Source organism: Altibacter sp. HG106 (assembly GCF_028561755.1).
GTDB lineage: Bacteria > Bacteroidota > Bacteroidia > Flavobacteriales > Flavobacteriaceae > DFVG01.
On sequence record NZ_JAQQTD010000005.1, the window covers coordinates 1 to 230,686 of the forward strand.

191 protein-coding genes (1 of these 191 cut by a window edge) are annotated in these 230,686 nt (G+C 44.2%); 90 read left to right on the forward strand and 101 right to left on the reverse strand.

All coding sequences use genetic code 11. From position 1 onward, the window contains the following. Nucleotides 1-403: 403 nt before the first annotated feature. On the reverse strand, nucleotides 404-1,105 hold the full coding sequence (locus tag PO830_RS09205) for a DUF4294 domain-containing protein (RefSeq protein ID WP_272853267.1): 702 nt from the start codon (nucleotides 1,103-1,105) through the stop codon (nucleotides 404-406). A gap of 113 nt (nucleotides 1,106-1,218) precedes the next feature. Here PO830_RS09205 and PO830_RS09210 point away from each other — a divergent pair, with 113 nt between their 5' ends. From PO830_RS09210 to PO830_RS09230, 5 genes are all read left to right on the forward strand, one after another. Next, the gene (locus tag PO830_RS09210; RefSeq protein WP_272853268.1) at nucleotides 1,219-2,304 is read left to right on the forward strand and encodes a M42 family metallopeptidase; all 1,086 of its coding nucleotides are present in this window, start codon (nucleotides 1,219-1,221) and stop codon (nucleotides 2,302-2,304) included. A 64-nt stretch (nucleotides 2,305-2,368) separates the two neighbouring features. After that, nucleotides 2,369-3,454, forward strand: coding sequence for a DNA topoisomerase IB (locus PO830_RS09215; RefSeq protein WP_272853269.1), 1,086 nt, complete (start codon nucleotides 2,369-2,371; stop codon nucleotides 3,452-3,454). An 83-nt stretch (nucleotides 3,455-3,537) separates the two neighbouring features. Continuing rightward, on the forward strand, nucleotides 3,538-4,983 hold the full coding sequence (locus PO830_RS09220; protein ID WP_272853270.1) for a hypothetical protein: 1,446 nt from the start codon (nucleotides 3,538-3,540) through the stop codon (nucleotides 4,981-4,983). Between the two features lie 72 nt (nucleotides 4,984-5,055). After that, entirely contained in the window at nucleotides 5,056-6,483 is a 1,428-nt protein-coding gene (locus PO830_RS09225; protein WP_272853271.1) for an MBOAT family O-acyltransferase, read from the forward strand. Continuing rightward, nucleotides 6,483-7,427, forward strand: coding sequence for a hypothetical protein (locus tag PO830_RS09230; RefSeq protein ID WP_272853272.1), 945 nt, complete (start codon nucleotides 6,483-6,485; stop codon nucleotides 7,425-7,427). Before PO830_RS09225 ends, PO830_RS09230 begins: the two co-directional genes overlap by 1 nt. Here the strand turns inward: PO830_RS09230 and PO830_RS09235 are convergent. Further along, a complete protein-coding gene (locus PO830_RS09235) occupies nucleotides 7,394-8,773 on the reverse strand; it encodes an alanine/glycine:cation symporter family protein (protein WP_272853273.1) in 1,380 nt (459 codons plus the stop codon). The genes PO830_RS09230 and PO830_RS09235 overlap by 34 nt on opposite strands. A gap of 68 nt (nucleotides 8,774-8,841) precedes the next feature. Between PO830_RS09235 and PO830_RS09240 the strand changes: the two genes are divergently transcribed. Further along, entirely contained in the window at nucleotides 8,842-10,092 is a 1,251-nt protein-coding gene (locus tag PO830_RS09240) for an acyloxyacyl hydrolase (protein ID WP_272853274.1), read from the forward strand. 79 nt (nucleotides 10,093-10,171) lie between these two features. Here PO830_RS09240 and PO830_RS09245 read toward each other — a convergent pair whose 3' ends face one another. From PO830_RS09245 to PO830_RS09255, 3 genes are all read right to left on the reverse strand, one after another. Beyond that, nucleotides 10,172-18,076: a right-handed parallel beta-helix repeat-containing protein gene (locus PO830_RS09245; RefSeq protein WP_272853275.1), complete on the reverse strand. Its 7,905-nt coding sequence runs from the start codon at nucleotides 18,074-18,076 to the stop codon at nucleotides 10,172-10,174. Between the two features lie 290 nt (nucleotides 18,077-18,366). Continuing rightward, complete coding sequence (locus PO830_RS09250) at nucleotides 18,367-19,329, reverse strand: phosphoribosylaminoimidazolesuccinocarboxamide synthase (RefSeq protein WP_272853276.1); 963 nt, start codon at nucleotides 19,327-19,329, stop codon at nucleotides 18,367-18,369. After that, complete coding sequence (locus tag PO830_RS09255; protein WP_272853277.1) at nucleotides 19,329-20,282, reverse strand: PhoH family protein; 954 nt, start codon at nucleotides 20,280-20,282, stop codon at nucleotides 19,329-19,331. Before PO830_RS09255 ends, PO830_RS09250 begins: the two co-directional genes overlap by 1 nt. A 107-nt stretch (nucleotides 20,283-20,389) precedes the next feature. Between PO830_RS09255 and PO830_RS09260 the strand changes: the two genes are divergently transcribed. The 5 genes from PO830_RS09260 (at nucleotide 20,390) to dnaN (ending at nucleotide 25,159) form a co-directional block, all read left to right on the forward strand. Next, nucleotides 20,390-21,226 carry an SAM hydrolase/SAM-dependent halogenase family protein gene (locus PO830_RS09260; RefSeq protein ID WP_272853278.1) on the forward strand — a complete coding sequence of 279 codons (837 nt, stop codon included), beginning with the start codon at nucleotides 20,390-20,392 and terminating at the stop codon, nucleotides 21,224-21,226. Beyond that, nucleotides 21,226-21,525, forward strand: a complete 300-nt coding sequence (locus tag PO830_RS09265) for a putative quinol monooxygenase (protein WP_272853279.1) — start codon at nucleotides 21,226-21,228, stop codon at nucleotides 21,523-21,525. Before PO830_RS09260 ends, PO830_RS09265 begins: the two co-directional genes overlap by 1 nt. Further along, on the forward strand, nucleotides 21,522-22,241 hold the full coding sequence (gene gldF / locus PO830_RS09270) for a gliding motility-associated ABC transporter permease subunit GldF (protein WP_272853280.1): 720 nt from the start codon (nucleotides 21,522-21,524) through the stop codon (nucleotides 22,239-22,241). Before PO830_RS09265 ends, gldF begins: the two co-directional genes overlap by 4 nt. Nucleotides 22,242-22,244: 3 nt before the next feature. Beyond that, the gene (gene gldG, locus PO830_RS09275; protein ID WP_272853281.1) at nucleotides 22,245-23,930 is read left to right on the forward strand and encodes a gliding motility-associated ABC transporter substrate-binding protein GldG; all 1,686 of its coding nucleotides are present in this window, start codon (nucleotides 22,245-22,247) and stop codon (nucleotides 23,928-23,930) included. Nucleotides 23,931-24,040: 110 nt separating this feature from the next. Further along, on the forward strand, nucleotides 24,041-25,159 hold the full coding sequence (gene dnaN, locus PO830_RS09280) for a DNA polymerase III subunit beta (protein ID WP_272853282.1): 1,119 nt from the start codon (nucleotides 24,041-24,043) through the stop codon (nucleotides 25,157-25,159). A 44-nt stretch (nucleotides 25,160-25,203) separates the two neighbouring features. On the opposite strand, the gene PO830_RS09285 is transcribed toward dnaN, so the two are convergent. Continuing rightward, complete coding sequence (locus PO830_RS09285; protein ID WP_272853283.1) at nucleotides 25,204-25,566, reverse strand: DUF4870 domain-containing protein; 363 nt, start codon at nucleotides 25,564-25,566, stop codon at nucleotides 25,204-25,206. A 91-nt stretch (nucleotides 25,567-25,657) separates the two neighbouring features. On the opposite strand from PO830_RS09285, the gene mnmE reads away from it, so the two are divergent. The 6 genes from mnmE to PO830_RS09315 all read left to right on the forward strand — a co-directional run bounded on the left by mnmE (nucleotide 25,658) and on the right by PO830_RS09315 (nucleotide 32,068). Beyond that, entirely contained in the window at nucleotides 25,658-27,052 is a 1,395-nt protein-coding gene (gene mnmE / locus PO830_RS09290) for a tRNA uridine-5-carboxymethylaminomethyl(34) synthesis GTPase MnmE (RefSeq protein WP_272853284.1), read from the forward strand. A gap of 236 nt (nucleotides 27,053-27,288) precedes the next feature. Then, nucleotides 27,289-28,080 (forward strand): hypothetical protein, encoded by a 792-nt coding sequence (locus PO830_RS09295; protein WP_272853285.1) that lies wholly within the window; start codon nucleotides 27,289-27,291, stop codon nucleotides 28,078-28,080. Between the two features lie 11 nt (nucleotides 28,081-28,091). After that, nucleotides 28,092-28,619 carry a hypothetical protein gene (locus tag PO830_RS09300; RefSeq protein ID WP_272853286.1) on the forward strand — a complete coding sequence of 176 codons (528 nt, stop codon included), beginning with the start codon at nucleotides 28,092-28,094 and terminating at the stop codon, nucleotides 28,617-28,619. 247 nt (nucleotides 28,620-28,866) lie between these two features. Continuing rightward, nucleotides 28,867-30,222 carry a hypothetical protein gene (locus PO830_RS09305; protein ID WP_272853287.1) on the forward strand — a complete coding sequence of 452 codons (1,356 nt, stop codon included), beginning with the start codon at nucleotides 28,867-28,869 and terminating at the stop codon, nucleotides 30,220-30,222. Nucleotides 30,223-30,226: 4 nt separating this feature from the next. Continuing rightward, nucleotides 30,227-30,625, forward strand: a complete 399-nt coding sequence (locus tag PO830_RS09310; RefSeq protein WP_272853288.1) for a hypothetical protein — start codon at nucleotides 30,227-30,229, stop codon at nucleotides 30,623-30,625. Next, nucleotides 30,626-32,068, forward strand: a complete 1,443-nt coding sequence (locus tag PO830_RS09315; protein ID WP_272853289.1) for an OmpA family protein — start codon at nucleotides 30,626-30,628, stop codon at nucleotides 32,066-32,068. It begins immediately after the preceding gene. A gap of 12 nt (nucleotides 32,069-32,080) precedes the next feature. Here the strand turns inward: PO830_RS09315 and PO830_RS09320 are convergent, their stop codons facing one another. From PO830_RS09320 to PO830_RS09340, 5 genes are all read right to left on the reverse strand, one after another. Further along, nucleotides 32,081-32,875, reverse strand: coding sequence for a DUF5694 domain-containing protein (locus tag PO830_RS09320; RefSeq protein ID WP_272853290.1), 795 nt, complete (start codon nucleotides 32,873-32,875; stop codon nucleotides 32,081-32,083). A gap of 107 nt (nucleotides 32,876-32,982) precedes the next feature. Next, entirely contained in the window at nucleotides 32,983-33,486 is a 504-nt protein-coding gene (locus PO830_RS09325; RefSeq protein ID WP_272853291.1) for a hypothetical protein, read from the reverse strand. Between the two features lie 75 nt (nucleotides 33,487-33,561). Further along, entirely contained in the window at nucleotides 33,562-33,960 is a 399-nt protein-coding gene (locus tag PO830_RS09330; RefSeq protein ID WP_272853292.1) for a DUF6326 family protein, read from the reverse strand. An 80-nt stretch (nucleotides 33,961-34,040) separates the two neighbouring features. After that, a complete protein-coding gene (locus tag PO830_RS09335; RefSeq protein WP_272853293.1) occupies nucleotides 34,041-35,702 on the reverse strand; it encodes a serine hydrolase domain-containing protein in 1,662 nt (553 codons plus the stop codon). 61 nt (nucleotides 35,703-35,763) lie between these two features. After that, nucleotides 35,764-36,606, reverse strand: a complete 843-nt coding sequence (locus tag PO830_RS09340) for a helix-turn-helix transcriptional regulator (RefSeq protein WP_272853294.1) — start codon at nucleotides 36,604-36,606, stop codon at nucleotides 35,764-35,766. A 149-nt stretch (nucleotides 36,607-36,755) separates the two neighbouring features. On the opposite strand from PO830_RS09340, the gene PO830_RS09345 reads away from it, so the two are divergent. Then, nucleotides 36,756-37,595, forward strand: coding sequence for a hypothetical protein (locus PO830_RS09345; RefSeq protein WP_272853295.1), 840 nt, complete (start codon nucleotides 36,756-36,758; stop codon nucleotides 37,593-37,595). A gap of 17 nt (nucleotides 37,596-37,612) precedes the next feature. Here PO830_RS09345 and PO830_RS09350 read toward each other — a convergent pair whose 3' ends face one another. From PO830_RS09350 to PO830_RS09390, 9 genes are all read right to left on the reverse strand, one after another. Then, nucleotides 37,613-38,383, reverse strand: coding sequence for a DUF6090 family protein (locus PO830_RS09350; RefSeq protein WP_272853296.1), 771 nt, complete (start codon nucleotides 38,381-38,383; stop codon nucleotides 37,613-37,615). Between the two features lie 147 nt (nucleotides 38,384-38,530). Beyond that, complete coding sequence (locus tag PO830_RS09355; RefSeq protein WP_272853297.1) at nucleotides 38,531-39,115, reverse strand: hypothetical protein; 585 nt, start codon at nucleotides 39,113-39,115, stop codon at nucleotides 38,531-38,533. 129 nt (nucleotides 39,116-39,244) lie between these two features. Next, the gene (locus PO830_RS09360) at nucleotides 39,245-40,528 is read right to left on the reverse strand and encodes a DUF2130 domain-containing protein (protein ID WP_272853298.1); all 1,284 of its coding nucleotides are present in this window, start codon (nucleotides 40,526-40,528) and stop codon (nucleotides 39,245-39,247) included. A 296-nt stretch (nucleotides 40,529-40,824) separates the two neighbouring features. Next, nucleotides 40,825-41,037, reverse strand: a complete 213-nt coding sequence (locus PO830_RS09365) for a KTSC domain-containing protein (protein ID WP_272853299.1) — start codon at nucleotides 41,035-41,037, stop codon at nucleotides 40,825-40,827. A gap of 3 nt (nucleotides 41,038-41,040) precedes the next feature. Then, nucleotides 41,041-42,828, reverse strand: a complete 1,788-nt coding sequence (locus PO830_RS09370; protein WP_272853300.1) for an ATP-binding protein — start codon at nucleotides 42,826-42,828, stop codon at nucleotides 41,041-41,043. Continuing rightward, nucleotides 42,828-44,033: an SIR2 family protein gene (locus PO830_RS09375; protein ID WP_272853301.1), complete on the reverse strand. Its 1,206-nt coding sequence runs from the start codon at nucleotides 44,031-44,033 to the stop codon at nucleotides 42,828-42,830. Before PO830_RS09375 ends, PO830_RS09370 begins: the two co-directional genes overlap by 1 nt. 390 nt (nucleotides 44,034-44,423) lie before the next feature. Continuing rightward, the gene (locus tag PO830_RS09380) at nucleotides 44,424-45,104 is read right to left on the reverse strand and encodes a HupE/UreJ family protein (protein WP_272853302.1); all 681 of its coding nucleotides are present in this window, start codon (nucleotides 45,102-45,104) and stop codon (nucleotides 44,424-44,426) included. A 2-nt stretch (nucleotides 45,105-45,106) separates the two neighbouring features. Beyond that, nucleotides 45,107-46,129, reverse strand: coding sequence for a DUF4198 domain-containing protein (locus tag PO830_RS09385; RefSeq protein WP_272853303.1), 1,023 nt, complete (start codon nucleotides 46,127-46,129; stop codon nucleotides 45,107-45,109). A gap of 123 nt (nucleotides 46,130-46,252) precedes the next feature. Next, complete coding sequence (locus PO830_RS09390; RefSeq protein ID WP_272853304.1) at nucleotides 46,253-46,843, reverse strand: SET domain-containing protein; 591 nt, start codon at nucleotides 46,841-46,843, stop codon at nucleotides 46,253-46,255. A 141-nt stretch (nucleotides 46,844-46,984) separates the two neighbouring features. On the opposite strand from PO830_RS09390, the gene PO830_RS09395 reads away from it, so the two are divergent. Genes PO830_RS09395 through moaA form a run of 7 tightly spaced genes read left to right on the forward strand, consistent with a single transcriptional unit; the run spans nucleotide 46,985 to nucleotide 52,567 of the window. After that, nucleotides 46,985-48,172, forward strand: coding sequence for a molybdopterin molybdotransferase MoeA (locus tag PO830_RS09395; RefSeq protein ID WP_272853305.1), 1,188 nt, complete (start codon nucleotides 46,985-46,987; stop codon nucleotides 48,170-48,172). A 9-nt stretch (nucleotides 48,173-48,181) separates the two neighbouring features. Continuing rightward, the gene (locus PO830_RS09400) at nucleotides 48,182-48,925 is read left to right on the forward strand and encodes a sulfite exporter TauE/SafE family protein (protein ID WP_272853306.1); all 744 of its coding nucleotides are present in this window, start codon (nucleotides 48,182-48,184) and stop codon (nucleotides 48,923-48,925) included. A 1-nt stretch (nucleotide 48,926) separates the two neighbouring features. After that, nucleotides 48,927-49,160, forward strand: coding sequence for a MoaD/ThiS family protein (locus PO830_RS09405; protein ID WP_272853307.1), 234 nt, complete (start codon nucleotides 48,927-48,929; stop codon nucleotides 49,158-49,160). Then, complete coding sequence (moeB, locus tag PO830_RS09410; protein ID WP_272853308.1) at nucleotides 49,157-50,218, forward strand: HesA/MoeB/ThiF family protein; 1,062 nt, start codon at nucleotides 49,157-49,159, stop codon at nucleotides 50,216-50,218. The genes PO830_RS09405 and moeB overlap by 4 nt, the downstream gene beginning before the upstream one ends. Continuing rightward, a complete protein-coding gene (locus PO830_RS09415) occupies nucleotides 50,215-50,655 on the forward strand; it encodes a molybdenum cofactor biosynthesis protein MoaE (protein ID WP_272853309.1) in 441 nt (146 codons plus the stop codon). The genes moeB and PO830_RS09415 overlap by 4 nt, the downstream gene beginning before the upstream one ends. A 2-nt stretch (nucleotides 50,656-50,657) precedes the next feature. Beyond that, complete coding sequence (gene moaCB, locus PO830_RS09420) at nucleotides 50,658-51,563, forward strand: bifunctional molybdenum cofactor biosynthesis protein MoaC/MoaB (RefSeq protein WP_272853310.1); 906 nt, start codon at nucleotides 50,658-50,660, stop codon at nucleotides 51,561-51,563. Further along, nucleotides 51,560-52,567, forward strand: coding sequence for a GTP 3',8-cyclase MoaA (gene moaA / locus PO830_RS09425; RefSeq protein ID WP_272853311.1), 1,008 nt, complete (start codon nucleotides 51,560-51,562; stop codon nucleotides 52,565-52,567). The genes moaCB and moaA overlap by 4 nt, the downstream gene beginning before the upstream one ends. Here the strand turns inward: moaA and PO830_RS09430 are convergent. From PO830_RS09430 to PO830_RS09450, 5 genes are all read right to left on the reverse strand, one after another. Further along, nucleotides 52,551-53,159 (reverse strand): nucleotidyltransferase family protein, encoded by a 609-nt coding sequence (locus PO830_RS09430; RefSeq protein ID WP_272853312.1) that lies wholly within the window; start codon nucleotides 53,157-53,159, stop codon nucleotides 52,551-52,553. The two genes, moaA and PO830_RS09430, sit on opposite strands and share 17 nt — an antisense overlap. Continuing rightward, nucleotides 53,152-54,171, reverse strand: a complete 1,020-nt coding sequence (locus tag PO830_RS09435; RefSeq protein ID WP_272853313.1) for an XdhC family protein — start codon at nucleotides 54,169-54,171, stop codon at nucleotides 53,152-53,154. The genes PO830_RS09430 and PO830_RS09435 overlap by 8 nt, the downstream gene beginning before the upstream one ends. Nucleotides 54,172-54,226: 55 nt before the next feature. Continuing rightward, nucleotides 54,227-56,485, reverse strand: a complete 2,259-nt coding sequence (locus PO830_RS09440) for a xanthine dehydrogenase family protein molybdopterin-binding subunit (protein WP_272853314.1) — start codon at nucleotides 56,483-56,485, stop codon at nucleotides 54,227-54,229. Between the two features lie 46 nt (nucleotides 56,486-56,531). Then, nucleotides 56,532-56,987 carry a (2Fe-2S)-binding protein gene (locus tag PO830_RS09445; protein WP_272853315.1) on the reverse strand — a complete coding sequence of 152 codons (456 nt, stop codon included), beginning with the start codon at nucleotides 56,985-56,987 and terminating at the stop codon, nucleotides 56,532-56,534. An 87-nt stretch (nucleotides 56,988-57,074) separates the two neighbouring features. Further along, complete coding sequence (locus PO830_RS09450; protein WP_272853316.1) at nucleotides 57,075-57,605, reverse strand: cysteine dioxygenase; 531 nt, start codon at nucleotides 57,603-57,605, stop codon at nucleotides 57,075-57,077. Nucleotides 57,606-57,721: 116 nt separating this feature from the next. Here PO830_RS09450 and PO830_RS09455 point away from each other — a divergent pair, with 116 nt between their 5' ends. Further along, nucleotides 57,722-59,107: a pyridoxal phosphate-dependent decarboxylase family protein gene (locus PO830_RS09455; protein WP_272853317.1), complete on the forward strand. Its 1,386-nt coding sequence runs from the start codon at nucleotides 57,722-57,724 to the stop codon at nucleotides 59,105-59,107. A gap of 2 nt (nucleotides 59,108-59,109) precedes the next feature. Then, on the forward strand, nucleotides 59,110-60,657 hold the full coding sequence (locus PO830_RS09460) for a sodium/proline symporter (protein ID WP_272853318.1): 1,548 nt from the start codon (nucleotides 59,110-59,112) through the stop codon (nucleotides 60,655-60,657). An 11-nt stretch (nucleotides 60,658-60,668) separates the two neighbouring features. On the opposite strand, the gene PO830_RS09465 is transcribed toward PO830_RS09460, so the two are convergent. Continuing rightward, a complete protein-coding gene (locus tag PO830_RS09465; RefSeq protein WP_272853319.1) occupies nucleotides 60,669-61,805 on the reverse strand; it encodes a hypothetical protein in 1,137 nt (378 codons plus the stop codon). A gap of 393 nt (nucleotides 61,806-62,198) precedes the next feature. Between PO830_RS09465 and PO830_RS09470 the strand changes: the two genes are divergently transcribed. After that, complete coding sequence (locus tag PO830_RS09470) at nucleotides 62,199-63,464, forward strand: sensor histidine kinase (RefSeq protein ID WP_272853320.1); 1,266 nt, start codon at nucleotides 62,199-62,201, stop codon at nucleotides 63,462-63,464. Continuing rightward, nucleotides 63,457-64,158, forward strand: a complete 702-nt coding sequence (locus PO830_RS09475) for a response regulator transcription factor (protein ID WP_272853321.1) — start codon at nucleotides 63,457-63,459, stop codon at nucleotides 64,156-64,158. The genes PO830_RS09470 and PO830_RS09475 overlap by 8 nt, the downstream gene beginning before the upstream one ends. Here PO830_RS09475 and PO830_RS09480 read toward each other — a convergent pair. After that, the gene (locus PO830_RS09480; protein ID WP_442870101.1) at nucleotides 64,155-64,592 is read right to left on the reverse strand and encodes a COG2426 family protein; all 438 of its coding nucleotides are present in this window, start codon (nucleotides 64,590-64,592) and stop codon (nucleotides 64,155-64,157) included. The two genes, PO830_RS09475 and PO830_RS09480, sit on opposite strands and share 4 nt — an antisense overlap. Nucleotides 64,593-64,709: 117 nt before the next feature. Here PO830_RS09480 and PO830_RS09485 point away from each other — a divergent pair, with 117 nt between their 5' ends. Beyond that, entirely contained in the window at nucleotides 64,710-64,853 is a 144-nt protein-coding gene (locus PO830_RS09485; protein WP_272853323.1) for a hypothetical protein, read from the forward strand. Here the strand turns inward: PO830_RS09485 and PO830_RS09490 are convergent. From PO830_RS09490 to PO830_RS09605, 24 genes are all read right to left on the reverse strand, one after another. After that, entirely contained in the window at nucleotides 64,841-66,250 is a 1,410-nt protein-coding gene (locus PO830_RS09490; RefSeq protein WP_272853324.1) for a capsule assembly Wzi family protein, read from the reverse strand. The genes PO830_RS09485 and PO830_RS09490 overlap by 13 nt on opposite strands. Continuing rightward, nucleotides 66,192-68,576, reverse strand: a complete 2,385-nt coding sequence (locus PO830_RS09495) for a GumC family protein (protein WP_272853325.1) — start codon at nucleotides 68,574-68,576, stop codon at nucleotides 66,192-66,194. The genes PO830_RS09490 and PO830_RS09495 overlap by 59 nt, the downstream gene beginning before the upstream one ends. Nucleotide 68,577: 1 nt before the next feature. Beyond that, the gene (locus tag PO830_RS09500) at nucleotides 68,578-69,351 is read right to left on the reverse strand and encodes a polysaccharide biosynthesis/export family protein (RefSeq protein WP_272853326.1); all 774 of its coding nucleotides are present in this window, start codon (nucleotides 69,349-69,351) and stop codon (nucleotides 68,578-68,580) included. A gap of 81 nt (nucleotides 69,352-69,432) precedes the next feature. Next, a complete protein-coding gene (locus PO830_RS09505; protein ID WP_272853327.1) occupies nucleotides 69,433-71,376 on the reverse strand; it encodes a polysaccharide biosynthesis protein in 1,944 nt (647 codons plus the stop codon). A gap of 35 nt (nucleotides 71,377-71,411) precedes the next feature. Next, nucleotides 71,412-72,542, reverse strand: a complete 1,131-nt coding sequence (locus PO830_RS09510) for a DegT/DnrJ/EryC1/StrS family aminotransferase (RefSeq protein ID WP_272853328.1) — start codon at nucleotides 72,540-72,542, stop codon at nucleotides 71,412-71,414. Then, nucleotides 72,539-73,150 (reverse strand): acetyltransferase, encoded by a 612-nt coding sequence (locus PO830_RS09515; protein WP_272853329.1) that lies wholly within the window; start codon nucleotides 73,148-73,150, stop codon nucleotides 72,539-72,541. Before PO830_RS09515 ends, PO830_RS09510 begins: the two co-directional genes overlap by 4 nt. After that, on the reverse strand, nucleotides 73,147-73,758 hold the full coding sequence (locus tag PO830_RS09520; RefSeq protein WP_272853330.1) for a sugar transferase: 612 nt from the start codon (nucleotides 73,756-73,758) through the stop codon (nucleotides 73,147-73,149). Before PO830_RS09520 ends, PO830_RS09515 begins: the two co-directional genes overlap by 4 nt. A 12-nt stretch (nucleotides 73,759-73,770) precedes the next feature. Beyond that, the gene (locus PO830_RS09525; RefSeq protein ID WP_272853331.1) at nucleotides 73,771-74,931 is read right to left on the reverse strand and encodes a glycosyltransferase family 4 protein; all 1,161 of its coding nucleotides are present in this window, start codon (nucleotides 74,929-74,931) and stop codon (nucleotides 73,771-73,773) included. Next, nucleotides 74,931-76,010: a glycosyltransferase gene (locus PO830_RS09530; protein WP_272853332.1), complete on the reverse strand. Its 1,080-nt coding sequence runs from the start codon at nucleotides 76,008-76,010 to the stop codon at nucleotides 74,931-74,933. Before PO830_RS09530 ends, PO830_RS09525 begins: the two co-directional genes overlap by 1 nt. Next, nucleotides 75,988-77,184 carry a hypothetical protein gene (locus PO830_RS09535; protein WP_272853333.1) on the reverse strand — a complete coding sequence of 399 codons (1,197 nt, stop codon included), beginning with the start codon at nucleotides 77,182-77,184 and terminating at the stop codon, nucleotides 75,988-75,990. The genes PO830_RS09530 and PO830_RS09535 overlap by 23 nt, the downstream gene beginning before the upstream one ends. Beyond that, entirely contained in the window at nucleotides 77,181-78,065 is an 885-nt protein-coding gene (locus PO830_RS09540; RefSeq protein ID WP_272853334.1) for a sulfotransferase family protein, read from the reverse strand. The genes PO830_RS09535 and PO830_RS09540 overlap by 4 nt, the downstream gene beginning before the upstream one ends. Then, entirely contained in the window at nucleotides 78,062-78,982 is a 921-nt protein-coding gene (locus PO830_RS09545; protein ID WP_272853335.1) for a glycosyltransferase family 2 protein, read from the reverse strand. The genes PO830_RS09540 and PO830_RS09545 overlap by 4 nt, the downstream gene beginning before the upstream one ends. A 2-nt stretch (nucleotides 78,983-78,984) precedes the next feature. Beyond that, entirely contained in the window at nucleotides 78,985-79,887 is a 903-nt protein-coding gene (locus tag PO830_RS09550) for a sulfotransferase domain-containing protein (protein WP_272853336.1), read from the reverse strand. Continuing rightward, nucleotides 79,887-81,176, reverse strand: coding sequence for an oligosaccharide flippase family protein (locus PO830_RS09555; RefSeq protein ID WP_272853337.1), 1,290 nt, complete (start codon nucleotides 81,174-81,176; stop codon nucleotides 79,887-79,889). Before PO830_RS09555 ends, PO830_RS09550 begins: the two co-directional genes overlap by 1 nt. A gap of 6 nt (nucleotides 81,177-81,182) precedes the next feature. After that, nucleotides 81,183-81,749 carry a CatB-related O-acetyltransferase gene (locus PO830_RS09560; RefSeq protein WP_272853338.1) on the reverse strand — a complete coding sequence of 189 codons (567 nt, stop codon included), beginning with the start codon at nucleotides 81,747-81,749 and terminating at the stop codon, nucleotides 81,183-81,185. Between the two features lie 5 nt (nucleotides 81,750-81,754). Continuing rightward, entirely contained in the window at nucleotides 81,755-83,011 is a 1,257-nt protein-coding gene (locus PO830_RS09565) for a sulfate adenylyltransferase subunit 1 (RefSeq protein ID WP_272853339.1), read from the reverse strand. A gap of 80 nt (nucleotides 83,012-83,091) precedes the next feature. Then, nucleotides 83,092-83,457 (reverse strand): four helix bundle protein, encoded by a 366-nt coding sequence (locus tag PO830_RS09570; protein WP_272853340.1) that lies wholly within the window; start codon nucleotides 83,455-83,457, stop codon nucleotides 83,092-83,094. A 183-nt stretch (nucleotides 83,458-83,640) separates the two neighbouring features. Next, nucleotides 83,641-84,546, reverse strand: a complete 906-nt coding sequence (gene cysD / locus PO830_RS09575; RefSeq protein ID WP_272853341.1) for a sulfate adenylyltransferase subunit CysD — start codon at nucleotides 84,544-84,546, stop codon at nucleotides 83,641-83,643. After that, the gene (gene cysC, locus PO830_RS09580) at nucleotides 84,539-85,138 is read right to left on the reverse strand and encodes an adenylyl-sulfate kinase (protein WP_272853342.1); all 600 of its coding nucleotides are present in this window, start codon (nucleotides 85,136-85,138) and stop codon (nucleotides 84,539-84,541) included. The genes cysD and cysC overlap by 8 nt, the downstream gene beginning before the upstream one ends. Before the next feature lie 3 nt (nucleotides 85,139-85,141). Then, nucleotides 85,142-85,591, reverse strand: a complete 450-nt coding sequence (locus tag PO830_RS09585; protein WP_442870086.1) for a DUF2061 domain-containing protein — start codon at nucleotides 85,589-85,591, stop codon at nucleotides 85,142-85,144. Beyond that, nucleotides 85,560-86,354, reverse strand: coding sequence for a 3'(2'),5'-bisphosphate nucleotidase CysQ (cysQ, locus tag PO830_RS09590; RefSeq protein ID WP_272853343.1), 795 nt, complete (start codon nucleotides 86,352-86,354; stop codon nucleotides 85,560-85,562). The genes PO830_RS09585 and cysQ overlap by 32 nt, the downstream gene beginning before the upstream one ends. Nucleotides 86,355-86,482: 128 nt before the next feature. Next, on the reverse strand, nucleotides 86,483-90,136 hold the full coding sequence (locus tag PO830_RS09595; RefSeq protein WP_272853344.1) for a phosphoesterase: 3,654 nt from the start codon (nucleotides 90,134-90,136) through the stop codon (nucleotides 86,483-86,485). A 9-nt stretch (nucleotides 90,137-90,145) separates the two neighbouring features. Next, nucleotides 90,146-93,865 carry a metallophosphoesterase gene (locus tag PO830_RS09600; RefSeq protein WP_272853345.1) on the reverse strand — a complete coding sequence of 1,240 codons (3,720 nt, stop codon included), beginning with the start codon at nucleotides 93,863-93,865 and terminating at the stop codon, nucleotides 90,146-90,148. A gap of 9 nt (nucleotides 93,866-93,874) precedes the next feature. Then, nucleotides 93,875-97,534 (reverse strand): phosphoesterase, encoded by a 3,660-nt coding sequence (locus PO830_RS09605; protein ID WP_272853346.1) that lies wholly within the window; start codon nucleotides 97,532-97,534, stop codon nucleotides 93,875-93,877. A gap of 54 nt (nucleotides 97,535-97,588) precedes the next feature. On the opposite strand from PO830_RS09605, the gene PO830_RS09610 reads away from it, so the two are divergent. Then, nucleotides 97,589-98,812 carry a Pycsar system effector family protein gene (locus tag PO830_RS09610; protein ID WP_272853347.1) on the forward strand — a complete coding sequence of 408 codons (1,224 nt, stop codon included), beginning with the start codon at nucleotides 97,589-97,591 and terminating at the stop codon, nucleotides 98,810-98,812. On the opposite strand, the gene PO830_RS09615 is transcribed toward PO830_RS09610, so the two are convergent. Next, a complete protein-coding gene (locus tag PO830_RS09615) occupies nucleotides 98,802-101,180 on the reverse strand; it encodes a GAF domain-containing protein (protein ID WP_272853348.1) in 2,379 nt (792 codons plus the stop codon). The two genes, PO830_RS09610 and PO830_RS09615, sit on opposite strands and share 11 nt — an antisense overlap. 140 nt (nucleotides 101,181-101,320) lie before the next feature. Here PO830_RS09615 and PO830_RS09620 point away from each other — a divergent pair, with 140 nt between their 5' ends. Continuing rightward, entirely contained in the window at nucleotides 101,321-102,445 is a 1,125-nt protein-coding gene (locus PO830_RS09620) for a TlpA disulfide reductase family protein (RefSeq protein ID WP_272853349.1), read from the forward strand. A 6-nt stretch (nucleotides 102,446-102,451) separates the two neighbouring features. On the opposite strand, the gene PO830_RS09625 is transcribed toward PO830_RS09620, so the two are convergent. Further along, nucleotides 102,452-103,126 carry an SIMPL domain-containing protein gene (locus tag PO830_RS09625; protein ID WP_272853350.1) on the reverse strand — a complete coding sequence of 225 codons (675 nt, stop codon included), beginning with the start codon at nucleotides 103,124-103,126 and terminating at the stop codon, nucleotides 102,452-102,454. Between the two features lie 10 nt (nucleotides 103,127-103,136). Beyond that, nucleotides 103,137-103,787, reverse strand: coding sequence for a rhomboid family intramembrane serine protease (locus PO830_RS09630; RefSeq protein WP_272853351.1), 651 nt, complete (start codon nucleotides 103,785-103,787; stop codon nucleotides 103,137-103,139). A 48-nt stretch (nucleotides 103,788-103,835) separates the two neighbouring features. Here PO830_RS09630 and PO830_RS09635 point away from each other — a divergent pair, with 48 nt between their 5' ends. Continuing rightward, nucleotides 103,836-104,726, forward strand: coding sequence for a lysophospholipid acyltransferase family protein (locus PO830_RS09635; RefSeq protein WP_272853352.1), 891 nt, complete (start codon nucleotides 103,836-103,838; stop codon nucleotides 104,724-104,726). A 2-nt stretch (nucleotides 104,727-104,728) separates the two neighbouring features. Here the strand turns inward: PO830_RS09635 and PO830_RS09640 are convergent, their stop codons facing one another. The 3 genes from PO830_RS09640 to PO830_RS09650 are packed head-to-tail and all read right to left on the reverse strand — an operon-like array spanning nucleotide 104,729 to nucleotide 108,704. Then, entirely contained in the window at nucleotides 104,729-106,219 is a 1,491-nt protein-coding gene (locus PO830_RS09640) for an aminotransferase class V-fold PLP-dependent enzyme (protein WP_272853353.1), read from the reverse strand. Nucleotides 106,220-106,251: 32 nt separating this feature from the next. After that, nucleotides 106,252-107,637, reverse strand: coding sequence for a phosphoglucosamine mutase (gene glmM, locus PO830_RS09645; protein ID WP_272853354.1), 1,386 nt, complete (start codon nucleotides 107,635-107,637; stop codon nucleotides 106,252-106,254). Beyond that, entirely contained in the window at nucleotides 107,634-108,704 is a 1,071-nt protein-coding gene (locus PO830_RS09650; protein WP_272853355.1) for an acyltransferase family protein, read from the reverse strand. The genes glmM and PO830_RS09650 overlap by 4 nt, the downstream gene beginning before the upstream one ends. A 41-nt stretch (nucleotides 108,705-108,745) precedes the next feature. On the opposite strand from PO830_RS09650, the gene PO830_RS09655 reads away from it, so the two are divergent. The 14 genes from PO830_RS09655 (at nucleotide 108,746) to PO830_RS09720 (ending at nucleotide 129,231) form a co-directional block, all read left to right on the forward strand. Continuing rightward, on the forward strand, nucleotides 108,746-109,330 hold the full coding sequence (locus tag PO830_RS09655) for an acyl carrier protein phosphodiesterase (protein ID WP_272853356.1): 585 nt from the start codon (nucleotides 108,746-108,748) through the stop codon (nucleotides 109,328-109,330). After that, nucleotides 109,327-111,045, forward strand: a complete 1,719-nt coding sequence (ggt, locus tag PO830_RS09660) for a gamma-glutamyltransferase (protein ID WP_272853357.1) — start codon at nucleotides 109,327-109,329, stop codon at nucleotides 111,043-111,045. Before PO830_RS09655 ends, ggt begins: the two co-directional genes overlap by 4 nt. 150 nt (nucleotides 111,046-111,195) lie before the next feature. After that, nucleotides 111,196-112,209 carry a hypothetical protein gene (locus PO830_RS09665; RefSeq protein ID WP_272853358.1) on the forward strand — a complete coding sequence of 338 codons (1,014 nt, stop codon included), beginning with the start codon at nucleotides 111,196-111,198 and terminating at the stop codon, nucleotides 112,207-112,209. 85 nt (nucleotides 112,210-112,294) lie between these two features. Beyond that, a complete protein-coding gene (uvrA, locus tag PO830_RS09670) occupies nucleotides 112,295-115,126 on the forward strand; it encodes an excinuclease ABC subunit UvrA (protein WP_272853359.1) in 2,832 nt (943 codons plus the stop codon). Between the two features lie 6 nt (nucleotides 115,127-115,132). Next, nucleotides 115,133-115,822 (forward strand): TIGR00730 family Rossman fold protein, encoded by a 690-nt coding sequence (locus tag PO830_RS09675; RefSeq protein ID WP_272853360.1) that lies wholly within the window; start codon nucleotides 115,133-115,135, stop codon nucleotides 115,820-115,822. Nucleotides 115,823-115,835: 13 nt separating this feature from the next. Next, nucleotides 115,836-117,083: a T9SS type A sorting domain-containing protein gene (locus PO830_RS09680; RefSeq protein ID WP_272853361.1), complete on the forward strand. Its 1,248-nt coding sequence runs from the start codon at nucleotides 115,836-115,838 to the stop codon at nucleotides 117,081-117,083. Beyond that, the gene (locus PO830_RS09685) at nucleotides 117,080-119,893 is read left to right on the forward strand and encodes a metalloprotease (RefSeq protein WP_272853362.1); all 2,814 of its coding nucleotides are present in this window, start codon (nucleotides 117,080-117,082) and stop codon (nucleotides 119,891-119,893) included. The genes PO830_RS09680 and PO830_RS09685 overlap by 4 nt, the downstream gene beginning before the upstream one ends. A gap of 1 nt (nucleotide 119,894) precedes the next feature. After that, nucleotides 119,895-120,128 carry a hypothetical protein gene (locus PO830_RS09690; RefSeq protein WP_272853363.1) on the forward strand — a complete coding sequence of 78 codons (234 nt, stop codon included), beginning with the start codon at nucleotides 119,895-119,897 and terminating at the stop codon, nucleotides 120,126-120,128. A gap of 86 nt (nucleotides 120,129-120,214) precedes the next feature. After that, complete coding sequence (locus PO830_RS09695; RefSeq protein WP_272853364.1) at nucleotides 120,215-122,629, forward strand: alpha-ketoacid dehydrogenase subunit alpha/beta; 2,415 nt, start codon at nucleotides 120,215-120,217, stop codon at nucleotides 122,627-122,629. Nucleotides 122,630-122,872: 243 nt separating this feature from the next. Then, nucleotides 122,873-124,567 carry an asparagine synthase B gene (gene asnB / locus PO830_RS09700; protein ID WP_272853365.1) on the forward strand — a complete coding sequence of 565 codons (1,695 nt, stop codon included), beginning with the start codon at nucleotides 122,873-122,875 and terminating at the stop codon, nucleotides 124,565-124,567. Between the two features lie 109 nt (nucleotides 124,568-124,676). Next, entirely contained in the window at nucleotides 124,677-126,527 is a 1,851-nt protein-coding gene (locus tag PO830_RS09705) for a flavohemoglobin expression-modulating QEGLA motif protein (protein ID WP_272853366.1), read from the forward strand. 1 nt (nucleotide 126,528) lies between these two features. Then, nucleotides 126,529-127,581 carry a glutathione synthase gene (locus PO830_RS09710; protein WP_272853367.1) on the forward strand — a complete coding sequence of 351 codons (1,053 nt, stop codon included), beginning with the start codon at nucleotides 126,529-126,531 and terminating at the stop codon, nucleotides 127,579-127,581. Between the two features lie 20 nt (nucleotides 127,582-127,601). Further along, nucleotides 127,602-128,504: a succinylglutamate desuccinylase/aspartoacylase domain-containing protein gene (locus tag PO830_RS09715; RefSeq protein ID WP_272853368.1), complete on the forward strand. Its 903-nt coding sequence runs from the start codon at nucleotides 127,602-127,604 to the stop codon at nucleotides 128,502-128,504. A gap of 97 nt (nucleotides 128,505-128,601) precedes the next feature. Continuing rightward, complete coding sequence (locus PO830_RS09720) at nucleotides 128,602-129,231, forward strand: SDR family oxidoreductase (protein WP_272853369.1); 630 nt, start codon at nucleotides 128,602-128,604, stop codon at nucleotides 129,229-129,231. 43 nt (nucleotides 129,232-129,274) lie between these two features. Here PO830_RS09720 and PO830_RS09725 read toward each other — a convergent pair whose 3' ends face one another. Then, a complete protein-coding gene (locus PO830_RS09725; protein ID WP_272853370.1) occupies nucleotides 129,275-130,114 on the reverse strand; it encodes a 1,4-dihydroxy-2-naphthoyl-CoA synthase in 840 nt (279 codons plus the stop codon). 76 nt (nucleotides 130,115-130,190) lie between these two features. Here PO830_RS09725 and PO830_RS09730 point away from each other — a divergent pair, with 76 nt between their 5' ends. Together PO830_RS09730 and PO830_RS09735 are read left to right on the forward strand one after the other, a co-directional pair. Then, nucleotides 130,191-131,312, forward strand: a complete 1,122-nt coding sequence (locus PO830_RS09730; RefSeq protein WP_272853371.1) for a C1 family peptidase — start codon at nucleotides 130,191-130,193, stop codon at nucleotides 131,310-131,312. A gap of 39 nt (nucleotides 131,313-131,351) precedes the next feature. Further along, nucleotides 131,352-131,795, forward strand: a complete 444-nt coding sequence (locus PO830_RS09735; protein WP_272853372.1) for a hypothetical protein — start codon at nucleotides 131,352-131,354, stop codon at nucleotides 131,793-131,795. On the opposite strand, the gene PO830_RS09740 is transcribed toward PO830_RS09735, so the two are convergent. Next, the gene (locus PO830_RS09740) at nucleotides 131,792-132,631 is read right to left on the reverse strand and encodes a CvfB family protein (protein ID WP_272853373.1); all 840 of its coding nucleotides are present in this window, start codon (nucleotides 132,629-132,631) and stop codon (nucleotides 131,792-131,794) included. The genes PO830_RS09735 and PO830_RS09740 overlap by 4 nt on opposite strands. 233 nt (nucleotides 132,632-132,864) lie before the next feature. Here PO830_RS09740 and PO830_RS09745 point away from each other — a divergent pair, with 233 nt between their 5' ends. Next, nucleotides 132,865-133,281 carry a hypothetical protein gene (locus PO830_RS09745; protein WP_272853374.1) on the forward strand — a complete coding sequence of 139 codons (417 nt, stop codon included), beginning with the start codon at nucleotides 132,865-132,867 and terminating at the stop codon, nucleotides 133,279-133,281. Here the strand turns inward: PO830_RS09745 and menD are convergent. The 3 genes from menD to PO830_RS09760 are packed head-to-tail and all read right to left on the reverse strand — an operon-like array spanning nucleotide 133,278 to nucleotide 136,458. Continuing rightward, nucleotides 133,278-134,942: a 2-succinyl-5-enolpyruvyl-6-hydroxy-3-cyclohexene-1-carboxylic-acid synthase gene (gene menD / locus PO830_RS09750; RefSeq protein ID WP_272853375.1), complete on the reverse strand. Its 1,665-nt coding sequence runs from the start codon at nucleotides 134,940-134,942 to the stop codon at nucleotides 133,278-133,280. The genes PO830_RS09745 and menD overlap by 4 nt on opposite strands. Before the next feature lie 31 nt (nucleotides 134,943-134,973). After that, nucleotides 134,974-136,032: an isochorismate synthase gene (locus PO830_RS09755; protein WP_272853376.1), complete on the reverse strand. Its 1,059-nt coding sequence runs from the start codon at nucleotides 136,030-136,032 to the stop codon at nucleotides 134,974-134,976. Nucleotides 136,033-136,035: 3 nt separating this feature from the next. Continuing rightward, entirely contained in the window at nucleotides 136,036-136,458 is a 423-nt protein-coding gene (locus PO830_RS09760) for a PaaI family thioesterase (protein WP_272853377.1), read from the reverse strand. 50 nt (nucleotides 136,459-136,508) lie between these two features. Between PO830_RS09760 and PO830_RS09765 the strand changes: the two genes are divergently transcribed. From PO830_RS09765 to PO830_RS09780, 4 genes are all read left to right on the forward strand, one after another. Then, complete coding sequence (locus tag PO830_RS09765; RefSeq protein WP_272853378.1) at nucleotides 136,509-137,156, forward strand: alpha/beta hydrolase; 648 nt, start codon at nucleotides 136,509-136,511, stop codon at nucleotides 137,154-137,156. 82 nt (nucleotides 137,157-137,238) lie between these two features. Continuing rightward, entirely contained in the window at nucleotides 137,239-137,940 is a 702-nt protein-coding gene (locus PO830_RS09770; RefSeq protein WP_272853379.1) for a leucine-rich repeat domain-containing protein, read from the forward strand. Between the two features lie 112 nt (nucleotides 137,941-138,052). Next, a complete protein-coding gene (gene glgB, locus PO830_RS09775; RefSeq protein WP_272853380.1) occupies nucleotides 138,053-139,957 on the forward strand; it encodes a 1,4-alpha-glucan branching protein GlgB in 1,905 nt (634 codons plus the stop codon). A 124-nt stretch (nucleotides 139,958-140,081) separates the two neighbouring features. After that, entirely contained in the window at nucleotides 140,082-142,481 is a 2,400-nt protein-coding gene (locus tag PO830_RS09780; RefSeq protein ID WP_272853381.1) for a glycoside hydrolase family 31 protein, read from the forward strand. 47 nt (nucleotides 142,482-142,528) lie between these two features. Here PO830_RS09780 and PO830_RS09785 read toward each other — a convergent pair whose 3' ends face one another. Then, nucleotides 142,529-143,797, reverse strand: coding sequence for a carboxypeptidase-like regulatory domain-containing protein (locus PO830_RS09785; protein ID WP_272853382.1), 1,269 nt, complete (start codon nucleotides 143,795-143,797; stop codon nucleotides 142,529-142,531). A 244-nt stretch (nucleotides 143,798-144,041) separates the two neighbouring features. Here PO830_RS09785 and PO830_RS09790 point away from each other — a divergent pair, with 244 nt between their 5' ends. Further along, nucleotides 144,042-145,124 (forward strand): DUF3616 domain-containing protein, encoded by a 1,083-nt coding sequence (locus PO830_RS09790; protein ID WP_272853383.1) that lies wholly within the window; start codon nucleotides 144,042-144,044, stop codon nucleotides 145,122-145,124. 77 nt (nucleotides 145,125-145,201) lie between these two features. Here PO830_RS09790 and dnaK read toward each other — a convergent pair whose 3' ends face one another. Then, on the reverse strand, nucleotides 145,202-147,121 hold the full coding sequence (gene dnaK / locus PO830_RS09795; protein WP_272853384.1) for a molecular chaperone DnaK: 1,920 nt from the start codon (nucleotides 147,119-147,121) through the stop codon (nucleotides 145,202-145,204). Between the two features lie 456 nt (nucleotides 147,122-147,577). On the opposite strand from dnaK, the gene PO830_RS09800 reads away from it, so the two are divergent. The 4 genes from PO830_RS09800 (at nucleotide 147,578) to PO830_RS09815 (ending at nucleotide 154,394) form a co-directional block, all read left to right on the forward strand. Beyond that, a complete protein-coding gene (locus tag PO830_RS09800; protein WP_272853385.1) occupies nucleotides 147,578-148,582 on the forward strand; it encodes an alcohol dehydrogenase in 1,005 nt (334 codons plus the stop codon). 106 nt (nucleotides 148,583-148,688) lie between these two features. After that, nucleotides 148,689-151,694 (forward strand): DNA polymerase III subunit alpha, encoded by a 3,006-nt coding sequence (locus tag PO830_RS09805; protein WP_272853386.1) that lies wholly within the window; start codon nucleotides 148,689-148,691, stop codon nucleotides 151,692-151,694. Beyond that, nucleotides 151,691-152,908: a DNA polymerase IV gene (gene dinB, locus PO830_RS09810; protein WP_272853387.1), complete on the forward strand. Its 1,218-nt coding sequence runs from the start codon at nucleotides 151,691-151,693 to the stop codon at nucleotides 152,906-152,908. The genes PO830_RS09805 and dinB overlap by 4 nt, the downstream gene beginning before the upstream one ends. Before the next feature lie 61 nt (nucleotides 152,909-152,969). Next, nucleotides 152,970-154,394 carry an L-serine ammonia-lyase gene (locus PO830_RS09815; protein ID WP_272853388.1) on the forward strand — a complete coding sequence of 475 codons (1,425 nt, stop codon included), beginning with the start codon at nucleotides 152,970-152,972 and terminating at the stop codon, nucleotides 154,392-154,394. Here PO830_RS09815 and PO830_RS09820 read toward each other — a convergent pair. Further along, on the reverse strand, nucleotides 154,391-154,855 hold the full coding sequence (locus PO830_RS09820) for a nuclear transport factor 2 family protein (RefSeq protein ID WP_272853389.1): 465 nt from the start codon (nucleotides 154,853-154,855) through the stop codon (nucleotides 154,391-154,393). The two genes, PO830_RS09815 and PO830_RS09820, sit on opposite strands and share 4 nt — an antisense overlap. An 86-nt stretch (nucleotides 154,856-154,941) precedes the next feature. Between PO830_RS09820 and panB the strand changes: the two genes are divergently transcribed. Together panB and PO830_RS09830 are read left to right on the forward strand one after the other, a co-directional pair. Next, entirely contained in the window at nucleotides 154,942-155,760 is an 819-nt protein-coding gene (gene panB, locus PO830_RS09825; protein WP_272853390.1) for a 3-methyl-2-oxobutanoate hydroxymethyltransferase, read from the forward strand. Between the two features lie 8 nt (nucleotides 155,761-155,768). Further along, nucleotides 155,769-156,482, forward strand: a complete 714-nt coding sequence (locus PO830_RS09830) for an RluA family pseudouridine synthase (RefSeq protein WP_272853596.1) — start codon at nucleotides 155,769-155,771, stop codon at nucleotides 156,480-156,482. On the opposite strand, the gene PO830_RS09835 is transcribed toward PO830_RS09830, so the two are convergent. The 4 genes from PO830_RS09835 to PO830_RS09850 are packed head-to-tail and all read right to left on the reverse strand — an operon-like array spanning nucleotide 156,479 to nucleotide 158,954. Next, the gene (locus PO830_RS09835; protein WP_272853391.1) at nucleotides 156,479-157,129 is read right to left on the reverse strand and encodes a response regulator transcription factor; all 651 of its coding nucleotides are present in this window, start codon (nucleotides 157,127-157,129) and stop codon (nucleotides 156,479-156,481) included. The two genes, PO830_RS09830 and PO830_RS09835, sit on opposite strands and share 4 nt — an antisense overlap. Further along, on the reverse strand, nucleotides 157,129-157,902 hold the full coding sequence (locus PO830_RS09840; protein ID WP_272853392.1) for a sensor histidine kinase: 774 nt from the start codon (nucleotides 157,900-157,902) through the stop codon (nucleotides 157,129-157,131). The genes PO830_RS09835 and PO830_RS09840 overlap by 1 nt, the downstream gene beginning before the upstream one ends. Next, nucleotides 157,875-158,594: a hypothetical protein gene (locus PO830_RS09845; protein ID WP_272853393.1), complete on the reverse strand. Its 720-nt coding sequence runs from the start codon at nucleotides 158,592-158,594 to the stop codon at nucleotides 157,875-157,877. The genes PO830_RS09840 and PO830_RS09845 overlap by 28 nt, the downstream gene beginning before the upstream one ends. Before the next feature lie 3 nt (nucleotides 158,595-158,597). Next, nucleotides 158,598-158,954 (reverse strand): hypothetical protein, encoded by a 357-nt coding sequence (locus PO830_RS09850; RefSeq protein WP_272853394.1) that lies wholly within the window; start codon nucleotides 158,952-158,954, stop codon nucleotides 158,598-158,600. 377 nt (nucleotides 158,955-159,331) lie between these two features. Between PO830_RS09850 and PO830_RS09855 the strand changes: the two genes are divergently transcribed. After that, the gene (locus tag PO830_RS09855; RefSeq protein WP_272853395.1) at nucleotides 159,332-160,165 is read left to right on the forward strand and encodes a peptidoglycan-binding protein; all 834 of its coding nucleotides are present in this window, start codon (nucleotides 159,332-159,334) and stop codon (nucleotides 160,163-160,165) included. 101 nt (nucleotides 160,166-160,266) lie between these two features. Here PO830_RS09855 and PO830_RS09860 read toward each other — a convergent pair whose 3' ends face one another. The 5 genes from PO830_RS09860 to PO830_RS09880 all read right to left on the reverse strand — a co-directional run bounded on the left by PO830_RS09860 (nucleotide 160,267) and on the right by PO830_RS09880 (nucleotide 166,723). Further along, on the reverse strand, nucleotides 160,267-161,100 hold the full coding sequence (locus PO830_RS09860; RefSeq protein ID WP_272853396.1) for a biotin-dependent carboxyltransferase family protein: 834 nt from the start codon (nucleotides 161,098-161,100) through the stop codon (nucleotides 160,267-160,269). Beyond that, nucleotides 161,093-161,824 carry a 5-oxoprolinase subunit PxpB gene (pxpB, locus tag PO830_RS09865; protein ID WP_272853397.1) on the reverse strand — a complete coding sequence of 244 codons (732 nt, stop codon included), beginning with the start codon at nucleotides 161,822-161,824 and terminating at the stop codon, nucleotides 161,093-161,095. Before pxpB ends, PO830_RS09860 begins: the two co-directional genes overlap by 8 nt. Continuing rightward, a complete protein-coding gene (pxpA, locus tag PO830_RS09870) occupies nucleotides 161,821-162,567 on the reverse strand; it encodes a 5-oxoprolinase subunit PxpA (RefSeq protein ID WP_272853398.1) in 747 nt (248 codons plus the stop codon). Before pxpA ends, pxpB begins: the two co-directional genes overlap by 4 nt. A gap of 6 nt (nucleotides 162,568-162,573) precedes the next feature. Then, nucleotides 162,574-163,800 carry an Nramp family divalent metal transporter gene (locus tag PO830_RS09875; RefSeq protein ID WP_272853399.1) on the reverse strand — a complete coding sequence of 409 codons (1,227 nt, stop codon included), beginning with the start codon at nucleotides 163,798-163,800 and terminating at the stop codon, nucleotides 162,574-162,576. Between the two features lie 64 nt (nucleotides 163,801-163,864). Then, entirely contained in the window at nucleotides 163,865-166,723 is a 2,859-nt protein-coding gene (locus PO830_RS09880) for a M16 family metallopeptidase (RefSeq protein WP_272853400.1), read from the reverse strand. 240 nt (nucleotides 166,724-166,963) lie between these two features. Between PO830_RS09880 and PO830_RS09885 the strand changes: the two genes are divergently transcribed. From PO830_RS09885 to PO830_RS09930, 10 genes are all read left to right on the forward strand, one after another. Further along, nucleotides 166,964-167,692, forward strand: coding sequence for a LytR/AlgR family response regulator transcription factor (locus tag PO830_RS09885; RefSeq protein ID WP_272853401.1), 729 nt, complete (start codon nucleotides 166,964-166,966; stop codon nucleotides 167,690-167,692). A gap of 188 nt (nucleotides 167,693-167,880) precedes the next feature. After that, on the forward strand, nucleotides 167,881-168,039 hold the full coding sequence (locus PO830_RS09890) for a hypothetical protein (protein WP_272853402.1): 159 nt from the start codon (nucleotides 167,881-167,883) through the stop codon (nucleotides 168,037-168,039). A gap of 76 nt (nucleotides 168,040-168,115) precedes the next feature. Then, complete coding sequence (locus tag PO830_RS09895) at nucleotides 168,116-170,161, forward strand: ATP-binding protein (protein WP_272853403.1); 2,046 nt, start codon at nucleotides 168,116-168,118, stop codon at nucleotides 170,159-170,161. Then, the gene (locus tag PO830_RS09900; RefSeq protein WP_272853404.1) at nucleotides 170,151-170,831 is read left to right on the forward strand and encodes a response regulator; all 681 of its coding nucleotides are present in this window, start codon (nucleotides 170,151-170,153) and stop codon (nucleotides 170,829-170,831) included. The genes PO830_RS09895 and PO830_RS09900 overlap by 11 nt, the downstream gene beginning before the upstream one ends. Before the next feature lie 138 nt (nucleotides 170,832-170,969). Then, complete coding sequence (locus PO830_RS09905) at nucleotides 170,970-173,330, forward strand: outer membrane beta-barrel protein (RefSeq protein ID WP_272853405.1); 2,361 nt, start codon at nucleotides 170,970-170,972, stop codon at nucleotides 173,328-173,330. Nucleotides 173,331-173,406: 76 nt separating this feature from the next. After that, nucleotides 173,407-173,580 carry a hypothetical protein gene (locus tag PO830_RS09910; RefSeq protein ID WP_272853406.1) on the forward strand — a complete coding sequence of 58 codons (174 nt, stop codon included), beginning with the start codon at nucleotides 173,407-173,409 and terminating at the stop codon, nucleotides 173,578-173,580. Between the two features lie 116 nt (nucleotides 173,581-173,696). Further along, nucleotides 173,697-174,047 (forward strand): hypothetical protein, encoded by a 351-nt coding sequence (locus PO830_RS09915; RefSeq protein ID WP_272853407.1) that lies wholly within the window; start codon nucleotides 173,697-173,699, stop codon nucleotides 174,045-174,047. After that, complete coding sequence (locus tag PO830_RS09920; protein ID WP_272853408.1) at nucleotides 174,044-175,336, forward strand: hypothetical protein; 1,293 nt, start codon at nucleotides 174,044-174,046, stop codon at nucleotides 175,334-175,336. Before PO830_RS09915 ends, PO830_RS09920 begins: the two co-directional genes overlap by 4 nt. Nucleotides 175,337-175,346: 10 nt before the next feature. Next, the gene (locus tag PO830_RS09925; RefSeq protein ID WP_272853409.1) at nucleotides 175,347-177,566 is read left to right on the forward strand and encodes a peptidase domain-containing ABC transporter; all 2,220 of its coding nucleotides are present in this window, start codon (nucleotides 175,347-175,349) and stop codon (nucleotides 177,564-177,566) included. Continuing rightward, nucleotides 177,563-177,736, forward strand: a complete 174-nt coding sequence (locus tag PO830_RS09930) for a hypothetical protein (RefSeq protein ID WP_272853410.1) — start codon at nucleotides 177,563-177,565, stop codon at nucleotides 177,734-177,736. Before PO830_RS09925 ends, PO830_RS09930 begins: the two co-directional genes overlap by 4 nt. A 2-nt stretch (nucleotides 177,737-177,738) precedes the next feature. Here the strand turns inward: PO830_RS09930 and PO830_RS09935 are convergent, their stop codons facing one another. The 15 genes from PO830_RS09935 to PO830_RS10005 all read right to left on the reverse strand — a co-directional run bounded on the left by PO830_RS09935 (nucleotide 177,739) and on the right by PO830_RS10005 (nucleotide 195,832). Beyond that, a complete protein-coding gene (locus PO830_RS09935) occupies nucleotides 177,739-179,283 on the reverse strand; it encodes a YifB family Mg chelatase-like AAA ATPase (protein ID WP_272853411.1) in 1,545 nt (514 codons plus the stop codon). Nucleotides 179,284-179,341: 58 nt separating this feature from the next. Next, the gene (locus PO830_RS09940) at nucleotides 179,342-180,013 is read right to left on the reverse strand and encodes a response regulator transcription factor (RefSeq protein ID WP_336375869.1); all 672 of its coding nucleotides are present in this window, start codon (nucleotides 180,011-180,013) and stop codon (nucleotides 179,342-179,344) included. A gap of 24 nt (nucleotides 180,014-180,037) precedes the next feature. Beyond that, entirely contained in the window at nucleotides 180,038-180,847 is an 810-nt protein-coding gene (locus PO830_RS09945) for a sensor histidine kinase (protein WP_272853412.1), read from the reverse strand. After that, nucleotides 180,808-181,467, reverse strand: coding sequence for a hypothetical protein (locus tag PO830_RS09950; RefSeq protein WP_272853413.1), 660 nt, complete (start codon nucleotides 181,465-181,467; stop codon nucleotides 180,808-180,810). Before PO830_RS09950 ends, PO830_RS09945 begins: the two co-directional genes overlap by 40 nt. Continuing rightward, complete coding sequence (locus PO830_RS09955; protein WP_272853414.1) at nucleotides 181,467-181,835, reverse strand: hypothetical protein; 369 nt, start codon at nucleotides 181,833-181,835, stop codon at nucleotides 181,467-181,469. The genes PO830_RS09950 and PO830_RS09955 overlap by 1 nt, the downstream gene beginning before the upstream one ends. A gap of 81 nt (nucleotides 181,836-181,916) precedes the next feature. Beyond that, nucleotides 181,917-183,482, reverse strand: coding sequence for a glucose-6-phosphate isomerase (gene pgi / locus PO830_RS09960; RefSeq protein WP_272853415.1), 1,566 nt, complete (start codon nucleotides 183,480-183,482; stop codon nucleotides 181,917-181,919). A 42-nt stretch (nucleotides 183,483-183,524) separates the two neighbouring features. Beyond that, complete coding sequence (locus PO830_RS09965; protein WP_272853416.1) at nucleotides 183,525-184,394, reverse strand: BadF/BadG/BcrA/BcrD ATPase family protein; 870 nt, start codon at nucleotides 184,392-184,394, stop codon at nucleotides 183,525-183,527. Nucleotides 184,395-184,398: 4 nt separating this feature from the next. After that, a complete protein-coding gene (gap, locus tag PO830_RS09970) occupies nucleotides 184,399-185,394 on the reverse strand; it encodes a type I glyceraldehyde-3-phosphate dehydrogenase (protein ID WP_272853417.1) in 996 nt (331 codons plus the stop codon). A 10-nt stretch (nucleotides 185,395-185,404) separates the two neighbouring features. Further along, the gene (gene pfkA, locus PO830_RS09975) at nucleotides 185,405-186,391 is read right to left on the reverse strand and encodes a 6-phosphofructokinase (protein WP_272853418.1); all 987 of its coding nucleotides are present in this window, start codon (nucleotides 186,389-186,391) and stop codon (nucleotides 185,405-185,407) included. A 110-nt stretch (nucleotides 186,392-186,501) separates the two neighbouring features. Further along, complete coding sequence (locus PO830_RS09980) at nucleotides 186,502-187,947, reverse strand: alpha-amylase family glycosyl hydrolase (RefSeq protein ID WP_272853419.1); 1,446 nt, start codon at nucleotides 187,945-187,947, stop codon at nucleotides 186,502-186,504. A 3-nt stretch (nucleotides 187,948-187,950) separates the two neighbouring features. Continuing rightward, nucleotides 187,951-190,257, reverse strand: a complete 2,307-nt coding sequence (locus tag PO830_RS09985; protein ID WP_272853420.1) for a family 65 glycosyl hydrolase domain-containing protein — start codon at nucleotides 190,255-190,257, stop codon at nucleotides 187,951-187,953. Between the two features lie 18 nt (nucleotides 190,258-190,275). Beyond that, nucleotides 190,276-190,932 (reverse strand): beta-phosphoglucomutase, encoded by a 657-nt coding sequence (pgmB, locus tag PO830_RS09990; protein ID WP_272853421.1) that lies wholly within the window; start codon nucleotides 190,930-190,932, stop codon nucleotides 190,276-190,278. A 276-nt stretch (nucleotides 190,933-191,208) separates the two neighbouring features. After that, entirely contained in the window at nucleotides 191,209-193,170 is a 1,962-nt protein-coding gene (locus PO830_RS09995; protein ID WP_442870102.1) for a cytochrome c biogenesis protein CcdA, read from the reverse strand. A gap of 29 nt (nucleotides 193,171-193,199) precedes the next feature. After that, on the reverse strand, nucleotides 193,200-194,507 hold the full coding sequence (tilS, locus tag PO830_RS10000) for a tRNA lysidine(34) synthetase TilS (RefSeq protein ID WP_272853423.1): 1,308 nt from the start codon (nucleotides 194,505-194,507) through the stop codon (nucleotides 193,200-193,202). Between the two features lie 26 nt (nucleotides 194,508-194,533). Then, nucleotides 194,534-195,832, reverse strand: coding sequence for an anthranilate synthase component I family protein (locus tag PO830_RS10005; protein WP_272853424.1), 1,299 nt, complete (start codon nucleotides 195,830-195,832; stop codon nucleotides 194,534-194,536). 295 nt (nucleotides 195,833-196,127) lie between these two features. On the opposite strand from PO830_RS10005, the gene PO830_RS10010 reads away from it, so the two are divergent. Beyond that, a complete protein-coding gene (locus tag PO830_RS10010) occupies nucleotides 196,128-197,309 on the forward strand; it encodes a hypothetical protein (RefSeq protein ID WP_272853425.1) in 1,182 nt (393 codons plus the stop codon). Between the two features lie 90 nt (nucleotides 197,310-197,399). Here PO830_RS10010 and lpdA read toward each other — a convergent pair whose 3' ends face one another. The 3 genes from lpdA to PO830_RS10025 form a co-directional block, all read right to left on the reverse strand. After that, nucleotides 197,400-198,803 carry a dihydrolipoyl dehydrogenase gene (gene lpdA, locus PO830_RS10015; protein WP_272853426.1) on the reverse strand — a complete coding sequence of 468 codons (1,404 nt, stop codon included), beginning with the start codon at nucleotides 198,801-198,803 and terminating at the stop codon, nucleotides 197,400-197,402. A gap of 74 nt (nucleotides 198,804-198,877) precedes the next feature. Beyond that, nucleotides 198,878-199,510, reverse strand: a complete 633-nt coding sequence (locus PO830_RS10020) for a type II CAAX prenyl endopeptidase Rce1 family protein (protein ID WP_272853427.1) — start codon at nucleotides 199,508-199,510, stop codon at nucleotides 198,878-198,880. A gap of 2 nt (nucleotides 199,511-199,512) precedes the next feature. Then, nucleotides 199,513-199,971, reverse strand: coding sequence for an Lrp/AsnC family transcriptional regulator (locus tag PO830_RS10025; RefSeq protein WP_272853428.1), 459 nt, complete (start codon nucleotides 199,969-199,971; stop codon nucleotides 199,513-199,515). Nucleotides 199,972-200,121: 150 nt separating this feature from the next. Here PO830_RS10025 and PO830_RS10030 point away from each other — a divergent pair, with 150 nt between their 5' ends. Next, nucleotides 200,122-201,321 carry an aminotransferase class I/II-fold pyridoxal phosphate-dependent enzyme gene (locus PO830_RS10030; RefSeq protein WP_272853429.1) on the forward strand — a complete coding sequence of 400 codons (1,200 nt, stop codon included), beginning with the start codon at nucleotides 200,122-200,124 and terminating at the stop codon, nucleotides 201,319-201,321. Between the two features lie 21 nt (nucleotides 201,322-201,342). Here PO830_RS10030 and PO830_RS10035 read toward each other — a convergent pair whose 3' ends face one another. Then, a complete protein-coding gene (locus PO830_RS10035) occupies nucleotides 201,343-203,604 on the reverse strand; it encodes a peptidoglycan DD-metalloendopeptidase family protein (RefSeq protein WP_272853430.1) in 2,262 nt (753 codons plus the stop codon). 130 nt (nucleotides 203,605-203,734) lie between these two features. On the opposite strand from PO830_RS10035, the gene nhaC reads away from it, so the two are divergent. The 5 genes from nhaC (at nucleotide 203,735) to PO830_RS10060 (ending at nucleotide 210,686) form a co-directional block, all read left to right on the forward strand. Further along, nucleotides 203,735-205,231, forward strand: a complete 1,497-nt coding sequence (nhaC, locus tag PO830_RS10040) for a Na+/H+ antiporter NhaC (RefSeq protein WP_272853431.1) — start codon at nucleotides 203,735-203,737, stop codon at nucleotides 205,229-205,231. A gap of 107 nt (nucleotides 205,232-205,338) precedes the next feature. Next, nucleotides 205,339-205,983 carry a peroxiredoxin gene (locus PO830_RS10045; RefSeq protein WP_272853432.1) on the forward strand — a complete coding sequence of 215 codons (645 nt, stop codon included), beginning with the start codon at nucleotides 205,339-205,341 and terminating at the stop codon, nucleotides 205,981-205,983. 166 nt (nucleotides 205,984-206,149) lie between these two features. After that, nucleotides 206,150-209,287 (forward strand): sensor histidine kinase, encoded by a 3,138-nt coding sequence (locus PO830_RS10050; RefSeq protein ID WP_272853433.1) that lies wholly within the window; start codon nucleotides 206,150-206,152, stop codon nucleotides 209,285-209,287. 33 nt (nucleotides 209,288-209,320) lie between these two features. Further along, complete coding sequence (locus PO830_RS10055; RefSeq protein ID WP_272853434.1) at nucleotides 209,321-209,953, forward strand: response regulator transcription factor; 633 nt, start codon at nucleotides 209,321-209,323, stop codon at nucleotides 209,951-209,953. Between the two features lie 46 nt (nucleotides 209,954-209,999). Further along, on the forward strand, nucleotides 210,000-210,686 hold the full coding sequence (locus tag PO830_RS10060; RefSeq protein WP_272853435.1) for a hypothetical protein: 687 nt from the start codon (nucleotides 210,000-210,002) through the stop codon (nucleotides 210,684-210,686). A 55-nt stretch (nucleotides 210,687-210,741) separates the two neighbouring features. On the opposite strand, the gene PO830_RS10065 is transcribed toward PO830_RS10060, so the two are convergent. Next, nucleotides 210,742-212,298 (reverse strand): hypothetical protein, encoded by a 1,557-nt coding sequence (locus PO830_RS10065; RefSeq protein WP_272853436.1) that lies wholly within the window; start codon nucleotides 212,296-212,298, stop codon nucleotides 210,742-210,744. A 14-nt stretch (nucleotides 212,299-212,312) separates the two neighbouring features. Then, on the reverse strand, nucleotides 212,313-213,566 hold the full coding sequence (locus PO830_RS10070; RefSeq protein WP_272853437.1) for an OmpA family protein: 1,254 nt from the start codon (nucleotides 213,564-213,566) through the stop codon (nucleotides 212,313-212,315). A gap of 236 nt (nucleotides 213,567-213,802) precedes the next feature. On the opposite strand from PO830_RS10070, the gene tpx reads away from it, so the two are divergent. The 9 genes from tpx (at nucleotide 213,803) to ribB (ending at nucleotide 223,752) form a co-directional block, all read left to right on the forward strand. Beyond that, nucleotides 213,803-214,303 (forward strand): thiol peroxidase, encoded by a 501-nt coding sequence (gene tpx, locus PO830_RS10075; protein WP_272853438.1) that lies wholly within the window; start codon nucleotides 213,803-213,805, stop codon nucleotides 214,301-214,303. Beyond that, the gene (locus PO830_RS10080) at nucleotides 214,303-214,662 is read left to right on the forward strand and encodes a diacylglycerol kinase family protein (protein WP_272853439.1); all 360 of its coding nucleotides are present in this window, start codon (nucleotides 214,303-214,305) and stop codon (nucleotides 214,660-214,662) included. Before tpx ends, PO830_RS10080 begins: the two co-directional genes overlap by 1 nt. A 106-nt stretch (nucleotides 214,663-214,768) precedes the next feature. After that, nucleotides 214,769-216,163, forward strand: coding sequence for a vWA domain-containing protein (locus PO830_RS10085; protein WP_272853440.1), 1,395 nt, complete (start codon nucleotides 214,769-214,771; stop codon nucleotides 216,161-216,163). Further along, a complete protein-coding gene (locus tag PO830_RS10090) occupies nucleotides 216,163-216,804 on the forward strand; it encodes a hypothetical protein (protein ID WP_272853441.1) in 642 nt (213 codons plus the stop codon). Before PO830_RS10085 ends, PO830_RS10090 begins: the two co-directional genes overlap by 1 nt. Nucleotides 216,805-216,806: 2 nt before the next feature. Beyond that, nucleotides 216,807-217,799, forward strand: coding sequence for a hypothetical protein (locus tag PO830_RS10095; RefSeq protein WP_272853442.1), 993 nt, complete (start codon nucleotides 216,807-216,809; stop codon nucleotides 217,797-217,799). 103 nt (nucleotides 217,800-217,902) lie between these two features. After that, entirely contained in the window at nucleotides 217,903-220,287 is a 2,385-nt protein-coding gene (locus tag PO830_RS10100) for an FtsK/SpoIIIE family DNA translocase (RefSeq protein ID WP_272853443.1), read from the forward strand. Beyond that, a complete protein-coding gene (locus tag PO830_RS10105; protein WP_442870103.1) occupies nucleotides 220,277-220,930 on the forward strand; it encodes a LolA family protein in 654 nt (217 codons plus the stop codon). Before PO830_RS10100 ends, PO830_RS10105 begins: the two co-directional genes overlap by 11 nt. A 10-nt stretch (nucleotides 220,931-220,940) precedes the next feature. Then, nucleotides 220,941-222,548 (forward strand): LptF/LptG family permease, encoded by a 1,608-nt coding sequence (locus PO830_RS10110; RefSeq protein ID WP_272853445.1) that lies wholly within the window; start codon nucleotides 220,941-220,943, stop codon nucleotides 222,546-222,548. 55 nt (nucleotides 222,549-222,603) lie between these two features. Next, on the forward strand, nucleotides 222,604-223,752 hold the full coding sequence (gene ribB, locus PO830_RS10115) for a 3,4-dihydroxy-2-butanone-4-phosphate synthase (protein WP_272853446.1): 1,149 nt from the start codon (nucleotides 222,604-222,606) through the stop codon (nucleotides 223,750-223,752). On the opposite strand, the gene PO830_RS10120 is transcribed toward ribB, so the two are convergent. Next, nucleotides 223,749-225,557, reverse strand: coding sequence for a thrombospondin type 3 repeat-containing protein (locus tag PO830_RS10120; RefSeq protein ID WP_272853447.1), 1,809 nt, complete (start codon nucleotides 225,555-225,557; stop codon nucleotides 223,749-223,751). The genes ribB and PO830_RS10120 overlap by 4 nt on opposite strands. Before the next feature lie 105 nt (nucleotides 225,558-225,662). Next, nucleotides 225,663-226,856 (reverse strand): DegT/DnrJ/EryC1/StrS family aminotransferase, encoded by a 1,194-nt coding sequence (locus PO830_RS10125; protein WP_272853448.1) that lies wholly within the window; start codon nucleotides 226,854-226,856, stop codon nucleotides 225,663-225,665. Nucleotides 226,857-226,959: 103 nt separating this feature from the next. Here PO830_RS10125 and PO830_RS10130 point away from each other — a divergent pair, with 103 nt between their 5' ends. Then, the gene (locus PO830_RS10130) at nucleotides 226,960-227,649 is read left to right on the forward strand and encodes an SGNH/GDSL hydrolase family protein (protein WP_272853449.1); all 690 of its coding nucleotides are present in this window, start codon (nucleotides 226,960-226,962) and stop codon (nucleotides 227,647-227,649) included. Here PO830_RS10130 and PO830_RS10135 read toward each other — a convergent pair. Next, entirely contained in the window at nucleotides 227,639-228,274 is a 636-nt protein-coding gene (locus PO830_RS10135) for an NAD(P)H-dependent oxidoreductase (protein WP_272853450.1), read from the reverse strand. The genes PO830_RS10130 and PO830_RS10135 overlap by 11 nt on opposite strands. A gap of 90 nt (nucleotides 228,275-228,364) precedes the next feature. On the opposite strand from PO830_RS10135, the gene PO830_RS10140 reads away from it, so the two are divergent. Further along, nucleotides 228,365-228,754 carry an acyl-CoA thioesterase gene (locus PO830_RS10140; RefSeq protein ID WP_272853451.1) on the forward strand — a complete coding sequence of 130 codons (390 nt, stop codon included), beginning with the start codon at nucleotides 228,365-228,367 and terminating at the stop codon, nucleotides 228,752-228,754. 6 nt (nucleotides 228,755-228,760) lie between these two features. On the opposite strand, the gene PO830_RS10145 is transcribed toward PO830_RS10140, so the two are convergent. The 3 genes from PO830_RS10145 to PO830_RS10155 all read right to left on the reverse strand — a co-directional run. Continuing rightward, nucleotides 228,761-229,804: an NAD(P)-dependent alcohol dehydrogenase gene (locus PO830_RS10145; protein WP_272853452.1), complete on the reverse strand. Its 1,044-nt coding sequence runs from the start codon at nucleotides 229,802-229,804 to the stop codon at nucleotides 228,761-228,763. A 127-nt stretch (nucleotides 229,805-229,931) separates the two neighbouring features. Then, entirely contained in the window at nucleotides 229,932-230,339 is a 408-nt protein-coding gene (locus tag PO830_RS10150) for a cupin domain-containing protein (protein ID WP_272853453.1), read from the reverse strand. A gap of 174 nt (nucleotides 230,340-230,513) precedes the next feature. After that, nucleotides 230,514-230,686, reverse strand: the 3' portion of a protein-coding gene (locus tag PO830_RS10155; RefSeq protein WP_272853598.1) for a sugar O-acetyltransferase. The gene runs 403 nt beyond the window's last position; 173 of the gene's 576 nt are visible here — the last part of the coding sequence; its start codon lies off the right edge, out of view; its stop codon occupies nucleotides 230,514-230,516.

Here is a 230,686-nt window from a genome sequence, read left to right on the forward strand (position 1 = left end):
AAGTCTCAAATCATAATCGATCTAAAACAAATACGCTGTCAATTTCAATATCTCAATGAACTTTTCTATTCCTTCGCCCAAAATAAAAGGCCAAATCTTTGACCCCTCATCCGTTTTGCGGGTGCAAATATACAACCCCTTTTTTTAAACTTCCAAACCAAAATTAAAATAATTTTAAATCTTTTTTTGGGTCGGTATGCAAGGCTCTCAAATTCAATAAAAAGAGCCAAAAAAAATGTGTTAGGGATTGCAGCTAGCTACCCGCGTTTTTATCTCATAAAAACCTGTAGCGCGGAAAGCCCGACCGCAACACTGCGGAAAGCAGTGTGAGGTAACACCCGAAAAATAAAGAGCGAACTACTAAAGTAAGTATTCCTAATAATATAGACAAACAGTAATTACATTACTTATTAACAGACTTTTGATTCCAATGCGCCGTGAGATCTAAGTAATCGATTTCGAAGGCGGGTTTCTGACGTTCCAGGATATTTCCTTGAAAGGAACGCTCTAGAATGTCTTCTATCAGATAATCCTCTTTGACTTCAAAGGGACGGTACTCTTCTTTAATGGAAATGTCAAACATATTGGCCGTTGTATTGTACCAAAACGCACGCCACCCCGTACGCAGTTCCTTTACTAGGTCGAACGCTGTGGTTCCCGTTTGTCGATGGATGAGTTTTACTAAAATCTGTCCCTCGGTACGCGTGAGCTTTTTTAAGCGTTCTGAAAACTCATCTTCAATATACTTCTGAATGCGTTTGGTATATTTTCGACGCTGACTGTTCTTTTCAATGGTCTTTAGGCGTTCGTTCATGGTCTGCAAACGATCTGCCGCCAATTTGGCATAGGGATATACCTTTCGGGTTTTACGACGGAGAATTAAATAGCGCCTGCGATCGGTTTTGCTATTGAACTCGAGTTTGTTCAGCAAAATGACTTCATCCAGATCGATCATTTCACGCGGAATACTATCACCATCGATCATGTAATAGAAGGTCTGCGTCGTATCGTTTTCTTGAACGCTATATTCCTGAGGGACCTGCCCCCAAACCGTACTTCCCAAAAAGCACAACAGTAATACCGTATAATAGAAGGTGTTCTTCATCTCTTTTTTTACTACACAATTAGGGTATCGAAAACCGTTCCAAAATTACAGAAATTGCTTGCAGTACTCTTAAAGATTTCCCTATTTTTGATACCCTTAGAAAAAAACAGCTTATGGCACAATCGCTTTTAACAAAGAGTTCTCTTGATTTTTTAGAATCCTACTTAAATAATCCAGCCCCGACCGGTTACGAGTGGGAAGGGCAAAAGTTGTGGATGGACTATCTAAAACCCTATGTAGACGAATTTATTACCGACACCTATGGAACGGCGGTTGGAGTGATCAATCCGGAGGCCAAATACAAGGTCGTGATTGAAGGCCATGCCGATGAAATCTCCTGGTACGTTAATTATATAAGTGACAACGGCTTGTTATACGTTGTGCGAAATGGAGGGAGCGATCATCAAATTGCGCCTTCGAAAATCGTCAATATTCATACGAAAGAGGGAATCATAAAAGGTGTTTTTGGTTGGCCCGCCATCCATACCCGTAACAAAGCGAAAGAAGAAGCTCCGAAACCCGATAACATCTTTATCGATATTGGGTGTAAGGACAAAGAAGAAGTAGAAAAGCTTGGCGTTCATGTAGGCTGTGTTATCACCTACCCCGACTCCTTTCATATTTTGAATGACAACAAATTTGTATGTCGCGCCCTGGACAACAGAATGGGCGGATTTATGATCGCGGAAGTTGCACGTCTGCTTCATAAAAACAAAAAGAAGTTACCCTTTGGACTTTATATTACTAATTCTGTTCAGGAAGAAATAGGACTACGCGGTGCTCAGATGATTGCAGAACGAATACAGCCAAATGTGGCCATCGTTACCGATGTTACACACGATACGACCACACCAATGATCGATAAGAAAAAGCAGGGCTTGGCGAAAATTGGCGACGGACCCGTAGTTGCTTATGCACCGGCGGTACAGCAGAAGCTACGAGACGTAATTGTGACTACTGCGGAAGCTAAAAAAATTCCGTTTCAGCGAGCAGCGCTTTCTCGTGCCACGGGAACCGACACCGATGCGTTCGCCTACAGCGGAAGCGGTGTTGCCAGCGCGTTGATCTCACTTCCGCTTCGTTATATGCATACCACAGTAGAAATGGTGCATCGCGAGGATGTAGAAAATGTCATTCGTCTTATCTACGAAACCTTATTGACTCTAAAAGACGGAGATACCTTTAGTTACTTCGAATAAACTTTCGCATTCTTTTCGGTTTTGTTTAAGAATAATTAAGGATTCACCATGCTATCTTTAATGCATGGTAATAAGCGTCCCTAAGGTTAAGAAACTCATCAACAATCCAAACGCCGCCGTTAAATTGGCGAATTTGGTGTACATCACAGAAGAAAAGTTAAGTATTCAACGTCATAAGCATGGACGCGGATTTTACTATACCCAGCAGGATAAAAAGATTACGAGTAAAAAAGCCTTGAAGCGTTTTAAAAGTTTGGTCATTCCACCGGCTTGGACGGAAGTTCGAATTACGCCCTTGGAAAACGGACATCTTCAAGTGGTGGGACGCGATGAAAAACAACGCAAACAATATCGATATCATCCGCACTGGTCTGAATTGCGCAATCAAACTAAATTTCTCAAAATGGGAGTCTTCGGAAAAGCACTTCCGAAGATCAGGCAACAAATTGCGAAAGATTTGCGATTACGAACCATGACGAAGCGTAAATGCCTGGCGCTGGTGATTCGTTTGATGGAAGAAACACATATCCGTATCGGTAATGACTACTACGCAAAACGCAATAAATCGTACGGACTTTCAACCTTGCGTTCCAAGCATTTGGATGTCTATAAGAATACTATCAAATTTAATTTTGTCGGAAAAAAAGGCAAAGAACATTCGGTAACCTTAAAAAACAAGCGCTTACAACGCCTCGTGTTAGCCTGTGAAGAAATTCCAGGATGGGAACTTTTTAAGTATTATGACGAAGATGGGAAACACCACCAAATCGATAGCGGGATGGTGAACGACTACATCCAAGAGATTAGTGACGACTTCTTTACGGCCAAGGATTTTAGAACCTGGGCGGCCTCCAAGGTCTTTTTTGAAACCCTCTGTGAAATCGGTCCTGAAGAAGATGAGAAACAACTTAAAAAGAATATTCTGGAAGCGTATGATGCAGCGGCTAACTCCTTAGGAAATACTAGGGCAGTTTGTAGAGATTATTACGTACACCCACTACTTGTGGAACGTTATGAAAACGGAACCCTAACCTCCTACTGCGAGCAGGTATCTAACGATACTAGCAAGGATGAGTTCTTATCTGCTTCCGAAAAAGTGTTACAAGAGCTTTTTCAGGAATATACGTTTCAGTTGGAGGATGCTAATTAAATCTATTTGATAATACAGACTTAAATGTAGAGTAACTTTTCTTTAAAAGTGATATCGTTTTTTTGTAAAAACTAAACGTTCACATGAGAAAAATATTTACATTATTGATGACAGCCCTATTTTTTATGGCATGTCAACCAGAAGATCCATCGCAAGAACTTTCGTCTGCATCCCTTCAAGCCAACACACTCACCGATGCTACGAACATTGGAGAGTATAAGGGTGTTTTCACCACACTAGATTCAAAATATAGAGCGGTCGTCTCTATAATCATACCCTCAGAAACAAATACATTTTCCAAATTGCTACCCATCGCAACGCTAACAACTCAAATGGGAGAAGTCTTTGAGGCCAAAGCCATTTCTGTTCCTCAGACGGAGAGTGCTATCAACAACCTACATTTTGAATCGGCACAATGGTCATTTGACTTTTCAGTTAATCAACGCGGCGAGACGCCACAAATTACTAATGTTATTTTTAAGGACCGTGATGCTGCTATTATTGTTGCAAAACATACGTTACGCGCTCCGGTAATTCCTGTAACAGGAACGTGGGAATGTGTTGAGTGTAACGGACATCCGGTAGTAGGACAAGGAGCTACACAAACCTTCAATATGATGTTTACTACCGCAGACGGTACCAGTACTATGACCACCCAAAGTACCATCGGTACGACATCCACCGACGGAATTGGGTACCAGTCTGATTGTTCTGCGACAGGTGTATTAACTACATGTACCATTGAAAGTGGAGACGGTAGCACCACCAATGTTGGATTTTTGAGTAACGGACAGCCCGTAACTTGGGAAGGGGTTCACATTTTTAATAACGAACCCACAGCAAGTGGAAATGATTGTTCGCAAATTACCGGTACCTGGGAATGGGAGTCTATTAGCTATGGAACACTTTCCGGAACATTTGAAAGCGACACGAGCTGTCCCGGAACGAGCACTACATTGATCGATGAAGATTTTGAAGATGCTTCCTTCGATTTTGTCCCAACCTTTGTTGACAATGCAGGGGAAACGACCGATTACTTCCGTATTACCAATGGAAGTGATATCTCAGCAACGATCAATGGCGTACAAGGAGCGCAGTTCTTCGGCGCACAAGATATTGACGGCGTGAACGGCGTGGGCGAAAACCCTGCTTCGCTTACATGGTCAGGCTTTGATGTGACCGGATTAACCAATTTTGATTTTAGCGCTTTCTTTGCGGAAGACGATGATGGTTCCAATCAGGATTGGGATGAACTTGACTATCTGCGAGCGCAATACCGACTGGACGGTGGTGCTTGGGTAACCTTTTTCGCCATTGAGAATGACGGCAGTCAGTTTAATGCGGCACCTCTTATTGATAACGACCTCGATGGAGATGGAGATGGTGCTGAAATTACAGATACCATGACCATGTATGGTGCTACGTTTGCTATTCCTGCTGCAACTACCATGGATGTTCGCATCGAAATGAGCTTAGATTCGGGAGATGAAGATATTGCGATAGACAATGTCCTCCTTACCGGGAACTAAATAAAAAATCGCATTACAGAAGGCTACCAAATGGTAGCCTTTTTTTATTTTTATCGCTCAACTGGTAGGTAAGTGCTCTTCAATTCATTTGATTTCGGATTTTTTCTAGTGATCGTATATGGCCTGTATTGGGCACTTGGGAGTCGGCGTAGGATCACCCAAAACGTGCTCCTCTTAGTAGCGAGTTACGTGTTCTACGGTTTATGGGATTGGCGATTTCTAGGGTTGCTAGCCGCCAGCAGCTTGGTTGATTTCGGAGCCGCCTATGCCCTTTCAAAAACCCGCACCCCATGGAAACGACAGCTGTTACTCTGGAGTAGTGTGGGATGGAATTTGGGTGTGTTAATCGCTTTTAAGTATTTTCACTTTTTTCTTTCGGAATTCTATACCCTCTTCCACATACAAGTTCCTGAGGGCAGCTTTACCATATGGACGATCCTGATCCCCGTAGGCCTAAGTTTTTATACCTTTCAGACCCTGGGATATACTATTGATGTTTACCGTGGGAAACAGCCGGCTACTCAAAATGCACTACAATTTTTCTGCTTTGTAAGTTTTTTTCCGCAGCTGGTCGCCGGCCCCATTGAACGTGCCAAAAAACTGCTTCCACAGTTTCAGGAAGAACGTGAATTTGTGGTCTCTCAGCAGAAAGAAGGACTGCGACAAATTCTTTGGGGACTTCTAAAAAAAATACTGGTAGCCGATACCCTGGGCATTGCGGTCACTACCATTTTCGAACAGCCGGAAGCGTACGGAAGCCTTTCGTTGGTCTATGCGGCAGTGTTGTTCTCCTTTCAAATGTATGGAGACTTTTCGGGTTATACCGACATCGCCATTGGTACCGCCAAACTATTTGGGTTTCGCTTGAGTAGAAACTTTAACCTCCCCTATCTCGCTAAAAGTATTTCTGAGTTCTGGCAGCGATGGCACATCACGCTCACGAACTGGTTTACGGTCTATGTGTACGCGCCATTGGTAAGATATAGGAAAAGACAAAATTTTGTCGCCAGCGCCATGGCCCTTTTAGTGACAATGACGCTAATTGGTTTTTGGCACGGTGCCAATTGGACGTTTATTTGCTTCGGAATATTTAACGGAATCATTCTAATTGTTGAAAGAATTCCTTTAAGGAGTACCCAAAGCATCCGAAGCTGGCTCTCCAAACAATCTCGTTTCTTTTCGCTGATTTATTTTTTTACACTAACCTCCATTTCGAGTATTTTCTTTCGCGCCACCTCTATTGATGACGCCTGGGTTATATTACAACGCATTGTGAGTCTTTCCGAAGGCGCACCGCTCTCCACTATCATCGGTTGGAAGCTATTGGTCTTACCCGCAATGATCGGTGCCGAATTAATATTCAGAAAAAATGCATATCCTATGCAGGAATTGGAACGCTGGCTCCCAAAACCCGCGCGTTGGGCCCTCTATTACCTATTCATCTTTTTGTTGGTTCGCTATGCAGCACCACAGGAAGCATTTATCTATTTTCAATTTTGATGAAACGCTCCTTTTTCATATCGCTACTTTGGTTTTTCCTTCCAATGGTGTTGTTGGCCGGATTAATAGAGGCTGCTACGCGCAATATTCCTACTTCCTATGCGTATATTGCGCCGTATCTGGATGCGCATGCTGAAGATGTTGAAGTATTGCTTTTGGGATCTTCACAAATGAAGGATGCCATTGATGCGAAAGCTTTATCATTACCTGCCCTGAATTTAGCTTCCGGAAATCAACATCACGATACCGATTTTGCACTGCTGAAACAATTGCTTCCCCTATTACCCAAGGTGCATACGGTCGTTCTCGAGGTCTCTTACAGTCACTTTGAATTACCTCATAACGGCCCCACATTCTGGAAGCACGCCTATCCCCTGCACTATTATAATGTGAATGCCTATCAGCGTACGACGTATTTCAAAGATGAATTATTATTCTTGGCCAATCCGCCCGTCATGTTCGAACGTCTGAAGAACCACTATATCACCAAAGAGGATCCGGCAGGCTTTAATTCGGTAGGATTCGACACTCTTAATTACGCCGGGAAGTTTCAAAATCTACACTATGATCCCAACAAAATTGCGGCGCGTGATCATTTTAAAATTAATCAACAGCCCAACCTAAGTCTGTATCGTAACAATGTAGCGTATTTAAAAGAGATGATAGCCTATTTACAGAAACGCAATATTCGGGTGGTGGTATTTCAAGCTCCTATGTACAAAACGTATCTTTCGCAACGCAATCCAGAAATTTTAATGCGAAGGGAACAGGCACTTGAAGCGATCTTAGTGCCTTCGCACATTGAACGTTTCAATGTAGAGGCAGATACCACACAGTTTCATGTAACCGACTATTGGAACGAAAGTCATTTGAACCCTGATGGCGCTGCCAAAGCCACCGCCCTTCTCAATCAATTTTTAGAAGCCTTCATTCGAGAAAAATAGGACTTTGCTTCGCGTATGACTCTTGGCGCTAAAAGTAAGGTCGCGGTCATGGTTGGAACAGCCATAAAGGCGAAAAACGCATCGATCAAATTTATCATCATACTTAAACTGGTAGTGGCGCCCACCAAAATACTCGTGATGTAAACATAGTTGTACCAATGTTGGTATTTGGTTCCGAAGAGATACGACATACATTTCGTGCCATAGTACGAATAGGAAAATAAAGAGGAAATACTAAAGACTGCAATGCACACCATTAAGGCGTATTTTCCAACATACGGAATGCTATTTTCAAAGGCCGAAGCCGTCAAGGACACGCCGTTGTCGTCGGTCGATTGCCATACTCCGGTCACCAAAATCGCCAAGGCCGTGAGCGTACAGATAATAAGCGTATCGATGGCGGGACCTAACATGGCTACCAATCCTTCGCGAACCGGCTCTTTCGTCTTTGCCGCGCCATGCGCCATGGGTGCCGTACCAATACCCGCTTCATTTGAAAACGCTCCTCGCTTGATTCCTAAGAGGATAAGACCGCCTACCATTCCGCCTAAAAAGGCATCTCCTTCGTAAAACGAGGCTGAAAACGCATCGCTAAAGATCAACCCTAGGTAATGCGGTACCGCCTCGACATTGACGCCCAGAATGATCAAAACCATTATGAAGTATAGCACCACCATGGCCGGAACCAAACGTTCTGCAGTTTTGCTGATACGTGAGATACCGCCCAAAATTACGATCGCCGTTATGATGGCAAGAATAATACCAATGACAATATCCGAAGTAAGTCCTGAATACCAGCCTGCTGGCTTTATTACAATATCGTTGAGGGCTTGTTTAAGTTGATTAACGTTAAACACCGGCAACGCACCTACCAATCCAGCAATACTGAAAAAGATCGCCATCGGCTTCCATCGCTTACCCAAGCCTTCTTCAATAAAATACATAGGACCTCCCTGTACTTTTCCGGAGGAATCCTTTCCCCGGAACAACACTGCCAAGGTCGCGGTAAAGAATTTGGTAGACATTCCAATCACAGCACTCACCCACATCCAAAATACCGCTCCGGGTCCCCCCAATGCAATGGCGACAGCCACCCCCGCAATGTTCCCCATACCTACGGTGGCAGATAGTGCGGTAGTCAAAGCCTGAAAGTGACTGATATCGCCTTCATCATTCTCGTCATCGTATCGTCCGCGTAAGACGGCGATGGCATGACCGAGATAGCGGAAGGGTAAGAATCGAATACGAATCAATAAATATAAGCCGCCTCCAATAAGCAATAACAACAAGGGAAGCCCCCAAGCAAATGAAGAAAGTTGTGATGTAAATTGTTCCAGTGCTTCCATATCAGGTCAAAAGACGAATGTAATCTTAATTTTTAAAAGTTCCATAGAAATTGTTTCTTTGGAACCGTATGAAGGTCGCTCCTCTTTTTGTTTGCTTACTGCTAAGTGCCGGAATAAGGGCGCAAACTGCTTCGGAAAGTACCGATTTCACACGATTTTTTACCGCGGAATTTCTGACAGGAATCACTGCGGAAGCCAACGAGGGCTTTCCAGATCGCGGACTTCAGAAGAATGTATTTGTACACTTCGGAACATATACCGATGCTGTTCCACAAGAATGGGCCTATCGACTAAATCGCCCGAAAGTTGGTACGAGTCTGGGAGTTTCAGAATTTGGAAATTATGAGGCACTCGGACTCGCAATTACGGCTATGCCCATTGCCGAATTCTCATTATTCTCTTCAACGAAAAGGCGTTTCAGCTTGCTTACCGGAATGGGAATCTCTTATTTCACGGAACAATTTGATCCTATTAGCAATCCCGGTAATCAGGCAGTAACAACCGATCTTACCTGGGCTTTTCGAGTGTTTTTTAAGTATCGCTTTTTACAGAGTGAACGTATCGAGTGGCACCTGGGTGCCGGATTTTTTCATCATTCAAACGGACATACCCGATTGCCCAATCAGGGATTGAATTCGTTTCTAGGAAGTGTTTCTGCGGAAATCAAACATGGGAAACAAAAGCGTGAACTCGCTGTTTCATCGTTTACAAGAAGTCGGTATCACTATCTCACAGCACGATTTGGATACGGACTTAATGTGCTTTCATTGGCGTACAATAGTCAAAAACCAGTATATACTTTGTCTGGGGAATACGGACAAGTGTTGAATAATACCTACCGAATTGGGGTTGGTTTTTACTATCGTTATTACGATCATTATTACGATTATATCAATGACAATGAATTTTTGGTGCGCGAGGGACAAGAGTTTTCGGATTTACGCGACGCTCCTTTTTTAAATGCTTCCGCTATGGGATTGCATCTGAATGGAGAGTTATTGCTCAATCATATTGGTATCGAACTTCAATTGGGTGCCAATCTCTTTAAACCTTCCTACCGATTTGACTGGCGTATCAACGAAGGGTGGGATAATACACCAAGAGAGATTCCCGACTATTGGGTGTTGGGAGAATACACTTCTAAATTTAAAATGAAGCATCTTATTTCCGCCCGCCTGGGGTTGAAATACTATTTCTTCGGAACCCATACGCTTCAGCCGCACAACCTCTACGTTGGGGCACATATCAATGCCAATGGCGGTCAAGCCGATTTCACGGAACTGAGTTTAGGATACGTGTATAGCTTTCCGAAGCGCTAACAGCACTTCTAAAATTTCGCTTGTTAAAATAAAAAAGCCCTTCCCGAAGGAAGAGCTTTTTACAATAAATCTAACTAATTTATTGGGCCAAAATCAAACGGTGTACCGAGCTCTTTTCATCAGAGATCACGTTAATGATGTACACTCCATTTGCAAATCCGCTGAAATCTAGTTCCCGCTGACCTGCAGTAGTTGTGATATTCTTGATTAGTTTCCCGGAAGCCAGTTCGGTCACTACTATTTGGATCGATGTTCCGAAGGTTTGCGGAATCGCTACCGTTGCAAAACCACGCGATGGGTTTGGATATACGATAATGCCACCTTCATTACTTACGTCTGCTACGCTAAGCAAGATATCTTGTGCCTCAAAGGCTCCAATATCCCGGATGCCTTCGAATACGGCCTCTCCACGTTGATCGTCGAATAGATCCGCAGGATCTCCTGCGTTGTAAGCAGGTGTTCCTAATAATAGTTCGTGCGTTTCCGTAGTGCCACCATTATTTTGAAGCGGCCCAAGTAATGGATCTACTTCTTCAATATCGTTGGCTTCTTCAGGAAAAGCATTCGTATCATCTGTTCCGATCAAGTTATAATCGTTCGAGGTAAACGTACCCGCAACATCAGCACCACTTCCTGCCGTATTTAAGGCAACAATGGTGTTCTTCAAGCTAGTGGTTGTATTACTCTGAATTCCACCACCGGTTCCAGAAGCCGTGTTGGCTCCAACTGTTACAGCATTGAGATCTAAACTAGCACCATCGTTGGTAATACCACCACCATTCGCTGATGCCGTATTACTTGAAATAGTACTTCTTTCAATCGTAGTGATTGCGCCTCCATTGTTATAGACACCACCACCCTCGGCAGCATCATTTCTAGAAACGGTAGAGGTGAGCACATTCATCGTTGAACCGTTTTGGTTCCACAGGCCACCCCCTTCGTTGGCGGCGCTGTTCCCATCTACGGTAGTTTCAATAATATCGATGGTTGCGGATGTTCCCGTTACGTGTAACGCTCCTCCGTTTCCAGGGTTTGCTGTTCCTGCCGTTCCGTTCACATCATTATTCACTAGGTTTGAAGTATTGATCGTCAAGGTTCCTTCGATAATTTCGATAGCACCTCCGGCACGGTTGGCTGAATTAGCATCTAAGAACGAATCAGTAATGGTAACATCACCATCGGTACTTAGCAATCCTCCCCCAGAACCTGATGTTCCGGAAGCAAGGTTGTTCGAAATTGTGGTTCCATTGAGGATATCCACGGTACCTCCGTTATTGAAGACACCACCACCGCCATTGTCGGCGTTGGCTCCTTGTGCATCGTTTCCATCGATGGTCATCCCATCAATCGTCATGATACCTGTTCCATTCCAGAGCGCTCCTCCTTCCGAAGCGGCAACATTTCCAGTTGCGGTTCCGCCGAGGATATCAGAGTCACCAGGACCTGTAATATGAAGTCCGCCCCCGTTACCCGGAGCCGAAGCCGCCGTATTATTGGTCAAGGTTATATTATCTAAGGTCAGAAGATTTCCAGCCATAGAATTATCTTCAATACCACCACCCGCTCTTACAGCAGTGTTTCCACTTAATTCTGAATCGGTTACCGTTAAGGTTCCAGAATCATTTAAGATTCCACCACCAGATCCGGCAGCACCGTCGGCTACGTTATTGGTAATGGTTGCATTCAATACGTCCAGTGTTCCACCGGCATTGAAAATTCCACCACCCCCTTCGTTGGCCATAGCACCACTTGCCGTGTTGGCATCGATGGTTGTTCCGTCAACTGTCATGGTTCCAGAACCATTCCATAGTCCACCACCTTCTAATGAAGCCGTGTTTCCAGAAACCGTTCCTCCTGTGATCGTACTGTTATCACCACCGGTGATATGCAGTCCGCCTCCGTTACCCGGAGCAGAAGCCGTGCTGTTATTTAATAAGTCGGCGTTGGTCAAGGTAGTTGTTCCACCTCCGGAAGCAACTTCAATTCCACCACCTGCTCTCATAGAGGTGTTTCCACTCAATTCTGAATCGGTTACCGTTAAGGTTCCCATGTCATTCAGAATACCTCCACCAGATCCAGCAGCACCGTCGGCTACGTTATTGGTAATGGTTGCATTCAATACGTCCAGTGTTCCACCGGCATTGAAAATTCCACCACCCCCTTCGTTGGCCATCGCACCACTTGCCGTGTTGGCATCAATCGTTGTTCCGTCAACTGTCATGGTTCCAGAACCATTCCATAGTCCACCACCTTCAGCAGCGGCTGTATTTCCTGAAACTGTTCCATTGGTAATCGAAGCGTTACCCGGACCGGTTATGTGTAATCCACCACCATTACCAGGTGCGCTACCAACAGTATTGTTGTTAAGGGTAACATTGAATAGTGTAAGGTCTCCAACGCCACCTGTAGAGTTGTCTTCGATTCCACCACCGGCACGATTGGCGCTATTATTCGAAATATCTGTATTATTTACTACAACAGTTCCACCATCAACATTTTGAATTCCACCACCGGAACCGGCAGTACCTGTCGCAAAGTTGTTTGTGATCGTTGTTCCATTTTGAACCATTAAAGATCCTCCGTTATTGAAGATCGCTCCACCTCCGTTATCGGCGGCGTCACCATCAGCAACGTTTCCATCGAAGGTACTTGCATCCACTTCCATCATGCTCCCCGCTTGGTTCCAGAGTCCGCCTCCTTCAGAAGCAGCTCTGTTATTCGTTACGGCAGTATTCACAATGGTTGTGGTAGCCACTCCAGAAACGTGAAGCGCTCCTCCATTTCCAGGATTTGCTGTTCCGGCAAGGCCGTCAACACTATTTGATATCATGGTTCCATTGGTAAGTGAGAAGCTTCCATCGATGATTTCAACACCACCGCCGGCGCGGTTCGCTCCATTACTGTCGATCATTCCGCCAATTAAGGTGACATCACCGTCAGTAGAAAGAATACCTCCACCAGAACCGGAAGTACCGTCGGCCAGGTTTCCTTGAATTGTACTATTAATGACACCTAGCGTACCTCCATTGTTGAAGATTCCACCACCACCATTATCAGCATTGTTTCCGTGAGCCAGGTTTAAATTCACCATGGCATCGGTCACCACCATACTACTTCCTACTTGATTCCAGAGTCCGCCTCCTTCTGAGGCAGCTTCGTTAGCCGAGTACGTTCCTCCATTGATAGCTATTGTACTAGTGCCGCTTACGTGAAGGGCTCCTCCGTTCCCCGGATTCGGGGTTCCGGCGGTACCATTCACATCATTGAAGGCAACGTTCGTTGTATTTAGATTTAATTGACCGTCGATGATCTCAATTCCTCCTCCAGCACGATTTGCTGCATTTAGGAACAGTTGCCCATCGGTTACGGTAACCGTTCCGTCGGTAGAGAAAATACCCCCACCAGATCCTGAAATACCGTTGGCCACGTTATTGTTGATATTGGTTCCGGCTAGAACATTTAAGGTTCCTCCGTTATTGAAGATTCCACCACCACCATTGGTCGCGTCATCTCCACTAGCAATATTATTAGAAATAGGTGTGGCATCTACGGTCATGATTCCGGTGCCGTTCCATAGTCCGCCTCCTTCCGAAGCAGCAAGGTTAGCATCTACAGTACCTCCCGTTACGTTTACATCAGCGGTTCCTGTGATATGAAGTCCCCCTCCATTACCCGGGGCTGCTGTTGCCGGAGCTACTCCCGCATTGTTCGTATTTAGGGTGACATCAGTTAAGTTGATTGTTCCGTCGATGGCTTCAATTCCACCACCAGCGCGATTTGCAACGTTATTGGTAATAGTTGCTGCGGAAATCGTCACGGTTCCGTCGGTAGAGAAAACTCCTCCACCCGATCCGGACGCACCATCGGCTACATTACTATCAATCGTCGTTCCGGCAAGGACATCCAGCGTACCTCCGTTATTGAAGATTCCGCCTCCACCGTCATCAGCACCGGGACCGCTTGCGATGTTTCCATCGATTGCAGTTGTGGCAACTGACATGGTTCCGAGGTTGTTCCAAAGTCCGCCGCCTTCAAGAGCAGCGAGATTATCTGAAACAGCACTGTTTGTCATGGTAAGATTCGATGTTCCTGAAAGGTGAATAGCTCCACCGTTTCCAGGATTCGGATTGATTGCGTTTCCTAGTCCGATATCTACACCCGCCGCGTTTCCGCTAAGCGTAACATTATCAAGCGTCAAGGTATTTCCTGAATTGTCTTCAATAGCACCTCCTGCGCGACTTGCGTAGTTACCCGAAATGGTACTTCCTGAAGCCACCGTCAAGGTTCCTCCGGTATTATTAAACAAGGCACCTCCGCGTCCTCCAGGAGTTGCTCCATCAGCAATGTTTGCAGTTAATGTAGTGGCAGTGTCTACAGTGAGCGTACCGCCATTGTTGAAGATTCCTCCTCCACCGGTAGCATCGCCATTGGCGACATTATCAGTAATGGTTACACCGTTTACGTTCATAATTCCGGAACCGTTCCACAGTCCGCCTCCTTCAAAAGCGGTATTATCTGTTACGCTTCCACCATTGAATACAGTATCACCAGCACCTGTAATATGATATCCTCCACCATTTCCGGGAGCCGGACCATTTACGGTGTTATTCGTTAAGGCTACATTAGTAAAGGTGTAGGTTTCGCCTCCGCCTGAATTCACTTCAATTCCTCCACCCGCGCGATTTGCTGTGTTTCCGGAAATGGTAATACCGTCAACATTCAGCGTTCCTGGCGTTAGATTAAAAATTCCACCACCAGAACCTAGGGTTCCTGTTGCTGTATTATTCGTTATGGAAGAAGTTCCGTCAACGATTAAGGCACCTCCATTATTGAAGATTCCACCCCCACCATTATCGGCAGCAGCACCTTGTGCATCATTTCCATCAACGATTACGTTTGTCACGGTCATGGTACCTGTGTTGTTCCATAATCCGCCTCCTTCAGAAGCCGCTAGATTATCTCCGACTGTACCATTTACAAGCGTTGCATCGGCCGATCCAGAGATATGGATTCCTCCTCCATTTCCAGGAGCAGCGGTAGCAGGAGCTACCCCCGCGTTATTTTGACTGATATTGAAATTTCCTGACATATTCAGGGTTCCATCAATCAATTCGATCCCTCCACCCGCGCGATTAGCTTGGTTAAAGGTGATAACGGTTCCTGTTAAGGTTACGATTCCATCTGTAGAGAAAATTCCACCACCAGAACCAGAAGTTCCATCGGCAATATTATTGAGAATTGGGGTTGTGTCTACATTGAGTGTACCTCCGTTATTGAAGATTCCACCACCGCCATTATCAGGGTTGTCACCACTCGCAACATTACCGTCGATAAAAGAAAGGGCTACCGTAAGTGTTCCTGTGTTATTCCACAGTCCGCCTCCTTCAGAAGCCGCCATGTTGTTATTGATATTACTAAATCCTGATACCGTCGCATTGGTAGCACCAGAAAGGTGTAAGGCTCCTCCATTTCCAGGATTCGCCATCGTTCCAAGTCCGATATCAACTCCGGCAGAGTTTCCTAACAGCGAAACCCCATCTAATAAAAGTGTGTTTCCTGAAGTATCTTCAATAGCACCACCAGCTCTACTGGCATAGTTTCCAGAAATTGTAATTCCGGAAGCCAATAAAAGGGTTCCTCCTGTATTGTTAAAGATGGCTCCACCGCGTCCCCCGGGAGTCGCTCCCATGGCACGGTTTCCAGAAAGATTTGTTGCGGCGTCCACACTTAGAGTTCCACCACCGAGATTGAAAATACCTCCTCCACCAGTGTTTGGTCCAAGAGCCGAATTTCCTGTAATCGTCATACCGTTAACCGTCATGGTTCCGTTATGATTCCACAATCCGCCACCTTCATTAGCGGTGTTGTTTGTGGCTGAACCGCCATTGAAGGTAACATCGGCGGCTCCGGTAACGTGGAATCCACCACCATTACCTGGATTAGGTGTTGTAATAGAGTTGCCGTCTAGAGTAATATTGTTAAATGTAAAACTTTCACCAGCAGCAGCGTTCAATTCAATTCCACCACCAGCGCGATTGGCTGTATTTCCTGAAATTGTAATTCCGTCAATAGCAAGTGTTCCTGGCGTAAGGTTTAAAATTCCACCACCGGAACCTGAAGTACCAGAAGCTGAGTTGTTTAAAATGGTGGTAGTACCCGCTAAGACAAGTGCACCTCCATTATTAAAAATTCCACCACCACCATCATCGGCACCGTCTCCTTGAGCGTCGTTTCCGTTAATTGATACATCAGTAACGGTCATGATTCCAGTACCATTCCACAGTGCTCCTCCTTCGAGAGCTGCAATGTTTCCATTGAATGTACCCGCGGTAATATTTGAGTCCGCCGAACCAGTAATATGGATGGCCCCACCGTTTCCTGGCGCCGTACCCCCTACTGCTTGATTTCCATTGAAGATACCATTGGTAACGGTTAATACAACAGTAGAATTGGTTTCGATGGCTCCCCCGGCACGTGTGGTTTGATTATTTAGGAAAGTTGAAGCTCCCTCTACTATCAATGTTCCGCCGGTATTATTGAAAATACCACCACCAGAAGCCGTTGCACCCAGTGCAGTGTTGGAATCAAATAAGACCCCACCAACGGTTCGTAGTGTCCCTCCATTATTGAAAGCACCGCCACCACCTGTGGTGGCAGAAGTTGCTACGTTTCCATTCAGTACGGTATTATTTTGAACCAGCATGAAACCAGTTCCATTCCAGAGTCCGCCTCCTTCTACGGCAGTGTTGCCACTAACGGAACCTCCAGAAATAAAAGAATCTCCAGCACCCGTAATGTGTATTCCACCTCCATTACCTGGATTGGCTGTTGCAATTGTATTATTGTCTAGCGTCACTCCGATAAGTCGGATGCCCTGACCGGGACCCGAATTATCTTCAATTCCACCTCCTGCACGGTTGGCTGAATTTCCTGAAATGGTAGTTGAACCTACTTCAAATAGAATTTGCCCGCCTACTTCGTTGAAAACTCCACCACCAGAACCAGAAGTTCCACTAGCTGTGTTATTTTGTACCGTAAGGTTGGCTGTAGCTAAGGTCGTTACAACACCTCCATTATTGAAGATACCACCACCTCCATTATCGGCACCAATTCCTTGAGCATCATTCGCATCGATCAAGATCGTGCCATCAAGTGTCATGGTCCCGGAGCCATTCCATAACGCCCCTCCTTCTGAGGCAGCTATGTTATTGGTATAAGATCCTCCAGTGATAGCACTATTGGCAGGACCGGTGATATGGATCGCTCCCCCGTTTCCGGGTGCAGCACCCGCTGTATTCGCATCAAAATTAGAATCAGTAACGGTTAATACATCTGGTGAGTTGGACTCAATTCCACCTCCTGCACGCACAGCCGTATTATTGGTAAAAGTGGATCCCAGAATGGTAGCTGTTCCTGCAACGTCTACTAAAATCGCACCACCGCTACCGGTAGCAGCGTTAACCGCCCGGTTATTGGTAAAAGTACAGTTAGTAAACGTACTGGTGGCATTACGGACGAGGATAGCTCCCCCTCCAACAGTACCATTCGCCTCATTATTTATAAATGATGCGTTCACTGCAGAAAAAATTCCTCCCACTACGGCTACGGCCCCACCATTTTCAGTCGTTGCTGTATGTGTGAAATCTTGAAAGCTTACACTATTTATAGCATTGGTACCACCGCTCAAAAGTAAGAGGCGGTTGGCACCACTATTTCCAAAAATAGTCGATCCATCAGCATCACCGTTTAACGTTAACGCCACATTGGCGGTCACGGGACCTGAGGTAAGGGAAGGGTTAATACCCGGATTAAAGTTTATGGTACTCGGACCTCCGAATCCATTAGCGTCTATCACTGCCTGTCGGAAAGTTCCGGGTCCGGCATCGCCGGCATCAGATACCGTATACACCTGAGCAAACGACAGTGTCGAAATGAGTAAAAATGAAACAAAAAATAAAATGTTTCGCGTAGAAATGTTGTTCATTGAAGATTTTTTAGGTTGGACATTGCACCGGTATGATTAATACATAACAGGGTGCCTCACGTGAAAAGATACGAAGCTACTCCTCTTACGGTTTTGTTAATTTCTGTTAAAGTATTGCTAAAGAGAAAATTACTGGAAGACCACTGTGAGCATTTCATAGCCTATGCTAACAACAGCTATCTAAAAGTCAACCGTTTAGCACAAAAGCCTGTACTGAATCTCTTCTATTCGAGAAAGGTGCACTTAACACAAGTTTAACCTAAACATTATGAAAGCATTAGTAAGAAATGTTAAGCTTTTTGGGAAAGATAATGAAGGACATTCTCCTCTATTCGATTATGGAGGTTATTCGTGTTTGCTTTCTGAAAGGATTGCCCGGTAATATTTTCATAGAGTTCTATGTAGCGATCTGAAATTGTTTGAATGTAGGCATCCGACATTTCCGGAAGCTGTTGCCCTTCTTTTCCCTGGAATCCGTTTTCGATAAGCCATTGTCGCACGAATTCCTTCGACAATTGTTTCTGCGGAAGTCCTTTTGCTTGTCGCTCTTTATACCCTTCAGCATAAAAATATCGAGACGAATCCGGCGTGTGAATTTCATCGATAAGCACAATCTCACCTTCTTTGGTTTTTCCGAATTCATATTTGGTATCCACCAATATGAGTCCGCGTTCCGCCGCGATTTCGGTTCCTCTCTGAAAAAGTTTGCGAGTATAGTCCTCTAATACAGCGTAATCTGCTTCTGAAACTATTCCCTTCGCCAAAATATCGGTTCGCGAAATATCTTCATCATGATTGCCCTTTTCGGCTTTTGTCGCCGGAGTAATAATGGGAGCAGGAAACGTATCGTTTTCTTTCATTCCTTCTGGCATCGAAACGCCACAGAGCGTGCGCTTTCCGGCCTTGTACTCCCGCGCGGCATGACCACTTAAATACCCTCTAATAACCATTTCCACTTTAAAAGGTGTACACGCCTTCCCTATCGCTACGTTGGGATCGGGAGTTGCCTGTAACCAATTGGGCACCAAGTCTTCAGTACGCTTCATCATGCTTGTGGCGATCTGATTCAGGATCTGACCTTTAAAAGGAATTCCCTTCGGCATGACCACATCAAAGGCACTGAGGCGATCGGTAGCGATCATAACTAAAAGATCGTTTTCCAAGGTATATACTTCACGTACTTTCCCCTTGTATACGGAACGCTGACCGGGGAACTGAAAATTAGTATCGGTGATGGTTTGCTGGGTGCTCATTAGTTTCGATTTTCAATTTCTTTGTATGCGGCGATCACCTTCTTCACCAAACGGTGACGAATCACGTCTTTATCATCCAGATAGATCATTCCAACGCCATCTACATCCTTCAAAATCAATAAAGCCTCTTTTAATCCTGAGATCACCCGCCGAGGCAGGTCGATCTGACCCGGATCGCCAGTGATCATAAACTTGGCGCTTTTACCCATACGGGTAAGGAACATTTTCATTTGAGCATGGGTGGTATTCTGCGCTTCATCTAAGATAACGAAGGCATTATCTAAGGTACGCCCGCGCATGAACGCCATGGGAGCAATTTGTATGACCCCCTTCTCTATATACGAATCCAATTTTTCATGTGGGATCATATCGCGAAGGGCATCGTAAAGCGGTTGCATATAAGGGTCTAGCTTTTCCTTAAGATCTCCCGGAAGAAACCCTAGATTTTCACCCGCTTCCACGGCAGGACGCGTTAAGATAATTCGGCGTACCTCCTTATCTTTTAGGGCTTTCACCGCAAGGGCGACACCGGTATAAGTCTTTCCGGTACCTGCGGGACCGATCGCAAAAACCATATCGTTCTTCTTGGTGAGGTCCACTAACTTGCGTTGGTTCGCCGTTTGCGCTTTGATCAATCGGCCATTTACCCCATGAACCAATACATCGCCACTGCTGGCCGAACTTTCATATTCTTCTCGCCGGTTGCTTTGCAATACGCGTTCAATGGTATTTTCATCCAATTTATTGTACTTGGCAAATTGATCGAGCAACATGGTGAGCTTGGTATCAAATAGTTCTAACTCTTCTTCATCACCATAGGCTTTGAGCTTGCTGCCTCTGGCAACGATCTTTAGCTTCGGAAAATAGTTCTTTATGAGATTGATATTGGCATTTTGAAGGCCGAAGAAATCGCGTGGATTGATTTCAGTAAGTTCGATGATGAGTTCGTTCAAAAGCAGGTTGTTTATAAGAGTTGAATACTTCCTGTAAATATAGTTTTTACAATAACAAAAGTAGCCTATTTTTGCAGGAGTTGTTTTAACAAAATATCAACAATCCATTGACGCCCATTATCACGCTTACAACCGATTTTGGTGAGAAGGACCACTTTGTGGGAGCCGTGAAAGGGGCGTTGTATTCTGAATTGGATACGCTTCGGATTGTCGATATTTCTCATAGCATTTCGCCCTTCCACCTGACGGAAGCCGCGTATATCATTCAAAACGCGTATCGCAGTTTTCCAAAGGGTTCGGTGCATATTATTGGGATAGATTCCGAATTAAACCCGGAGAACACACATATTGCGGTATATTTAGATGAACATTATTTTATCTGTGCGGATAATGGGATCATCTCCATGCTGGCATCGGTGGTGAAACCTGAGAAGATCGTTGAAATAAATATTCACGATCGAATCATCAGTAACTTCCCTGTCCTGGATGTGTTTGTAAAAGTGGCCTGTCATATCTGCCGGGGAGGAACGCTGGAGGTTATAGGGAAGCCTGTCGACCAACTAAAAGAACTCAAAGGGATTCAACCGGTGGTCAATGCCGAAAACAACCAAATTATCGGGAATGTGATTTACATTGATAATTACGGAAACGTGATTTGTAACATTACCAAAACCTTGTTCGAGGAAATTGGAAAGGGCCGCCCCTTCAAAATTACCGCACGGCGGGCCGGATTTACCAAGATCTATTCGCACTATAGCGATGCCATCAATTTTGAGCTTCCGAAGGAGAAACGGGAAGAAGACGGTAAAAAGCTAGCGCTTTGGAACTCTTCCCAGTATCTTGAATTGGCCATCTACAAGAGCAACCCTACCACCGTAGGAAGCGCGTCTACCTTATTTGGACTTGCCTATCGTGATACTATTACCGTAAATTTTAAAAACTAATGTTGACACGAATTGTAAAAATGGAATTTAACCCCTCCAATACGGAAGCGTTTCTGGCGCATTTCGAAACGGTTAAGAGTACCATTCGATCGTTCCCCGGATGTACCTTTTTACAATTGTATCGCGATCAGAACGATCCGGCTATCTTCTTCACGTACAGCAAGTGGGAGGATGATACGTACCTTCAAGCCTATCGTCAAAGTGCCTTATTTAAGGAAGTGTGGGCAACAACCAAACCAAAATTTCGTTCTAAAGCGCAAGCGTGGAGCGTCGACACCTTACACACTGTAGCACCATGATCGCCATTATTCAAAAAGAAATAAACTCCTTTTTTTCCAGTGCCATCGGGTATTTGGTGATTGCTATTTTCTTGATTGTCAACGGTCTATTTCTGTGGGTTTTTCCGGGAACATTTAATATTTTCGATTCGGGCTTTGCCGAATTATCGGCCTTTTTCGAATTGGCCCCCTGGGTACTCTTGTTTCTCATTCCCGCTGTGACCATGCGGGCCTTTAGCGACGAATACCGCATGGGAACTATAGAAATTTTAGTCACCCGCCCCCTCGCGCTTTGGCAGATTGTTTTAGGAAAGTTTCTGGGCTCGGTCCTTTTAATTCTTCTCGCTTTAGTTCCTACGCTTCTCTACATCATAAGTATTGATGCTTTGGGAAATCCTTCTGGAAATTGGGACGTGGGAAGTACCGTAGGGTCGTATATAGGCCTCCTTTTTCTGGTGTTTTCTTACACCGCGATCGGGGTGTTTGCGTCTACTCTGTCGCACAATCAGGTGGTCGCTTTTATCACCGCGGTATTTGTTTGCTTTCTACTCTACTATGGTTTTGAGTCGCTCGACGCGCTGCTTCCTTCAGTGGAGTTGTCGTATTTCGGACTCAAAAGTCACTTTGACAGTGTCGCCAGAGGCGTACTCGATACGCGAGACATTGTATACTTTCTAAGTATTTCCGCCCTATTTCTGGTAGCCACCGGAGTACAACTTAACACCAAAAAACGCTGATCGATGAAGACCCAAAAACCCATAGTCATTTTAGGGGGGACGCTACTGTTGCTCGTCGTTATGAATTGGATCGCTTCGGAAGTATATACCCGTTTCGATCTCACCCAAGACCAGCGATATACCCTATCGGAAGCGTCCAAAAATACCCTTGCTTCGGTAGATTCGCCCATTATTGTTGATGTATTTTTAAAAGGGTCGTTTCCTCCGGAATTCCGAAGGTTACAAGTGGAAACTCGACAGTTGCTGGAAGAATTTTCAGCCTACAATCCCAATCTTAAAGTGGCCTTTGTCGATCCGTTAGAAGGAGAAGACGATCGTGCCGCCATTCAGCAACAACTCAATAGCTTCGGACTCACTCCTGCGCAGGTAGAAGTTCAAGAAAACGGAAAGCTCACCACCGAATTGGTCTATCCATGGGCCCTCGCCTATTATAATGGTAAGACCGTTAAAATTCCGCTGCTAAAAAACCAATTAGGAACTTCTACTGAAGAACGCGTCACCAATTCGTTGCAAAACTTAGAATATGCCTTCGCCGATGGCTTCAGTAAACTCACCCAGCCGAAACGACGAAAAGTTGCGGTATTGAAAGGCAACGGCCAATTAGACGATCGTTATATAGCCGATTTCTTTTCCACCCTTCGGGACTATTATTTCATTGCTCCTTTTACGCTCGATTCGGTTGCGGCCAATCCCCAAGGAACGTTAGCGTCTATGCAGGAGTACGACCTTATTGTGAGTGCGCAACCTACCGAAACCTTTTCAGAAGCCGAAAAATACATCCTCGATCAATATACCATGCATGGCGGGGCTTCCCTCTGGCTGGTGGATATGACCCAGCAACAAACCGATACGGTGAGCGGAAACAACTTTGCCTTTGGACGTGACTTGAACCTTAATGATTTCTTTTTTAAGTACGGAATTCGGGTGAATCCTAATCTGGTGAAAGACATCTACTCGGCTCCCATCGTACTAGCCAGTGGTAACGAGCGAGAGGCACAATATAATCGCTATCCGTGGTTGTATTTCCCCCTTGTGGGAGGGGCCGAAGGGCATCCTATTGTGACCAATACCGAGGCGGTAAAATTAGAATATGCCAGTGTTATTGACACCCTTCCTAACACGATCAAGAAGACGGTGTTACTGGAAACTTCTCCCTTATCGAAAGCTGTGGGATTGCCTACTCCTATTGATTACGATGAGGAGATTCCCAAAAATCTGAAATTGGTCAATGAAGGGCCACAACAGGGCGATTTTAATAGTGGCCCCTTGCCCCTAGCGGTGCTGCTTGAAGGTTCTTTTACTTCGGTCTACAACAATCGGGTGCCTCCCTTGTCACTACCCAACCGTAAAAATAGCAGCGACCCTACCAAAATGGTGATTGTTAGTGATGGCAATGTGATCGTGAACCAATTGCAAGAAGGACGCCCTATAGAGCTGGGGTTCGATAAATACACCGGAACCTTCTTCGGAAACAAAGAATTTCTTCTGAACACGGTGAATTATCTGCTGGATGATAGCGGACTTATAAACATCCGTACCAAGGAAATTGCGGTTCCTTTTTTGGATCCGCAGAAAACCGCCGAGCAACGCACCCTATGGCAACTCCTTAACGTCTTATTACCGTTGGTGTTGCTTGGGATCATCGGATTCGTTTTTCATTTCTTTAGAACGCGTTCGTTTCGTCGATAACTGTTAATAAGTTTGTTTTAGCAACCAAGGCATTTCAAATATATTTGTACTACTGAGGGCGCTGGTCTTCAGGAGCGAAACCAATACGATCGTACCGAAAAAATACATTCATGAAATTTATTGTATCAAGTTCTTATCTACTGAAACAATTACAAGTGCTTGGGGGCATCATCAATACCAACAATACGCTTCCCATTCTCGATAATTTTTTATTTCAACTCGACGGAAATCTGCTGACGGTTGCTGCATCCGACCTGGAGACGACCATTTCTTCAAAACTTGAAGTAGAAAGCAGCGAAAGCGGCAGTGTTTGCGTTCCTGCCCGATTGTTGTTGGATACCTTAAAAACGTTTCCGGAGCAACCCTTAACCTTTACCGTGGAAGACAACAATACGGTTGAGATCAGTAGTAATCACGGAAAATATGCCCTTGCTTATGCCGATGGAGAAGAATTTCCTAGCGCCGTAAGTCTTAGCGATCCTTCTACCACGGTGATGGAAGGCGATATTTTGGCAACCGCCATTAGCAAAACACTTTTTGCCAGCGGAAATGATGATTTGCGCCCCGTAATGAGCGGCGTGTTTTTTCAATTCTCTTCGGAAAGCCTCACCTTTGTGGCTACCGATGCGCACAAATTGGTAAAATATTCCAGAAATGATGTGACCGCCAATGAAACGGCCGAATTCATTATGCCGAAAAAACCGTTGAACCTGTTGAAAGGAATTCTAGCCGGAAGTGAGGAAGAAGTAACCATCGAATACAACGAGAGCAACGCGCGTTTTCAGTTCGAAAACACCGAATTGATCTGTCGCCTGATCGATGGGAAATATCCCAACTACGAAGCGGTGATTCCGAAGGAAAATCCAAACAGGCTGACAATCGACCGCACCCAATTCTTAAACTCCGTGCGTCGTGTGAGTATTTTTAGCAATAAGACCACCCATCAAATTCGCTTGAAGATCGCCGGGGCCGAACTTAATATTTCCGCGGAAGACATCGATTACAGCAATAAAGCAGAAGAACGTCTTACCTGCGATTATCAGGGTGACGACATGCAGATTGGCTTTAACTCTCGTTTCTTGAACGAAATGCTCAACAACCTTACCAGCGATGATGTTTCCTTAGAAATGTCGTTGCCAAATCGAGCGGGCATTCTTACGCCTGTCGACGGACTCGATGAAGGGGAGTCGGTTACCATGTTAGTGATGCCCGTGATGCTGAACAACTAACGATGTAGTCAAAAAGAAAAAAACCCGCCTTGAGGCGGGTTTTTTTATGATAAAAATCGAATGGTCATAAAATAATTGGGCGCTTCTCCTCTGCCGGCACGCAGCGCATTTACCACCGGCATGACAAAGCCGATTGCGACCGTAAACAAGAGTGTAAGCAATCCTAGCCCCAAGGCAAAGATCAATGGAATGCTCACAAAAATGTAGATCAACAAGCTAAGTTGAAAGCTTACCGCCTGTTTCCCGTGTTCGTCCATTCCTTCGATGCGGTCTCTGGAAGAAAGCCAAATCACTAAGGGAGCAATTAAGCTTCCGAAGCCGATAAAGTAACCCAAAAGCTGGGACAAGTGCATGAGCGATACCGTGGTAGTATCCTCTTTCTTCTCTGTGTAATTAATAACTTCCATGGTTTTTTGATTGATTGGTTACGTTCTATTGGTATGATTTTTTCGAAATTGTTACAGTTTGTAGCGGACAGATATTGTGTATTTTTGCGGTATGAAGCATCAGGATACTATTGTAGCCTTAGCCACACCCTCTGGAGCAGGTGCTGTTGCTATTATTCGTCTATCGGGGCCGGAAGCCATTGAAATAGCGTCTAGCCTATTCCATTCGGTAAGCGGTAAGAAACTCGCCGCACAGCCCAGTCATACGGTTCATCTGGGACATATTAAAGAAGACAATCGACTCATAGACGAGGTGCTCGCTACGATCTTTAAGAACCCTAGAAGTTATACCGGAGAAGATGTGGTAGAACTCTCCTGTCATGGAAGTCCGTTTATACAACAAGAGATCATTCAAGCCGTGCTTCGGAAAGGCGCGCGCATGGCCCAGGCAGGTGAGTTTACCCTACGCGCCTTCCTGAATGGCAAAATGGATTTGAGTCAGGCGGAAGCCGTAGCCGACCTGATTGCAAGCGACAGTGAGGCATCCCACCAACTAGCGATACAACAAATGCGAGGTGGATTTTCCAGTGAAATTCAACAACTACGGCAGGAGCTGCTCAACTTTGCATCGCTTATTGAGCTGGAACTCGATTTTTCAGAAGAAGATGTAGCATTTGCCAATCGGGAGGAGTTTCGGGCCTTACTCGACCGAATCACCAAGGTGTTAAAGCGCCTAATCGATTCCTTCGCAACGGGCAATGTACTTAAGAACGGGATCCCAGTCGCCATCGTAGGAGAACCCAACGTAGGGAAATCGACCTTACTCAATACCCTGCTCAACGAAGAACGTGCCATTGTGAGTGACATTGCAGGCACTACTCGCGACACCATCGAGGATGAAATCGTCTTAGGCGGTATCGGCTTCCGGTTTATCGATACGGCAGGAATTAGAGATACTTCAGACACCATTGAAGGCCTTGGGATCAAGAAAACCTTTCAGAAGATCGAACAGGCACAAGTAGTGATCTATTTAATGGATACAGTAACGGCGCTACAGGAAGGGCGCCTGCAATCGATCGCTTCCGAAGTCAAAAAAATTAAGGAACAATATCCGCAGAAACCCCTCCTGGTGGTGGCTAATAAAGCCGACCAACTTTCGGACGCACAAAGGGAAAATGTTACCACTGAAATTCCTGAAGCCAGGCTTATTTCAGCGAAACACGGAGAAGGCGTAGAACAACTTACTTCGTCCCTACTTGACTTTGTCAATACCGGCGCGCTACGTAACAATGAGACCATTGTAACGAATACGCGCCACTACGATGCGTTATTAAAAGCCTTAAAAGAGATTGATACCGTTCGGTACGGACTCGATACAGGGATATCTAGCGACCTTTTGGCCATTGATATTCGACAAGCCTTATATCACTTTGGCGAAATTACGGGAGAAATTTCCAACGACGAGCTGCTCGGTAACATTTTCGCGAATTTCTGTATCGGGAAATAATTAAGCATTGTATTCCTGCTTCTTTTCTCGTTGTTTATCTTTCAAAACAACCGGCACAAAACCTAGGTATTCCCCTACCGGATTTCATACATTTTTAGGGGTGAGCCTCTCATTTTCAGCGAACAAACGAGTTTTTTAGATACCTTCGTTTTATATCAACCCAATTCTCAACAACAAGGTGTTCAACATACGCTCCCCGAAAACACCTTCTAGTATTCACTTAAAATCAATAACATATGAGAACGCTAAAATGTAAGGGGAGCCTGCTCTTATTAATCGTCACACTAAGCCTAAGCACGGTCCTCGCTCAAAATGATGCCAACGAACCCTGTTCCAAAGACGAGGATTGCAAAGGCTACTGTGTCACGGTTACTGTAAAAGGTTCTAAGAAAAAGGTGTGTGCCAGTTGTAATCAGTCGACCTTAGACAGCTACACCCGGGATGTTAACAGATACTGCAAAGACGAAGGCTGGTCGGTAGCTAAAAGCAAGGATTATAAGGAAGCCCTTGCCGATGACGATCGCGCCGAAGTGGGCGTGTTTGACGTGATGATCGACAAATGTAAATCCTGTTTAAAGGCCCGCAGCACCCGGGAAGACAAATGTTTTGATGGGGGCGATGATACGCACGAAGGAAAGGTGGAAGAAATGGAGGATAGTAGGGACAGGTGGGTGCAGCACAAATACAATATGATACGTGATAAGCGTGTGTTTTATACCGACAAACGCACCTATAACGATCTCATCAAAGAATTCAACACCTACTGCCAAAGCAAACTAAACCTCAATAAGTTCGAGCAAGACCTGAAAATTGCCGAACGGGCTGTTGATAAGGATGACGATTCGGAATGCGAAGACATCCTAGAATATGAAGATGCTTGCTACGACTGCTATCAGGCAGCCAAGAACCTGTATGCGAAAGCATTTAAGAGCAGTAAAAGTGTCATGCCTTCTGACTATTTAAAGATCTACGAACAAATAATAGAACTCGAAGAAACCTTCGAAGCCGTTAAAAACGAATGCGACTAAAACCAACCCATATGAAAACAATCTTTCTCCTATTGTGCCTCCCCTTTGTAGGCATGGCACAGCAAACGATTAAAATTGAGGAACCGCTCAATCAGAAAATTTCCTTAGAAGAAAATTTAGCCAACGGAGCTCAGTTATCAGACCTCTCCTGGGCCTGGCAAAGCAACAATGCCTGCTTTGTATCCATTCAGCAGCACAAGTTTACAGGCAATCACGTTTTTTTTGAGGGCGTGATTCCGAAGTATACAGAACTCACCGCAACCGTTATTCCTAAAGATCCGTCACAGAATTTCAGCATTTATGCCTTTCAAACGGGCATACAGAATGACGCGGTACCACCCGATCTTGCTTCCTGTATACGCTGTGAGGCCGATTATAAGTGGGACCGAAAATGGTCTGGAAAAACCCAGGACCATACGCGAACCGTAAAACATTTACTCGCCATCAACAATCCGTACCGCCTGGTGATCGCCGTGGTAGGTGCCGAGGGGCTGACGGAAGGTGATTTTACGCTGGTGATCGAGCCGGTGAACAAATAATCTCCTTACCTGGCCATAGAGAAACCGCCACCTGTTGGCGGTTTTTTAATGTCTTTAGAGAGCACGTTCGTTTAAAAAGCTCTCAGAGGTATATCGCCTTCTATCGCTGCAAATACCTGCCTGTGATGAAGTTATTGATTAATTGTTTATGCATTCCAAGGAAATTAAGTAATTTATTGGCATCAAATCAATTACGTCTGAATGATTGAACCTAGTGTTCCTAACCAAATTACTCATACCTATCACAATGGCCACAACACACCTAACCACCGCTCTCGTCTTTGTTTGCAGTTTGCTATGCTCCTTCCAAAGTCTGGCACAGCCCTTTACCCTGGACGAAACTATCAAACCCGTAGAACTCACTCTTAAAGAAGATACGCGTAGCGATCACAAAGGTGAAACGTTTATCGCAACGCTAAGTACGGTAGATTCGCTTAAACACTATGTGGTTCAGGGGCATGATATGTTTCAATTTGTAGATGTGATCGTGAAGGGCTTCGGAAATGAATACCCTCTAAAAGCTTCCCTTGTCTATGATAACTGGGGCGATATCATAGAATCACAAACCTCAACTGCTGCCGAAGATGGAATGATCCAATTTCAGATACGGGCCTTTGGTGCTTTTGGACTACTGATCGAATCTCCTTCCGAAGAAACCATCAATTTTACGATCATGGTGCGGGCCAGCAAGCCTCAAAAATCCTATCTGGGGAGTCCCTTTACCAAGATCACCGAAAGCGAAATGAGCCTTGGCAGCGGTGAATCCAATAATGATTCTGGAGATTCCGGAGGAAACAACACTGTTTTGTACATTATCATTGGAGTTGCCTTGTTGGTCATAGGGTTATTAGCGGGAAAACTAATGGGTAGGAAGTCGGCTACCATCTTGCTCCTTTTATTCGGTCTCTCCTTCTCTACGGTAGCCCAAGGAGGGGGCACACCCGGGTTCTTTTATAAAGACCGCTTTTTTAACGGGGAAGACCTGGACGATGGCACGTTTGAACGTGAGCTGAGAGACGAGATGGGCGATGGATATGACCCCAGTGGCGATGTGGAAAAGCTTACTGACAAATTGAAAAGTATAAAGTCGTTTTTAGACAATGCTGTCAATTTATATAAAAGCTATACGGGCTTAGGAAGCTGTATCGGTGCTACACCCCCGCCCGGAGAACCTCGCATTCCTTCTTTCTGTGCGGTGCCTACTACCGATGCGGGTTTCGACGATGAAAGCAGTTGTGCCGGTTGCTTCTTAGCGGCAAGAGAACAGTTCAATGAGGTTCGTTATTTGTTTGAACAACTCGCCACCATTTACAAATGCACGAAGAATTTTTCGAACGCAGCCCTCTCCTTTGGCGATAATGCTTCAGGAATTCATGGCGTTTCAGGCTTAGCGTGGCAGACGCAACGGCGTAATATAGAGAAGTCGGTGACCGATTTGGAAACCGCCTATGACAAAAAGTACGGAGAACTTTTGGAAAGTCTTTCCGAATCCATGCTCAAATTGAGCGAATGTGAAGCCCGCTATGGCGTGGAAGATTGGTTCGACCGTTTTGGCTATATGTATTTCGAATTTATGCGCGACAAATACCAACGTAAAGATTAATACAATGAGAACTAAAATACTTTTGATGGTAGTCTTGCTGAGCATTGTATTATTGGGGAGTTGTAAGTCAACTTCCACCGCGCCGCTGATGGGTGCTAATACCAATACGAACATCATTGGCTCGTGGGAGGGCTGTGACGGGCGGGTGGTTACTTTTTTCGAAGAGGACAGCGAAATTATTGGGCGGTATACGGAGTTGGGCGGACTCACACGCTACCGTTTTACAGAAAACGAGGTAGGATATCGATTGACAGAGCAGCAACCGGGGCAGTATTTAGGGATGGTGAAATGGCAAGATCAAAGCGGTAATGAAACCTGGAAGAAAGTTTCGATTACTATCAAGAATAACACCTATAACGACAATAGTTCGGACAATTGTAGTAAAGACATGAAACGTATTTAAATGAATAAGCTCACTCCAACTCTTTGCCTGTTCGTGGCCTTAACGCTGCTCAATTGTAAGAATAGTGTTGACAAGAATAGCGGCAGCGCTTCTTCAGCAACAGAAGTGGATGCCCCCAGCGATAGTGATCTTGCTGAAACCGAATCCATCCCCCCAGACACTGGCACCCAAACGCAGGATGCGCTAGCCACCAATGCTCAGCGAAATGCTACGAACGATACGGTGCAAGGATGGACCCAACCTACCTATATCGCCTATCAAACCAGTAAAGCGGATGTGGTGTATCGCTACGGAGATGTAGATAATTTTGGATTCGGATGGCCTCCGGGCTTTGATCCGTTTTCAGGGGAAGACACTCCCGTGCATCGCTATCCTTTTTTCCCGGATGAGACAGACCCCGCAGGAACCGATCGCATCATGGTGATTAGCGGATACAAAAAAAGCAATCGAAAAGACGGCTATACCGGAAGAACCCAGCGCCCTGAGAACCTTCCGAAGCCCTTACTCTTGCAATACGACCTACAGGGCACTCAGATCGAGCACGCCTTGCTTCAGATCTTTGTAGATGATTTTCAACCCAAACGTTTTAAAAGCAAGTACAAGGTGTGGCTCAATGATAAGGAAACGCCCTGGATCAGTGAATTCGTGAATGAACTAGAACAAACGGGGCCTATCGGTAAACTGCTATCGGTACAGATCCTCCCTGAATTCCTTTCCGAAGTGAAGACCGGACAACTCAAGCTGTTTATTGACGATCCCGAAACCGATACGGGAGATGGATTTGCCATTGATTTCGTTCAGTTGCTTATTAACCCGAGGGATATCCCCACGGCCCGAATGGAAGGATTGGTGATAGATGCCACCACGAAAGAGACGTTGGAAAATGCGTTGGTAAAGATTTCCGGGGTGGATCCCGTAAAGACGGATGCTGAAGGACGTTTTACTGCGGAAAAAGTTCCGGCAGGAATGATCGTGGTGAATGCTTCAAAAGGAGGGTATAAGAACAACGACGTTACCGAAACCATAACTGCGAACAATACCGGAAGCGTTACCATACCCTTAGAACCGGAAACGGGAAGCAACCTTGAACAAGAGTTGGAAGAAACCGGAAAGGTGTCATTGTACGGCATCTATTTCGATTCCGATAAAGCCGTACTGAAACCCGAATCTGAAAAAACACTTCAGGAAGTGCTCGCGCTCATTCAACGAAATCCGGAGTTGTCACTGGAAATTGGTGGTCATACCGATTCTCAAGGAGATGACGCCTATAACTTGAAGCTTTCCGAAGAACGCGCGAAGGCGGTCTTAGATTGGCTTAAAGCACACGGCGCCACTACCAATCGGTTAAGCAGCAAAGGCTATGGCGAATCAGTGCCGGTCGCCACCAATAATACTGAGAATGGACGAGCGCTAAATCGGAGGGTGGAATTATTGGTGAAGTAATCTGTTGAAGGGTTATTCAGCATAAATTTCGGAGAACTCCACCCCTTCCCATTGGGGATGATCTTCTATAAAATCAGCAATCATCGCCACATGACTCGCACCTAACAATATCATAACGCGCTCTTCCTGATGCTTTTTAGTTTTTTTCTGAATCAAGGACCACATAAATAAATTGCGCTTGTACCATGCAGCCGTGAGTAAAGGTCCAATAAAATTGTCATCATCGCCCGCCAAAAGGGGTAGCTGGTTGTGAAAGGTATTGCTCCTTTTGCGCATTTCAGGAGAATTCAAGTGATTCGTTAATGCTGCTATATTCGCCCCTTGTTCAATCATAGCATCAAAATCGGACGTGAATCGCTGTATCCCCTCTTGAAATTCATCTTGTAACTTATCTTGTTGCGCTTTAGAAATGACACGCATCATGCTGTCGAATGGAAATTCAGTTCCATAGTAATCGACGCCAGATACACGAATATTTTCTTTCAAAGATGCCACTCGGAATGCTAACTGAAATATCTCGTTCTTGCGATAGAAATCATTGAGTGAAACATTTGCAAAGTATCGACCTTGCCTATGTAGGTTCAAAAGAGAGTCCAATTCAAATTGCTCATTGTGCGGCCATTCTACGAAGATATGGGTCGGTTGAAATCGAGTAATGGCTGCTGCGATTGAATCTAATTCCAATTGTGATGGCTCACCTAAAATATCAAATCCCTTCGTTTTAGCAACATCTTGTCCTGGATTATTATAGTGGAAGGTGCCTAGCAGTAGTGCTTGATGCGTTGGGAAATTTTGGGAACTATTCATCGTTTCATCTTCTGAATTTCGACACCCCAACACTACGATGCTACAATAAATAAAGAGTAACAATAGCCTCCATTTCATACCGTAAAGATAACCTTCAAAGGGTAATGTTACAGTTTCGCCCTTTGACTATATACTGAATTGAAGAAATGGGACAATCCTATCATTAATGCAAGCACGGAAACCATAGCAACAAACATTCGTATGGTATCCAATGTCTTAAATTGATTAAGCAAGGCTTCAATTTCAGCCAACGGTCTTGTAGCGATATCTTCCGCTCCTAATTCGTATAAAATAGGATACACTAAAAGCCCTGTTCCGAGACCTATGATCACGAACAGCACAAAATGCAATAACATCCAATTACGAGCTTTGCTAGATTTCCAGATGAAAATAATCATAACTACAAAGAGGGGAAGATTTATTTTTCCCATGAGCTGAAAAAAGGTGCCGGGATCGGCTTTGACATAAAAATTGTTGGTGGCGACCAGAGAATTCGGAAGATCGTGATCCCAGTTAGGATATTGGGTAATTATGGTAAAAAGCATTCCGCCGAAAAACAGAAATGCCATCAGAGAGTAGCCCCAAACAAAGAAAAATTTGGCTGTTTTCATAAGTGAAAGTATTCGTTAGTACCAGAAATATACGAAAACTGTGGTAGTCGGTTTTCTCCTACAGAAGCTTGCTCCTTAGCTTCTTTTCCATTTCCATGCATACCAAATGATACATAGCGTGAGGGCGCTTTCCAGAAAAGCTAAGAATACATAAAAGGCATACCATTCGGTCATCGAATTAAATCCGATAAAGAGCATCATCATCGTAAAGAGCAATCCGAATACAAGGTTCAGTATGCGATTGAGCGTTCTTGGTAAAAGTACCGAAAATGCCACCATGATGGAAGGAATCGCCAATACGATAGATGCAATCAAAAGCTTCATCGGACTATCCAGAATATTCGCTCCACTTATCAAGTCTTCTACTTTTCCGGGGGTGTACAGTTCAAAATAGTCGCCATAGAGATAACAAAAGGTCACGGAAGCCCAAAGCGCGGCTAATTTAATACGGACGTCAATAGTGTTGATGGTCATAGTTGGGTAATTAGAAAGGATTCTTTCTAATAAAGACGCCGATGGCTTCTGAAAGGTTGCCTGAATACCATAAAATTTGCTTAGTCTACTAATTTGGGAAGCAAGAAGTTGGCTAGTATTTTCTCTGGTTGCTGTCCGCGGCCATTTCTAAAATTTCCGGAAGTAATCACCACCACCGCGTCCAGTTCAGGGATCACCACGATATACTGCCCTCCTGCCCCACGCGCTTCCAGGGTGTTAATAGTTTGGTTCCCTACCTTATATATATCATGCCACCATAGATAGCCATATACATTCTGTTTTGTGGTATTTTCCAGGGCGCGATACGGTGTAACACTTTTTTCAATCCATGCTTCGGAAACAATGCGTTTCCCCTTCCAACTTCCTTTATTGAGGTAAAGCGTGCCGTATTTCAGCATGTCTGGCGGAGTAAGATACATTCCGCCTCCGAAATAAGGCCTACCATTCAAATCGGTTTGGACGATATAGTTGGTGATGCCCAGAGGTTGAAACAGCGTTTTGTCGATATACAACGCCATCGAATGTGGTACCATGGAATCTAGCGCCACGCCCAGCAAATAGGGATTGGCAGAACCGTAATTCGCATGGGTATTGGGTGGGTACAGCATTTCCGCTTGAAGCACCGACGCGGTCCAGTCGGCCGACTGTTGATAGTTTTCTTCCGTCGCAGGGGAGGCACGATTTGCATTTTCTCCGAAGTCTACAGCATCCAGGCCGGAGCTCATGGTCAGCAGACTTTTTAGATCGATACCCGCATTTTCTGAATTCTTATACGATTGATATTCCTTCGGAAGAAATTCAAAAATGGATTGATCTACGGATTCATACAGTCCTTCATCTTTTGCGATGCCCATCAGGGTGGAAGAAATACTTTTAGAAGCCGAACGCATATCGTGAGGTAGGTTTTCGTGATATCCATCAAAGTACTGTTCATACACCAACACTCCCTGTTGTTGCACAAGAATGGCGTGGGTATTGGGAAAGGAATCATTCACGACAAGTGCTTCTAATTCGGGAAATTTGAGTTTAGAAGATCGCTTTTCCGAAGTAAATCCGCCGCGCTTCCATTCGGCCTCCGTGCGGGATAGCGTTGCAGTTGCGATTACATAATCATCAACAAACAGTTCTAATGTGATTTCAGTCTCCCGTAAAACCCCTCTGAATGTTACACCTGTTTTAAAATCTGAAAAGCTAAGGGTGTCCTGCTGCTTCTGAAAATCATACGCCCAGGTACCCGTAAAGCGATCATCCCCAAAAAACGGGTAGGCTTGATAGGTTTCCTGATCGCCATTTTCTATGCTAAGATATACCTTGTCTGAACGCAGTTCCTCCACCATCAAAAGATTCCAAATACCCGAATAACTAGTGTTGGTCGTTCTTTTCAACATAATGTGATATAACAGCAATCCGGATTTCAGAAAACCGCTTATGGTTTCTTTGTCTTCGGAACATGTCCCATGAAAGGATTGGGTTTCAGAAATAGGAATGGTAAACTCGGAATCATTTTCGCTTACTATCGGAAAGTTGGCTCGAAGCGTTTCATTGGATAATTCAAGCGTCGCTTCTTTGGTTCCGAAGTCGTGGATGGAAACCTCGATCTGAAAACTCTTGGGGTTGCTGAGGGTTCCTTCCCAGGCGCCGTTATAATCGGCCATGTTTTGCGCCATTCCGAAGTTTGAGACTAAGAATAGAACAGCAAGTATGCGATACGGAAACTTCATAGTTACATTGATTGATGAAACACAAAGATGCGAAGCCTTGCCGCTAAAAAATTGTATATTCTTAACATCCCTTCAATTCTTGCAGTAGCTGTTTTGGGGTACGGTGATACATCCGTTTGAAGTTCGCGATAAAGTGACTCTGATCGTAAAACCCGCTGGCGTGTGCGATATCCGTTAAGGTATATTCGTTACGTAGCATGAGTTGGAAGGCAGTGTTGAGTCGGACTAACCGTACATACTGACTCATCCCTACCCCAAAATATTTCCGAAACGCTCGAGACAGATGCGCGGGATGCACCCCTACTTCCGCACTTAACCCTTGTAAAGAAATGGTTTCCGGTTCTTCATGCAACTTTTGTTGTAGCCTCAGCACCCATTGCGGGGTTTCAGTTGTCGTCGAATGCTCCAGCATAAGTGTTCCGAAGAGCTCCACCAATCCCACCTCAACGCCAAAATTGGAATATGAATCGGCCACGCTAAATTCTACAAACAATAAATTCATAAGATGTTTTATGTGTGGATTACGGAGTTGCACACTTCCTTCCATTTCGTGCAAGGCAATATCGTGTTCCTGAAACCAAGCTGTATTTATTTCGATATGAAATCCCCGGGTAAGATCTGGCGGTTTGATGTTGTAATGCGCATCCTGCCAATGATGGAATAACAAGTCGCCCGCTTCCAAGTGATAGGCTTCCTTTTTATTGGCCTCGAATAGCTTTCCTTGCAACAAATACGTGAAATATGGATTCTCATGGTAGTGCCAATCGACTTTCGGATGGGTGTACACCGTATCGGTACTCACAATGTTTCCAAACACCTTTTTCTGATGGTGTGTTCCGTAAAATTCGCCTTGAGATCGGTGTTGCATGAGGTTGGTTATAGCTCGTGACTGTGTGTAGATCATTAGCAAGGTAAGTTACACAAAAGAGAGGTTATTTACATTTCGGGGGGCTATTCCGAAGAAATATGTAAAGAATACTTAAAAAAGTACTGCATTCACGCAACCCTTCGATGTCATACAGACTATTAGAAAACAATAAAAAATAAAATGCTATGAAAACATTACACTACACCATTTGCATCTTCTTACTTTTTGGCATACTTGCCTGCTCAAATGATGAAACTGTGGTACCTGATACCACTTCCGAAGCAAACGACGAAACGAATGATGAAACCGCTCAAGACATAAGGGCATTTTTTATTGAAAGCGTAACCGGGGGGATTGTCTCCCGTAACTATTCTTACGATGCAAACGGCCGCCTAATGGTGGTTACTACGCATGACCAAGAATATCAATTTGAATATACTGCTGAAGGACAATTAGACGGCATTCTACTTTTACACACGTTTGAATACGAAAATGGAGATTTAATTTCATATGCAAAATATGATGTGGAATTGTATACTGATGCACAATTTATTGCAACTCACAATGTATACAATGGGGCAGATGAACTCATTTCCTTTGAATCGCGATGGGAACTCCTTTTTGAAGGATCGCTCTTTAAAGAAATCCATTTAACGACTACTACAGGCAATGACTATGCACATGTTTTTGTTCATGATGCCGAGGGTCGATTATTACAAGTAGATAATACAAATAACGATGTTTATGTTGATACTTGGCTTGACGTTGCCGACTGGGATTCGGAACCGGTTCCGCACATGATCAGCACGTTTTATGCTGTTGAAGCACCTATATTATTTCCTGATAAATTTATATCGATGTACGGCCTAAAGACCGTTATCGGCAATGATGGTCTGGTCCATGACTTTGAATATGATTTCTCTACCTTGGAAGAAGGGTACTATACGTCAACGCGCACCCTGCCCTATCGGGTAGATGAGTATGTGGTTCGGTTTGACCGGGAAATGGTGGATACCGATCAGTAAAAGCGTAGTATCGAAACTTACTCAGTTTCGATCTCTTCTGAAATCGTCACTAATATTTCCTCTAATGCTACTAATAACGGCTCATAGTGGGCCGTTTCCATCGCCTGAGTGGTGAGTAGGAACATGAGGAGGCTGTTTTCAAAGGCAACGGACTCAAATACCGCCATATTACTTTGATGGATGGGTAAAGGGGTCATCCCCAATTGCTCGGTAATCCCTGTTTGATCGATCACAGTGCGAAGGCTATAGGCATCACTTCGGAACAGGTTCAATAAGTGTTCTCGTTGCATCCGTAGGTCGTCTTCTTGTTTGGTAACATCTTCAATGGTGGCGATCCAATTGGTTAACTGAATGCGTAATCGGGGATTCGAAATATCTTTTAAGCTGCCCGAGTTAATGATCTCATGCAATAAGGAGTTATTGGGATTAAACGCAATGTCTAAGGCTAAGGTCGTGTATAATAACTCAGATACTTCGCCTTCGGTAGGAAGGCTGTCTGTATGCGAAACAAACCCCAGTAGCTGCTTGGCACCTTCAAAATTTTGATGATTGACCGTGATGAGTTCTTTCAGTTTCCGCTGGCTGGTGGTAAACTCTTCTTGCAATCCCGCTAAATAGGTTTGCTCCTTGGCGGCTAACGCGCGCCGTTCCTGACGGTTGTTAATGGCTAAAGCGATCAAGATCCCGATCACCACCAGGACGATCTCTCCAATGGCGTATAACAGATATTTGCTCAGATTGTTGTTGGCAACAAGGCCTTTTCGTATCCTGCGGAAGAAGGAGATCATGGTTCGTTTGTTAGTTTGTTAGTTGGTTAGTTGGTTAGTTTGTTAGTTGGTTAGTTGGTTAGTTTGGGATGAAGGTAGGAAAATTTGAGAATAGCTACGGAAATCAATCAGAACCTCCTATGATTTTTTTCGTACTGCCGTTGGGGTTTAGATCAGAATGCCATTGAGCAGATAAAAACAAAACACCGTAACAAGCGTGAGATACCCATACACGCCCATGATGTTATATTCCCAAAAGGCGCCTCCACAGACATATTGTAAGACACGTACCACCTGATACCATTTTAAATGGGTATACGCCCGCACGGCGCTTACATAATATACAGGTAGCATGACCATGGCGATGAGGATGATGGGGACAAAGAGTAAGCCGAATAACGTAAATCCAACCACAAGCGTCGTCTGTAGTTTACTCCAAACCGTTTTGAAATGAGCTTGCTCCCCTTCTACTCGCAAGGCGCTTTTCGCTTTTATATATACGCTGGTGGCGGCAATGGAGATGACTTGCGCATCGGTGACCCAGCTGGGGATCTCGAAGGAAGGAAACAGCCAATGAATAGGCGTATACAACACCTCAAAAATAGGAAACACCAACGTCCGGTAGTATTGTAACAGATCGGCAAGGCTTACCGCTAACGGAATCTCAAAACCGCGCTGTGCCAGGCTAAACAAAGAGGAAGCCGACACCAATACGCCCAGAACACCCCAAATCCTATTAAATATTGTTTTCATTAGTTATCGTAAACCACTGTAAGTGAATGGGTAAAGGTAGGGGTTTTGGGGGAGATGTTTATACTGAGAAATTTAGAGCAGGATCAGATCAAGCAATTACTTATAGCCATTGTTATGTGATGGCTTTTATTATTTGTTTTTAAGGTCATTAGAAATTTCATCAAATTTTGCTTTCATAGTAGGATTTCCGTAAGTCAATTTTTTTATGGTTAAATCATCAGCTTTTTTATTCGCTAAACGAAGATTATTTTCGGAAGATAACAAAGCTTCTTTCGTCTTTTGAAGATGTTTGATTGTTTTATCAATTTCATCAATGGCTGTCATAAATTTTCGACTTGCCAAATCATAATTATAAGCAAAACCTTTTCTAAAAGCATCAATCTTTTCCTCAAAGTTAGTAATGTCAATATTTTGATTTCTTATCAAATTGAGTTCTTGTTTGTACTTTAAAGAATTCATAGAAGCATTGCGAAGTAATGTAATTATTGGAATAAAAAACTGAGGACGAACAACATACATTTTTTCGTATTTATGAGAAACATCAACAATACCAGAATTGTAAAATTCATTATCTTTTTCTAATAGTGAAACCAAAACTGCATATTCACAATTTTTATCTTTTCGGTCTTTATCAAGTTTTGCAAAAAAGTCTTCATTCTTCTTTTTTGTAGCGGTTTCATCATTTTCATTTTTCATTTCAAACATAATCGAAATGATTTCATTTCCAGATTCGTCAGTTTCTCGATAAATGTAATCCCCTTTACTTCCTCCTTTTGAATCATTATCCTTTTCAAAATAAGCATTTTGAAACGCAGTAGCTCTAAGTTTGTTAAACTCAATCTCGCAATGTTGCTCTAGACTTTCGCCTAACATTTTAGTTGAGAGTTTAAGTTTCATATCTTTCACTCGTGCAATTTCATCTTCCTTGAATTTAATTATTGCATCTTTATTTTGAAGTTCGGTCGAGTATTTTTGCTCCAAAGAATTTTTTATATTCTGTTTTTCTAATTCTTTTGTTTTTAAGTCATTTTCTAAAGAATCTCTTTGTTTTTCAATTTCTTTGATAGCTTCAGAAATGGCTAACTTTTGTACTGTTTCAGCGTTTTGAATTTTAGATTTTAATTCTGCTAATTGATTATCTTTCTCAGCAAGTTTCTCCATTAACTCACTTTTGCTGTTAGCTTTGAGTTCCGATATCTCTTTATCTTTTTTGGCTAGTTCTTCTTGAAGTAAATTTTTGGTATTAGCTTTTGCTAGTTCAACTGCATTTTCTTTCTCTTTTTCTGCAAGAGCAAGGCGATTATTTAATTCTTCTTCAAATTGATGGTCTCGAACTTGTTTCACGATGTCGGCGAATCCAGCTTCATCTACTTTAAATGCCTTTTTACAATTAGGACAAATTATTTCGTTCATATTCTATATTTTCTAAAATGTTCGGTTGTTCGTCAAAATGCACCACAACGGTAACTTATAAGAATAGTAGCGGATTTTTACGCACTAACTTTTCGGTTTGTTACTATCGTTTGATTTATATATTTCACTTTCGTTTTAGCGATTAAACCGCTATTATTATTATACAATGTTGTACACTGGCTTTTTTTCATTCAGCTTGGTCTTCAGAGTTGGCGAAAGACATACTCATTTGCAATTTTGAGTTGAGCATTGGCTTGTACGAATTGCGAATGTGTATGGCTTTGTGCGTTGGGTTTTCAGATTGGTGAATAAGTAAATCCAGCACTTTTTATATACATATTCAAATACTGACCTTTTGAACCTGCCGATAACAATCCTTCGTACAGTTCAGCTGGCACTCCATAATATTCATAACTTCTTCCTTTGAGAAAGTCAATTCGTAAAGTTGCTGTTTCATAATCATAACCTATCGCAGACAGGTTTGACGAATCTACTGGTATCATTTCCATATCTTAATCTTTAGTTTTTTGTTTTCTCCAATTACTTACCGCTCTTGCAAAATCAGGATTTTCGATTTGTTCTTTCTTCCATTCTAATGATGGGACAGCATCGTTACTATCGGGTCTTGGCTTCATTAATGGTATGAGAACTCGACTTGGGATTTTTATAGCTTCTCCAATTACTATTGCTTCTCCAGTTCGCAGAGATGGGAGTGAATCAGCAAGTCCACTTGAATTGTCAGGTATGGATGAGCGAATAATTGATTGGTCATCAGAACTTGATAATCTTAAAGTAATAAAAGTTCCACATTGGGATAGAATTGAAGAATCTAAATCGGATGGACGTTGACTGATAATTAATGCTCCAATTCCATATTTTCTTCCTTCTTTGCAAATCCTTCTAACTGCTGAAGTTGAATACCCTTGAACAAATTGATTACTGCCTCCTTTTGGTAAATAGGAATGAGCTTCTTCATAAACCATTAAAATAGGTCTTTGTCTTCCAATACCATCTAAAAACCTTCCCCAAAACATAGTTTCGTAAGAAAGCCTTGAAATTAACCCTACAGCTAAATCCATAACATCAAATGGTATTCCGCCTAAATCAAGTATTGTAATTGGTTTATCGTGATTAATCCACTCACTTAAAAGGTCGTCTAAATCTTTTTTAATACCATCATATTCAGATGTATCGAAAATAAAGTCAATCCTATTATCTAAAAGTTTACCTCGTAATTTGTTTAAGTAAGAGGATAATATTTTGTTTTGGGTATAAATAAATGGCGAACTTCCTCCACTTCCTGGTGGTAGAAATTTCGGTAATTCTAATGTGTCTTTATTACCTTTTAATTCATTACCTTCTTCGTCTGTTTGATAAGCAATGGTTGAAAAATCTCCTTTTGTGTTTACTGTGGCAAAAGTCTCAATATATAATTCATACCAAATTTTTTTGATATCAAATGGGATTGGCGAATTAACAGTTATCTGATTCTCTGGAATTGCACCAGATTTAAGTTTAGATGATAAGTCTATTTTTTGCTTGAGAATTTCTTGTTGAAATCTTAAATCTTGTGGCATATCTGTTGCCTGCTTTTTATCAAATAAGATTAAAGCCAATTCATTATATGACAAACACCAATATGGTATTTTTAATGGATTGTCTCCGTCAATCGAATAAACTTTACTGTAATCTTTTAAAGCTGTATGATACTCTGAATGTGGGTCAATTAATATGATTTTAGCCTTTGGATAATTACCAGAATTAATTGCTTTAAGAAGGGAAGTAACAGTATTTGATTTACCAGAACCTGTTGAACCGACAATTGCACTATGTCGAGTTACAAGCTTATCGACATCTAACAATGCAGGAATCGATTCTGAACTGGCAATGTTTCCAATTTTTATATAATTTACATCTGATACTTTTCCATATATTTTAGTTAAATCCTTTTCGGATACTAAATGTGCTTCGTCGCCGATTGTAGGATATTGGCTAATGCCACGTTGAAAATTTCCTTTGGTTGTTCCTTCACCAACTAAATGAACAGTCATCCATCGATTTCCATAAGGTTGTTGGTCAATTAAATTTTCGGGAACAGAACTTGCACCAACTTGAGATATAACGCCATACAATAAAGTAAAACCTATTGGAATTTTTATAAATGTTCCGATTTGACCAATTCTATAACCTTGACCATCAATATAAGTTAACCCAGATAGAGATTCATTTGATAATAAAACTCTGACGCTTGAGCCTTTAACATCTTCAATTGTTCCTAAAAAAGTAGCTTGGTTTCTCATTATTTTTCTTCAATTTCGATACCGACTAATTCCTGTAGAAAATCTCCTAATCTGGCAAAGTCTCCTAATTTAAGTTCCCAAGAAATTAATTTGTTTTGTTCATCTTCTGGGTCGTTGGTCTCAATTCTCCTAACTACTTCTGCTATATTATCTTCTTTTTCAAAAGTATCGCTTGGTTCCCATTTTCCCTTTTTGGTTCCGATAATTGCCTCATCAAATGCCCAAAGACTAATATTAGGTCTTCGTTTCGCTATTTCCTCTGCTCTTGGGTAGTCTGAAAGTTTGCCAAACAACAATGCGATAACAATGGAAGTTGGATTTGCCTTTAAGGCGTTTAGTATAGCATCATTGATATGTTCGTCATTGAATGAATATCCAGATGTTATAAGGATTGCAGGCTCTGACTTAATTGAATTTGTTAAGTGGTCTATCAAAGCTAAATATGGCATTTTTCTACTTTGGTCATATTTAAGATGAGATGGAAATATCAAATGTGACTCTTGGTCTTGTATATTACTTCCTGTACTCCTATGAACAGCATTTTTGGATTGATACCAATTCAATGAGCCGTGAATTTTCCATAATCTAGTCCAGTGTTGAGGAATAGAATTGCTTTCTATAGCACGAAGGTCAAAAAACGAATTTCGAGCACCAACAAAACCATCAAAATATGGAACATAAGTTTCTTCTAAAGCTTGTTCTATTAAAAGGTCATAATTTGTAGTAAAAATTTCTATTGGTTTATCTCTATCTATTGATGCTATCCAAGATGCAAACTTGTGATAAGGTGTAATATCTTTTGGTAGTTCAACATTTATCAATTTAGCAATGTATGAGCAAATTTCTTTCTCTATTTCAATTAACTCTTTGTTTGTAAATCCTCTTGCTTCTCCACCAACAGACACATCTTTTAAAGAACGAGCAAAACTTAAAACCGCTTCAATATTCTCGTGGTCTTTAGAATCTTTTTTAATTTCTTCAAGGAAATCGTTAAATCTTAATTTCTCTTTTCCTTCTTTAATTAATTCAGCATTTACTTTTTGGCTTAATTCCTTAATTGCAGGAATTAAGGGCCATTCGTCTTCTGGCATACTTACTCCCAAAGGGCAGCCAGCAGAAATAAAAAATGACAATGGTTTTTTATCATTCGATAAGGATTGACTTAAAAATTTTATTTGTTTGATTGGGTCGTGAGTATTTGACATTTTCTATAAAATTCGATTTTGATTTTTTATGTAATTCAATTTAGCTAAATTAATTCATAATCAGTTTATTAAAGTGCGGATATCCTCATTCTCATTCGAGTGTTGGAATAAAACAGTTCTTTTGGTTTTTTCAGCGTTGGGTTTTGCGGTTGGAAAAACCAAATGTGATGTTTGTGCGGTTGGCTTTTCAGAGCTTGTGTACAACGTTTAATATCATTTCCCAAATTCCTTTTATCCAGCAAACACCACCAGATAACAGAACCTACTTTTTTATAATTATTTCGGGGAGATTTCCTACAAGATAGAAGAAATTGCAACTACTAACGCTTTTACCTACTTACTTTTCGATAAGCGGTGTAAAAACTTCGGCAAACTCGCATGTTGCGAATTTTATACGTTCTGAAAATAATGATACACCTGATACACAAACAGTCCCAGCCCGGCAAGAATTAAATACCAGTTAGCGGCTTTGTAGAACGCATCGTAGTGTTTCTTGCCACGCCAGCGCGTGATTACAAAAATTATAGGGATCAAAGCAGCGATCTGCCCCAACTCTACCCCTACATTAAAACTGAGGATTTTCAATAGAAACTGCTCGGCGCCCATATCAAAGGTTTGTAACCGAGTGGAAAGTCCCAGTCCATGTATGAGTCCGAATACAAACACCATCAACAACAAATTAGGGGCTTTGGTGTGTATTAGCTTCGGGAAGCCATTTAGGTTTTCAAACCCTTTGTACAGCACACTCAGTGCAATGATAGCATCGATAATGTGTTCGTTGACTTGTATTTCAAGATAGGTCGCGCCTACCAAGGTAATACAGTGCCCGATGGTAAACACGGTGATAAATTTGAGGATATCCCGAAATCCTTTCAGAAAAAAGATCACTCCGGCTAAAAACAACAAATGATCATAGCCGGTTACCATATGCTTGGCCCCAACCCAAATGTACGCTAGCAGTCCGCCATTGTTTAAAATCTCCTGATCGCCCGAACTTACCCCATGCGCCCAGGCGGTGAGCGGCAATAGTAACAAGAAGAACAGCAGGAATTTTGGCGCCTTTTGCGTCATGCTTATTTTTTACGGGTAAACACAAAGAAGAGGATTCCGAGTACCAAAATACTGGCGATCCAGAAAATGTAAGAAGGAAAACCGTCGTCATGTGTATGCGTTTCGTCTCCATGTTCATGGGTTCCGTCATTCTCGTGCGAATGATTAGCGATGCCATCTCCCACCGCAAAGGTTAAGGTCGCCCAATTCGATTCGTGGGTGAGGCCTTCTTCTTCCGATTCGGTCATATAGATGGTGCGTAAATGGTACACTCCTTTGGAGGAAAGCTCAAAATTGATCATTCCATCGGCATTGGTACGTAGTTCGTTGGGAGTAGTATGGGTATGGTCTGGTGTCTCGTTGCCGTGGGTGTGGGGTTTTCCGCCATCATGACTATGCGTGGCGTTGGTCGCTTCTGTATCGCCTGAGGTATCCATTCCTAAATACACCGATTGATCGGCCAGGGGTTTTCCGTCGAATAGCAGTTGCACCGACAACGAATGCCCCGGATGCACCGCATACGGATTGCCCATAGGAACAAACTCTATCGGATAGCCCAAGACGGTTTTCCAGTCGGTGGACACCGTATCCCCTACCTGAAATAAGGTCTTTACATGCTTGGAGTATTTCTCTACCGCATCCTGCTCCATCAAATTGTTCTCCTTTCGGTAGGCCAACATGTCGAGCACCCCATCGTGTTCCAGATAACTGTTGAACGCCTCGGCATCTAGCGCGATATCGCGTGGCCTGGTAGACACTCCGGCCACCCAGGTACCCGGATTTCCGGTGGTAAAATTCAAAAAGGTAATGCTATCGCGTTCGGTCCATTGCGTAGAATCTACCGCGGTACGGGTTCCATTGCCTACCAAACTTACGTCTAGCATTCGATTGCGGTCAATGACGTTCTCACTTTTATCGAAGGTTCCGTTGAAAAGCTGAATGCTGGCCTCCTCTTGGGGAGCCAAAAAGTAATCATCCAGTTTTAGGAACATATCATGACTACATAACAGCAGTACAGCAAATAATCCGAAGAGCGTCTTTTTCATGAGTTGGTTTTTAGTGCGTATCAGGTTGTTGCCGTAAATTTCGAATATTTCCGAAGCATTCACAACCTTTTCTAGCCTATATACGGTAAAAATCCACCGATGGTTTGTTTTTCAGCAGACGTCCTACTTCGTCGGATCGTAATAATTGTTGAGGATAGATTCAATGGCTTCCTTCCCGGCAATGACCCTGGTTACGGTTTCCCAGGTGGACTTCGGAATGAGATGCGACAAGGGTTGTTCTAACTGGGTGAGCTTCGGAAACACCTTGGCGATCTTTAGGTCCCACACCTTATAGTATTTCACAAGATCGTCCGGATAGACGGTTTTCCGCTTGGTACCTTCATCGCTGGCGCGGAAGGGTTCCGAAATATTCAAATAGCCGTAATCGTCGGTAAGTTGTTCGCCTACTTCAATATCGCGGATGGCGATCTCAAAGTCGTATGCCGTGGTCAAACAATTCGCATTAAAACTGTGGTTCACGTAGCGGCCGTTATCCCAACACAACACGTGGTTGCCCTGATTGTTTCGGAAGGTATAAATATCTAAGATCTGCTGGTACAGCGGATCCAGGTTTTGAATTTCTAAGGGTGTAAATTCACGATCTAGCGAATCTAATACCCAGGTGATGGTTCCTGCGGGAATTTTTTGGGTGGCGACCACGCCATAGCCAATCTCTTTATTGATGAATTGTAATTCGGTATGAGGATGTATCATAGGTAGGCGCGCCCGTTGTAATGCAAGCGCTTAGTACTACGAAATGTACTAAATAAATCTATTGGAATATCAAAAAAGTAAGCGCTTCGGAAATTATTTTTCCGACCCCTTTTTGCTATCTTCGAGACGTAACTCTTGCCTATGATCTCTGTTGCTGAAGCCCTTCAAAAGATTAAAGATACCGTACAAGCATTCTCTGAAACGGAAGTAATTTCGGTAGCGGAAGCGTCCCAACGGGTACTCGCAACCCACATTGTAGCGCCTTTGTCGCTTCCCCCCTTTCCGCAATCGTCTATGGATGGCTATGCTGTCTGCGGAATCGATCGAACCGAATTTCAAGTCATAGGTGAAATTCAAACCGGAGATGCCGCTCATTATGAGTTGAACCCCGGCGAAGCGGTGCGTATTTTCACGGGAGCGCAGGTTCCCGGTACCGCCGAAGCTGTGATCATGCAAGAAAAAGTTTCCGTAGCGAATTCGACCCTACGCATTTCAGAACGTCAAAAACATCATCAAAATATCCGACCCATAGGCCAACAGATCCAACAAGGGGAGCGCTGTTTGGAACACGGCCATACCCTCAACCCCTCCACCATTGCCTTGTTACACAGTTTGGGCATTACCGAAGTATCGGTCGCGAAACAACCCAGGGTCGCCGTCCTCGTTACCGGCAACGAATTGATATCACCGGGAGTTCCGCTGCGATCGGGGCAGGTATACGAGAGCAATAGTGCTTTGCTTACCACAGCCTTACAGCAATTGGGCCTTCAGCCGGTTTCGGTGGCGCACGTTCAAGATACCCTCGAAGCTACTACCAAGGCGATCCATAACGCCCTGAAACAAAGTGATGTGTTATTAGTTTCCGGCGGTATCTCGATGGGTGATTACGACTTCGTAGGTACCGCCTTGGCCAAACTAGGTGTCACCGAAGTGTTTTATAAGGTGAAACAAAAACCGGGTAAGCCGCTTTATTTCGGAACCAAAGAAAAGAAATACGTCTTTGCCCTGCCTGGAAACCCCGCCTCTAGCCTCAGTTGCTTTTATAACTATGTGTGGCCCGCTCTGCAACAATGGCAAGGCGCAACGCGAATCGGACTCCCACGAGTTCAACTTCCCGTTACCGAAGCCATCGAAAACCCTTTTGGCAGAGCCTTGTTTTTAAAAGCGCTCGTGCACAACGAAGGCGTTACTATTTTAGACCGACAGCATTCTTCTATGATCCTAAGTTTTGCCCATGCCAATGCGCTGGTGTATGTTCCGGAGGATACTACGCGCATCACAAAAGGAAGTATGGTTACCACGCTCCTATTACCCAATCTTACCTACTAAGCTCGCTAAATGGACATGGAAACTTCTTTATTACTCTATTTTTTGTTGCTCCTTCCGTTGGTGTCCTTTATGTATGCTAGCGTGGGGCATGGCGGTGCCAGTGGATACTTAGCGTTGATGGCGCTCTTCAATTTCCCGAATGTAATGATGAAACAAACGGCCTTGCTACTCAATTTGTTCGTTGCGGGTATTGCCTTTTATCACTATTATCGCGCCGGGCATTTTAGAAAAAAATTATTCCTTCCCTTTGCCTTAGGATCGGTGCCGGCGGCCTTTTTAGGCGGAATGCTTACGGTAGAACCGGTCCTGTATAAACGCATTTTAGGGGTTCTCTTACTCTTTGCCATTATTCGCATGCTTTGGCCCACATCCGAAGCAACCGCTTCTGCGAAAAAGATCATTTTCTATCAGGCGCTGATCGCCGGTGTCTTGGTGGGGTTTTTCTCCGGACTTATCGGTATTGGCGGTGGGATCATCCTCACACCGCTCATTCTGCTGCTGCACTGGGGCAATATGAAAGAAGCCGCAGCCGTGTCGGCCTTGTTTATCTGGGTGAATTCGGCGGCCGGCTTGTTAGGACAGTTCAGCAGCGGCATTACCTTAGAACCTATAGCAGCCGTAATGGTTGTAATGGCTGTAATTGGCGGCATGGCGGGTAGCTATTTGGGTAGCAAAAAATGGAACGCTCGTTTTTTAGAATACTTCTTAGCGCTGGTATTGACAACCGCCTCAATAAAGCTTATCTTGTTCTAACATGGAAGTACAACTTATTTACCACGGAAAACTCACCGAAGTTTTGAAACGAGCGACCGAGTCGGTGCACACCGAGGCGCTAACGGCAGCCGATCTTGCTTCGGAAGTACTCACCTTGCATCCTACCCTGGTGGGAAACACCTTCCAACTGGCGCAAAACAATACTATAATTTCGGGGCATGACCCCATTGCGGAAGGGATCGTAGATGTCTTCCCGCCATTTTCTGGAGGATGAACCCACGCTACGCCCGACATATCAGCCTATCGGAAATCGGTCTCGAGGGCCAACAAAAGCTCGCTGAAGCCAAGATATTGGTAGTGGGAGCAGGCGGACTCGGTTGTGCGGTGCTGCAATACCTAACAGCAGCCGGGGTGGGAACCCTCGGAATCGTCGATTTTGATGTGGTTTCGGTATCCAACTTACAACGGCAAGTGCTCTACACCGAAGCCGATGTGGGAACCCCGAAAGTTCTATGTGCTATCAAGCGATTGCAGCAAATGAATGCTGAAATCGAGTTCGTTGCGCATAATACCGACTTCAATGTTCAAAATGCAGAATCCCTTTGTAAAGCCTACGATATTGTGGTGGATGCTTCTGATAATTTCGTGACCCGCTACACCCTCAATGATGCCTGTGTTCGCCTCGGAAAACCCATGGTATTTGGGTCGCTCTATAAATTTGAAGGGCAGGTAGCTGTTTTTAATTATGAAGGAGGTCCCTCCTACCGCTGCCTGTTTCCGAAGCCTCCCAAACCGGGAGAAGTTCCTAATTGCAACGATATTGGGGTCTTAGGAGTGTTGCCCGGACTCATTGGCACCTTACAAGCCACCGAGGTGTTAAAAATGATTCTGGGGTTGGGAAACGTACTTTCTGGAACCTTGTTGCAATACGATACCCGTACCCACCATCAGCATCTTTGGAAGATTCAGAAGCGACCTTCCGAAATAGAAATCGTGAAAAATCGACCGAATATTGTGCCCGTTCAGACGCAAGATTGTATCTTAACACCAACGCTGTCGTTGCAAGAAATGAGCTTAGAAGAACCCATCATTTGGGTAGATGTTCGAGAGGCACATGAGCTTCCGAAGATCACCGAAGAGAACGTCATCCGACTAAAGGATACAACGGTTTCCGAAAGAATAAAAAACGGAACTAAAAAAGTGTTCTTCTGCCAAACAGGCGTCCGAAGCAGAAACGCCACCGACGAGCATCTTGCCAGGGGAATGGCAAACTGTTACAGCCTACGAGAAGGCGCAGCGGAATTACAACAGTGGTTAGCGAAAAACACATGAAGAAAAACATCAAAGATATATTTACAGAAGGGGCTATTTCCCCTGAAAAGATCGCCACTTCGATTGCGAATCATCAGTCAAAGACGGGCATCGGTGCCCATGACATCTTTTTAGGGCAGGTACGCGCCGATACCATCGATGGAAAAGAGGTAACGGCGATAGAGTTTACAGCCCAACGCGAGATGGCCAATCAGGTATGTCATGATATTCGAGAAGCCATGTTCCAACGCTTTAACCTGCACTGTATGCACATTTATCATAGTATCGGTACAGTGAAGACCGGCGAACTGTGCTTTTTTGTCTTTGTCTCAGGAGCGCACCGCAACGATGTATTTGAAGCCCTTCAAGTGTTGGTCCATGAGATCAAAGCAAAAGTACCCATCTTCGGAAAAGAGATTTTTGAAGATGCTACCCATCAATGGAAAGTCAATAACTAACTATGGTAGACATCACACAAAAACAAAATACCCTACGCATTGCGATCGCGCAAGCCACCGTCAAGGTAAGTCGGCATGCCACTATTGACGCCATTGAACAGGGAACCGTTCCCAAGGGGGATGTGTTTGCCATGAGCAAAGCCGCCGGACTGCTAGGCGTTAAAAAAACACCTGAGCTCCTCCCCGATTGTCATCCGCTGCCCATCGAAGCGACTTCCATAGAATATACGATACGCGGACTGGAAATTGACATCAAAGTAACGGTGAAGACCATTTATAAAACCGGTGTGGAAGTAGAGGCCATGCACGGTGCCAGCATTGTAGCGCTCAATATGTACGACATGCTGAAACCCATTGACAAAGGTGTTGAAATTCAACATATCAAACTCCTTGAAAAACGCGGTGGGAAATCGGATCTCAACAGTAGTGGCGCCCATTTGAAAGCTGCCGTCATTGTTTGTTCCGATTCTATTTCCGAAGGAAAAAATGAAGACCGCTCGGGACAAGCCCTGGTGGCATTACTTGAAGCGCACGAAGTTGCTATTGAAGACTATAGCGTCATTCCGGATGATCACGATGGCATTCAAGAAAAAGCAACGCAATGTGTAACTAAAAAAATACCTTTGATCATCTTTACGGGCGGCACCGGACTATCTCCTACGGATATTACTCCAGAAGCCCTGCAGCCCCTTATTGAACGCCCGGTTCCGGGAATTGAAGAGGTGATCCGGCGCTACGGACAAGAACGCACGCCGTTAGCGATGCTGTCACGCAGTGTCGCCGGTATGATAGGGAATAGCCTGGTGTTGGCGGTTCCGGGATCTACCAAAGGCGCCCAGGAATCCTTACAGGCCTTGTTGCCGGCTGTGTTTCACATCTTTCATATTGCGGAAGGAGGCAGTCATTGAGTGCAACAGGAGCACATATCTTGACCGATTCTTTCGGAAGAAAGCACACCTATCTGCGTATTTCCTTGACGGAAAAATGCAATTTGCGTTGCACCTATTGTATGCCGCAGGAAGGCGTACCGCTCACTCCCTCGAAGCATTTGATGTCCGCCGAAGAGATTTTTCAGATGGCTTCGCTATTCGTGCAGGAAGGGGTTACGAAAATCCGACTTACAGGCGGAGAGCCGCTGGTGCGTAAAGATTTCCCCGAATTACTGCAAAAATTGAGCAGCTTACCGATTAAATGCACGCTTACTACTAATGGCGTTATCATCGATCGCCATCTCGATCTTCTCAAAGAATGCGAAGTAACCACCATCAATCTCAGTTTGGATACGCTGAGCGCCGATAAATTTAAAAAAATCACCTTTCGAAATGATTTCGAGAAGGTGTACGAGAATCTAATGCTACTGCTGGATCATGGGTTCCAAGTAAAAATCAACGTGGTATTGATGAAAGGGGTCAACGATGACGAGATCATCGACTTCCTAGAATTTACAAAGGAAAACCCGATAAGTGTTCGGTTTATTGAGTTCATGCCCTTTGAAGGAAATGCCTGGAATCGAACCAAGACCATCTCCTACCAACATATTATGAGCGTTGTCAAGACGCACTTCGGAAGCGAAACCGTCCTTAGGTTGCAGGATGCGCCCAATGACACTACCAAAAACTATAAGATTCGAGGTTTTGAGGGGTTCTTCGGAATTATCAGCACTGTAACCAACCCCTTCTGTGATAGTTGCAATCGGCTGCGACTCACGGCCAATGGACAACTAAAAAACTGTTTGTTTTCCGATTCGGAAAGTGATCTGTTGACTCCCTTTCGGGCGGGAGAAGATATTCGTCCCGTCATTCACAATGCGGTGATGAAAAAGCATGCGATGCGAGGCGGACTCAATCGTCCGGAGGATTTCGAGGATGTTACACAACACAAAAATCGAAGTATGATCAGGATTGGCGGCTAGCCCTTTCTTTGAGTCGGTGATAGGCCTCAGGCGTATCCATATCTTCCAAAGAGGTGTCACAAGGCACCAATACTAACGAGTGGGTATATTTCATCGAAAGCTTCTTAGCGCCTGTATCACCTGACAGGGTTTGTAGTTCCGGAAAAAAATGGCGATCAAAAAGTACCGGGGCACCCCACCAGTCCGCTTCCCGCTCTTTTGAAACGATAATCTGTTGGGCATCGGGTTTGAATTCGGAAAGTAGTTGCTTAAAGTGTTCCATACCTATTAGCGGCTGATCGACCAGCGCGATCAAGATTCCCTGAATCTCGGGATGCGTTTTTACGGCTTTTTCAACCCCAAGGGCAATACTTCGTCCCATGCCCTGCTTCCACGTAGCGTTGATCACTGTTTCTACGGAATAATTAGAAAGGACAGGAACAATCCCTTCGGAATGCGCTCCAAGCACCACAAACACTTTGTCCGATAGTTGCTGTAATACCGAAAGCTGATGTTCGATCAAGGTAGTTTGATGCCACGGAAGCAAAGGTTTCGGTTGCCCCATTCGTGAGGAACCTCCAGCTGCCATCAGCAGCACTGCAATATTATTCATGAATTGCGCCCATTTTATCCTGAAGCGGCATCGGGTGTTGCTCACGAAGCACCGACAGGATTTCAGAAAGAATGGACACAGCAATTTCCGAAGCGCTCTCAGCCCCAATATTGAGTCCAGCCGGACCATGGATCCGGTCGATAAAATCACTTTCAATCTCAGGTTTCATTTCGATGAGTTCCGACAATAATCGTTCTCTTCGATGAATAGGCCCTAACAGACCAAGATAGGCAGGACGGGCTTCTTCTAGCGCCATTACGTATTGCAGATCCTTCTGAAAGCTATGCGTCATAAGCACCACTGCAGTTTGCGAATCAAATACACTCGTATCTAACGCTGCGTACAATGGTGTCGTTATACTCGTAGCGCCTTCAAAGAATTCGAGGTTTTTTTGTTCATCAGGAGCCGCTATGATATGTACTTCCCACCCTAGTTGTGATGCCATGCTACTTAGTTGTGACGCATCGTGTTCTGCTCCAAAAATGTACAACTGGAATAAGGGCGCGAATTTCTGGGTAAATCTAATGGAAGCATCGGCTTCCTGATAGCGGAATGCGGGATGCAAGGGAATCATCTCTTCTCCTATCTGAAGAATCGTGCCCATGGGTGCGCCTTTGTTTTCAATAGACGATTGAAAGTAGGTAACGCCATGAAATGGTTTTCTGGCCTTGATCTGAGCCTGGAAGCGTGAATGGTATTCCTGAGATACGAAGATAGGTTCTAACAACAGATACAGAATTCCTTCACAGCCCAATCGATAGCGACCATCGTACGTCATCATTTTGGGAATCCCGGTTTCAAAAACCGACGCTGCCTGACGAAATACTTCCTTTTCCACACAGCCTCCGCTCACGGCACCCACAGAGGCACCCTTGTCATTCCAAAGCATGCGAACCCCAGGTCTTCGATAAGAAGATCCTTCCAATTTCACCACTGTAGCCAATACTAACGAATGACCTTGTTGTTGCCAGGAAATAGCCGCTTCAATGATCGCTTTTAACTCATGTGTCATATTTTATAATATACTGATTAAAAGCTTTATAACATTAAACAATTAAAGCGATTGTTTATCCTATTACTGGTTGTGGAGCATTAAAGGGTTGGTCGTAGTATCGCTTACCCGTCGCTTTGTACATGGCATTGGCGAGCGCGCCCATGATGGGTGGAAAAGGTGGTTCTCCTAAGCCGGTGGGATCAATGTCATTTTGAACAAAATCTACCTGAATACGTTTGGGTGCTTCGGAATGACGGATAAGTCGGTAGCGATCAAAATTCTGTTGTTCCGGTTTTCCATCCTTAAAGGTGATGGCACTGTACATAGCGTGTCCAATTCCATCTACGATCCCTCCTTCCGCTAAGTTAGAAGCCGCATCAGGATTTACGACAATTCCGCAGTCAATCGCGCAATACACATCCTGAACGACCGGCTTATCGCCTTCCATCTCAATATCCAAGACTTGCGCTACGTAAGAATTATGGCAAAAATAGGCAGAAACACCCCGATTTTTGGAAGCATCTTGATTGTTCCAACCCGATTTGTCTCGCACCAATTCTAAGACACCTTTATAGCGCAATGGGTCATAGTCATTATTCTCCCCCACGGGGGTATCGATAGAACGCTGTAACAAGTCTAAACGGAATTGTATAGGGTCTTTTCCAACAATCTCGGCCAATTCATCTAAAAAGGACTGTTCTGCGCCTGCGATGAAGTTTGATCGAGGCGCTCTAAAAGCCCCAGTCGTAATGTTGGACTCGATGGCCCACGATTCTGCCAAATAATTATCCACAGCCCCGGCTGGGAAGCGATTGGCAGCCAATGGACTCTCTGGAATACCTCCTGCGATCACATGAAAACCAATCAATTCATTGTTTTCGTCCAAGGCGGCTTTGTAAGTAGCGCGATACGCCGGCCGATAGGTTCCATGCGTCATATCGTCTTCTCGGGTATATACCAGCTTGACGGGAGCGTTCATTTGTTGTGAGATCACCGCGGCCTCTACCAGAAAATGTCCGTAGAGCCTTCTTCCAAAGCCACCACCCATGCGAGTCATCATTATATCGACCTTCTCGAGTGGGAGTCCGAGACGCTCTGCCACACTTTGCTCCATAAATTCCGGCGTTTGTATGGGTCCGACCAATTCAGCATGATCGGCGGTTACATTCGCAAAGAAATTCATAGGCTCCATCGGGTTGTGCGCTAAAAACGGACAACTATAGCTGCGTTCCACCACTTTTGCTGCATTTTTGAACGCCTTTTCGGGATCTCCGTCCTTTCGCACGATTTCAGCGCGTTGCGGCCCCATATCTACCATTTGTGAGGTATGGGTTTTTGTATTTTCAAGTCCGGCCGGATGATTAACGGTCATGGTTCGACCAAAAATGTTCATTTCATTTTCAATATCCGGAGCCAGTTCCCATTCGGCCTTCACGGCTTTTTTGGCTTGCATCACTTGCCAGGTGCTTTCTCCCACTACCACTACGAGTTTTGTAAAGGCACTGGTATCAAAAGCACTTCTCTTTTGATCTTCAGAATACGTATCGACTGTAAGAACATCTTTGATGCCCGGCATGTTTTTCGCTTCGGAAGCATCCAGGGATTTTAGTTGCATTCCAAAGGCGGGTGGGTGCACCACCATGGCGATCAACATATCATCCCGCTGAATATCGAGTCCGTATAACGGTTGTCCTGTTACGATCTTGGTTCCGTCAACATTTTTTCGGGACGTCCCGATGATCTTAAAATCACTTTTCTCTTTAAGGGGCACTTCTTCAGGAATCTCCAGTTGCGCCGCAGCTGCTGCCATTTCGCCATAACCGGCCGACGCTCCTGTTCCCGCATGTGAAAGCGTTCCATTTTCGGTAGTAATTTCAGACATGGGTACTTGCCAGGCGTCTGCCGCCGCTTGCTTTAATAAGTGTTTCGCGGTGGCTCCCGCCGTTCGAAGCGACTCCCATCCCTGACGGATAGACTGGCTTCCCCCAGCCAATTGACGCGTAAACAGGTCGGTATTTAACGGCGCTTGTTCTACGATCACATCCCCCCAATCGATATCGAGTTCTTCAGCAACCAGCATCGGCATAGAGGTCTTTACATTTTGGCCGATCTCTGGATTGGGCGAATAAATAGTGACCAATCCGTTATCTCCGATCTTCAGAAATCCGTTCATTCCGAACCATTCCTTCGGAAGTTCCTGAGCCACGGCCACATGCGCCTCTTTCTGTTTACAAGAGGCCAGCCAACTAAACCCAATCACCATGCCGCCGCCTGCAAGAGAAACACTCTTGATAAACGATCGACGTCCCATCGCAACTTTTGAACTACTCATATCGTATTTGTTTTAATGCTTTATTACTGTATTGAAGAAGGTACTACTACTGCCCCGCGGCCGTTTTAATCGCCGCTTTGATGCGCGTATACGTGCCACATCGGCAAATATTACCATTCATGGTGCTTTCAATTTCTTCGTCGGAAGGATTTGGACTTCTTTTTAGTAAGGACGCGGCCGACATGATCTGTCCGGCCTGACAATAACCGCATTGCGGCACATCGTGTTCTAACCACGCCTTTTGCACAGGATGATCGGCATTCTCGGAAAGGCCTTCAATGGTGGTAATTTCATAGTCGCCCATAGAAGACACCGGCAACTGGCACGAGCGCACCGCATCGCCATCTACGTGTATGGTGCAGGCACCGCATTGAGCGATACCACAGCCGTATTTGGTACCTACTAGATGTAGCTCATCTCGCAATACCCAAAGCATGGGCGTGGAAGGATCGACATCCACTTTTTGCTGCTTTCCATTGATATTCAAGGTAAATACTGCCATAAAGAAGAAATTTTATTCAAGATAATGAATAAAACGCTGCTTTTTGAAAGGCAATCTAATTCAGAAGTATTCTAAATAATTGGGGGATTAACTGGCCTGGGCGTTCTGAACGGGCTCGGTATGGTATTCCATTTCGGACGTCTCGAAACACGCTTTTTCTTCGTTGTAAATACGACAGGAATCAATGGGGTTCACATACACATGTAGCGTCATTGCCCGTTGTTGCGTAGGGTTTTCCAAGGTGTGGTATCCCATACTGTCATCCATAAAACTGATAGTTCCGGGGGCTAAGCTACTTTCTGCGCTCGGTGTAAGATTACCGTCCTTTTCTTCGTAGCGCACTTCCGCAAGGCTTCCTTGCAATTGACACACCCAGCAATTCTGACCTGAGTGATCGTGAATTCCTGTTTGTGCGCCTTGATCCCAACACAGCAAAATAAATTCAAAATGTTCGCTTCTGGTCACGCAATTTCGCGTGTAGGTACCGGATTCCCAGGAAGCAAAGGCCTCAAACTCTTCAATAGGAATCTGCATTCGTTTCAGAATTCGAACCTGTTCGGAAGGGGCTGCTTCTTCAAAACATTCAATAAGTTGATCTACGGAAGTGATGGGTGTCATAGGTGGTTTTTACAAATATGTATGCGTACTTTTGTTATTTACGATAAAAGAACGTACTATACATGCGTTCTAGTCAATATAACAAAAAATAGCGAACCACAAAATTACAATTCTTCATGCGAGATACCCTGCAACAATTTCAAAAACTTGCGACGGCTCTTTTACAAGACGAAGCAACACATCCGGTAGCCGATTTTATACCTGCTGATACGCTGTATGATGCGCTCGATCTCTCCCTTCAAAAGGAAGGGATTTCCGAAGAAGTCTTTGAAGAAGCCTTACAGGAACTCGTTTTTAAGACACCACGTACAGCTACGAGCGCCTTTTTTAATCAGTTGTTTGGCGGACGGAACGAAAAGGCCGTCTTAGGAGAACTTCTTGCGGTCCTGTTGAATAATAGTATGTATACCTATAAGGCAGCCGGACCTCAAATTGGTGTAGAAAAGGTAGTGCTTCGGAAGGTATGCGAGCTGCTCGACTGGGATGCACAGTCGGATGGAACTCTGGCCCCGGGAGGTTCTATGACCAATTACATGGCAATGGTGATGGCGCGGGATGCTGTAGACAGTGCGACACCGTATCAGGGTATTCAGAAGAAAATGACGGTGTATACGTCGTCAGAATCACATTATAGCATTCCAAAGAATGCTGCTTTTTCAGGCATAGGCCGAGATCAGGTTCGGTATGTACCTACCAACGATTTTGGACAGATGAATGCAGACGCCCTGGCGGCTTTAGTTTCCGAAGATATTGCAAAAGGGTTTACGCCCATTATGGTGAATGCCACGGCAGGTACAACGGTTCTTGGTGCCTTTGATGCGATTCCGCCCTTGCGCGCCATATGTGATGAACACAAGATGTGGCTTCACGTAGATGGTGCTTATTGTGGCTCGGTAATGTTCAGCGACACCTATAAACATCTTATTAAAGGGGTTTCTCAAGTAGATTCTTTCAGCTTCAACGCTCATAAAATGATTGGTACGCCCCTCTCCTGCTCTATTATTGTGGTTAAGGATAAGAAGCACCTGTACAATTCGTTCTCAAATGATGCCAGCTATCTTTATCAAACCGATCACGATGAATTCAACTTGGGAAAAACCTCACTGCAGTGTGGAAGACGCAATGACGCGTTGAAGTTCTGGACCCTATGGAAAAGTGTCGGTACAAATGGCTTACAGAACATTGTGGACCATCAATTTTATCTGGCAGATGTAGCGCGGGAATACATTCGAAACAACGAAGATTATACACTCTACAGCTATGAAGAGTCCATTTCTATTTGTTTTAACTATAAAAACATTCCGGCACGTGTGCTGTGTACAGCCCTCTACGAACAAGAAGCACTCTTAGTAGGGTACGGCTCTTTTCGAACGGAAGAATTTATACGCCTGGTGACCATCAATGCTCAAAATGAAAAAGAAGACATTCTTCACTTCTTTCAAACCTTAGAACAGTTTGTCGAGCAACATCAAAGTCTTTTAGCAGAACCCGCAAATTCCTAAATATGGATATCACTAAGCTTGTTGTACTAGGACTTTACGTGGCCATATTATTTGGAATTGGTATCGTAGCTTCCCGACGTGTCAAGAGCATGAGTGATTTTTATGTAGGCGGAAAGAAAATTGGCTATTGGGCCGTTGCCTTTTCTGCTCGTGCCACCGGGGAATCGGGATGGTTGTTAATTGGTCTCACAGGAATGGGAGCGCTTTTCGGCCTATCCACTTATTGGGTGGTGGTTGGGGAAGTTCTGGGCGTCGCCATTTCTTGGTGGTTTATGGCCAAGAAGTTCAAGCGAAAATCGGATGAATACAATGCTATTACGGTTCCCGATTATCTGGAAAGTCATTTTAAAAGTAACACCAAGACCCTTCGGATCCTCGCATCTACGATTCTTTCCATTTTTGTGGTGATCTATGTGAGTTCCCAAATTGATGTCACCGGAAAGGCCTTTGAGACCATGATGGATATGAACTATTATTGGGGAGCTATCATCGGGTTTTTGATTGTACTCTCCTACATTTTTATCGGTGGGTTTGTCGCAGCAGTTTGGTCTGATTTGTTTCAAGGCCTCATGATGTTCATCGGGTTGGTAATGCTTCCCATCGTTGTTTTTTTCAGTATGGATGGCGGGACCGGAATCATAGAAGGCTTACAATCTATCGACCCGGCACTCACCCAAGTTTGGGGAACCAGTACCGATGTTTGGATGAACATCGCCACCATGTTAGGCTTCGCTATGATCGGACTCGGATTCTTGGGCTCTCCACAAGTGTATGTTCGATTTATGTCTATTAAGAGCGAAAAACAGATCGACAAGGGAAAATGGGTCGCGGTATTGTTTACATTGCTCACCGATGCGGCAGCGGTTACCATCGGTATTTTAGCCCGTATTATCTTTACGGAAAGCGGGCAAGATCCGGAAGCAATTCTAGGGACCGGAGCCGAAAGCGTCTTGAATATCATGACCGAAAACTTTTTGCCCTATATCGTGGTAGCTATTTATGTAGCCATCGTGCTCTCTGCCATCATGTCGACCATCGATTCACTTTTAGTGATCGCTTCCAGTGCCATTACTCGTGATTTCTATCAGAAGATCTTTAGACCCGACCTGAAAGATGAGGCCTTAGCGCCACTTTCTCGCAAAGTAACGCTTGTCATGGCCTTTGTTGCCTTGATCATCGCCATGGTTATTGCTGTTGTAGCTCCCAACCATACGGTATTTTGGCTTATTATCTTTGGATGGTCTGGCATTGCCGCCTCCTTCTGCCCGGTTATTATATTGACGCTTTTCTGGAAAGGACTTTCAGAAACAGGTGCCATCGCTGCCATGATCGCCGGTTTTCTCTGCGTTCCTATCTTCAAGTTTGTAGTACAGGGTATGGAAGGCATCGGTCCGTATTTTGTGCAGCTGGACGTGCTTGCGCCTTCCTTCCTAATATCGATGATTATGGCCTGGGTATTCTCTAAAGTATATCCAGACCAAAATACGAAAGACGACAGCAATGATACCACTGCACAGCAAGCGATCGCTTCTGAAAAAACGGAATCCTAATATATTTGGTCTTAGTCGAAATCAACGTCCGTCTTTTTTTCTATGGTGGCTGTTTTCTTAGCGGGAAAACGGTAGGCAATACCAAAATTGATCAAATAATCGGCAAAGGCCGAATCACCATTCCTAAATTCTCCTGTCACCTCACTCGTTTCAATATCGGTTACACTCTGCGGGCGTTCACGACGTAACGCAATGGGAACGTTTAGATTCAAGGAAACATTGGAGCGCATAAACGAAATGCCTGGATCTATAGATAATACATTTCCGGGGCGACGAAAACCTTCACTTCCCCCTACGAGATCTTCTACCGGAATACCCTCATAACGCGCCCCCAGCGACGCCGCCCATGTGGTAGAAAACGAATAACTCGCGCCGGCACGGACTGAAAATTGATCGGGAACCGACATGATGGCTTCGTTCTGTAGGATGGGGCTCAACGTTTCACGAAAGGTACGCACCCCGTTCGTTTCACGCGGGTTTATAAGATAAAAACCTCCGGCATATGCAAAAAACTGAGGAGCGATCTGTTGATAGAGTTGAAAATCGACGGTCACTCCAAATCCACCGTCTCCAGGTTGAATTGACTGATCCACGGGGCGTACTTGCGGACTGCCATCTACCCCAACGTTATAAAAAATATCGGTGGCATTGAAGTTTCCGGTGGGTAGTTTTACGCCCAAACCTACGGCTAGGTTACCATTGGTATGTGCTACAGGGTCAAAGAACCAATAGCCAACTCCCAAACGAATATCACCTAAACCCCGACTGAAAGTCATGTTCCGCTCCTCGCGACCATGCTCATATAATGAAGATCGTGTATTGATGACCGTCGGAATCGTCATTCCCGCATACCAGCGATTGGATAAGGCGTAGTTCAAACTGAGGTCCCAGGCATGCGCATTATTAACCACTTCGGTATTATTGGTTACCCGATCGGGTTCTTCTTCGGTACCGCGAAAGTGTCGAAACGATCGAAAATACCGATAATTGAGTCCAATTTGAAAACTCCCTTCGTTCAGAAGATTGTTTTCCAATTGATTTCCGACGCTACAGGAAAAATGACGGATGGCCACACAGCCCTGAGCGTAGAGTGATATTGTTGAAAATAAGCTAACACATAATAAGCTAAAAAAAATAGAGCGTTTCATATTGAAATAAGGTTGGTTGTTCCCGCTAAACTAAGTCAGGAAACGAGACCGAAAGTTTAAGGATGCTTTAAAAAAAGAAAGACAAGATTAAAAAGACTATGAAGACACTAAGGACAGAAAGACGAGGGGTACTAAAAACCAAACAGCGCCCCTGCTAAAAGAGCGCTGTTTTTTCCAAGAACCAATTTCCGTTGATTGTATTGCTAAATTAAATCTAGAAATCTTATGATAACGATGTTTAAATCATTCTTATTCGTTATTACATTGCTAAAGTACTCGCTTGCTGGCGCAGTTCCGACTAAGAAGACTTTAAAAGGTGTAAGAAAAAACTAAAAAGGTTAAGCAAAGTTTAAGATCGCTGGATTCGCTAATTTTTTGGTAATATAGCACTCGGTGAATCGGAAAACTATTTATATCGTTCTTTTTGTGATTTCGGTCTTGGGGTTGTTTGTCATCCAATACCAATATCTGCGCATCTCTTTAAATTTAGCGAAAGTTCAATTCGACCGAAAGATCGCTGAGGCGGGCGCTGCCATGCAAGAAGACCTGCAAACTCAAAACCAACTCACGTTTTTACTGGCACAAGGTCTTACAAATAACACCCAATACTTTAAACTGAGTAGCGATAGTCTGGCAGATGCCTCCCGACATTTTTTAGATGACTTTGTTACGCAACGATTGAATGAAAAGGGGGTTGAAGCAACACATTCCTACCGATTGTTTACCCGAGACAGTACCTATTACCTAAAAGCCCCTAGAGAAATTGATCTGGCCGAAGGTGTTAACGCCTACACCTTTGAGCTTAGCGGATATTTACCTGAGAGACTCGGACAAAAAGTGTATCTCGAATTGCAGTTTGTGGCCCTGAATCGTTATTTTCTCTTTCAACTTAACGGCCTGATCATTCCAGGCTTGCTTTTTAGTCTCATCATTATTTTAGTGGTTATCTGGGTACTTCGATCGTTTTATTGGCAGCGAAAGATCATCACCACTACGAATGAATTTATCAATAATCTAACACACGAATTGAAAACGCCGGTATTTGCGATTGGGATTGCGACGAAATTGCTTCAAAAAGATGCTTCGGAAGCCCAGGAACCTGTCATTCAGAGTATTCGACAACAAACAGAACGCCTTAAGCTGCATATCGAAAAAGTATTGGACCTGGCTCGAATTGAATCACGGAAGCGGTATTTTAATCTCATAGTTGTCGATTTCAAACCCAATATAGAAGCCGTGTGTACTACCTTTAAGGCTATGGCAGCCCTAGAGAATATTCCCTTTCACTATTCCCTTTCCAAGGAAGCGTTTCCAATTAAAGCAGAACCGGTACATTTGGAAAATGCGCTTCAGAATCTCTTAGACAATGCTAAGAAATACGGGCAGGAAAGTGCCATTTCATTAGCGGCAAACATTATAGGAAATCATCTTACGATTGCAATAACGGATGAAGGTCCGGGGATTTCAGTTTCAGAACAGAAAAAAGTATTTCAAAAATATTACAGAGGTTCTCAAGAGAGTCAGAATAGGGTATCCGGCTACGGCTTAGGACTCAGTTACGTGAAAGAAGTAATTAAAAAACACAATGGCACTTTGAAGCTACAAAGTGAGCTGCAACGAGGTACAACGGTAATTATAAGAATTCCAATCCATGAGTAATAACACCCACACATTACTATTAGTAGAAGACGATAAAACGGTGGGGTACCTCCTTTCGGAATATCTAAAAATGAATGGTTTTTCTGTTACCTGGTCACCCACCGCAGCGGATGCCTTGAAAAAACTGCAAGAAGGTCATTTTCATCTCGCTATTCTCGATGTGATGCTTCCCGATAGCGACGGGTTTGCCCTCGCTGAAAAAATTAAAGAACAGCGCCCCGAGCTCTCGTTCCTTTTTCTTACCGCTCGCTCACTTAAGGTGGATGTGCTGAAAGGGTTTGCCGCCGGAGCCGTAGATTATCTGAAGAAACCAATAGACGAGGAAGAGTTAGTAGTACGAATCAAAACGTTATTGGCGAGAATCGGTGCGGAAGGACCTAAAAAAATCAACAACGATTACGCTATTGGACAATATGTACTTCTTCCGCGTAAACAAGAACTAGTCTTTCAGGAACAATCGCAATCCCTCACGAAACGAGAAACGGCTATCCTAGCCCTACTTGCGGCTCACCCCAATGAATTGTGCAGCTATCAACAAATACTCACTTCCATCTGGGGGAAAAACGATTATTTCAACAAAAAAAGTCTGAATGTTTTTATTTCAAAACTGCGCAAATACCTAGAAGAAGACCCTGCGGTATCTATCGAAAATGTTCACAACAGCGGTTTTATTTTGAAAGTAGAGAATGGTTAAGCGGCGATGCCTTCCATGGTGGCCAAGGTAGTGCTCCACACAATAACGGAAGAGATAAAGATGCCTATCGTATTGGCCAGGAACGCCTTTTTAGTCTCAAAATTAAAGAGATAGGCCGCAATCGTTCCGGCATACACTCCCGTACCAGGAATGGGCAGGGATACGAAAAACATCAATCCCCAAAACCCGTACTTTTTGATTTTATCGGCCGACCCCACTTTGGCGCGTCTCGCGACCCATAAGGCAGCTTTTTTATAAAAATACCACCGAAGACAATAGGTGTTGATGCTATGGAGAAAATATTTCATGATGGGAAATACAAGTACATTCGCCGCAAAACACACAACAAACACGAGATAAATGTTCACATCGTTGAACAGCCCATATGGAATACCCACCTTGGCCTCTCCGAAAGGAGAGACACTCCACAGCATTGCGATGATAGTATCTTTTAACACAGGTACTTTTTTGAACTGCAAAAGTACATACCCTTGAGACTAAAAACAATGGTAGGGGTACTAAATAAATGGTAAAACTAGTACTTTCGCACTATGAAGAACGGAACTATTTGGCTCTATATTATCTGTGCTGCCATTACGATCTTCGGAATTGTCACCGGGAAATTCCTCTTTCTACTGTTTGTAATACCCTTGGGTGGCTTGTTTCGGAAGAAGAACAACGATCAAAACGAGTAGCGATATCCCGCCTGTACTCCAAAAACTTCCGCACCTATATTTTGCACATCGGCGCCAACGCCCAGTCGGAAGCTTCCGAAGGAATGAGTATGATACGTAGCTTGCGCGTAATTATAAAGATTCTTTTGCGTGGGAGTAAAGGGTTGTCTATAGGTCCCTAAATTGACATTGTAGGAGGTTTTTAAGAGCCATTGTATGGCACCCACCGAACCCGAGACCCCAAGGTGATGCACCCGAACCCGATTGTTGGTAACGGGTGAATTGATATCATTCACTATCAGATTGCGATCGTAACCAATAAAAGGCAATCCAATTACCTGTCCTTCATGCGCCCATCCACTGCGATATACATTGTTACCGAAGTAGCCATCAAATCCGGCACCACTGTCATTTCCACTTTGGTCGGAAGTATCAACATACTCGTATAAAATGGTATCTAGCCAGGACGATTGTAAAGGCTGATACACCAAACCCCATACGCCATCTGGAAAATTCGACCAGCGAAATCCGCTGCCATCTTCAAAGGGGTGTTCATGATAAAAATTCCAAACCGACTGTGCTGAGGTATAGGTATAGTCTAATAAGAAGGTCCCCAAATGATTCCCCAAGGCATTCACGGCTTCACCGGGAATCGATGCATCTGCCCCGCGGGAGGCAAAAAACACGTCTACGAAGGCTTCAAAATCATTTGGCAACGGTCCGAATTCCGGAGAAGTCCCTCCCCATTGTGCCATATGCTGTAACTGCCCTTTTACTTGATGTCGTTCTGCAAAACGAAAAAGCAGTGCAATTCGCTTGTAATGAATCATGGCATCTGCCACATAACGATCGTCCGACAGTTGGTAGTGGCCAATGCCCCAATCGATCGCAAAACCGTTGGTGATGCGCAATGGGTTCTGGGCTTCCAAAAGCAATCCAGGGATAGGCCTCGCATTGCCAGACCATAAAAAGTTTTTTCGAGTGGTAGACAAGCCCTGATAGGGTTGCGAAGGCACTTGTGAACCCAGCACAGCGTGCAACCATTTGTTCGAAAACTCAAGATACAGCTCACGGGCTTGAAATTCGTCGGGCACATCATCGCGGTAATACGTACTGGCGCCTATGGCAATTTCAGCCGAGTCGGAAGTCGCCCATCCAAGCCGTCCTTCCACAAGTGGTGCCAGATTGCTAAAATTTCCATAGCGATAATTGGTATTGGCTTGCATCCAAAAAGGAACCGACGCTTCCGAAGAGAGGATGCCACTCACATCTACGGCCCCTTCAGCCCAAAGCTGCGCCATACTCTGAATTCCGAAGAGAAAAATGGCAATTTGGATGAACTTCTTACCCATGTATCGCTTAATTTTTAGAAAAAAATCGCTGCCAGAAGCTGCTGGGAGCATCGCTGCGGTAGACATAGCCGTATTTATTGCCGTACCCAAAATTGGTCATATCAACATTGTTCAACACCAGGGCTACGTTCTCTAATTTTCCTTCCAATAGGGCATCCTTCGGGAAGCTCAGTAATTTTTTATCGCTATAATTCGCGCGAATCACGTACAAGGTAATATCTGCCCATTTGTTGATAAGAATGGTGTCGGTTACCAATAAGGAAGGAGCGGTATCTACAATCACGTAGTCGAACTCATTTTTAATTTCGTTGAAGAACTGCCCGGTACGGTCACGCATTAATAGTTCAGCCGGATTGGGTGGAATCGCACCACTCAACACAATGCTGATATTGTCGTGGGTAGTGCTGCGATGGGTCACCTCTGCCACCGTCATGGAGGGATCGATAATATATTCGGTGAGTCCCTTTTTCTTCGCGTCGCTTTTCGACAAATAGCGATGCAATTGCGGGTTTCGAATATCCGCGCCTACCAAGGCCACTTTTTTGCCCGTAAGCGCAATGGTGAGCGCCAAATTAAAGGCTACCATTGTCTTGCCCTCCCCTTTGATGGTGGATGTTACAAAAATGGTACGGGTATCTTGCTTTTCTTTTTTATTTCCGAAGAGTAAGAATTGAAGGTTCGTTCTAAGAATACGGAAGGATTCGGCCAAAATGCTTCGGTCGTTCTCCTGAATTAATTGTTCATCTCCCTTTTTAAGTTTCGGAATTTCTCCTACGAACGGAATCTGTGGAAGTACTTTATTCACATCACTGCGATTCTCTACCTTGGTGTTTAGCAATTCGGCTCCGTAGATCACCAAAAACGGAAGCAATAGTCCGGCCAGTCCCGCCCCAAGATAAATAAGCATGGAGTTTGGTGCTACGGGCGCTTTCCCGGTATAGGCCGCGTCTACCACTTTCGCCTTGGCTGAAGTGGCCGCCAGAGAAATACTGGCTTCTTCCCGCTGCTGCAATAAAAATAAATAAAGTTGTTCCTTAATCGACTGTTGTCGTTCTATGCCCCGAAAGATCTTTTCCTTGCTCGGCACTTGAGAAAGTCGCGCATTGAGAGAACCCTCACGAGTATTGAGGTCACGTAAGGCTATTTGCAACGATTGACGGGTGTTTTGCAAACTCGAAAGGATGCCATTTCGCAATTCGTCTAATTGATTATTGACATTTACAACGACCGGGTTTTTGGAGGTTGAATTTTTAAGCAATCTGTTTCGCTCTAACACCAATTGATTGTAGTTAGAAACGGCTTCGCCCACCTGTGATTCTTCTAAGGCGATATTCGCAGGGAGTAAGTCGGTTGCCCCAGCACCTTCCATGTACTCAATCATGGTACTGGTAAGCTCCAATTGGGTGCCTACATCGAGTTGGCGTTTATTGAATTCACTTGCGTTTTCAAGAATCAATTGGGCTTCCGCTTCGATGTCTGTCAGGCGGTTGTTGCTTTTAAAGGTCTCTTTGTTTTGTTCTACCGAATCTAGTTCGCGGGTGATAATCTCCAGACGCGAATCGATGAAGTTAGCCGTTTTTTGGGAAATCTGACTCCGATCGTTAATGGCGTCCTTATTATATTGAAAGACCAATTCGTTGAGGAAATCTTCGGCTTTTTCAGGCACAGCCGACTGCATTCGTAGTTGCACCACGTTGCTGTTTCCAAGTTCGTTCGCCACCTGAACCCGTCGCTGATAGCGAAGCGCCACTTGATCTAGTGGTAAGTAGGTAACACTCACTGTACGATTGGTTCCTTCTCTAAAAAAAGAGGCCCGCTCGTAATGCGGTATCAGTGTCACATCACCAAAGGGCAAGGAAACTCGATCTCCAAAGGTGTAGGTTCCTTCAATAGTGCCATTAACGCTTTCTAAATGATATTGAGTTCGGGATTGAATTTCAATCAATAACTGGGGTGCCGGACGGGTACGCGTGCTGTCTTTAAAGGATAGGTACTGCACGGTAAATGGGCGATTGCGGTAGATTTCAGTTCCTTTTACGGCGCCAACGGACTGGTACTGAATGTTCAGATTGAGCTTTTTAACGACTTCCGTAATGAGTCGCTTTGACCGAAATATGGCCAACTCATTTTCAATCTTACTATTCTGAAACCGAGAGAAAAACCCTCCCATTTCAGAAAAAGCTGCCAATTCACCAGCGCCACCCGACTTATCGTCCTTTACGATCACGGTCGCCTGACTTCGATACAATTTGGTGGTGTAACGCAAATAGATCATGGCAATACCAAGAGCTAACACCAACCCTATAACAAACCAGTACCACCGCTTCAGGTAAGCCGTTAGTAATTCTTTGAGTGGACGATCGTTGGTAAGCGCTTCCGTTTTGGTTTCCATACTATCGCGTTAATAAAATGACGGTGCTAAGCACTACGGTTACTAATGACAACAGAGCCGGAACATCCGGAATAAAACCAGATTTACGTACGCCTTTTAGAGATGGTTCTACGTACACAATGTCGTTTTGTTTCAGAAAGAAAAACTCACTGGTAAAGAAGTCGGTTTTCGTAAAATCGACAGTAGTAACGCGCTGCTTTCCATTCACTTCCCGGATAACGGTCACGTTTTCCCGATTGCCATCCTCAGTAAAATCACCGGCCAATCCAATGGCCTGGGGTAAGGTAACCCGTTCGTCTTCAATTTTGAAGACACCGGGAGTTTGCACCTCCCCGATCACCGTCACCTTGAAGTTCACAATGCGCACATCTACTACCACATCGGTTATATATTCCTTAAGCAATTCGGTAAGCTGTGCCGCTACATCGCCACGGGTCTTCCCGGCCACTGGAATACTTCCCAAGACCGGAAACTGAATCTCGCCATCGGTATCGACCAGATAGCCTTGGAGTCCGATATTATTTCCGCCTGCCGCTTGATTCTCCATGCCCGTGTTTCGTTGGAACGGAGCTGCCACAACCTTATCGATAGAAGAAACGGTTATGTATAGAATATCGTTGTTTTCGATGATCGGATTGAACTCTTGAGAGGTCATCGTTTGATCTAAGTTCGCTGCGTCCTGGAAATAAATAATTTCCTTTTTAGTAGCACAGGACTGAAAGAGCCACAGCCCTGCCAGGATAACCGCTGCACGGAGAACGACGTTGTATTTCATGAATGGAGTATCGATAATCTTCTGAAAATTAGTTGCAAAGGTACGTATTCTTAAGGGGACGAATTTCACTTTTATCGGACTTTATGATTTGGGCTGATCGAGTTGTTCAAATTCTGAGTTATTACTCTTGAATTCAGGTACTAACTCTTTAAGCAGGCGTACGACCTCCTTATCTTCTTTGTGCGTGGCTGCCTTAATAATATGTTTGACCTGCTTTTTGATCATTTGGAACTCTCCCACCGGTACTTTTGAAATCATAATCTTAGGGTGGTGCGTGGGTAATGAGGTGGAAGTATCATTCAATAGCTCTTCAAAAAGTTTTTCTCCGGGTCGAAGGCCGGTAATCTTGATATCGATATCCTCATAAGGTTCTAATCCGGAAAGTTTGATCATACGTTCTGCCAAACTTAAGATCCGTACCGGCTCACCCATGTCGAATACAAAGATCTCTCCTCCTTTTCCCATGGTTCCGGCTTGAAGTACTAGCTGACAGGCTTCTGGTATGGTCATAAAATACCGAATAATGTCGCGATGCGTCACGGTTACGGGACCTCCCTGAGAAATTTGCTTTCTAAAATGAGGAATGACCGAGCCGCTCGAACCGAGAACATTTCCGAAGCGGGTGGTAATAAATCGGGTGCGAACATCTTTTTCATTCTGTAACGATTGAACGTACATTTCGGCCACACGCTTGCTGGCTCCCATCACATTGGTTGGGTTCACCGCCTTATCGGTAGACACCATCACGAATTTATCGATCTTGTGATTTACCGCGAGCACCGACAGGTTGACGGTTCCTAAAATGTTCACATAGATCGCTTCATGCGGATTCCGCTCGATGAGCGGTACGTGTTTGTAGGCAGCGGCGTGATAGACCACATCAAACCGATATTTGGTAAACAAAAGCTCCAAGCGATACATGTTGCTGATGTCGGCCAGCTCGGTTATAAAGTTCAGTGAAGGGTGATTGAGGTTCAGGTATAATTCTAATTCGTGTAAATTCGTTTCCGCCTGATCGAGAATAATAATATACGCCGGTTCGAAATTGGCGATCTGCCTAACAATCTCACTACCGATAGACCCCGCACCGCCGGTGACCAAAATGGTCTTTCCTTGAAGATCTTCATGAATCACCGAAGAATTGATAGAAATGGGTTGCCGCTCCAATAAATCTTCAATCTGGATCGGTTTGATCTGATTTTTGATGTCCTCCTTGGAATTCCATTGCTCTAACGAAGGAACATTAAGCACTTCAATATGCTGTTCTAAGCAGGTTTCCACCAGCTCGTTGCGTTCTTTTCCGGTAAACGCCTCGCTTACCATAAGAACCCCTTCAATGTCTAGCTCCGAAAGTGTTTTCGACAGATTTTCCCGAACCGGAATAACCGGTTTGCCCATAATCTTATACCGTTTCGAATCGAAGTGCTTGCTCAGAAAGCCAACCAGGTTATACGGCAAATTCGCTTCGGTAGTCAGGGCGCGTCCCACAGATAGAGTATGATCATCAACCCCTAGAATCGCCACCCGTTTCTTTATGGTATTGGTGGAAACATTCTTCATGAACAAGTAGCTCTCTTTTACAGCGATTCTGAAAAACAGCATGGCAAAAAAGGAGATCAACATGTACAGGATTAAGGAGGTGGTTAGAAAGATCTTTTCCCCACCAAAAAGATAATAGCTCCAAGAAATTACCGCCGCTGTTGCTGAAGTAGATACCGAAGATAATCCTAATTTCAGTAGATCCATGAAGGTGGAGTGACGGATGATCCCCGAAAATGTCTTAAAAATAAAGAAAAAGAGCACATTCAATCCTAGTAAAAGCAAGGCCTGCTCAAACAAAGAGAACGTCTCATGAAAATTGATGGGTGTATTTGCCAATATGAAATACGTGAGCACTAAAGCGCTCATACACAAAAAGGTATCAATCAGTATCACAATCCAACGAGGAAGGTACTTCTGATCTAACAATCGAATTCGATTGTCGCCTGAATAGAGTTTTCGTAACAGTTTTTGTGATGGTTTCACAGGCTTTTGTTCAGACTGCAAATATACTTAATTCTCTAACGAAACTGACGGATAACAGCGGCAATTCGACTGCGTTCCGTGTCCGTTAAATTCGAGCCCGAAGGAAGACACAATCCATTTTCAAAAAGCGTTTGGGCTACCGTGCCTCCATAATACGGCGCGTTCTCGTACAAGGGCTGCAAATGCATGGGCTTCCACAAGGGACGAGCCTCAATATTATCTTCACCAAAAGCTTTGCGTAATTCTTCTGCGGAAAAGCCGGTTTTCTTTTTATCAATGGTAATACAACTCAGCCAGTGGTTGGATACAAAACTTTCATTAGGTTCGGTAAATACCTCAATACCTTCCCAACCAAAAAATTGCTCTTTATAGAATTGGTTCATTTGTTGCCGTAACCCTATGTGAGTATCGAGTACTTCCATCTGACCGCGACCAATGCCCGCAGCAATATTGCTCAATCGATAATTATAGCCTAAAACAGAGTGCTGATAATGCGGCGCTTCGTCCCTAGCCTGTGTTGCCAGAAATACCGCCTTTTGTTTTTCTGCTTCGGAAGCACACACCAAGGCACCTCCTCCGGAAGTGGTGATAATCTTGTTTCCGTTGAACGACAACACGCCAAAATCGCCAAAAGTGCCACAGGGAACGCCCTGATACGTACTGCCCAAGGCTTCGGCTGCATCTTCAATCAATGGAATGTCGTAAGTCTTACAAAGATTTCGGATGTCATCTATCTTACAGGGCATTCCGTAGAGATGCACAGCAATCACAGCTTTGGGACGTTTTCCTTGTTTCAAACGATCTGTGATAGCGGCTTCCAGATGATTCGGGCACATATTCCACGTAGCTGGTTCGCTATCCACAAACACCGGGTTCGCGCCTTGATAGATGATAGGATTGGCGGAGGCGGCAAAGGTCATACTCTGACACATCACTTCATCTCCAGAACCTACTTCAAGAAGGGCCAGAGCCAGATGCAGGGCCGCCGTACCGGAACTCAGTGCCGCCACTTCTTTTTGATGTCCCAAATAGTTGGATAAAGCCGCTTCAAACCCGTTTACATTAGGCCCCAGGGGTGCGATCCAATTGGTATCAAAAGCTTCTTTTACATAGGCTTCCTCGGTTCCGCCCATATGAGGAGACGACAAATAGATGGTTGAACTCATGTTAGGTTGTTTTTAATCATTTTGGCAGGATTGCCGTAAACAGTGACATCATCGGGGATATCCTTAGTGACCACCGCTCCGGCACCAATAACAACATTGTTTCCGATATTGAGTTCAGGAAGTATCACACTTCCTGCTCCTACGAGCGTTCCACTGCCAATAGTGACGCCGCCCGCTACGGCAGCCTGTATCGCTATGTGAGAAAAATCGCCAATCCGCACATTGTGAGAAACGGTCGCGTGATTGTTAATAATACAAAAAGCGCCTACCGAAACTGCGGCATCTAATACCGCTAACGGATGCACCAGAGTACCCTCACCGATGAAGACAGACGGATACACCACTGCGGAAGCATGAACAAAACTTGGGAAAGGTCCTGAGAGTTGGTTCACTAGCTTTTTTCGAATAACATTATTGCCAATAGTTACGCACGCCGCCCCCTTCGCTACAGTAGCATTATCTCGCTTTGAAACGGGGATGTCTAAAATCATTTTTTTGGTAGGGTGGTCGTCATATACACAACTGGGTTCGTATTCGCCTAAGGAGCGAATCAACTCAATGGCAGCATAGCAATGACCGCCGCCTCCGTATAGATGAATTGTTTTCATGATTCTGTTGTTCCTTTAAACGGTAGGGTTGTCGCCGTATTCTCTGTGTTTATATCTTTCCGAAGAAAAACCTTAAAAACGGTTTTCCAGAGGATTTTCATGTCCAACGAAAAACATTGGTGTTCCACATAGTATACATCGTGTTCAAATTTCTGTTCCCAAGAGATAGCGTTACGTCCATGTACTTGCGCATAACCGGTAATCCCTGGTCGTACCCAATGACGCTTGCGTTGCTGTTCGTTATACAGCGGAAGGTATTCGGGCAATAACGGTCTGGGGCCTACTAAACTCATGTCACCTTTGATCACGTTCAATAGCTGCGGAATCTCATCCATAGAGGTCGATCGCACCCAGCGTCCCAATGCCGTTAGCCGATCGGCGTCGGGCAGTAGCTTTCCTGAGGCATCTTTTTCATCCGACATGGTTTTGAACTTGATAATATGAAACAACCGCTCGTTCTTTCCGGGACGCCGCTGCAAGAAAAACGGAGACCCCTTAGTGGCAATCCACAAAGCCACCATCACCCCGAGAAATATCGGAGATAAGACGATCAAAAAAAGGAGTCCGCAAAGCGTATCTAATATAGGTTTAACAACGTTCTTATACACGGTGCAAAAATACTAAATGTTTGCCAGCAATCGCTGATATTCGCTGAATAAGGCGTCCCATAATTCGGTGCGTTCGAGTCGGTTTAAAATACTTGATCGCGCCGCTTGCTTCATCACTTGGTACGCTTCGGAAGGTGGTAAAACCTCTTCCATGGCATGTTGTAGTGGGAGTACTTCCTTCGGGGGTATCAGCAAGCCATTATGTCCTTCCTCAATAATTTCATTACATCCGTTGATATTGGTAGCGATCACGGGAAGTCCCATGGCTCCGGCCTGCATTACCACGTTCGGAAAACCTTCGCGATAGCTTGGGAAAACCAACACCTGACTCATAGAAAGATACGGTCGAACGTCCTGGACGAAGCCTGTGGTATGAATACCAGGATGGGTTTCGATGGTTTTGAGCGTTTGTGGATGTAATGGGTCCAAATCGGATTCGAAAGGCCCCACCAGCAGTAAAACCAATCCTTCTTGCGTCTGGGAAAGAGTGTCAAAGGCCGTAATCAATTCATTAATGCCTTTATCTCCTACCAAACGGCCTACAAAGACAAACACAAAACCTGTTTCCGGGATGCCCAAAGACGAGCGTAGGGAACATCTGACTTCTTCGGAAACCTGATGCGGACTGAAATAGTGGGTATCAATTCCATTGCTACTGCCATTTCCAATGATCTTGAGCTTCTCGGGATCGGTCCAGTGCTGCTCTTGGATAAAGTCCAGAAGCCCTTTTGAATTTGGAAAGACATGAGTCGCCGTGCGATAGGTCCATTTTTCTACCGTATTCAACAGCCGACGCTTTAATCCGGTAGCCTCCATTAACGGCATCCCGGCCACGGTATGGATGCGTATCGGAACGCCAGCCAAATACGCGGCAAGCATCCCCACCCAACCCGCTTTGGGCGTGTGCGTATGGACTATTTCAGGTTGTTCTTTCCGAAGAAATCGATACAATAGATAGATGGCCTTTATATCTTGAAACGGAGTGATTTTTCGACGTAAGGGGAGCGCTTTGGTCCGCACACCTTCTTGCCTACCATAGGCCTGCAAACGTGCTGCTTCGGAAGAAATAGCGATCACCTCGAAGAAATCCGACATATAGGCGAGTTGCCCTTCCAGAAGTTTCTCAAGCGATAAGGGAACCGTGGTGATGCGAATAAGTTTCGGTTTTTTCATCATTTGAGCGTATCCTTATATAATTCGATGTGTTGGTCTATTGTTTGCGCAATATCATATTGTTGCGCTCTTTCGATACAGCGGTGCACCGTTTCCCTATACATTTTATCATCGTTTCGCAACTGTGCTATCGTTTCGGCCAAGGCAGCATCATCTCCTTTCGGAAATAACAAACCGGCACCTTCCACCAGATCTTTTAGGCCGGGAACAGATGAAGCTACAAAGGGTCTGCCGCTTGCCATTCCTTCCAGACTTGCCAACGATAAGCCCTCATGCCCAGAGGATAAGATCACCACGTTGGAAGCTTTGAGCAGCTCTGGTATATCTTTCCGAACACCCAGAAAAGCAACCCGGTGACTTAGTGTAAGCGATGCGGCCAGCTCGACACAGTCGGTTTGCGTCGGTCCCTCTCCTACCAATATCAATCCAACCGAGTTCGGAAGGTGCTGTAAGGCCCTAATAACCGTGGCCTGGTCTTTGGGCGGATGAAAGCGAGACACCTGCAATATCTTAAAATCAACAGAGGCATCGAAAATGTCTTCACGACTAGGAGAAGCCTCTCGAATGGCTTGTAGTGAGACACCATTTGCAATGACCACACAGTTGTGCGCAATGGATGGAATATGCGTAACGAGTGCCTCTTTAACTTCGTCGGTGATGGTAATGATGGTGGTGTAGCGGCCGTATATCCAGGAATCCAGCCGCCCAAGCCAGGAGGAGCGTCTACGATTGCTGGTACTGTGTTCGGTATAGATCATTTTGGGTTTTCGCCTCAGGCCCAATGATGCTATGGCCGCCCAGTACAACGCCGGGAACAAATGCACATGTATTAGGTCGTACTGTGATAGCAGTCTTCGTATCTTAATGATTAATAAGGGCTGGTACACACTACCTTTAGACAGGGAATGAATAGTACAGTTTGTTTGTTCCTGTAGCGACTCAAGAAAGGGTGTGGACGTCCCATCCAGCAAGGCAAGGGCTACCTCCATATCATGAGCTTTGAAGCCGAGAATGCTGTCGTGGACTAACTTTTCGGCGCCTCCCGTTCTAAGGCTATTAATGAGGATGAGTACTCTCATTCGGTTTGTTTTTCGAGATTGCGTAATAAGAGCACCACAGACCAAATACGATCAACCATGGCATAAACATGTTCTTCTGGCGAAGCATGATCCCTAAGTTTCCAAGAATCATGGAAAATGCGATCGCACCAAAAAGAAAAAATAGAAAGCTGCTTTTTAGTATGTAAGGCGCCTCTTTCCAGGCTTTCAGCGGTTTCTTTATCAAAAAGGAGACACTAAAGAGCAACAACACTAGGTTCTCTACGGAAGCCAACAATCCTAAAATACCGTTGCTGTCGAAGAAGAAAGGACGGTATAGGAACGTAAAAATTTTCATAGGAATAGAATACTGCGAAGTATCTATACTCGATCCCGTATCGGCGCGATTCAAGCTAGAGGATTTGTCACTGGCGTATTGTGAAATGGTTTCTGTTTCCAGATTTTCAATTTGCACAAACTGCAACACGAAATCCAATAAGAATACGAAACCCCCAATGAAGACAAAGAGCAGTACCAATTTTTGATACCCTTTTAATCCGCGACCATCAAATAGAAAGGCAATTCCGAAGGAAACCACTAAAAACATCAAAATATGCGGTCGAACGATCAAAATGAGCAGGGAGGCGATAAGCAATAAGGACCAGCGTCTCTTGAATTTGATCATGGCGAAAAGAAACAGGATCACCGCTGTGAACATCAACGTATCTTTTCCGATTCCGGAAGACCAGAAATGAAAATTCGGAAGAAAAAACAGATACGGAAATACGGGAATATTAAAAAGGCGGATCGCCGACAGATCTCCCTCATCCGTAAGGTATTTTTTACAAATTCTGAAGAGCAATACAAATCCTATAAATCCAATGCAGGCGTAGATCATGTTTCCGGTAAAAAAGGAAAGCTGTAAGGTGTTTGCAGGTACATAGTTGATAAGATACATCCACGGGGTCCCATAGCGTTGAGATACCTGGGCAAGCACTTCCGAAAATTCAAGCACGGCGGGATATTCCCAATAATGCTGCGCATCTCCCCCATTAGAGCTGATGTACCAATGAAAAAAAATAGCAATGGCAAAGTGGAAGAAAAAGAGTTTGTTCAGACTGTTGCGTTCCTTTCTTGTAAAATCGCGGAAAAGCGACTTAAAATTGAAGGTCACCAAGGTGATAATGATGAGCACGCAAAGGTCTAATACGATCATACGGTCGCTTCTTTTTCGAATATCTGGTTTAGTTTCGCCTTGGTAGCATCTGATAATCCCATTTCTGGTCGTTTGCCAGAACTAAGCCTGCGGTATAACCAATGCTTAAAGGTACTCGGAAATAGGAAAGAGAAAAAGTCTTTGAGTCCGATTCGCTTCAACACAAAGAGCAACCCCTTTGCTTTTGGGGTGCGGGTGCTATTTTCTGCAACGCCCTCTACGCTAAAATCTAACGGGATTTCCAAAAAGGTAGAAAGTTCTTGGGCCACCTGTTCTTTATCTGCGATAAAGTCTTCAAACGAAATCACACAAACATCCTTGAAGTACTTTTTAAATGTGTTTATGGGACGCTCATAAAAACTCATATTCAAGCAACTGTGCCAAGGAAGTGAACCGTTGTGATACCTCTCAATTTCAGCCTCCATAACAGACTGAAAGCTTCGTAATTCCTGACTTAAGCCTACTAACATTCGGTATTGTGAGAAAGCGCGAGAAAGCGGCTCACGGGTTACCACGATGATTTTTGCATCTGAATTGTATTCAAAAATACGTTCTGCGACTCCCGGAGCATGCAAATACATCGTACTTCCTTCCAGCAAATAGCGCTCTTTCCCTGCCAACGAAAATAATTGTTCATATTGCGACCTGTCCTGGACGTTGGCAATGTGATGTGGCTTCGGAAATTGTTCTTCGAAATATTTTGCTTCTGAAAAAAAACGGGACGGATCATATAAGTGCTTCGGAAGCGATGTTGCAAAATAATGCGGCTCTTTGATGGGACTCGCATAGATGGCTTCCTGACGGCCCAACAAATCCATCAAACCGGTGGTGCCCGCTTTCATGGCACCAATTAGAAACAGGTTTGCTTTCTTCGTACTCATCCCTTAATTTTTTTTAGCACCCGATACCCATCTACCCAGGCCGTTGCAGACAACCATCGCATCCAGCGCTGCAAGCTTTTTTTGGTCCAGCCTTGCACCGCTTGCTGTAAGGCTTGTCGTTCTTTTTTGTTGTACTTGCCGTAGCTCTGAAAATAGCGAATGGCGATGAAGCGATGGAAATACGTTGAAAAATAGGGTTTCTCCTTTTCTGAAAGCTCTTGATACACCCCTTTGATGTCCTGAAGATATTGAAGGAAGTCTTCGGAAGAAAATACCTGAGCCGAACCTGAAGCTATTACATTTTTCCGATAAAAGGACAAGGCCTTATTAATGAAAAGCACCTGGTGGTGAACACACAACCGAATCCAAAGATCGTGATCTTCGTGCTGGCGCATTCCGGGACGAAATCCACCTGCCCTTAAAAACAAGGATTTCCGAAGCACTACATTAGACGAATTGACAAGCGGGAGGTGCTTACTGATAACCTTGAAATAGCTAAGCAGTTCGGTTTCGCCATCCTTCGGCAGTAGTTCATGCGTATAGCGTTCTGTTTCTTGTTCGAAAACACGACTTCTTCCGGTGGCTACGATTGCGGCCTCAGGGTATTGCTCAATGCCTTTAACCACCTCTTCCAGAAAGGTAGGCGCCCACCAGTCGTCTGCATCCAAAAAAGCGATCCATTGGTGTTGCGCCTGTGCGACGCCGTGATTCCGCGCGATCGAAACGCCTTCATTTTGTTTTTCGACCAGTGTGATACGCGCATCCGAAAACGTGTTCACCACGTCTACAGACGCATCAGAACTACCATCATCCACAAGGATCACTTCAAATTGGGTATAGGTTTGCCCGAGCACCGACCGCAGTGTTTCGGCGATATAGTCTTGTTTGTTATAAAGTGGAATAACAATCGAGATCATGGCTAGGCGTTGGATTTCCAATGAGACAAATCGCGTCCGGAGAGTTGTTCTAATAGCGCAACATCCTTCTGAAAATAGGCTTTTAACATCGGGATCATCTCGGCACTATCCTCGTGTGTCAGCGAAACATCATGCGCCACATTTTTTTTATTTATGGCATTGGCGAGTCCGAGCCCCCCTTTGATACCCAAGCGTTTTTTCAATTGGGTCGCAGCGATCAGGAATTGCGACAGCATATAGCTTTTTCGAACCTTCTTTTTGTTCACTACGTCGTAGGAGTCTAAAGAAACCGGAGTTACGCCAAGAAACGCTTGTAGCTTAAGGAAGGCGGCATCGGCATCATTTTTAAGATCATCTATGAATATAAGGTGGAGTTGCTCTTTCGGAATGTAGTTTAGCGCGCGTTTTACTTGGGCTCCTAAGGAGCAAGCGTCGCCGTATTGTAGCAAACGCGGATCTGAGCAACCCAGCGGGATCCTTTTCCCGTCCTTCCGAAGCGCTTGTAAGTCCCATGCTGTCTTAGGAGATGCTTCATTTTCACTCCCACCATACAGTAACTCCTGATGCAGTGAAAAATACATGCTGCTGGGTTCGCGAAGCATGATGATGAATTTAGCGTCCGGATGGAATGCTAAAATATTTTGAACAGCTACTTCGGAATACAAATACCAAACAGAGCCTTCACATCGATAGGAATGTTCTTGTGAGGCCTCGTCAAACAGCGACAGATACGAATCTAAGTCAAAGTAATACCGATGGCCGCTATCAGTATTGAAGTAATGAGGCTCTTTCTCTGGACTCATAAAGATCTCGGGGTGCTGTGACATATAATAGATCATTGACGTCGTTCCACATTTTGGGGCACCCAGTAGAAACAAGTTTGGTTTGTTGGTCTCAGTAGGCATCAGATAATAGCGGTGTTAATGTTTAGGTGTTTTTTTACGTATCGCCATAGGATGATATTCTGTAGCACGAGAATCACACTATAGACAAATGCAGCACCTTCCAAGTCGTAGAGAAGTATTGACGGAATGCTAATGATAACATTTACAATCAGGAAGATAAGATTGTTTTTGGAAAACACCCCTTGATTTCCGGTCATATTTAATAGCAATCCTACGGAGCCTGTCATGGCACTAAAGAGTTGTCCAACACACATGATAAATAGCGCCCAATAGGAAGCTTCATAAGCTGCACCAAAGACATACCCCAATAAGGTTGTTCCGCCAAGCATAAAAACTAATGCTATTGGCAGCGAGCAGGCAAAGATAATACGCCCCGTTTTTTTCACAATGCGCTGCAAAGAGGCTCTCTGATCACGCTCATAGGCCGACGAAACAAAAGGGGCAATGGCTCTGTTCAAGGCATCCAGAGTAAAGGAAACCAACGAAGAACCTCTCCAAGCAATTTCGAAAAGCGCGACGGCCTCCACACTTCCGAAGATGGCTAGGACATAAGTAAGCAACCGAGTTTTTACCATTTGGATGCCGCTGTTAACGGTAAACGGAATGGTTTCTTTGATCCATTCTTTCGTATTAAATATTGGGGTTACAGATGCCAATTTTCGTAAAAGCGAACGATGGAGAAAAACGTATCCTAATACGAAGCCTGCGAAAGCAGCACCTACTTGGAGCAACATTGCATCCTGAGGGGTTAAGTTCATATTAAAGGCCCAACAGATCACAAGAGCGGCGGTTAGAAGTAGGTTACGGAAGAGGGTGTCTGGAAGTTCAGACATTAAAATCAGCTTCATCCCTCGTAAAAATGCAGTTCGCAACGCATTAATTCCTAATAAAGGGAGTAATAAAAAAGCGAGCGCAACCGTCTCTACGAGTACGGTATCGAGATTTTTCCACCACACAACATACAGTAACCCCGAAATGGCTGCAACCACAAGAATCGCTATCCCTGCATATTGATGGGATTTGATGAGAAGTCCCTTTATCGCATCATAATTATCGTGAACCTCATACTTGGAAACGTATCGAGTAATGAGATTGGGAAGTCCGGCAGTAATTGGAACCGATAGTAAAGTAATAGTGGTTAGCGCTAGAATATAGTACCCAAAATGCTCTACGGTTAATATTCGCGCTAGCAAGATTCCATTCAGAAACGTAAAAAACGCAGCTCCAAATTTAATGGCAATACTAGATACCGAGGCTGTTTTTATGTCCTTTCGAGAGAATAGCTTCAAAACATCTTATTGAAAAAGTTCGGGATGATTCTTCATTTCTTCATGCGTCCAATGCCACCATTCCAACGCTTCGATATGACGAATTTTTTCCTCTTCAAATCGAAATCGCTTTACCTTCGCGGGAACACCGGCAACTATAGCATAGGGTGGAATATCTTTTGTGACAATACTTCCCGCTGCAATTACAGCGCCGTTTCCTATGGTCACACCTGGCAGAATTAACGCATTGTCCCCAATCCAAACATTGTGTTGAATGGTTACATCCTTCTTTTCATCCATGGGACTGGAAAACCCAAGTTTTTTTGCTAACGCATACTGAAGATTGACGGTTTGTGTACTGTGATTTGATGTAATAATCTTTACCTGATCACCAATAGCACAATATTTCCCGATGTGACAGCGCCCCGAACCTTTTACCGTGATCGCCCCATTAACCCTTGAACCTTCGCCGATAGAGAAACCATTAACAATTCGCGATCCACGACCAATATAAGTTCCTGAATTGTTCGAAATAGACGCAATCTTGAGGATCCATCGTTGAATCGTAGCTTTTCTACCTTTGAAGACTATCATAATGACTATAAAATCATTCCCGCTGCAACGGTCTCGTGCGTACTCTCATCGATCAGCACAAAGCTACCCGTAACTCGGTTGTCGCGGTACTCATCGATCATCAAGGGACGTGTGGTACGCACCGTGACACGCGCGATATCATTCATCTCTAGGTCTTTGTTCTCTTCATTCCTATTGTACGTGTTAATATCGATCTTATAGAACACATTCTTGATCATCGCCCGCTGTTCATTCGCCGTATGAACAATCACATATTTTGCACGAGGTTTTGCGGTATCGTTGTGCAACCAACAGATCATCGCGTCAAATTCCTGGGTGGGCGTAGGTTGATTGTTCTCTTTCACAATCATGTCGCCCCTACTGATATCGATATCATCTTCCAACGAAATGGAAACCGACATGGGCGCGTAGGCCTCTTTTAGTTCGCCATCAATCGTATCGATGCTCTTGATCGTTGAATTGAAGCCCGAAGGAAGGATACTAATCTTGTCCCCTGGGCGGAAAATGCCGCTGGCCACTCTTCCGGCGTAGCCGCGATAATCACGATGTTCTTCACTTTGGGGTCGGATTACGGTTTGCACCGGAAAACGCGCATCTACTTTGTTAATGTCACTACTAATGTGCATATGCTCAAGCGTGTGCAATAGCGGCGCTCCCTGGTACCAACTCATGTTTTCAGAACGATTCACCACGTTATCACCGTTTAAGGCGCTAATGGGAATAAATCGAATATCTTTTGTGTATAGTTTCGAAGAGAATTCTTCAAACTGGGCGATGATTTCTTCGTAGCGTTTTTCGGAATAGTCTACCAAATCCATTTTGTTCACGCAGACGATCAAATGTGGAATTTGAAGCAGCGATGCGATGAACGCGTGGCGTTTAGTTTGTTCAATCACACCATTTCGTGCATCCACTAATACCAATGCCGCGTTCGCTGTGGAGGCGCCAGTCACCATATTACGGGTGTACTGAATATGTCCCGGAGTATCAGCAATAATAAATTTTCTTCGAGGGGTTGTAAAATACCGATAAGCAACATCGATAGTGATCCCTTGTTCGCGTTCGTCTCTTAGACCGTCTGTGAATAGCGCTAAATCAACACCTTCATGTCCTTTTCGCTTACTGGTGGTTTCTACAGCTTCCAACTGGTCTTCAAAGATCGCTTTAGAATCATACAGTAACCGACCGATCAAGGTACTTTTTCCGTCGTCGACACTTCCTGCGGTAGTAAATCGTAGTAACTGGTTGTTATCTATTGCCATTTGTTAATTTGTTAGTTTGTTATTTTGTTATTTTGTTATTTCGTGAACTAGGTATTGAAATTTCGCTAGGTTAACTCTATTTAGATATTGTTTCTTAAGAACCTGATATATCCATTAATTAGTTTCAGGCTTTTGTCAACTTTAACTCGCACTTCTTTTAATTTTTCTTCGGAAATATAGTCCCAATTCACTGCTTCTAAAGAGTGGTCCAAAATTTCCGCTACAGAACCTCTTGCCTGTATTAAAAATTTAATTTGATCTTTACTATGGTACCGTCCCCATCCTTCTGCAATATTTGCAGTTGCTGAGCGCGTTGCCCGAAGCAATTGTGAATACAGCTGATATTTTTCTTCTTTGGGCAAATATGACAAAATTTCTGTCCGTATATACGTCTTTAAGTCATTACAGCTCTTCCAACACTCTAAAGTCTCAAAATTTGAAGCCACTGTTTACTTATTTACTCGTTTATGTGAATTATTTCACCAACTCACCAACTCACCAACTCACCAACTCACCAATTCACCAACTCGCCAATTCACCAACTCACCAATTCACCAATTCACCAATTCACCAATTCACCAACTCACCAATTCACCAACTCGCCAATTCACCAATTCACCAATTCACTATTAAAAATATCCTTGTCGTTTGCGATCTTCCATCGCTGTTTCACTGCGTTTATCATCGCTTCGGTTCCCTCGCTCGGTTTGTTTCATAGAAGCTACTTCGGCCACGATTTTTTCCAGGGTATCGGCATCCGACTCAATTCCTCCGGTGATGGTAATATCTCCCAGTGTCCGGAAACGAATCTTCTTGGTGACCACTTCTTCGTTTTCTTCCAATTTTAAGAATTCGGAATTCGGAATCCAGGAATCATTGCGCCATACTACTTCACGTTCGTGTGCGATGTACAGTGATGGAATCTGAATGTTTTCTCTCAAAATATAATTCCACACATCCATTTCGGTCCAGTTGCTAATCGGAAACGCTCTAAAATGTTCTCCTTCAAAGTGTTTTCCATTGAGTAAATTCCACAACTCAGGTCGTTGGTTCTTTGGATCCCATTGTCCGAAATCATCACGATGCGAAAAAAATCGTTCTTTCGCACGTGCTTTTTCCTCATCACGGCGACCTCCTCCGATGGCACAATCAATCTTATTGCTTTCAATAGCGTCCAATAAGGTGGTGATCTGTAACGCGTTTCGCGTTGCATTCTTTCCTTTTTCCTCTGCCACCCGACCTTGATCAATCGATTCTTGAACCGAACCTACAATGAGTTGAGCCCCTAATTCCGCTACCAAATCATCACGAAATTTAATGGTTTCGGGAAAGTTATGTCCCGTGTCCACATGCATTAACGGAAACGGAATTCGCGCCGGATAAAATGCTTTTTTTGCTAAATGGGTTACCAAGATGGAGTCTTTTCCTCCTGAAAAAAGTATGACCGGGTTTTCAAATTGCGCCCATACTTCCCGAAGGATATAAATGGCTTCTGATTCGAGTTCATCGAGGTAATTTAAATAGTATTTACTCATGATTAGGGTTCAGTTTATCTTCTAGGTATTGCAAAATTATCGCAACCGATTCAGTTAGCGAAACTTTTGATGTATCAATTTGAATATCAGGTGAAACAGGCGCTTCATACGGCGCATTAATCCCTGTGAAATTAGTGATCTCTCCCTTCCGCGCCTTAGCGTACAATCCTTTCACATCCCGACGCTCGCATTCTTCCAAAGGGGTATCGATAAAAATTTCGATATACCGCGTATCTCCTACCGTTTGCTTCACCATCGTACGATCTTTTTCATACGGAGAAACAAAAGCTGCCAGTACTACCAAACCGGCATCCGCCATTAAGTTGGCTACCTCCGCAATACGACGAATGTTCTCGGTTCGATCTTCCGGAGAGAAGCCCAGGTTATTGTTCAATCCCTTCCGAACATTATCACCGTCCAGTGAATAGGTATGCATGCCCTTTCGGAACAGCGCTTCTTCTACCGCGTTGGCGACTGTCGACTTACCCGAACCTGACAGTCCGGTAAACCATAAAACATAGCTGGGATGTCCCATCAGTGCTTCTCGCTGCGTCCTAGTGATCTGAAAGTGATGTGGAATAATGTTTTCCATAGCTTAGTTATTTTGACGTTCATCGAGTCCGAGATTAATTCGATACCAGGCCCGTTCATGCAGGTAATACAACAGCATCTTAGTAATTAATTCGGCCGCACCAATTTTGAGTCCGGTGAAGGGGTTTCCTGAAATGATCCAGGAGATGATCATGGTGTCGGTAGTACCTACCGCTCGCCAAGTAATAGTTTTCGCCAAATGGCGCTTATGGCTCTCCCGCAAATTGCCGTTCTTGTCCAGGTTGATATTAAACCAGGCTCGTTCGTGTAGGTAATACAACAGCATTTTGGTAAGCACTTCGGTAACTCCAATTTTCAAGCCCGTAAGCGCATTTCCCGTAATGAACCATGAAAGCAAAATAGTATCCAGGGTTCCGAGAATACGCCAGGTGATGGCTTTTGTGATGTGCCGTAAATGCGACTTATCCGCCATATTGAACAATGAAATAATCATTCAAAAGATGTTCTTTATTGTATTTCATTGGAGCTTGCGTTTTGGCGTTTAGCACCGAAACCCCTACGGCCTGACAAATAGCTTGACCCGCCGCCGTGTCCCACTCCATCGTAGGTGCATAGCGCGGATAGATGTGGGCATTTCCTTCCGCAACCAAACAGAATTTCAGAGAACTGCCTTTTGATACAATTTCCACTTCCTGTTCCGCTTCCACCTCCGCAATAAAAGCTCGCGTATCATCATTCAAGTGCGAGCGACTCCCAACGATCTTTACAATTCCATTGGGGCGTTGCGGTTGCAAGGGCGTTGCTAGGTTCATGATTTCGGCAACCGATTCATGCTCGGTTTCCAATTCAGCTTTAAAAGCCTGGGTGCCGGTTTCATTAGTGAAATACAAGGTTTTGAAAACAGGAACATAAATAACGCCTACCACGGGTGACCCGGCTTCCACCAAGGCAATGTTGACCGTAAATTCGCCATTGCGCTTAATAAACTCTTTGGTTCCGTCTAATGGATCTACGATCCAGCACTGCGTCCAATCTTTCCGCTCGGCATAGTCGGTTTGCTTATTTTCCTCGCTAATGATTGGAATTGGTGTCTCTGTCAAAAATGTGTTGATGACAGCATTGGCGTTCTTGTCGGCCTGTGTTAATGGGGAGTCGTCTTCTTTGTGTTCTACTTCAAAAGACGAATTGTAGACCGACATAATTTCTTTTCCACCGGCTATCGCTGCCGTAATAGCTGTTTCTAAGTAGGTACTCATAGGTTTGCTTTGAGCGCGCAAAGATACAACAATTGCCCTAACATCAAGGGTGATAGCGCGTTAATTACCTAGATCGACCTATGTTTAACATATTGTTTTTCAGTTTGTTGTAGGTTTTTGTGTGTTTTTTAAAACTGAAAGGCAAAAGCGGCTGTTACGCGACTGCCATCTTCACCGGTAAACCAACTAGCACGACCTTGCAAGGCGTGGGTCCAGAACATCTTAATTCCACCTCCGTAGGCATCGTGCCATACATCAGACGTATCGGAAGTGGTCCACACCCTTCCTATATCGTATCCTCCGTAAATTTCAATGGAAAGCGGAAACAAAAATGTTTTCATTTTCTGAAAGCGATATGAAAGATCTGCCTTTCCCAGTGCAGCGTGAAATCCGGTAAATCGCTGATTACGGTATCCCCGCAATCCATTGGAAGCACCGAGATTCGGACTCAAATAAAAGACGGGTTGGTCGCCTAAACTCAGTTGTGCCTGTGCCTGTGTAGTGAGCACCAACCGTCGATTGCTTAACAATGCGTTGTAGAACAGTACGCTGCTGTTAACAAAGCCCGAAAGTTGCGTAGATTGGAGATGATCAATAGCTCCTATAGATGTAGAGAATCCCATTCCCTTGGTAGGAAGCGCGTCATCGTCAATATTTTCGTAGCGAAATGTGAATTCTGGAATACCCCAATAGTCTCGATCTGTTTGATTCAAAGAAAGATTCGAAATCACGTTCTTACCATTCGGAATGATCTGAGTTCCCTGCAGACGGTACTTCAATTGAAAGAAACTCCCATAATCGCCCTCCCGTTCCAGGCCTACAGCTCCCACGTATTGTTCCAGGTTTACCCGATTGAAATCCAAACTAGTGGTAGCTTCCTCATAGCGTGTCTCATTTCCGAAACCAAAAAAGTTCCGTGTAAAATTCTTGCTGGTAAAGCGTCCTTCTGCCATAAAATTGATATCCGAAAAAATAGCCGCGTACTTTTTGGTGAGCATCACTTCTATTCCCTGTGTAATACTGTGATAATTAAATCCAACATGCATGTAGCTTCCATACGGATTAGCGATAAATTTCACCTTCTCTTTCCCATACCCCGCATGGTAGGAAGTTCCGGTATCGGGGTTGTATCCTACCCCTAGTTCGATACTCCCTGTGGACGTTGGCTTTCTGGTGTAATCATACAGGTTGGCCTCATAGAAATTGGTCATGCGAACTTGTGCCCCACCTTTTTCGGCAACTTCGTTCTTTTTAGCGCGCTGATCGTAGATCTTTATCTTCTTGCCTTCGGAAGCACGATAGGTATCCTTGTTCTGACCGCCAATAATGCGGAGTAGAATGGCGTTCTTCGCACTTCCCTTGATTTCAAATACATCGTCATCATCTAAGCCGTACAGCCAGAGTTCCTCAGTTTCTTCGGAAGAAAACGTACGATCAAATAATACATCGTCTTTTTCTCCATCTTTGATGCGATAGGCGATAATTTGGGTTCGCCCATCGGGAAAACGTTCAATCACAAAATGATCGTCTTTGTCGGTTCCAGTGATCATTTGGAATTTCAGGTATTCGTCATAATACCGGTTCACAATGGATTCCAGATTCTCTTTTCGCGCCAGTAAGTGTTCTTTAATTTGGGTGATTGTAGTGTCTTGCACCTCTTCGGGTAGCTGACGAAACGCGCGATCTACAATTTCTGGAGTGATTTCTCTCTGAATAAATTGTGCTTGTGCAACCCATACTGATCGATCGCTTCGTTTTACCAGCGCACGATCTAATTGAGAAGCCGCTGCATTGAACCAGGCCACATCCTGAATATCGGGTCCATAGACGCCAAACTGGTTGGCACTTCCCATGATGTTCTTGAGGACATTGAGGAAGCGTCCGTCGAAATTCGCAAACACCTGGTCGCGATCTCTCGGAATGGGTTCGAACACCAGGTTTCCGTCTTCATCTTCAAATTCGGCCCAGCGCCATTGATCACTATGTCGGTCCCAATCCCCTACCAACATATCGAAGATGCGGGCTCTGATGTAAGTTTCTTCATCTAAAATATAGTCTTCATCCTCCCGTAGTTTCATTAGCAGGTCGTCGGTACTTTCCACATCGTCCGGGTATCCAAAACTTCGACGGTTTTTGTATTCTTCCGCAGGACGCTCAACGATCATATACAATTGATCTCCGTACTCCTCGCTGTACTTTCCCAGCGCTCGTTGCTTCGGAACATAAAATAACTGTGGCGTGGTGTAATATACTTGAGCGGCTTCCGCCAGCGTAGGAATCGCAAAGGCGCCATACGGATGAGCAGCGGTATAAAAATCGAGGATCAATGCTTCGGGTACGGTATTGGTAAAATACTGTTCTCCATCGACACCCTGAAAAGCGGTATTCTGAAGAAATTGTACAGCGCTCTTCCGCAGCGCCCGCATATTGTATTCCTTTCCATCTTTGGTTTCCAGGCGAAGGGAACGCGTTTGATTTCCACCACCGGGTCTAATAACTTCCAATCCGCCGTATAAGGTATCCAATAAAGCGGTGGGAGCGGTTACTTTTGTTCCATAGACATCGCGATAATGCTCACCCCAAACCGATTTAAAAAAGTCGGTTTTTTCTACCTCATCCAATTCGTAGACCGAAGCGTCGTAGGTTTTGGGATAGGTTTCAGGCAGCTCCTCAAAGGTTGGAGGCGTTACCGGTGCCACAATTTCCTGACGGTATAAAAGCCTGGGGTTGGATCCTTCGAGGCCGTAAAACGACGCCCAGGTGCTCTGATCTTCATACACCTCAATACTTACGTAGCCCGAATTTCCGTAGGAAAAGATACCATTGTCTCCGGTAGTCGCCGGCCGTGTACCGCCACCGGCACCTGAGATGATTTGCTTGAACGGCCCTTGTTCTATGTACTGTAAGTTCTTTTCATGCCCGGATATCATGACGATTCTATGATCCTCTTTATCTAATAAGTCTTTTAATTGGGTAGCGAATTCGTTATAACGAACGTTAAAGCGATCTTGAATAGAAACGGCTCCTTGCGATCGAATTTGATTGATCAAGGTCGCAACACCGGGGAGGGGAATCCTTCCTTGCAGCGGGAATATATGATCGCGAAAGGAAAACCGACCAGCATGAAATCCATTGGTAAATACCGGGTGGTGCATCGCCACAAAGATCAATTTGTTCGCATTTTTCTTAATTTCTCCCTTTACCTCCAACATGAGCTTTTCGCGCGATTTAATCTCACATTTATCGTTCATTTTATGGTGCTTGTCCCAATCGGCTAGGTACCACTGACTATCAATAATGATCAATTGAATGTTGTCACCAATTTCGATGCTTTCGAGCGGACAACCATTATTGGGGGTAAGCACGTCGTCTGCTTTCATGCGGTCCTCCAAATAATCTTCCATGGCTTCTAGTCCGTCGTTCTTATCATACCCCCAGTCGTAATTTCCCGGTATGAAATAAGGATACGCGTTGGCTTTTTGAGCGAGATCAATCAGTGGGTTTAGCTGCTGTACCATACCGGCTGAGTCCTTAGCCTTTACGTTGTCGCCCATCGCCATCAGAAATCGATTTTTGGCTTGTGTTTCCAACAGGGTTGTTTCCATAGCGTCAAAAAGCTGCGGAGACCCTTTATAAGTAGTTCCCACTATTAAAAATTGTTGCACGACCTGTTGGGTTGGCTGGGTCGTTTCCGAATTCGCTTCGGGTTCCAGCATCACACCTTTGATAGCACATCCTTGAAGCACTATAAATGCGAGTAGAAAGAGGTATTGTTTGTTCATCATTTGGGGTTAAAAGTCAAATCCAAGTCCGAATACAATTCGTTTGCCTTCGGTACTTCTAAAATAGCTAGCGGTAATACTCATGCCGCCACGACCGTTGATCCAGAGTCCGCCTCCATAGTCATTATGCCATCGTTGCGAATTGCCACTGGGTGTCCACACCCTGCCCAGATCGGCACCACCATAGACACCAATTTGAACCGGAACCAAAGAGATATTGAATTCGTCGAAACTATACCGTACATCAGCACTTCCAACCAAGGAAGACTTTCCGGTAAATCTTTCTTCCCGAAACCCTCGTAAGCCATTGTTCGCCCCCAAACGAACGCCTTGATAAAATTCGAATCTATTTCCGAAGTTAAATTGCCCGCGCACGTTGGTACGTAAAACGAGTTTCTTATTTTTAATCAGGCTGTTATAAAAGCCCAATCGGGTGTTTAAATATCCAAAAACGCGATCGATATCCTGAAGGTTATCGGTAACCCCCACATTCAAATCGAACATCATACCCTGCCTTGGATTACGCGGATCATCGTAACTGCGATAGCTATAGATACCTTCTACTGTGGCAAAATAATCGGTCTCCTCAGGACGCGTTTCATTTCCGGGATTGGTGCTTCCGGTAATGGGACTATTGATGGTAACCGATTCGGCCTTCCCTTGAAGTTTGAAGAAACTACCAAAACTCGAATTTCGAACCAGAGCCCCTTCAGCACTCAGCCGTTGTATTTCCACACGGTTGGCATCGTAGCCTAATGCATCTTGAAAGTTGGCAGTTTCGTTTCCGTAGCCAAAATAATTTTCGATGTAATTCGGACTCGTTATTCGGGCACCGATATGAAGGTTCAGATCATTTTTAATATTCGCAAACTCCCCCTCATACAAAACATCAAAACTTTGCGTATCAAAATAATATCCGGCATTCACCACATGCTTTTGAGAAAACGGGTTTTGTGTAAAACTATTCAGCTCGTACGCGTACTGCCCTCCCAGTCGGAATCCATCATCGGGATTGTAACCGGCAGCAGCATTGAAGAGATGGGTTTTCGATATTTGCTTTCGGTATTCGTAGGTATTTAAGTTGTAGACGTCGGTAAATCTAATATTTCCACGGTATCGCTCTGCGATGGTATTTGGCAGGCTTTCATGATCGTACACCTTCGTTCCGCTTCCGTTGATCAATTGATAGGTATCATCTCCATGACCTCCAATAACGCGCACCAGAATCGGACTCCTATCTTCGCCTTCAATACGAAAGCTATCATTGCCATCCAGCCCGTACACCCAGACTTCTTTAGTTTGCTCTGGGGTGACGGTTCGCTCGGTAAATAGCGTGCCTGCCTCCCCTTCTTTGTAGGCGAATTCCCGAATAGTGATGCTACCGTCTTTCTGCCGTAAAATCTCAAAATAGTCGGGCCCGTCGGTACCCACAAAGGTTTGTAGGCTCGACAAATAATCGTAATAATTCCCGGCAATCTCAACCAGGCTTTCGCGACGCTGACGCAGCGCAGCCTTAATGTCTTCTAAGCTTTCGTCGCGTACTTCCGATGGAATGGCCTCAAAGGCAGCGTCAATGACCCGGTCGGAAATTTGTTGTTGAAGTTCTGCCGCCAAGAATTGCCATTGAGGTTTGCCGCTTCCCTGAAGTAATGCGCGGTCTAGCTTCACTCCTTCCTCATTAAACCAAGCTACGTTTGGCATGGCTTGATTGTATAAATGACGGCGATAATTGTTTCCGAAGATAGAACTGGCCAGATCGATCACCGTTCCTTCCATAGAAGAAAAAGCGTCATTTCTACTCCTCGAAATAGGCACGTACACATTGACGCTATCGGCTCTAAAATACTCCGCCCAGCGCCAATGATCGGGTTCACGGTCCCAATCCCCAATCAACATGTCGAACAATCTATTTTTGATATAAGCTTCCTCATCGAGCGCGATCTCCCTTCCTTGACGGAGTTTCAGAAGAATATCGTCTGTAGTTTCTACATCATCCGGATATTGAAAATTGCTTTCCCCTTCACTGCTTTCAGTGGGCAACAATGAAATCACATACAGCTCATTTCCAAAATCATTATTGTAGTTCCCCAGTGCTTTTTGCTTCGGAACGTAAAAAAGCTGTGGTTCATTATGAAAGAGTTCAGCAGCTTCAGCCAGGCGGCCAATGGCTAGAATCGAATACGGGTGTGAGGCGGTATAAAATTGTTCGTTGAACGAATCGGGCAGGTCTACTTTTGAACCTTCCGATAGTTTCTCTCCTTCTTCTAAGGCCTGTTCCTGCGGAAGCTCTTGCGTATATTGAAGGGCGTTTTTCTTGAGAGAACGCATTCGATATTCATTGCCTCTGGCATCCCGCAACCTAAGGGTTTTGAAGGACGACTCGCTCGCTTCACGCAATACGGTTAATCCGCCGTATAAGGTATCGAGTTGCGCGACGGACGCTTCAATAGGAGTTCCATAAGCGGATCGGTATTTTTCTCCCCAGACCGTCTGAAAAAACAGCGTTTGGGTTAAGCTGTCTTGTTCGTATATGGGCACCGTTACCGTGGGTTCAAATGTTGAGGGGAGATTGTTTGTTCCGTAATATTCGTAAGGAGCATATAATTTCTTTTCGAAGAGGAGTTTTGGGTTTAATTCGGCATCTACCCCGTAATATCGAACGTAAGAAGAGCCATCTGTAAATACATTGAGTACCGCAAAACCTTGTCCGCCATAACTAAACAAACCATCCTCGCCTAAGGCGGCGTACCCTTGCTTTGCGCCCGACCCGGATACAATTTGGATTAGCCCTTCTTTTTCAATGTGCTGAAGGGTGTGTTCATGACCGGAAGTAAAAACCATTCTACCGTGAGCCTTAGCGACTTCCGACAGGCGTATCATAAATTTATTGTACAATTCGTTGTAGCGGTCCTGTACAGACACCCCGCCTTGGGCACGCACCTGAGCCACTAGCGACGCCAGGCCGGGTAGCGGAATTTTTCTTTGGGTGGGATATAGGTGTTTTTTTAAGGCATAATAACCACCATGAGTTCCATTAGTAAACATGGGGTGGTGCATGGCGAAAACTACCGTCTTATTTCGGTTTTTATTGAGCTCCAGCTCTAATTCAATAAAGAACTTTTCCCGAGATTTGATCTCGCATTCGCGATTCATGATGGGATTGCGGTTCCAGTCTTCCAAGTACCACTGACTATCAATTAGAATCAATTGAATGTTATCAGAAACGGCAAAACTTTGTAATGGACACCCATTGGTAGGTTGAAAGGCGTTTTTGTCTAAATTTTCTTGAATATAGGCTTGCTGTCGCAGCACTCCCTCGATTCCCCCGCTATAGTACTCGTGATTCCCGGGAATAAAATAGGTCTCCCCTTGAAACTCTTGTAACGATTCAATTTGCGCATCTAGGTAGTACTCACTGATCTCTCGCAGTGGATCATTTTCAGGAGGCAATCCATCTGGGTAGATATTATCTCCAAGAAAAAGAGTGTAATCGCCTTTAGTGTCTTCGTTCTCATCGCTAATGTACTTCCGAAAGGCTACGAGCGCGTCACTGGGACGGTCTGCCGGTGAAATACCGGCATCTCCCACCAAATAAAACGTTTTTTCGATAGTCTTCCCTTTCGGAAACTGAGGTTTGGCTTCAGCATCTGCGTATTGTGGCGTGTAGGTAGCGCACGCCGAAGCGATAAATACAAGGGATATGAGTACGTACTGAACTACTTTCGTCATAATTCTTTCTTACATAGAAATTGCCGCACGGAAGGAGAATTGGATCCCCTCATCGGAAGCGAAGGCATTAACCGTTCCACTCACCAGATCTGCGACATTCAACCAAAAACCACCTCCATACGCGCTGTGCCAGACATCGGAAGTATCATTGGGCACCCATACACGCCCTACATCATACCCACCAAAGATTCCTATTTGAACCGGAGCCAAGCCTGTCTTAAAGCTGTTAAAACTGTAGCGGAGGTCTGCATTCCCGGCCACGGCACTTCGTCCCGTAAATCGATCACGACGGTAGCCGCGCAAACCGTAATCACGCCCCAATTGTGCTCCCTGATAGAATTCAAAATTATTACCAATGTTGAATTGTCCTACGGCTTGTGTTTTAAGCACCAATTTTCGATCGGCTGTCAAAGAATTATAAAATCGCAACTGCGGCACTACGTAGCCAAAAACACGGTCGCTATCTTCTGTGTTTTGTGTCCCTCCGGTGGTAAGGTGAAAGAACATTCCTCGGGTTGGATTGGCAGCGTTGTCTAAACTTTCGTATTCGTATGTTCCTTCAATAGAAGCAAACGATTTTGTTTCATCTAGTTCTATAGGCGGATTTTGTGTGATAAATCGATTGGGCGTTCCCTCTACTTCAAAAGCTTCGTATTTCGCTTGAAAGCGGAAGAGACTTCCATAGGGTGAATCGCGCTGTACTCCAATACTTCCGCCGTACTTCCCAATGCGCACCCGGTTGTAATCTCGATCAAACATGTCGGGAAATTCGTATTCCAGGTTTTCCGTTTCGTTTCCGAAGCCAAAGAAGTTCTCCGCAAAATTTGGATTTCGGAATTCACCCCCTACAAGGAAATTCCATTGCCCAAAAATATTGGCGAACTCTCCAGAGTATTCCAGGTTATAGCTCGAAGTAGCGAAATAATATCCAACTGCGAGTCGGTGTTGCTGCGCAAACGGATTCTGCTGAAAGCCTTGCACCGTGAATACATCGCTTACCCCAATCAAGAAGCCGTCATCGGGATTAAATCCAACCGACGGCAGTAACAAGTTTGTAGTTTTTTTCTCCTTCAGGTAATTGTAGGTGTTGAAGTTATAGTTGTCGGTGAGTCGAAAGGACGCTCCACCTCGCTCTTCGATGGTATTTTTCTTACTGCGTTGATCGTATACCTTAATGGCTCTTCCATTCGTGATTCGATAGGTATCGTTGTTCTGCCCACCGATGATACGAATAAAGATAGGAGCATCCCCGTTGCCCTTAACCTCAAAGACATCGTCATCATCCAGACCGTAAATCCAAAGTTCTTTGGTGTCTTTTTTATCATAGGTCCTATTGACGACTTGCGTCCCTTTTTCGCCATCTTTAATACGAGACACAATAACTTGTGTTTTGCCTTTTGGCATTCGGATGATCTCTATATAATCATCTTTGTCAGTTCCGGTAACGGTTTGTAAATTGGAAAAGTAGTCGTAGTATTCGCCTGCAATGGTAACAATATTATCGCGGCGTCCTTTTAAGTTCGATTTGATCTGTTCGGCACTTTCATCCTGAACTTCTTCCGGAAGCGCACTAAACGCCTCTTCAATTACGGCGTCGGTTACATTCTGCTGAATGTAGGCTGCTTCTTCTAACCAGCCTTCTCTTCCGTAGTTCTCAATAAACGCACGATCCAACTTAATTCCGGCACTGTTGAACCATTTGGTATGTTCTAATTCAGGGCCATACACCTGAAACTGTCGCGCCGTATTGAATAGTGTTCGAATCACGTTTAGGAGTCCGCCATCAAAATTAGCATACACCTGATCTCGGTCCCGTGGAATCGGTACGAAGACATCGGTACCGTTGTCTTTTTTATATTCGGCAAAACGCCATTGGTCGTTATGACGATCCCAATCCCCAATCAACATATCGAAAATCCGAGCACGCATGTAGGCGCGTTCGTCGAGTATATTTTCTTCATCGCTACGCAGTTTATCCAGCATGTCATCGGTGCTTTCAATATCATCGGCATAGTCGAAAATCGCCCCATCGTACTCCTCATCCGGGCGTTCAACGATCATATACAAGGCATCTCCATAGGTTTCATTGAACTTGCCAAGCGCTGCTTGCTTGGGCACATAATACAATTTTGGATTGGTATGGAACACTTTGGCCGCGTCTGCCAGCGGTGGGATGGTAAAAGCGCCATAAGGGTGTGCGGCTGTATAAAAGTCTAAAATAAGGTCTTCTGGAACGGTATCTTCAAAACCAACTTCCACCACACGGTCTTTGATGAGTACGGTTTGAATGAATTGCACCGCACTTTTCTTTAAGGCGCGCATATTGTAATCACGCCCCCCTTTTCCTTTTAATCGAAGCGAAACAGTTTGGTGCCCCCCTCCGGCCCGCTCTACGGTTAATCCGCCGTATAAGGTATCAAGCATGGCAACGGGCGCTGTTACTTTTTTGCCATACACCGCTCTGTAATGCTCTCCCCATAAGGTTTTGAAAAATCCGGTGCGGTCTACGAGGCTATCGTTATATACCGAAGCCTGGACGGTTTGTGGATAGGTTTCCGGCAAGGTTTCAAGGTCGTAGGTTCTTGGTTTCGGAAGTATTTCTTTCTGAAAGAGTACTTCAGAAGAACCATCATCGTTTGCCTTCAACATGGTGAGTTGGGTAGCTCCGTTGGTAAGCACGTCCAGTTTAGCAAATCCTAATCCGCCATAACTAAACTCCCCGTATTCTGCGACGGAAGCTGGGGTAGGCTTGCTACCGCCACCGGCCACTACTTGTTTCAGTCGTTTTCCATTGATATATTGCAGGGAACGGTCGTGCCCCGACACAAATACAAGTCGGTTGTGATCTTTCGCTAACACTTCTAATCGATCCATTAGTTCTGCGTAGCGCTCGTTGTATCGATCTTGCATATCGATAGCGCCCTGATTTCTAATTTGCGTAAGAAAAGTACCCAAACCGGGAAGTGGAAGCAGGTGATTCTTAATACTATATTTTCCGCCATAGGGTCCATTCGTTAAAATGGGATGATGCATGGCGAATAAGATGGTTTTTTCTTTGTTCTTTTTTAATTCCCCTTCAATTTCAATAAACAATTTGCTGCGCGTTTTGATCATGCATTTATCATTCATCTGGGGATATTCGTCCCAATCAGACAGATACCACTGACTGTCTATTAAGAGCAGCTGTACATCGTCACCAACTTCAATGCTTTTTAAAGGACAACCGTTATTGGGTTCCAGAATATCTTCCTGGTCGCGCACCTCCTTCAACAAATCTTCAATATCTTCAAGGCCATCAACCCCTTGTTGCCATTCTCCTTCCCCAGGAAGAAAATAAACCGTTCCTTTAAAATCTGAAACGGCTGCAAGTTGTGCTTCGATGTCTTTTTTGGAAAGTTTATCCCCGCTCTTTACAAAACTATTTCCCAGAAATAATACGTGGTCGTCCTGGGTAGCATTCTTTTCAAGATATCGCTGAAAGGCAGGAAGGGCATTTTTTTCGGCATCAAAACCCAGATCACTTAGTACATAAAAAGTTTCGTCGATTTCGGTGTTTGGAAGGTTTGATTGTGATTGCCGATTGGAATCTTTATATTGAGGTTTATAGGTGGCGCAACCCGCCCAAATTGCTGCTGCCAGAAAAGTTATAATGATGTTAATTTTGTTCATACGGAAAATTAAACGGGGTTATTTTTAGTAATTTGGTTCTATAAAAGACGATCTATGAGTGACATAATAAAAGCTGCCGATTCTTTCATTCAACAGCTATTTAAAGAAGAGCTTCCCAGCTCTTTTGTATACCATAATTATACCCACAGTAAACGTGTTTATAAAAGTATAAACGAAATCATTGAACATTCACAATTTTCTGTTAAAGATGCAACAATACTGCGGCTTGCGGCATTATTGCACGATACAGGTTATATAAAAACCCGGGAGGGTCATGAGGAAGAAAGTGTCAAAATTGCACACGAATTTCTCACTGAAAAAGGAGTCGAAAAAGACATCATTGAAGGCGTTGAGAGATGCATCATGGCGACGAAATTTAAGGGAACTCCGGAAGGACCTCTCGAAGAGGCTATTAGAGATGCCGATGCGTCACACTTCGGAAAAGATTACTTTAAAGAAGCCAGTGAATTTTTGCGACAAGAATATATCTCTCAGAATGTGGAACACTTCACCCCGAGGGAATGGCGCGATGAAAATATAAAGCTATTGACAGAAAAGCATAAGTTTTATAGTGAATACGGACTTAAAGAGTGGCAAAAACAAAAAGAAAAGAACCTGGCCGATCTGCTGAAAGACAGAAAAAAAGACAATAAGAAATTAAAGAAAGAAGAGGTCAAGGCCAAATTGAAGGCCAAATACAAGGATATGAGTCCGGAACGCGGCATTCAGACCTTTTACCGTGTCGCCCTTCGAAATCATATTAAATTGAGCGATATAGCCGATACCAAGGCCAATATCTTGCTGTCTGTAAATGCGATTATCATCTCTCTGATTCTCGCTAATCTGTTTTCAAAATTTGATACTAACCCCTTCATTGTATGGCCTACAACCATTTTCGTGATCTCTAGTGCAACTACTATGATCCTCGCTGTGATCGCCACCCGTCCCAATGTGACACGTGGAGAATTTACCAAAGAAGATGTGGCTAATAAGAGTGTGAATTTGACCTTCTTCGGAAACTTTCACAGAATGAAATTGTCGGAATACGAATGGGCCATTGAAGAGCTACTGAAAGACCGTGATTATGTGTATTCTTCGCTTACTAAAGACTTGTACTTTCTAGGTGTCGTCTTAGATCGAAAATATAGGATCTTACGACTCACCTACACCATTTTTGTCATAGGGACTATCGTATCAATCATCGCATTTGGAGTGTCCTTCGGACTCGCAGATGTGGGTGTTGACGACGTTTCCAATATGGTGACACCTACTCAGTAGGCTGTTGGGTGTTGATCTCTTCAATAAGATCTTCGTAGGTGTAGTACTTTTTCTCGTTGTCCTTCTGCTTCGAGTAAATGACTCCCACGCGAATAGCTTTTAGACCCGTTACTCCCTGTAAGTCCTCCAGTTCTAGAATCTCCACGTCCTTATTCAAACGTTTGTTCTTCTGAAGAAAGGCAACATATTTCATATATTCCTTCTCGTCTTCCTGCTGTGAATAAACAATGGTTATTTTCCCCGCTTGCGTGATGCGCTCATCGGTCCCTTTAATGTTCGCTTTGTCTACACGTTTTTTCACTACTTCATAGCGTGCATTGTACGTACCATCTACGTCAAAACGCTTTTCATCCATTCGAAATCTGAGTGCCAACGGACTATTAAACGATAAGATCATTGACGCCACATCCATAGGGATGGGAAGCTCTTCTTTCAAACGATAGAATTGATTTTCCATTTCGCACATTACCTGCAGTTGCCATAGGCGCAGATTGTACAGATAGATTTTATGAAACGTATTATGTCGTGTAATCGATTCGCCTATGTACATATTGTGCTCAACGCCGTCTGTTTTAAAGCGCTCGTAATAGTGCGGGTACATCTGCTGCGCTTCCATTTGGTTGCGGTCGAGGATGGCAGCTAACTTCTTGTTCACCTGCATGACCGATTCGTCATAATCCTTACGGTGCTTGTACACCAATCCGGATGTCATGTCGATCATCTCGTAATAGTCTTGTATTAATGCCTTCAGATTTTCGTTCTTCTTTCGAAGGTGATTAAACAAGGGGACTATTTCCTTTCGGATAAACTGCTGTACTTGCTTTTCACTATTAACTTGCAATTCTTCATTTAGGTTCTCCAAATATTGTTCTATTCGGAAACGCATCTGCTCATAGATAGGAAGGGCTTCAATTTTGTGAACCGAATCGATTACCTTTTGAATGTATTCCAATTGAAGCATAAGGTCCTTAATGGTGGCCTGGTTGCGAATGTTGGAAGACTCCTTGATGTCTATTTGGCCGTACAATGGGTACACCCCTTCAAATACGATCTCTCTAAAATAAGCATTGAAGCCCGAATTTTGCGCTTTTAGGACCCGATGCGCCTCTCTTCGGAATTTCCAATGAACGCTTGGGTGAATGGAGGTACACTCTTCCTGGATCAATAACTCTATTTCATTCTCCACCGTTTCTTTCGATCGTTTTACCGAATCGATCAAGAACGGCATAATATCGTGCAGTTTGTTTGCATTAATGCTATTCAAAGCACGCGCTTTTGGAGACACAATCTCCAACATTCCATATATTTCATCATCACTTCCCACGGGAGTGATAATAGCGCTTTTCACATTTTGACGCAGCAATTTCGCGTATAAGACATTGTCTGGGTATTCTTTCGCGAATTTCGGAACATCAGAAATGCAATAGAACGCCTTTTTCTTAAACAGGGTGTAATACGATTTATCACATAGTGCCTCCTGACAGGAAGCCTCGTCCTTGCCTTCTAAAATATAGCTCTTGGTCTGTAGGTTTGTCGGTAAAAACTCGTCGTCTTCCTTGTTGTAGAGTGTAAACCCTACATCCAACTCATTATCGCCAAACAACGAACGCATGATACGTCGAAATTCAGGTGCGAAGGTCGCCTCTTTGGTGTCCTTCTGAATTAAATTCGATTTAAAATCAGATAGCGACACGTCTGCCGTAGCATCAAACATATTAGCAATGACGAAGCCGCTAAACTTCCAGCTATTCGGCGGGAAAATCTTTTTCCACAATTTGACATTATCAAAATTGTCCATTAAGGATTGCAGGTCCTCTTCGGAAATATCCTTAGTCCCTTTTTTCTTTTCAATGGTTACAAAATCAGCATTGTACAACACCTTGTAAAAACGCATGATTCCGGAATGATCTGGAATTTGATAGTAAAAAGGACGTCGGAAATCGAAATGTTTTCCGTAGTAGTTTTGAAGAATGATGCTACACCCCATCAAATAATACTGATCGTCATTGAAATTGGAAAGCTCCAGCTGATACTCGGCTCCAGCCTCTTTGATAATCTTCTGGTAGCGCGCTGTAGAACGGAAAATATCTTCCTGAAAAGGAGAGGTAGCTATCTTGATTTCATTACTCTGAAGCACTTCGGGAAACAGATCCTGCGTAATCGAATCAATCTGTTCTTGATACTTAGCTGTTTCTCCCATCGCCAATCCTTCGGAAAGTACCGGGTATTCATCGGCGATCGCGATTACTTTTTCAGCGCGTTCGCGCACAAGAGGATGTGCATCCTCGAGCCGCTCACGATAGGCATCAAAGAGTTTTTTAAAGCTAATTTCTATGTCTAAGGGAAAATCCCTTTCGTTCGATTTCATCATCAAATTTCTATCAATAAATTAAAAGTACTTAATTATTCGACTCCGCACCTAACATATTAAGGTTCTTAACATTATTATAATAGTTTTTAAGGAGCGCAAAATAACTATTACTTTTGTCAAAATAAGCGAAACTACCTATGAGACGATTCAACGCCCTTTTTATTACAATTTCCTTACTGCTATTTTCTTGCGACACGCAAAGTGATCAATTCACCATCTCGGGTCAAGCAGAAGGCTATGATGACGGAACTGCAATTTACGTTTACGAAGTAGGAGCCGATAACCGTCCGGCTGTTATTGACACCCTAACGATCAACGGAGGCCGTTTTGAAGGGACCTATCCCAAGACCGAAAAATTATCCGTAAACTATCTCAACGTAGATGGCGCACAGGCAAACGTGGTGTATTTTCCGGAGAATGAGAATCTAAAAATGACTCTTTTTAAAGATAGTCTGGCAGCCTCAACCGTTTCCGGAGGAAAATTGAATAATGCGTATGCCGACTTCACCAAACGCATCCGAGGATATAACGCTCAAAAGCAAGCGCATTTAGAACGCTATCAGCAGGCGCGTGCCGAACAAGACAATGTTCTAGTCGCACAAATTCAACAAGCCAACATCGATTTAGTGGCGGAAGAAAACGCCTATAAAAAACAATTTATCACCGAAAATGGTAATTCGCTCTACGCAGCAATGCTACTCACCGAAATGGTAAGTCGCAAAGAAGCAACCCCTGAAGAAGCAAAAGCGATGATTGCCGAGTTTTCTCCTAAAGTCGCAGGCTCTGCCGTAACGAAAAACCTGGAACGCTCACTGACCCAAATGAAGAAAGTTGATATAGGTGGTGAAGCGCCTAACTTCAGCGCTCCTACACCAGAAGGAGAGATGCTCGCCTTAAACGACGTGCTGGGAACCTACACCATTATTGATTTTTGGGCCTCTTGGTGCAAGCCCTGTCGTCGTGAAAATCCTAATGTGGTTCGCGTGTATGAAAAATACCACGACAAAGGGTTGAACATCATCAGTGTAAGTCTCGACCGACAAGGACAAAAAGACCGATGGTTACAGGCCATTGAGGATGATAATATGGATTGGTATCATGTTTCCAATTTACAATTTTGGCAAGACCCTATCGCGCAAACTTATAACGTTCGTGCCATCCCAGCTACCTTTCTCTTAGATGAAAATGGAAAGATTATCGATAAGAATTTAAGGGGTGCTGCTCTGGAGGATCGAATTGCCGGTTTGTTAGGCGGACAATAAACTGGTCTACTCCAATAAAAAACTTACGTTTACGACGGCGGTAATTTCTAACTCACCCGGAGCTAAGGCTTTCCCGGCGCTACTTTCCTGCATGGCCATTCCACGTAGTATCGGTTGAGGGCCGTTAGAGGGTTGAAACTCGGTGATAAGCACCGCTTTTCCGATATCTTGACCTACCGCCGCAGCGTATTCAGTAGCTTTCTTTTTGGCATTTAGTATCGCCTTGGTGCGTGCTTCAGTGCGTAATTGTTCCGCTTTAGAGGAAGCAAACTGTATGCCGTCAATTCTATTGATCCCTGTCTCCAGTAATCGATTCATCACCGCATCATATTTTTCAAGATCGCGCAGCGTAATGGCGATCGCCTGATTGGCCGCATAGTTATAATTCTTGGTATTGTGGTTGTAGTTTTTGTTGAGTCGGATGTACTCAGTTCGCACATCTTTTTCAGCAATACCCATGGCCGACACCGCCTGCAAGACACTTTTAACGATCGCATCGTTATCACGTTTCACGGTTTGGGCGTCATCACCCGTAGACTCCACTCGTATGTCGATGGTTACTTCATCAGGAACCACCGTTACGGTTCCTTCTCCTGAAACTTGTACCTGAGGTGGTGTGGATTCTTGTGCCATACTTAGCGTTGTTAAGGTTACGAATAAAAGTAAGAATATCTTTTTCATGATGTTAGGTTTAAATGTTTCCAAGCTTATGAAGTACAAACAGTATACCAATAGGCACCGCCAGCACTAAAACAATCCATAAATTGGTTTCTAAAAGACCGGGCATAAACAATAAGGTAAGAGCATACCCCGCGATAGCGCCTCCTAAATGGGCGTCATGGCCAATATTCCCGATGCGCTTCTTCATTCCGTAAATGGAATAGAGCAAATACAACAACCCAAAGATCCAGGCCGGAATGGGAATGGGGATAAAGAACAAGTACAAGCTCATATCGGGATAAAATAGAATCGCCGAATACAATATTCCGGTAACCGCCCCGCTGGCGCCTACCGCACTGTAATGGTACTCCTCTTTATGAAAGTAGAAGCTCAATAGGTTTCCAACGAGCAAACTCGCCATATACACCAATAAAAAGCGAACGGTTCCCAGCGCATTAATAACAATATTCGCAAAGAAATAGAGCGTTAGCATATTGAACAGCAGGTGTGCCGTATCTACATGTAAGAATCCAGAGGTAATCATTCGTATTTGCTCGCCACGGCGAATGCTGGCAATATTGAACTTGTATTTTTCAAAGAAGGAAAAGTCATTAAAGCCTTTTAAAGAAATAATTACGTTGGCGGCAATAATAATAAGGGTTACAATGGCGATATCTAGCATCTTTCAAAAATAAAGAATCAATTCGTGATGCAATAAAATTACTTAGTTTTGCGGTACTATTTTATGCAACGGCTACTTTATTTTCTGGTCTATCCTATTCTTTGGTTGATATCACTCCTTCCTTTTTGGTTGTTGTATCTCAAATCAACCTTGCTCTTCTATGTCGTGTACTATGTGATTGGCTATCGGAAAAAAGTGGTTCTGAGTAATTTGGCGTTAGTTTTTCCGGATAAAACAACTTCGGAACGCCGTGCCATTGCGAAAGGGTTCTACCGGCATCTCTGTGACCTCATTTTCGAGACAATAAAAGGAATTACCATTTCTGAAGCCACCTTGCGGAAGCGTTATGTTATCGAAAACGCTGAAATTTTTGATGCTTACCACGCCGAAGGACGCAGCTTGTTGGTGTGCTGTGCCCATTATGCGAACTGGGAATGGAGTTCCCTGGTACCTGTGATGACGAAACTCAAAGGGTTTGGCGTATACAAACCGTTGGTGAATCCCTATTTTGACAGCTTAGTAAAAAATATTCGCGGGAAGTTTGGTGCGACCATCGTTTCTAATAAAAAAGCAGTGACCACACTTTTCAAAATGAGCAAACAACAGATCCCCTCGATCACGCTCCTGGTGGCCGATCAGACCCCGAAGCTGGGCGCGTTTAAGTTGCGAGACACTTTTATGGGTGTTGATGTTCCTGTCTTCACCGGACCGGAAGATCTGGCCAAGCGATTGGATTTTAATATTGGATATCTGAAAACGCAGAAAGTAAAACGCGGCTATTACAGGGTAACACTTATCCCCTTGTCGGAAACTCCACAGCAAACAGCGCCGTTTGAGATCACCCGCTTGTTTTTAGATGAAATTGAAAAACAAATTCACGCGGCACCCCAATACTACTTGTGGTCGCATAAACGCTGGAAACACAGAAAAACCGACTAACCTTATACCTCGAACCAATCGTCTTGCAATACCGAGGTAGGTGCTTCGGCCTCCGAGACATGTGTAAATACTCCGTGATTCAATCGATAATCATGTTTCCAGTGATTGTAGTTTTCAGACAATTCGATTAAACTGTCGCAGATGAATTTGGCTTCCGCCTGGGTGGTAGTAGGATGAATAGAGATTCGAACCCAGCCTGGTTTTAACAGAAATTCACCCAACTGTACTTTCCCTATAATTTCGTCTGATTTCTCTTGATCAAGCTCGAGTAAGTAATGTCCGTACGTTCCGGCACAACTGCAGCCCCCGCGCGATTGAATGCCATAGCGGTCGCTCAACATCTTTACCGCCAGATCGTGGTGTAGTTCACCAATGATCAAACTGATCACTCCTAGTCGCTCCCGGTGATTTCCCGCAAGGATGGAAATTCCTGGAGCCGCATCCAAACGATCAAAAATATACTCCAACAGCTCATGTTCGCGTTTCATAATATTCGACACCCCCATTTTTTCTTTCAGTTTAATGGCCAGGGACGTGCGAATGACCTGCAAAAATCCTGGGGTGCCCCCGTCTTCTCGTACTTCAATATTATCGATGAATTTATGCGTGCCCCAGGGTGTGGTCCAATCTACGGTTCCTCCACCGGGGCAATCCGGGACCATATTCTTGTACAGTTTTTTATTAAAGATGAGTACCCCACTGCTACCGGGACCTCCCAAAAATTTATGTGGAGAGAGAAAGATGGCGTCTAAAGCTTCTTCTTCGTTCTCGGGGTGCATATTAATGTCGATATAGGGTGCAGAACAGGCAAAATCCACAAAACAGAGTCCGTTGTTTCTATGCATCAATGCCGCTACGTCATGATACGGCGTTCGAATACCTGTAACGTTCGAGCAACTTGTTATGGACGCAATTTTGACTTCGCGGCCCTCATATTTCTCAACCAAGCGCGCTAGCGCATCCATGCAAAATAAACCTTCCTCGTTGCAAGGAATCACCTCTACCGTAGCCACGGTTTCAAGCCAGGAAGTTTGATTGCTATGATGTTCCATATGCGACACAAAAACCACAGGGCGCTGCGCTTCCGGCAACGAAAACTGATCCTTTATCTGCTCAGGGATTTTTAATCCCAGTATCCGTTGAAATTTATTCACGGCTCCCGTCATTCCCGTTCCGGTAGTTATGAGTACATCATCGGCACCTGCCCGTACATGTTGCTTGATAATATCTCGAGCGCGTTGATACGACTGTGTCATCGTGGTACCCGTCACTGCGGTTTCTGTGTGGGTATTGGCTACAAAAGGCCCAAAATTATTGAGAATCTTCGCTTCGATAGGATGGTACAATCTACCGCTGGCGGTCCAATCGGCATAGACAATTTTTCGCTTTCCGAAGGGAGACATAAACTCTTGGTCAATACCTAGAATTTCTTTTCTGAACGGTTCGAAGTACGATTCCAGCGCCGTACGAGAGGGTTGCGTTACGGGTTCCATGCGTTTCTGTTAATCGTTATAAAGATAGAAAATTAAGACATATAGGATTCAATTTCACGAATAAAACGATCGGCAAGGGCATCGGCTTTCTCCTGACTTTTAGCTTCGGTATAAATTCGAACGATGGGTTCGGTATTCGACTTACGGAGGTGTACCCAATTGTCGGGAAAATCGATCTTCACTCCGTCTACCGTATTAATTTCTTCGGAAGCATAGGTTTCCGAAATACTTTTGAGTAATGCATCTACATCGAGTTCGGGCGTTAATTGTATTTTTTTCTTACTCATAAAATAGGCCGTGTACCGTTTCCGAAGCTCACTTACCGATACTTTCTGTTCCGCCAAATGACTTAGTAGTAAGGCAATACCCACTAAGCTATCTCTTCCGTAGTGCAGCTCGGGATAGATGATGCCCCCATTTCCCTCTCCACCGATCACCGCATTGGTTTCTTTCATTTTGGTGACTACATTTACTTCGCCTACCGCACTCGCCGTGTACTGGCCTCCGTGCTTTTCAGTCACATCACGCAGGGCGCGCGAAGAAGACAAATTGGAAACGGTATTCCCAGATTGATGCCCTAAAATATAATCGGCCACGGCTACTAAAGTATATTCTTCTCCAAACATCTGCCCTTTTTCGTCTACAATCGCCAATCTATCTACATCCGGATCTACCACAATTCCGAAGTCGGCTTTTTCATCGACCACCTTTTTCATGAGATCCCCTAAGTGCTCTTTCAAAGGTTCCGGATTGTGTGGAAATTCCCCATTGGGAGTACAAAATAGTTTTACGGGATGAACATCCAGCGCCTCGAGCAACAAAGGAACGGCAATTCCTCCCGTGGAATTGACACCGTCGACCACAATTTTAAAATTTGCTTTTTTAATGGCGGAAACGTTCACCAAAGGCAACTCCAAGATCTCGTCTATATGCAGATCGATATAGGCATCGTTCTTAGTGATTTTTCCCAACGCATCTACCTCACTGAAATCGATGGCACCTCCCTCGGCAATATCCAGAATTTCCTGTCCGGCCACCGCATCTAAGAACTCACCTTTCGCATTGAGCAGTTTTAAGGCATTCCATTGTTTGGGGTTGTGACTGGCGGTTAGAATAATACCTCCATCGGCATGTTCCATGGTAACCGCCATTTCTACGGTGGGTGTTGTTGACAGTCCAAGATCTACCACGTGAATACCAAGACCCACTAAGGTGTTCATTACCAATTGTTGCACCATCTCTCCCGAGATGCGGGCGTCTCTCCCTACCACGACACGATAGTTTTCTTTATTCCGTTGTTTTTTGATCCAACTTCCGTAGGCCGAAGCATATCGAACGGCGTCAATAGGAGTTAAGTTGTCTCCGGGCGTGCCTCCAATGGTTCCACGGATTCCCGATATAGATTTAATAAGTGTCATTTTCTAAATTTTGATTTGAGGTTGAGAAAATAGGTTTCTACATACCGATAAGAAACATGTGCTACTATCAGCGTTATAACTAGCGTGCTAAACTGTGTCAAAATAATCGCTGCTACGGCACCTAATTGCGCAGCCCATTCTCCTTTTAAAAATAGGTACACCACAAAGTTAAGCACTATGGCGTGATACATGTAAATTCCGTAGGAAATATTTCCAAAATAATTCAGTAAGGGATTGGATATGATTACGTTTCGGTGATTGTGGGCGGCGGTATGAACAAAGAGACAGAATAATACTACGGTGAGTACATGCTTCCCTTGATAGGTTGGCAACAGCAGCCAATCGGTGGTGAAATAAACGAGGGTGGCAACGCAAATACTCAGCGGAATCCAAAGCGAACTTTTCAGAAACTGCAAACGCCCCTGTGCCTCCATGAGCGCAATGATTCCTCCTCCAAACAAGTAGAAATAAACCATTTGATATTTCCGAAGCAAATAAAACGCCTCCCAATGAAATAAAAGTAGATATATCCCCACCAACGCGGTTAAGACTATTAAAATTCGTTTGGTCCGGATTAGAAATAGCAGCGGCGCAACGAGCAAATAAAACTGCTCTTCGATTCCAATAGACCAAAGGATCTCCAAGATTCCACCCGGTTCATAAAGGCTGGCGCTGATATTTGGGAAAAAGAAAACGGAGAGACCCAATGCCTTCCAAAAGGGATAATTCGAGTCGTAGGCGATTCCTAAAGCCGGGAGCGCTATCCAGTAAAAAAAGAATCCAAAGAACAATACCAAATAATACAGCGGAAAGATGCGGAGGATCCGGCGCATATAGAAATTCGAAATAGAAAAGGTTCCATTTTGTTTGGCCCGATAGATCAATCGGATAATCAGAAATCCACTTAGCACAAAAAACATATAAACGGCTTCGATGCCCCGCTGAAAGATGGGCGCGTCATTAAAGTAGGGTAATCCTTGACTCTCACAGAGCTTCGGAACATGATAGATAAGTACCATGGTTGCCAGAAGGAATCGCAAGACGTCTAAATTGGGCAGTCGCTTCAAAAAGGCAGGTTTTACGCAGCTAAATTACATATATTTATGCAATGAATTTTTTGGCGCATATCTATCTTTCCGGAACCGATGAAGGCGTTATAATCGGAAACTTTATTGCCGACGGGATCAAAGGCAAACGCTATCTAAAGTACCCGGAAGCCATTCAGAAAGGAATATTACTGCACCGAGCCATCGATACCTTTACCGACCAACACGCTACGGTAAAACAGAGCACGGCCCGACTGCATCAAAACTACGGTCACTACAGCGGTGTTATTGTAGACATTCTTTATGATCATTATCTTGCTAAAAATTGGTCTCAGTACCACGAGCAACCCTTATCTGAGTTCGTACAAAATTTCTATGCCCTGTTGCGGGAGAACTTCGCGGTGCTCCCCGTGCGCATCCAACGAATGATGCCGTATATGATTACCGATAATTGGTTAGAAAGTTACGCTTCGGTAGCCGGCATCAGCCATATTTTAAAGCAAATGAACGTGCGTACTAAAGGCGTTTCCAAGATGAATTTTGCCGTCATTGAGCTGGAGGCTTATTACGAAGAGTTTGAAGCTGAATTCACTTCTTTTTTTTCTGAATTGATTATCTTTTCCCAACAAAAATTAGCCACACTATGAAATCACTTCCCTACCTTCTTCTATTATTTTTGAGCCTCTGGGCCTGTAAAGACAAACCTGCCCCGGCTGAGCCTGCAGCTCCTGTAATTGGGACCCTTGCAGAAAATGCCATGGTAGTTTCTGCTCGAGAAGAAGCGTCCAAAATCGGGGTCGAAATATTAAAGAAAGGAGGGAATGCCTTTGACGCAATGGTCGCTACCGAAATGGCACTTGCCGTTGCCTACCCGTATGCCGGAAATTTGGGGGGAGGTGGCTTTATGGTATACAGAACGCAATACGGTGAAATTGGCGCCTTAGATTATCGAGAAAAAGCGCCCTTAGCGGCAGAGCGGGATATGTATTTAGACAGCGCCGGAAATTACCTTTCGGAAAAAAGTAAAGTCGGCGCACTCGCTGTAGGGGTTCCCGGAACCGTTGCCGGCATTTTTGCCGTTCATCAAAAGCTAGGCACCCTTCCTATGGAAGAATTGCTTCGTCCCGTGATAGCGCTGGCACGAAATGGCTATGTGGTGACTGAAAAACAAGCGGGAAGATTTGAACAATACGCCTCGGTATTTGAAAAAGTAAATGAAGAAGCTTCGCTGTATACCCTGGGACAAAAAGCGGGAGATACCATCAAAAATGAAGCGCTTGCGGCTACCTTAGAACGCCTGGCAGATAAAGGAAGATCGGAGTTCTATCAAGGTGAAACCGCCGAAAAACTGGTGGCTTTTTTACAGTCAAAAAATGGCATCATCACCCTAGAGGATTTGGACGCCTATGAAGCGCAATGGCGAGAACCGGTTCAATTCACGTACAAGGGTCTCAATATTATTTCGATGTCTCCTCCTTCCAGTGGAGGCGTGTGCCTGGCGCAGATCATGAAGATGGTCGAGCCCTATGATTTGTCGGAGTATGGCCATAACAGCACCAAGTCGATTCAATTGCTTGCGGAAGCAGAACGACGCGCGTATGCTGATCGGAGTTACTATTTAGGCGATCCCGACTTTGTTGAGATCCCATTAGACACCCTGATTTCTGAAGGGTATGCAGTCTCGCGTATGGAAAACTTTACCTTTCAGGCGGCCACTCCTTCCTCTGAAGTAACCCACGGAAATATTACCATGGCAGAAGCAGCGATGGCGGAAAGTATGGAGACCACTCACTATTCTATAGTCGATGCCTTCGGAAATGCTATTGCTGTCACCACCACCTTAAATGGAGCTTATGGCTCCAAGCTGTATGCCAAAGAACTCGGATTCTTTCTGAACAATGAGATGGACGACTTTAGTGCCAAACCCGGAACACCAAATATGTTCGGACTCATTGGCGGGGAAGCCAATGCCATTGAACCTCAAAAGCGCATGCTGAGTTCGATGACCCCCACCCTGATCGAAAAGGAGGGAGCGTTTTGGATGAGTGTAGGTACGCCGGGAGGCTCTACTATCATCACTTCCGTTTTACAAACCATACTAAACGTTTATGAATACGACATGAGCATGCAGGAAGCTGTGAACGCCCCGCGATTTCATCATCAGTGGTTGCCCGATATTGTGATGTTTGAACCCGATTCTTTTCCGCAGCCAACCTTAGACAGTTTATCGCAATTAGGATACACCATCGATGTCAACAACGCACCCGTAATTGGAAAAGTAGACGCTATCCTGCGACTTCCTGACGGAACCTTGGAAGGAGGGGCCGACCGACGCGGGGATGATACCGCTGTGGGTTATTAAAAATAGCTGGTTTCTGGTCGTTCATCGATAAAATCGTCCATAGAGCGATTTGTAAGTATTTTACTACAAAAATCCCTATTTTTACCGCCCGAAATTCTTTACTTGTAAGAAGTTACACACAGCTGAGGCATTGCTAGGTGCATTCTATTCATGAGAGAACGATCTATTGTAAGCGATATTTCAACCCTGCTCCCGCTATTTATTAGCGGGCTTCTGTGTATTGGTCTTTCTTTTCTTTTGTGGCAAAAAACGACCACCGACCCCACCTTCGTTACCACCCTTAATGAGGTCTCTATCGTTTTTATCAGCATCAGCGGTTTTTTAAGTGCGATCATCATGGTTTATCTGGTCGCTGCCGCCATGTCTATGAAACGCAACCGAACTACCGCCATCGATAGTTTGAGCAAGGTCACGCAAAAAATGCATCACTTCCGCAATATCGTAGAGCTTTTGCTTCGGTCGAAGATGTGGCTTTCTGGATTGAAAGAATACATCGATGAAGAATTTTCGGGCCTTACCTTCTTTGATGTCAAAGAATTTTACAAGGGTAAATCAAAACTTGCCATTGAATTTTTACAGGAAAATCACCACTACGCCGACACAGAAAATCTCTATCTCGAATTGAAATCGCTTTTAATGACCCATCCCAGAGAGAAATCCCTTCCGGAAGCGATCAAATACCCACGAGCGTACGCCAACGAAATCGTTCAAAAATGGCTGGAACATAAATGTGGTTCGGGCTTGTGGTACTATTTTGGGTATAAGTACGGAATTTATAAAGAATCTCTCGATTACAACGCTGTCTTTGAAAGACATCAGGAAAAGATCATGACCTTAGCGCATAGCATTGACGCTGAAGCTTTTGAAGACTCTTCTTTCAACGAAGTCTTCTTGTCGAAATTAGGCGAGTATATGTCACAGGAAGTCATTCCTAAACTGCTGCAATTTCAGGAAAAGACGGGGCGTAGGGTACCGGGAATGCTACGATATTTGTATATCATCTTTTTAGTGCTCATCATAGCTGGCGTACTCTTACCGCTGTTACATTTGCTCTTTTCATTTACCATCATTGCCTTGGTGATTAGCTATGCGCTTGTCATCAGTACCCTGTTCTTTATCAGCATCTCCTTACTTCCGTTTCTTTCCCGCGAAATCAATCGATAAGCCGTTCTTTTTTTCTTCTGAAACCTTCGCATTGAAGATGGATAGAAGTGTGAATTTTCAATTCAATTAAGTACCTTTGCAAACTATGGAAAAAAAGGAGGATGTGATTGAGGTTTTGGGGGCTCGTGTTCACAATTTAAAGAACATAGACGTTTCCATTCCAAGAGAGAAATTAGTAGTGATTACAGGGCTTTCCGGCAGCGGAAAATCTTCTCTGGCGTTCGATACGATTTACGCCGAAGGACAACGTCGTTACATTGAAACCTTTTCGGCTTACGCCCGTCAATTTTTAGGAAGTTTAGAACGACCCGATGTCGATAAAATTGAAGGCCTATCTCCCGTTATTGCCATCGAGCAAAAAACCACGAGTAAGAGTCCGCGTTCCACGGTTGGCACCATTACCGAGATTTATGATTTTTTACGCCTATTGTTCGCACGCGCCAGTGACGCTTACAGCTACAATACCGGCCAAAAAATGGTGAGCTACAGCGACGAACAGATCAAACAGCTTATCATAGACGAATTTAAAGATCGCAAGGTAAGTGTACTCGCCCCTGTCATTCGCTCTCGAAAAGGGCATTACCGTGAATTATTTGAACAAATTGGCAAGCAAGGGTTTGTAAAAGTTCGGGTAGACGGCGAGGTTATGGACATCGTAAAAGGCATGCGCATCGATCGGTACAAAACACACGATATCGAAATTGTGATCGATCGCCTTAAGATTTCTGATGCCAGTGATCAGGAAAAGCGTCTTTCAGAAACGATCGTAACCGCCATGTATCATGGGGGCGACGTACTGATGGTGTTGGATAACGAAACGAACGAAGTACGGTATTTTAGTCGGTCGCTTATGTGTCCGTCTTCCGGTATCTCCTACCCCAATCCCGAACCCAACAATTTCTCGTTTAACAGTCCGAAGGGCATGTGCCCCGAATGCAAAGGTCTGGGGAAATTACACAGGGTGAATTTAGAAAAAATTGTTCCCGACCCTTCCCTTTCCATAAAACAGGGGGCGTTGGCACCGCACGGCCCGCAAAAAAGCAAGTGGGTCTTTAAACAATTGGAGATCATTGCCAAAAAATATGATTTCGAATTGAGTGACCCGTTTTCCAGTATTCCGGAAGAAGCCAAAAACATGATTTTTCACGGAGGAAACTCTTCCTTTGACGTCGAGTCAAAAACGCTCGGGATCACTCGCAATTACAAAATTGATTTTGAAGGTGTTGCGACTTTTCTTCAGAATACCTTTGAAGCCAACGAATCGAAATCACTGCGTCGCTGGGCGAAGGAATACATGGATAAGGTAGATTGTCCGTCTTGTGAGGGCAACCGACTTCGGAAAGAGTCGCTTTATTTTAAAGTAAATGGCAAAAATATCGCCGAATTAGCCCATATGGACATTGTGGAGCTAACGCAATGGTTCGACGATTTAGAATCGGAATTATCGGATACTCAACAGAAAATCGCTACAGGTATAATCAAAGAAGTACGCGCGCGACTGCGTTTTTTGAATGATGTAGGACTCACTTACCTCGCCCTCAACCGAAGCTCGAAGTCACTTTCGGGCGGAGAGGCGCAGCGCATCCGACTCGCAACGCAAATAGGTTCCCAACTGGTAGGGGTGCTTTACATACTGGACGAACCCAGTATTGGGCTTCATCAACGCGATAATGAACGGCTCATCCATTCGCTGCTTCAGCTTCGGGATATCGGAAATTCGGTAATCGTAGTAGAGCACGATAAGGAGATGATCGAAAGTGCCGATTATGTCATTGATATTGGTCCGGCGGCCGGCAAACACGGAGGAGAAATCGTTTCCGAAGGAACTCCAGAAACCATCTTACAAACCCATACGCTCACCGCCGATTACCTGAATGGCACCAAGGAAATTGAACTTCCGAAGAAACGTCGCAACGGAAACGGAAAAACCTTGACGCTGTCGGGAGCCACCGGAAATAACTTGAAGAATGTAACTGTGAGTTTCCCGTTAGGAACCATGATTGGAGTCACCGGAGTTTCGGGAAGTGGTAAATCGACTTTGATCAACGAAACCCTCTACCCTATCTTAAATGCGCATTTTTTTAATGGGGTCAAAAAACCGATGCCCTATCAAAAAATTGAAGGCCTGCAGCATTTAGACAAGGTGATTGACATTAACCAATCGCCTATCGGGAGAACACCACGTTCGAATCCGGCTACGTACACCGGAGTGTTTTCGGAGATACGGAGTTTGTTCGCGAAGATTCCAGAAGCACAAATTAGAGGATATAAACCAGGACGTTTCAGTTTTAACGTGAAAGGAGGGCGGTGTGAAACCTGCCAGGGAGGTGGATTACGCGTCATTGAAATGAACTTCCTTCCCGATGTGTATGTGGAATGCGAAACCTGTCAGGGAAAACGCTTCAACCGTGAAACGCTGGAGATTCGCTACAAAGGAAAGTCCATTTACGACGTACTGGCCATGACAATTGACGAAGCCTGTGAGTTCTTTGAGCATATTCCGAAGATCTATCGAAAATTAAAAACGATCAGAGACGTGGGCCTAGGATATATTACCTTAGGGCAGCAATCTACTACCCTATCTGGAGGTGAGGCACAACGTATTAAACTCGCTACGGAACTCTCTAAACGAGACACAGGCAACACCTTCTACATTTTAGATGAACCTACAACAGGCTTGCACTTTGAAGACATTCGAGTGTTGATGCAAGTACTGAACCGCTTGGTGGAAAAAGGAAATACCGTCTTGATCATTGAACACAACCTGGATGTGATAAAAATTGTAGATTACATTATTGATATCGGGCCTGAAGGTGGGAAGCAGGGTGGAACAGTGATTGCCACCGGCACGCCGGAAGCTATAAGTGAGGAAACAAAAAGCCACACGGCACGTTTCCTAAAAAAAGAATTACATTAGCACGCTATGAGAAATGAATTACCCCCAAAAAACTGGAATGAAGTAAAAACAAACGACTCCTGGGCTATTTTTAAGATCATGGGAGAGTTTGTAAATGGTTACGAAAAACTGAGTAGAATAGGTCCTTGTGTTTCCATTTTTGGATCGGCACGTACCAAACCCGGCCATGAATACTACGAATTGGCGGTAGATATCGCCAAAAAAATCACCGAGAACGGCTATGGAGTAATTACCGGTGGTGGCCCCGGAATCATGGAGGCCGGTAATAAAGGCGCGCATTTAGCAGGAGGAACCTCTGTGGGGCTCAACATCACCCTGCCTTTCGAACAGCACGATAATCCGTATATTGACAGTGATAAAAGCATTGATTTCGATTACTTTTTTGTTCGGAAAGTAATGTTTGTTAAATATTCGCAAGGATTTGTCGTCATGCCGGGCGGTTTTGGAACCCTCGATGAGTTTTTTGAAGCCCTAACGCTGATTCAAACGCACAAGATCGATAAGTTTCCGCTGATCTTGGTAGGAAGCGAATTTTGGACAGGGCTTTGGAAATGGGTCAAAGAGACCTTGCTAGAGGCCAACAACAATGTCAGCAAAGAAGATCTAGACCTGGTACATATTGTAGACTCTTCCGATGAAGTGCTACAAGTACTCAATGATTTCTATAATAAATATAATTTAAGCCCCAATTTCTAACAACTCCCTAGTTATGTTACATAAACGGTTATCGATCGTATGGTTGCTCCTGCCCTTTTGGGTGGTCGGGCAAACGCCTATTAAAACGATGTTTTACAACCTTTTAGAATTTCCTTCTGCTAATCCAGACAATAGAGAATTGATTCTTCGCGATATTCTGGACGAATACCAACCCGATATTTTTATGGTTTGCGAGTTGGAAGATGCTGCGGGAGCCAATCTTATTTTGAACGAGTCTCTCAATTATGATGAATCACGCTATACCCGTGCGCAGTTTATTCCGAATCAATCAGGCGGATCAGACATTCAGCAATTGATTTACTTCCGTCAAGACAAATTTAGCATTGAAACCACACAGGTCATTACTACGGATGTTCGCGATATCAATCGCTACCTCCTGAAGCTCAAAACCACCGATGCCGATACAGACCCTGTATTCTTAGATATTTATGTGGCTCACCTAAAATCAAGTACGGGCGCCAGTAACGAAGCCGAACGCTTAGACATGGTTGAAGAATTCACCCAAACCTTAGGAGACCTCAATCCAAATTCTTATGTGCTATTCTCAGGAGATTTGAATGTGTATTCGGCCTTTGAAGATGCCTACGAAGAATTGCTCGACCCAACCAATGAAATTGTGTTGGTAGATCCCATCGATCGCGCCGGAGCGTGGAATAATAATATCAATTTTCAAGACGTTCATACGCAAAGTACACGGGTGAGTTCGGGACCTTTTGGCGCGGGAGCCGGCGGCGGACTGGATGATCGATTCGACTTTATACTGATGTCTGAAAACATGCAAACCGACCCAAAGATGCGATACGTAACCAACACCTACGCAGCCTATGGGAATAACGGCAATTGTTTTAATGAAAACATCAACAATTCGGGGTGTACCGGAACGTTTAGTCAGTCGCTTCGAAACCTGCTCTACAATATGAGCGATCACCTCCCCGTAGTCATGACCTTAGAAACCAATAAAGAATTTGAAACGTTTAGTGGCATAGATTTTGAAGCTTCCGAAGCGGCATTGAAATTGAAAAATACCGTGGTCACTGAAACTCTTTCTTTTGTCGTACGTGACGCTACCCAATATCCCATTGACATCGCTATCTACAATGTATTGGGACAGCGAATTAAAAACCATACCCTTTTTGGGCGTGGTTCTTTGGAGGTAGACGTTTCTGAACTCGCCAGTGGCGTGTATTACGTAAAAAGTTCGATTTCTGGTTCGACCCTAAAATTCATAACATCTCGTTGAGACGTCTCGTTTTTAGCATATGGATAACGCTTTTTGTAGCGCCCGTTATCGTGGCGCAAAATCATATTTCGTTATCGGTACATTATAAAGAAGCCAAGCAATCACTAGAAATTCAGCAGCAACTAACGTATACTAACACCTCAGATAGTACCTTAACGGAGCTTCATTTTTTTGACTGGCCCAATAGTTATTCCAGTAAAACAACACCCCTCGCTAAGCGCTTTGCCGAAAACTTTAATAGTTCGTTTCATTTTGAAAAGAATGACGAACGAGGAAGAACCACTCTTCATAGTGTCACTACCGAAAAGAACTTCCCGCTACCGTGGAGACGTGGTGCCGAGGATGATATTTTAATAGTCTCTTTAGTTGAACCGCTTCCACCGGGTGAAACCGTGGTGATCAACGCCATGTACACCGTGCGACTGCCAAAGGATAATTTTACGCGATACGGCTATGTGTCTGATGGAAGTATCAAACTAAAATATTGGTTCTTAGCTCCCGCCGTTTTTGATGGAACGTGGCAAGTGTACAGCAATAAAGGCACTGATGATCTTTACCTCCCTCCTACCCATTTTGATGTTGTGGTGAAGACTTCTGGTAGTTTTCAGCTCTTTTCTGAACTCAACGTGACAACCCAACAACGGATGGGACCCGAACAGACCTGGGTGCTTCAAGGTAAAAACCGTCAGAATGCAATCATTCATCTTGAAAAAACACCCACCTTCAGCAGTATCGTTACCGATCAGTTTGAAATCGTTACTAACCTAAAAGATGAAAAGGTTACGCCAACGATAAAAGCCCTTGCTGTCGATCGTATCTCGGGATTTCTCGCCGACCGTTTAGGTCCTTATCCGCACGAGAAAATGCTTATTTCCGAAGCAGCATACCGAAATCGACCGGTTTATGGGCTCAATCAATTACCCAACTTTATCAGTCCGTTTCCCGATGGCTTCGAGTACGACATGGAGCAATTGAAAACCATGACCCGACAGTACCTGGAGAATACCTTGAGTGTACACGATCGGGAAGATTACTGGTTGCTCGGCGCGCTTCAGATCTATCTAATGATCGATTATGTAGATACCTATTATCCGAATATGAAGATCATCGGTACCTTGAGCGACTGGTGGGTGATTCGATGGGCACATGCAGCCGACCTGGAGTTTAATGACCAATATCCGCTGCTCTATTTGAACATGGCGCGAAATAACCTTCACCAAAAGCTGACTACTCCTAAAGATTCGCTGCTTAAATTCAATAAGAACATCGCCAATGATTACTACGGCGGACAAGGGTTAAAATATGTAGAGGATTATATTGGAAAAGACGCTTTGCAGCAAGGCATTAAAGAATTTTTGGAGACCTATCGCCTGAAGCCTAGTACCCCAAAAAGCTTCCAGTCGATACTCGAAAAACACACAAACCTTCCTGTAAATTGGTATTTTGAAGACTACGCCGATACCCGAACGACCATCGACTTCAAAATTAAAAAAGTGAAAAAGCGAGGCGATTCGCTTGACGTGACCCTGAAAAACCTGGAAAATAACAAGCTTCCGGTGGCGCTGTATGGAATCAACAAAGACGAGGTGCTTTTTAAAAAATGGGCGCGTCCCTTCGACAGTACTACTACGGTTACCGTGCCGGCATCGAATGTTCGCAAGCTTGTGGTGAACTATGACGGTGTGATTCCCGAATTCAATCAACGAAACAACTATAAAAAAGTCAAAGGGTTGCTAAATCGACCCTTGCAATTCCGACTCTTTCAGGATGTGGAAGATCCCAACTACAACCAGTTGTTCTTCATGCCGATCTTTGAATATAACTTCTACGACGGACTTAGTTTTGGGATGAAACTGTACAATAAAACGGTGCTGCCAAAAGGGATACATTATAAATTAGAACCTCAGTACGGCCTTAAATCCAAAACCCTGGTAGGAAGCGGAAGTATTGCCTATACCGACCTCAAGGAGGGCAATAAACCTTATGCGGTTCGATATGGTATCTCAGGAAATTATTATTCCTATGACGAAGGCCTTTTCTACCGACGCTTCACTCCGTATATGACCATCGCCTTCCGAAAGAATGATATCAGAAACAATGAAAAGCAATACATCAATCTTCGGAATATTAATGTGAGCAGAGATGAAGACCCCAACGATCCCAATCAAGATCCTGATTATAGCGTCTTCAACTTTCAATATGTGTACTCCAATCCGAATTTGATCAATTATTTCCGAGGCGTGGTAGATTATCAGATTTCCAGTAAGTTCAGTAAGATCTCTGCGGAATTGGAATACCGAAAATTATTTCTGAACAATCGCCAATTGAACCTGCGTTTCTTCGCCGGAACCTTTCTATTTAACGATTCCCGAAGCAATGGTGATTTCTTCAGCTTTGCATTAGACCGACCTACTGATTACCTATTTGATTATAATTACTATGGCCGAAGCGAAGACAGCGGTTTGTTTAGTCAGCAGATTATCATCGCCGAAGGAGGCTTTAAATCGCAACTAGAACCTGCCTTTGCCAATAGTTGGATCGCTACGGTAAATGCCAGTACCAACCTCTGGAAATGGATCTATGCCTATGGCGATGTGGGCCTCATTCACAACCAAGGAAGGGGTACCCAGGGCGTGTTTGACACTGGTATTCGAGTGAGCTTGGTGGCAGATTATTTTGAGTTGTTCTTTCCGCTCTACAGTAACCTTGGATGGGAACCGGGATTGCCTAATTACGACCAGCGTATCCGATTTATCGTCACCTTGAGTCCGAAGACCTTACTCGGACTTTTCACTCGTGAATGGTATTGATATGAAACTCTTTAACAACGTCCGTCTCGTCGTGCTACTCTGCCTTACCTTAGGGTTGGCACCTTTCTTTCCCGAACCTCATCTATGGGGAAAATTGAAATGGATTGCCGGTGGTGCCGCGGGAATGCAAGCCATGGACTATTTTGATCTCTTGTTACACGGACTCCCATTTCTTTTACTTATTCGTATCGTAATCGTGGAATCGTCGAAATATTTCAAAAGAAATCAGGAATAAGAGCTGTTTTTTTGAAAGGTTTGTAAATCTTTAACATTGCAAATTCGGGCGATTTTCGCTATTTTTGCGCCATTCAAAACGTTCCTATGCAAACAGACCCAAAGACCGACAATCCTATTTCCTTTGAAGATTTCAAAGCCGAAGTACGCAACGATTACAAGATCGCGGTGACAAGTCGCGAATGTAGTTTATTAGGACGCCGGGAAGTTCTTACCGGAAAGGCCAAATTCGGAATTTTTGGTGACGGAAAGGAAGTGCCTCAGCTCGCTTGGGCCAAAGCCTTCAAAAATGGCGATTGGCGCAGCGGATACTATCGCGACCAAACCTTTATGATGGCGATCGGGAAACTAACAGTCGAGCAGTTTTTTGCCGGTCTGTATGCCCACACCGATTTGGAAGTAGATCCTATGAGCGCCGGGCGCCAGATGGGCGGCCACTTTGGAACCCACAGCTTACATGCAGATGGTAGCTGGAGGAAGCTCACCCAACAAAAAAACAGCAGTGCCGACATCTCTCCTACCGCAGGACAAATGCCCCGACTGCTAGGATTGGCACAAGCCTCTAAATTCTTTAGGAACGAAGCGGGTGTTTCTCACCTTACTGAATTTTCCAATCAAGGAAATGAAGTGGCCTGGGGTACCATAGGGAATGCCAGCACCAGTGAAGGTCTTTTTTGGGAAACCATCAACGCGGCGGGTGTCCTTCAGGTTCCTATGATCATTAGCGTATGGGATGATGAATACGGAATTTCAGTGCACGCCAAACACCAAACTACCAAAGAGAATATTTCTGAAATCCTCAAAGGGTTTCAGCGTACCGAAGAAGCGGCAGGCTATCAGATCATCCGAGTAAATGGCTGGGATTACGCCCAATTAGTGGAAGCCTATAAGCAAGCCGGAGCACTTTCTCGTAACGAGCATATCCCTATTCTTATTCACGTACAGCAACTTACCCAACCACAAGGACACTCGACCAGTGGTTCTCACGAACGATATAAAAGCGAAGAGCGATTGCAGTGGGAACGCGAGCACGATTGCAATGTGAAAATGCGAGAATGGATGATTGCCAACGACCTGGCGACCGATGAAGAGCTTACCGAGTTGGAAAAGGAATGTAAGAAAGCGGTGCGCGATGGAAAGAAGGCAGCCTGGGAAGCCTTTATTGCTCCACAAAAGAAAGAACAACAAGAAGCCCTCACCTTATTAGGAAATCTAGCGGAAGCCTCACAAAACAAGGTCTTTATCACCAAGATCAAAGAAGAGCTGGCTTCAGAAAAAGAGCCTTTGCGCAGTACCATCGCTAGTGCGGCCAGAAAAGCATTGCGCTATGTGGCTTCAGAACGTACTTCCGAAAAGAAACAATTACAGGACTGGATTGATAATTATTTTGAGATCATACAGCCTAAATACAGCGCGCACCTCTATTCCGAAGGAGCTAAAAAAGTAACCGATGTGCAAGCAGTTGCGCCCGAATACAGCGACGATTCAGAACTTGTAGATGGACGGATCATCTTACGTGATAACTTCGACTATATTTTTGAAAACCGCCCTGAAACTATGGTGTTCGGAGAAGATAGCGGAACCATTGGGGATGTCAATCAAGGACTGGAAGGACTTCAGGAAAAACACGGAGCACTTCGCGTCGCCGATGCCGGAATTAGAGAGGCTACTATTTTGGGCCAAGGTATTGGGTTGGCCATGCGTGGCCTTCGCCCCATCGCTGAAATTCAATATCTCGATTACATCCTATACTGTTTGCAGATCATGAGCGATGATCTGGCTACCTTGCGATATCGTACCCATGGCATGCAGAAAGCACCGCTGATCGTGAGAACACGGGGACACCGACTCGAAGGTATCTGGCATAGCGGTTCGCAAATGGGTGGATTGATTCACCTGCTACGAGGAATCCATATTCTGGTGCCAAGAAATATGACGCAAGCCGCAGGATTTTACAATACCTTGCTCGACAGTGACGAACCCGCGTTGATCGTTGAATGTTTGAATGGTTATCGCCTTAAGGAAAAAATGCCAAAGAATATCGGAGCCTTTAAAACTCCGGTTGGACAGATTGAGGTGATGAAAGAAGGAACCGACATTACCTTGGTTTCCTACGGAAGCACCCTTCGCATCGTTCAAAGCGTGGCTCAGGAGCTATTGCAAGTAGGCATTGATGCCGAAGTGATCGACGTGCAATCGCTAGTACCCTTAGATATCAAAGAAGAGTTGGTGCAAAGTGTGGCGAAGACAAACCGACTTCTCGTGATTGATGAAGATGTGCCTGGAGGGGCGTCGGCCTATATCCTTCAGCGTATCGTGGATGAACAAAACGGATATCAATATCTAGATAGCAAACCGCAGGCCTTAACGGCAAAAGCACACCGACCCGCCTACGGCACCGACGGAGATTATTTCTCAAAACCTTCCGCAGAAGATATTTTTGAAAAAGTATATGCGATCATGCACGAGAGTAACCCAGAGAACTATCCGAAACTTCGCTAAAAATCTATGAATTCGATATTAAAAATGGCTTTTTTCTGAATTTTATTTGGAAAAGAGCAAATTTTTATTGAATCTTTACAACAACATAAGCAATACACAAGTCATGCTAGGATTTAATTTCAATTTAAATAATAATAACAACGGAACCCCGTAGCAGAAACTTGTACCCTATACCGAACCCGTCAAGTTTCTAACCTGACGGGTTTTTTTATGACTGAAAACTAACAACCAAAAATAAATATCATGTGTGGAATTGTATGTGCCTTCGAACTTAAGCAACCTGTAGATGCGTTGCGACCTCAATTATTAAGCATGGCGAAATGCCTCAGACATCGCGGTCCCGACTGGAGTGGGATCTATACCGATGACAAGGCGATTATGGCGCACGAACGCCTGGCCATTGTAGATCCAACCTCTGGGAAGCAACCCTTATATTCGGAAGATAAAACGCTTATCTTGGCTGCCAACGGTGAGATCTATAACCATTTAGAACTTCGGAAACAATTCAAAGATTCCTATACTTTTCAGACGAAATCAGATTGTGAAGTGATTCTCCCGCTCTTCAAAGAAAAAGGAACCGACTTTCTTGATGAACTTAACGGAATCTTCGGGTTTGCTGTCTACAATGCGGAAACACAAGAATATCTTATCGCGCGAGATCATATGGGAATCATTCCCCTCTATATGGGCTGGGACGCCAACGGCACGTTTTACGTAGCTTCCGAATTAAAAGCGTTGGAAGGTGTTTGTACCAAGATCGAGCTCTTTCCTCCTGGACATTATTTACATAGCAGCGACTCCGAACCGCAACGCTGGTTTACACGAGACTGGATGGAATATGAGAACGTTAAAGACAATATCACCAGTATTGATGAGTTGCGAGATGCCTTAGACGCGGCGGTTCACCGTCAATTAATGAGTGACGTACCCTATGGCGTGCTATTATCAGGCGGACTGGACTCTTCTATTACGTCTGCCTTGGCAAAAAAATATGCAGATATGCGGGTAGAGTCGGGAGATACCGAAAGTGCCTGGTACCCTAGATTGCATTCATTTGCTATTGGCCTAGAGGGGTCACCCGACTTGGCCGCGGCTCAAAAGGTAGCCGATCATTTAGGAACGGTGCATCACGAAATACACTTTACCATACAAGAAGGAATTGATGCCCTACGCGATGTAATCTACCATGTAGAAACCTATGATATCACAACCATTCGCGCTTCTACTCCGATGTTCCTGTTAGCCCGTGCCATTAAAGCAATGGGGATTAAAATGGTTCTTTCTGGAGAAGGGGCCGACGAGATCTTCGGAGGGTATTTGTACTTTCATAAAGCCCCATCTGCGAAAGATTTTCACGAAGAGAATGTACGAAAGTTAGATAAGCTTCATATGTACGATTGTTTGCGTGCAAACAAATCGTTAGCCTCCTGGGGAATCGAAGGGCGCGTTCCATTTTTAGACAAAGAGTTTATGGATGTTGCCATGCGGTTGAACCCCAAAGACAAGATGATCATCGCAGGACAAGACAATTCTCGTGGACGTCAAGCCATGGAAAAATGGGTGCTTCGAGAAGCCTTCGGAAACATGCTTCCAGAGGCCGTGGCATGGCGACAGAAAGAACAGTTTAGTGATGGCGTAGGGTACAGTTGGATTGATACCTTAAAAGAGATGGTAGCTAATGAAGTTTCCGACGAACAACTGGCAAATGCCAAATATCGCTTTCCGTATCAAACACCCACCAGCAAAGAAGAGTTTTATTACCGAAGCATCTTCGAAGAGCACTTCCCAAGTGATGCGGCGGCCACTACAGTGCCCTCTGTGCCAAGTGTGGCCTGTAGTAGTCAAGTAGCATTAGATTGGGATGAGAGTTTTAAGAACCAAAACGACCCCAGTGGTCGAGCGGTGGCAAAAGTTCATGCCGATGCGTATCAGAAATAGCTCTTAAAGTTTCCTAAAACTAGGCCATTGGCTGTTAAATAAAGACTAAACGCTTCTCTCGCCGGAAGCGTTTTTTTTATATTAAAAAACAACCTTAAACCAACACCTTTTGCAGATTTCCGAAGAGAAAGCGATCTATGAACAACAATTGGATGATATTATTGGACAAATTCGCCCAGAAGGACGCACTATTTGTCCGCTGCCTCATGGTGGACATCTCTTCTTAGAACACGATGTTCCCTTTCTATTAATTTATCGGAAACGCGAGAACGATGCTGCCACACTTCGACTGGCAAGAACGGGCGCTTCGTATTTGATCATTGGGACGGAATCATTTGACTTCTTCAAAGAGTTATTACATCGTATTACCGAACAGATGGCAGATCGTTTTGGCTCGTTTCTGCTACTCGAACTTTTTGCAGGAGCGCAATCGAGTACTGAATTCGTAATCAAAGGTCCGGCTCACAAACTACCGGCCTCCCTAGAGATGTTGCAAACAGCCTTGGCAAACATCGATAGTAGACGGTATCGTGTTTCTCTTTCGGCTCGCGTGGAGAAAACAAAAGAACGCCAACGGAAGTCTGATTCGGAACTGTTTACAATAGACCACCTCAAAAAATTAGGAGGAACGAGTATCGGTATCGAAGTTCCCCCCGTTTATCGAAACGCCGCTGGAATAACCTTTCCTGTATACTTCAGAAAATTTAGAGATCAATGGGCTGATGCCATACGCAAGGCGGTATTCGAATTCGTGCGTGTGCAAACCTCTTCCCCACTCGCCCACTATCACACCCTGGGTAAGCGTGAAATCCATAAAGAAGTTTTTAAGATAGATCGCCAAATGGCGGCCATTCAATCGAGTTATCAATTTTTATTGTTGGTCGCTCCCGTAAACATTCAAGCGTTACGGAGTCGGTTTTTTGCTTCAGACTTTAAAGAAATCAACGAGTATCACTATCGTCTGCTCCCCATAGATCCGGATCTCTTGAAACGGAAATTGTACAATTTGCGCATTGATGAAATTGATGATCCGGCACTTGCTTACCTCTTCGATGAAAAACGAGAAGAGATTGATCATGAATTAACCATGTTGAAGGAACGCGGCTCGAAGAATTTCCTGTATAGCAGTATTCGTTTGTACAAGGGGCTCACCAAGAAGGTGCTTTCAGAAGCCGAAAAGATTCTAGAAGAATTACCCAAAGATCAACCAAGAACGGCGGAAGCATTAATCGACGCCTATCAATTTCGAGAGTTAGCAACGCAAGAATTTGAATATTTTAGAGGCCAGTCAGAAACGTTTCAGTCGAAAGTACACATTCGGGACGACGTCAACATTATCATGGTTTCCAACGGTGAACTCTACCTTCCTTCCGATTATACCCTCTCCCAGAAGGAAGCGCAAGCGCTCATTCAACACGAAATTGGGACGCATGCGCTAACGTACTACAATGGAAAACAACAACCCCTACAACAGCTGGCCGTAGGATTGGCAGATTATGACGCCTTACAAGAAGGATTGGCCGTTATGGCAGAGTACCTTATTGGAGGGTTAAACGCCAACCGACTGAGGATCTTGGCAGGCCGGGTACTGGCGGGGCAATTGCTATTGGAAGGATGTGGATTTAAAGAGATTTTTAGAGCCCTCCTCGAACAATATGGTTTTACCAAAGAGAACGCTTTCAACATAACCTCACGTATGTTTCAGGGAGGTGGGTTTATGAAGGATATTATTTATTTAAAAGGGTTGGTACAGTTACGAGACTATCTTCAGGAGGGTGGTGCCCTCAAACCCCTGTTGGCAGGAAAGTTTGCCTTAAAGCATGTGGAAATTATTGAAGACCTTACGAATCGCGGACTGCTATTGCCTCCAAAAGTAACGCCGCGATATATGCAATCCGACTCCTTCCACCAAAAATTAGATGCTGTTAAACAAGGGCTTGCCCTTTCAAAAATGATATAATATGAACATTTGTTTTGTAATAAGCGATATTGCTACCGAAGCCATTGGCACCTCCGTGGTTCTTATGAAAAAGGTACAGGAACGAGGACACAATCTCTTCGTCATGAGCGTAGGAGATTTTATTTTTCATCACGACAAGCCCATTAGCCTGCGCTGTAAAAAAATTCCAAAGACCCCAAAATCTCGAACGGTAGAGAAGTTCTGGGACCGTGTTCAAGACCCTGAACTAGCCTACAGTGTGATTGGTAGTGATTCGTTAGATGTATTGTTTCTTCGGAATAATCCTACGGAAGAAACCGACGATCGCCACTGGGCCGAACACAGTGGGATTGCCTTTGCCCGCATGATCCAGCAAAGTGGTGTTTTGGTTCTCAACGATGCCTTTGCTATGTCGCACGCCTTTATTGACAAGCTGTACTTTGAAGAATTGCCGAGTGTCATTAAGCCAAATAGTCTTATTACCCGAAATAAAGAAGACCTCCTAAAATTTTGGGAAGAGGCCGGAAAGAAAATGGTTCTGAAACCTCTCGAAGGCTCAGGGGGCCAAAATGTGTACTTAATTGATAAGGACAAAAAGAACTTGAATCAGATCATTGAAACCATTAGTGCTAACGGATATGTCATTGCACAAGAATTTCTTCCGGAAGTATCTAAAGGCGACGTACGGGTCATACTAATGAATGGGCAAATTCTCGAGGAAGATGGAGAACTTGCAGTGATCCGGAGAGTGAATAACGACGCCTCAGAATTCCGAAGTAATCTTGCATTAGGCGCCAAAGCGAAAAAGGCGAAGCTCACTAAAGAAATGCAGCGGATTGTAGACATTACCGCACCAAAGTTAAAACGAGATGGCCTCTTTTTCGTAGGACTCGATATTGTGGATGACAAACTCATTGAGATCAACGTATTGAGTCCGGGTGGCTTAGACTATTGCAAGGATATTGGCTTACCTGATTTCACCGAAACCGTGGTTAAGGCCATTGAACGTAAAATGGAATATAAATCGTTTTACCAACGCGAGTTATCAAATCGCGAGTTGGCCACTATGGATTAAACCTTAAGAACGCCAGAACTATGACGAAAAGAGCCCGAATTATTGGAAATTATTCAAGTGGAAAAAAAGGTCCGTTGCTGTTTGTAACTGCCGCAGTGCATGGAAATGAACCCAGTGGTGTCAAAGCCCTTCAGCGCGTCTTTGAAGAATTGAAACAGTCAAAACCTGATATCAAAGGAACCCTAATTGGATTGGTGGGTAACACCACTGCGTTGGAAGAGGGAGTACGTTATATTGATGAAGACTTGAATAGAACCTGGTCTGAAAGCCAACGAGAAAACAAGAATAACGACGCACTTTCTTCCGAAGAAAAAGAGATGTTTGACATTATTTCGCTTCTGGAAAAACATCCTGCCGATGCCTATACCCAACGGTATTTTATGGATTGTCATACAACTTCTTCAGACAGCTTGCCTTATATTTCTGTACAGGTAGTAAACGACAACGATTCCTGGGCACATGCGTTTCCAATTCATATAATACGGGGGTTTTCTGACATCGTCTCCGGAACGATCGATCACTATTTGAGCGATCAAAAACTTACCGGATTCGTGGTAGAAGCAGGACAACACACCAGCAAAGACGCTGTTGCTTACCACGAAGGAATGATATGGCTGGCGCTTCAAAAAGCCTTGCAATTAGAACTGGATCGCCTCCCCAAACTTCCAACAGCGGTTGAAAAAACGGAGACCTTCCGCAACAATCGCAAAACCTTTGAGATTATTTATCGACACGGACTCACCGAGGGTGATACTTTTACCATGGAATCAGGTTTCGAAAATTTTCAGCCCATTGAAAAAGGGGTGTTATTAGCACACCACAACAGCCAGCCAATTCGCAGCCAATGGGATGCCTTTATCTTTATGCCACTCTATCAAAAGCAGGGAAACGATGGGTTTTTTGTGGTACAAGAAGTTTCCTAAACCTGTTGAAAAGCTACCCTTATGAAATCCTAAACATTTTGGGTTAAAGTGCGTTAAGAGCCTTTCGATAGTTGGGCTCTTTGCCTATTTTACAGCTATGGAAAGAGTATTAGTAGCCGGTGCGACAGGCACCACAGGAAAGGAAATCATTAACTTATTAAAGCATTCAGATCGGTATTCGCCCATAGCAATGGTTCGAAAGAGTTCCCAACAAGACCAGTTTGAAAAAATGGGAGTGGCTACGCTTCAGGCAGATCTGACTGAGGACATTTCGCAAGTTACCCAAGAGGCCGACAAGGTGATATTTGCTGCAGGTTCGAAAGGAAAAAATCTAAAGGAAGTGGATCAGGAAGGAGCCAAAAAACTGGTAGATGCAGCCAAAGCCAATTCGGTCAAGAAATTTGTTATGCTTAGTGCCATTGGAGCCGACAGACCCGAAGCTTCAGAAGACTTGCAAGAATACCTAAAAGCCAAGCAAGATGCGGATGAATACTTACAAGCGAGTAAATTAAACTACACCATCGTTCGACCTGGCGCACTAAATAATGAATCGGCGAGTCATCGTGTGAAGGCAGCCAAACAACTAGAACCTGAAGGAGAAATTTCTAGAGCAGATGTCGCGCGAACGCTTGTCGCCAGTTTAGAAGAGACCGTAGCCCCGAAAGCAACATTTGAGCTCTTATCGGGCGACGAAATTATTGAAACGGCCTTATTGAAATTCAGCTAAGCTCCGAGAATACATTACGCCCCATCTTTGGATGGGGCTTTTTTTATGGCAACCACTTTTTTTCAAAATTAGGTTTCCGTTTTTCTAGAAAAGCGTCCCTGCCCTCTTTGGCTTCATCTGTCATGTAGGCCAGTCGTGTCGCTTCGCCGGCAAATACTTGTTGTCCAACCATCCCATCGTCGGTGAGGTTCATGGCAAACTTCAACATTTTGATCGAAATTGGCGATTTTGCCAACACTTCCTGTGCCCACTCATAGGCCGTTTGTTCCAGTTGATCGTGCGGAACTACCGCATTGACCATACCCATCTCAAAAGCTTCTTGCGCACTGTAATTTCTGCCTAGGAAAAAGATTTCCCGCGCCTTTTTCTGCCCCACCATTTTTGCTAAGTAAGCACTTCCATATCCTCCATCGAAGGAGGTTACGTCGGCATCTGTTTGTTTAAAAATAGCGTGTTCCTCGCTCGCCAGGGTCATGTCGCAAACTACGTGTAAGCTATGGCCGCCTCCCACAGCCCAACCCGGAACTACAGCGATCACCGCTTTCGGCATAAAACGTATGAGACGTTGTACTTCCAAAATATTCAGGCGATGATACCCATCTTGTCCTACGTACCCCTGTTTACCACGAGCCGCTTGATCACCACCACTGCAGAAGCTATAAACACCATCCTTGGGCGATGGGCCTTCGGCAGAAAGCAATATCACACCGATGCCAGTATCTTCCTGAGCATCATGAAAGGCGTCCAGTAATTCACTGGTGGTATGCGGTCGAAAGGCATTGCGAACCTCCGGACGATTAAAGGCGATGCGGGCTACTCCATTGCTCTTTTTATAGGTAATATCGGTGTATTCTTTGATGGTTTCCCAATTCGGTGTGCTCATAATTTGTACATTTAGCATCAAAGATACCAATTGCTTTCAAATTTTTATTCGATCCTAGATTCATAATAATCGCATCATGAAGAATATTCTTTATTGCCTTTTCCTCTTCGGAATGAGCGCCACCTTACTGGCACAAGAACCCTATCAGTTTACCACAGTCATCGATCTGGAAGCCACCCCGGTCATTAGTCAGGGGCGCACTGGAACCTGTTGGAGTTTTTCCAGCACCTCCTTCTTAGAGTCTGAAATACTAAGACTCACCGGAAAGCAGATCGATCTTTCCGAAATGTACACGGTACGACATACCTATCCGAAAAAGGCTGAAAATTACGTCATGCGTCAGGGGAAGGCACAGTTCTCGGAAGGCGGACTCGCCCACGATGTGCTGCGTTCTGTAGCTGAAAACGGACTCGTACCGCAATCGGTGTACAGCGGATTGGATGCTTCGGAAAATGCCCACAATCATGCCGAGCTCGTGGCTGTTTTGGAAGCCATGCTTTCGACCTATGTCGAAAATCCCGGTCGCTCCTTGAGTCCGAAATGGCGCCAGGCAGTTGCAGGCGTTCTCGATGTGTATCTCGGCGCCCCTGTGGATAGCTTTTCGTACGAAGGCCAACAATACACACCACAATCATTTTTAGCAATGACGAAGATCGTTCCATCCGACTATGTTTCGATCACGTCCTTTACGCACGCTCCATTTTATGATGAGTTTATTTTGAATATCCCAGACAATTGGAGTAACGGGCGGTTTTATAATGTGCCGCTTGATACGTTTATTGCCAGTATCGATAACGCCCTGGAGAATGGGTTTACCGTTGAGTTGGACTGCGATGTGAGCGAACGCACCTTTTCATCTAAAGACGGAGTAGCGGTAATTCCTGAGAACGAAGCTGATAATATCTTGGCCTTACAAGGAGCCTTTCCGCAGAAGACTATTACGCAAGCCTTCCGACAGCAAGAATTTGAGCGCTATGCTACCACCGATGACCATTTAATGCACATTACGGGAGTCTTGCGAGATCAGAAGGGTACCAAGTACTACAAGGTCAAAAATAGTTGGGGAACAGATGCTACCCGAAATGCGAACGGTGGCTACGTTTATTTTAGCGAAGCCTACATGAAATTGAAGGCGATAAGTATCACGGTTCATCAGGATGCCATTCCGAAGCAAACTGCCAGGAAGCTGAACCTGTAGCCCTTGAAATGTGGCTTGAATTTTGCTACATTTGTCTATATGAAAAGGCTTCTGTGTATCTTATTACTGCTACCCGCTTCTATGGTGGCGCAGTACGATTTTGAAACAAAATTTTTCAAAATTGAAGCGACTGCCTTGCCAGAAATCGCCGAAATTTCCACCTGGAAACTGAGGACAGAGCGTACCTCCAGCTTTTCTACCAAGCTGAAAACCCTTCGTATGAATACACAAAATTATCGGTTGCCAGTGGACATGGCAACTGCTATGGAACAACAACATGGTTACGTGTCACCCGATTTTGATACGAGCAAATTAGAAGCGGCGTATGGAAACCTCGGAACCGATAAAAACTATGTTTCCGACGGCAAAACAAAGGTTCGCAACCCGGTTTACACCGATATGCGAAATGTAAGTTATCGTCCGGCATTTACTCCCTTTGGGTACTACCGAAATCCGGATTTTGGATGGAATCAACGGTATTAAGCCTCCTCTACTAAGGAAATGCCATCCTTTTGAATTAGAATCTTTTTGTCTTTATACAACGCCCCGATTGCCTTCTTAAAGCTTTTTTTACTCAATCCAAGCTGATTTTTTATGGTTTCCGGATCGCTTTTGTCATGCAAAGGAAGGAATCCTCCGGCGGCCTGCAATTCTTCGTAAATATAGTTTGCGTTTGGTTCGATACTTCGATACCCAGGAGCCTGCAGCACAATATCTACTTTATGATCGTGCCGAATCTTCTTCACATAAGCTTTTAGACGATCTCCGGTACGCAGGTCCTCAAAAATATCTTCCATATAAATAAGTCCTTCGTGCTTCCCATTGATGATCACGTTCGCTCCTTTATCGGTAATGTGGGTTACCATAATGGTTACCTCATCAAACTTTTTGATCGTAAGTTTAGAATTATCGAGGAAACGGTGCGTTTTACTGGAGCCTACCAGACGATTGGTGATAGGATCCTGGTATAGATATACCACATACCAATGTCCTACTGTCATAGGCCGAGCCTGTTCTTTAAAGGGCACGAAGAGCTGCTTTTCGGGACCCCACTCCATAAATGCACCGTATTTGTTAACATCGCTGCATCGTAAGGTGGCAAATTCATGAAGGGTAAGTTCGGGAGCTTCGGTAGTAGCTATGGGCCGTTCTTCATTATCCAGATACACGAAAACCCGCACTTTGTCTCCTATCTCAAAAGAATCCGGGGCGTAGCGATGCGGCAACAACACTTCGTTTCCTTCGGCATCACCGAGAAATAAACCTGGATCTGTATTCCGAAGGATTTCCAGATCGTGAAAAACTCCTAATTGCATCATACAGCAAAGGTAAAGACTTAAGAATAGTTTATCGCTAAAAATCATACGAAGTATCGAAACTTGACGTTTAAGCGTTCTCTTTCTGCTTGAAAAATCAAAAGGTGTGATAAAAAGCCGCTGTTTTTCAAACTCTTAAAGTTTTCTTAGAAGGGTTGATTTTTCCAATAAGAACGAGTACATTTAGATGTATTCAGAAATGAATATAACTAACAACAAACCTAAAACACCCCCTTATGTCAGTAACTATTACTTCCCATTTTTCGGAAGTTCAGAACACTACCCATGTTCTAGAGAACGAAGTATTAACCGCCTACTTCTACGACACTATTGTAGTCGTTGAGGTGAAGGAAGGAAAAACCCTCTCGTACAAGACGGGATTTACGCTTTTAGTGAAAGGCCTCACCATTTTAGGAAATAAGCCTTGGGTTTATATTTCTAATCGAATCAACTCTTACTCGGTACAGCCCAATGATTACAAATACATTAACAAGATTCCAACGCTCAAAGGAATTGCCGTTGTGAGTCCAAAAGGTGTTGAAGACCCTACCTTCTCATTAGAATCTACTTTTTGTAAAAAACCTTTCGTGAAGAAAGATTCTCTAGAAGACGCCTACCAATGGGCGCAAGAGTTCCTTTCACCTACCGCCTAGTACAACGCATCGAAATATGCTTGCAATACAAGATCATTTGCTTTAGCAGGCGTATGAATTTCAAGCAGCAGAGGCCTATCGGTGACCTCGAAAAACGTATCTAATGAAGCTTTTACTTCTTCTAGTGATTCTGCCTTGCGGTATCCCCATTGATACAGATCCGCCAAAGGTTTTGCAGTTAGTTGGTGCTGCGTTTCAAAGAAGGTCTCAAATTGTGCGGCTTTTTTTGCATGCGGTAAAATTCTGAAGATTCCCCCGCCACTATTATTGATCAGGATAATCCGAAAACTAGCCGGAATGTAATGGTTCCACAAGGCATTGCTATCATAGAAAAAACTTAGGTCTCCGGTGATACATACCGTAGTGCGTGTTGAAGCCGCTGCGGCCCCTATGGCTGTGCTTGTACTTCCATCGATGCCACTGGTACCGCGATTGCAGTACACGTGCCAAGAGGAATGCATCGAAAATAATTGCGAATACCGTATGGTAGCACTATTGGCTAACTGTAAATCAATGTTTTCCGACAGTTGCTCAAAGAGTACCTGAAAAACGGTCAAATCTGAATAGGCTGCCGTGGGCAAAAAGTGATGATGTCTATCTTGTCTTCGCTGTCGAATGGTATTCCAGTGTGCTTGATACGTGCTATCAACAGACGTGGTTTTCGGAAGAAATTGCGTCCAAAATGAGCCTAGAGAACACTTAAAGTGATGCGTTAAGTGAAAGAAGGTATCATTCGCTTTTTCAGGACCTATATGCCAGTGTTCCTTTGCTTGAAATGCACGAAGCAATGCCTTAATCCGTTTTGAAACAATCATGCCCCCCATGGTCACGAGAACGTGTGGTTGGAAGGATTTTTTTTCTTCTTCGGAAAGGGAGGTAATCAACTGGTCGATATTTTCGATAAAGGCATCGTGATGCACATTCGAAGTTGTTTCGGTGAGTACCAAAACACTGGGGTCTGCCGCCAAGGCTTCGAGAATAGCATCCGATAACGAATTTGGCGGTAAAACTCCTAAAAGGAGAAGTTTCTTATTACTCGAATTCCAGGAATCTACAAACGGCGCTAATGGTTCTGACACTATGAAAGGTTCCTTGCGTGCGGGCACGTGTTGAGGACGTACCGTAGGATCGCTCACAGTATGGTACAAAGGTTCAGAAAAAGGGAGGTTGATGTGTACGGGACCCTGCAGCTCCATAGCAGTATTCAAGGCAATATTTATCTCTTTCTCATTGAAGAGTTGATGCTCCGCTCCTTCTTTACATTGACCACTGTAGAGAATATGATTTCGATATACTTCAAATTGACGAATGGTTTGACCATCTCCAATATCTATTAATTCTTTAGGGCGGTCTGCGGAAAGCACGACCAGCGGAATATGACTGTAATAGGCCTCTGCAATGGCTGGATAGTAATTGAGTAATGCTGATCCTGACGTACATACTAGTGCCACCGGGCGTTTCAATTGTTGCGCGAGTCCCAGTCCAAAAAAAGCCGCACAACGCTCATCAACAATACTATAGGTATTAAACGATCCGTGTTCGGTAAACCCAATGGTGAGCGGTGCGTTTCGGGAACCCGGTGAAATAACGATGTGATCAATTCCTTTGGAAAGGCACAATTGCACGACCGTTTGAGAGAGGGGCTTATTGGAGTAGTTCATTACTTCAAAAATACAACTCTTCCCGTTAATTCTAAAGCAGTGGATGCAGAACCTGTAGCATGGTTTGCAATTTATTACGGGTCTCTTCCCATTCCGCTTTCGGATCAGATTCGGCCGTAATGCCACCGCCAACATACAGTGAAGCATTCACCGCTGTGAGCTGCATACAACGAAGGTTGACAAACAATTGGGCCTCATTCTCGTGGGGATTAACAATTCCGAGGTAACCCGTATAAAAGCTGCGATCGTAATTTTCTACTGCATCGATAAACGCTAAGGCTTCGGCAGTGGGAAGACCACAAACAGCTGGAGTGGGATGAAGCGCTTGAACTACTTCTCGTAGCGAGGTACCGCCCGACTTTAACTCCCCTGAGATGTCGGTACGTAAATGAGTCAATTTTCCTGCGTGATGGTTGTAGGTATTTGAGGTTTCCAGTTGCGTGGTATGGGGTTGCAGTGCTTCCACGATAGCATCGGTCACAAATTGCTGTTCGTCCCGCTCTTTCTGTGTCCATTGTAATACTTTTCCAGTAGCCGCAACCATCGTGCCTGCCAATGCCATGGTGGTGAAATGATGATTTCGCACAGCAAGAAGCACTTCAGGAGTCGCCCCACACCAAAGTCCGGTTTCCGGATGAAACCACAGATAACAAAAAGCGGATGGATACAGAGAAAACAGGCGCATGATGGTATCTTGTAAACTGAAGTTTCGCAATTCCAGGACGCGCTTTCTGCTAAGTACTATTTTTTCCGCCTTACTTTCTTGAATCGTTGCCAATGCCAGAGAAACGATGGCGGTATACCGATCGAATTCTTCTTTAGTTTCAGGAAAGACGGCATGATGTAGGGGTATTTTTTTCTTCGGAATGGGCACCTCGAGTTCCTCACTATACGCTTGGTGAATGGCGTACGATTTCTGCTCTTTCTGAAATGGCGCGAAAAGAAACCCCTTTCTAGCATAAGGATCTTCCGGAACCACTCCTTCTTTCTGCAAGTATGCCTTCAACATACTACCTTTTGGCGTGTTATATACCACAAAAGGGCGATTGCTTTCGTATTGTCGTGTTATGCGGTCAAAAAGATCTTTCAAGTACTAATGCTTAGGTAAGGTCATTGTTGTAAGTTTCACCATTGAAATTAGCGCACCCGTTTCATTTTCAATCCTGATTTGCCACAATTGAGTGGTTCTTCCCTTATGAAGTACAGTCGCGTGTGCATACACATGCCCTTCTCGCACCCCTTTCACATGATTGGCGGCAATTTCAATACCGCGCACGCTTACATTTTCAGCATCTAAAAACATAAAGGCTGCCGCGCTACCTGCGCTCTCAGCAAGTGCAACCGACGCACCGCCGTGTAACACGCCATCGGGTTGATGTACCTTGGGAGACACAGGCATGCGAGCTACCAAGGAGGTGTCGGTTAGGTCCACAAATTCAATATCTAACGTTTGCATCAATGTATTTTTACACATTCGGTTGCACGCAGCTAAAGCCTCTTCTTTAGAATACTTCATAGGTTTCTTTTACATTTGTAAAAATACAAAAACGCCCTACATCCTACGCCATGCAAAAAAAAGTTTCCTTCGAAAGCACGCATCCTTACGAGACGATGAACGCCTATACAGCTGACACCAAGACGGTTTGGGTGGTATTTCACGGTATGGGATATTTAAGCAAGTACTTTCTTCGGTATTTCGCAGGATTAGACTCTAAAGAACATTATATCATCGCTCCACAAGGTCTTAACACCTATTACCAGGATAACCGATTTAAGCACGTGGGCGCCTCGTGGCTCACACGTGAGAACACCCACATGGGGATTGACAACATACTTTCTTATATGGAAGCAATTTGGAAGGAAGAGGCAATCGATTCGAACGTACATCTCGTTGTACTGGGGTATTCGCAAGGGGTTTCCATTGCTACGCGTTGGCTCGCCTTTGCGAAGCATTCGTGCGATCAATTGGTATTATTATCGGGAAGTGTACCGAAAGAATTAACTGCGACACATTTTGAACACCTTTCAGAGGCAGCCATAGTTTCCTATCATTATGGTACTAACGATGAATATATCTCTGAAAGTCGGGCTATTACTGAAATAGATCATATTCAATCGGTGTTTGGAAGCCGACTTAAAGTAAGTACCTTCGAGGGGCCGCATGAAGTGGATACCGATTTCATTAAGGCTCAAAAGCCCTTAAAGACTTCTTAATAAAATGTGTATTTCATCGAATATATTTGCACATTAACTTTCTATACGCTTATTTTACATCATAACGTAAGAAAATTCGTATATGTTGAGACGTCTACTAACCCCCGCTTTATTACTTATATGTTCTATCATCATCGCTCAGGTTCCTGCTTCTGATAAAGAAGCCTTAGTCGACTTATATGTCGCTACCCAAGGAGATCAGTGGGTGCAGTCATGGGATTTAAACACTCCTGTGGAAGACTGGCAAGGTGTTACCATTACCGATGGTCGCGTGACCGGAATTCGTATGTTCTTCAATAATTTAGATGGAACATTACCCGCTTCCATAGGAAACCTGGATCAGCTCATGGTCTTAGAACTCTCGTTCAATAAATTACACGGTTCCTTACCCGAATCATTAGGTAAGCTTTCTAAGCTACAAATACTGGCTTTTAATGGAAATGAACTAACCGGTATTGTACCTGAAAGCATCGCAAACATGACTCAATTAAAACAATTGCACTTAAGTAGTAATAAGTTGAGTGGTGAGATCCCAGCAGCCATTGGAACCTTACCCCTATTGGAGGTTTTTAATGTTTTTGACAATGATTTTCACGGAATGATTCCTGCCGGATTGGCTTCCAACGCTAATCTTAAAGAACTTATGGTTGCGGAAAACAACTTTGAACAAGACAGTAGATTTTCTGCCATCTTAATGTCTAAATCAGGACAACTAGACCTTAGCGATGAACCTATTGCGCCCATGGGACGCAGTATTATCGCCATTGAAACTGAAGAGAACTAACCTACACTTTTCGCCCCAAATGAAAAGTTCCCCTTTCGCTATTGGCAAAGGGGATTTTTATTTTTCCATAAAGTTGTTGGTGTTTGCCTATCTTTAAGGTTTTAACCCTCCCATGGAACACGTACAATCGTTTAGCCTCTTCACCGAATTTGATATCAGCTTATTTTCCTCCGGAAAGCATTATCGCCTTTACGAAAAATTAGGGGCGCATCTGCTGGAAGTCAAGGGAACTAAAGGTGTGTACTTTGCCGTGTGGGCACCTTCCGCAAAAGCAGTGAGCGTGATTGGTGATTTTAACCATTGGCAAGATGAGAAACATCCTCTCAACGTTCGATGGGACGGTTCCGGCATATGGGAAGGATTTATTCCCGGAGTTCAAAAGGGAAGTCTGTACAAATACAAAATTCACAGTCATCATGGCGGACAAGTAGTTGAGAAAGCCGATCCGTTTGCCCTTCGCGCTGAACATCCTCCAAAAACAGCTTCTGTGGTTTGGGACTTACAACACGCTTGGAAGGATCAAGATTGGATACAAAAACGTCCCAAAATACAACAGCTCGACCAGCCCTTTTCGGTCTATGAAGTGCATTTGAGCTCCTGGCGCAGAGGGCCAGGAAACAAGGTGCTGTCGTATCTCGAACTTGCAGAAACGCTTACCGACTATGTAAAGAAAATGCAGTTTACCCATGTAGAACTCATGCCCGTCATGGAATATCCATTCGATCCTTCATGGGGGTATCAAATTACGGGATACTTTGCCCCTACTGCACGCTTCGGGAAGCCAGAAGATTTTATGGTGCTGATAGATACGTTACATGCCAACGGCATTGGCGTCATTCTCGATTGGGTTCCCTCCCACTTTCCGGAAGATGCCCACGGATTAGGAAACTTTGACGGCTCACACCTCTACGAACACCCCGATCGAAGAAAGGGCTATCACCCCGATTGGAAAAGTCTCATCTTTAATTATGGCCGCAATGAAGTACGTGCCTTTCTAATCAGTAATGCGCTTTTTTGGCTGGACAAATACCATGTTGATGGCTTGCGAGTAGATGCCGTAGCTTCCATGTTATATCTCGATTACTCCAGAGAGGAGGGCGAATGGGAGCCAAATATTCACGGTGGACGGGAGAACTTGGATGCCATTTCTTTTCTGAAGGAATTGAACGAAGCTGTCTACGCACATTACGAGGGCGTTCAGACCATTGCGGAAGAATCTACCTCATTTCCCATGGTCTCGAAACCTACCAGTATGGGCGGTCTCGGTTTCGGTATGAAATGGATGATGGGTTGGATGCACGATACGCTAGAATATTTCAAAAAAGAACCCATTTACCGCAAGCACCATCAAAATGACCTGACCTTCAGTCTCACCTACGCTTTTACCGAAAATTTTATGCTTCCGCTGAGTCATGATGAAGTGGTCTACGGAAAACGATCTCTGCTCTATCGGATGCCGGGTGATGAGTGGCAGCGCTTTGCCAATCTGCGCCTGCTCTACAGCTTTATGTTTACCCAACCCGGCACTAAACTCCTATTCATGGGAGCCGAATTAGGGCAAGGAGAGGAATGGGACTTTCAAAACGGACTGGATTGGTACCTCTTAGAATATCCATTCCACAGCGGCATTCAGCAACTGGTTTCAGACCTGAATCATTTCTATCGTTCTAATGACGCCTTGCACGCCTTGCAGTTTTCTTCCGAAGGCTACGAATGGATTGACTATGGCGATGCGGAAAATTCGGTGATCACCTATGTGCGAAAAGGCAACACAACAAAACAACTCTTAGTGGTTTGTAATCTGACACCCATCCCAAGAAAGGGCTATCGCATTGGCGTTCCTAAAGAAGGTACCTATTCGATGGTATTTAATTCGGATGCAGACATGTATGGAGGAAGCGGATACACGGTAAAAAAACGCGTCAAGAGCGGTACGACGTCTTGGAATTACCGGCCACAATCCATTGAAATCGATCTCCCACCCTTAGCGATGATCGCGTATACCCTTCCGCGTTAAAAAATACGTTTTTCGAAATCGATTTCGGTTTCTCTTTGCTTTTTTGAGCGAAATTGAATACGTATGTTTGTTCTTCCTGTACACAAGTACATGGCTGCCATTGCACTAACGAGTCCCTATTCCTATGATTGTAAACACCGAGCTTGAGCACAAGGGAAATGAGTACCCTTCCGCCATCAAATCGTTCGAAAAAAACAAAGACCGATTTTATATCGCAACCCACAATGATGTGTTGCTTCAGATTACCGTGTTAAGAGACAGCCTTATTCGCTTTCGCTATGCGCCTAATGGTTCGTTCCCCAAGGATTTTAGCTACGCCATCTCAGCAGATGCCGTTACCGGTTATAACCATCTCGATTATACCGAAGAAGTCGATAAGTACATCATCAATACTTCCAAACTTTCGATTCATATCGACAAGAGCAATCTGAAAAAAACGATCTATAATTCAGAGGGTATTTTGATTAATGAAGACGAGCAAGGATTTCATTGGGAGTACAGCTATGCGCTTGGAAGCGATATCGTAAAAATGAGCAAGCAAGAACAAAAGATGGAATGCTACTATGGTTTGGGCGACAAGCCGATGCATTTTAACCTGAAGGGAAAGCGGGTTCAAAACTGGGTAACCGACGAGTATGCCTTCGGAAAGGATAAGGATCCGTTGTATAAGGCGATTCCGTTTTACATTGGATTGCATAACAATTTGAGCTACGGTGTTTTCTTTGACAATACCTTTAAAACCTTTTTTGACTTCGGAAACGAACGTCGTGGGGTGACTAGCTTCTGGGCGCAAGGAGGAGAAATGAATTATTACTTCTTTTACGGTCCCGAAATGGAAGATGTGGTAAAAAACTACACCGACCTCACCGGGAAACCTGAACTTCCGCCACTATGGGCCTTAGGATATCATCAGAGTAAATGGAGCTACTATCCGGAAAGCAATGTGCGCGAAATCACTCAGAAATTTCGCGATCTCAAAATTCCGTGTGACGCCATCTATCTCGATATTGATTATATGGAGGGATGGCGCTGCTTTACGTGGAATAAAGAGTATTTCCCCGAACCGAAAAAGATGGTAGCCGACCTGGAAAAGGACGGATTCAAAACAGTTGCCATTATCGATCCGGGCATTAAGATAGATAAAGATTATTGGGTGTATCAGGAGGCCCTGGAAAACGATTATTTCTGTAAAAGAGCCGATGGACCGTTGATGCGAGGGAAAGTATGGCCGGGCGAGTGTAACTTTCCCGATTACACCAACCCCAAAGTGCGGAAATGGTGGAGCGGACTCTTTAAAGAGTTGATACAAGACGTAGGGATAAGCGGAGTTTGGAATGATATGAACGAACCCGCCGTGATGGAAGTTCCCACCAAGACCTTCCCGTTAGACGTGCGACACCATTACGATGGCAACCCCTGTAGTCATAGCAAAGCGCATAATATTTATGGAATGCAAATGGCGAAGGCGACTTACAACGGAGTAAAGGAGTTTGTCTATCCAAAACGGCCGTTTATTATCACGCGTGCCGCCTATTCGGGAACACAGCGATACAGTTCTTCCTGGACCGGAGACAATATCGCCAGTTGGGAGCATTTGTGGATCGCTAACCAGCAAATTCAGCGAATGGCGATCTCTGGCATGTCGTTTATCGGAACAGATATCGGCGGCTTCGCAGAACAACCTACCGGCGAACTTTTTGTACGTTGGATTCAATTGGGCATTTTCCACCCCTTCTGTCGCGTACACTCCTCGGGGGATCACGGAGATCAGGAACCGTGGGCCTTTGACGAAAATGTGACCGACATCGTTCGAAAGTTTATCGAACTACGTTACAAAATGCTTCCGTATTTGTATACCGCCTTTTATCAGTATGTAAAGGATGGAACGCCCATGGTGAAACCTTTGGTGTTGCTAGATCAGGAAGATCATCAAACCTACTATCGCACCGATGAGTTCTTATTCGGAAAGCATCTTCTGGTATGTCCTATTCTTCAGCCAAATTCGAAAGGACGACGGATGTACGTTCCGAAAGGTAATTGGTTTAATTACTGGACGCACGAAGTTGTTGAAGGTGGAAAAGAGCTTTGGGTTGATGCCGACATCGATTCGATTCCGCTCTTTGTGAAGGAAGGCGCGATCATTCCGAAGTATCCGGTGCAACAATACGTAGGTGAAAAAACCATCGAAGAAGTAGAATTAGAAGTGTATTATAAGGAAGGGAAAGAGTCTTCCGTTCTCTATGAAGACGCGCATGAAGGCTATGATTATAAAAAAGGGCGTTTCAGCTATAGAACGTTCAAGTTAACAGGCTTAAAGAACGAACTGATTATTCAGCAGCATAAAGAAGGGGAATACACCACTAGCTACAACCGATTTAAACTCGATTTAAAACGACTGCCTTTTATCATTAAAACAATCGAGGTAGATAATAAGGAAGTACAACTCACCGACCTTAAAGTGAATGGAAATACTTCTCTCACCGTCGATAAGAACTTTACGGAACTTCATCTCATTGGTGAATAAGAAAAGCGGCTGATAAGCCGCTTTTTCGCTTTATAATACGCACACTACTACTGCCCGCCTCGATTGAGGTTTCGCTGAATCTTATCAATTGCAGATTCGATCGATTTTTCCGGTTCAATGACATTATAAGGGCCCCAGAAATCGGGATCCGAAAATCCGGATACCTGGTCTGCCAATACCACGGAAGGCTCTAGCGCTTCTTCGGTCGCTATCGGACTACTGGGGGTCGCTTCCCAATTGGTCACGGCCATCTCGCTGGATAAGGTGTAGACTTGATTAAACAGTCGTCTGCGTTTATCTACTTTAAACGTCAACGAAACATTGCCGTAGCTGTAATGCCATTTGCCGTTCTGCTGTCGATAATCTACATGATACGCAGCCGATTCTGGGTACACCCTAACATCGTTGGGCTTTTTCTTTACAAAAATCTTACTGGCCTCTCGTTGATTCCCAATAACAAGCTTGTAATCGGCACTAGTGAGTGCCAAGCTTTCAGAATCCACAAACAATTTGCCTTCGTAATGCGGTTGATTCAAGTTATTGCGTTGCTTGAAATATACCACATACGCCGGACGACCTTCTATGGTGGTGGGAGGTTCGAAACGATAATTGTATTCGCCTATGGTCGAGGGCGTAAAAATGTATTCAGGATACTTCATAATGTCTAAATACAGGGTAGAATACGGCCCCCCTTGCAGCTTTAAGGCCACGGTGTCCAGACGCCGATAATCGGTGCTTTTTCGCGCTTTGTGAAGGGTGATTGCATCATCTTCATTAGACGCATAGGGTTTTTTATACAAATTGACAACCGCTTCGGTAAGCGATACATTGCGATTGCGACGCTTAATGGTTTCGCGATAGAAGGCCGTCATCTTCACCTCCTGATTCATGGTATTCGCGTTTTTCTTATCGAATACCTCACGGATAAGCGCTTCCGGATCGCGGTACGTTAAGACACTTACTTCGGTCAGCTCTGTGACCTTCGCTTGAAGCTTCAGTTCAGCTCCATTTCGCTGTAAGGATTGCAATGGGATTTGCTGAGGTTGGTACCCTAACAAGGACACCACTATCGATTGGTTTAATGATTCGTTGGGTACTTTCAGCGTAAATTCACCTTCGCTATTGGTTACGGTAGAGATGGCAGTGTTCTGAACGGAGAGGGAAACCGAAGAGAGTGGCGTGTTGGTGGCTTGATCTACAACAGTTCCTTCAAACTGAGTAAATTCAGAGAGTTCTTGAGCGATTCCTGCGGAAGTTACAAAGAGCATACTCAAACATAAAAGGCTAAGGCCTACAGAGGAAAGAAAAGATTTCATGAGTATATTTTTTAAAGATTCTCTTAAAGATACAACTCATAAGACTTGTTTTCAACGAATTAGCAATAAAATCAGTAAACAATTATAAGAGTTTACTTTTCCTCTTAAGGTATCCGTGGTTACCAGAGCAAGCCGAAACCGACAGTATATCGTTACCGATGGTTTCGAGAGCGCCTGCTTCCGAAGATTTAGGATTTTATTATCAGCCCAAGCTTATGAGAATAATTATATTGAAAGAAAAAAAATGAAACCCGTTCCTAAACCGCCAAGCAAAAAATGTCTTCTGAAGTTTAAAAAGGACTTTGATAATTTAGACGATCTGCGCACAGAAATATCTAGTTGCCTCACTACCAAGAATGACCTTTGGATTAGTTACGACGAAGATGCCGGACTCGAACGTCTTACCCTAAAGAAAAACAACAAGAAAAAAGTAAAATACAGCAAGCATAAGCATTACGAGATCGCCAACTTCTTTGACCTTCCCAGCGACACCGAAATGGATATGGAAGCCCTAGCGTATGCAGCCCCCTACTTATGGTTCTGCGGAAGCATGAGCCTAAAGCGCGACTCCCCCAACGCTGATGACGATGTAGATGAGCAATTGAAAGCCTTAGAGACGATTTCTTTGGATGAAAATAGGTTTAGCCTGGGATGCATCCCATGTATTGAAAAGGACGGCACCTTCGAATTGCATGAATCTTACGAGTTTCTCGGACATAAAATTACCGCTAAAATGATGCGGGGCGGCACCAAAAGCTCGGAATTACACAACGCCCTCCTACTCGATGAACACCTGGCCAGTTATATGCAAATCCCCAGTAAAGACAACGGGTTTGATATTGAAGGGCTGGCTGTGGAGGGTGATCGAATTTTCATCGGACTAAGAGGTCCGGTGCTTAATGGCTATGCGGTAATTCTAGAGATTACTTGCGATGCCATCAACAATGAACTCATCATGCAGCAACGGGAAGGAGAAGATAAACTCTACCGAAAACACTTTATCGATCTGGCCGGAATGGGCATCCGTGAACTTAATATCGACAAAAAAGGAGATCTGTATCTACTGGCCGGTCCTACGATGGACCTCGACGGAACGATTGCAGTTTATAAGATCGAGGGCGGACTCCCAAACACGCATGCCAGCGTGGTGCACGAACCGAAGCGGCTATTCGACGCAGCCCGTGGCAGCGAACTAGAACACGGTATTGACAAAGCGGAAGGAATGGCCTTCCTTTCTGAAAAAGAAGTGCTCATTACCTACGACAATCCGCATAAAAACCGACTCAAAGGAAAGCGGAAAGTAATCATGGATATCTACGACCTCTAGCAAGCGGTTACGTTCAAACAAACGCATAAAAAAACCCTCGATCGCTCGAGGGTTTTTTCCATATAAGGTTGAAGGATTTACTTCACTTCTTCAAAGTCTACATCTTCCACATCGCTACTTTCGTCGCTGCTTCCGCTGCTCGCTTGCTCAGCTCCGGCATCACCTCCTGGGGCGGCGCCTCCTTGCTGGGCTTCGGCTTGCGCTTTGTACATCTCTTCGCTCGCGGTTTTCCACGCTTCGTTGATCTTGTCTAACGCAGGCTGAATGGTTTCAACCTCCTTCGTTTCATAGGCTTTTTTCAAGTCTTCCAAGGCATCTTCAATCGGTTTCTTCTTGTCATCGCTCAGTTTATCACCAAACTCCTTCAATTGTTTCTCTGTTTGGAAGATCATCGCATCGGCTTCATTGATCTTGTCCACCTTTTCTTTCGCTTGCTTATCGGCTTCCGCATTCGCTTCCGCTTCTGCTTTCATCTTTTCGATTTCTTCCTCCGTTAATCCTGAAGAGGCTTCAATTCGAATATCTTGCTTCTTACCGGTGGCTTTATCTTCGGCACTTACTTTAATGATACCATTGGCATCAATATCGAAGGTTACTTCGATCTGAGGCGTTCCTCGAGGTGCCGGTGGAATTCCATCTAAGTGAAAACGTCCAATCGTCTTATTATCGGCTGCCATTGGGCGCTCTCCTTGCAATACGTGAATCTCAACACTTGGTTGATTATCGGCTGCGGTAGAGAATACCTGACTCTTCTTCGTTGGAATCGTCGTGTTCGCTTCGATCAATTTTGTATTCACACTTCCCATGGTTTCAATACCTAAAGACAGCGGAGTTACATCTAGCAACAATACGTCTTTCACATCTCCGGTTAATACGCCCCCTTGAATCGCCGCACCAATGGCCACTACTTCATCAGGGTTTACTCCTTTACTAGGAGATTTTCCGAAGAATTCCTTCACCGCATCCTGAACAGCTGGGATACGCGTAGAACCACCCACTAAGATGATCTCATCGATATCGCTTTTGCTCAAGCCGGCTGCTTTCAACGCTTTTTCACACGGAGTGATGGTACGTTTTACCAAATCGTCGATCAATTGTTCGAACTTAGAACGCGTTAAGGTTTTCACCAAGTGCTTCGGTCCGCTGCTGGTCGCTGTCACATATGGAAGGTTAATCTCCGTCTGTGAAGAAGAGGACAATTCGATCTTCGCTTTTTCCGCAGCTTCCTTCAAACGCTGAAGTGCCATTGGGTCTTTGCGAAGGTCCATATCTTCTTCCTGTTGGAACTCATCCGCCAACCAGTTTATAATTTTACTGTCTACGTCATCTCCTCCTAGGTGTGTATCTCCATCCGTAGAAAGTACTTCAAAGACACCATCTCCTAATTCTAAGATACTTACGTCGTGCGTACCTCCCCCAAAGTCGAATACCACGATCTTCTGATCGGTATCTTTCTTATCCAATCCGTACGCCAATGCTGCTGCCGTAGGCTCGTTGATGATACGCTCTACTTTCAATCCGGCGATTTCTCCGGCTTCTTTGGTCGCTTGACGCTGACTGTCATTAAAGTAGGCAGGAACGGTGATCACGGCGCGACTTACGTCTTGCCCTAAGTAATCTTCAGCGGTTTTCTTCATTTTCTGAAGAATCATCGCACTCAATTCCTGTGGCGTGTATTTGCGGTCATCGATGACCACACGAGGAGTGTCGTTATCCCCTTTTACCACGTCGTAGGCAACATTATTAATTTCCTTATCTGATTCAGAGAATTTATTTCCCATAAATCGCTTGATGGAAGAGATGGTCTTCTTCGGGTTGGTAACCGCCTGACGTTTTGCAGGGTCTCCTACCTTGATCTCACCACCTTCCACAAAAGCAATCACAGAGGGCGTCGTTCTCTTTCCTTCTGCATTTGGGATTACGGTGGGCTCGCTACCTTCCATTACGGAAACGCAGGAGTTGGTCGTACCCAAATCAATTCCAATTATCTTGCTCATAGTGTTATCGTTAAATTTTAAATTTCAAAATTGTTTCGCCCTGTATAGGTCAAGGAATGTGCCATCCACAGATTACTGACACGCTGTCAGTTTCTTTTTTTGGTTTTTTGGGCAATCCCCCGCCGCAGGCCGGGGTCGGGCTGTCACGACTCGCTTTCCGCTGCGCGTAAGAGCTCAAACACACCCTTCCATCCCTATTGCGTTGTCAACGAAAGTGTAGAGGTTTGAGAAATGAGATGTTAGACTTGGGACGTAGGAGTCAGGACTTAGGACTTAGGAGTTATGTCTTGTGTCTTGTGTCTTGTGTCTTGTGTCTTACGTCTTTTATCTCACGCCTCCTGTCTCACGTCTCATATCCACTTTCCTTCTAATCATCCCCCTCCCTCAAATTAACATCCCCTTAAAACACTTTAGCCAACCTTCTTCGTAATTTACTGTCCAATCAAAAAAACAACTATGAAAGCAGTACAAGTAAAAGAAGCCGGAGGAGATTTTCATCTGGTAGATCTGGAAAAACCTTCTCCCAAAGCAAACGAGATTCGTATTAAAGTGGAAGCCTGCGGCATCTGTCACAGTGATAATTTCGTAAAACAAGGCGGATTCCCCGGCCTTGAATATCCCAGAGTGCCTGGCCACGAAGTGGTAGGCTTCATTGACGCCATAGGCGATGGTGTTTCCAATTGGAAAAAAGGACAACGCGTAGGCGTGGGCTGGCATGGCGGACATTGTTTTACGTGCGAATCGTGTCGCCGTGGCGATTTCATTACCTGTGAGAACGCCAAAGTATGCGGTATCTCCTATGATGGCGGCTATGCTGAATATATGTGTGCGCCACAAGAAGCCGTGGCGTCTGTGCCCGATGAATTATCTTCTGAAGAGGCCGCACCCCTACTTTGTGCCGGAATTACCGTATTCAATGCCATGCGAAACAGTCATGTTCGCCCGGGCGATACGGTTGCCGTGCAAGGGATTGGTGGACTCGGACACTTAGCCTTGCAATACGCACACAAGATGGGCATGAAAACCGTAGCGCTTTCGCACGGTGCCGATAAAGAAGAGCTAGCAAAAGAATTAGGTGCCCATCACTATATTAATACAAGCCAAAATGATGGCGCAGAAGCTTTGCAAAAACTGGGTGGTGCCCACCTTATCGTGGCAACCGCTCCCCATGCTGATGCGATTTCGTCGGTGATCGACGGACTCGCCATCGATGGCCGCATTATCTGCATTGGGGCTACACCCGACCCTATAGAAGTTTCTCCCATGCAGCTATTGATGCACCGAAAAGGAATTACCGGTTGGCCCAGCGGAACAGCCATGGATAGTGAAGATACGCTGAATTTTAGTGCCATGACCAATAGCAAACCTATGATCGAAACCTTTCCGTTAGAGAAAGTCTCTGAAGCCTTTGATAAAATGCTAAATAATAAAGCGCGATTCCGAGTGGTACTAACTCCTTAGTAAATAAGTAAGCAAGCAAGAGCCTCCCACTTGGAGGCTTTTTTTTGTTGACAACTTTATTTGAGTAAATTGGACTTATTCCATAATTTTGGATTATTTCCAATTTATGTTATTAAATTGCCACACCTATTATAGTTTACGCTTCGGAACCATCGCTCCGAGAACACTGGTACATACCGCAAAGGCAAAGGGATACGACTATCTTACACTCACTGATATCAACAACACCTCTGCCTGCTGGGATATGCTTCGAGAATGCCAGAAAACAGGCATCCGGGCAGTCTTGGGAATCGATTTCCGAAACGGCGCCGAACAACAATTCATCCTACTGGCAAAAAACCACAACGGGTTTCAGCGTATCAATGCGTACCTCTCTGAGTTCCTTCATGAAAAAGCCACTATTCCGCCCACAGCAAGACCATTAGCAGACACTTTTGTAATTTACCCGTTTCATAATATACCTGCTCGAACGTTAGCGGCTCATGAATTTATCGGAGTTCGAAGTCGGGAACTCAACCGACTCAAATTTTCACCCTGGCGCAAACAGCCTGATAAATTGCTGGCGTTACACACGGTTTCCTTTCTGAATAAAAAGGGGTTCAACACCCATCGCTTGTTACGCGCTATCGACAACAATACGTTGTTGAGTAAACTTCCCACTTCCGAGGAAGGCAGCGAATATGACGTACTCATATCTCAAGAACTGCTTCAGGAGCAGTTCCGGGAATTTTCTGAGTTACTACAAAACACTGAACGACTGCTACAGCAATGTGTGTTTCAATTCGATTTTGAAAGCGCTACGCATAACAATCAGCGTTGTTTTGGCGCTTCCGAAGCAGCCGACCTCCAACTGCTGCAAACCTTGATCGAAAAAGGACTTCCCTATCGCTACGGAAACTCCCCCCATGACACCATTCTGAAACGCGTTGCAAAAGAACTCGATATCATTCAAAAAAAGGGGTTTGTTTCCTATTTTCTGATCAATTGGCATATTCTGGAATACGCCCGAAGCAAAGGCTATTATTACGTGGGTCGCGGCAGTGGTGCCAATAGTGTCATTGCCTATGTGCTTCGCATTACAGATGTAGACCCTATCGAACTCGACCTCTATTTTGAACGCTTTATCAATCTGTACCGAAAGAATCCACCCGATTTCGATATCGATTTTTCCTGGGCCGATCGCGACGACGTCACAGCATTCATCTTCAAAACCTTCAAACATACTGCCCTGATCACCGTATACAACACTTTTAAATACCGTGCTGCCGTACGCGAATTGGGGAAAGTCTTCGGCTTGCCAAAAGCAGAGATCGACAAACTTTCGGCCGGACATTATCGTTACGAACAGCTCGACCGATTATCGCAACTCGTAATTACCTACAGCAAAGCGATTGAGGGGTTTCCAAATTATTTAGGAATTCACGCCAGTGGCATCATCATTTCCGAAGCGTCTATTCACCGCTACACTGCTACGTTTATGCCTCCCAAGGGGTTTCCTACCACCCAATTCGACATGGTGGTGGCCGAGGATATTGGTCTTTTCAAATTCGATATTTTGAGTCAGCGTGGCCTCGGAAAGATCAAAGATGCCGTGCAGCTCGTACAACAAAACCACCCCAACCTCCCTCCTATTGATATTCACGATATCAAGCGCTTCAAACAGGATGAGCGCATCAAGACCTTACTCCGAGAAGCCAAAGCCATTGGGTGCTTTTACGTAGAATCGCCTGCCATGCGTATGTTGCTTCGGAAATTACAGGTAGATGATTATTTGGGCTTGGTGGCAGCGAGTTCTATCATTCGTCCGGGAGTGGCCAAATCTGGGATGATGCGAGAATATATCTTGCGACATCGATACCCCGAACGCCGTGAAGATGCGCATCCCATTCTATTAGACATCATGCCCGAAACCTACGGCGTGATGGTCTATCAGGAAGACGTTATCAAAGTAGCGCACTATTTTGGCGGACTCGATCTGGGAGAGGCCGATATGCTTCGGCGTGGCATGTCGGGGAAGTTTCGTTCTCGAGAAGAATTCAATAAAGTAAAGGCGCAGTTTTTTCAGAATTGCCTTCAAAGCGGAAAAACGCACGAACTCACTGCCGAGATCTGGCGTCAGATCGAAAGCTTTGCGGGCTACGCCTTTGCCAAAGGACACTCGGCTTCCTATGCCGTAGAAAGCTATCAAAGTCTGTTTTTAAAAGCCTATTTTCCATTAGAATATATGGTTGCCACCCTTAACAATGGCGGTGGGTTTTACAGTAGAGAACTGTATGTGCACGAAGCCCGACTTCATAACGGGCGTATTTTTCCGCCTTGCGTCAACACCAGCGAAGCAGAAACGGTGATTCAAAATAATAAGATCTTCTTGGGATTGGGCTTTCTGAAAGATCTCGAACAGGAAACCATGCGTATCCTATTGAAAGAACGGAAGCAAAACGGTGCCTATGAGAGTTTAGACAACTTTATGCAGCGTGTGCCCATTGCTATTGAGCAACTTCGCATTTTGATACGGATCGATGCCTTCCGCTTTACTCAAAAGGCGAAACGCGCCTTACTCTGGGAAGCGCATATGAAAATGACCAAAAAAACAACGACTCCGCAAGCCCCAAAACTTTTTACAGCCAATCGAGTGACCTACCAATTACCCGCTCTCGAAAACGGTCCGCTGGAAGACGCCTTTGACGCCTTGGAGTTGTTAGGATTCCCGCTGTGTGATCCCTTTTTATTGCTTTCTGAAGAAGTAGTCATTCCTACACTACAAGCACGAGAACTAGCGACTTACCTTGAAAAAAACATACGAATAGCAGGGTATTTGGTAGCTATTAAACACACCAAAACATCGCAAGGGAAGCCCATGTATTTTGGAACTTTTCTCGATCAGGAAGGCGCCTTCATCGATACCGTTCATTTTCCGCCGGTAGCGATCCAATACCCGTTTCAGGGAAAAGGAATCTACCTAATTGAAGGCATTGTGAGCAGCGAATTTGATTGTGTTTCTATTGAAGTGACGAAAATGCAGCGACTACCCATCATCCCAGATCCGCGGTATGCTGAAGGAATGACACGTACCCGAATGCTCGCAAAACGCTATAAAAATAAAGTACTATGAGTGCCGAGCGACATATTTTGCACATGGACCTGGACAGTTTTTTCGTGTCATGCGAACGCCTGCTCGACCGAAAACTAATAGGAAAACCCGTGCTTATTGGCGGCACGTCTGATCGCAGTGTGGTAGCCTCCTGTAGTTATGAAGCGCGTTCCTTCGGAATTCATTCGGCCATGCCCATGAAACTGGCAAAACAACTGTGCCCCGAAGCTATTGTGATTCGTGGGAATTCGGGTACCTATAGCAAGTTTTCAACCATGGTCACAGAAATTATCCGAGAAAATGTGCCACGCTATGAAAAAACATCGGTCGATGAGTTTTATATCGACCTCACCGGAATGGATCGGTTTTTTGGATGCCAACAACTCTCTTCAGAACTACGAGATCGCATCACCAGAGAAACCGGACTTCCTATTTCTTTCGGATTGTCCATCAATAAAACAGTATCTAAGATCGCCACCGGAGAAGCCAAACCCAATAACAAACTGTACATTCAGCAAGGCACTGAAAAACCTTTTCTTTCTCCGCTATCAGTGGCTAAAATTCCGATGGTAGGGAAAGTCACCTACCTACAATTATGCGATCTGGGTATCAAACGTATTCGCACCGTACAAGAAATGCCCCTTGAAATGATGCAACGAGTTCTGGGAAAAAACGGCAGTACTATTTGGAGAAAGGCCAATGGAATCGATCCCTCTCCCGTTATTCAATACAGCGAACGCAAGTCGATTTCCACCGAGCGCACCTTCGACCGCGACACTACAGACGTTCACAAACTAAAAAGCATCATCATTGCAATGGCCGAAAATTTGGTGTATCAATTGCGCAGAGGAAATAAGCTCACGGCCTGTGTCACTTTCAAAATACGGTATTCTGACTTCCAAACGTATACCCAGCAGAAACGTATCCCGTATAGTGCGACCGATCATCAGATCATTCCGGTGGTCATGGACCTGTATCAAAAACTCTATCAACGCAGGATGTTGGTGCGCTTAGTAGGCGTTCGATTTAGCCATTTGGTGTCCGGTGGACATCAAATTCACATGTTCGAAGACGAAGAGAAGATTCTTAGGCTGTATCAAGCCATGGACAAGATGCGGGAACGCTATGGCGATCGGGCGGTGGTTCGCGCTGCCGGCATGGGAGCTAAAAGTATTGGCAGATGGAATCCCTTTACCGGAGAACCCCCGCCCCTGCTGGCCAACAGACGACGTTGATATTTCAACGGAAGCCTATGGTCTATCAAAACATACCCGTATCTTTGCGAAAAGGAGTTGAATGGAAAGTATCAGCGTATTTGACATGCTTAAAATTGGAGTGGGACCTTCCAGTTCGCACACTCTGGGGCCTTGGGTAGCCGCCAAAAGATGGGTTGAAAAACTCAAAAAGGGTGGAAAATTTGATACGATTGAAACCGTTACCGTTAACCTCTACGGTTCGCTCTCCCTTACCGGAAAAGGACATGCCACAGACATTGCCTGTATGTTAGGGCTTATGGGAGGTGACCCTGTCACCTATCCTATTGAAACGATTGAAGATGAGATCGAGGTAATTCGTTCGCAACATAAATTACTGTTAGATGGCACACGGCCTATTTCTTTCAATCCCAAAGAAGCGATCAAATTTCATCGCAAATTTTTAGACTTCCACCCCAACGGAATCACCTTCAACGCCTTTTTAGACAACGGAAAAAAAATTTCAGACACCTACTATTCTATCGGTGGTGGCTTTGTGGTTCAGAAAGAACGAAAGCGAAAAAAGAAGAAAAAAGAGCTCTTCGATCAATTTCCATTTCCTACCGAAAAAGCTTCTGAACTGATTGCGTATACCTCACAACACAACCTATCCATCAGCCAACTCGTGTTAGAGAACGAAAAGTCCTTGCGGCCCGAAGCGGAGATCCACGAGAAACTACAGGACATTTGGGAAGTAATGCTAGAATCCATGTACATTGGCTGTCATACGGAAGGAGTTCTCCCAGGCGGACTCAAAGTGCAGCGGCGCGCTTTTGAAATGCATCAAAAATTGATCGGTACTACCCAATATTCGAACCCGCACGAATGGATCACGGCGATACGAAATACGGAAGTAAAATTTCGACAAATCTTCAAATGGGTTTCATGCTTCGCCCTGGCCGTGAATGAAGTGAATGCTTCCTTGGGACGGGTTGTTACCGCACCTACCAACGGCAGTGCAGGTGTTATTCCTGCCGTACTGATGTATTATTTAGTGATCGAAAATCACGACGGAAACTTTGAAGATATCAACCGCTTTTTAATGGTGGCCGGAGAAATTGGCAGCCTGTTCAAAAAAGGAGCTACCATCTCAGCGGCACTGGGAGGCTGTCAGGCTGAAATTGGCGTTTCCTCAGCCATGGCGGCAGGTGCGCTCACCGAATTGATGGGAGGTTCCCCAGATCATGTGCTTATGGCGGCTGAAATTGCCATGGAACATCACTTGGGACTTACCTGCGACCCTATTGCAGGGTTGGTGCAAATACCTTGCATTGAGCGGAATGCTATGGGAGCGATAAAAGCCATCAATGCCTGCGAAATGGCCTTAGATAGGGATCCCAAGCAAGCTAAGATTCCATTAGATAAAGTGATTGCTACTATGTGGGAAACGGCTAAAGATATGACTTCAAAGTACAAGGAAACCAGTGAAGGCGGACTCGCCATTCAGGTGAATGTAAGCGATTGTTAAGGCCTACAATCCGCTTTTCTGCGCGAATCAATTAAGTGGATGATTTTCCAACCGGAACCCATTTTAACAAGGGTAAATGCATTGGCCCCACAATAACTGAACGTACCGTTCAACCAAAACTCATACCGTGTCCAAACATGGGCGAGATTACCATCTGTTTGTACTTCATATCCTAGCAACCGTTCTTCCCACACCTGCTCTTTGGGTCTGTTGGCTATGGCGGAAAGTAGTTGCGCTGCGCTGCCATCATTAAGTTTGGGCGTTCCGGTAGCATCGGTAAACGCAGTTTGAAAGACTACTGTTTCTGCCATAACCGATTTCATTTGCGTCGTGTCCCCCTTGTGAAATCCTTCAAAGAAGGTGTCCACCACAGCAATGGCTTCTGAGGTAACGGTAGGTGTTTGCCCGAAAGTCATTCCGAAGCAGCTAAGAAACAGAAGAAAACCTAGAAATTTTTTCATAAAAATAGCGGATTGTGGAAGTGTGTTCCCATGAATTGCGTTCTAAAATTAGTATTTTTATCCACTTATTCGTTACACAATTCTATATGTCTATTGCAAAAAAAGAATATAAGCGCATCACGACGAAGACGCTCGTCGATATGAAAAAGAACGGAGAAAAGATTTCCATGCTCACGGCCTATGACTTCACCATGGCTAAAATCGTGGACGGAGCCGGGATAGACGTTATCCTTGTTGGAGATTCAGCTTCCAATGTAATGGCGGGTCATGAAACGACACTTCCTATCACCTTAGATCAGATGATCTATCACGCTTCGTCGGTGGTTAGAGCTATCGAGCGGAGTTTGGTAGTGGTTGATATCCCCTTCGGAAGCTATCAAAGTGATCCCAAAGAGGCCTTACGGTCTGCTATTCGCATCATGAAGGAAAGCGGGGCGCATGCGGTTAAAATTGAAGGCGGGAAAGAAATAAAAGAATCGGCGAAACGAATTTTGAATGCGGGAATTCCAGTAATGGGACATTTAGGGTTGACGCCACAATCCATTTACAAATTTGGAACCTACACGGTTCGCGCCAAGGAAGAGGAAGAAGCAGAAAAATTGAAGGAAGATGCTAAGCTGCTCGAAAAGATTGGCTGTTTTGCGGTGGTACTGGAAAAGGTGCCGGCCAAATTAGCGAAGGAAGTTGCCGCGCAATTAACCATTCCGGTTATTGGGATTGGTGCCGGTAATGGTGTCGACGGGCAAGTTTTAGTGATCCATGATATGCTAGGAATGACCTACGAATTCAACCCTCGGTTTTTACGGCGGTATTTGGACTTGTACGCAGAGATGACCGGAGCGTTTCAAAACTATATTCAAGACGTCAAGAGTGGGGATTTCCCTAGAGATGACGAGCAATATTAAATTGGATTATCGCAACACAAGGTCCATTTGACGCGCTTCACAGCGATAGGCATAATCTTCAGGTTCTTTTTGAAGATAACCATCTCATTGCCGTCAACAAACGGCCCGGCGATCTGGTTCAGGGGGATAGAACCGGAGACACAGCACTAGCGGAAGTTGTCAAGCGGTATATTGCTGAAAAATACGACAAGCCCGGAGCCGTGTATTTGGGAGTCGTTCACAGATTAGACCGACCCACCAGTGGCGTTGTATTATTTGCCAGAACGTCCAAAGCCTTATCGCGGCTCAACAAACTCTTCAAAGAGCGAGAGACTCAAAAAACCTACTGGGCCTTGGTAAAAAACACGCCTTCTGCTTCCGAAGCAACACTCATTCATTACCTCAAACGCAATCCAAAGCAAAACAAGTCGTACGCCTATCCTCAGGAAGTGAAAGACAGTAAAAAAGCGGTGCTCTCCTATCGCATTGCAAAGAAACTTGACCGTTATTGTTTATTGGAAATTGCCTTACACACGGGGCGCCATCATCAGATCCGGGCGCAACTGGCGGCCATTGATTGCCCCATTAAAGGAGATCTAAAATACGGGTTTGATCGCAGTAATAAGGATGGAAGCATTCACCTGCATGCACGATCGCTATCGTTAGTGCATCCGGTTCGCAAAGAAGCGATCATGATCACAGCCCCACCCCCTATTGATGCGTTGTGGGAGGCCTGCTCTTAAATATGGATAAGATTGTTCTTTAAGGCGTAGATTACGAGCCCCACCCGATTCTTAATATGAAGTCGGTTGAAGAGTTCTTGACGATATCCATCAATGGTCTTCGGACTCAAATTCATTTGATCGGCAATTTCTTTATAGGTCATTTCACTACAGGCCAATTGCAGAAAGATCAATTCATTCTCTTTAAAAGATTCTTCGGAAGCCTTGTTATTATTGTGAAGCGCGTGGAGCATTGTAGTGGCCACCTTATCAGAATGATAAAATCCTTTGCTCACGGTTTCCTGAAGTGCAATCTTCAATTTATCGGGATGGATATCTTTCAGTAAATATCCCTTGGCACCTTTCCGAAGCATTTTTAAAATCGTTTGCTCATCATCTTCCATGGAAAGGGCTAAGAACTTGATATCAGGATGATGTTCGGTTAGCCATTCGGCAGTTTCAAAACCATCCATCACTGGCATATTGATATCCAGAAGAATAACCGAAGGCTTCTTAGATTCTTTTTTCAACTTTAGCTGGAGTTCTCGACCATTACTTGCGTGAAATAACACTTGAAATCCTTCAAAGGAGTTAATAAGTTTCTCCAAAGAACCGGAAAGTAACAAGTGATCGTCTACGATTACAACCGTGTGTACATCGGAATTCATCAGCGTAGGGGATATTTGAGTTCTAGTTTAGTTCCTTCGTCCTTAGCAGAAGTGAGTTGGTATGCTGCATGCAACAGTCGAGCGCGGCTCTCCATAGTGTGCAAACCAGAATTGCCTTGCTCGGTGGCCACGTCAAAACCAATGCCATCATCTTCTACTTTAATCACAAGCGATTTGCTTGTATAGGTTAAAGTTACAAATAAATTGTCTGCCTTGGCATGTTTGATCACATTCGACAAAAATTCTTGCAGAATCCTAAAAATTAAAATTTCGTCCTCATTCCGAAGCGAACATTCTTCTCCTCGTACTTCCAGTTGCGCTTTCAAAAAATTAAGTCGGTTGAAACGACGCAACTCATTAGCGATAGACTGTACCAGTCCGTATTTCAATATAACATCAGCATTCAATGATTTAGACAGGGCTCGTACTTCCTGCACGGTCTTCTGAATGACTCCATTGGTTTCTTTTAATTCTTCCGAAGGAATCGTAGTACTGCGAGACGTAAGCACATTCAATTGCATATTGGCCACGGAAAGCAATTGCCCAATATTATCATGTAACTCCCACCCGATATTCTTTAAGGTTTGTTCTTGAATTTCGATCTGGGCATCGGCCAATTCTTTCTCAAAACGTTGTTGGTTCTCGATTTGACGCAACAGCAGTTTATTCTTTCGGCGTAAAAATGCGAGTACAAACGCCACGACGAATACGATAATGAACACCGCAACGACGATAAAGTATATGATCAGTATGATCTCTTCCTTCTCGAGCATATAATGAATCCGATACTAAAAACGCTATACATAAATATGTTCGTTACCATCAAGATAACGTTTCGAAGCTCTACGTACTGATCGTTTCCGGTGTTCAAGTTAAAATATCCTGAATAGAACTCCAAGGGAGTGATACAAAGAATAAAAGCCATGACCCCCACCGACACATACATGGGTAAGTAGCGACGAATATGCAGAATGATATTGCTTCGAAGCAACTCAAAATAAAATAGTAAAATGACAAATAAGGTCAGCAGGGATCCCACGCCATAGGAAAATGGCGACACATGAGAAAAGAAGACCTCACCTTGTGAAAGATTGATTCCCGCAGCGATGACAAATAAACCGACTCCTATCCGTATGGCTCGTTGTACCCATTCATACCTTAGAAAGGTGCTAAAGTAAAGGGAGTAAAATGAGAACATTAAAATCACATATATATTAAACAACCAGTAATTGGCGCGGAAGGGTGTCTTTTCTACAAAACCAAAAATGGCATAATCGCTGAAGTAGGCTATCGGAGCATAGGCGCCTAAGATATCCACGGCGGCCGTGATCCATAGAAAGATTACAAAGTACTTTGTGCGCTGATCACCACGATTTCTTCGAAAATAATATATTCCACATAGGGCAGCGACTATCTCAACAAAACTAATAGGCGCGGTGGAAATGATATATTCGGAAACGCTCAAGGATTAATAGCTGTAAGGCGGCCAACCACTGTTGCCCACATTGAATGGAGCAATATCATAATTGTTTTCGTCGTTATTCTCTGGGCCTTTTGTTGGCGCAAAAAATACAGTGGCGCGATCATTATCATTATTGTCGTAGGCTCCAAAATAGACCCGCACCCCAGGATTCTTGATACCTGCTTTGTCCGACTCTTCTTTTATATACTCGAGGTATTCCTGAAGTTCCTCAAGACTCCACATAACTTCACGCGTATCTTGGTTTCCCAAGGCATTTTCTATTTGCTGTGCTCTACTGGCAATCCAGTTGTTTTGTAGGTTTCTAGCTTCAGCAACGGTAATACACTTTTCAGGTTTTGGCATGGTAGTTCAGTTTTTATTCAGAAGCCAAAATACTAAAAAGCCCTTGGTTATAGCGGACTTGTTAAAAAAAATCAGGAAAAATCCCCTTCGCAAAAAAGGGAAAGTCCGACGCTTCTCAATCGTAGGCTATGTAACCACAGCTTCTCATGTTCAATTATATTGCTGACAATAAGCATATTGAAATGGATACCTTCGGCAATTGCTTCGGAAGGCAATCGTATACTCGTTTGCTACTGTTTATAGCTGTAACATTCGTTCAACATTTACTTAAGAAGCGGCTCCACGAGGGTTCGCTTCCGCGGAATAATAGGAAAAACCCCTTTGCAATGAACCCTATTGATTTGTAAATTAACGACTTATTAAAAACAACTCCCGCCATGCGAAAGAACGCTTATCTTAAAGAATTGACGATTTCTGGAACGCAACGCCGAGACGGTGATGATAATACCCGAAAGGATGTCATGAAAATTCAGTCTTGGTTATCACTGAATGCCATTGCCAATCCTAGCTCAGGAACCGCAACTGCCATCGACGGTGCCTTTGGACCCGCTACCGAACGTGCGGTAAAGAACTATCAAGAACAAGTAGGGCGCTCTCCATCGGGAATCGTAAGTAATCAACTGTTTTCAATGCTATGTGCACCCATGAAAACCGCCTTCGAAACACCTCTGGAAGGGGATAGTTTCCGTGAACATGTGGTTGCAGCGGCCGAACTGCATTTGAAGAGCACTGCGTACGAACTTCAAATTAAAGGCGCCAGCAACAGCGGTCCTTGGGTACGAGCTTACATGGACGGCCATGAGGGGAGTCCGTGGTACTGGTGCATGGGATTTGCGCAAACCATTATCGATCAAGCGGCAAGCGCCAATGGGAAAAATTTTAAAACGCTCTTCCCCCTCACTTACAGCTGCGATGTGGTGGGCATGAAGGGAATCGAAAAAGGACTACTCAGTAGGTATCAAACCGTTCGTACTACTCCAGATCTCATTCAACCTGGCGACCTCTTTTTACTGCAGAAATCCACTTGGGATTGGACGCATACCGGGGTTGTGATAGACGTCAATCAGGATGTGATTGAAACCATCGAGGGAAACACCAATATGGCGGGCTCTCGTAACGGCATTGCTGTGATGAAACGCACGCGTAATTTTATGCAGTCAAAGCTCGATTTCTTTTCTGTAGCACCTCTCAATTCCGATACCACAGAATAAAGCAAGGTGTCATGCAAGCCGCACGGTAATCTATTTTAAATCGCTCTATCCTGCCACGATATTAGTGTACCATTCCAATACTTTCAAAGGTGGAAGCGCATTTATAGCTCCCATTTAATTTGTGAATGCACAGAAAGCTGTGCCGCCGTTATGATGGCTTTTTTGGGTAGTTGAAAAATCCTTCCATATCCGCCGGTGGTCTGGCAATCGCGCATCAAAAGCATGCAGCGACCAGAAGGTGTTATTTGAACGGTTCCCGGTTGCACCGGACCGGTGATAATTTCAGGAACACTTATCGGTTTTTCAGCTTCTAAAACAAAGGCCATTCGGTTGCTTTGGGGTTGAATTATAAACCTCTCGCGCTCCAATTGTTGTCGTTGGTTGGTGGATAGTTGATCGTATTCCGGACCTTTCTTCACTGGAAGTGATACCACATTCGAGCTTTTCTGAAAGGTATACGGTGTTGTTCCACTGCTGCGATAATCTGACCCAATGGCTAAAAGCGTTCCTTTTTGAAGGTGTGAATGTTGGGTAATGCCTGCATGCTGTGAGCGACTACCCATCACACGTTCGGTATCAAAACCGCCTTGTACGGCAATATACGCATAGCGTCCCACGGCCGTAGTTCCCAATCGAAATGTATCCCCTTTTCGAAGTTCTATTGGCCGAGAATCTGGGATTTCCTGTTGGTTCCGGTACACAGGAAAAGGGGCTCCTTTCACGGCAACCCAAGCATCCTTCTGAAAGCGTAGTGTGGGCCCCATGAAGGTACATTCTATAATGGCGGCTGTGTCTTTATTACCCAATAGGCGATTTGCCGCCGTAGAAGCTTCACGATCCATCGTACCGCTCAGCGGAACACCGATATTGCGGAAACCTATTCTCCCCTGATCTTGGATTGAACTCCATAAACCGGGATGTAGCACCTCAACCATGATGAAAGAGTGTTTCGAAATGAAACGTATTTTCTTCTATTGCTGTCGTAATTTCCTGCCATTCTTCGGAAGAAACCGCGTTAAACCGAACACGGTCTCCGGCCTGAAGCAGTGCCGGAGGTGTACTGACAGCATTAAAAAGAGGAATCGGGCAGTTTCCAATGATATGCCATCCACCAGGAGATTCAGAGGGGTAGATTCCTGTTTGTTGTCCGCCTATCCCCACACTTCCCGGGGCTACTATTGCACTAGGCGTTTCTTTCCTGGGCAAGGATAACACATCTGGTAGACCACCTAGGTATGGAAACCCGGGTAAAAACCCCAAACCATAAACCCAATAGGAAGGTGCGGTATGGTGAGCAATTAGCTGCGAAACAGAAATGTTTAATGCTGCTGCGACGCCTTTCATATCCGGTCCATGGGTTTCAGCGTAACATACTGGAAGAGTGAATAGACGTAAAGAAGAGCCACTTTTCTCAGCTTTTGGGAGTGTCATCACTTCCTCAACCAGTTTTTTTCTAAAAGAATCCAGGTTTATTTCAGGGTTACAGTATATCGCAAGTTCATGATAGGTTGGAACCAACTCGCGTACAGCCTCCGGAAATTGACTATTGACAAAATCTACGGTTTGCATCACCTCCCGATGAATACCTAACGAAATCTTGGCAGGCCACTGCAACAACAGTCCATGAGCACCCCATTTTTTGATTTCGACGCGCTTCATTCTTTCCGTATTTCAATCGCTGCCTCGTGCATCTTCTTCCGAATAAATTGCAATATCACTACAGCATGTTTGTGATCGCTATGAATACAATAGGTTTCAGCAGCTATAGAAATTCGCTGGGCCGAAGGCGTGAGCACACTGTTCGACCGCACCATGCTTTCCAATTGCATCCAGGCGCGTTGCGGGTCGTCAATAATAGCTCCAATCTCTGTACGTGGAAGTAAGGTTCCTTGTTCTGAATACCCTCTATCTATAAAAGCCTCTTTTACGATGGGCAATAGATTTTCTGCTTTTCGATGTAGAACACTCTCGGGTAACACATATAATTTGGGTCGCTTTCCTGTTGCCAACACCGCTTCGATTACCGCATCGGCCGTAGCGGCATTTTCCGCTGCAAGATTATATAACGCACCATGGAGTTTTACATGGTGCAAAACGACGTTTTCTTTTTCAACAATCGTCATAAAAGCATTTAATTGATGCAAAACGGTGGCCGTGAGCTCCTTTTTGGAAAGTGTCATCACCTTTCGGCCAAAAGAATCTTTATCGGGAAACGAGGGGTGGGCCCCTATAAATACATCATGTTTTTTTGCCAGGCGAATGGCCGTTGTCATGGTAGAAGGCGTTCCATAATGTCCGCCGCACGCAATACTACAAGAAGAAAGCAAGGGCATTAGTGCATCATCATGGCCACTACCCTCTCCCAGATCGGCATTAATATCAATGTTGATTGTAGTACTCATACGTCATTAAATCAAATGAAACACCGTATTTAAAATCCGTAACCCTAACAGGATTGACAATAATACGATACCGATTCCTAGCGTATTTTGCAAGCTTCCGTTCTTAAATTTCCCCAGAACACTAGAGCGATTTACCATGAGTAACAGAAAAAGTGCGATGATGGGGAGCAGCAAGCCATTGGCAATTTGTGCGAATTTGATGATTTCGATCGCGTTCATTCCTACGGAAGCGAAGAAAACTCCAACAAAAAGTACGCTCATCCATACGCCTCTAAAAAGCGGCGCTTTCAAATTCCGTTCCTTTCCGAAGCAATCACTGGCAACATAGGCTGCCGCTAGAGGAGCTGTGATGGCCGAGGTAATCCCCGCAGCAAAGAGTCCGATACTCAATAAATATTTCGCAACCGATCCAAAGATAGGCGTCAAGCTCTGCGCCATATCGGCAGCCGATTGGATATTCTTTCCCGGCAATGACGCTGCCGCCACAATAATCGCCATAGAAACGAGTCCGCCGAGGATTACGGAAACAAAAAGATCGGTTCGTGCGGCTTTTAATTGGCTGGGGCCTTCCCATTTTTCATTTACCAGGGCGGCATGCAAGAACAAGTTGTAGGGAACCACGGTAGTGCCTACTAAGGCCATAATGGTGAGCCATCCCTCCTCTGGAACATTGGGAACAAACAAGCCCTGTAGCACTTCATATAAATTCGGCTTCGTTAGTACGGCGGTAATTAGAAAGGCGAGGCTCATGATCAACACCAGTGCTACCAGAGCGCGTTCTAAAATTTTATAATTCCCTATAAACAACAATACGAACGCCACCGCACCGATCATCAAGCTCAAATAACTTCCACTATAGTCATTCCAGTGCCATCTGGCATTAGGAAAGAGGGTTTCCAGGCCGAGTACACCTCCACTTATATTTCCTGCTTCGTATGCTGCATTGCCTATTAGAATAGCCGATACAATAAGTAGCACAGCCAGCCACCGTAGTTGGGGAAGCTGTATATGTTCCCGCACATTTTTAGCGAGTCCTTTTTGTGTAACCAGACCTAAGCGCATGGACATCTCTTGCAGCACAAGGGTTGCGATAATCGACAATCCCATAGCCCAAAGTAACGTAAAACCATACGTAACTCCGGCTAGTGAGCAGACAGTGACGGTGCCCGGACCAATAAAAGCCGCAGCCACCAAAGTACCTGGACCTATGTTTTTTCCTATCTTTCCTATCATTCGGATGAAGGTAGTATAAAAAAAGGGAAGCGAATGCTTCCCTTTTGATTTGTTAGAGGAACGATTACATTTTCACATCGTCAAGGCTAACTTCTTCGCCCTCTTTGTTTAGCAGCTGAACCTCATCGAAGCCCATCTCCTTGAATTGAGGAAATTGGGTGGCCGCATCTCCTACTACCAAGTAGGCCATCTTCGACTCATCTAAATATTTATTGGCAAGTTCTTTATGACGCGCTAAGGTCATGTTTTTAATCACCGCCTCTTCATTTTCGATATAATTAGGGTCAAGGTCGTAACTACTCATTTCTTGCAGCATGCCCAGTAGTGAAAATTGGGTCTCAAAGCGACGGGCATTGGACTTGATCATCGCATTTTTGGTGAACTCCAAGTCGTCTTCAGAAATGCCCTCTTTGTATTTCGAAATCTCATCGCGGAAGATAGAAACCGACTCGCCCGTGGTATTGGTACGAACACTAGACGAAGCGGTAAAGGGTCCTGGAATCTTAGATCCACTAAATCCAGAACGCGCTCCGTAGGTGTACCCTTTTTCCTCTCGTAGGATCAGGTTGACATTTCCGCTGAACGATCCCCCTAACTTATAGTTCATCACCTCTGCTGGATAAAAATCAGGATCTGTACGTGGGATGGCTAAGTAGCCGATATTAATAACTGATTGCTTCGCGTTTGGAATATCGACAAAATAAAGGCTCGCCTTATCCCGTGTTTCCGGGATTGGATATTCTGGAATGGATACCTCTTTTGCTTCCCAGCGCTCTTGCAATGTATTCAGGTTAGCAAGTGTGGTTTCCTTATCGATGGCACCCACTACGTGAAAATTACTAATAGAGGGAGAAAAATTATTGGCATAGAAATTTTTCAGGTCCTGAATGGTAATGTTTGAAACCGCTTCTTCGGTACCAATGGTGGGCATGCTAAAGATGTGGTCTTCTCCGTACAGAATTTTACTATATACATTTTGCGCAACTGCATTCGGATCTGCTTCACGACGTTTAATGTCGTTAATGGTCTTCGTTTTTATGCGCGCAAACTCTTCTTCATCCCATCTCGGTTCTAATAGAATTTCAGCCACCAGATCCATGGTCTCATCAAAATTCCGTGTAAGCGTATTTCCACGAATAACAATAGAATTATTAGTCGTGTACATATTGATTGTAGCTCCTAGCAGTTCAATCTCTTCTTCGAGTTGCTCGGGTGTTTTGTTGGCGGTACCCTCCATCATGATGTCGGTCATAAGGTTAGCCACTCCATTTTTGTCCTTATTGTCTAATAAATGTCCGCCTTCGATCACCAGGCTAAAATTTACCGTTGGAATTTCATTCTGTTCGATCCCGTATACTTCGAGTCCGTTTTCCAAAGAGGCTGTCCACGTATCTGGAATATTTAAGGCTGGAGTCTCTCCTTGAGAAGGAGCAGTACTTCGATCGATCTTAGAGGGCGTTTTTGCCACTTCTTCGTTATTATCAACCACTTTTTTCTCAACATTCTCTTTGATAGCTTCTTCAACCACAGGAGCTTGTTCTGAATTTTCGGCGATCAGTTCTGTTTTTCCCTTCGGAACAAAGCTCGTTAATACAAAAGGTTGCCCTTTAATATATTCGTTATAGACCCGCATCACATCTTCTTTTGTGACGGCTTTGATGTTTTCAATATCTTGCTCAATAAAGCCTGGATCTCCTGCAAATACGTTGTATTGCGCCAGCTGAAAGGATTTTCCGAGAACACTACTAATTCCGTTGTAGAAGTCCGTTTCCAATCCAGCTTTAATACGTTCTATATCCCGATCGGTCACGCCTTCGGTCTCAAACAATGTCATGGCCTCATTAATACCAGCCTCAACTTCGTTTAGATTGACGCCATCGTTTGCAGTAATAATGATATGAAACTCCCCTGCTAACTGTTGTGAATTGTTGTAAGCAATGGTACGTGAAGTTAAATCCTTTTCTTTAACCAATACTTTATAAAGCGGCGCTTTCTTTCCTCGTGATAAAATTTCCGCCAAGAAATCCAAGGCATAAGCATCGTCGGTATATTGCTGCACGGTGGGCCACACCATATTTAATTGGGGGGCCGTAGCGAAATTATCTTCGTGATACAGACGTTTGGTTTCGGCAATTTCAACCGGACGAGGCTCCAAGGGCGTTACTTCTTGTCTAGAGGAAATTTCCCCGAAATACTTTTCAATGAGTTCTTTGGCTTCCGAAGTTTCAAAATCGCCAGCCAACACCAAGGTAGCGTTGTTGGGACCATAGAAACGATCGTAAAACTCGCGCACATCATCTACGGTTGCATTTTGAAGATCCTTTAACTCTCCTATTACCTGCCAATTGTAAGGGTGGTCTGCCGGATAGATGTTTTTATCCAACACCCAATTGGTATGTCCATACGGTCTGTTATCGACACGCTGTCTTTTTTCATTCTGAACGACTTCCTGTTGGTTGTAAAATGCCGATTCAGTAACGGTATTGATGAAGTACCCCATGCGGTCACTTTCCAACCATAAAATAGTTTCCAGTGCGTTATTAGGAACCACCTCATAATAGATAGTGCCATCCTTCCAGGTTCCTCCATTTAACGTACCCCCGGCATCCTGAATGGTCTTAAAAAATTGGTCTTGCGGAACGTTTTCAGACTCTTGAAAAAGCATGTGCTCAAAGAGATGTGCAAAACCAGTACGACCTTCCTTTTCACGATTTGACCCTACGCCATATTGAATCGCTAAAGAAACAATTGGGTCACTCTTGTCCTGATGCAGTACAATATCAAGACCGTTTTCCAATTCGTATTTTTCAAAATCGATGGACAACGAAGCCGCATCCTGATTGTCATTCATTGCCATTGTTTCATTCTTGTCGTCACAAGAAACGAATAGCAAGCTCAGGGCTCCTAAAAAAAGCCCAGCCATAATACCTTGTTTTTTGATTGTCATAGTAATAAAGTTGAATAAAAATCAAATATACGATGGCAGCGCAGGCGACTTCTTAAAATAGTGTTAAAATGAGCGTACTATCGGGCTTCATTTTACTCTTTTATGCTGAAGAGTATTGCTATGGCGCAATTGTTTTCCCTTATTTATAGTAGGCGGTGTCCTTACTGAGGCCTCCTTGGGTTCACTTACATTTATCCCTCTTTAAAACTTAGTACCGTGGACACTTATTTTATCGTTGAAAATGATCAACCTACCATTGAACGTCTTCAGAGTTTTACTCAGGAAGGCAATACAATCGCTTCGCTTGGCGCGGCAGCCGATTACGATACAGCGTTAAACACTATTTTAAAAAAAATGCCGAATCTTATTTTCATCAATATGGATTCGCTACTGGAGTTGCCCTGGCAGTTTAAGCAAGATATTGACCACTATGCCAATTATAAGCCTGTGTTTGTAGGACTTTCCCATTCTAAAGAATTAGCATTTCAAGCGATCAAGTACGATTTTTTTGATGTGCTTTTGAAGCCCTTGAATGAATTAGAACTGCGAAAAACGTTTTCTAGATATGCGAAGAAAAAACAAGAATGCCAACCACAGCAAAAAATATGTTTGCAGTCCTATAAGGATTTTCAGTATCTCGATATTGACGAAATCGTATTTCTGAAGGCCGATAACAATTGCACCGACTTTCATTTAAAGAATGGAAAGGTGGTAAGCGCCTACAAAACCTTAAAAACCTATGAAGAGGTACTTCCCGATTCCTTCTTTAGGATTCACAAGAGCTATATTGTTAATAGCAAGTTTATTTCTCGAATTCAATACGGAAAATCGTTGTGTTCTGTAAAAAATGGGCGATCCAAAATCCCATTTACTAAAACGTTTTTGGAAAATGTAGAACTCATCAATAGTAAATTATCACAAAATGCCTTTCAATCCTTAAATTGATTTCCCTATCAAAAATATAGGATTCGCTATCAGACGGCCTCGTTTCACAAGATAGGCAGCAATTCTTCTTGTTTCGCCCAAATCTCATTTTATATTCGTGTCAGAATGCAAGATCACAAGCTTGCTTTGCTTAATTACCGTGCACGACTTAGTTACTAAACCATTATTGAATCTATAAAACTTAACTTATGAAAACCCTTAAAACCATCGCATCTATTTTTCTACTTTCTCTATTCGTATACTCTTGTACACCACAGAATATCTTAGAAGAAAACAATGTAGAGACGTATCAAACCGGTGATGACAGTCACGCTGAACCTGATAATGAAAAAGACGGCGATAATTAATAGATATCCAATAAAAACGTCAAGGCCTTCGAAAACATCGAAGGCTTTTTTTGTTAGCTTTGTTTGATTGGGAGCCATGAAATCAATACCTACGCCATACACCTTCCTTACGTTGCTTCTCATCATTTTGAGTGGGTGCTCGCATTATTCGGATACTCTAGAGAAAGGCGCGATAAAAGATAGTTTAGATGATTTCAAAAAGGCACTTGAAATTGATTCGCTTTCAGACCAGGAACAAGGCGAAGCGCTAGCGCTACTTTACGATCGTATCTCCAACCAGTCGGTAGCCGATTCCAGTCGCTACGATTTTCTAAGCCTATTAGCCTACAAGGCGTTTAATTTAGAACAACAAGAGGTGTTTCGAACCGCTAATCGGGAGGCGGCAGCAATTGCGCAACGATTAAAAGACACTTCGCGAATGGCTGATGCGCACTGGAATTACGGCGCTTATTTTCTACAAGAGCAAGTGTACGACAGTGCCTATTACCATTACAGGCAGGCCAGTGAGCTGTTCGAGCTCAAAGAAAACTGGTATTATACTGGAAAAATGCTGTACAACATGGCCTTTATTCGCAGTCGGCTTCGAGATTATACCGGTAGCGAAATTCTACTGGTGAGAGCCATTTCAGAATTTAAAAAAGTGGGACGTAAAAAGCAATTATATGAATCCTATAATCTCCTCGGAATTATCTATAAAGAATTAGAAGAATATGAACGAGCGCATTATTATAATAACAAAGCATTAGATTATTTGGAAAATGTTACAAATGAAACCTCTATTTATCCCGGATATTTAAACAATGCAGGATTAATATCTCACAAGCAAGAAGATTATCGAAAAGCTATTGAACAGTACGATAAAGCTTTATCGCAATACGATTTGCAGCAGACCAATAAAAACCTGTACGCACGAATTATTGATAATAGAGCGTATAGTCAGTTGCAATTAGATATCAATTCCGAAGTACTTACCGATTTTAAGCAAGCTTTACGAATTAGAGACAGTTTAGAAAATGAATCGGGTATGGTAATGAGTAACCTGCATTTCTCCGAATACTACGCAAAGATCAAAGATACCAATCAGGCCATTGACTATGCGAATCAAGCTTCCAAAATAGCCAAAGACATTGGAAATAATAGGGATTATCTCATGTCATTACGGCTTTTGGCTACCTTAGACAAAGAAAATGCAAACAGCTACCTAGAAACCTATACCACCTTAAGCGACAGCTTGCTGAGGGCAGAGCGGCAGTGGCGGAACAAATTTGCGAGAATCGACTTTGAAACCGATGAATACATTCAGGAAACCAAACGACTGGAACAACAAAACACCTGGATCCTTTGGTTGAGTGCAGGACTCTTGCTCATCCTTTCGCTTGCCTACTTCCTCACACGGCAGTATGCAAAGAATAAGCAACTTCTTTTTGAAAGCGAGCAACAAAAGGCCAATGAACAAATTTATCTGCTAGCGCTTCGGCAACAATCCAAAATGGAAGAAGGCCGAATACAAGAACGCCGTAGAATTTCCGAAGACCTACACGACGGGATCTTGGGAAAACTTTTCGGGACACGATTAAATTTGGGCTTTTTAAACCTTCGCGGCGATGCCGAAACCAAAGCGCTTCAGAAAAAATATTTGGACGAATTACAAACCATTGAAAAAGAAATTCGTGCTATATCCCATGCGCTAAAATACGATATGAGCGATTCGGGTATGGGCTTTCATACGTTAATTGAAAACCTGTTGGATTCACGAGGCGCCATCGGAAAATTTGAGTACGAACTCACCAGAAATGACCACTTGAACTGGGAACAGGTGGACGAAAAGATCAAGGTGAATTTGTACCGAATTATTCAAGAAGCCCTGCAAAACATCGTGAAGTATGCACAGGCTACTAAGGTCTCTATTAATTTTCGCAAAGAATCGAATACACTTCGACTCACTATTACCGACAATGGTGTCGGTTTTAACAGCAATAAAAGCACCCGCGGGATTGGCTTGAAAAACATGCGCTCCCGAACTGAAAAACTTTTGGGTACCTTTGACATTCATAGCACTCCTCAGACCGGAACTCAAATCGTTGTTGACATCCCCCTAAAAACGTCGCCTTATGAAGCCTAATGATTGTAATGTACTGCTGATCGATGATCATCCGCTTATTTTAGAAGCTTACAAGAATGCGCTCAACAGAATTGAACAGACGCTCGAAAAACACAGGTTTCACATTGATATCGCCTCCGATTGTGATACTGCCTATCGAAAAATTACTACGGTCCCTAAGACCACTAGTATTGATCTTATTTTTCTGGATATGCGACTTCCTCCTTCGCAGGATGGTAAAATTCTTTCCGGGGAAGATCTCGGACTCATCATAAAAAAGACCTTGCCGAACAGCAAGATCATCGTCTCTACCACACATACCGACAATTATCGAATACACAGTATCTTTAAAAGCATTGATCCCGATGGGTTCCTAATTAAAAATGATATTAGCCCAGACGATATTATTCTGGCCATCGAACAAGTGTTGGAGGATCCTCCCTTTTACAGCAAAACGGTGATCAAGTTGCTTCGAAAAAACGTCTCTAACGATTTCTTGTTGGATAATATCGACCGTAAGCTCCTCTACGAATTGAGCTTGGGGACCAAAATGAAGGATTTGCCTGACATTCTTCCGCTGTCGATAGCCGGTATCGAAAAGCGTAAACGAAACCTGAAAGAAATTTTTGATGTCGCCTCGGGCGATGATAAAGAATTGATCTCAAAGGCTAAAGACAAAGGGTTCATCTAAGTTTATTTCACTCCAAAAGTAACCTGGTAAGGTTATCCCTTACCAATAGTAGCAGTTCTCGTTTCTTTAAATGAAACGGAAAAAATAGATTTGAACAAATCCATTCACTACATGGTGTTTAAATGTGTCTGTTATCTTATGCTACTACTACCCCTCCATAGTTTCTGTCAAGCCACGGTAAAGGGTATGGTAGTTGATTCTGAAGGCCCCATTGAATTCGCCAATGTCGTAGTGTACGATGCCTCCAATAACGTTGTAGATGGTGCCATTACCGAACCTTCAGGAAGGTTCTCTCTACTACTTACTACCGGTCGATACCGGCTCGAAGTGCGATATCTGGGCTACCAGACACTGGAAACGACCTTCGATCTTGAGAATTCTCTGGACCTTGGTCGCCTTACCCTCTCTTTAGACGAGAACAACCTTTCTGAAGTTGTTATTACCGCAACCAAGAAGCTGGTGACCCGTTCTGGAGATAAACTCATCATGGGTGTGGCTACCAATGAACTTTTTGTAGGAAGAAATTCGTTGGAGGTTCTAAAATATGCGCCCTATCTCAATGTAGATTCAAATACCGGTGCGCTTTCCATGAAGGGAAATGAAAGTACCCTGCTCATCAACGGAAAAGCCACTCAGATGTCGGCTTCAGACATTCGCAACTACTTGGCCTCCCTGCCCAGTGAAAAGATAAAAGAGATCGAAATCATTTCGAACCCGTCAGCCCGTTATGAGGCGAGCGGCAGAGGTGGAATCATCAATATTATCACCACCCAAAAGCAACAGCGCGGATGGGAAGCAACCCTCAATTCCAGAACGAGTGTAGCACAGTTTATTTCCAACAATACATCCCTTAACACTAACATACGTTTGAGTGAAAAGCTGTCTATAAATCTCTACGGAATACACAATCTAACTAATTCAGTTCGCGACGAAAGAAGGTTTGAAGAACTTCGTAGTCCGTCGATTACCTACGATTACGAAAAAAGAGATACGACACAAGGGAGGTATAATTACCTTACGAATAATGTACTCTACCAACTTTCTTCCAGTCATACTTTGGGTGCCGAAATAACCTTCTATGATTTTACCGGCAGTACCAATCAGTTCAACCAATTGCTAATTACAGATAGTGATGGAGTAACCCCCTCCATTGGGGACTATCGCTTGTACCAAGATCGAGCCTATCAAAACTATAGTTTGAACTACGATATCGCTATTGATTCGCTAGGGCACGAACTTCGCTTCGTATTTGATTACTATCAATCCACACGCGAAGCAGACAACGATTATACGAACGTTTTTTTTACGGAATCCACAGATTCCATCATCGCACAAAACGAAAGAACATCATTTTCCCCCATTACGAATGATATTGTTTCTACACAACTTGATTACACACGACCCATTCGAAAAGGTTCTATCGAACTGGGAGCAAAATATACTACAGTTGATAATGAAAGTAGTACCACATTTCAAAATCTGGTGGAAGGCACTTTCATTATTGATCCTAACTTCAGTAATGCCTTCAATTATCAAGAACAGATACTTGCCGGGTATGCCTCGTTGGCCCTTGACAGCCTCTTCAAATCTAACGTTTCCTTACAAACGGGTATTCGTGCTGAATATACCGATGGCGAAGGGCGTATCCCCTCCAACAACTACAGGCAATCCCGGCAATATCTAAATGTATTTCCCAGTGTCTTTTTGAGCACCGAAACTGAAAAAGCAAGTTATAACCTGTCGTATTCCAGAAGGATCAACCGACCGAGTTATGCCAGCTTCAACCCAACCATTTTTTACCTAACCGATTTTACCTCTCAAATTGGAAATCCCGAGTTACAACCCTCCTATACCCATGCCTTGGAGGCAGGAGTATCCTTGTCTCGCTGGAATCTGTTGACATATTACAATATCACCGAGGGTGAGCCTCGCGAAATACTGAAACGACTTGATGCCGAAACCCTTCAGTATCAATGGCGCAATATTGATCGCTCTCAGGTCTACGGAATGTCGCTCTCTGGAAACGAAACCCTTATAGGGAGTCTTCGATTAAATGTGCGAGCCTCCTGGTACGGAAAGAGCTATCGTTCCACCTTTGAAGATAACGTAGACAATATTGATGTGTCCAAAGGTACGTTTCAAGGTAGAATAGCGCTCAACGCATCCTTACCATGGGGCGTCCGTGGAGAAATTGCATTCGAGTACAACGGACCGGAAACGTATGGACAATTTGAATCAGCCGAGAATTACGCCTTTTACATAAACCTCTCCAAACGAATTAATAACCAATTTTCTTTATACCTCAATGTGGTGGATCCTTTTGATAATCTACGCTATGCATTTAAAAATACCCAGCGTGAGATTCGAACCACCCAATTCCGAAATACTTTCCCTAGAACCATCTCCCTCACCGCCATCCTCTCCCTATCGGCAGGCACCAAAACAAAACGGTTCCAAATTGATAATAGCAATAGAGACGTTAGAAACCGAACGAATTAACGATATCAAAATGCGCGTTTTGTAGGTGGAATCCGAAAAACCTTAAGAGAGTAGGATTATTTTTAAATTAACAATCATGGAAAACAAAAATGTAAATCCAGCAGATTTTTTAGGCGCTAAAGTTCTTACTCCAATGGAGCAAGACAGATTACGAGGTGGTATTCGCCATACCTCTCAGCAACAGCAGCAGCAGCAACAGCAGCAGCAACAGCAACAACAGCAACAAGTTATCGATCCTATCGGAGCGTAATTTGTAGTCATTCCTGTATTGGAATGTTGTTGTAAGCATAAGGGCAATTACTTAGACCTTATTGTCCTTATGCTACTATTAGAAAACATTACATGTTCATCCAAACGCTTTTCATTATGACAAACGCTACAACACCCTCAACTCCTACACCACCGCCACCGTTGGCGAAAGGTGATATGACCCCTTCCGGAATCCGATACTCCGTAACGGAAACCGAAAGAAATTTTGCTTTTTCTTGCGTTTTTCCTTCAACACTAAAAACGACTATTCAGCAAATCATCAGCCGTAAATATACTGAATTTAAAGATATTGAAACCTCACACGTGCTGAAACGAGACAATGATCAATTCGCTTATAAAATCGAGTTAAAACCTGAAGCCTTAGAACTTGAGTACGAGATCCATAAGAAGTCGAATGACGACCTGTTACACCTCATTTCCATCGCCACTAAAATCATTGAATTATGAAGGAAGTAACCACCCTTAAAAACGTACAAAATCCCCCCTTCAGTGCAGCATGGTGGGAGTATTTTTTAGACAAAACCCAATCCCTTACAAAAACATCTGTTTTAAAAGACTGTCTTAGTCGCCAAGAAACCTCTTTTATGCGCGGCGAATTAATGGGGATTATACGTCAGTTAGCAATGATGCGTACCACCGAATTTGGATACCGTGTTTTTCTAGACGGAAAAAGTCTTCGGAATTCAGAAATGGAAGGATTCTACGATCTTCCGCCGAAGGAGAAAGAAAGCCTCGAAGACTGGTCGCACCGCTGTCTGAACGATCGAAAATTTGGACTCATCATCAACCGGGGCGAAAAATTTAGTCCTGAACTAGCCGCCATGGTCTCAAAAAAAATCCAACCCTTGTTAGACAAAATGGGAGTTCCTAGCTTAGGAATCACCTTTACGATCTTCATCGGCAATTATGGCTGGACACCTATAGGTATTCATACCGATGGTCGCGGCGAGAATGTGCTTCACTTCCATTTAGGAAAAGGAGGAAAAACCATGTATACCTGGGATCCCGAAGCCTACGAAGCAGCTACCACTGAAGAAGAACGCTTCAACAATAAAAATGTAGAAAAATACCTTGACATCGCAAATCAACACCCGTACGGAGAGGGCGATCTCTATTTCATGCCCGAAGGGGAATATCATATTGGGAGGTCTGATGAACTTTCGATGGGACTTACCCTTTGGTTCAACAATCATTCGAAGCGACAACTGTGTCAAAAAACCATGCGTGTAATCATCGATCAGTGGTTAGAAGAGAATAACGATATCCTGCCCTTAGACACAAGTCCGGTAGAAGACATCAGTCATATCGACAAGGCGCTCGATCTTTTCGGAATACCGGAAGATCTACAAGATTTGAGTTTTCGTGAATTCTTACGGGAAACGTATAAAGATTTCCGCTATTCTATCTATAGTAATGGCGCCTTCTGGACACGGCCCTTTCCAAAAGAAGAGGATTTTGAGTTTGGCCCTGAAACGCAAGTGCAGCTGGTACAACCGTATCAAATTTTATGGGTTGAAAGCAGGGATAAAAAGAATGTTCATTTATACATCCGAGGGACAAAGCTGGTGTTCAACAACCATCCGTGCATTCACCAGTTTGTCGATTTGCTAAACTCAGGAAAGACGGTATCTGTGGCTGAATTGAAAAATACCCTGGACCCGTCCTGGAATATCGACATCTGTGTGTACCTCATTAATTCCATATACCTCTATAACGGAATCCGTATTATCGATTAATTCTAAACACGTGCTACGCAAAAAATTTACTTTTATTCCTCAATACGATCAAATGGATTGTGGCCCTGCCTGTCTGGCAATGGTCGCAAGACATTATGGAAAAGAGTATGCACTCACCTACCTTCGGGAAAGTTCCTTTATCACCCGCGAAGGGGTGAGTATGCGTGGTATAAGCGAAGCGGCAGAGCAAATAGGCTTGGCCAGCTTTACGGTGAAGATCCCAATACAAGAACTCATCGACAATTTTGTATCGCCTGTGATTCTGTATTGGAATAAAAACCATTTCGTAGTCTTACATCGAATCACTCGGAATCGATGGACGGGTACCTACCGATTTCATATCGCCGATCCGGGGCACGGACTTATTACTTTAGGACGAGAAGATTTTGAGAAATGCTGGATCACAGATAACAATGAAGGGGTTACTCTCTTTTTGAATACCACGGAAGCCTTTTTTGAAGCGGAAGAAATCAAAACTAGGAAACTCAACCTATCGTTCATACTGAGTTTCCTACGGCCGTATAAACGTGAAGTTACCCAATTGTTCATGGGACTACTAGCCGGGAGTATTTTTTCCCTAATCTTCCCTTTCCTTACGCAGGCGCTCATCGACAAAGGAATTGCCAATAATAGCCTTAACATTATCTTTTTGATTTTGTTAGCACAGGTGTTTCTGTTCTTAGGAAGTATGGTCATTCAAGTGGTGAGAAACTGGATCATGTTGTATATGGGAACCCGTATCAACATTACGATCATCTCAGAGTTCTTAGCGAAAATTCTAAAACTGCCCATAAAATTCTTTGATACTAAGCTCATTGGAGATTTTAATCAACGAATCCAAGATCACGAACGCATCGAAGAGTTTTTAACATCCCAAAGTCTGGTGACGTTCTTCTCCTTGGTTAACTTTTCGGTGTTCTTTTTTGTACTGTTCTACTATGATGTGAAAATTGTGCTTGTCTATACGTTTCTTACGGCCTGCGCAATTTTGTGGTCGGTGTTATTTCTGAAAAAAAGAAAAATCTTAGACTACTATCGATTTCAACGTCGTAGTGAAAACCAGGAGTCTATTTACGAATTGATCAATGGGGTACAGGAAATCAAACTGAATAATTTCGAGGACTACAAACGGGAAGAATGGGAGCGCATTCAGGTAAAGTTGTTCAATGTTAATTTACGTATCCTCAAACTGAATCAGTTTCAATTGATTGGGTACGACTTTATCAATCAATTCAAAAATATTCTGGTCACTTTTATCGCTGCGCGCGAAGTGGTGCTAGGTAACATCACCTTGGGAGCCATGCTCGCTGTAGCCTATATCATCGGTCAGATGAACTCGCCTGTAAATCAACTCATCGATTTCTTCCGTTCGTTGCAGGATGCCAAGTTAAGTTTAGAACGACTAAGTGAAGTACAAGATCAACCGAATGAAGAAAAGGACGGACAGGTGATTCTAGATAAAGAAGCGCTTTCTTATCAAAATGGGATTGAAAAGGGTATTCGCATCAACAACTTGCATTTTCAGTATGAAGGCCCCAAATCTCCCTATGTGTTAGAAGACATCGATCTCTTTATGCCAGAAGGAAAAACGACGGCCATCGTAGGTGCTAGTGGAAGCGGAAAAACAACACTTATGAAACTACTGCTTCGATTCTATGAACCGGCACAAGGCAGTATTCATGTCAACCAACATGATCTAAATACTTTAGCTCCCTCCTATTGGCGCCACCACTGCGGCGTGGTGATGCAAGAGGGATATATCTTCTCTGCAACCATTGAACGTAATATTGCCACTGGTGACGCAGAAATTAATCATGAGAAACTTCGGCAGGCCATTCGTATCGCAAATATTGAGGAATTTGTGGACTCCTTGCCTCTCGGACTCAAAACAAAGATTGGTGCCGCAGGAAATGGTATTTCTGGCGGACAAAAACAGCGTATCCTTATTGCCCGAGCGGTCTACAAAGATCCACACTTCATCTTCTTCGATGAAGCTACAAGCGCCTTAGATGCTGAAAACGAAAAAGTAATTCACGATAATTTACAATCTTTTTTTAACGGAAAAACGGTGATGGTCATAGCACACCGACTCAGTACCGTGAAAAATGCCGATCAGATTGTGGTGCTTAAAAACGGACGGGTCGTTGAACTGGGAACGCACGAAGAACTAGTCGAGCAACAACAGGACTACTATAACCTCGTTAGAAACCAATTAGAGCTAGGCGTATGAGCAAGACGAAAAAACTGCAGAAAGAACTGGATCGCAACCGCTTTATGGTGGTGCGATACGGTCTCTATTTCATCTTAGCTACCATTACTCTGGTTCTGGTACTATTAGGCTTTATTTCCATTGATGGTAAATCCATACTACAAATGGTCATCGACTATTATGTTCGCTAAAATTATCCCAACCACCCCTCTCGATCCAAACTTCGATATTGAATAGCTTCCGAAATATGATGTGATTGAATGTTTTCTTCCACATCTAAATCGGCGATCGTACGCGCTACTTTTAAAATACGGTCGTACGCCCGTGCTGAAAGTTGCAGTCGGTCCATAGCCGACCTCAACAGTGCTAACGATGCCTCATCAATACGACAAAAAGAGCGAATATGCTTTACTCCCATTTGCGCATTGTAGTGAAGTGAAGCAATTTCTTCAAATCGTTTGGCCTGTACCTCTCGGGCCTTGATCACCCGTTCTCTTATCTGAACGCTGCTCTCCCCTTTTCGGTCTTCACTTAAGGTTTCAAAAGGCACCGGAGTTACCTCAATATGAATATCAATACGATCTAATAGCGGACCGGAAATTTTACTCAAATAGCGCTGCATTTCAGCAGGCGTTGAGGTCATGGCGGAGGTAGGGTCGTTGAAGTAGCCACTGGGGCTTGGATTCATGCTGGCTACCAACATAAAACTCGAGGGATAGGTAATGGTAAAACGAGCTCTGGAAATGGTTACTTCACGATCTTCTAAGGGTTGTCGCATCACTTCCAAAACACTACGCTTAAACTCAGGTAATTCATCTAAAAACAACACGCCATTATGCGCCAAGGAAATCTCACCGGGCTGTGGATACCCTCCTCCGCCCACTAGCGCAACGTCTGAAATGGTGTGATGCGGACTCCGAAACGGGCGTGCCGTCATGATCCCGGAGGCCGATAAGGTACGTCCGGCAACACTGTGAATTTTGGTGGTTTCTAAGGCTTCGGAAAGGCTTAAGGGCGGAAGGATGCTTGGTAGTCGCTTCGCTAGCATCGTCTTACCGGAACCGGGCGGACCAATTAGAATAATATTATGGCCTCCAGCAGCGGCAATCTCCATGCAGCGCTTGATACTCTCCTGCCCTTTTACATCGCTAAAATCAAATTCAGGTTGTGACAGATGCTCGTAAAATTCTTTGGTCATATCTACCTTGGTAGGCGTTAATTCAGAAGTTTCCGAAGCGAAAAAAGCAATCACCTCCTTAATGTTCTTTGCTCCGTACACATTGATGGTTTCAACAATAGCAGCTTCCTTCGCATTCTGTTCCGGAAGAATTACACCTTTGAACCCTTCTTCAAAGGCATTGATCGCGATGGGTAGCGCTCCACGAATGGGTTGCAGCGAGCCATCAAGAGACAATTCTCCCATAATGATGTATTGCGAAAGCGGTTTTTCTTCGGAAATCTGTCCGGTGGACACCAAAATACCCATGGCCAGCGTAAGGTCGTAAGCAGCGCCTTCCTTGCGCATGTCGGCCGGAGCCATATTCAAGGTGATCTTCTTTCCGGGAATTTTATAGCCATTGTTCTGAAGGGCAGCAGCGATTCGGTAATTGCTTTCTTTGATAGCGTTGTCGGGAAGGCCAACCAGGTGATAACCAATTCCAATATCGGTGTTCACCTCTACCGTGATGGTGGTCGCTTCCACGCCAAACACGGCACTCCCATATACTTTGGTAAGCATACACAGTGTGTTTTAAATGGGAGTTGTTGAAAAGGTAAGATACGAAAACTAAGGTAAATTAGTTCTCAATAATGATAGGTGGTATCAATTCGTTCTGAATAGCAAAAATCACCAAGCCAGCGATGTTACGAACACCGGTTTTTTGAAGTAGGTTTTTTCGGTGGACTTCCACGGTACGCGGACTAATAAAGAGCTTCTTTGCAATCTCAGCGGTCTTAAATTGCTTGCAGATTAGTTCGAGGACTTCCGTTTCTCGATCGGTCAAGAAATCCTCATCAAAAACGGATTTGTCTTGTGTCTTTTTATCGGCATATTTTTTATTCAAAATAGCCATGACCTCGTTGTCGTAATAAAACCCGTTGTAGAAAACTTGTTTGATGGTGTGCAATACTTTATCAGGAGGCGAATTCTTTACCAGATAAGCACTAGCCCCAACATCGATCATGTTGCGAATAAAGGGTTTGGTATTGTAGGTGGTACAGGCAATGATCCCAATTTCTTGATACAGCTCATTCATCTTTTTGGTAGCCTCTACTCCATTAAGTCCCGGCATTTTTATGTCGGTTATCACGACATCTGGTAACGGGTTTGCTGTTGCTAAAAAATCAAGTAATTCAATTCCATTGGTGGCCTGATGCATCACATCAATCTCTTCATCACGCGCCAAAATATGTGCCAACCCTACTCGAAAAAGCTCTTCATCATCGGCTATGACCACTCGTATGTTCACGGTTATTAGTTTAGGGTGAAGATACTAAAATTGTGACAAAGGTTTATGGAGTTCCAGGCTGAATCCTTGTCCGCTTGTCGAGGTCATTACAATCGTCGCCCCCAGGATATCCGCACGTTGTTGGAGTCCGCTTAACCCCAAACCTCTCTTGGCTGTACCATCTTTCAATTCAAATCCCTTCCCATCATCTTGATAGGTAAAGTTCAATGCTTCTTTGGTTGTGGTAAGTTTCACAACGACCGTAGTGGCTTCGGCATATTTAATAGTATTGTTGAATAGTTCCTGAACCATCCTAAAAATATGCAATTCTTCTTCCGGTGGTAGGGTTTCTTCGGAATACTCCAACGTATATTTCAATTCAAATTTTTTAGTATCCGAAACTTCGTCAAATAATTCTTCCAAGGCCGCTTCGAGTCCGAATTTTGATAAGGTCGGCGGAAGCAGATCATGGGCAATCTTACGAGAACTCTCTAACACGGTTCCGGTAATCGCAACGATCTGTGCTCCGATGGAATTGGCTTCTTCCGAAGCAATCTGGGTATCCGACAACATATTCGCATGCAATGAAACGATGTTTAATTTCGAACTAATCGCATCGTGCAAGTCCTGGGCGATGCGTTGGCGTTCTTCTTCTTGGGTAACGATGGTGGCTTGTAGTAATTCTTTTTGATGCAAAATACGTTGATTGGCTTGCTCTAGTTCGGCATTCACTACTCGTTTTCGAGAAAAGATAAAGAACAACACCACAGCGCCTGCCATGATTGCCAAGACCAGAAGGGCCACGAGGATAACGTTTAAGCTCTGAAAATCGTTTTGGAATAATTCTTCCACCATTCTACTAAAATAAGAATTTGAAAGGCGAGGTAAAGAAACAGATTGATATTTATTAACAATCGTATAAAATCAGGCGGTACATCCAGGTTCAATACCAAATTCCCCGAAGCGAAAATCAAGGTGCTTGACAGCAAGTAGAAGAACAATCCAATATTGGTGATCATGAAGATTTGATTTCCAGCCAAACAGCGGTACAGGTATAAGAGCGAATAAAAAACGAGAATGACCTGTGTTATCACCATTCCCATGGGGTTATACCTATAGTACATAGCCGGATCCTCGACATATTGATAAATTAAAAACCCCAAGGTTGCTAGTAGGACGATCCAAATCCATTGATGATGCAGCAACACCTTGTAAAACCAAGACAATAGGATGAATTGAGAAATAAAGTAATAGTGAGATAAAAACAAATTAGATTCCCATTCAAGTTCAGAAATTCCGTATTTAGACAACAGTTGAATAATCCCTACGGAAAAAAGATAAATTGTAAATGCTCGATAAGCCTTGCCAAATTTAAATAAACCCGTTGCATAAATGATAAAGAGCACTACAGAGCCAAAAATTGTAATGCTCCTTATTACAGTAATAAATGAATCTAATAATGTGGCTTCCTCCATTAATTTAACGCGCTCGTTGGATCACAAATTGGAGGACAGGGTGAGGTAAAATCCCAAATACTGTAGGTGGTATCGGTATCGCTGGTGGGTAGCAAATCGCGGTACACCCCACTGCGATCTTTCTCAGTGCCTACAATGATCAATTTTTCGGTATTATCGGAAGGATCCACTCCTAAATACGCTCTAATACACGCATCTGAGTCGTCAGCAGGATTGCCCATCTCTTTCAGCACCCCGTTTAGGTCCTGTACCGGAATTAAAAATGCATTACACTCATTGTGTGCATTGTACGTTGATTCGTCGTTTCTCCATTGTTGGGTCCACGATTGTGCTTCGGAAAGGGTGATTTTTTTGTCAGTACTGCTCATGATTGAAAATTTAAAAGGTTGAGAGATTAAAATTAGAAAAAAGGGAAGCATCCCCCCAACAAATTTTCAATTATTAAGAAGCTAGTCTACAATTCGTTTCACCAGGTTTTGGGTCGAAAGGTTTGAAAGTTCCCCAGGATCCTGGTTTTGCAAGGCTTGTAATGTATCCTTGGCCACCACTTTTCCTAGTTGTACCCCCCATTGGTCGTAACTGTAAATATTCCAAATCACCCCTTGTACAAACAGTTTGTGTTCGTACAGGGCAATGAGGCTTCCCAGGTTTTTTGGAGTGAGTTTTTCAATAATAAGACTATTGGTAGGTTGGTTTCCTCGGAAACTCTTGAACGCATCTGTTGGGTCTTGCTGATAGGTGCCTTCCATCAGTGCTTCGGTTTGAGCCAAGAAGTTGGCCAGCAACTTATCCTGATGCTCTTGCTGCCCGTGCAAGGAATTTGAGAATGCGATGAAATCGGTGGGAATCAACTTTGTTCCCTGATGCAGTAATTGGAAGAAGGCATGTTGCGCATTCGTACCCGTGCTCCCCCAAACCACGGTTCCGGTTTGATACGGTATTGGATTCCCGTTTCTGTCGATATGTTTTCCGTTGCTTTCCATCACAGCCTGCTGCAGATACTGCACCATTTTGCTTAGATACTGTGAATAGGGTACTAAACATTCGGTTTCAGCTTCAAAAAAATTGTTATACCAAACCGACAATAACCCCAAAATTATCGGCATATTTTGCGCTGCCGGAGCCTCTTTAAAATGCTTGTCCATTGCATGTGCACCGCGCAATAGCGCTTCAAAATGAACGTAGCCTACAGCACACGCAATGGAGAGTCCGACGGCACTCCACAACGAAAATCGACCGCCTACCCAATCCCACATAGGGAAGATCTGTTCCGAAGAAATACCGAATTCGGTCACGGCGTCTAAATTGGTAGAGACTGCCACAAAATGTTTGGCGATATCGGCTTCCGAAGCCTGTTCTAAAAACCAAGACCGAATGGTAGCGGCATTGGTAAGAGTTTCCTGTGTAGTAAAGCTCTTGGAAACAATGATAAATAAGGTCGTTTCTGGATCAAGATCTTTCAGCACTTCCATCACATGGTCGCCATCCACATTGCTTACAAAGTGAACCTCTAAATGATTACGGTAATACTTGAGGGCTTCACACACCATATCCGGACCGAGATCGCTTCCGCCAATCCCAATATTTACTACCGTTTTGATAGGTTTTCCGGTGAATCCTTTCCAGTCTCCTGAAATGACACTTTCAGAAAAAAATTGCATTTTCTCAAGCGTTTCAGAAACTTCTTTGGGCATGGCCTCAAAATTCCGAAGGGCGGTATGCCCCACCGCTCTATGTTCGGTTTCGTTAATTTTTTCTAAGCTGAATTGCGCCTTGATGGCATCGGGCAAGTGACATTCTTCTGCCAACTGAAACAACAGAGACAAGGTTTCCTTATCGATGCGATTTTTTGAATAATCCAGGTAAAAATCCTCCCATTGAAGGCTCATGTCGTGAGCGCGTGTGGATTGTTGCTGAAAGAGATCCACCAGATGTTCCGCTTTCAGTTGTTCAAAATGCAATTGCAGGGCCGCCCAAGCTTGCGTCTGCGTAGGGTTAATTTTTGGAAATGTCATAAGGTGTTGTTCACACTTGCAAAGATAGGGGTTGCGAGCGAGTTATGAAGAGGTTTCTCCGGTTAAGCGGTGTTTTCGGTAATACTCGATAAGTCCGTCAATGGGGCGACGTATAATGTTCCCCAATTCTAAATTGTAAGGCTTCAAGGCATCGCTAATAATCTCTTCTGAAAAGTGTGCGATAGACCCTACAAAATGAATAGGTACCTTTTGCGCTTCCTTGTAGCAAAGCACTCTGTTTTCAATAAAGGTATTCATCCCTTCGGAAATCAATTTATAGAAATATCCATTCACTTCTTCCGAAGTAAAAATAAATTCTGCAAAAGATGCCAAATAGGTATTTGGGTTAGGCCGCTTGTAAACATTGGTTTTAATTACATCCGGATCCAGATCGAAGCGCTTTTCGAATTGTCGCGCGAGCACATCTGGCATTTTTTTATAGTAATAGTCGCGAATCAAACGTTTTCCGAAGTAATTACCACTGGCTTCGTCCATCAAAGTGTAGCCTAGCGAAGGAACGCTTAAATGAATTTCCTTTCCATCGAAATAGCAGCTATTAGAACCGGTACCAAGGATACATACAATACCAGCCTCAGTTGTCGCCGCATGTACTGCCGCGGCTAAATCTTCGCTCACGGTTACCTCTGCTTCCGTAAAAACCGTTTTAAGAATATCGGTCATGATCTGATTGGGCGTCTTGGTGCCGCATCCGGCACCGTAGAAGTCCACGTAATGCACTTCCGAAGTAATTTCCATCAAGTCGGGATTTTCCTGTAACCGTTCTAAGAGATCTTCGGGAGGCACCACCGCCGGGTTGAGGCCCCGGGTACGGGTTTTAAGGGCTACTTCCCCATTGGGCCGAAGTAAAATCCAATCACATTTCGTAGAACCGCCGTCTGCAATTAAGGTCATAAGCTTATATACTTGCTACGTGTAAAGCGAGGTCAATCAATTTTGAAGAATAGCCATACTCGTTGTCATACCAGGCTACTAATTTAAAGAAATTGTCATTAAGGGCGATTCCGGCATCGGCATCAAAGTTACAGGTATTGGGGTCACTCACAAAGTCCTGAGAGACCACCGGATCCTCTACATAATCAATAATCCCTTTGAAGGCACCACCTGCAGCCTCTTTGAATAATTTTTTGATGTCGTCGTAGCTTGCCGATTTTTCAGTACGTACCGTTAGGTCCACAACCGAAACATCGGTGGTAGGAACACGAAACGCCATTCCGGTAAGTTTTCCTTTAAGCTCAGGAATCACCTTGGTTACGGCAACAGCAGCACCGGTAGAGGTTGGAATGATATTGGCCATAGCGCTTCGGCCTAAGCGATAGTTCTTTTTAGACGGACTATCTACCGTATATTGTGTTGAAGTAGCCGCGTGTACGGTAGTCATCAAGCCTTCTACGATCCCTAAATTATCGTGGATCACTTTGGCCATGGGCGCCAAACAATTGGTGGTACAGGAAGCATTGGAAACGATGACATCTTCAGGCTTCACTTCGTTGTGATTAACACCCATAACAAACATAGGCGCGTCTTTGGACGGCGCAGAAATCACTACTTTTTTAGCACCGGCTTCCAAATGCGCAGCAGCCGTTTCTTTGGTGGTAAAAATTCCGGTACAGTCGATAATGATCTCAGCTCCTACAGCATCCCACTTCAGATCGGCCGGATTTCTTTCAGCCGACACGCGAATCGTTTTTCCGTCCACCACAAGATTTCCATTCTCTACCGCCACGGTGCCTTTGTATTTTCCATGAACCGAGTCGTATTCCAGTAAATACGCTAAGTGTTCTACGTCTAACAGATCATTGATCCCAACGATCTCAACATTATCATTTTGTGCTGCTATTCTAAAAGCGATTCTTCCTATTCGACCAAAGCCGTTGATTCCAATTTTTGTCATAATATTATATTTACACAGAGGTTATATCTGCTACTCGTATTAAGTCTAAATCTATTTCGTTGTCTCCCTTTATAGCGTCGGAAAAGGGTACCGATACAATTTTATTATGTGAGATCCCGATCATCACATCGCGCTCACCGCGAAGCAAGGCGTCTATAGCTCCCACTCCCAGTCGGCTTGCCAACACCCGATCATAACAACTGGGTCGGCCGCCACGCTGAATATGCCCCAGCACCGTAACCTTTACCTCGTATTGGTCGAGATTCTCCCGAATGTAATCGGCCAATCCCATAATGTTCTTACCTATTTGATCGCCTTCTGCCACGACTACAATACTGGAGGTCTTTCCCGATTTCCGGCTGCGCTTTAAGGAAGCTAGTAATCGGTCTTTCCCCATATCCTGTTCCGGAATGAGGATCTCTTCAGCCCCGGCGCCAATACCCGCATTGAGCGCAATATCACCGGCATCACGGCCCATCACTTCCACGAGGAAGAGTCGGTTGTGACTATTCGCCGTATCGCGAATCTTATCGATAGCTTCAACGACTGTATTTAAAGCGGTATCATACCCAATAGTGTAATCCGTTCCGTAGATATCGTTATCGATGGTACCCGGCATGCCTACGATGGGGAAATCAAACTCATCATTAAAGATTTTAGCTCCTGTGAACGTTCCGTCCCCGCCGATAACAACCATCGCATCAATCTTTGCTTCGATCAAGCGATCGTACGCTTCCTGTCGTCCTGCTTTGGTTCTAAACTCTTCTGAACGTGCTGATTTCAGGAACGTCCCTCCTTGATTGATAATATTCTTTACCGAACGAGGGCCCAACTCTTTGAAGTCGCCTTCAATTAAACCTTGCAAGCCCCGATAGACGCCAACACACTCTAAATTATGATACGCACACGCCCTTACAACGGCGCGAATAGCAGCATTCATACCGGGGGCATCTCCCCCACTTGTAAGTACTGCAATACGATGTATTTTATTGCTCATGTAGTGTAAAACTATAGCAATATTTTCATATGACAAACGAGAAAATCATCGATAACGTTTTCGATTTGAAAAAAAAATAAGGAAGCCGTAAAATAGTGGCTCCCTTACTGTTAATTTGATAATATGACGTATTGCCAGGGCGCAAATTCAAGCGTCAAATCGGGAGAAATTTCCATGGATTCTTCCGTCATGAGTTGGGTGTAGTTGCCGGAAGCATTGACGGTAAAGGTGTTGGGTTGCGCATTCAGATTTGCGATATACACGACTTCTCGATCGCCAGATTTTCTTCGGAATGCCAAAAGGTGTTGATCATCCGAGGTTTCGAGTCGCTCATAGGAAGCCGGTGTTTTCCCTCCAGCCAGCGCAGGATGCGTAGTTTTGAGCTGGCCGAGCATTTCCAACAAGGGCCAAACACGCCCTTTTTCTTTTGGAATGGTATCTTTTTCGAAAAATCGCAATCGCTTGTCCATATCGTATTCTTGCCCGCTGTAGATCAACGGCATTCCGGGCATGGTATAGGTAAGTGCCAACAGGGCATCCTGAGCATCCCCCATGCGTTCATTCACCGTACCATTCCATGAGTTTTCGTCGTGATTGGTCACAAAGTTCATCAAGATATCATTGGCCTCCCATTTCTCTTCTCGATCTTTCATATAGGAGTCAAAAGCCGCAACATTTGCTGACCCCTTCGCTATTTCATTCAAAATATGATGTCCTTCCCAGGCATACGACATTTCAAACAGATCACCGGTCATGATTTCGGGGATTTCCGCTTCGGCCAACATAAAGATATCTTTCTCCTCACGTAATCGGGGAATCGCCTTCTCCCAAAACGCTTGCGGCACGCCGTGAGCTACGTCGCAACGAAACCCATCCACGTCATGTTCGGTAATCCAATACTGCATATCGGCGATCATGGCTTGTTGCATTTCGGCATTGTCATAATTCAAATCGGCTACGTCGGTCCAGCCCCAGGATTCTCCTTCATTATTCAGCGGATCGATAATTTCTCCAGCTTCGTTCTGGGTGTAATACTCTGGGTGTTCGGTTATCCAAGGGTGATCCCACCCCGTATGATTAGGAACCCAGTCTAAGATAACATAGATTCCGTTTTCATGCGCTGTGGTTACCAGTTTATCAAAGTCGGTTTTAGTTCCATACTCCGTATTTACCGCTGTGTAATCGGCCACGGCATAGTAGCTTCCCAGGTATTTTTTGCGTTCTTCCAGATCTTCAATTTCAGAAACCATCAGATCGCCTTGTGCCTTTCGTTTTTCCATCGAAATGGGGTGAATGGGCATGAGCCAAATAATTTGTACGCCAAGATCTTTTAGTTTCGGAATATCGGCAGTGAACGCGTCGAAGGTGCCTTCCGGAGAATATTGCCGAATGTTGGCCTCGTAGATAACCGCATTCGACAACACACTGTCGTTAATAGGGGTGTAGCTTGACTGTGGTTCCGTTTCCGTCTCCACCGTTTTTTTAGTTTCATCATTACAAGCCACTATTCCGAAGAAGAGGACCCATACCATGCAAAAAGAGGAAATCGTTTTCATATGTTAATATTCAAAGGTTGCATTTGGAAGTAAGGTACATTTTTTTTCGTTTATCCAAATCGTTCTCTCGGTATCGCCCCATTGCTGAAGAACAATGCTTTGCTGGGAAACAGTAAGTTGAATAATACTTCCCCGAAAATTGATCTTAAAGGCGTACGAATCCCATTGCTTGGGAATTCTAGGTTGAAAATAGAGGGTATCGTTTTTAACGCGCATGCCGCCAAAGCCTTCTACGATACTCATCCAGGTGCCAGCCATACTGGTAATATGGCACCCCTCTTCTACCTCCCTGTTGTAATCATCTAAGTCGAGCCGCGAGGTTCGCAGGTAAAATTCGTATGCTTGCTCCATACGTCCCAGTCGAGCTGCCTGAATGCTGTGCACGCAAGGCGATAAAGACGACTCATGGACGGTGAGCGGTTCATAAAAATCAAAATGGCGTTGTAGTGATTCTTCTGAAAATTGATCTTCGAAAAAGTAGAAGCCTTGCAGCACATCAGCCTGTTTGATGTAGGGAGATCGTAGAATGCGATCCCAGGACCAGTGTTGATTGATAGGGCGCTCTTCGGAAGACAAACTGGATGCCGGTCGCAGGTCTTTGTCTAAAAAGCCGTCTTGTTGCAAATACACTTGATGCGCTTCGGAATACGGAAAATAAACCTGTGAGGCCACGGTTTCCCAATCATTACGTTCTTCAAGTGTGAGTTGGGTATTCTTTGTAATTCGCTCAAATTCCTCAGGATGTTCGCGTTGGGTGCGGGCTGCCATTTCCGAAGCATAGAGCAAACACCACTTCGCTATAAAGTTGGTATACCAGTTGTTATTAACGTTATTCTCATATTCATTGGGCCCTGTCACTCCCAACATCACATACTGTTGTTTTTGCTCGCTAAACTGAAAACGTTGTTTCCAAAAACGGGCGATGCCAATGAGAACTTCCAGTCCCATTTCGGGCAAATAACCCGTATCTCCTGTAAAGCGTTCATAATTAAATATGGCGAAGGCAATGGCCCCGTTCCGATGAATTTCTTCAAAGGTGATTTCCCATTCGTTGTGGCTTTCCTCTCCGTTCATGGTCACCATTGGATATAAAGCAGCACCGTTTGAAAACCCTAGCTTTTCAGCATTTTCAATTGCTTTGGAAAGGTGATGATAGCGATATTCCAATAAAGTACGTGCCACGTCTGCTCCTTTGGTTGCCATATAAAATGGCAAGCAGTAGGCTTCGGTATCCCAATAGGTACTCCCTCCATATTTCTCGCCGGTAAAGCCTTTGGGACCAATATTAAGTCGGGCATCCTTCCCAAGATACGTTTGATTGAGTTGAAAGATGTTGAACCGAATCCCTTGCTGGGCCCTTACATCGCCCGAAATGGTGATGTCTGCCATATCCCAAATCGTTCGCCAGGCTTCGGTTTGTGATTGAAGTAGTTTATTGAACCCCTGTTTTCTCGCTTGTTGCGCTACGGTTTTGGCAGCTTCTATAAGATGTTCCTTTTCGTGATGTAAGGTCGTCACATAGCCGCCAAACTTGTATAGGGTAACGGTTTCATTTTTGGCTACGGAAAGTTTATGCGTATGCCGGATTTGCGCATCGGTTTGCTGCACCTGCCACGACACCGATTGCCGTTTTCCATTGACGTATAATTCCTTTTCCATGAAGGTACCTACGCCATATTGCGTTTTTAGTGTTTCTGAAATCACACAGCCAAAAGAATCTTCGGTATGCACTTTTTCAATCTTCCAAAACGGGTCGTCCCAATTGGAATCCTGATTGGTAATTGCAGCATCGATAAAGGGAGTCACCTCAATGCTCATTCCCTCCTGTAAGGGCTTGATTTCGTACGAAATGGCTCCCAATTGATCCTCTTCCAAATGAAGAAATCGCGTACTTTGAACCGCGATTTCCGCATCGTTTGGCAGCGTAGCCTGAAAACTACGGCGATACCAGCCTTCTTTCATATTAAGCTCTCTTCGGAAGTGGGTCACCTTTTTACAGCTAAAAAGATCTAAAAGCACACCGTCCACCCTGACATCGATACCGATCCAATTGGGAGCGTTTAAAACTTTGGCAAAGTATTCGGGGTAGCCATTCTTCCACCACCCTACCCGTGTTTTGTCTGGGTAATAGACCCCGGCAATATAACTCCCCTGAAAGGTTGGGCCGGTGTAGGTCTCTTCGAAATTGGCGCGCTGTCCCATAGCACCGTTCCCGATACTAAACAAGCTTTCTGAAGATTTCACGAGTTCGGGGTCAAAACCTTCTTCGATAAGACACCACGGGTCTGGTTGAATATATTCTTGATTCAAAGTAACAACAATTAAAAGTTAGTGATGAATAAGGGCTTCCAATTCGGGATTGGGAAGCTCGGTAAAGGTGGCAATGACGCGATTAGCCTGCTGCAGTATATTTGAGTTGCCCACACCAATGCTCATCATTTTGGCCGTATTGGCTGCTTGTATTCCTGCCAGTGAGTCTTCAAAAACGATACAATTTTCAGGCGCCATTCCTAATTGTTCGGCGGCCACCATAAAAACTTCCGGGCTTGGTTTTGCTTTGGTTACATTGGTGCCATCTACAATAGCATCGAACAGTTCGAATAGTCCAGTTTTATGTAAAATCAATCGCGCATTCTTGCTGGCTGACCCCAAGGCAAGAGGTTGCTGTTGTTCCTTTAGAAAATACAGCACACGCTTCACATCCGGCAAGAGTTCGTCCTCAGACATGGTTTCGATATAGGTCAGGTATTCTTTATTCTTTTTTTGCAATTGCCGATTGAATTCTTCTTCGGTAAGAGAAACGCCGCCCCATGCTAAAATTTTTTCCAGAGAGCGCACCCTACTCACGCCTTTGAGCTCTTCATTTTGTGTTTCGGTAAAAGAAATTCCTAATTCCTGTGCTAATTGTTGCCAGGCTAAATAGTGATATTTAGCTGTATCGACGATCACTCCATCTAAATCGAAAATAAATCCTTTTGTACTCATATTCTTCTTACTTCCCGCTGTTTCAAAGCTAATGAAATGCCTAGTTTTTTTGAAAATTTTTGAGATTTTCTCAAAATACGTGTAAATACGTATATACTTATTGCGAAGGTTGTCTTATATTTGAGGTATGAATTAGTGAATGGTATCGTTATTGATTTTTTGTGGGGATAAAAAATTTTATCGATACAACTTTAAAATTTACTAAGTTAGGTTTGTTAAAAGCGTCCCGTTTTCACGGGACGCTTCTTTTTTTGACAGCCACTAACAACCCGTACATCAGGGCGTTACTTCCGATGAAAAATTTTCCAGTCCTTTTTCGAGCCAGAATAAGTACTCATCTGCATCTGGGGTATATCCCACAGGCTTATTTAGAAGCGTTAGGTTCTCATCTAACAGCACATAATACGGCTGAGAATTATTTTTAAAATTGACCGTTTGAAACGTCGCCCACTTGTCCCCAACCGTCTTGATGCGTTTGGTACCGCCGGTAGGCTTTAGAAAATTAAAGCGTTCTTCTTCTGAAAGCGCCTTCCGATCATCCACATAGAGTGAAATAAGAATGTACTCTTCGTTGATGGTTTGAAAGATATCTTCTCGACTCCACACCTGTTCTTCCATTTTTCGGCAGTTTACACAGGCCCAACCGGTAAAATCTATCATCACAGGTTTTCCTTCGGCCTTGGCGGCCGCCATTCCATTGTCGAAGTCTTTATAGGCTGTGAGCCCCAGGGGTGCTTCGGTGTCTTTGTCATACAAGCTGTAAAACAAGGGCGGCGGAAATCCGCTCAACAGCTTCAGGTTGGCGTAGCTAGAATTGGTTAATCCCGGAACCAGGTACAACATAAAGGCAAAGCTTGCCACTCCAATGACGATGTTACCGAGCGGTGGACGTCGCCGCGGACCGTCATGTGGGAATCGAATGATTCCGAAGAGATACAAGGCCATTCCAAGGGCGCAGAGTATCCAAATGGCAATAAATACTTCACGTTTCAAGATTCCCCAGTGCTCGACGAGATCGGCATTGGATAGGAATTTAAATGCCAATCCAAGCTCGATAAAACCAAGCACTACTTTTACGGTATTGAGCCAGCCACCACTTTTGGGAAGCGAATTTAACCAATTTGGAAATAAGGCAAATAAGGCGAATGGAAGCGCTAGCGCAAGCCCAAATCCTCCCATCCCCATGGTGAGTTGCCACGCACCGCCATCGCTGGTAAGTGACCCCCCTAATAAGGTACCCAGTATAGGCCCTGTACACGAAAAGGAAACGATTGCTAGGGTAAGCGCCATGAAAAAGATGCCTACGATACCGCCGATACTTGTCGCTTTGTCATCCATCTTGGCGCCCCAGGATTGTGGAAGCGTTAATTCGAAATATCCGAAGAACGAAAATGCGAAGACCATAAAGATCACAAAGAAGATGATGTTTAAGGTGACGTTAGTTGAAATATTGTTAAGGATCTCCGGGTTGAGGGAATCCAATAGGTGAAACGGGATGCTTAAGATCACGTAAATGATGAAGATGAACAATCCGTACATAACCGCGTTTACGAGTCCGGTACGCTTATTTTGCGCGCTTTTCGTAAAGAAAGATACGGTTAAAGGAATCATGGGAAATACGCAGGGCGTTAGCAAGGCAATGAGTCCGCCTACAAAACCCAACAGGAAAATAGAGAGATAGCTTTGTTCTTTTTCTTCGGCAGATTCAAACTTCTCGCGCCCTTGTATGTCGATGGTAAGCGCGGCAGATTTTTCCAAATCGTCCTCGGTAATTTCAGCCTCGTTTTTAGTAGCTGTTCCCGAAGCGACATCCACGGTGAAGGTCTTCGTTTCAGGGGGCAGACATTTTTCGTCATCACACACCGAATAGAACACATCCACAGAAATTTCTTTGCTCGCATCAATGATATCAATAGGTTGGATGAACATGGCTTTTTCTTCAAAAAAGACCACGTCTATTTCAAAAACAGGGTCGAACACCGGTGCTATGTCTGGTTCCTGTGTATCGCCTACCAGGGTGAAGGTTTCTTCAGAATTATTATAGGTAAACTCGGTTGCAATCGGGCCTACGAATTCTTCTCCAAACTGTTTCTGACTGTACAAATGCCACCCTTCATCAATGGTGGCTTTAATTAAGATATTGTAGCGGGTTTCGGATTCTTTCTCCAAAGATACCTTCCAGGAAACAGGGTCAGAGAACTCTTGTGCTCCCACCCATGGCGCTATAAACAGCAACATTATTACTCCTACTACTATATTTTTTAACTTCATAGTACGCGTGTAATTTTTAATAATTCGGTTGTATTCCGGGTTACTTTAAAGCGCTCATCGAGTCGCTGACTCACTACCCAAACGATCTTTTCTTCGCTGCAAAGCACCCAAATTTGTTCTTTCTCTGCCAAAGATAACTTTTCATCTTTAAAAAATTTACTCAGCTTCTTCTTTCCTTTCATTCCGAAGGGGTAAAACACATCTCCCGATCTCCATTTTCTCAAGGTAAGGGGAAACTCAAGATGTTCCTTATCTACAAAAACGGTATGCGCGTTGGTCACCTCAAAATGAGGTGCGCTCGTAAAACGAAGATGTATGGGTGCTGTTATTTCTGTCGCCGTTTCAGGAATTGTTTTTTCAGTATTGACTTCGGAAGGTATCTCGGTAAGCAACAATAGGGTGCGATCCTTTAGCAGTCGGTGTGTCTCTGAAAACACTTGTTTTCCGCTTTGTGACTCTAATAACGAATAAATGTCTTCCCAGGCGGTAAAACCGAAGGGATGAAGCAATTCATACAGTAACGCCCTGGTGTTGGGCAGTTCTTGTAGTTTTTCAATAGAAAGCGCGTAGCCATCTGCTTGTTGGGTCACCACCAAATTGTACACCAGGGTCATATAATCTTCTATTAAGGCATGAGCGCTCTTGAGCCGCTGTTCGGTTGTGGCAATGGCATCCAATAGATTTGGAGTGATTTCCTTCCAGGCCGGAACGACCTTATGGCGCAGGGCGTTTCGTAAGTATTTCGATTCAGCATTACTGCTGTCCTCACGCCAATACAATCCTTCTTCCTTGGCATAGGCTAAAATTTCGGCTCTAGAAAAGGGTAGTAAAGGGCGCAAGATGTGAGCGTGCTGCTGCGGAATACCCGTTAGGCCTCGTAGGCCGGTACCACGTCCCGCATTGATCAAAAAAGTTTCCAAGGAATCATCGGCGTGATGCGCGGTTAAGATAAAATCTACCTTCTCTTGTTGGAGGAGTTCGTCGAACCAGTTATAACGGAGCTCCCGTGCCGCCATTTGGATAGAGCGTTTATGGTCGGTTGCATAGGTTTCCGTAGAAAACGACTCGTGGTATACTCTAACGGAATACTGCTCAGCCAGTTGTGTAACGAAGGCAGCGTCCTCGTCGCTTTCGGTTCCGCGGAGGTTAAAATTGCAATGAAGTAAGGAAATATCGTATCCTAATTGATGCGTCAAAAACGCCAGCGTCACACTATCGAGTCCGCCACTACAAGCCACTCCCACTCTTTTTTGATAGAGGTCAGGAAAAGTTTTTAAAAGGTGTTTCTGAAAGGCGTTTTTCATATAGTACAAATATAGGCGTTGGCCATTTAGACTTCTAATACCTGGCGCATGGCTTTCGCTTTCAGCAAGCATTCAAGGTATTCATTTTCTGCTTTTGCCTCGATGGTCAGTGCGCCCCCCACCGAAAAACTTACATAAGAGGAAGCCTCATCATACAGTATGGTACGGATAACCACATTAAAATCGAAATCGTCATTGGGAGTGATATAGCCGATGGCTCCACTATAAACCCCTCGTTTCGCATCCTCTACAGTTTCAATGTGCTGCATGGCTGAAATTTTTGGAGCTCCCGTCATACTGCCCATAGGAAAAGTTGCGCGAAGCACATCCCCTATTTCTATGCCGGGGCGAAGCGAACATTGAATGGTAGAGACCATTTGATGCACCTGGGCATACGACTTGATATCGCATAAATGGGTCACCTGTACCGAATCCCGGGTTGCAATTCGCGCGAGGTCATTGCGAACCAAATCTACGATCATGATATTCTCACTACGTTCTTTGGGGTCGCTTTGAAGTTGCTTTTTAAGTTTTTGGTCCTCAGCAGTATCGGTACTTCTTGATGCCGTTCCTTTAATGGGTTGTGACCAAAGTCGATCTGATTTTTTCTTCAGGAAGCGTTCTGGCGAGGCCGACAAAATGTATTTACCTTGCATTTTAACAAAGCAGGCAAAGGGAGGCTTGGAAAGCTCGTTGAGATGCCAGTATGTCTTTAACGGGTCAATAGGCGTTTCTTCGGAATAAAATTCCTGGCAAAAATTGACTTCATACAGATCGCCACGTTGAATACGCGCTTTTAGCAACTCAAACTTTTCGAAATACGCTTCTTTGCTTGTTCGGAGTTTGAGTGACACGGGGTTGGTATTTTCAGGATGTTGAAAGTCTTTTGGGATTGTCGTCGCCAGAATAGCGTTCCAATCGTTCGAAACCCATTCATCCGTGCCCTCGAGGTACTGGAATTCCACCATATCCCCTTTAAATAAAAGTAAACGTTTCGGCCTGAAGAACGATAGCTTCGGAAAGTCTAGCGCGTCATGATTCTGTGACGAAAGTGGCTCGATCTCGTTTTTTACATCGTAGGACAAAAAACCGAACGCCCAATCGCGTGTCTTCCGAAAGGATGTCAGGACCTCTAACGCATTAGACGTTGAGCACGCTACCATTTCTTCCGCCTCGACAGCGAGTAGCGCATCGTATTCAGACCATTCGTCTTTATGATGATTCGAGTCGTACCAAGCCACCGTTTCAAACTGCTGTGCCCAAAGTAATATTTTGAGACGGAGTTCTTTGGTAAGGGAAATCGATTTGTAGGAGGTGTATCGCATAGCCTTTTAAACGCTCAAAAATACGAATTAGCAGCTGGGTGTAACGATCTTCATGGAAAGATTCGTTACCATTTTTTCGATAAGAAAACGTTAGCAGATTTATGAAACGTAGAAAAACACCAATTTAAAAAGATGATATTCAGTTATTTAATAAAAAAATGTAGGAATAGTTCGATAAAAAGCATAAATATTAAGCAGTTCATCGATTAATTTTCAATTACATCGAATAATAACCTATTCTAATGGCTTGGTTGTAAGAAGATTGTAGTATTGTGACACCCAAATTTATTGACTTATGAGAATCACTACTTATGTAATTTTTACCCTTTTACTAGGTGCTAATGCCCCCACCATTGCACAAGTAGGAATTGGAACTACCGATCCCAAAAGTACGTTAGACATCACGGTTAGCAATCCAGAATCTCCGAGCGCCACAGATGGTATCTTGATTCCCCGAATTGATGATTTTCCGGCAACAGATCCGGGAGTAGATCAAGACGGAATGATGGTATTCTTAACCACGGCCGTAGCCACCAATGACAAAGGTTTCTACTATTGGGACCACGCCCAATTGCGTTGGATCAATCTTGGTGCTGAAGAATGGAAAGATGGTGTAAACCCAAGCGGAAGTGATTATATCTACGCTACACAAGCACGATTAAGCGGTACCGATGTGGTTATTACTGATGATGGCCGTATTGGTTTTGGAACCGATGACCCCGTTGAACGCTTTGAGTTTAGAGGCCCCGGAGATAACGACTTTCAAATAACAAGTGCCAATACCAACCCACCTAACTATATCTTATACAATACAGGAGGAACCTTAGATGTACCCGATCTTTTAGCCCCCAATCAAGAAGTAGGCTCTCTCGTGGTGAAAACACACGATGGCAGCAATGTACAAGAAGTGGGTGGTTTCCGATTCTACATGGACGGTACTCCCACGGGAACAAGTCTTCCCACACGTTTTACGATTAGTAATACGCCTTCAGGGCAAAAGAATCAAGTAGAACGATTGATCATACGACAAAATGGAAATACGGGGTTGAGCGAAAGTAATCCATCGGCAACATTACACATTCGCGGTGGTGGTGCCGCTGCGCAATCAGCCCCGTTAAAATTCACGAGTGGAACGAACCTAACCACTCCCGAAGCCGGAGCGGTGGAATACGATGGAACCCACCTCTATTTTACGCCTAATACTACGCGTAAGATTCTGCTCAAAGGATTGACCAATACCGCAACCTTGGATTTTCCGAGCATCTCCAACAACGGTAGTGCCGAATTGACCGTAGCGGTAAATGGTGCTACTGTGGGTAGTTCCTGTAACTGTGCTCCGAACGCCAGTATAGAGTCTGGATTGATCTGGAATTGCTATGTGAGCGCTGCGAATACGGTAACCGTCCGAGTAGCCAATAATCGATCTAGTGCGGTGAATCCGGTTTCCAAATCGTGGAAAGTGACCGTGATAGAATAATGGTTTACCCCCGCTTTACAGCCCCCGATATATGCAAAAAGCCTAATCTGTGATTAGGCTTTTTTAATTGCTATAGTACAGAGCGAGCAGCTACATGTGAATGGGTCGATTATCGGTCGCTGCCAGGGCTGCTTCTTTCATCGCCTCTCCATAGGTTGGGTGTGCGTGACTCATACGTGCGATATCTTCGGCACTCGCTCTATATTCCATAGCGGTTACCGCTTCAGTTATCAAGTCGGCCACTCGGGCTCCTACCATATGTACGCCTAATATCTCATCGGTTTCTTTGTCACATAATATTTTCACGAAACCATCGGTGTCTCCACTTGCTCGTGAACGCCCTAAGGCGCGCATCGGGAATTGCCCAGACTTGAAAGCAACCCCTTCTTCTTTGAGTTGTTCTTCGGTTTTTCCAACGGAAGCCACCTCCGGCCAGGTGTAAACTACTCCCGGAATCAAGTTGTAATTGATGTGTGGTTTTTGTCCCGCTAAGGTTTCGGCAACAAACACTCCTTCTTCTTCCGCTTTGTGTGCCAACATAGCTCCTTTTACCACATCACCAATGGCATAAATGTTTTTCACATTCGTTTGCAAGTGTTCGTTGACTTCCACCTGTCCGCGTTCGTTTATTTTTACACCGGCATTTTCGGCCTTCAACCCTTCCGTAAAAGGTCGTCGTCCTACAGAAACCAAACAGTAATCACCCGTAAATGTTACCTCCTTATCTTTTTTATCGGTGGCCGTAACGGTCACTTCCTTGCCTTTTCTAGTGACTTCTGAAACTTTGTGAGATGTATAGAACTTCACCCCTTGTTTTTTCATCACTTTCGTAAGCTCTTTGCTTTGTGCTTTGTCCATCGTAGGAAGAATGCGGTCCATATATTCTACCACGGAAACATCCGCGCCGAGTCGACGATACACTTGGCCCAATTCGAGTCCAATGACACCTCCTCCTATCACGATCATATGCTTGGGTACTTCGGAAAGCGATAAGGCTTCCGTAGAAGTAATGATACGTTCTTTATCGATCTCGATAAACGGAAGACTACCCGGCTTGCTTCCGGTAGCGATAATGATGTTTTTCGCTTCAATTGTTTGTGTCTCCTTTTCCGAAGCGATTTCAATATGAGTCGCATCTTTAAAGGAACCCAGACCTTCGTAAACATCAATCTTATTCTTGTCCATCAAAAATGCAATACCCTTCACATTCTGATCTACCACACCGGCTTTGCGTTCGATCATTTTCTTGAAGTTCAGCTTTACATCCCCGGGAATGTCGATACCGTGCTCTTCGAAGTGATTCAAAGCATCTTCATAGTGGTGAGAGGAATCTAATAAGGCCTTACTTGGGATACAACCAACGTTTAAGCAGGTACCGCCCAAGGTGCTGTATTTTTCTATAATTGCGGTTTTCATTCCCAATTGTGCGCAGCGAATAGCGGCCACGTACCCTCCTGGACCGGACCCAATTACTGCAACATCATATGTACTCATATCGTGTGATTTTTTTCAGAAAGACAAAGGTACAACTACCGGGTACAATTGCCAATTATCAAGTTTAAAACTTCTTATCCTTCCATCCCTGGGAATCCCAACATCCCTCCCATACCCACGGCAAACAACCAATTTCCATAGAGGGTGTGTTCCACACTTACCCAAGCCGTAGACCGGTAGGTAATATAGGTATGCGCAAATAGGAGTCCGCCTAAAAACGTGATTCCCATCACCCACCAATTCCTAAAGAAAATGTGGGCAAGCGAAAATACCAGCGCGTTACAGCATATTTTCAAGGGTTTGCTTCGGAACCAATGTCCATAGCGTTCAAAGAAGAAGGTACGGTATATCAGGTTCTGTGGTAGCACCGAAAATAAAGTATACACAAAAATGATTCCAACGAACAAAACTGGGCGATGCAACACCACATAGAAAAAATGATCGGGAGCGGTGATGGCTACAAACAATACTGTAGCCATAATAATCCCGGCCAGGCGAAAACCCAGGGTGCGCAGGAGCCTGTTCCGCTGAGGGCAATTCCACGACCACTGAAACCCGTGATGACGGTACAGCTGCCATAGTACAAAAACAAATCCTAGAAGCGTCAACACCCCTTTGATCCATAAGGGGTACGGCCATAGAAAAGACACTGGTAGCAGGAAAAATAGGAAGAAGAACTCTGCTAGTAGCAGTATACGTGAACTCATAGTTATAAAGTAAGTGCCGTAGTGTTTTTAATGGTACTAATGGTAAAGGAACTTTGTGTGTTCCCGATATGTTGTAAGGTAGTCAATTTATTCACCATAAAATGTCGAAACGCCGGCATATCAGCCACGACCACCTTTAACAAATAATCGTATTCTCCGCTTACGTGGAAACACTCCAGCACCTCATCGAGTTGTGCCACTTGCTTTTCAAAGGCCGAGAGGTTCTCTATGGTGTGCTGCGACAGCTTGATATGACAGAACACGACAAAGTCGCGTCCCACCTTCTCTGGCGTCACCAAGGCCACGTATTTATTGATAATTCCAGAACGCTCTAATTTTTTAATACGTTCGTAAATAGCGGTCACGGAAAGATGCAGTTGGGAGGCCAACTGTTTGTTTGTCTTTTTACTGTCTTGCTGAAGTATTCGAAGTAATTTCAGGTCGGTTTTATCAAGTTTCATCTGAAGATTTTTCGCGTTCGCTTGGCATATCGGTTTTCTAAATTAATATTTTACTGATATTTGGCTGAATATTAGTATCATTTTCTAAATATATTAATAACTATTGACCATACAACATCACATTGCTATTTTTGATAAAAATATAACCTTATGAGCAATCATCCCGCTAACCGTATTCAAGATTTGCAGTACTTTGGAGAATTTGGAGGTGTGAACCCTTCTATTTCAGACTCTTCTACCTACACTTTTCTTTCCGCCAAAACCATGTTCGATACTTTTGAAGGCAACGCTGATGGTTGTTATCTATACTCGCGACATAGCTCTCCTTCGAACCTCTATTTGGGGGAAGCGCTGGCAGCCATGGAGGGTACCGAAACGGCTAATGTTACGGCCACCGGAATGGGAGCCATCGTTCCGGCCCTGCTTCAACTTTGTAAGGCGGGAGAACACATTGTTTCCAGTAGAACAATCTACGGGGGCACGTATGCTTTTCTGAAGAATTTCGCACCGCGCTTTCAGATTTCCACCTCTTTTGTCGACATCACAAAATTAGATACCGTGGAAGCAGCCATTACTTCCAATACCAAAGTGTTGTATTGTGAGTCAGTGAGCAATCCGCTCTTAGAAGTAGCCGATATTAAAGCGCTTTCAACCCTTGCGAAAAAACACGGACTCCAATTATTGGTCGATAACACCTTTTCACCTTTGTCTATCTCTCCGGCATCGTTGGGTGCTGATGTGGTGCTACACAGCTTGACAAAATTCATTAACGGAAGTAGTGATACTATGGGCGGAGTGATGTGTGGTACTCAGGATTTTATTAATGAACTACGCAACGTCAACGATGGGGCCAGTATGCTTTTAGGAGCTTCTATGGACAGCCTGCGTGCTGCCTCGATCCTCAAAAACCTTCGCACCCTTCACATTCGCATCAAACAACATAGTAAAAACGCGTTGTTCCTGGCGGAAAAGTTTGAGCAAGACGGACTCAAAACGGTGTACCCGGGATTGCCTTCCCACCCCAGTCACGAATTGTTCAAGAACATGATGAACAATGAGTACGGTTTTGGTGGCATGCTTACAATCGACGTAGGTTCTTTAGACAAGGCCAATGAGCTGATGGAGCTAATGCAGGAGCGAAATCTCGGCTACCTCGCGGTAAGTCTGGGCTTTTATAAGACGCTCTTTAGTGCGCCTGGGTCTTCTACTTCTTCGGAAATACCAGAAGAAGAGCAACAGGAAATGGGACTTAGTGACGGACTCATCCGTTTTAGTATTGGATTGGATAACGATATTGAGCGAACCTATCGCATGATGAAGGAGTGTATGAAAGAAGTGGGCGTACTTTAATTCTTTCACTTCATGTTATAACTATTTGGACCAGATCCCTTCAAATTGCGCTTTTTTACCATGCTCGTACCCGGCAATACAGCGTGTGAGGAATCCCTTTTCTAAATAGGCGTCAAATTCCAGTTGAAACTCGCCACTATTAAGATGATGTTTTGCCCACCAAGACGAATAATCATCGGCCTTTTTATACCAGATACCGCTTAATCTGGGGGCTCCATTATAGGTATAGGCATCCAGATACACCAATTTAAATTTTTTCTGATTGGTATAGGTTTCAAAATAATCCTTATACTGTTGAAGCGTCATTACCGGACGCAAATAAAACCCTCCCGTGTCTTGTTTTTCCCAAAGCGCAGTGACGTATATTTTTCCGTTAAGGGAAGTACAGGAAACATTGCGAGGAACCCAACCGGCATCACGATAATGGTCGAAATTCTTTTCATGCCATGAGAGCGACCGCCCGTGATATGCAGTAAACGCAACAGAACTGTCCTTCTTCCAGATAGCGGCATAGCGCAACTTTCCATGGAGCAAATACGAATTGACATGTATCAAGCGATACCCTGCACGTGTCCATTTGTTAAATTCAGTTTGGTATTTTCCTCCACCCATATTGTGACGCGCCACCCATCCAACATTGTTTGACGGTCTGAAGATCACATTGAAGTAGGTTTTCCCGTTAACATCGTACCCATCTACCCAAACCGGATAATATCCACAAGGCCAAATACTGTCAAATACTTCTTGATACTTTTCCTCCGGTACTCCATGACGGGTAACTTCCCCCCAATGCTTGGGATATTTGCAATATGGATGTGTTTCCGATATAAAGCACGCTTTATCCTTCAATCCAGGGATCCCTTTCGTGGTAAGCGGTGACCAATTGATATTTGACTCCGGAGTAGCATACGCGTGCATTCCAATGGCGTAGCCTTCATTAAACAGCAAGGGTCTAAACACTCCCGAATCGGGCGCATCGTCTGAAACGTATGTTTTAATATGATTATGTAGATGGGGCGCCGAAGAATTTCCTGAATTCCCCGCGAGTCCTAAGAGATCCCCCTTTTTGACGACAGCTCCCTTTTTTCTGAAGCTGCTAGTAAGCGATCCCTTCTGAAGATGGGCATACAAGCCTACCAAACTCCCGTGCTTTATGTAAAAATGATTTCCTGCCCCGCCATAATCAAAGGAACCCCATAACTCGTCCTTCTGCTTTTCCATATCGTCATCATTGGCAGCGGGCTTCCAATTGTTGGGAATGTTATTTTCATAGCGCAAGACGGTTCCGTCGGCCATCGCATAAACGGGTTTACCCCAAATTCTAAAATGCTCGTTCTTGCTCCCGTCCTTCCCCGGTTTTGTGTGCCGCCACGCCTTATCTTCGTAGGCATTCGTTCCGAAATCATAGGCAAACACCTGACTTCCGCCTCCATGCATAGAATATCCGGTAACATGCTCGTTAGTTTCAAAATCTTTTGCTTTGAACGGAAACCCAAATCCGATGTGATAGGGTTTGATGTTCTTGGTGATGGAAAGCGGACTGCGATATCCTTTAAAGTAAAAGCTGATCTTTACTTTCGTCGGAAAAGGTGCTTGCATAAATACAACATCGCCGTTTTTGTGATAATCACGACTATTTTGCCAGGTACGAGACCAGCCTTTTTCAATCACAAGCGAATCACTTGGCAGATAGATCGATTTGTTAACATTGTTATTTCCTTTTTTATACTGAACAATCACGCGGTCTAAGTCAACATCTTCCGTACCGAAGTTCAGAATTCGGGTGCTCACGGAGAGCTGTCCCAACGCCGACTCCTTACTGGTAAAGCCGGGCATGATGTGAAATACTAGATCTTCTCCCTCCAGTGGTTGCAATTGAAACTCAATATCGCTTGGGGCATATTTACTGCGACGTTGTAGTGTCACGTTCGCATCTGTCTTACGACATTTCTCAGCGTTGGAAACCGTCAGATCCAAATGACGAACCTGTTTTAGGGCGGTTGGTTTGATCGTTTTCCGGCGCATCACTCTTTTGACCGTCTTCACCGGTTGTTTTGGTTTCGTAGTTGCTTTTGACCGTGTTGCAGCACGTTTGGCAATCGTAGTTTCCAGTTTATTTTTCTTGGCGCACATAAGGGTTAGCTTTAGGTTCAAAACTAAGTCAGGACAGAAGTCTGTGCAAGAGTGGAAGGACTGATATTCAAGAGGGTATTCCCCTTTTTTATGAAGGGTTTTTCCCAATTGCGTGTTCTCAACAAAGTAAAAGCCTGTTAAGATTTGCATGTTAGGAGACATTTCGGCAGCATGAGCTTAAGAAAAACGAGGAAGAGAATCTCCATCATCTATTTGCAATACGGGTTACAAAATCGTAACATTACAGTGAAACTAATTAACCTAAGCATAGTCGTTTATTATGGAAAGTAAAGACATCGACCCCAAAGAGCCACAGAATGAACAAATTGTAGAAAATGAAGAATTGAATATTCTGGAAGCCCTGGTTCCCGTCGTTGCTTTGGTTGCCATGCTATTCTACAATGTATTTTATGCCTTTGGCGATGATGCGCTCAGCGGAAGTAATCAATTTATCTTGCTACTGGGAGCGGCTGTAGCAGCGCTTGTTGGTGCCTTTAACGAGGTAAGTTATAAGCAAATGCTCTCTGAAGTTGCCGAAAATGTACGAAGCACCACAGGCGCTATCCTTATTCTTCTAATGGTAGGCGCCTTAGCCGGAACCTGGATGATCAGCGGCATCATCCCTACGATGATTTATTACGGGATGCAGGTACTAAATCCGACTATCTTTTTAGCCTCCTGCGTGATCATTTGTGCCATCATTTCGATTGCTACTGGAAGCAGTTGGACGACGTCGGCTACGGTAGGTATCGCGCTTATTGGTATTGCTGATGCCTTAGGGATTTCCCTCGGAATGACCGCCGGAGCGGTGCTTTCGGGAGCCTATTTTGGCGATAAGTTATCGCCTATGAGTGATACCACAAATCTCGCTCCTGCCATGGCTGGTACCGATCTGTTTACGCACATAAGGTATATGACCTTTACAACGGTCCCCACCATCATCATAACGCTTATCGTTTTTATCATTATTGGGTTTGGACTCGAACCTGAAGGTGCCGCCGATACGGCCTCGATCCTAGAATCTATTGAAGCCTCATTTTATATTAGTCCGTGGCTCTTCGTAGTACCTGTTATTGTCATTCTTATGATCATTCGTAAAACCCCACCCCTCATCGCACTCTTAGCCGGAACACTTTTGGGTGCCGCGGCGGCAGTGATCTTTCAGCCGGAGATCGTCACTACTATTGGAGGCGGAGAACAATTAGATTTCGTTACAGGTTACAAAGGAATTATGAATGCTATTACTGTGGATACGGCCGTCGCCACCGATAATGAAGCCCTAAGCGATTTGTTTTCCGCTGGCGGAATGAGTGGTATGTTAGGTACGATTTGGTTGATCATCTGCGCCATGGTTTTTGGTGGTGTCATGGATGCCATTGGCGCCTTATCCCGAATCAGTAAAGCCTTATTGTCATTGTTTCATACCACATTCGGACTCTTTGCCAGTACCGTGGCCAGTTGCTTGGCGCTTAACGTTACGGCTTCTGATCAATATTTGGCGATAGTAGTACCCGGAAAAATGTACGCTAAAGCGTACCAAGAAAAAGGACTTGCTCCCGAAAACCTCTCACGTACATTGGAAGATAGCGGAACGGTTACTTCGGTTCTAGTTCCTTGGAATACCTGTGGTGCCTATCAAAGTGGTGTACTGGGAGTACCCGTGGTAGATTATTTTGCCTTTGCGATTTTCAATTGGTTGAGTCCCTTTATGACCTTACTCTTTGCAGCCTTCCGAATAAAAATTAGAGAACTCACCACTCGAAAGGAAACGGCTTAATTTCCATAGAATTCAATAAGATTTCAGCGTTGATTTTCTTTAGAATGCTGTCTCGTTTTTCTACTTTTGCCGACTGAAAAACAAGTACCCATACTAAAAGAAAAAACATGGCTTTAGTCGGAAAAAAATTTCCAAACCAATCTGTAACCGCGATCGATAAAACCGGGCGTAATCAGAAGATAAACCTCTTCGAATTAGCCCAACAAGAAAAGAAAAAAGTGATCTTATTTTGGTACCCCAAAGATTTCACTTTTGTATGTCCCACTGAATTACATGCCTTTCAATCGATGCTTTCAGAATTCGAAAAAAGAAACACCCTTGTTATTGGAGCGTCTTGCGATACTCCTGAAGTACATTTTGCGTGGCTCAACACCCCAAAAAATCATGGCGGGATTGAAGGAGTTACCTATCCGTTGATCGCAGACAGCAATAGAAACCTTTCTTCTCAACTAGGAATTTTAGACATTACGGACGAACATATTGATGAGCAAACGGGAGTTTATACCGTTGAAGGTGACAACGTAACCTACCGCGCCACCTTCATTATTGATGAAGAAGGTACCGTAGTTCACGAAAGTGTGAACCATATGCCGCTAGGACGTAATGTTGCGGAATTTATTCGCCTTATCGATGCCTATACGCATGTGCAGCGAAACGGAGAAGTGTGCCCCGCCAATTGGCAAGAAGGCGCTACCGCGATGCATGCCGATCGCGAAGGGGTAGCCACTTACTTGAGCGAGCACATGAATTAGCGCTTTATACGCTACTGCATTAAAGCCCTGCCGTTTTGGTGGGGCTTTTTTTATAATATCACCCAAACGGGTACTATCACATCCTATCCTATTTTAATATTTTACGGAATTCTCAAAGTAATAGTTTTCAGAATTTTCTAATTTTAAGAACACTAACTAACTCAAATTGCGACTACTACCCTATTTCCTGATGTGTTTGTTCCCTATGATTGGTCAAACACCCTCCTATCAGTTCCAACACTTCGGGATAAATGAAGGCCTTTCGCAAATAAGTCTACACGATCTTGAATTCGATAAAACCGGACATCTTTGGATCGCTACCAACAATGGAATCGATCGATTTGATGGGCTACATTTTGTCAATTTTCAACAGCAGATCGACACCACTAAAAACAGCTTGGTCTTCAATGAAGTGAGTCATATCATCCAAGATCAGCAAGAAAATATGTGGTTTGCCACGCGACAAGGTCTTTCCAAATACGACCCCAGAGTACAAAAATTTACAAATTTTGAATACAAAAAAAATTGCGACACCTGTATCGTACATCCTGCCATCAGTTTTTTGAAAGAAAAAGATGCGTATATCTATATTGGGACGGTAGGCGGACTCTCACGCATCCATAAATCGACACTTGAAATTGTGTCATGGCCGTATCAGGAAGGAATGCAGAATGGCCCGAGGAAAACGGCTATTCGTCAACTTGAATTTTTGGAAGATGGTCGCTTACTCATTATTTCTCAGGTGGGAATTTCAATTTTCAATCCCACAACAGAAACCTTTAAAGCGATTACGACGGAACACGGACTTCCGGAAAACAAATTACAATCGATCTACCGAGATTCGAAAAATAATTACTGGATAGGATGCGAAACCAAAGGATTGCTAAAGCTAACAGGAACTTGGGATGACCCTAGCTTTCGTCATTATCCACCCGATCCTGAAACAGGTCCTTCGCACGGCTTTATTTATGAAATAACGGAAGATCAACACGGAGTCCTGTGGCTTGCCACCTTTAACGGGGTGACCTTGTTCAATCCACAGAACGAGGAATTTAAGTACCTGTATCACAACCCCAATGATAAAGGATCTATTAGTTCTAATCAGGTGTTTGGTATACAACGTGATGTGCATAATAGAATGTGGCTAGCCACTATTTCGGGGCTCGATGTATACGACCCGTATTTAAATCAGTTTCGGTATCAAACCGCAATTCCGGGAGAGAAGAACAGCTTGTCAGGCAACAAGACCTTTTCCATTTTTGAAGATTCAAAAGGATATCTATGGATCGGTAATTATGAGAATGGCCTCACCATTATTCCGCCCAAAAATACAGACCAAGATTATTTTCATATCACATCGGGAACAGGGCCGGATCAATTATCTGGACCTCAGGTACTGGGGATTGAAGAGGACCACCTGGGCAGGATCTGGTTAGCTACCTTCAATGGGGTGAACATCGTAGATTGGCCCGATCGAACTTCCGATAACTATACCATTTCAAAACTCGATCTCACGTCGGTTCCCAACAATCCTCACCTCACGCAATACGAGTATTTTGTACGAAGAGGAACCAACAGAGATATGTGGATTGGCACCCATGGCGCTGGTCTAATACGCGTAATGGATGACGGGAGTCTTCAGCAATATAGTCATCAAGAACGGCCGCATGGTATTGCAGAAAACAGCATTCTTTCCATAGGATTTGATGCTGAAGAAAGAATCTGGGTAGGAACGCCAGCACTGGGCTTTGGCGTGATTGAAGACTACGAAAATGCGCGTTCCTTCAAAAGAATTCCTGGGAACACAGTAGTCGCAAAACACGGTGTGCATGGGATCTTTTTTAAGGATGAAAAGGAAGTATTGATGACCACCGGGGCCGGTATCTTTCAAATCGATGAGAAAGAAGCGTTATTTACTTCGTCCACACCTGACTTCAAACAACACACCGAAGCCAATGGTCTTAGCGATAATATTGTGTACACCATGGTTCAAACAGATGTTGATGAATATTGGTTCAGTACGGGAAACGGACTCACAAGGTGGAACACACAATCGAACGTCTTCACCCCATATACAAAGGAATTTGGTCACAAGCTTCGGGATTTCAATCAAGGCGCCGCTGCGCTGACAAAAGATGGAACCTTGTATTTTGGAACTACAGGATTGTTGTCGTTTACCCCTTCATCTATCCAGGAAAACACAGTAGCCCCCACAATCTATTTTTCAGACTTACGCATCTTGAATCAACCTGTCCCCATTTCCGAAGAACAAACGGGCGGCTTTTCACTCCCTTCCACATTACGCTACTTGGAGGGGTTTTCCTTACAACCTCAAGACAAGATTTTTTCCATTGCCATCTCCGCTGTAAATCACACCTTACCGGAAGAAACCTTATATGCGTATCAATTACAAGGTTTCGATCCCGATTGGATCTATACCAAAGATCCTGTCATTACGCGATCGAATCTCGATCCGGGCACCTACACCCTGATGGCCAAAGCGGCTAATAACAATCAGGTTTGGAGTGAGCCTGTGACACTTTCGATAGAAATTCTACCGCCCTGGTGGCGCACATGGTGGGCCTACGTTCTATTTGTGCTATTAGCGGTGGGAAGCGTTTATTTATTGCTGAAACTACGATTGCAACAAGAGCGTCGGTTAGAATTGGCACGCGCTCAAGAGCGTGAAATCTTTCGAAAACGAAGCTCCCGTGATTTTCATGATGAAGCCGGAACAAAGATCACGCGCATTTCACTAATCACGGAACTCGCTAAACTGAATAACAAAGACAATCCTGAACTTCAAGAACACCTACTCCAAATAGAAAATAACCTCCACGATCTCAATAACGGCATGCGCGATTTTATTTGGACCTTAGACCCCACCAAAGATAACGCGTACGATACCTTAACACGATTTACGGAATTTGCTGGTAATTTTTGTGAGTATGCTGGTATTCAGTTTCGATCGCAACATATATCTGATCATCTCAAAGAGAAGGAACTTAACATGGCAGAGCGACGCCATTTATTACTAATCCTTAAAGAAGCGCTCAACAACAGCGTGAAGCATGGCCGACCAACCATTATTGATTGTATCATAGACGCCAAACCTGGAAAACTGAAGGTTACCTTAAAAGACAACGGAAATGGATTCGACCCACTCGCCTCGAACAAGGGCAACGGACTAACCAATATGAATGAGCGCGCCCAAGCACTGGGCGGTGCACTCACCATCAATTCGGTGGTGAATGGGGGCACCCAACTGGTACTCACCTTAGAAACTACCCGACTGAGTAAGTAGCAACTCACTGATTTTAAGTACCTTTAGCTGAACATGACCCATACACCTTCCATAAAGATCTGTATTATTGAAGATGATGCCCTTATTCTGAAATCGCTACAACAGGTGTTGAATAATGCGGAAGGTTATTCCGTAACAGGCACTTTTTTTTCTGCAGAAGCTGCCTTGGAAAATTTGAAAGAACATCATCCGGATGTTTTATTACTGGATATTGATCTTCCGGGCATGAGCGGCATAGAAGCGATTCCGAAGCTACACAAGTTACAACCTGAGCTTAACATCGTAATGCTTACCGTTCACGAGGAGTCGGAAATAGTTTTCTCAGCCTTGCGACAAGGTGCCGTAGGGTATTTGGTGAAGGGTAGTAATTCAAAGTTCTTGTTACAAGGTATTTCAGAAGTATTTGACGGCGGCGCGCCTATGAGTCCGTCGATCGCACGGCAAGTTATCGCTTCTTTTACCATGTCGAAGGAAACGAGTTTAAGTGATCGTGAATTAGAAGTACTCCAAAAATTAAGCAATGGAACCAATAACAAGCAGATCGCCGAAGATTTGTTTGTTTCCACCAATACGGTGAAAGCTCATATCAAGAATATTTATAAAAAATTACATGTTCATTCACGTGCTGAAGCCGTTAGCAAAGCCATCAAGAAAGGTTGGATTTAAACGATGCCACACGGTTGAACAGCAGTAAACGCTAAAAACATTTTCCATGAAACCCTGCTACATAGTGTTCGTCATCCTTCTATCCTCAACCGTAGTAAACGCACAGAATTTTACCGGTAGTTTTGACCTCATCGTCTCCCAATTATACAAAAATGGAAAGGAGAGCGTCGATACACTTTCCTATTATTTTGGAACCGAAAAAACAGCGCTTGTAATTCACGCAAGAGGCAATCAACCCGACCTGCGGCTGGTTTTTCATGAGGCGGATAGCACGATTACCGGACTGTACGAACAACAGGGTAAAAAAGGGGGATACATTCTTCCCATGAACAAAAAATATTGGCCCGCCATGCAATATGCGCTCACTGATTATGGCACGGGGCCAAGAACAGAGCTCACTACCACCACCAGTCAGAAGAAAATCAACGATACCCTGTGTACGGAAATGGGCTGTGACAATGAAGCCTATTCAGGCACGTTATGGGTTGCAGACGAGATTGAACTCAGTTTCGTACAGGTATTGGCCTATCAAGGCGTAGGCGCCGGCGAAGATATCAGTCATATTGAAATGATAGCCAATTGCGGTGTGCAGGGATTTGTGATGCAAATGACGCTGAAGAGCAAGCTTGGCAAAGCAGATGTCGTTCTTCACGTTGAAAACCTGCGCGATACCGTTCCCAAAGGTATTTTCGATAGAAGTGAGCATCAACTCAGTGATCTTCGGAAGCAGTAATATTTTGGGGCTTTCCTTCGGAAAGCCCCAAAACTAAAATCCGTTTTTAATTATGCTATTCGAACTTACAATTACGAGCAACCACTCCTTTTAGTCCCGGTGTCGCATTGGGAACCGCTTCGGAATATTGTGGCACCGGATAGCCTTTAATTCGCAACCCCGAAACAATCACATTCCCTCCATCGCCAACATTCAACGCGTAGTCACGCACAGAAACTTTTACAGAGGCACTGTTCAATGAGGTTCCCGAGGGATTTACCATGATCATCTGAGGTGAAACCATATATGAATTAGGTGTTTGCTGAATCATTTGTGAAGGTGAAAATTGAACTCCATTAACAAGCAAGGCGGGTACTCTCGCTTTCGTTGGGTCACTAAAGGTAGTGGGATCGCTATAATCAAGTATCGGCTTTTGATTTGGATGAAGCGGACCGTTAGAACGATAGATACCTGCCCCTAATTCGGTAAACGTGACATTGGAAGCAATGGATTCCATTCCTTCGAAAACAGCTTGATGAGCATTTTCTGCCTGAATACGAAGTGTGGGCAAGTTGGCCGTCACCTTCAAATCCATGATGGTTTCCTGACGATAAATACCATCTTTGATAATTATCGTTACCGAACTGCCTTTTACTCGTTTGGCTTGCGCCACGGCTAACGCCTTTTTTAAAGTAGCGAATGGATCCGCAGCGGTTCCCGAATTTCCGTCGCTACCGGTGGTGGCAATGTAAATGGTTTCATCACTATTTGTAGCATCGTCATCATTGTCGGCAGGGGTGCTATCGGGAATTTCAAAATCGGCAAAAGCAGGGTCACTGGTATCCACATACGAGGGCGAGTCGCATAAGCATAACTCATCAAAGAATACCTCGCTCCCATCGCTACTTTTAAATTCCATCGCTAATTGCACCGGATTCATTCCCGTAGGTTGCCCATTCGGAAATCCTTTCCCCACTAAATACAATTGAATGAACATTTGAGAGGGCTCTAATCCTTCAAAGAAATATATCGGGATTTTGAACGGCGTCCAGGTAGCGGTATTTTTAAAGATGACCGCGGAAGCCTCTCCGGGCCGCACTCCGCCTGCTACTTGCTCTGGATTCCTGGTGGTTACAAAGGTATTGATCCACGCCTTATCACCTTTTTTAAAATTGGCTTTATAGTAGCCACAAAGGGCACCAAAAGTGGGTGTTATAGGAAAAAATAGGTCTTTCATAAGGGCTGCCTGGTTTTGAGCAAGTATCGCATCCTCACAATTTCCCTCACACGTAAAGACATAGCCACTAAAGGCACTCTCCCGAATCATTTGCTTGTACTGCTCTGGCATTCGTGCCCAATCCGCAGGTTTTTTTTCCGCAAGGAAATCGGCAATACTCACATTCTTTATTTGGAGTCCGTAACCCACTTTTCCGGGTACTCGAAAGGTATTCCGAAAATCATAACCGGCCATGGCACTGGCGCCACCCTCCTTCCCAGCGATATTGGACCCGGCCCAATCTACCGCCTTATCATTATTTTTCCATTGCTCGAAATTACCATTGGGTATTTGACAATCTTGGGCATACAACGACAGCACACAAAATACATTTAAGAGTAGTATAAATCTTTTCATGATCCTTGAATGAATTATTGAATGATGAATTCGGTGCGTCTGTTCTTCGCCTTGTTTATGGCAGAATCGTTGGAAGCCACAGGAACCGTTTCTCCCTTCCCTTGCGTACCAAGGCGAGCTTCAGGAACTCCGAAATCTGAAACCAGCGCTTTCTTAACCGATTCGGCTCGGCGTTCTGATAACTCTTGGTTGTATGTTTCAGAACCGTCACTATCGGTATGGCCGACTATAAGTACCTTTTTATTGGACTCAGAATTAATGGCCTCCGCAATTTGTTTTAATATACCATACGCTTCCGGCTTCAATTGTGCGCTATTGTAATCGAAAGTAATCGCTGTAGTACTGTAGCTGCCCGTTTTAAATAATTTTTCACGAGGTTCGGGCAAGCCTTCCGCTACGCGAAGATTAGTAATCAAAATAGACTGGTCATCTCCTAATCCATAGGTATCAAAAAGAATGCTTCCAAAGTTTTCGCTATCGTTTACAGCGCGAGGAGCATCAAAGAATTTTTCACCATTGACGTACATTCGATATCGTTTTCCTTTGACGGAAATGGCCACATGCATTCCTTCCTTAAATGCTGCCCTAATATCTTTATTTGTCTTGCCCGCAGCCAGTTCTCCGGCGCCTTCATAATCAATTGATTTTAGATATTGTTCTTTGACCCAGCTTTGGTAGGGGGAAAAATAGCTTGAAACATAACGTCTTCCTATTTGCAACGGTTTTTTGCCATCCCCAAAGTATACCCAGAAACCCGCCGTTTGCGAAGTATTATCATTATTAATATTGAACGTTCGTACATCGAACTCAACCGTAAAATCTTTGGGAAGATCTTTAGGGAGATCCGGCTCGTACCAAGTGTCGTTATAAAGTTTTAACCACTTTACCTCTGGATTATCACTTAGGGTCACCAGTTCACCGGAGCCTTTTGTATTCCAGAGCTGTGGAAAATCACCAACGGGATCATTGACAAAATCATCAAACAGAATCAAGGTTTCGCCCGGTATCCAGTCGCTTTTTTTATACATTTCTACGGTGGTGGTTTCGGTAACGCTTGATCCGTCGTTTGTCGTAGAAGAATTTCCCGAATTATTTCCGGAAGAAGTCCCGCCCCCAGTAGAACCACTAGGTCGAGTACCCCCATCATTTCCAAGGATGGTATCCATGGCTTTACCCGTTTCTTCCTCGGTTTTCTTTTCAAGTTTTTTCTCGACGACATCTTCAGCCTTTTTCGTAATTTTCTTCCAAAGTTGTGCTTCAGCGCTCATTGTTGTTAGAAAAAAAATGCTAACAAAAATCAGAAGTCTTTGGCATGTATTCGTTGATTTCATAATGTAAGTTTTAAGCGAGAGTTAATTGTGGGTACAAAGCTATACCGATCATAAACCCCTGTCAATCACCCAACTGGGTAATTTTATCATTTCCTTAACAGGGAGTTAGTGCCACAAGGTGCCCGTTAACTAAGATCGAATCCGTATTTTTGAAAGACTTAAAACGAACGACTATGGCAACTATCACATTAGGAGGAGAACAAATAAATACAACGGGAACACTTCCAAAAGAGGGAGAAAAAGCACCGGACTTTTCTCTGAAGGCACAAGATTTAGCAACGAAAACGCTTAGCGACTTCAAAGGGTCTCGCGTGATCTTAAACATTTTTCCAAGTATAGACACCAATGTGTGTGCCACTTCCGTTAGGAAATTCAATGAAAAAGCTTCCGAGTTAAAAAATACCAAGGTGTTATGTATCTCTAGAGATACTCCCTTTGCACAAAAGCGTTTCGCGGATGATGAAGGTACCGACAAAGTGATCAATCTTTCAGATGTTATCGACGGGAGTTTCGGAGAAACCTATGGTGTGACTATGACCAGCGGAGCGATGAAAGGTTTTCATTCTCGCGCAGTGGTCGTTTTGGACGAGGACGGAAAAGTGATCCATTCGCAACAGGTTCCTGAGATAGCAGATGAACCCGACTATCTTGAAGCATTAAAAGTACTGTTGTAATGTGGGATTCGTTTCTCGGCAAACGACTAAAAGGGTTCCGATATGCGATTCTGGGAGCGTTAAAGCTACTTCGGAATGAACAGAGCATTCAGGTACAGGCGGTCATCGCCATCTTGGTCACCTTCGCCGGATTCTACTTCAATATCTCGGCAACCGAATGGATGCTGCAAGTGTTAGCAATTGGCCTGGTCATGGGCGTAGAAGGCGTGAATACCGCTGCCGAAGAGATTGCTGATTTTATTCATCCCGACTTCCATAACAAAATTGGCTACATAAAAGACATTGCCGCCGGTGCCGTATTCTTTGCTGCGGTCGCTGCCGTTGTTATCGCCTGCATCATCTATATTCCAAAGTTCTAATCGCTTTCATTAGGAAATCACCCAGTCGGGTAATTGACAATACAACTCACTGATAGTAAGTTTGTTCCATTAATTAACTACCTTAGAACGACCAAACTTGTCAATTATGAAAAAAGTGATATTACTTCTATTGCTTTCGACTACCGTATCCACTCTTTCGGCCCAATCTGGCGAAGCAACAGCCCCCATTATGTTTATTTATGACGGCAGTGGTTCCATGTGGGGACAAATGAACGGAAAGACGAAAATGGAGATCGCTTCTGAAGTGTTGTCCGCTTCAGTTAGTACATTAGCGGAAACACAGCGAATTGGCCTGGTCGCATATGGGCATCGCCAGAAAAGTGATTGTAAGGATGTGGAAACTCTGGTACCCTTGAACAACATTTCAAAAAGTACCATCACTTCAGCGATAAAAGGTATCAAACCGCTTGGAAAAACACCTCTCGCCTATTCCGCATCGCTAGTTATCGACCAACTGCGGAAATCCAAAGAAAAAGCAACGATCATTCTCATTACCGATGGCATCGAATCTTGCGACGGAAATATTTGTGAGCTGGTGCGTGCCGCAAAGAAAGAAGGAATTGATTTTAAATTGCATATTGTGGGCTTCGGACTAAAACAAAGCGAAACCGGCCCCTTAAAATGTGCCGCCGAGGCAGGGGAAGGTAATTACTATGATGCCGCTGATGCCACCGGGTTAAGCGAAGTGATGAACGAAGCCATGGCAGAGACTATTGATAAGCGCGAAGGGAATTTTGGGGTCTTTGCCAAAAAGAACGGAAAAGCGATCGATGCCTATGTAAAAGCCTATAAAGCGGGTACCGATCAAGAAATGGGTTCCTTGCGTACCTATGGTGAAACCCGCTATATGTATCTTCCGGAAGGTACATACGATCTGGTAGCCTATCCGCTAGGCAGCAGCGTAGAAGCAATAACGATTACAGGTGAAAAAAGTCTAGAAGATCAAAAAACCGAACGTACCATTAGCTTTGACGGCGGGAAAATGGCGGTGTTGATCACAAACAATGATGAAGGATGGGACGCTACCGTTTCTGTTGTAAACAAAAAGGGAGAGCGAATTAGTGGTGGACGCACCTACGGGCGCACGAAAGAACTGGAAGTAAATCCCGGAACCTACGATCTTAAAATTCAAGCGTTGCAAATGGAAGGAATGCATACGGTAACTGAAATAAAAGACGTTGTTGTTACTGGCGCAAAGACGACTCCGGTGGCATACGACTTTACTACCGGCACCCTATCCCTTAATGTCTTAGCGAATGGGGAAGATATTGATACGATGGTGACGGTAACCGACCTTGACGCGGACAAGCGTGTTGCTGGTGGACGCACCTATAATCGTGGTATTACCTTTCTTCTGAATCCGGGTACTTATGAATTCATTATAACACCGCTCGGCATTCATAAGAGCAAACCTAAACGGACCTTCACCTACGTGCTAAAAAAAGGAGACAACCATTCCGAAAAAATAACTTATAACTAATGATTGTGTTTCAGAAACAATACCTAAGCCTTCTAGCAGTATTCTTGATGGTGGTCGCAGGTTATTCGCAAAATAAAACATTGCCCATCGGCTTTTTCTCCCCCCATTTTTCAGAAGGGCATACGCTCTATTTGTATAGTGAAGGGTCGTTGGCGGTGAAATTACCCGGACAAGAAAAACCAATCGACAGCATTACCCTGAAAAAATTGGGATACAATAGGGTAATTGATTATGCTCCAAAATGGTTTGAACCCGTTTATGATAAATTAGACTATGGCATTTTTTATATCGGAGTGAAGAAGCTAGGAACAGATTACGTGGAAATCATCGCAAATGAAGCTACAGCAAAGACCGTTTATATGGCTCGCCATAACGGAGATTTTATTTCTTGGGCTGAGTTTTTATTGACCATGCATTCCGTAGAGTTTGATAAAGAGAGCCAAAAGGTCTATGACGACCCCAAAATAAAATCAGCCGGAAGAATCTATGATCGAAATACATTCTTTAGACCTTTATTTGTAGCAGGCGATTGGATGGAAGTAGCCATTTTAGAAAACGATTTTAACCCTACCGGAAAAACAGGATGGATCCGTTGGCGAGACGGAAACCGATTGCTAATTCGATATAATCTACTCTCCTGAAAATGAAAAAGCTTTTGAAACCGGCAAGTATTGTCTTCTACCTCCTTTCGGCATTTGTATTTTTTATTGTCGGATTGTATCTAGCTGGAATATTGGGAGCCGGAAAAAATCAAGGTCTCGCCGGGGGAGCGATCGTATTGGGGTACGGTGTGCTAACAGGCGGATTGGCTTTTATAATTTCTTTTTTTATTGCCTATCATGTTGTTCACAAATGGGTCGTTCGCCTCAACTGGATCTTGTTTGTTTTGCTGTTGATAGGCTATGGTGTAACGCACTACCGGTATGTACAACGCAACCAAAAAGACGCACCTTCCGAAAAGGAGCACGCTCCCTTACCAACCACAGAGCCAATGGCTATGCTGGCGGCTTCACCGCCTACAACTACCCCGGCTTCACTGCCCTACAGACAAAAAGCAACCCCTTTGAAGTCGGATGCATTAGGTCTTGGGTTCTTCAAGCATAATTTCTACGATCACCCTACTTGCTATTTTTACGGGAATATCAATTGGGAAAAAGGGTTGGCAGCGCATATCGCACAAGACAGTATCGCTCTAGTACAGGACCAGAGTGGCGGATTTTCCTTGCGCAGTGCGCCACCCTATCTTTTGCCGGAGTATCACGAAACGATTCATGGAGAATTCTATTTTAAAGTTATTGCCGAAGGCTATGATTTCGTGAAGGTAGAAGTCAATCATACCACCCAACAACTTGCTTACCTTAATAAAAATAACGGACGTTTATATTACTGGCCGGAATTTCTCTTGCAACGTTCCGCCGTGTCAATGCTTCCTGATCACCAACAACCCCTGCGATTAAAGCCACTTGCCAATGCCGGAACCCAGTTGGATGCATATACAAGCTTACGGCCCATCGCAGTGCAAGAAGATTGGCTACAGGTTGCTGTACAGAATAGCAAGCAACAAACAATCCATTATAGTTGGATTCGCTGGCGGGATTCAGAAAAAATGCTCATCAGCTTCGATATGGACCGCTAAGGATCGCTGTTACCCCGCCAAAATCCAATTGTCTTTTCAAAATATTTATGTAGCTTGTACCGTTACATTATTGTATTTTTGCTGAAAAACCTACCCACTCCGCATGGCGCGAAAAAAGAAGAAAACTTCCAAAAAATCCAACACTCCAAGGAAAAAGATTTCGCTGTCACTCTCTAAGCAACAAAAGATTGTTCTAGGAGGCTTTTTATTTTTTCTGGGGCTCGCCCTTCTCCTTTCTTTCTTCTCATACTTCTTTACCTGGCAAGCCGATCAAAGTGAAATAGGGTTTCTTACCGATCGAGAAGTGCAGGCCGAAAACTGGTTGAACAAGTTCGGTAACGCAGTAGGCCACTTTTTCGTGTATCAAGGATTTGGCGTCGCCGCATTCATATTGGCTGCCCTCATTACCTTGACCGGGGTCTACTTTTTCTTCGATTATCGGAAAAAGGCCTTGTTAAAGTTTTGGTTTTGGGGTCTCCTTGTAATGGTTTGGATAGCAACGTTTTTTGGGTTTTTTTCGGAACAAAACACGCTTATCAGCGGTGTGGTTGGGTTTGAAACCAACGATTGGTTACAAGACTATCTTGGTCTCACAGGTGCTATACTCGTGCTTGCATTCTTGGCAATCGTTTATTTGGTCGTTCGATTGAAACTCACGCCCGAAAAAGTGGGAGCCGCCTTTCAAAGAACCAAAAAAGAAATTGCTGAAGATTTTACTTCGGAAAACACTCCAGTTTCGGAAGATTCTCCAGACCAAACCGATTACGAAAAAACCGTGGTCGCTTCAGTGAAGGAAGAAGAACCTGTTACGCCACCCATTGAAGTGGTTTCCGAAGAGGAGGACGATCTTCCCGAACCCCATCTCAAAACGACGGATGCTTCCGAAGACGACATTACTATGGAAGTAGAAGAAGCCCCCGAAGAAGAGGCGGTAGAGGAGAATATGAGCAAAAAATTAGTCGAGGATTTCGGAGAATTTGATCCCACTCTCGAGCTCAGTAATTTTAAATATCCTACGATAGAACTTCTCAAAGATTACACCGCCGGGAAGGGCATTACCATCAATCAGGAAGAATTAGAAGAGAATAAGAATCGCATTGTTCAGACCTTGAACAATTATAAAATCGGCATCCAGAATATTAAAGCTACCGTTGGGCCTACGGTGACCCTATATGAAATTATTCCCGAAGCCGGAATTCGCATCTCCAAAATCAAGAACCTGGAAGACGATATCGCTCTTTCCTTGTCGGCCTTAGGGATTCGTATCATCGCGCCGATTCCGGGACGTGGTACTATTGGTATTGAAGTGCCGAACAAAAAACCTAAGATCGTCTCCATGCGATCGGTAATCGCTTCACCAAAATTTCAGAATGCCGAAATGGAACTGCCGTTGGCCTTAGGAAAAACCATCAGCAATGAAACTTTTGTAGTAGATTTGGCCAAGATGCCACACTTGCTTATGGCTGGAGCCACCGGACAAGGAAAGTCGGTTGGACTCAATGCCATCCTCACGTCGCTCTTGTACAAAAAACATCCGGCAGAAGTAAAGTTTGTCTTGGTCGACCCAAAAAAAGTGGAACTCACGCTCTTCAACAAAATTGAACGCCATTATTTGGCGAAATTACCAGATACCGAAGAAGCCATCATTACCGACACCAACAAAGTGATCAATACCTTGAACTCTCTTTGTATTGAAATGGATGAACGGTACGATTTGTTGAAAGATGCGATGTGCCGAAACATCAAAGAATACAACACAAAATTCAAGAAACGTAAGCTGAACCCGAACGACGGCCATCGTTTTCTGCCTTATATAGTCTTGGTTATTGACGAATTTGCGGATCTTATCATGACGGCCGGCAAAGAGGTAGAAACACCTATTGCCCGATTGGCCCAGTTGGCCCGAGCCATTGGAATTCACCTTATTATTGCCACCCAACGTCCATCAGTGAACGTCATCACAGGGATCATCAAAGCTAACTTCCCAGCGAGAATTGCCTTTCGGGTGACCAGTAAGATCGATTCACGAACTATTTTAGACAGTTCGGGCGCCGATCAATTGATTGGTCGAGGTGACATGTTATACACACAGGGTAACGACCTGACACGCCTGCAATGCGCCTTTGTTGATACGCCGGAAGTTTCAGATATTACCGACTACATCGGTTCTCAAAAAGCCTATCCGGACGCGCATTTGCTGCCTGAGTACGTAGGGGAAGAAGGTGGCACAACTCTTGATGATATTATTGAGGAACGGGATAAATTGTTCCGCGAAGCAGCTGAAGTATTGGTAATCGCACAACAAGGATCGGCTTCCTTACTTCAGCGGAAACTCAAATTGGGCTACAACCGTGCCGGTCGCATCATAGACCAACTCGAAGCGGCAGGCATCGTAGGACCTTTTGAGGGTAGCAAAGCGCGACAGGTATTAGTCCCAACCATAGAAGCACTAAATCAACTACTACAAAATGAAAGCAATGACAATTAATCGGAATCGTATTTTCCTGAGCCTCTTGATGGTACTCGGAGTATGTTTCGCTCAGGCGCAAGACGCGAAAACCATGCTCAACGAAGTGAGCAATAAGGTACGGTCGTACAATAATATTACGATCGACTTCAAGTATAACCTGCACAACGCTAAAGAAGGGGTGAACCAGGATGCCCGAGGCGATGTGATTCTCAGCGGAAACAAATACCTTCTCAACATGATGGGAAGCACGACCCTCTTCGATGGAAAGAAGATGTATACCATTGTTCCCGAAGACGAAGAGGTAACTATTTCGGCGTACAATCCAAATGACGATAGAACCATTACGCCTTCAAAAATGTTGACCTTCTACGAAAAGGGATACACTTACAAAAAAGACATCGTTGAGAATGTGAAGGGCCGAAAGATTCAATTTATCCGCTTGACGCCCATTGACAGCAATGCTGAGATCAAGGATATTCTCTTGGGTATTGATGCGCAGACGAAGCACATTTATAAGTTGATCCAAACGGATGCCAATGGCACGAAATACACACTCACCGTAAATTCGTTTAAAACCAATCAGCCGTTATCGAATACCTTGTTTACCTTTGACACAGCTAAATATAAGAACGAAGGTTATTATATTAACGAGTTGGATTAAGTTCGCCTAGGTGAAAATACTGGATCGCTACATATTAGTGAGTTATTTGAAGACGTTTATCAGCGTCTTCATTATTTTGATGTTCATCTTCGTCTTGCAAACTATCTGGTTGTACATCAGTGAGCTGGCCGGAAAGGACCTGGACGTATGGATCATCCTCAAGTTTCTGTGGTACGTATCTCCCCGACTTATTCCTTTGGTATTACCGCTAACCATTCTGGTAACCTCGCTTATGGTCTTCGGAAACTTTTCTGAAAAGTATGAGTTTGCCGCAATGAAGTCAACCGGAATCTCGCTTCAGCGTGCCATGCGAAGTTTAATGGTCTTTATTTTGTTATTAGCGGTGACCGCCTTCTTTTTCGCCAACAATGTGATTCCATATTCTGAATATAAGTGGCAGAACCTGCGTCGGAATATCTCCCAGTTCAAACCTTCTATGGTGATCGCGGAAGGACAATTTAGTCAGGTTGGAGACAATATCAACATCAAGGTAAGCGAGAAAAGTGGTGATAACGACCAGTTCTTACACGATGTTATCATTCACAAGAAAAATCCAAAAAGACCGAACGGAAACTTTACGGTGATTGTAGCCGATAATGGTGAACTCGCTAGTGAAGAGGGCAGCAATACGCTCTCGCTCATTTTGAACGATGGTAATTATTACGAAGACGTGCAGGTAGATAACAGTCAGAAGCAACGTCGGCGTCCTTTTGCCAAAAGCGCCTTCAAACAAAATATTATCAATATTGACCTCACGGAAATCAATGATAAAGATGTCGACAAACAAAACAACATTAGCAGTCATAATATGTATAAGATCAGCGAGTTGTTTGTAGAAATCGACACCCTATCCCGGTCGTACACTCGTGATATTCATCAATTTGCGGATAATATGTATACCCGAAGTGGTGCTCTTAAACTTCCTGATACCGAAAACACGGTGCCCTTAACCACAGAGAAGCCAGTTACGATGGTGACCGACATACTGTCTAAACGACGCCAAACTGAGATTATCAATACCGCACTTAACAGCGTACGTGGCACGCTGCAATCGGTTAAAAATAAAAAGCAGGAATTTAAAGAAACAACAAAGCGCCTCAACAAGCACGAGATTGCACTTCATGAGAAATATGCCCTAGCAGTGGCCTGTATTATTCTGTTCTTTGTGGGAGCTCCCTTAGGAGCCATTATTCGTAAAGGCGGAATGGGATTACCGATGGTGGTCGCCGTTCTCTTGTTCTTAACGTATCACTTTATAGGAATCTTCGCGAAGAATAGTGCCGAAGATGGAACGCTGCACCCCTTTATAGCCTCCTGGTTAAGTACGGTCATCATGCTTCCCCTGGGAATTTGGTTAACCTATCGCGCTACTACCGATCAAGGGGTATTTGACTTTGACAGCTTTATACAACGACTTAATTTCTGGAAAAAGAAAGTAGAAGACGAACCAGAAGGTCCTCCTATCATTCTAACCCAACAAGAAAAAGCGCTCATCATGTCTCGTGATACTTCCCAATTGCGAGAAATCGCAAAAAACTACCAATCCCTTGGATATTCTGAAGACATGCATCGTGCGGCCCTGCGCGAGTTAAAGAAAAAAGGATACGATCCTGCCTAATCCTAAGGGCGCATCATACGTAGTTTCCTTATCTTTGCCATGAAAAATAAAACGGATGCTTTCTACCCATACCGAAAATACAGTTCAGCTAGATACGATTGAAGCGGCCATTGCAGATATTAAGCAAGGCAAGGTGATCATCGTTGTAGACGATCAGGATCGCGAGAATGAAGGAGATTTTTTGGCGGCAGCCGAAATGGTTACTCCTGAAATGATCAATTTTATGGCGACGCATGGACGCGGTCTTATTTGTGCACCGCTTACGGAATCACGTTGCGAAGACCTCGCCTTAGAAATGATGGTAGGCAACAATACCGACCCCATGGAAACGGCATTTACAATTTCGGTAGATCTGAAAGGACAAGGCGTTACCACCGGAATCTCGGCTTCCGATAGAGCAAAAACGGTGACAGCGCTAATTTCCGAAGAAACACAACCCCATGACCTAAGCAGACCCGGACATATTTTTCCGTTGAAAGCAAAAGAGGGTGGTGTATTGCGGCGAACCGGTCATACCGAAGCAGCTATTGACTTCGCGCGTTTAGCCGGACTCAAACCCGCCGGAGTGATCGTTGAGATCATGAACGAAGATGGCACCATGGCACGACTTCCGCAGTTGATGGAAGTGGCAAAAAAATTCGATCTCAAATTGGTGTCCATTGAAGATCTTGTGGCGTACCGAATGGAACACGATTCCCTGATCGAGAAAAAGCAAGACTTTACCATGGCTACCAAGTTCGGTTCCTTCCGGTTACGTGCCTATCAGCAAACCACCAACGACCAAATTCATATTGCCTTGACCAAAGGAACCTGGAAAGCCGATGAACCTGTTCCGGTACGTGTTAACGCGACGCTTGTAAATAGTGATATTCTGGGAATTTTGACAAATGACAGTGAAAAACAACTGGATAATATGTTTCGGGTGATCGATCAGGAAGGCAAAGGTGCCATTGTTTTTATCAACCAACAAAACCAATCCCTTAATTTGCTCAAACGATTAAGTCAGTTGAAAGACACGCAAGAAGAAGGAAAAATCGTCAAAGCCCCCAGAATTTCAATGGACAATAAGGATTTTGGTATTGGCGCACAGATCCTACATGATCTCGGAATTCATAAAATCCGACTTATTTCCAACAGTCAGCAAACCAAACGGGTGGGTATGATTGGATACGGACTCGAGATTATCGATTACCTACACTACTAACTATCAGGGCAATCTACCTCTCTGGCGATCAATTTGCCGGATTCATCGGGTTGATATCGATAGCACTTGCCTCCAGGCGTTTTCATGATAACACCCCGGTGAATATTATTGATGAAGATATCACCCTCCGCAATTTCTAACATACTGTGAGGGGTGGTGGTATTGATTCCTACGCCACCCGTGCCACCTCCTCCGCCACCGGCAATTCCCTCACAATCGTCTCCTACTCCATTGTTATCGGCATCCGCTTGTGAAGGGTTTGCAATACTGGGGCAATTATCACAGGCGTTGCCAATCCCATCACTATCGGTATCTTCCTGACCTGGGTTGTCAACGTCGGGACAGTTATCATCTACATCAAATACACCGTCCCCGTCTTCATCCGCTTCCGCCACAGCGCAATAAGAATAAATCGTTGCGATCGAATCACAATTGGTATTATTACCCGATACTTGGATATTTCCTGCTAAATAGGCTTCACCACTTGTAATATCGCGCACCACACAACATTCATCTAATACTGGGTTATTAATCAACGAAAGATTGGAACCATAAAAGGTAATATTCCGCAAGGCCTCAATATCTGTCAATAGATCATTAACTTGAATGTTTACGTCTCCATTCACAGAAGTGAGAGCTTCTAATCCATCGAGACTGGTTAAGGCATCATTGTTCGAAATTGTAACACTGCCTGTTATACTATTACTGTCAGACAGCGCACTGATATCTGTAAGTGAAGGGTTATCACTCACAAATATAGACGTCCCTGAAGCGGCCATTCCAAATCCATTTAAAGAAGTAAGGCCTGTTTGGTCTATCCGAAAGCTTTCAATACCCACGATTGTTAAACTACTTGCATCCAAAAGATTTACTGAATTGGAAATCCGCAAGGTTTGACAGGACGTTAATCCGGAAAGCTGACTCACATCCGTAAGATCGGTATTATTCTGTAGGTTTAGTTCGGTTACACTTGGGAGACCTTGGAGACCATCAAGATTTGTGATGGCAGTAGACCGAATTCGTACAATACTAGCATTTGTCAAACTTTGAAGTGCCGAGATGTCGGTAAGTACAGTTCCGTTGTAAACATCTATAGTATTGACAGTGCTAAGATTGTCTAAACCACTTAAGCTTGGTATGTTTTGCTCTCCTATAGTAATTGTATTTGTTACCGCGGTAAGACCTTCAAGTCCGGTAAGACTCGTAAGCCCATTGCTGTAGATACCCACATCATCAATAGTACCAGATAACCCGCTTAATCCGGGGTTCAAACTTGTAAGCGATGCATTTGCATATACTCGTAAGCTCGTAAGCGGAGAGGAAATGTTTTGTAATGCATCAATATTTGACAGAGAATTATTGAAGGTAAGAGTGATGCCATCTGTAGTGGTAAGATTTTGTAACCCTGTTAAATTGGGTAGGACGGTACAACGATTTATGACCAAACTGGTCGCTGTGGTAATGGAAGAAAGCGTACTGATATCCGTTAATTGATAGTTATTGCTCAAAGAAAGAGCGCCTCCAAGTGTGCTGATATTTTGCAATCCATTAAGGGACACTCCGTCATATCCGCTGATATCAAGATTTCCGGTTATCGTTGTTAGAAAATTGAGTCCGCTTAAATCGGTCCCACCGGTTATTCTGATAAGACCATCAACAGTATCACAAGTTCCGCTATAGGTAGCCACAAAATTGTCAATGGCCGCTTGATTAAAAAGGTACACATCACCCGGCACACATGTTTGGGCAACACTTCCAACAGAGGTAGCTAAAAAAATAGCACATAAAAATAGTAATCGTCTCAAAACTTTCGGTTTTAAAACACAAATAGATCGCATTGTAATTTGGGAGGTCCAAAGCTATGCAATATGAAAGAAGGAAACCTCTATGATTTCATAGAGATTTGCTAATTATAAGAGGGTTTGGAGGGTTTCCTTCATGATATGGGCACGACGCTTCACCTCTTCATGGCTCCACCCTACCTTCACTAGAAATGACAGATTGCGTCCCATCCAGTGATCGCTTTTGGGGAATTGTCGCGTTGATAGCTGTGCTAATTTGGTCCTGATTGGTTCTGAAAGTGCCCCGAGGCTTTTGGCTTCTTTTAGATGTTCCCAACCGTTGATGTAGTGCCAGTTATTTGTGTACCAGTAAAAGCACCCATCGATACCTGCTTCCGATAGGGCTTTATGGGCTTTTTTAGCTTTTTCTTCGGAAGGAAGGAAGATATTCAAAAAAGAATAGTTTTCTTCCCCTGATTCCGGTACCCTTCGGAAATTCACGCCCTCAATGGAAGCCAAAGCGTCTCGGAGAAGACGATAGTGTTTCTTCTGAAGTGCGAGAATGTCATCCAATTTCCGAAGTTGCGCTACCCCAACGGCTGCATTCAGTTCAGAAATCCGAAAATTATAGCCCAAATGAGGATGTGTCTCGGCACCGCGATCCTTACCGATATGATCATGCCCATGATCTTGATATTGATCGGCATGCGTTTTGAACACTTCATTATTGGTAATCACGGCGCCGCCTTCCCCACAGGTAATCGTCTTCACAAAATCGAAGCTAAAACATCCCAGATCACCATAACTGCCCAAGGGTTTCCCGTCAAAACTGCCGCCGATCGCCTGGCAAGCATCCTCTAAAAGAAGCAGATCATGCGCATCACAAATATGCTTCAAGGCTTTCAGATCTGCCATGGAGCCACACATATGAACGGGCATCACACATTTGGTCTTGGCCGTAATAGCTTTCTCCACGGCCGCAGGATCTAATGTTAAGGTATCATCAATATCTACCAGCACCGGAACGGCCCCAATCGCCATGATCGATTCGAAACTCGCCACAAAAGTGAAGGTTGGCATAATCACTTCGTCTCCCGCCCCTACTCCGGCTGCCGCGAGGGCTACCGTTAAGGCCGAGGTCCCACTGGATACAAGCTGACAATGGGAAACCTTCATCTTTTTAGCGAAGGCTTCCTCAAATTCTTTCGCTTTCCAATGACCATTTCGCATGCCCTCGAAACCATAGCGCATCAATACGCCGCTTTCTAAGACATCATTGACTTCAGCGCGTTCTTCCTTTCCAAAAACTTCAAATCCGGGCATATTTTTAAATTGATATTAGTGTCTTTCAAAGGTACGGGTTGCGGTTTTATATTTACAAGATTTCCTTCGAAAAACGTATCTTGCTTCTATAAAATGCTGAACTATGCGAATTCACCTCTGGAATATCCTGGGCTGTGTTTTGTTCGCTATCGCTCCCTCTGTATGCGATGCGCAAGACTGGGCACAGCTCGATCGTTTTACCTCCGAAAACCAACTGTTAATGACACAAGAAGCTCCAAATAACCGCATAGTGCTTATGGGAAATTCGATCACCGAAGGATGGTCTCATAGCCGTCCGGAATTCTTTGAAAGCCACCCTTTTGTTAACCGTGGCATTGGTGGGCAGACCACGCCTCAAATGCTCGTTCGATTCAAGCAAGATGTAGTCGCGCTGCAACCGGCCGTCGTCGTCATTCTCGCTGGAACCAACGATATCGCCGGAAATACAGGTCCCATGACCCTCGATATGATATTCGGCAACATCACCTCCATGGCCGAAATTGCTCGCGCCAATAATATCAAGGTGGTGTTATGTTCGGTATTACCTGTTTACGATTATCCTTGGAAGCCGGGATTGGCCCCTGCGGATAAAATCGTAGCCTTAAATGCGATGATCAAAAGTTATGCTGAAGCTCAAAATATGCTATATGTCGATTATTTTTCAGCAATGGTGAATGCGCAAAATGGTTTAAAAAAAGAGTTGGGATACGATGGGGTACATCCCAATGAAGCGGGCTATCGAGTGATGGAACCCTTGCTTTTAGAAGCGCTGGAAGACATTCTCAATAAGTAATAATTACTTCTTCAACGCCTCGACGTACCTTTTTCATTTCGGCGAAGGGGTCCTCCTCCGAACGATATCCTACCGGTAGTACTAAAACCGATTTCAAGTTCTTTTCTTTCAGCCCCAATAGCTCATCATATCCCTCCGGATCAAAACCTTCCATAGGGCAGGCATCGATCCCTTCTAACGCACACACCGTTAGTAGGTTTCCCAAGGCAAGATAGGCTTGCTTGGCCATCCATTGTTCAATGTCTTCTGCAGATTTCTTTTTGAAATCGTTCACCAAAAACTCTTCAAACGGAGTTAAGATATGTCGAGGCGTGCCCCGGTCCTTTTCCACTTTGGAAAAATAGTTCTTAATAAATGCGCTATCTAGAGCGTCTTCAATGCAGATCACAAGAACGTGAGACGCCTCTTGTACCTGTTTTTGGTGCATGCTAAGGGGAAGCAGTTTTTCTTGCAGGTTATTATTGGAGATCACGAGCATCCGCAAGGGCTGTAAGCCGTACGAGGTGGCAGTTAAATTAAAGGCTTCCGTGAGAATACCAATTTGCGCTTCGGAAAGTTTCCGAGTAGCATCAAATTTCTTGGTGGCGTACCGCCATTTTAATTTTTCAATTACTCCCGTACTCATTCGTTGTATCTTTGAAGCAAAGATAGCCAATACGTATCCATATTCATAAGGACAGTATGGGTTCTCATGATGCTATTAAAACTAAAATTTATGGACTCCCTTCAAGAACGTATAGACAATAGTGAAACACGCATTTTTAAGGCCGTTTTTCCAAACACCACCAATCATTACGATACGCTGTTTGGAGGCACTGCGCTCAAATTGATGGATGAAGTTTCCTTTATTTGCGCCACACGATTCAGTCGGCAAAAGGTTGTGACCGTTTCAACCGACAAGATCGATTTCGACACCGCCATTCCACAAGGAACCATAATCGAACTCATCGGCAGGGTAGATGAAGTGGGGCGTACCAGTTGTGTTGTGAAGGTAGAGATCTATATGGAGAACATGTACAGCGATGAGCGTCAAAAGGCGGTAACCGGCTATTTTACGTTTGTTGCATTAAATGACGAAAAACAGCCGATTCCCATTGTTCAGTAGCTTTTCTTAAAGGGTTGCTGTATCAATCACATAGCGATAGCGCGCCTCTTTATTAACTACCTTTTTCCAGGCGTCGTTAATTTGTCGTGCCTCGATGAGTTCGATCTGCGGATAAATCTTGTTTTCGGCACAATAATCTACCATTTCCTGCGTCTCTTTGATACCGCCAATCAGCGAGCCATTGAAGTTGACACGATTATAAATCATGTTGAAGTTATTGATCTCAAGGGCACCGCCCACCGGCTGTCCCACCTGAGTAAAATAACCGTTCGGTTTCACACAATCAATATAGGCAGACATTTCATAGGCATACGGAACCGTTGAAATCATGTAATCCATGGTACCCTTCCAGGGCGTTAAGGCTTCCATGTCCTCTACCACAATAACTTCCTTCGCTCCAAAATTTTTGATGTCTTCAGATTTTTCCGGAGTCGTGGTAAATGCATACACTTCGGCCCCTTTAGAAACGGCCAATTGAATCGCCATGTGACCCAAACCACCAATACCAACCACGCCCACCTTAGTGTCTGCTGTCATGGCTTCAAATTTCATCAGTGGCGAATAGGTAGTGATACCGGCACATAGCAAGGGAGCTGCATATTGTAGGTCAAGGCTATCGGGAATCTTAATGGCATAGTGATCTCTAACTACTATATTCGTAGCGTAGCCACCTTGTGTAATTCCCGTGGGTTCACGTTTATCTGGATATCCGTAGGTGAATAAGGTATCGGACTGGTATTGCTCTTCGTTTTCACAGTTGGTACAACCATCGACCATACAGCCTACTCCTGCCTTATCTCCTACCTTAAATGCTGTCACCTTATCTCCAACTGCGGTCACTATCCCGGCAATTTCATGCCCCGGAACCTGTGGGTATTGCTGTTCTCCCCAGTGTCCTTTAATTTGGTGAATATCAGAGTGACAAATCCCTGAAAATTTAATATCGATCAAGATATCGTTTTCTCCAAGAGGTCTTCTTTCAAACTCCCAACTAGACAACGGTTCTTCTGTATTTCGAGCCGCAAAGCCTTTGGACGGTATCGTTTTCATAGTAAAATTTTTGTGATTGTTATTAAAAAGGGATAGTGAGGGGGCGATTGAAACCCCTACCCCTGCGACAGCCGTGGTCTTTAAGAATTCCCTCCGGCGATTTTTTGAGACGTTATCAGCATCCATCTTATTGTTGATATTGTTCTTCAGTAACAGCCTCTTCCCAGTTCACTACGCCCTTTTCGGTATTTGGAACAATGTACAATTGCTGCATCCCTATTTCGGGACTGGCACCATGCCAATGGCGTACGTTTGGCGGGCACGTTACCACGTCTCCTTTTTTGAGGGTTTCAATAGGTTGCCCTTCTATTTGATGGAATCCCTGTCCGTCGGTTATAATCAAAATCTGACCGGAAGGATGTGAATGCCAATTGCTTCTGGCTCCGGGTTCAAAATATACATTTCCTACGGCTGTAGTGTAGGTCGAATCAGGTGCCACCATTCCATAGTTATAGGCATTTCCAGTAAACAAGTCGGCTGACCCTTTTTCCCCTTTCGGAAAAATAGCAGTCACGGTATTTTTTTCAGTTTTCATAGGTTCTTCTTTTTGTGAGGTTGTTTCGTTACAAGCGCAGAGCAGCAGGAATGCGCCAACGCACAGTAGCATCGTTCTATTCATTGTTTTCATAATAGATATATTTTTATTGTTATTATTTGAAAGAAACTTACATCATCCGGTTTTTGGCACGGACGCATTTCCTAATTTTAGTTAGGCTGTTGAGGGGATCTCCCGAAGTACTTTCGCGGGAATTCCTCCTACCACAGTATTATCGGGCACGTCATCTGAAACTACCGAACCCGCTGCAACTATCGAGTTTTCTCCAACGGTAACACCTTGTAAAATGGTAGCATCGGCACCAATCCAAGCATTTCGCTTAATAT

Bases quoted from the DNA above. Each gene is read 5' to 3' on its own strand.
- PO830_RS09405 (WP_272853307.1), top strand. From the start codon at position 48,927: ATGGAAGTACAACTTATTTACCACGGAAAACTCACCGAAGTTTTGAAA.
- PO830_RS09495 (WP_272853325.1), bottom strand. From the start codon at position 68,576: ATGGAAACCAAAACGGAAGCGCTTACCAACGATCGTCCACTCAAAGAA.
- glmM (WP_272853354.1), bottom strand. From the start codon at position 107,637: ATGACACTTATTAAATCTATATCGGGAATCCGTGGAACCATTGGAGGC.
- PO830_RS09955 (WP_272853414.1), bottom strand. From the start codon at position 181,835: ATGAGCAGTACTGACAAAAAAATCACCCTTTCCGAAGCACAATCGTGG.
- PO830_RS09300 (WP_272853286.1), top strand. From the start codon at position 28,092: ATGAAAACAATCTTTCTCCTATTGTGCCTCCCCTTTGTAGGCATGGCA.
- tilS (WP_272853423.1), bottom strand. From the start codon at position 194,507: ATGAAAAACGCCTTTCAGAAACACCTTTTAAAAACTTTTCCTGACCTC.
- PO830_RS09620 (WP_272853349.1), top strand. From the start codon at position 101,321: ATGAGACGATTCAACGCCCTTTTTATTACAATTTCCTTACTGCTATTT.
- PO830_RS09295 (WP_272853285.1), top strand. From the start codon at position 27,289: ATGAGAACGCTAAAATGTAAGGGGAGCCTGCTCTTATTAATCGTCACA.
- dnaK (WP_272853384.1), bottom strand. From the start codon at position 147,121: ATGAGCAAGATAATTGGAATTGATTTGGGTACGACCAACTCCTGCGTT.
- PO830_RS09900 (WP_272853404.1), top strand. From the start codon at position 170,151: ATGAAGCCTAATGATTGTAATGTACTGCTGATCGATGATCATCCGCTT.
- PO830_RS09840 (WP_272853392.1), bottom strand. From the start codon at position 157,902: ATGCTCGAGAAGGAAGAGATCATACTGATCATATACTTTATCGTCGTT.
- ribB (WP_272853446.1), top strand. From the start codon at position 222,604: ATGCTTTCTACCCATACCGAAAATACAGTTCAGCTAGATACGATTGAA.
- PO830_RS09780 (WP_272853381.1), top strand. From the start codon at position 140,082: ATGATTGTAAACACCGAGCTTGAGCACAAGGGAAATGAGTACCCTTCC.
- PO830_RS09235 (WP_272853273.1), bottom strand. From the start codon at position 8,773: ATGGAAGCACTGGAACAATTTACATCACAACTTTCTTCATTTGCTTGG.
- PO830_RS09605 (WP_272853346.1), bottom strand. From the start codon at position 97,534: ATGAACAAAATTAACATCATTATAACTTTTCTGGCAGCAGCAATTTGG.
- PO830_RS09480 (WP_442870101.1), bottom strand. From the start codon at position 64,592: ATGCTGTGGAGTGTCTCTCCTTTCGGAGAGGCCAAGGTGGGTATTCCA.
- panB (WP_272853390.1), top strand. From the start codon at position 154,942: ATGTCTATTGCAAAAAAAGAATATAAGCGCATCACGACGAAGACGCTC.
- PO830_RS09545 (WP_272853335.1), bottom strand. From the start codon at position 78,982: ATGATCTCGATTGTTATTCCACTTTATAACAAACAAGACTATATCGCC.
- PO830_RS10060 (WP_272853435.1), top strand. From the start codon at position 210,000: ATGAAACCCTGCTACATAGTGTTCGTCATCCTTCTATCCTCAACCGTA.
- PO830_RS09910 (WP_272853406.1), top strand. From the start codon at position 173,407: ATGGAAAACAAAAATGTAAATCCAGCAGATTTTTTAGGCGCTAAAGTT.
- PO830_RS09525 (WP_272853331.1), bottom strand. From the start codon at position 74,931: ATGAAAAAACCGAAACTTATTCGCATCACCACGGTTCCCTTATCGCTT.
- PO830_RS09560 (WP_272853338.1), bottom strand. From the start codon at position 81,749: ATGATAGTCTTCAAAGGTAGAAAAGCTACGATTCAACGATGGATCCTC.
- cysD (WP_272853341.1), bottom strand. From the start codon at position 84,546: ATGAGTAAATACTATTTAAATTACCTCGATGAACTCGAATCAGAAGCC.
- pgmB (WP_272853421.1), bottom strand. From the start codon at position 190,932: ATGAGTACAAAAGGATTTATTTTCGATTTAGATGGAGTGATCGTCGAT.
- PO830_RS10085 (WP_272853440.1), top strand. From the start codon at position 214,769: ATGAAAAAAGTGATATTACTTCTATTGCTTTCGACTACCGTATCCACT.
- PO830_RS09615 (WP_272853348.1), bottom strand. From the start codon at position 101,180: ATGAAATCGAACGAAAGGGATTTTCCCTTAGACATAGAAATTAGCTTT.
- PO830_RS09460 (WP_272853318.1), top strand. From the start codon at position 59,110: ATGGATATCACTAAGCTTGTTGTACTAGGACTTTACGTGGCCATATTA.
- PO830_RS09415 (WP_272853309.1), top strand. From the start codon at position 50,215: ATGAAGAAAAACATCAAAGATATATTTACAGAAGGGGCTATTTCCCCT.
- PO830_RS09440 (WP_272853314.1), bottom strand. From the start codon at position 56,485: ATGAGTAGTTCAAAAGTTGCGATGGGACGTCGATCGTTTATCAAGAGT.
- gldG (WP_272853281.1), top strand. From the start codon at position 22,245: ATGAAGACCCAAAAACCCATAGTCATTTTAGGGGGGACGCTACTGTTG.
- PO830_RS09600 (WP_272853345.1), bottom strand. From the start codon at position 93,865: ATGACGAAAGTAGTTCAGTACGTACTCATATCCCTTGTATTTATCGCT.
- menD (WP_272853375.1), bottom strand. From the start codon at position 134,942: ATGAACTACTCCAATAAGCCCCTCTCTCAAACGGTCGTGCAATTGTGC.
- PO830_RS09790 (WP_272853383.1), top strand. From the start codon at position 144,042: ATGAAACCCGTTCCTAAACCGCCAAGCAAAAAATGTCTTCTGAAGTTT.
- PO830_RS09930 (WP_272853410.1), top strand. From the start codon at position 177,563: ATGAGCAAGACGAAAAAACTGCAGAAAGAACTGGATCGCAACCGCTTT.
- PO830_RS09375 (WP_272853301.1), bottom strand. From the start codon at position 44,033: ATGTCAAATACTCACGACCCAATCAAACAAATAAAATTTTTAAGTCAA.
- glgB (WP_272853380.1), top strand. From the start codon at position 138,053: ATGGAACACGTACAATCGTTTAGCCTCTTCACCGAATTTGATATCAGC.
- PO830_RS09585 (WP_442870086.1), bottom strand. From the start codon at position 85,591: ATGATTATTTCATTGTTCAATATGGCGGATAAGTCGCATTTACGGCAC.
- PO830_RS09335 (WP_272853293.1), bottom strand. From the start codon at position 35,702: ATGAAGTTTCCGTATCGCATACTTGCTGTTCTATTCTTAGTCTCAAAC.
- PO830_RS09265 (WP_272853279.1), top strand. From the start codon at position 21,226: ATGTTGACACGAATTGTAAAAATGGAATTTAACCCCTCCAATACGGAA.
- PO830_RS09535 (WP_272853333.1), bottom strand. From the start codon at position 77,184: ATGATCGTATTAGACCTTTGCGTGCTCATCATTATCACCTTGGTGACC.
- asnB (WP_272853365.1), top strand. From the start codon at position 122,873: ATGTGTGGAATTGTATGTGCCTTCGAACTTAAGCAACCTGTAGATGCG.
- PO830_RS10020 (WP_272853427.1), bottom strand. From the start codon at position 199,510: ATGAGTTCACGTATACTGCTACTAGCAGAGTTCTTCTTCCTATTTTTC.
- moaCB (WP_272853310.1), top strand. From the start codon at position 50,658: ATGGTAGACATCACACAAAAACAAAATACCCTACGCATTGCGATCGCG.
- PO830_RS09680 (WP_272853361.1), top strand. From the start codon at position 115,836: ATGTTACATAAACGGTTATCGATCGTATGGTTGCTCCTGCCCTTTTGG.
- PO830_RS09400 (WP_272853306.1), top strand. From the start codon at position 48,182: ATGGACATGGAAACTTCTTTATTACTCTATTTTTTGTTGCTCCTTCCG.
- PO830_RS09360 (WP_272853298.1), bottom strand. From the start codon at position 40,528: ATGAACGAAATAATTTGTCCTAATTGTAAAAAGGCATTTAAAGTAGAT.
- PO830_RS09565 (WP_272853339.1), bottom strand. From the start codon at position 83,011: ATGGCAATAGATAACAACCAGTTACTACGATTTACTACCGCAGGAAGT.
- PO830_RS09380 (WP_272853302.1), bottom strand. From the start codon at position 45,104: ATGACGCAAAAGGCGCCAAAATTCCTGCTGTTCTTCTTGTTACTATTG.
- PO830_RS10095 (WP_272853442.1), top strand. From the start codon at position 216,807: ATGAAAAAGCTTTTGAAACCGGCAAGTATTGTCTTCTACCTCCTTTCG.
- PO830_RS09735 (WP_272853372.1), top strand. From the start codon at position 131,352: ATGAAAAGGCTTCTGTGTATCTTATTACTGCTACCCGCTTCTATGGTG.
- PO830_RS10100 (WP_272853443.1), top strand. From the start codon at position 217,903: ATGGCGCGAAAAAAGAAGAAAACTTCCAAAAAATCCAACACTCCAAGG.
- PO830_RS10105 (WP_442870103.1), top strand. From the start codon at position 220,277: ATGACAATTAATCGGAATCGTATTTTCCTGAGCCTCTTGATGGTACTC.
- PO830_RS10145 (WP_272853452.1), bottom strand. From the start codon at position 229,804: ATGAAAACGATACCGTCCAAAGGCTTTGCGGCTCGAAATACAGAAGAA.
- pgi (WP_272853415.1), bottom strand. From the start codon at position 183,482: ATGACATTTCCAAAAATTAACCCTACGCAGACGCAAGCTTGGGCGGCC.
- pxpA (WP_272853398.1), bottom strand. From the start codon at position 162,567: ATGAGTACTACAATCAACATTGATATTAATGCCGATCTGGGAGAGGGT.
- PO830_RS09350 (WP_272853296.1), bottom strand. From the start codon at position 38,383: ATGATCTCCTTCTTCCGCAGGATACGAAAAGGCCTTGTTGCCAACAAC.
- PO830_RS10010 (WP_272853425.1), top strand. From the start codon at position 196,128: ATGAGAATCACTACTTATGTAATTTTTACCCTTTTACTAGGTGCTAAT.
- PO830_RS09355 (WP_272853297.1), bottom strand. From the start codon at position 39,115: ATGAAAACAATATTTAATAGGATTTGGGGTGTTCTGGGCGTATTGGTG.
- PO830_RS09330 (WP_272853292.1), bottom strand. From the start codon at position 33,960: ATGACCATCAACACTATTGACGTCCGTATTAAATTAGCCGCGCTTTGG.
- PO830_RS10150 (WP_272853453.1), bottom strand. From the start codon at position 230,339: ATGAAAACTGAAAAAAATACCGTGACTGCTATTTTTCCGAAAGGGGAA.
- PO830_RS09965 (WP_272853416.1), bottom strand. From the start codon at position 184,394: ATGACCTTAATTGCAGACGGCGGTTCTACGAAATGTGATTGGATTTTA.
- PO830_RS09490 (WP_272853324.1), bottom strand. From the start codon at position 66,250: ATGTCTACCGCAGCGATGCTCCCAGCAGCTTCTGGCAGCGATTTTTTT.
- PO830_RS09820 (WP_272853389.1), bottom strand. From the start codon at position 154,855: ATGAAAAAATTTCTAGGTTTTCTTCTGTTTCTTAGCTGCTTCGGAATG.
- nhaC (WP_272853431.1), top strand. From the start codon at position 203,735: ATGGAAAGTAAAGACATCGACCCCAAAGAGCCACAGAATGAACAAATT.
- PO830_RS09640 (WP_272853353.1), bottom strand. From the start codon at position 106,219: ATGGAACCCGTAACGCAACCCTCTCGTACGGCGCTGGAATCGTACTTC.
- PO830_RS09595 (WP_272853344.1), bottom strand. From the start codon at position 90,136: ATGAACAAACAATACCTCTTTCTACTCGCATTTATAGTGCTTCAAGGA.
- gldF (WP_272853280.1), top strand. From the start codon at position 21,522: ATGATCGCCATTATTCAAAAAGAAATAAACTCCTTTTTTTCCAGTGCC.
- PO830_RS09730 (WP_272853371.1), top strand. From the start codon at position 130,191: ATGAAGAATATTCTTTATTGCCTTTTCCTCTTCGGAATGAGCGCCACC.
- dnaN (WP_272853282.1), top strand. From the start codon at position 24,041: ATGAAATTTATTGTATCAAGTTCTTATCTACTGAAACAATTACAAGTG.
- PO830_RS09715 (WP_272853368.1), top strand. From the start codon at position 127,602: ATGACGAAAAGAGCCCGAATTATTGGAAATTATTCAAGTGGAAAAAAA.
- PO830_RS09800 (WP_272853385.1), top strand. From the start codon at position 147,578: ATGAAAGCAGTACAAGTAAAAGAAGCCGGAGGAGATTTTCATCTGGTA.
- PO830_RS09215 (WP_272853269.1), top strand. From the start codon at position 2,369: ATGGTAATAAGCGTCCCTAAGGTTAAGAAACTCATCAACAATCCAAAC.
- PO830_RS09240 (WP_272853274.1), top strand. From the start codon at position 8,842: ATGAAGGTCGCTCCTCTTTTTGTTTGCTTACTGCTAAGTGCCGGAATA.
- cysQ (WP_272853343.1), bottom strand. From the start codon at position 86,354: ATGAGTACCTACTTAGAAACAGCTATTACGGCAGCGATAGCCGGTGGA.
- lpdA (WP_272853426.1), bottom strand. From the start codon at position 198,803: ATGAGTACATATGATGTTGCAGTAATTGGGTCCGGTCCAGGAGGGTAC.
- PO830_RS09850 (WP_272853394.1), bottom strand. From the start codon at position 158,954: ATGCCAAAACCTGAAAAGTGTATTACCGTTGCTGAAGCTAGAAACCTA.
- PO830_RS09475 (WP_272853321.1), top strand. From the start codon at position 63,457: ATGAGTAATAACACCCACACATTACTATTAGTAGAAGACGATAAAACG.
- PO830_RS09210 (WP_272853268.1), top strand. From the start codon at position 1,219: ATGGCACAATCGCTTTTAACAAAGAGTTCTCTTGATTTTTTAGAATCC.
- PO830_RS09245 (WP_272853275.1), bottom strand. From the start codon at position 18,076: ATGAACAACATTTCTACGCGAAACATTTTATTTTTTGTTTCATTTTTA.
- PO830_RS09655 (WP_272853356.1), top strand. From the start codon at position 108,746: ATGAATTTTTTGGCGCATATCTATCTTTCCGGAACCGATGAAGGCGTT.
- PO830_RS09390 (WP_272853304.1), bottom strand. From the start codon at position 46,843: ATGATACATCCTCATACCGAATTACAATTCATCAATAAAGAGATTGGC.
- PO830_RS09540 (WP_272853334.1), bottom strand. From the start codon at position 78,065: ATGAGTACGAAGAAAGCAAACCTGTTTCTAATTGGTGCCATGAAAGCG.
- PO830_RS10090 (WP_272853441.1), top strand. From the start codon at position 216,163: ATGATTGTGTTTCAGAAACAATACCTAAGCCTTCTAGCAGTATTCTTG.
- PO830_RS10125 (WP_272853448.1), bottom strand. From the start codon at position 226,856: ATGCCCGGATTTGAAGTTTTTGGAAAGGAAGAACGCGCTGAAGTCAAT.
- PO830_RS09515 (WP_272853329.1), bottom strand. From the start codon at position 73,150: ATGAAAACAATTCATCTATACGGAGGCGGCGGTCATTGCTATGCTGCC.
- PO830_RS09630 (WP_272853351.1), bottom strand. From the start codon at position 103,787: ATGCTAGATATCGCCATTGTAACCCTTATTATTATTGCCGCCAACGTA.
- PO830_RS09690 (WP_272853363.1), top strand. From the start codon at position 119,895: ATGAAACTCTTTAACAACGTCCGTCTCGTCGTGCTACTCTGCCTTACC.
- PO830_RS10070 (WP_272853437.1), bottom strand. From the start codon at position 213,566: ATGAGCGCTGAAGCACAACTTTGGAAGAAAATTACGAAAAAGGCTGAA.
- PO830_RS09340 (WP_272853294.1), bottom strand. From the start codon at position 36,606: ATGATCTACACACAGTCACGAGCTATAACCAACCTCATGCAACACCGA.
- pfkA (WP_272853418.1), bottom strand. From the start codon at position 186,391: ATGAGCAATAAAATACATCGTATTGCAGTACTTACAAGTGGGGGAGAT.
- PO830_RS09720 (WP_272853369.1), top strand. From the start codon at position 128,602: ATGGAAAGAGTATTAGTAGCCGGTGCGACAGGCACCACAGGAAAGGAA.
- moeB (WP_272853308.1), top strand. From the start codon at position 49,157: ATGAACCCACGCTACGCCCGACATATCAGCCTATCGGAAATCGGTCTC.
- PO830_RS09665 (WP_272853358.1), top strand. From the start codon at position 111,196: ATGAGAGAACGATCTATTGTAAGCGATATTTCAACCCTGCTCCCGCTA.
- PO830_RS09725 (WP_272853370.1), bottom strand. From the start codon at position 130,114: ATGAGCACACCGAATTGGGAAACCATCAAAGAATACACCGATATTACC.
- PO830_RS09510 (WP_272853328.1), bottom strand. From the start codon at position 72,542: ATGAGTTCAACCATCTATTTGTCGTCTCCTCATATGGGCGGAACCGAG.
- gap (WP_272853417.1), bottom strand. From the start codon at position 185,394: ATGACAAAAATTGGAATCAACGGCTTTGGTCGAATAGGAAGAATCGCT.
- PO830_RS09305 (WP_272853287.1), top strand. From the start codon at position 28,867: ATGGCCACAACACACCTAACCACCGCTCTCGTCTTTGTTTGCAGTTTG.
- ggt (WP_272853357.1), top strand. From the start codon at position 109,327: ATGAAATCACTTCCCTACCTTCTTCTATTATTTTTGAGCCTCTGGGCC.
- pxpB (WP_272853397.1), bottom strand. From the start codon at position 161,824: ATGAAGCGCGTCGAAATCAAAAAATGGGGTGCTCATGGACTGTTGTTG.
- PO830_RS09950 (WP_272853413.1), bottom strand. From the start codon at position 181,467: ATGGAGGAAGCCACATTATTAGATTCATTTATTACTGTAATAAGGAGC.
- PO830_RS09855 (WP_272853395.1), top strand. From the start codon at position 159,332: ATGCGAAAGAACGCTTATCTTAAAGAATTGACGATTTCTGGAACGCAA.
- PO830_RS09875 (WP_272853399.1), bottom strand. From the start codon at position 163,800: ATGATAGGAAAGATAGGAAAAAACATAGGTCCAGGTACTTTGGTGGCT.
- PO830_RS09325 (WP_272853291.1), bottom strand. From the start codon at position 33,486: ATGAAAACAGCCAAATTTTTCTTTGTTTGGGGCTACTCTCTGATGGCA.
- PO830_RS09860 (WP_272853396.1), bottom strand. From the start codon at position 161,100: ATGGTTGAGGTGCTACATCCCGGTTTATGGAGTTCAATCCAAGATCAG.
- PO830_RS09815 (WP_272853388.1), top strand. From the start codon at position 152,970: ATGGAAAGTATCAGCGTATTTGACATGCTTAAAATTGGAGTGGGACCT.
- PO830_RS09385 (WP_272853303.1), bottom strand. From the start codon at position 46,129: ATGAAAAAGACGCTCTTCGGATTATTTGCTGTACTGCTGTTATGTAGT.
- PO830_RS09675 (WP_272853360.1), top strand. From the start codon at position 115,133: ATGAGAAATGAATTACCCCCAAAAAACTGGAATGAAGTAAAAACAAAC.
- PO830_RS09465 (WP_272853319.1), bottom strand. From the start codon at position 61,805: ATGAAACGCTCTATTTTTTTTAGCTTATTATGTGTTAGCTTATTTTCA.
- PO830_RS09740 (WP_272853373.1), bottom strand. From the start codon at position 132,631: ATGATGCAATTAGGAGTTTTTCACGATCTGGAAATCCTTCGGAATACA.
- PO830_RS10045 (WP_272853432.1), top strand. From the start codon at position 205,339: ATGGCTTTAGTCGGAAAAAAATTTCCAAACCAATCTGTAACCGCGATC.
- cysC (WP_272853342.1), bottom strand. From the start codon at position 85,138: ATGGAAAACATTATTCCACATCACTTTCAGATCACTAGGACGCAGCGA.
- PO830_RS09805 (WP_272853386.1), top strand. From the start codon at position 148,689: ATGTTATTAAATTGCCACACCTATTATAGTTTACGCTTCGGAACCATC.
- tpx (WP_272853438.1), top strand. From the start codon at position 213,803: ATGGCAACTATCACATTAGGAGGAGAACAAATAAATACAACGGGAACA.
- PO830_RS09945 (WP_272853412.1), bottom strand. From the start codon at position 180,847: ATGGTGGAAGAATTATTCCAAAACGATTTTCAGAGCTTAAACGTTATC.
- PO830_RS10025 (WP_272853428.1), bottom strand. From the start codon at position 199,971: ATGAAACTTGATAAAACCGACCTGAAATTACTTCGAATACTTCAGCAA.
- PO830_RS09285 (WP_272853283.1), bottom strand. From the start codon at position 25,566: ATGGAAGTTATTAATTACACAGAGAAGAAAGAGGATACTACCACGGTA.
- PO830_RS09220 (WP_272853270.1), top strand. From the start codon at position 3,538: ATGAGAAAAATATTTACATTATTGATGACAGCCCTATTTTTTATGGCA.
- PO830_RS09765 (WP_272853378.1), top strand. From the start codon at position 136,509: ATGCAAAAAAAAGTTTCCTTCGAAAGCACGCATCCTTACGAGACGATG.
- PO830_RS09320 (WP_272853290.1), bottom strand. From the start codon at position 32,875: ATGAATAGTTCCCAAAATTTCCCAACGCATCAAGCACTACTGCTAGGC.
- PO830_RS09880 (WP_272853400.1), bottom strand. From the start codon at position 166,723: ATGGCTGGGCTTTTTTTAGGAGCCCTGAGCTTGCTATTCGTTTCTTGT.
- PO830_RS09785 (WP_272853382.1), bottom strand. From the start codon at position 143,797: ATGAAATCTTTTCTTTCCTCTGTAGGCCTTAGCCTTTTATGTTTGAGT.
- PO830_RS09935 (WP_272853411.1), bottom strand. From the start codon at position 179,283: ATGCTTACCAAAGTATATGGGAGTGCCGTGTTTGGCGTGGAAGCGACC.
- PO830_RS09370 (WP_272853300.1), bottom strand. From the start codon at position 42,828: ATGAGAAACCAAGCTACTTTTTTAGGAACAATTGAAGATGTTAAAGGC.
- PO830_RS09205 (WP_272853267.1), bottom strand. From the start codon at position 1,105: ATGAAGAACACCTTCTATTATACGGTATTACTGTTGTGCTTTTTGGGA.
- PO830_RS09365 (WP_272853299.1), bottom strand. From the start codon at position 41,037: ATGGAAATGATACCAGTAGATTCGTCAAACCTGTCTGCGATAGGTTAT.
- PO830_RS09760 (WP_272853377.1), bottom strand. From the start codon at position 136,458: ATGAAGTATTCTAAAGAAGAGGCTTTAGCTGCGTGCAACCGAATGTGT.
- PO830_RS09550 (WP_272853336.1), bottom strand. From the start codon at position 79,887: ATGCCTACTGAGACCAACAAACCAAACTTGTTTCTACTGGGTGCCCCA.
- PO830_RS10005 (WP_272853424.1), bottom strand. From the start codon at position 195,832: ATGCGATACACCTCCTACAAATCGATTTCCCTTACCAAAGAACTCCGT.
- PO830_RS09530 (WP_272853332.1), bottom strand. From the start codon at position 76,010: ATGAGAGTACTCATCCTCATTAATAGCCTTAGAACGGGAGGCGCCGAA.
- dinB (WP_272853387.1), top strand. From the start codon at position 151,691: ATGAGTGCCGAGCGACATATTTTGCACATGGACCTGGACAGTTTTTTC.
- PO830_RS10055 (WP_272853434.1), top strand. From the start codon at position 209,321: ATGACCCATACACCTTCCATAAAGATCTGTATTATTGAAGATGATGCC.
- PO830_RS09430 (WP_272853312.1), bottom strand. From the start codon at position 53,159: ATGAATAATATTGCAGTGCTGCTGATGGCAGCTGGAGGTTCCTCACGA.
- PO830_RS09500 (WP_272853326.1), bottom strand. From the start codon at position 69,351: ATGAAATACAACGTCGTTCTCCGTGCAGCGGTTATCCTGGCAGGGCTG.
- PO830_RS09745 (WP_272853374.1), top strand. From the start codon at position 132,865: ATGTCAGTAACTATTACTTCCCATTTTTCGGAAGTTCAGAACACTACC.
- PO830_RS09315 (WP_272853289.1), top strand. From the start codon at position 30,626: ATGAATAAGCTCACTCCAACTCTTTGCCTGTTCGTGGCCTTAACGCTG.
- PO830_RS09770 (WP_272853379.1), top strand. From the start codon at position 137,239: ATGTTGAGACGTCTACTAACCCCCGCTTTATTACTTATATGTTCTATC.
- PO830_RS09230 (WP_272853272.1), top strand. From the start codon at position 6,483: ATGAAACGCTCCTTTTTCATATCGCTACTTTGGTTTTTCCTTCCAATG.
- PO830_RS09395 (WP_272853305.1), top strand. From the start codon at position 46,985: ATGATCTCTGTTGCTGAAGCCCTTCAAAAGATTAAAGATACCGTACAA.
- uvrA (WP_272853359.1), top strand. From the start codon at position 112,295: ATGGAAAAAAAGGAGGATGTGATTGAGGTTTTGGGGGCTCGTGTTCAC.
- PO830_RS09625 (WP_272853350.1), bottom strand. From the start codon at position 103,126: ATGAAAAAGATATTCTTACTTTTATTCGTAACCTTAACAACGCTAAGT.
- PO830_RS09445 (WP_272853315.1), bottom strand. From the start codon at position 56,987: ATGGCAGTATTTACCTTGAATATCAATGGAAAGCAGCAAAAAGTGGAT.
- PO830_RS10130 (WP_272853449.1), top strand. From the start codon at position 226,960: ATGCGAATTCACCTCTGGAATATCCTGGGCTGTGTTTTGTTCGCTATC.
- PO830_RS10140 (WP_272853451.1), top strand. From the start codon at position 228,365: ATGGACTCCCTTCAAGAACGTATAGACAATAGTGAAACACGCATTTTT.
- PO830_RS10030 (WP_272853429.1), top strand. From the start codon at position 200,122: ATGAGCAATCATCCCGCTAACCGTATTCAAGATTTGCAGTACTTTGGA.
- PO830_RS09695 (WP_272853364.1), top strand. From the start codon at position 120,215: ATGCAAACAGACCCAAAGACCGACAATCCTATTTCCTTTGAAGATTTC.
- PO830_RS10135 (WP_272853450.1), bottom strand. From the start codon at position 228,274: ATGAGTACGGGAGTAATTGAAAAATTAAAATGGCGGTACGCCACCAAG.
- PO830_RS09995 (WP_442870102.1), bottom strand. From the start codon at position 193,170: ATGTTGCTGTTTATAGCGCCATGGGTGGGAGCACAAGAGTTCTCTGAC.
- PO830_RS09345 (WP_272853295.1), top strand. From the start codon at position 36,756: ATGAAAACATTACACTACACCATTTGCATCTTCTTACTTTTTGGCATA.
- PO830_RS09250 (WP_272853276.1), bottom strand. From the start codon at position 19,329: ATGAGCACCCAGCAAACCATCACCGATACTAATTTTCAGTTCCCCGGT.
- PO830_RS09710 (WP_272853367.1), top strand. From the start codon at position 126,529: ATGAACATTTGTTTTGTAATAAGCGATATTGCTACCGAAGCCATTGGC.
- PO830_RS09485 (WP_272853323.1), top strand. From the start codon at position 64,710: ATGAAGAACGGAACTATTTGGCTCTATATTATCTGTGCTGCCATTACG.
- PO830_RS09610 (WP_272853347.1), top strand. From the start codon at position 97,589: ATGAGTGACATAATAAAAGCTGCCGATTCTTTCATTCAACAGCTATTT.
- PO830_RS09310 (WP_272853288.1), top strand. From the start codon at position 30,227: ATGAGAACTAAAATACTTTTGATGGTAGTCTTGCTGAGCATTGTATTA.
- PO830_RS09835 (WP_272853391.1), bottom strand. From the start codon at position 157,129: ATGAATTCCGATGTACACACGGTTGTAATCGTAGACGATCACTTGTTA.
- PO830_RS10065 (WP_272853436.1), bottom strand. From the start codon at position 212,298: ATGAAAAGATTTATACTACTCTTAAATGTATTTTGTGTGCTGTCGTTG.
- PO830_RS09920 (WP_272853408.1), top strand. From the start codon at position 174,044: ATGAAGGAAGTAACCACCCTTAAAAACGTACAAAATCCCCCCTTCAGT.
- PO830_RS09915 (WP_272853407.1), top strand. From the start codon at position 173,697: ATGACAAACGCTACAACACCCTCAACTCCTACACCACCGCCACCGTTG.
- PO830_RS09455 (WP_272853317.1), top strand. From the start codon at position 57,722: ATGCGAGATACCCTGCAACAATTTCAAAAACTTGCGACGGCTCTTTTA.
- PO830_RS09895 (WP_272853403.1), top strand. From the start codon at position 168,116: ATGAAATCAATACCTACGCCATACACCTTCCTTACGTTGCTTCTCATC.
- PO830_RS09980 (WP_272853419.1), bottom strand. From the start codon at position 187,947: ATGAAAACGATTTCCTCTTTTTGCATGGTATGGGTCCTCTTCTTCGGA.
- PO830_RS09450 (WP_272853316.1), bottom strand. From the start codon at position 57,605: ATGACACCCATCACTTCCGTAGATCAACTTATTGAATGTTTTGAAGAA.
- PO830_RS10080 (WP_272853439.1), top strand. From the start codon at position 214,303: ATGTGGGATTCGTTTCTCGGCAAACGACTAAAAGGGTTCCGATATGCG.
- PO830_RS10035 (WP_272853430.1), bottom strand. From the start codon at position 203,604: ATGCAAATCTTAACAGGCTTTTACTTTGTTGAGAACACGCAATTGGGA.
- PO830_RS09890 (WP_272853402.1), top strand. From the start codon at position 167,881: ATGAAAACCCTTAAAACCATCGCATCTATTTTTCTACTTTCTCTATTC.
- mnmE (WP_272853284.1), top strand. From the start codon at position 25,658: ATGAAGCATCAGGATACTATTGTAGCCTTAGCCACACCCTCTGGAGCA.
- PO830_RS09905 (WP_272853405.1), top strand. From the start codon at position 170,970: ATGCTACTACTACCCCTCCATAGTTTCTGTCAAGCCACGGTAAAGGGT.
- PO830_RS09435 (WP_272853313.1), bottom strand. From the start codon at position 54,171: ATGACACATGAGTTAAAAGCGATCATTGAAGCGGCTATTTCCTGGCAA.